This is a genomic window from Halobacteriovorax sp. DA5 (assembly GCF_002903145.1).
Taxonomy (GTDB): domain Bacteria; phylum Bdellovibrionota; class Bacteriovoracia; order Bacteriovoracales; family Bacteriovoracaceae; genus Halobacteriovorax_A.
Map to the genome: position 1 here is coordinate 1 of NZ_PPDJ01000001.1, position 230686 is coordinate 230686.

Below are 230686 nucleotides of genomic sequence, written 5' to 3' on the forward strand. Positions count from 1 at the left end.
CCACCATTAAGGGAGTAGAACCGGTTTTGATTAATTTTCGCTTATCGTTCACGAAGCAAGCGTTAGCGTATCGTATAAAAATGAAAATATCTTATTTATTAAAAGAATGGAGCGAAACGTCGGTTCCACACCTAAGTTGTTAAAATACCTAAGCTACTTGTACCAAAGTAGCCAAAAGTAGCCAAGGTATTTTTCTGAGAAGTTGTTTCAGAACATTTCATCTCATTTCACTCTCAGGCCGACTTTACGCTGCTACGTCGTCAGCTAGAATTTTTGATGCATGTTCAAAAACACTTTCATCAGTGTCGAGAAAACCGCCCATCATGTTGTCAGTGGCACCAACTTCGTTGACTCCGGCCAGTCTTACATAGACCTCGAAAGTCTTAAAAGTTTTCCAACCTCCAATGCGCATGACGGTTGCTTGGTCGACGCCTGATGCCAAAAGGTGAGTTGCAAAGCAGGCCCTCAAAGTATGAAACCTAATTGAGGGGATACCAATTTGCCCACAAAAACTTCTGAGCACTTTGGCCTGCTCACCACGTTCCCATTCAGTAAATCGCGGTAGCAAAAACTCGCCTGGTGTTGATTCCAAAAGTCTCTTAATCATAGGCCTTAGAGTCTGGGCAATGGGTGCATTGCGCCAGTAACCGGCCTTGGTCGATTTGGCCTCGTCCTCTTCCCTGTCCCAAGATTCACAAATTCTAATCAAACCCTCTTTTAAAAGAACATTGTCCTTTCTGAGGGCATAGAGTTCGCTCGATCTCATGCCGCTGGCAAGGGCAATGGCCCAGACTGGAAACCAAGAATGGTTGCACTTTTTTGCTTCATGAAGAAGTGTTCTAACTTGTTTGGCGGTTAGAATTTCGGGGAGAGTATCTTCTTCTTTGAGATCAATTCCCACACCACAAACCGGAGTTTTTTTGATCCCAGTAATGATGCCTTCCTCAATTCCAAAGTTATAGACTGATTGAATAACTCCTCGCAGTCTCTTAACTGAACCATAGGCCTCATAGACTTCTTCAGCCGATCGAATGACCGCTTTTCCATGAACTCGTGTCAGTTCACTTGCAGGTGTTTGAAGCCAGTCCTTAGTGTATTCTTTGAGCATGGCCACACTATTATGAACCGTTTTGAGCTTGATGACTTTGCCTGTTTGCGGATTTCTACAAACACCAACTTCATCGTAATCTCGTTTTGCTTCAAACTCCCAAAGGTCTATGATCGCACCCCAGGTGTTACCTTTTGATTCTTCTCTTGCGATTAGTTCAGTGGCGTGTTGGATAAGTTTCTTTTCAACTTTTCTGGCATCTGCGAGAGTCTTGCATTTGACCTTTCGTTGAACTCTTATCCGAATATCTTTTTTACTGCGCCTATTTACATAGGCCTCATAAAATTTTTTCTGAAGTTTGGGGTCAAAAGGAATGTCTTTTTCATCCTGCCCCTTATCTTTGAGTTGCTCATAGTCGTAAACAACCTTTTTCTTCGTTCTACGATCTTGAATAACGATTCGAGCTGCCATTACGAACCCCCTTGAATTAAGTTGGAGGTCGCAATAAGAGCATCGATTTCAGAAAGTTTTAGATAAGTTCTTCTGCCTAACTTATAGGAAGTCAAAACTCCTCTATAAATTAAGAGTCTGATCGCATTTTCTGTTCTGCCAAGATACTTTGCAGTATCTTTGACTGTCATCCACTTTATTCGATTGTCAAAGAGCGAGAGATCACCCTTGTGGGCGATCCCTTTATTATTTTTCATCATATACTGGCTCCGGGGAAAATTCAGGCTCGAAACGGCCAAAAGATTAAATTTCAGGTGGGGAAAATTGACGTAAAAACAAAGTGTTACTGATCGAGAGAAAGATTCTCGCTTGAAGGGGCCAAGATGGCCCCATTTTCAGAAATGAGCTTGCCTAGAAATTCATCTTTTGAAACAGGCCCGTTCACACGACAATACTCTTGGTATTTCATCTCAAGGCGATCGGCATTTGTAAGAGTGCTGTTTTTGACTTCTTCAAAATGTTCTTCCTCAAGCAGAGATAATGCCTTCAAGATAAGATCATCAACTCGAATTTTTTTACCAAGAGGTTTCTTGTTGAGCTTTTGAACCATGCTCTTCAATGTCTTGGCAGTCGTTTTTAGCACTCGTATGGGAGTGGTGTTTGATTTACTTTTTTTGGTTTGTTTTTTTGAAACATTATTTTGAGTAGATTCCATGAAAGGCTCCTTAAAAGAAATAAATTTGATGATTAAGAAGGTGTGAGCGAAAATGAGGGGCGTTTAAAGATAAAACCGAATACCCAGTGACTGATTAATAAGGGTTCGGTTGTTCTTCATAATTCGATTGGCATCAAAAAACTTAAGGTCCAGGGCAACGTCTCTTGCTAGAAAAACTTGAAGCCCTCCACCAACACCAAAAGAAAGTGAAAACTCGTTGGCGTAACTTTGAGTCTGAGTTTTTATATATCCAATGCTTGGTCCTACATAGAAGATCATTGGAAACCTTGCGCTTTCATCTGTTAAAAAGAAATGATGTCGGTAGAATATCTCCGGCATAAAGGCTGAAGTTTCGCTTATGATCTTGCCTTGCTTGTTCTCTTCCCAATTCACATTATAGATCAGAGATATTCCGTACTCATGAGACTCATCAACAAGCATACTGCCCGTGACAGTTGCACCTAAGTCAAAAGTCGAAGAATTGGAAAAGCAATTGTTACTGCTAAAACGATAACTTGCCCCAAGTGTATATTCGGTTTCGGCAAGTGCGGTTGTTGAAAAATAACCAACGAAAAGAAAAATAGAAGTAATTCTCAAGAGTTGTCTTGTCATTTTAATGACTCCTTAAAATGTAAAAAAGATTGATATGAGTGATTAGATCGAGAGTGACTTCTCGTGGCCGAGGATCGCCCTGCCGATCAGTTCAGGGATTTGAGGAACAACAGAATTACCTAGCTGCCTTAGTCTTTGATTGTTAGCTTTGACCAATTTTTTGGATAGCCCATCAACCATTCGACAAACTGAGGGTTCAGTCTTCCAGTGGGCAGAAAATCTTTTAATATGGCCATGCCAATATCTTGATCCCTCATTTTGGCAAAATGATTGTGAGGTGAGACTTTCATCCCCTCGATTATCTTCATAAGCTTGGCCTTGCCTTTTCTCCAATCCCGCAGTCCCAACTTGAAGTAGCAACATAGAAAAATAACGCTCAATAATGGTGGTCGGCGGCGGTGTAGGCCGGTTGGATTTGCCGAGGTCGAGTCGTGTGCCACAGGGGTAGGCAAGAATCCAGATTCGCGCCCTTTTATGTGGGCAGAAATTAAAGATGGAAGCTGGTAGTATATGCCATTCACAGTCATACCCGATTGCCCACAAATCTTTGAGGATTTGGGCAAGTCCGCGAGAGCGAAGGTTGGCGACATTTTCAATGATGGCATACTTGGGTTTAAGTTCACCAATGAGTCTTTTGGCTTCAATCCACAGTCCACTTTTTTCTCCTTTTAATCCTTTTCCTTTTAGATTGAGTTCACTCACGTCCTGGCAAGGAAAGCCTGCTGTGATAACGTCAACCTTTGATATGCCCTCATGTAAGAGCATGTCTTTTGTTAATGTCTTTACGTCAGAGTAGATGGGTGTTTGGGGCCAGTGCTTTTTAAGAACTTGCTGGCAAGTTTCGTCTTGTTCGCAAAATGCGACGGTAGTCATGCCCGCGCGTTCAAGGCCCAGAGAAAATCCACCGATTCCTGAAAACAGGTCAAGAACTGAATAACTCACTAGGCACCCCCTGCGTGGTAGGAAGTGCCATCACAAAGATCAGCAATATGAAATTGGATGAGTTCGGTAAGCGTAAATATATTTTCAGCTTTAAGCCGCTCAAAAATACCTTCATTTTTCCAATGCCTGAAGTAATCATTGAGAGCGGTTTTTGATCCAAACTCTTTGGGAACCGATTTCCATGGGAGTTTGTTGGCGCGGACAAAAAGAATGCCTTCAAATACCTTTTTTGGTTCCAGCCGGGGCCGTCCCCCTTTGGATGAGTTTTCATATTTAGGTAGGATTGAGGATAGACGAGTCCATTGCTCGTCACTGAGGGTGATGTGCTGCATGTGATTGTCCTTTGGATTTTAAAAATAAGAAGAGGACGAATTGATCCGTCCGAAAATTAAAAGCGATTAAATGGTGGGAATGAAATTAGCTGTAGAGATGGCGCTTGATGAAGGCCAGAGCATTAATGCAATTTTTGAAGGCGTTAGGATCGAGGTTTGTATAGAGGTCATCGAAATGAATCCCGCCATAAGTTCCCCAAATATCCATGGCAATTAAAAGAAGGGTTTGCTCACCAGAGCTAAAGCATTTCATCTCTTCCTTTAGTGTTTCGGAACTGGCTGCCAGTCTGGATTTCGTCGGGTGAAAAAGAAAACGAATCAGTCGCATATCTTTCCCAAGAAGAATAGATATTGCCTGAAGACGTTTTACATCGTCGTTTGATGGTTCTTTCCATTTGAGCATGAATTTTCTCCTTCGCTTAAATTTAAGCTACAGCATCCGAATACCTAAAAAGGTAGTCGTGACTCATTGAGATTGAGTTTTTAAAAGTGTGACTGGAACCGGATGGCACCAGCCACAATTTGAACAAATTGGTTTTGCTTTTTTAAAAAAGCACCATGTGGCAAACGGTGCCCAAAACACGAGCCAGAATGGCCCAACGAAAAAGGGAAATATGCCAAGAAAACAAATCCACTTTTCAATTGTTTTTGTTTTCTTGCTTGGGAGTCCACGATGGCCACATTGGGAGCAGTGATAATTCATGGCTAGGCCCCCTTTTTTACGTCTGTAATATCAGAGTGAGAAGGACGCCAAGTCCAAGATTTATCAAGGGTTTGGATTTCATTCTTATTTGTGATTGCCAATTTGGATTGCTCTTTCTTGATCTTTTTTTCATTTACTTCAATCTTGGGTCTGAACTCATTTGAATCAAAAGAATGACAACATATTGTCACCATTCCATCTGTAGTTTGATGAACCCACCAGCCCGAAGGGTCCTCGATAATTCCAAGAGCAAAATTGATAGGGTCCGAAATTTCACCTTTTCCAAAGTCCTGATAAGTGTCATCCAAGTGGCGATACTTGCAGCGTAGGCTTTCATACTGTCCATTTACTATGGCCCTGATTGCATGGGGTATGGTCCACTTTTTGGGTTGCTGCTTTAATGGCCTAATCATAGAGAGGTCGAGTGGCATCAACCTTTTTGATTCAACCTCTCTCAGATAATAGTTGAAATTGTCAGACCCAAAATAACTTGCTGGGGACTCTTTAGCTGTCGTTAGCTCGAAAAGCTTTTCAAGGTCTTTTCCTAACAGTTCATTAAAACAGGCCAAAGGCGGTGCCGAATATTTGGCGTTGACCGATAATTCGGAACAAGTGGCCCCTCGTACTCCTGCGTTAGTCATATCGGTAATATGGAAGTTTTCCCCGCCTCCCCAAATTTTGACGCGATAGAATCTCTCTCCATGCTTAAAATATTGACGCTCTCGGTTGTTAAAGTCTAGTTTCTCTTGAATTTTTACTCTTAAATTGTTCATAAATAATTCCTTGGTTTGTGTTTGTTCACGCTTTATTAATCGGTGACTATAAAGAATTATATAGTATATTTATACCACATTATAAAACCAAGGGATACCAAAACCCACAATTTATAGTATTTTTTTACTAGAAATTAGGGTTAAAATGTCCCATAATCTGATTATGTTAATAAGCCGGAAAAATGCCCTCAAAGCAGTAAGAGAAGAAACCAAGAAAAAGTTTTCCATACGGGTCAGTGAAAACGATTTAGCAAGTTTTGCTTTGGCCTGTAAGTTAGACGGTGAAAAGAACTATTCGCCAGTTCTTGAAAATCTCCTGATTCAATTTTTGGAGAAGGCCGATAAAGGAAAAATTAAAGACCTACCGATACCAAAGCGGGAAGATAGAAAAACAAGCAGCTTTACTTGTAACCCCGATCTCTATGAGAAATTCGATTTAATGGCCAAGAAGATTAACTCAAGGCCCGCTCATGTGATAGAGTTGCTTATGACTGATTACAAAGAACAAGCAGAAAAGGAACACGGCCATAAAATAATGCCTTCAAAGTAGGTCGGCTACTCGTGACACTTCTCCTTGAAGTGGAAGCAGAGGGGAATGGGCTTTTTTACAAGCTCATTTCCCTTTGCTTCATTTTAAACTTACTCGCCATGGTCCAATTCATATTCAACCGATGCACTTACGATAAACTCCTGTAATCTTGTAACAGTTTCCATTGATGAATCCATAGGGCCATCAGTTTTAAAATTTTTCTTTCCTAGTCCATCACAATGACCAAATCCCATGAAGCCAGTTTTTACCTTTTGGGCAGTCAGCTTTTGCACAACCAGTTTTGCTTTTGTCGCAAGGGCGAGCATTTCGGGTGCTATGGTTAGAGATGTTAAGACAGTATCTTTATCTCGCTTTACGATTTTGCCTAGAGGATAAAGTTTTCCTCCGATTTCAAGCTTGAGCCGGAGACGTGAAAGATCATCTGTAATCTCTATGGCCCGAAGTTTGTTTGTCGATCTATCTCGCCATTTATGTTTGCAAGTTCCTTTCATCGGAAAGCTATAGCAGGATTCTTTCTTATTGTAGTCTGGCCGCGGTGGAAACGGTGGATACGAAGGATACGAAGGAGGGTTTCGGCCCAAATCCATATGATAACAAAAATGAACTTCCCATTGTGATGAATAACTTTTTTGATAGATACTAGTAAATTGCGGAACTATTTCGCGTCCTTCAATTTCAAAATGAAGCCTATCATAAGGTTTTAGTTCACCAAGAGGGATACTTTCGGTAATCAGTTCATTTTCTAAAAGTGTATCAATTGCCTGTCCGTTTCCATCTCTGCTGCCAATGTCCGATTGGTCGTTGTTGGGGCCTGCTGGTTCGTCCTCTGAATTGTGGACGCTATCTTTCGGGTGACATGAATTATCACTTGAATGAGAGCAACGGCCACAGCCAGAAAATTGAAAGCAAGCGAAGAGTAAAAGCATCATCACCATGACGCCCGCTAAATTATTCTTGTGTCTGTTTTTTTGATTTTCAGTTCTACCGAGAAATTGTTTCACTTTGTTTTTCCTTTGTTATTTGTTTGGTTTTTATTTGATGATTCAGATTGCGCTCTAAAGTATCGTGTTTTTAGGTTTGTTTGTTTCATGCTTCAATTCTTTGAAGTCTGACTCTAATTGATTTCATTCTATGAATCAGGCATCCGCAGGAGCGGCATAGCACGGAACGAGAACAGTATTGGAGGCTTAACTATAGAGATAAGGATGGCATTTATTTGCGTTACTGTTGGAGTGTGAAAATGCGTCCAAGTACATAACAGTCGGGAATTTTCTCGCAGGCACTATGGGTAAGGTAGTTCAATGATCTCATAGAGTTGAGTGTTTTTTGATTCATTTTTATCATGTCCAGGCCTGGACTTGGATTGGAGCACTTATTTTGATTCGGTTGGACATTCAAAGACTCATCACTTCACCCTTCCAGTTTTTGAACTTTACCACTTGCTTTTGAACCAACTTATCAAAGGTAGTGTAGAAAAACTTCGCCCGCTCCTTTTTGTCCGCTTGTTTTTCGATGGACATGATCTTATCCAGATCAGTTTGGGTCTCGACAATATAGAGGACTCGGGGAACTTGCCCCTTGGAGTAATACTTCGCGACTAAGTCTTGATATCTCACATTACTTTTTAGAGATAGCTCGTACTCTACAGCGAGAAAAACGGAGCGATCACCAATCGTAACTTCAATAACACCGTCTGATCCACATTCGATAAATGGCGTAATTTCTTCACCAAAATATGTTGATGGCCAGGTCTGTAATGAGTTTTCTGGGATGAATTTACTCACTCTTTCAACCCGAAGAAAGGCATGGCGAATATCCACTAATCCGGTATCATGCTTAATGGCATCACTCTTTAGCTCTTTTCTTTTAACATCAGTTGATGACAAATATCTCTTAAAGGCCTTTCGAGTAATACTGAAAACTTTTTTATAGTTCGAGCTTGCAGAGATTTGTCCTTGGATAAGACCCGTTTGCTCAAGCCTTTGAAGGCGCTTATAAAGGGCCCATCTCCCCAGATGGGGATAGGCGTCCCTGCCTATTTGATCCGTCCTAGAGGCCTTGACTGAATGGAGATAGAAGAAGAAATCAACATCCTTCTGGTTGATCTCTATTTTCGTTTTTTTGCTCATCTGAGAATCCCTTGTTCATCAGTTTCTTAACGGCCTCCTCCGATTCGGCATCGACTTCTTCATCGAATTCATCCAGCATCGTGCCTTGTAGGAAGCGCTCTTTTGCTTCAAACTCCTTGGCAATTCTTTTACAAAGACCTTTGATTTCTGAATCCTCCAAAAGAGGGGCCTGAACCACTACTTTTTTGTTTCCGACACTCCAAACTCCTCGACCTGAAATCTCCGGTAGGTCAGCGGCATCTTTACTTCCAAGAACAACCATACTCCCTTGGAGAGAGTTGGCACGAAAGGCCATCCTGCCGGAGATATTTTCGGAAACCGATGTTGGGATGACTTCACGATCGACTTTTTGAGTGGCCAAAATCAAATGGATGGAAGCCGCCCTTGATAGCTTGGCAATGGAATCGGCAAGCTTTCTGGCCTCAAGAGAGAGTTTGAAGTCATCATCAAACTTATTTCTTTTCATATAGAGGACGCTGGCCTCATCAACGGCGACAACAATACGGTCCTTCTTGTCGCGGCCAGGAATGATGGTTTTGTGGGCGTTTTCTTCCAGATATGTAAATCTGGATTTCATCTCCTTTTCGACTTGTCTAAGAAGACCAACCGCCTCCTTCATCGTTTTAACAATTTTCACATTGGGAGCATCTTTGAAGTCAATTGCTTCAAGACCTCCCTTGAGGTCGATAATGTAGAGCTGAAGGTGTTTTGTAGACTCAAGAAGCCCCGCAAGACACTGCTTAAAAAAGACCGATTTTCCCGAACCTGTAGTTCCAGCTACCAACATGTGAGGCAACTCGGAAATTTTTTGTGTAACAATTCCTTCAGAGGACCATCCAACATAGAACGAATCAGATAAGAGGACTTTTTCCTCAGAAACCTTTTGATAGGTAATCGTTTCAGGAATGTTTTGCTTGTTGAACGAAACAAGGACTCGGCCTGGACGCTTACCCATTTTTACCGATTCAATTTCCATTCCAAATTGTGCCTCAATGCGCTCTTTTTTATCCTTAAACTCACTAAGTCCAATTCCATTGGCATCAAAGACGTACTGGACGCGATACTTATCGAGTTTGTTTCGTCCTATAAGTTTGGGAGTGTCACCCTTGCCATTGGTCAGGCCGGCGGTCGTAAATATCCCGATAAACTTGGTGCGGACCACGCGAAGCCTGAATCCCAGGACAATGCACACAAAAAACAAAATGAGCGAAAGAAAGGTAAAATGATGTTGGTTGAGGGTAAATTGCAAAAACCAGTCCATTCTTTTGAGCGTAAAGAAGTCTGGTGCCGACTTGTGAAGTAATTCAAGGTGCCCCGAGTCCTTAATTGCAATGCGAGTGAAAACATAAGTTGCATAAAGTGAAACCGTTGCAATGATGGGATGGCCAACAATAAGACGAGCAAGATGCGTGATGCCGATACCAAACATGACAACCGCCTCTTGGGCCAGGTCAATAAACATTTTGGCACCTTCATCAAAGGTTTGCATGAGACTGTCCCCTGACGAGGGAGAGGGTGATTGAGGTGTGTTTTTTTGCTTTTGCATAAATCTCCTAAAAATGAATAAAGTTAGAAAACTCCCCTACATGGGAAGATGTGTAGATGATGAGTCGAATGTAATTGACTGAATTTTCGGATTGCAGACAAAGAAAAAAGGGCGTCTTCTTATCGACGCCCTTTCTTGTATGTGCAAATCACCTTGTCCCTACTTGGGAGGTAATTTCGGTCGATAGCCTACCTTTGAAGCAGCGGTTTTGATACCCGCACTGGCTCCTGCTGTGACACCACCAGAGGCCCCACCTGTAACAGTTGCACCGGCAACCGACGCGACTGTTGAAATGCCTTCAGGTGATGATTCCTGTTCAGAATCCTTTAGAAGACCTGTGAACATTCCCCACGCAAGAAGCACTGTCGGAAACGGCCCAACGATGACCTGAAGCCAGGAATAGATGGCGTAAAACTGATAAATTTTATTTGTGATGAGCTGAGATGAGTACAGAGAGATGCCGTCGTTGAGTTGGCCAAAGGAGGCCATCACATCAGTTGAAAGAGCAATGCTACTCATCAAGTGATAGAGAAGCGCCCACAACGGAGTCCACAAGAGGACACTCGCATATACTGCCCACCACGCTATTATTATTCTCCACTTCCCGGCGAAAATGAAAAAAATCAGCCATGGAAAAATGGCAATCAAAAACAGCTTTACCATGCCCTTTAGGTGGGGAGCGCGTTTAAGATATTCGTTAAATTGAAGCGCTCGATTTGCCGTAAGGTTGGCCCCTTCAAGGTCTTCCTTTCCGAGAAGACTTAAAAAACCATCCCAACTCCAAAATCGTTTCCATGAAAGTAGGAATTTGGCGAAACTTCCGGAAGGAATTTCGGCACCTTTTTGAATATTGAACCAGTAGGTTTCCGCCTTCTCATTAAAATAATTATTCAAGGAAGAGGCCATGATCTCATTGGTTTGATTGCGAAATATTTTTAGTGATATTTTACTTTCATAAGGAGCGAGCACCCCTTTAACTTTTCGTGCGTGGTTATGAAGGCCCTCTTGAACTTTCTCTTTCAGATCATAGCAAGAGAGCTTTGATCCTTTGCTTGTCGTAAGATAAATTCCCCTGAGTGCCTGATCGACTGTGCCATGAGAGGGACGAAAAAATTCGGAAATCTTATCCATCCTTTTTCCGGCCTCAATTTGTGGGATCACTTTGTCAAAACATTGAGTTGAGTAAAGGTCGATCAAAGAACGCAGTTGGGGATCTTCAATTGAGACAGAGCCAGCATACATGATGGCCTTGTAAAAAGCAGAAGGTGCGTGGAGTTCGGAGTTTGTTCGCTCAAAGAGTTTGTCTACTACCATACTGAAAAATCTGGCCAACTCTTCTGCGGATTGAGTCATCAAATCAAAAACAAAACTTACATTATAAGTCTCTTGTAGGTTTGGAATCTTTGTCTCAATATATTCGTTGTGGTGCCAGGATACTCGCTTGTAATCTTTGACTTCACCAAAAGAGCCAACTTTCAATAGAGAAACTCCAAGAAGAAAAGAGGCGATTAATTTGACGAAAGTCGCAAGACTTGCTCCACGCCCACCACCTAAAGAACCCGGTAAATACTTTTTGAAGTACCCCCATACTGCGAAGAAAAATGCTGCCCCAAAAGTAAGGGCCAAAATACCGGCAAGGACTGCTTGAGAGGTAATAATTTGAATGGATGCCTCATGAAAATGAAGTCCAATAATGGTATAAAACGCCTCATAGGCGGTAGATGAAAACATAAATACTCCTGGCAACTCATAGAATGGAATTGTTAATAGTTGTCCTTGTAGCAGCCAATTCGGTCGGCACAGTCAAAGAAAAGGTTGTTCAGTCGTTTTGTAAGACCTGTATTTCGATCAATACTCAATTCTTCTTCAACAACTGTACGCTGATACTTTTCTCCCTCTTGGTTGATTTGGTAGAGCACTTGATTGAGAGGATCAGAGTTCTGCTTTTCCAGTGCCAAAGTCATTTCAATTTGATCTTTGAGTACATTGGTTTTCCTAACCGCCTCAGCTTGCCTTTTGTTTGGAAGGTGTGGATTGGTCGTCAGCTTTGATGATGTAAAATCCAACGTCCTTCCCATATCGTCTGAAAAAACAGTCATGGCAATGGCATCAGAGAGCTTTTTGCAAGCAACCTCTCGCTTGGCGTGAGGAAGATAAGCTAGAGAAAGAATGGTTTGCCTATCGATCAAGTGATGATCGGCGCTGCCACTTAATCCATCTAAATCCGTATCTGAAACCATCTGGTAGACATTGCTACGATATCCACCAAGTTCTGTGATCCGTTTAACCAGTCCATCACAGAGTTTGGAGTAGGTATCCTTTTTTACTTCCATTAAGTATGTGCGTGGAGTGAGTTGAACTCTTCTTGGTCCGTAATCAATACTAATGCTTCCACGTTTTACAATCGTATCGCCAATAAATGCTTTGGTGAGATTAACCACTCTTTCGGCATTCTTTCCATTAAATCCAGCCCATTTGGCGGTACTTTCAATCAAGCGATTTTCTGGGGCCTTGCCATCACCTGACCAATCGGCAATATCAGCATCCCAATAGTTCTTGCAGGACTCCATTGATTGCTCAAAGTTGCCACCAGATTGCTGATTTGCCTTTCTTACGCATTCGGCACGTTCTTCGTAGAATTCCGTTACTTTTGAATCAGTGTATGAGTCGATGGCCTTACATTGATTCATCCTGAGTTGGGCAAGAAAATTAGCCCGAATTTGAGAGTGCTTTAGAATACTGCACCAAGTAGGAGAAAAATAGCACGTAAGAAGCATGGGGCTAGCGGCGAGAATATCTTTTCCCATATCCCCGAGATAGCGTGCATCGAGAATATTCTGTAGTGCCGCTTTCATCGTATTTTTAACTGAGATACGGCCACAATCCGCTCCAAGACCTAAGTCCAGATTCAAGTCAATGGTCCGATATTCATCAAATACAGGGTCTTTACCTCGTCCATGGGAGCCGAGGAGATAATCAGATGGGGAAAGAGTTTCTACATTTTGGTAATTGAGATCGGTCATTTGAGCATGTGCCGGAATCGCAAGTAATATCAGTAAGTGAAAAAGGACAAATATTGTCTTATAATTCAAAATAGACCTCCTGAATTTAGAGAGATGCTTAAAAGGAAAAGTAGGATGTTTTCAATTCCTGATGTGAAATATGTTTATCTGTATCCTCGCCCCATAAATATGAAGTGGGGCGAGAAGAAATTGTCGGAAGTTTGTAAATGCGAGATGGGCATTGACCCTAGAGAAGAAGGCGTTTTCCTTTTCTTTAATGCCAAGAAGGATCAACTAAAACTTTTCTTCATGGTTGAAGATGGTAGTCAGGAAATTCAAAAATTGTTACCTAACTCCAATTTCCTTCTTCCTGTGGCCAGTGAAGATGAGAAGTTTGAAAAAATCGAAATGTCCAAAATCGGTAAGATATTTCGCTAAGCCTAACTATTTGATTATACTTAAGGAAATTGGCTTTTATATTTCTTGAAATAGTGATATTCTATTTATGTAAATATAGTAGCACTATTTGGAGAAATATATGGCACTAAAGCATACTACGGGTGGAGAAGCTACAGGACGGGCTTTTTATCAGGGGCGCCACCACTATGTAGAGCTGCTAAAGGAAAAGGTTGATGATTCTAATGACAATCTAATCCTTATTTTGGGCCCTAGAAGAATTGGGAAAACTACAATCGTCAAACAGTTCTTTTTGGAACAAAACCAAGATCAAAATGACTCTGGAATTTACATATATATTTATATCCCCAAAATAAATGATCTCGTTGAATTTTACAAAGTCGCTATCAATGGGATCGAGAGGGTGATGAAAGAGAATGGAGGAAACAAAAAATTTCTCTCCTTTACTACAAAATCATCTATTCAAAAAACAATCGGTAGCATTATGGATAGAATTGGAGAAATTTCTATCGCTGGTTATGGCCTCAAAATAAACAAGGTCGATGAATGGGAGAAATATGTCTCTCTTCTTTCCACAATTAAGGATGAGTTCATAACCATTATCACAGAAATGGAAAAGGATAAAGTTGTCATAGGTTTTGATGAAGTTCCAGAGGCAATTCAATATCTACTCTCAAAGGATAAGGAAAAGGGAAAAGAAGAAGTAGAAATTTGGCTAGAGCATTTTCGAGAAATGAGGCATTGTTCTGAGCTGGTTGATAAGATAAATCTGATCCTATTTGGCTCTGTAAACATGAAGCTGACTCTTGAGAAACTTGGACAGTCCAAAGTCATTAATGACAATTTTACAATTGATATTAATCCGCTCGATATAAAACAAGTTAAAGAGCTTTTTTGGGATTTGGTAGATACATTGAAATACAATGTTTTAAAAAGCAATGAAGCTAAACTTAATACGTTTTTAGAAAAAATGTTCACCTACAGCTCACCTTGGGCCATTCAGAATTTTCTGGCCAAGTTTGATAAAAAGAAAGCTGAAAAAGACCTTGAGAAATCATTGCAAGAAGCCTACCTCGCATTATTTGATATAACTGGTGGTGGAGTCAGATACCTCCAAGAGCGACTTAAGAATCACTATCAACCAGGAGAGCTTGACTATATAAAGGCCGTTTTAAAATACCTCGTCAAAATGCATGTTGAAAAGAGCGTCGAAATAGTAAGTGACGATGAATTATTCACTGAATTATCAAAAGAAGACGGAATCAAAGATCGAGAGGATTATCAGCGAATTATTGACATACTCCTCTTAGATAACATGATTTACAGAGGAGGCAGCGGTTTCTCTGTAAAGAATACAGTTGAAAAGAATTTCTGGTACACAAGGATGGTGGGATCATGCAAATTTTAAAACTATTTCAATCCCAATCTTGGGTCGTTGAAGAAATTTTAAATGATCTTGAAATGACGAGAAGAAAAGATGCAAGATTTAATCATACATTAATTATGGGAGACACTGGAACTGGAAAAACAACTATTTTAAGCAGCCTGGATGAAGTTATAAGAGAAGATCAAAATCTAAACAGCTACTTTAATATTATAAACCTTCCTTTCTCATTTAACTCCAGCAATATTGATGATGTCTTTGAAAGGCTATTTTTAAATATTGATGAATCCTTAAAGCACAAACACCATCTGCTATTTATAGATGATTTGCATGTCCTACTTAATGATCCTGATGGAGGAGCAGATAAGCTTAGGGCGATTCTCCATCAGACTCGGCCTAAGATTTCACTAATCGCCACCGCGGAAAGGATATTTAAAGAGCAATTAACTCATAACAAGGCCTTTCATAATTTCCTACATATTATTGATCTGGGGGCAATGAAGGACGAAGATGTGACCAAGTTCATGCTTCCAATAATAAAGGCTAAATCATGGAGCTTTTTAAATCAGGAACTTGCTTTATCTAGTCCCTTCTGGCTGGCCATAATTACAGAAAATAATCCAAGGCTTTTGACCATCGTTAAAAATATCATCCAATCTTATGAAATGGAAAAAAGAAAAGATAAGATCGACCCCGCTAAATTTATAAAGTTTTACTTTGAACTTTCTGGACCAATCTTTCTAAACTCATTGTCTAATCTTCCCCGTCAAAACCGATATTTTCTTGAGTGGGCAAGCCTTCTAGGAAGAGAGTTTGCACCGAGGGACGTTAATATTAAATCTAAGAATGTCTCACAGGAGGCCACAAAATTAGTAGATAGAGGATACTTAATTAAGAAAGGAAAGGGGAAATACCAATTTCGCTCAAGCTCTCTGAAGGCATATCTGAGGTACGTTAAAAATTTACCCATTGGTAGAGTGTTAAATGTTGACCTTGAAGCTGTTAACTATACTTTCTCAAAACATTTGGATTAAGACCCAGATGGCACAAGTCTATCATGAAGAAGAAAAGCATTCATGAATGGAGTGGCCATTGGGAAGAATCCCAAGGGCCACTTTTAACAGGTTATACCTATGGCCTTTCGGCCCCATTTAGAAAATTATAGGACAAGTGACCAAGCGCTTCCCATTTATCATCAAACTTTTCAAATGCACTAAGTGCAGCCTTGGCATCCTTGGCATTGGTTGGACTCATCCAACGCATTGAAGGAGTTCGGGAGTAGCGAAATGCTCCCTGCTTGGTTTTATTCTTATTAATGTGAAAAACCTCGGCATGTTTTGCATCAATGGTTTGAAGAGACCTAACAATTTCACTACTTGCCTCATCGAGAAGAGACGAGTTTTCCACAATAAAGTCCACGTTATCCCCATTCATTTGAAGAAAGACGTAGTTTGATGCTACCGACCAAAACGCCTTACCCACTTCAAGATCAAAGTAGTTTTGTGGGCGTGGCGTTAGGGTGATAAGCCAGCAGCCACGCTTGCGCATGGTTTCAGCGAAGTCGATGGCAAAGTCCCGAAAGGAGGGATTGTTTCTTCCAAGCATGGCAAATTCTTCCATAATGAGAAATCCTGTCCGTCCTTGGTTTTCAGCAAGTGAAAGGATTCGGCGAATTTCTTCAATTACTGCCATGGTCATTAGCGTTTGCAAGGTCGGATCACCGTCAAGAGCGTCGAGATCGTAGACGTAGAAAAGCTTTGATTTCTTGCTCTCACTTTTGGCACCCCTAAAAAACTTGGCGTACATGCCATCGTCGTAAAAGGGCCTAAGTTTTGAAAGTAATGGCGCAACCACTTCTTGCATATTCTCGCTTTTCCCATCGGTAAGTGAACCAAGCTCCACTACAAAATCTTCCATGGTAAGTTCGACTTCTTCATCCGAGTCAAGTCTCAAAAGTTCTCCGTCGAGGTAGGCAAGTCCCTGACGGTCACACTTTTTGAGGTAAGCGAGTTTGAGCGCCTTGGTGATGGCGGCCTGGTGTTCACTTTCAAGTGCAAAACTTGGAGAAGTGAGAAGAATCGCTGAAGAGATCAGCTTGGTTAAAAAAGCAATCTTCTCTTCGTCATAGATTCCTCTAAAAGGCGAAAAGGGAACCTCTTTGTTGCGGTCGAAAATTGTAAGATCCCCGTCATAGTATTCAGAAAGCATTGAGTAAGAGCTTTTCTTATCAATGATGAATACCAAAGGCTCCGGTGACAGACGTTTGGCCGCCACAATACACTCGGTAACAAAAGCAGATTTTCCCGATCCGGTGTCGGCGAGAACCGCCGTGTGATTAGAGGTTTCATTTTCAAGTAGTGAGAAGGGAACCAGATTGTTTTCTCGGGAGAGAAAAACAGACAGCGGATTTTCTAGCCCCCTGTTGGAATCAAAAATTGGTAAAAACTTAATGGCGTCCGACCTGAAAATACGAATCGCTCGTTGAGTGGAGTAATCGGCATCGGGAATGTAACAAAGTGGAAGTGAATTAAGTGCTAGCCCGAGGCCTATGTCATTTTCGTTGATGACTTCGGAATCCAGATCATTGTTGAAGATGTGACAAATTTCCTTTTCACGCTCGTCAAGTTCCTCTTCACTTTCTCCTTCGATTACGACATTGAAAGTAAGATTTAGGCAGCGGTCATTGCGTGCTAGCCTCTCTTGAACTTCTTTGATCTCCTCGCGCTGCACTCTGGCCCTAGCGGTTGCTCCATGTTCCAAAAAGAACTCTTTAGTATCAAAGAAGAGTTTGGTTTTTGCTTTGGAAGGAAATGAGAAATTCAGTGAAATCTTGAAAGGAAAAGGAACCTTGAGAAAATAGGCCATGCCGCCGGGATAGGCGTACAGTGGACAAGTTTTAAGACTTAGAGTTCGACTTTTAATTCCTTCTCGTTCAATTCCAGGGTAATCAAGCACCGGCGAATTATAGAGAAACTGCTCGGAGAGCGAAAGATTCTTGTTAAACGGAGCAAACGATCTTTTATAGTACGTTTTGGGATTGAAAAACCTCCTCAGTACATCGAGTAAAGCTTCAGCACTTAAGCGATTTAGCTTTAGGGGCGACGCGGTTTCAATGCCTTTTAAGATACCTTTGAAGTTTTTCAGCTCACTGATAAATTCATCGAGTCCCCGATAAAGGGTAACTTCTCCGCGATCGAGATAGTCCCTTACCTTTCGACTTTTGATAATTCTTGGAAAGTATCGGATGGAAAGATAGAGCTTACGCCGAAGAGGAGAATTTTCTCCAAATTCTCGGCATGACTCTTTAAGCACTGCCATTTTTTCATCAAAAAGAAGCTGGCTGACCGGATGGGCGTCAGGATAGCTCTTTTCAATCTTTGAGAGTTCACTATCAAAAGAAGAAATTGCCGACTGGTCAAAAAGAAATTGTAGAGTGCAGTGTTCAGGCAGATTAAAAAGCGGTTTAAGCCCCTCAACCGCACCAATGATCTTTTTGGAGGTCATCGCCTCATGTTCCAGTAGATCGACTTCATAGACGACCCCGAGGGAGCCGTCTTTTTGAAGAAAGAGATTATCTTTTTCAAGGTACTCATCATAAGGAAGGAGTGCAGAGAGGGATTCCGGGCGGGAGAAAAGTGCGCCAGTAAACACCTCACGATTTGATAATGCCTTTGAGATAGGTTCTGGCAGATAGCCAAGTTTTTTTGACTTCAATGTTCGGTCTCCTTTTGAATTTGATGGGAAAAGAAAAAAATGGAATTAGCGGCGACGTTCTCGTGAGTGTTGCATTAGCTTGGGAGTTTCACGTTTCTTGCGATCAGAAGAGGACTCAACTTTTTTCCTGACTTCCTCTTTAGTTGGTGGTGCTTCGACTTTGGTAAGTTCCCACTGACTGCCTTTAACGATCGAGCGGATAAATCCCCCGCGAAAATAATCACCGTGGACGGTTTCATGGGGATGAATATAAATATCAACTTCTTGGGGTTTGGTTTTTTGAGGAACGAATAGAGGTGAACCATCTTCGAGCATGGTTTCGAGTTCCACATTTTCGTCATAATCGGCACGAGTCTCCAGCATATTGATGCTGGGAGCACGCATGGTTGAGCATGAGGCCATAAAAATGGCAAAGGTCGTCAGTAAAATGACTTTCATATCAATTCTCCAATTTCTGTTGAGTTTTTTAGTCGGTTAAGCGACTGAGGTAAAAATAGCTGCCCGAGTTTTGAGATAGTCCCTTGGGCCTTTTGAAGTACCAGTTGGGTAGGTCCACGGTATCTTGCAGGATAATCCACACGTCTTGCCCTGATCCCACATTGATAGTGGGCAGCAGATTTTGGGCGTGTTTCAAATACCAGTTGGTAACCAATGAGGCGGCATTGCTGGCACCACCGGCTGCCAGATATTTTGCCTGACTTCCGGTTACAATTGAGCTTGAACCACCAAGGGCATTAGTCTGAGTCGTAGTTTGCGCTTGTTGAATGGCATTTCCGATTCCTTGAACAACCGAGGAGAGAAATGCCATGGAGGCGACCCGTGACTGCTTGGAATTGACGATTCCCTCGATGCCAAAACTTGAATCTTTACCATCAGCGACAAAGCCGTTTAGCTCACGCTCAAACATTTTGCCGGACTTTGAAACACATGAAATCTTAGTGACTTGCATTTCGACCCGCTCAATCGAGAGATTTCCTTTGGATTTGGCAATAATGAAGCAACTCGAAAGATCAATTTTGCTTCTGTTGGGCCCCACAAAAAAGTAATCGGCCTGTAAGAGTACGGGGACAGGACGGGATTCACTGGCCTCGACGCCGGTGAGAAGCTTGGCCTTCAGGTAGGAACCCGAGGGAACTTTAACGCCCATTCTCTCTGGTGCCTTACTCGATTGCACCGGAAATGAAATCACCGATGGGCCTCGCGGCACTTTTCTTGCAAATCTCTTTCTCTTAGAAACCTTCAGGGGGCGAACCCCCTCAAAGGAGTCAAGCGCGCCGTAGGAGGTATGGGCAGGCCCGACTTTTAAATTGCTTGGAGGATCATCAAGAGTGATTTCATCGACCTGTTTTTGTGGTGACTTATTTCCTCCACCTTTTTCTTGATCCTTTTCAAGATTTGGTGAATCGACCTCTTTTGATGCTTCCTTATCTTTGGAAGTCTTTTGAAGAGAATCAAGCGCTGCCTGATTGGCGGCGAGCTGCTCATTTATTTTGGTAAATGTATTGGTCAGCGTATCGAGTGATTTTTCAACCTTCCCCAAACGATTGGAGACAATTTTTTCTTTTCTCTCATAAATCGCCTTACCACTATCCAAAATACGGCCACCTTCAATATTGACGGTTTCCTTTTGGTGAAAGACATGGGTTTCCTTGTCTTTTATCTGTCCGTATTGCCAGATAGAAAAGACAACCAAGGCTGCAATAATGTAGGGAAGATATTTTTTGTAATTCGGGCAAAGTCTTTCAATTTCCCGCTTCACGCGAAAATAATGTTCTTTAATTTTATTCAAATTAAGCTCCTTGAAATAGAAACGAGACTATTCAGATTTAATAGCGCCCACTGGAAGATTGACGTTGTAGTATATCGAGGTGGGCTTGGCGACGATGCGTAAGAACGTGGCCTCCTTGGGTTTTAATAGTTTTTTATCAACTTGAGAGAGGAGCGCCTGGTTGGGCCTACCAAGTGAGAGCGAGCGAACATCAACCGCATAGTCTTTATTTTTTGAGAGGTTCTGAATCTTAAAGACATAGCCATTAAACTTAGCTCCTGTATAAACTCGCACTAACTTGGCCGAAAGCTCCGAATTCCCGGTGATGATGGTACGAATGAGGGAGCGTTGTTTGATGCCGACAACTTCTTCCAAGCGTACCATGGCCTTCATAAGTTCCAAGTCTGATATGTCGGGACCGGCATTGGCCTCTTTTTCAATCAATTCCTTTTTAGGAATGAAATCGTAGAAGTTTTCAACTTTCTCGGGCAGTGCTTTTGAGACGGTTACAATCTTGGTGCTCACCACGGCACCGTTAGCAAGCAAGAAAGTCACTTTTCCCGTGCCACTGGTAAATCGTGGCGTGACGGAAAGGACCGCGTAGTCAGGATTATTAGAATCCGCAGGAGCAATTGAAAAATGGGATGCCCGAGAGATAGTTTTAACCGCTTCATTAAAGCGAAAAATTGTCTCTCCACCATAGGAAACCGTAATGGTCTCGGTTTCTGAACCATAGTAGACAGTTCTCGCTTCACATTGACTCATGCCTATATAGATTCCGGCATAGATCAAAATGAAGTGACTGAGGATGATAAGGAAAACGCGATAGAGATCGTATCCAACGCGTTTGAGAATGGACTTGATTTTTTCAAGTTTCTTGAGGTTCATAAAATTTCCTTGTTTGATTGGGGACGTTGATTCTGTATTAGGTTCTGCAAAAGGTTACTTGGAAGTGCCTTTTGAGAGGTCAGTCTTGACCTTAAAGGCATCGGCCTTCGACACTGATAGTGAAGTAATTTGCAGATACCAGCGCTTGCCTTTCTTAGGAGATGTGAGCCGGAGCGCCATCTCAATGACTTGATCCTCATGCCCTAGATACTGCTGAGAAGCGTAAAAGTCAGCTCGTCCCGTAGCGATTACCTTGTAGTTGCCCTCTTCGTCAGTTCGGATTTCCTTTTCAATAACAGTAAGAATCTGGGAGATGCCTTCGCTTTTGACTTGTGTAACCCAATCGGCAGTTTCCATTTCAAAGGTAACTTTGAGCTGGTCGCTCATAAAACGCTTAAGTGTGTTGTATTGCTCATCAATATTGTTGGCGCTGACATTGCCAAGATCGGAGAGAAAATCCGTCATGGCATCATTAACATAAGAGTCCGGCACGGCCTGAGGCGACGCCGTAGTGAAATCCAGCACACCTGGCGCCAGAATGTATTCTTTCTCTCTTAGCTTCTTGTGAAGGGAGGCAACTTCAAGACGTGTCCCCAAATAATGAGAGCAAAAGACAGTTAGAAGAATTGCCATGACCACCTTTAAAGTCATCTTTTCTTTTAATAGGGATGCCTTATAAGAGATAAATCGCGGCAAAAGCCGAAGATCAACTCCTGCGTAAGTTCCCGAGAGTGGTGTTTGAATCTGATTTTTCTGAATTCCTTTTTCTTTAGGCCCAACCATGGATGATTTGAAAAAATCTTTTAAAGATTTGATTTTGATATTCATTAATTCTCCGTTTTTGAATTGATTAATCCGAGTATTTTTTAGGGCCCTTGGGATTAATGAGTCCGGGCAGAGACATTTGAAACTTGCGATACGGCCAGTGAAAAAAGATGCCCTTGACGTTTTTTCTTCTAACTTGGGGAATGACTCCAAGGACAATTCCAAGAGACATGAACATGAGTCCCCATGAGTAAAAAATCACCCCGAAAATTAACATGACCAAAAGAGCGGCAAAGACTTCTGAGAGTTCAAAATAGTCAAAAACCAAAATGGGACTGTCGATAGTTTGGCCGATCTTGGTGGCGTGATCTTCCTTGAGGGATTCATAGCTATGCATAGAATCCCCCAACGAAAGAGATCATGGAAAAGAGTGTACCGCCGCCCATATCAAAAATGTTCTTCACCCACATAGGTGCGGTTCCGACGATGATGGCACCGATCACACTGATAAAGGCCAGTCCGAAGGCCTGATTTTTGAGCGATACACCGGCGTTGAGAATGAGAAGCCCGGCAAAGATACGCGCTCCCCACGAAAAGAGCGCACTGTCGATGATTCGCAAGAGAGTGCCCGCCGCTTGCAGCTTGTCACTTTGATCCGAGCCAGGAAGCCTTGGAATCGCCCCAAAAGCATCAGCTCCATGAAGACACGCTAAAACTATAGCGATAAGCAAAATGATCGGCCAGATGGGAAACCTCGGATCAGGTCCACCTCGATTGACTTCATGGTGCAGTTCTTTCATTCGTTCTTTGACAAGATAGTAATTAGTATGGGGATCAAGCATGATTCCTTCTCCTTAAAAAAGTTGATTTTAAAATTAGCTTTTGAACTTAGCGAGATTGAATGGCCGAAATAACATCCGTTGTTGAACGATAGCCGTTGAGTCGGTAGACTACTTTTTTCTTCAAGTCCCCGATAAAGAGCACCGGCCATGAGTTGATATTTTTATTTTTAAGTTCCTCTTTTGAAGCTTGAGTAACGGGAAATGGAAGCGATCCGCGAATTTCAGTGTTGCCATCAATTTGTTTAAGTTCGACAAAATATCCCATCCCTTGCAGCTCCGTCATGGTCTGAAACATGCGCTTGCAATGAGGGCACGAGGACTCAAAATACATACGAAACCTGAAACGCTCGTAATCATCGGCACTTTGGGGTAGCTCTTGTTTTGTCTGGGTAAGTGCCATTTTTTCTTCTGGTTTCAGCTTTTTGTTTTTCTTTACGTATTCAGCAATTCTTTGACTAAGCCTCTGGGAGAGAAGATTTTTCTTTTCAATAAGCTTGAACCAGTTTTTGATATTTTGATCGCTTGGGTTTCTAGCAAGCTCCATGAACGCTGCCGGTGGTGTATGGTCGCCTTCTTTAAAGAATTCATCATTTTTGGGGTCGAGTTGCTTTTTCCAATCAAAGGAATCGGTCTTCTCCACAGAAACCTTATCCTTTTCTTTATTTGTAATGGGAGGAGAAGGTTCCTTTTTAACTTTTGGTTTGTTCCAGTAGTCAATGTCAGTTTCAAAAAAATCAAAGGCGTACAAATGCCCAGAACTTAGGCACAGAAACGCCATGATACTTGCAATTAAAAATCTCATAAAACCTCTTCGCGATTAAATAAAGGATAAGACTTCAAGGGCATCAATCGTGCCACTGCTTGCCAACTTTAGGGCGGCATCCTTAAGCGAGTGCTTGGGAAGCGTCTCGATAGCTTTAGTGTCATTAAAAAAAAAGGTGATTTCCTCTTTGTCCATATATTCAAGGATCGCTATTCGGCCATTGATGCCTGCCTGACAGGAAGAACAACCCTTGGCATTGGCCTTTCTTAAGTTTGATAAAATACCTTTATTGAAATATCCTTCAAGCTCCTTCACATCAGCATTACCCAGCGGAAGTGAACAATTCTTACATAGTGTTGGAATCAAACGCTGGGCACTGCTCAAGCGAAGATTGCTCTTAATGGTGAAAGCGTCGATCCCCAGATTGAGCAGTCTTTCGACAACTTCCTTGGCACCATTGGCATGAACTGTGGATAGAACCAAATGCCCGGTTGATGCGGCCTTAAAAGCAAGACTGGCGGTTTCATGGTCTCGAATCTCTCCCACCAGAATCACATCGGGATCTTGTCGCATCAGTGCGCGCAGCGAGGACTCGAAGGTGAGAATACCGTTCTCATTGATATTGACCTGATTGATTCCAGACAATTCGTACTCAACAGGGTTTTCCAAAGTCGAAATATTAAGCCTATCGCGAGGCAGTTCACTTAATAGCGAGTACAGGGTGGTGGTTTTCCCTGATCCAGTAGGGCCAGAAATAAGCACCAGCCCGTCTTTTCTCCTAGCGGAACTGCGTAGAGCATGAAGAGATTTATTATCCAGCCCCGAGGACTCAAGTTTAAAATCCCTTTCTTGGTCAAGAAGCCGCAAAACCAACTTTTCACCATAAAGTTCCGGTAGCGAGTTTGCTCGAATATCAACTTTAAATTCTTTGAACGACGCTCTGGAATCTTGTGGCCTTCCGATAATCGCCAAGTCCATATTAACAATACTTTTAACAGTGGTGATGAATCCTTCTCGATGATCTGGCCCAAGTGTCTTGAAGGCGGATAGGGCGCCAAAAAGCCTAAAACGAATGGTAACTCCATTACTGGTCGGTTCAATATGAATGTCACTGACTGAGCGTTTTTTAGCTTCGCCAAGCGCTTCTTTGAAAAGCTTGGTATAAGGCGAATTGGTGCACAGTTTATCATCATCAGAAAGCGCTTTAGTGACTACAATTTTGGAAGTATTAGCTTCCTGGCCCTTTGCCGATGAACTCAAATATTCAAACGTATCTTTTGAGACAATAAAGCAAGATGCATTTTTTCCTGTAGCTTCCTCAGCCTGGGCCAGCAGATCATCGTCAATGAGATCAACGCGTATAAATTCAATGCTGTATTGATCTTCTTTAGTGGCCAGTGCTTTATAACGCTTGGCAAGTTTTAAAATTTCGGGAGTTGGCTTTGCCTTGGCCATTATCGCCCTAAGCTCCAAGGCCGATTCATTCAAACTCGGATTAAAATAGCGAGTAAGGGCCAAATTAAGGGACGGCTTATCCAAATGACCCAGTTCTACTAACAATCTTCCAAGTTTTTGCCTTTTAAGCCTCATTTGAACCATTAAGGCCTCATTTACGGCATTTTGGCCCACAAACTCATTTTGAATTAAGAAGTCGCCGAATTTCATTGGACACCTCGACATGCTGCCTGAATTATCGAAGGCCAGGCGTGAGTAGAGGCATAATATGGGAGATCACGTGTACAACTCACTCTTTTCCACACAACATAGAGGTAATTTTTAAGTTTTCCATTTAAGAGTCGTCCTATTTCACTGACACGTTTGGCCCGCAAGAGAGCGACATTTTGCCCCTCTCGAAAGCAAGAACTCGATTGGGGATAAATCATCTGCCATTTTTCATCATGAAAAGTCGGAACCGATTGAAAAACCTCTGATCCCAGACTTCGCATCCGTGAAGCAACGACCAAAGATGCCGTATTTTGATCCGAGCTGGTCACAGTCCCGTACCTCGGGAACATTATTCCCCAGCCATTACAAACCGGCTGATTGCTGGGGGGATACTTTTTCATCCAACTTCGATCGGTTGAACACATGGCAGAATGACTCGGGTATCCGGTGGGTGTTGAGCCTCCAGTCGCAGAGGTTACAGCACCTTTAATTAGGCACGCTTTGGGCGCGGCACTCCAGGCCAGCCATGCTGGTTGGAGAGAGTCAGCAAGTCCGGTTTTCCAGTTACTTCCCAAGTGTTCGGACATGGAGGTAAAACACATATTGTCCCACTGCGCACCTCCACAAGGCATTCCCGCAAAACCCCACATGGTAAAGGGCACATTGATAGTATGCGCATGAAAGGAAAAGGAACCTTCATCACCCTCGGCACCAAAAGGAACCACTTCTTTGGTTGTTGCCAGTTGAGCGGCGGCGCCGGGGAGTTCTGTAAAAAAGGATTCCTTGGGATTACTCACCACCTCGCTGTAGTATTGGGGCACATGATAGGAAAAGTGTACACAAGGTCTCGGCACCGGCCATCCACACATGGAAATATGACTGGTAAGCCCCAAGCAACTACGAAAACTTGGCGAGTTCACCACGCTACACACACTTGGGAAAGCGTGGGCCAGGGTGGAAATACTCAAGAATATAAAAACGCTCCAAACTTTCAATGTTGACTCCTACATGACTTCGGTCGCTTGAAGCGGCCCATCCTCAATTTCCCAGTCGTCTTCAAGGTCTACCAGTTTTTTAATCATCTTTTGCCGAAGAAGAGAGATTGCGTTAACAAGAATCTTTTCTACTCGATCTCGTCGAATTTTCGTTTCATAAGAGATTTCGTCAAAGTCCATGTTCTGCCAAAATTTTAGTCGAATAACTTTTCTTTCCCGTGGAGGAAGGGATTCAACAAACATTTCAAGAACGGTCGGTCCATCGCAATGATTAAGCGTTTTTAAAAATTCATTACTCACTTGACGGTCAGAAAGTTTTTTTAAACATTCGGGGCTCAATATGGTTTCCATCATGCACATACTCCAGGGATAATATAGTCGAGAAAAAACTGTTGATTCTCTTCGATCATAGGAACTGACCGTAGAAGATTTCTCAAGTAGCGTTGTTCAAAGCGAACGCAATAGTCGAAATGCTCACTGAAAAAGACTACTCGTCCATCAATTAGTCGGTATTCTTCACAGTTGTAGGCCGCCAGCATTTGAGCGATTTTGTGTTGGACACGAAGGGCGAGCTCGGAGAACAGGTTCCCGTGATTTTGTTCAAAAAAGTCATCTTCTAAAACCCGAGTAGGACTCTTTTTGATGGTTTCATTGATGAATTGGTGATTGAGAACTTGCCCATTCATGTAATCAATAGTGACGGTCAGGTCTCCACCGTAACCATGAGTGCCCTCTTCAACATCAACCGAGAAACTGAGATATGGGAGTAGATCATCTCTAACCGCCAGAAAAATATCCCGCTCAATATAAAGCCTAAGCTCCGACAAGGTCAGTCCACGAGTTTCCTTGAACTGGTTGCCTACAATCAATAGTTCTTTTTTTGTGTTGTTGACGACCCTGTGGGTATGCAAATAGAGATCGTCAAATACGTCACTTGCAACGAGATGCTTCATCGTGCCTCCAGATTAGATAAAGTTTTTGGGCCTTGTTTGAAAAAACATACCCTCTCACCCTTAAGGTTTTTTGGGGTGACGCCGGGGTGACGTTTTATTTCTGAATCCAATTTTTGATTTGCATTCATAAGGCCTTTCTTTTTAAAAATTAAAAACATGCTCTCTCACCCTTATAGGGATTCAGGGGTGACGTTGGGGTGACATTTCCGCTTGAGATGTTTGATATGCTCCTGATATTTTGTTCTAAACTCCTCGGAAGGCAAAAGATGACGAAGCTTTTTGAGTCCCTTGCGTCGAAAGCTTTTGATCGAGTTGATCCCCACTCCAAGCCTCTCGGAAATCTCTTCCTGTGACAACTCCTTCAGGTATCGCATACGGATGACTTGAGCTTCTCGGTCGGAAAGAAAGGTTAGAGCAAACTCAAAGGCCTCTGGGAGATTTTCGTAATCATCTTGGGTGCGAAGAGTCTTTAACAGCTCCGCTCCAAAATTCACTGTTTCAGTATCAACGAAGGGAAAGAAGACCAAATCATGATCCTCTGCTTCGACATCTCCAACATTGACCTTTAAGTAAGAATCCCAAGTTTCGGCTGACCAGTTTTTTCCAAGAGTCTGAATTTCTTCATCACTTTTGAAGCTTCCATCATCGTTGAGCCAAGGTGGTAGCTTCAGGTTCGGCGTTATTGGTGCTTCATTTGTCACCCCATCGTCACCCCTTTTTTCTATAAGGGTGAGAGAGTGTGTTTTTTCTGGTGATGATTTTCTCTTGAAAAGTCCATCAGCAGTTTGAGTTTGTTCGATTGTCGTGTTCATGCTTCCCCCTTTTTAAAAGCTTGTTCGTTGTGATTGCTTTGAAAGAAATTTCCAAAGTGTGACTCCACCTAGGGCAATAGCAGTGCCAAAATTTAAAAGGAGACGTTTAGGAGACCTGATGACGTTTTAAACCTAATGAAGACAAGACCTTGTGGAGTTGAAGAGATCGTTTTTAATTATTTGTTTTGTGCTTTTTGCAAAACATGTTTTGACGAATGCTCGTCATGAATTGGTCTTAAGAGTATCAGTTTTCTTTTTAAAATTGAGAGGATAGAAATAGTGACGACATTTTTTTGTTTGGTGAAAAATCGTCACGAAATTTTAGGTTATTATCAGAAAGAACAAAAACAAGAAACAAGAGAAGAGATATGGAAAGATCAAAGAAACTTTTTGTTGATGAACAATTTACTCCAACTTCAATTGAAGATGGGGATGAGATTTTCCCAAACGGTATTTTTGAATTCAACATCACAAAGCTCTTATCTTTCATTCAACAAAATAAAAACTTGGTGGAAAGAGAGCTTATAGGAGTCAAAAGCTATAGCGGTTTTTCCTCAGACCACTTGGATGAGACCGCTATTGAATCGGCCGATCTTTCATCCCCTGTGATTTTGGCAGAGATTGCACCGGGGAGATATAACCTGATTGACGGCCATCATAGAGTGGAGAAGGCATTTCGCCATGAAATTGAAAATCTTCCGGCCTTTAAAGTATCGGCCACACAACATATCCCTTTTCTGACTTCCAAAAGTGCTTATCTTGCCTTTATCGAGTATTGGAACTCAAAGCTGTGTGGCGAATAATCGTCAGAAAGTTATTTCCCCATAACTTCAAAGGGTTAAGGTGTGATTCTGGCCATTTTTCATTAGAAAGTGACGAATTCATGTCATTTTATGTTTTTGGCTTCAACAACTTGATATTCCAAAAGTTTTTCAAGGGAAAAGAGCCTACCCTGTAAAAAAGTGACGAGGTCTCGTCACTGCTTTGCTCCAAATAAACAATTATGATAGATTGCGTCAGCCATAATATCTCGAAAATATGAGGTTTCTGTAGTTGGCACGCTGGTTGCTTAAGGGGGTTGCGTAAACATATTACCCAAAGGGTGGAAACGATGAATGACAAAAAGAAAATTCTTATAGTTGATGACCATGAAAAGGTTTTGGATTCCTACAAGGAATTTTTAAAAGACGAAAAATATCTTATTGAATATTTTTCTTCGGGTGGCAGGGCCTATCAACAATTCCTCTCTTCTCCAAGTGAATACGTAATCGCTTTTATAGACTACAACCTATTGCCGGATGACGACTTGTTTTCAGATGGAAGTGAGTTGGTCCGTCAGCTCAAGAAAATCAATGAGGACCTGGTCGTTGTGATAGTCTCCGCTGATACCTCGGAGGAAGCCTACAAGAGATGGCTTGAAGTTGATACCGACAAAGTCTTGTATAAGCCAATTACCAAGCAAAAGGTCGTTGCCAATATAAAGTCGGCCTTTTCAAAATATATTCAAGAAAATTCTCTTGGGCAGAAGGTAGACAATAAGGACTATGCAAAGCTCATCAACATGATCGGAGTTTCAGCAGACTTTCAGCGAATTGCTAAAAGTGTTCTGCGATACGCTGAAGTGGATTCCGATGTATTGATTTCAGGTGAAACAGGCATCGGTAAAGAACTTGTTGCCAAGGCCATCCACGCCAATTCCATAAGGGCCAAACGAGGACAGTTCATTGCGGTGAACTGTTCTTCTTTTAAAGGCGACTCGACATTGATGGAGTCGGAATTGTTTGGCCATGAAAAAGGCTCTTTTACCGGCGCTATTAATCAAAAAGCGGGCGTTTTTGAAGCGGCACATGGAGGAACGGTTTTCCTTGATGAAATTCACCATCTTGGAAAGGATGCTCAGGCCAAGCTTTTGCGCGCACTCCAAGAAAAGAAAATTAAGCGTGTTGGTAGTACCAAGGAATTTGGTGTCGATTTTCGTTTAGTTTGTGCAGGAAAGCCAAAACTGAAAGAACTGTGTCGCGGAAACGATCCCGATTTCCTTCCTGATCTTTACTTTCGCATTTCTACTTTGGACTTGGAAATCTCTCCACTCAGGGAAAGGACCGAGGATATTGAGCCGTTACTTATGCATTTTAAAGAAATGGCAGAGAATAAATTCAAAATAAAAAAGGATTTTTCGTCTTCGACTATAAGGGCCTTGAAAGGTCATAGCTGGCCTGGAAATGTGAGGGAGCTTGAAAACCTTGTCGAAAGACTTTATGTAGAAGTCGAAGACAGAATCATCAGAAAAAAACATTTACCAAATGATATTTTGGAGTCCAACTCCATGAGTGATGCCATTATAAATTTGGATTTGGAAACCTTGGAGCACTTACAGCGTGAACAGGTCAAGCGATTGATCCTCACGGCTTTGAAAAACAAGGGACATAATATCAAACAAGCGGCAATTGACTTGAAGGTTAAAAGAACCACTTTAAACTCACGAATGAAGTCGCTTGGTATATTTGATTATGGACCGGATGAAAGAAACAATTTACTGAAAACTTTAATAGATAATTTTTCGAGTCTAAGAATTTAAGAATAAGGGGAATACCATGAGAAAAAAGATAGTTACACTTTCGATTTTATCTTCGGCACTTAATATCAATTATGCTCAGGCCAATGAACTGCTAAATGCTGTTCCTGATTGTAAGGTCAATGTTCTAGGAGAAAAATCTCTTTTAACAATGAACTGCCTACAAATGACCGAGTTATCCAACAAGGAGCTGCGAGAACAAATTGAGAAAGCAGTGTCCAACCTTTTCATCGCAAGTCAGATTAGGCCCACTGATAAAGAGGATGAGAAGAAAGGAAAAGAATTAGAGAAGGCCCTTCTTGGACTAAAGGAACGGGTTTCGTTAATTGATAAGGAACATCCTGAAATTGCCCATAAAGTAAAATCAAAGATTCTGGGAGAGCTTCTTCGCACAGGAATTGTCGAAATCGACAAGGAAGAGTTGGAGCTAAATAGAAATGTACAATTGGATTTGAATGATTCGATTATTCGAGAGCTTGAAAGAAGAGGCAATATCCGTGATGTGGTATCTCGCGGGGGGACAATTTGTTTTTAAAGAACAAAAACCTCTATTTATTACTCCCGGCCGTATTATTAATTGGTGGATACATCATTATTTCACAAATACTTCTGAAGGATAAAACTGATATGAAATTAAGAGTCGCTTTCCCGTATGATAAACCCGCTTCGCACTATGAGCCTACCCGAATCCACTTGGGGCCGGAGTACATTTTTCTTGAAAATATTTATAGTCCATTGGTCGAGCTATCAAATGCCAATGGCCAGCCGATTGGTGGAGTTGCCGAAAAGTTTCAATGGGATGAAAATACCAATGAATATTTTCTTCATATCAGAAAAGGACTCAAAACCATAGATGGATATGAAATCACTGCCTTTGATGCCGAGTTTTCTCTCAAAAGACTGCTTGTCAACTCAAGTAATACGCATGGCAACTTCAAGGACATCATTTGTCCAGACTCGAAGCTTGAAACAATCGAGTCACCTTGTGACGGGATAGAGGTCAAGGACAAGTACACCCTCGTTTTAAGACCAGGAGAAAAGAAACCGTTTTTAACCCATATTTTGACGGCCATTGATTTTGCCGTCATTCCAAAAACGTCAGTTGATCCAAAAACTTTGAAAATTGTTGATTATAGAAATACGTCCGGTCCATATTATGTTGATTCATCGAGTAATGATGGAAAGATTCTTCTAAAAGTAAACCCCAACCACTATCACTATAGTGACGAACTTCCTCAAGAAGTTGAGTTCATCCCCAGTGGGATTGGAGACCACAAGTCCTCCATTGATTTATACAAAGAGGGAGAGGTTGATCACATAACCACCATCGACAAGCTGAATCCTGAAAAAGTCATTGGCCTTTCAAAAGAGGTCGATGACGCTTCTTTGCATACAACGATGGATATCAGAACATTTGCCGTGTTTTTTACAGAAAGGGGAATGAAAGAATTTTCCCAAGACGAGAGATTGGCCTACGGAAAGAAAATAAAAGAGGCCTTATCGTCATATTTTCTATCAAGACCGGGCTATCAAGACCGAAAACAGTTTTTGCCTCCTTTTGGAGATGGGCAACTCTCTGACGAACAAAAAGAGGCAATCGAAAAGAAGATTAAAAACACCAGCTTTGACGTTAAAGGAGGAAACTTTAGGCTCGCTCTTCTTCGCGTGGGCTCCATTGATAATTACCAAAAGCTCTTAGAACAATCTTTGCCAGGAATTGAAGTTTTTGAAAGTAATAAGATCCCTGCTCTCACAAATTATGGTTCTTTAGAGGAGATGCCCCATGCTTTCATTGGAGGCCCCGATATAACATTTAATGAGGACATTTCTCTCATCACTTACTCAGTCAATGCCGGGGTTTTTGGCATGACCAAAACGGAAAGACAAAGATGGATTGCCAAATATATGTCAATAATTGATAAGTCTGTACGACTGGATATGCTCCAAGAGTTGCATTTCAAATCACTAATGGAAGGAGTCATCTTTCCCTTGGCGTCTTCTCCATACATTGCTCTATTAAGAAAACCATGGAAGAGCAATCTTCCACAAATATTTGCGAATAATCCGATATGGACGATTACAAAGAACTGAACAAATGGATACTGGCCCACTCAAAGTCTCTTGATCTTCAAGTTGAGAGACTTAATTGGGTAAAGAATTGGCTTCCTGAGTACCACGACTTTCGGGTCACTGGATCGGTGTCAGGTCATAGGCTTGAGGGGAGGGGCACCGATAGAAATGAAGAAATTGCCTTTTATAAATCTTTTTCTGAGTTAATTGAAAGGATGTATTGTTTTGCTCTTAATATAAACAGCAACGGGGTGGCGGCCCATGTTAATAAATCAAAGGCCATAGAAAATGCCAAACTGGAACTCCTCGAAAGGGATGCTGTGCTTTGTCACCATCACGCACAGACTCCTTTTAGAAAGCCGGAAGATTTCGACCTTCCCTGTGAATTTAAAGAGATTCGTGAGCGTTTAAAAAATGAGGGGATAACTCTAGCTTTGGCAACAACTAAAGCGGCAATCGCCGACTGCCATGTGGCCGTTTGCCATGCCAGTGGAGGTGATCGTTTTGGAGGTTTGTACGGATTTGGCTGCAATGAAAATATAAATGATTCTTTTGAAAGTGCCTTGCTTGAATGTTTGATTAATGTCGTGGCCCATTTGGATGGGAATCTCGATTTGTTGCCACTTTCTCCAAATGATCTATATGAAAAGAAAGTGCCAAATGGACTTGACCACAAGCGAGTTCATTTTGCTCACAAACTTTTTGAATTGAAAGCAGATAACTATGGTCCTGTAACATCATTAGAAACTGAAGAAAATATATTTGAGATTAAAACGTTAGAAGCTCCGATTCCAATCTTTGATGATCTTCCTCTTCATGTGATGAGGGCGATCTCGTCGCATCTGCAAGATATTTACTACGGAAGGGTTGAAGAACATAAGATCAACTTGGCGAGATTGAATATCTTTGCAGGACGGGAGTTATCATTGGGAATGTTGGCAATGGTGCCGCATCCAATCGGATAAAGTATGAAAAATCAGAAAAAACTAACACGCCACTTTATCTCACTTTCTCTCATTGTCTGCATGGGATTGTTCATTATTACGACTATTGTCGGTCTCTACTATGTTTATTCTATCAAAAAGGAGAATGCCTTTCATGTTACCAAAGTGGTTGAGGGAATGCTCAAGTCCCATCAATACCGAGAGGCGATCTATTCATTATCCAATGCCAAACTTGGAAGCTTCGAGGCCATTGGTTACTATGATTTTGAAGGGAACCGTGTTTTTGTTCTTCCACCAAGTCTCGGGCCAGATTATTTTAAGGAAGATCGAGGGGTACTTTCAAAACTGACAACGACTAATATTGCCGTGGATATTTTCTTTGATGAACACCAAAAACAGCGTGCTGGAACTATAACCTATACTTATGCCCATGCCAGTGCAATTAAAGCAATTTTGGTCTTTTGCTTTATCGGCATCATGTTTCTTCTTCCAGTTTTGTATAAATATAAAACTCTTATTAAGAAGAGTTTTGAAAGAGATTTACTTGAAGAGAAGAACAAGGGAATCAAGGAAACCGTTAGTCAGGTATGGCACGATCTCAACCAGCCGATGCAACTTTTATATGCTCTTGCTGATAATAGAAATGAGATAGTTCAAGATGAGCGCGAAAAAATTAAAAGTGCATGTGATGATATGAGGTCCATCCTCGATGACCTAAAAGAAAAGCGAGACCAGACCGGGCACGATAAAATGACGACTGTTTGCCTGGCCGCAACGATTAAAGAAACTGTTGAAAAAGAAAATCTTAAACTTTCTCAAAAAAATCAGCATGTATCGTTTAAGATTCAGGGTGATGCTTTTTCCGCTTTTTCAAATATTAATGAAAGTATGCTTAAGCGTTTGTTGGGGAATATTATTGATAACGCTTCAAGGGCCAGCCGAGATGGCGGTGAAATGGCAGTTTTCCTGATCCAAAGAGGTGATAGAAATTTAATCCAAGTTCAGGATTTTGGATGCGGTATCAAGCCAGAACATTTGGCGCTGATTGGCAAACGGGGAATATCCTTTCGCGAAGGGGGAAATGGACTAGGGCTGAGTTTTGCCATGGAAAGAGTGGATGAATGGGCTGGGAAAATTACCATATCTTCCGAGCTTGGCAACGGAACGATAGTGTCCATATCACTTCCAAGAGTAAAAACTCCAAGTTGGTTTCACGAAAAGTTGAATCTTAAAAATGTTAGAGAATTTATTTTAACGGATGACCGTCCGGTCATTCACACGCTTGTCAAAGAGTCACTGGAGAAAAACGTCCCCGCCATAAAAAAATACTTTCACCATTCTTCTGAGGAATTTGAAAACTGGTTTCAAGAAAATCGAGAAAAGCTTATAGGGCCCATCTTTGTATTTGATTATGACTTGGGTGAAAACACAAAAAATGGCATCGACCTGATTCAAGAATTTGACCTTGAATCAAAATCTGTTTTATTGACCAATTATTACGATGATCTATTGGTACAAACCAAGGCCCTAAACGCCAATGTTAGAATATTTCCGAAGGGACTGATTGAATATTTGGGAAAGGAAAAGTTTAGTCAATGTTAAGTTCTTCCTTTCCTGCTCGCATGGCCCTATTTCGTTTAAGGCCGACTTCAAGAAGGTCGTTGGTCAAGCTGAGTTCTTCCTCGGTCATTTTCTCCATATTGTAATAAAGTCTGCGTTTAGCTTCACTGATGGAATCCAGCTTACTCATAATGTAAGGATAAGCGCGAAGAAAATTGATGACTTCCTTTTGACCGATTTTCAAAATAAATTCGGCGGCCTTGAAAAATTGTTGCAAGCTGCCCTGCCCATAGAGATACATATTCTTTAAGGTTTGTTCCGTGCGACCAAGATGCTTGGCCAGGATTTTTCTTCTTTTGGCCTTTTCTTCGTTACTGAGGATTTCTCCCTCTTTACCAACGAGATACTCAGCAATCATTAATTGCATAAAGATTTCAATGTTGGTGTCCTTCTCGGGATTCTCCCTAAGTCCTTCCACAACATTCGCTCTTCTTCCCCTGCCGGGCCTTTTTTTGTGAGTATTCGGTTTTTTTGCCACGTTGCATTTCCACTTTCTCTTAAAGACGTACTTTTTTGCTATCCTATATCATTTTTCAAACTTAGTTAATCTTTAAATCCTCAATATTAGACCCTTAAAAGCGCTCTTTTATGCAGAATATATGATTTTTTGCCAATAGATAGTTTGATTTATGATGATAAATATTTAATAAGTTATACTAATCAAACTATTTAAAGAAATGGTTGTGCAAATGGAAGAGAGCAAAAGACAAGAATCATCAGGGTCGTAAGAGGCCACTCCACTGGCAACAATGATGAAGGCCTTTCTCAATAATCTTGAGATCAATATTCCAAGAAATGAAATCCCTGTGGATTTCTTCGGAATTATCTTTGAAAGATTTTATAATCACTTCTACGAAAAGGGTGAAAATACCCAGGAAACCGCTTTTAGAAGAATCACAGAAGTGAACGGCATCAAAGTTGAGTTTGAAAAAGGTGCACCCTTTCCCTATAGCAAGAAAGATCACAGCGGAGGAAAGTATCGAATCATTGTGCTTCCCGATAATGGTGAAACTTCAGAAGAAAAGAAATTAAAAATTTTTCAAGTCCTGAAGGAATTTGATTGTCTGGAGGCACTAGGAACCTACCAGCTCCTTTTATCCATGTTCAATTCGTACCTGTATCATCCCAAGAATCTGATTGATTTTTTAAAGAAGAGTGATCCTAATCCCACCCCTGAAATGCAAAAAGTTTATACCAATATGTTCGAGTGGCTTGAGCAAAAAGGCTCCCTACTAAGTCGAGGGCGCTCATGATGGAACATGCCGACTTGAACAAAGTGATAGCTTCATAAAAGGATAAATATGGAAACATCTGAAACTAGCAACTTTGTTGCTCATCTTGATGACGAAGAGCAAATCCTCGAAACCTTCAGGCATATTTTTGAGGAATCAGGATTTAAAGTGGATTCGTTTACCGATCCGTCCGACGCCTTTAATGCCATTCAATCATCACCTGAAAAGTATTCTCTCATCGTGAGTGACTTCAATATGGCACCTATGAATGGAATTGAGTTTTTCAAGAGACTTAAGGCCCATAATTATTTTAATATTAAACATCGTGCAATCCTGTCGGGGGAAGTGGGGACTCGTTATTTCACACAAAAGTGTCAGCAAAACTTTGACATCACATCGGATGAGATTGTCCTTTTTAGTAAAATCAACATCAAGGAGATTATCTCTTTTTTGAAGAAAATTTCTTATCAGTATCCTCTTGGAAATGAAGGGAAGAAAGAGTTTTACCGATTGGAAAAACAGGCCCTCATGAAAGGCTTTCGACCGGAGGAAGAATTTTTTTTGGAAGATTGTCTTTTTAAAGAAGGGCAAAGTGTGCTAGATGCCGGTTGTGGTTCGGGAATTATTTGTAGAATGTTGGCCCTTATTAACGCAAAAAAAAATGTTCACTTTCATGGAATTGAAGTTTCAAAAGAGACTGCGTTTCTTGCCCAAAAAAGAATAGAAGGGATAGAGGTCTTTTCCAATATCATTTTGACCCAAGCGAATCTTGAAAATGTCCCTTATCCAGATGAGTCTTTTGATGCCATAATCTGCCGTTATGTGTATGAACACATGGCCAATCCCCAAAAAGTGACAGATGAGTTTTTTAGAATCTTAAGGCTTGGTGGGAAATTGATGGTTATCGATTCCAATGGACTGCTTATCAATATTCGGTCCACGCATTATCCGCAACTAGGCGAACTTCAGGATAAGTTGGCAGCGAAAGGAATTCCCAACTTTGATTTTTTCATTAACGATAACCTGCCATCTTATCTGGAAAAGGCCGGATTTAATGTGGGCCCTGACTCAATGAGTTTTCGAGAAATTCCCATTATATTCAATGACGACGAATCAAAGCAGATCGAGAAAAATCGGCTTAAAGAAGTTTTTGAAAATGCCAAAAGTATTCTTGCTCCAGTGTTTGGCGGAGAGAATGAGCTTGATAATTATGTTAATCTCGTCAATATGGTGTTGGATGACTCAAGGACCGAGTTTAAATACGACAAGCGGTTTTGGAAGATCATAAAACCTTAGAACGAATATCCAAATCCAAGCCCGAGTCTGGCGATATGAAGGGACGTTGCCCCTTCAAGGTCATGCTGCTTGTAAAAGCCGTGATAGAACCAATCCTTGCTGGCCTTCATGTTGAGATAGAGTATAAATTTGGTTCCCTCAAATTCTTGGGGATTGACCTTGCTTTCTCTGCTTTGAGAACTCATGACAGAGCTACTGTAACTTGCTTTGGCTAAAAATTGTTTCCCAAACCATTCAAACTTTTTGGAAACTCCCAACGTCAAAAATGTAAGGGTATGCTCTCTTGTTGAGAGTGGTTCGCCAGAAGGTAGTTCCTCTGTATTGTAAGATGAAAAGCGCTCATGATCGATCCCAGTATAAACTTCTACCGGCCAACTCTCTCTTTGATAACCAATGTAAGAATTTAGGCCGTACTCCCAAGGGAGGGAAACGCTTTCATTTTGATCGGAAAGACCACTATCAAGTTTGGAAACATAAAGACTTCCGGAATAGTTCCAGTCATAGTGAAGTTTTTTGAATGTGGATAATCCTAATGTAAAAGGTGAATCTTGACTGGATTTGGTGGTGATGTTGGAATTTAAAATACTCTCTTGAAACGAACCTCGCGAGAGAGCATAGAATAGCGAAAAGTTCCATCTGCCTTGTCTTTCTTTATCGTCACTTTCTGAGATTGCCGCCACTACCTGACTTGTCTCCTTTCCAGTTGAAGCAGTTTTCCTTTGGGCCTTATTGCCGATACTGTTATTAGCTGCAAAACTTTTGCTTGGAGAATTTAAGCGTGGCATAAGTACAACACGGTAAGGAATTTCCACATAGACACGCTCGCCAGGAACGAGGGAGGCGGGATCTTCAAGAGATGAGTTCCAGCGTTTAATTTTTTCAAAATAACCGTCTTGATCCAAGATATTTTGGGGAATACCGACTCGGTATTCAAGTAGCTCTCTTAGAGATTCGCCACCAAGGGCATAGACGTAGCCGGTCTTAATCAGCGGTTCACCTGCCTCTAATGAGGTCACACAAAGCAAAGATAAAAGGATAGGTAAAATATACCGCTTATACAGTTCCACAGAATTATTTTACACTAAAAAACATGGATATTAGGATAGAGAAAAATTTACCACTTCTTTTATTCTTTTTGTCATTTACCTTATGCCAATCCTGTATCAGCACTGATGCATCATTGAGTGAGGCAAGTGAGTCTGAAAGCTATGTGGGAGAAGAAACATTTTTAGAAAGTTCAGATTTCATCGTTGATGATGATAGTGAGATTTTGACTGTTTCTGATCGACAGAAAATTGAAGACGCCGAATTAATGAACGCGTTAGAAGACCGTGTGACCGAAGAGCAATCTGCTACTCAAAAGATTGTCGAACCAAATGAACTTCTTGAATATCAGACTAAGAAAAATGAAACCTTGATGCTTATTGCTTTCAATATTTATGGTGACTATCGAAAGTGGCGTGAGATTGCTTCTCTTAATGAAGACATTCTTGGAGGAAGCTATGATCTTTCCCATCGCCCTATCTTAAGATACCGAAAACCCCTCAAGCCTTACACTCCACCTATAGGAAATCCCTATCTCATCAAGAGTGGCGATTCATTAAGTCGTATCAGCAAAAAGGTTTACGGCAATTGGCGTGAATGGCCTGTCATTTATAAGAATAATCCTCAGCAGATTCGTGATCCCGACCTTATATTTGCTGGCTTTACCTTGTATTACCCATCACTCAATAAAATGGCCCTTCAGCTCTATTAAATTATAAGTGATTGTATTTTGGTTATACTTCACCATAAATGCCCACTCTTGTTCTCATATTGGAGATGACCTCAATTAAGTCCCTTACTTTAAGTTACTAAAAGTACGGATATAAAACTTATTAGGCTAAACATATTTTAAAATCTTACGAAAAGGTTTTGAGAAACCAATGGTTTAAATGAAAAGGTGTATTTTTGAGAACTGTCTTTGTCTACATTGCTTTATCACTCATCCTCTCTGGTTGTTTTTTTCAACCAGACAAAGTCGAGACTTTCGGACTTGACCGAAATGCCACTAAAAGTGGGAGTGTGGCCAAGGCGACAGTTTCCGCAGTCTCTATTGTCAACGACCAATTGGTTATCAATGGTAGTGCCCTTGATGGCGTAAATACTGTGCGAATCACAGGCCCTTCGGGATTTGATGAAACTTTTGCGATTGAATCCAAAACCACCTCTAACCTTATTGCCAACGGCCTAAAAAATATCTCTTTTGCAGTGGGTGCGGTTTTTAGTTTAATTATTTCTGATGCCTATGGTGCGGCGACCTTTCAAGTAACATTTACGCTGCAAGACGGAGCTGTCACTGCTTCAAAACTGGCCAGTATGGGAGCAGGCATAGGGCAAGTCTTAAAATATGATGGAACAACTTGGGTTCCTAGTGATCTTGGTGGTCTCACTTACGCCGGAAATTGGAATGCAACCACGAACTCGCCTGATCTCTCAGGCGGAGGCAATCTTGGTGAATATTATATCGTCAATACTTCTGGGACTTATGATCTTCTGGGAGGGGCCGGAACCAACTCATGGGCAGTGGGTGACTGGGTGGTTTGGAACAATGTTCTTGCTCAATGGGAAAAAATTGATAATGCCACCAATGTGCAAAGTTTTAACGGAAGGAGTGGCGCGGTCACTCCTCAGTCAGGAGATTACACTTGGGCACAAATCAATAAAACCACGTCATCCATAAATGATATTGCCGATGTGGACACCACAGGCATTGCTTCTGGCAAGATTCTCAAGTGGAATGGTTCTGCCTGGGTTATTAGCGACGATTTAAGTGGCGGTGGTGCTGGCTCTGTAACAACTGCTGAGATTTCCGATGGAACCATTGCAGATGTGGATATTTCAGGAAGTGCGGCGATTGCTCAAAGTAAAATTGCAAATCTCTCGACAGACCTTTCAAGTAAACTCCCACTTGGGGGTGGTACGATGACCGGGAACATTGCCATGGGGGCAAATAACATTACCTTCTCTACTGGGCTTGTGGATGGAGTTGATGTTAGTGCCCTCAGTTCTCAGGTTACTACCAATACCACCAATATTTCTGGAAAAGAACCCACCATTACCGCAGGAACCACAGCGCAATACTGGCGTGGAGATAAATCTTGGCAAACTTTAGATACCGATGCCGTTCCCGAAGGGGCAACCAATAAATACTACACCGCCGCACAGGCGCGAACCGACCTCATCGAAGTGGGAAGCATTACCAATGGACAGACGACCACCGCTCCAAGCAGTGACGACGTTTCAGATGCTCTCGCCCTTAAACAAGATCAAATCACGGGTTCAACAGACCTGAGCGTAAACTCCATAACCTCAAGCGCCCAGGGAGGCATTAATGTAGCTCCTTTCGGAACAGGCGTAGGACAGACTGGGGAGTTTCGCTTTTATGAACTTACCGCCAATGGTTCAAACTACGTAGGCTTCAAGTCTCCCGATGCTCTGGCAGCAAGTCTTATTTGGACAATGCCCGCCGCTGATGGCAGTAGTGGACAAGTTCTTTCAACTGACGGCTCGGGAGTGCTTTCATGGGTGACACCAAGCTCTGGGTCGGTGACAACAGTGACCGCCTCAGCTCCGCTATCGAGTTCTGGTGGCGCGACACCTGACATCTCAATTTCTCAGGCCAATGGCTCCACCAATGGTTATCTTTCAAGTGCGGATTGGACTACCTTTAACAACAAACAAAACGCTATAACCACAGGAACGACTGCCCAATATCTAAGAGGCGATCTTTCTCTTTCAACGCTCGCTACCGATGTACGAGGGACAACTCTAACTGGCTTTGTTTCCGGTGCAGGCGTCGTATCTAGTGCCGATACGGTTCTTTCCGCCATCAACAAGCTTGATGGAAATATTGCCGGGAAAGAGCCAACACTTACCAAGGGCAATCTAACAGAAGCAACTTCTTCAGTCCTCACCATCACAAGTGGAACAAGTGCCGTTATTGGGACCGGAACTACTATCGAAGTAAAACAGGCGAACACCACCACCAATGGCTACCTCTCAAGCGCTGACTGGAACACTTTTAATAATAAACTTGGAGCCAGCAATGTTGATAACTCAACCATCGAAGTAAGTGGTGGCAATCTCCAAGTCAAAGACAGCGGGATTTCCACTGCAAAAGTTGCAGATGGAGCGATAACAGGGATCAAGATTTCAAATTCACTTGAGACTAAATCCGCAGACTACACGGTAACCACAGCAGATAATAATAAGGTTTTTCTGGTTTCAGGGGCGAGTACACTAACGCTTCCTGCTGCTGCTACCGCAGGAAGTGGGTTTGCCATTACTATTAAAAATATTGATGCATCTGAGACGGTGGCCGTTGTTGCTCCCGAAGCAATTGATGGCGAAATCTATGGGAAAGAACTGCAGAGCCAATATGCAACAGCACAGCTTATCTCTAATGGATCAGCTTGGTTTATCACCTACTCAACGGGAACACTAGGAACGGGGGCTCTCAGTTGTCCTACAGGCTTCATTGCTGTTACTGGAAACGGGACCCTCGGCACTTCCGATTTTTGCGTGATGCAGTTTGAAGCTAGAAATGTATCTTCAACTCCAAGAAGTAATGATGCTGATGCCTCTAGTTCTCCTTGGGTCAGTATTAATGCTACTACTGCTCAAAGTGAATGTGAGTCCATGAGTGAGGGCGGTTTTTCCGGAACCTTTGCTCTGATTTCAAACCCTGAATGGATGACTATCGCAAGAGATATTGAAGGTGTTGCTTCTAACTGGTCTGGAGCAAGTGTTGGTAGTGGTCACATTCCGAGGGGGCACACTGACAACTCACCTGGCAGTGCCCTTGCAATTACAAGCACAGCCGATTCCTATGACGGTACAGGAAACAACTCAGGACAAGCTGCGGGTTCTGGTTGGGAGCAAAAAAGAACACACACTCTTTCAAATGGAAGTACGATTTGGGATTTTTCTGGAAATGTTTGGGAGTGGGTTGATTGGGACTCGGGAAGTGCTGGCTTTACTACTGGTCCAACAAATGGGACAGCTTCTTGGCAAGCTTTGACATCTTTATCAGGTTCAGTAACAGCAAATGATCTTCAATCGAGTGGCGGATATACCTCTAGTCAGTCTTTTGGGCAATGGTATGGCGGTTCTGCGGGCGCTGCGCTTCGCGGCGGTCGTTGGAGCTCTGGTACGAACGCCGGTGCGGTCGCGCTCAGTTTGAACGCTGCTCCGTCGAACACGGGCACGGACATTGGCTTTCGCTGCGTCTATCGCCCGTAGCGTCATAGTTAACTCATTTAAAACAAGTTTAAGTCGGCAAGACCCTTGGAAAGCGGCGTAGCCGCGTATTGGATTCTTGGTCCTTGGAATAAAAAGTTGAGTTGAAAAATTGTTTTGTGAAAAATCTAAAATTTTTAGGCCCGCGCGAAAGCGCGGGCAAATTATCTTAGAGAGTTTAGCGTTTCCATATTTACTGAATAGATATTATGTTAGGAATAAATTTATGATTGATTTACATTAATAAATTTTATAGAAATGAAGAAAAAAGTTGCAATGATTAGGGTGGATATGGTCGAATTTTTTAGCAGAGCAGAGCAGAGCAGAGCAGAGCAGAGCAGAGCAGAGCAGAGCAGAGCAGAGCAGAGCATTACTTAAGTCGGCAAGCAATTGGATAGGATGAGCGAATGCTCATCCCTTGGCTCTTGACCCTTGGAAAATAAAAACAAATTTTAGCAAGCAAGATGAGGCCATAGCAAGGCAGGCTTCACACTCGCCCCGTAGGGGCGAAAGAAATTTTTTTGATTATTCGGAAACTTTCCGGAAAATATAGAAATGCTTTCCGGAAATTCCAGAAAGTATTTCCATTTGCGGCTCACAAGTAACCTCTTCTTTACGCGGCATGGAATTAATTTTTGTTAAATTTAATCAAACTTTTTACTCTAAATAGTTTGATTATTGTTAAGGCACGTTTATCCCTCTAAAATAATATCAATTTATAAAAAGAATTAACTGAAAGAGAGTGCTTGTTGATTATGAAAAATAAAAATGGTGATTTAACCGTTCAGGAGGCTTCAGAGCGGCTCGGAGTCACGCCTCGGTCAATTATTAACTACATCAACGCCAAGGAGATCGAGGCGGTTAAAGTTGGAAAATCATGGTTTATTAGAAGAGCTTCATTAGACTCTTTTTCAATCAGATTTGGCATTGGAAGAAGTGTTTCATCGTCACCCTCCACCAAGGAGAAAGTAGAAACAAACTTTCCGAATGATTCGGAAAATGCGGAAAAAGAGGAAAGTTCCGGAAAATCATTTTCTGTTAAAAATTTGAGACTTTTTGCTAAGGCCAAGGATATTTTGGGGGCTCTAGAGTTTGATCAATCAGAGGCTAATGCAAACTTAAAGGAGCGCTTGGAGGATTTGAAACTCTCTGCGATTGAATTGCTTGGCGCTGGGTACTACTCTTTTGAGCCAAAAAACAAAAAAAATCTCTATAATGAATCAAGGCAAAAGGTGGGCGCCATTCTTGCTTTGTCTTATTTCAACTTAACAGATTGTGAAGCCTCTCTAAAGCTCGTTCGTGAAATTGAAGATGATCTTCTCCCTGCATATTCAGCACTTATAAAAAGAATGGATCGAAGAAATGAAAAGCACAAAAGTATATAGTGATTGCTATCAGGCCGCCATCCAGATATTTCATCGGACGAAGTCATTTCCAAAGGCACTTCGCCCAACACTTGGTCGCAAAATAGAAGAAGCTTCTTTAAACTGTCTTCTCAGTGTAAGAAAGGCAGGAGTAACCAAAGCAAGTGTCCGATTGAGACATCTCTATAGCGCATCCGAATCTCTCGACGAGATTAGGACTCTTATTCAATTTTCACGTGATATGCAGGCCCTCAATGTTGCTGGTTTTTCTGAGATAACGACTTTGACTAAAGAGATAGGAAAAGAAATTGGTGGATTTATCAGATTTGAAAGAAAAAATGCTCATCCAGAGAGTTAGTGATTTTGAAAACCTCCTTATTGCCTTTTACGATTGTTCAAGGGGAAAACGTCGAAAAGAAGGGTATCAAAAGTATCTCTTCAATTTTGGCGAAAAACTAAAACACATTCAAGAGGAAATCAATAAGACCAGTGATTTTAAGTGGGGTGGTTATCGGGAATTTTATGTTCATGACCCAAAGAAAAGGCTTGTGATGGCAGCACCATTCAGAGATCGAATTGTTCACACAGCACTTCATCGTGTGGTTGAACCTATTATTGATCCGTCATTTGGTTGTAGGACGTTTGCTTGCAGGACGGGTATGGGAAATAGAAAGGCGGCGGTCCGACTTCAAAAACAGCTTTCTATTATGGGAAAGAATCGCTACTGCATAAAGCTTGATGTGAAAAAGTATTTTGCATCAATAGATCACAAAATTTTGTTTCACAGTTTTATGAGTCTTCTTCAGGACAATAGTTTAGAAAAAATACTCTGGAGTTTAATAAAGTCGCATGAAGACTATAACTTGAAAGGAAAGGGAATCCCCATTGGGAACCTAACATCACAACTTTTTGCCAACTTTTATCTCTCCTTATTGGATAGAAAGGCCTGCGAACTTCTTGAGATTGATTTCTTTGAGGATAAATATGAAAGAGATGCAAGCTACATTCGTTATATGGATGATATGGTGATCTTAGCAAACGATAAGAAAAGGGCACTTCGTGTGGCAAGTGAGCTGGTGTCCATTGCGAATCGCGAGTTGAAAATTGAAATTCCTACATACAAATATGTTGTTCTGGCCAATGATCCAGTTCCTTTTCTGGGGTATGTCCTCAATGAAGAGGGAGGGCGTCCATTGAGAAGAAATGAAAGAAAGTTTACAAAAAAAATAATGAGGTTAAAAAAGAAGGGCTTTGACTTATCGTACAGAGCACAAGTCATTCAATCTTATGAGGCCTGGCAAAATTTACAATTGGAGGTGTAAAACCGATTCGCTCTTTTTCTGGGGGCGCTGCGCTTCGCGGCGGTAATTGGAACAATGGAACGAACGCCGGTGCGTTCACGCTCAATTTGAACAATGCTCCGTCGAACACGAACACGAACATTGGCTTTCGCTGCGGTTTTTTTGGCGTCGGCAGACTTGGGAGAAAATAGGTGTAGGAAGTTTACGGGTACGCTTGTAGGCCACTTTTCTCACAATAGTGAGAACCCAAGGCACTTCGGTTTTATTCCTGGGCCAACCACGAGGGGGAAATTTCCCCTTTGTGGAGTCCGAAAAATTAAGCGACATGAAGAAGTTCAAAGTCAGGGGCACGAATTGGTTGAAGCCTATTTGTGATGTGTGAAACTTGGATGCAGGAATCATTTAAAATTTTCTAAGAGCGCTTGGACAGCTTTGAGTTTGTCATCCGAGATTGTCTCCAATATTGCCAGGCAATTATCAATGACCTCATCCCTTAAAACCTCAGAGTTCAGAAGATCATAGTAGTCTTCCATTTTTTGGCCATAGGAATGAACAATGTGCCGTATTTCATCAAGCTTATCAGTAAGATCGACCCTGCCACTTTCTCTGTGGTCAATCATGCTACGACTGAAACCACAAAGTTTCGCAGCATCTGGCTGGGAAAGTCTCGCTCTTCTGCGCAGAACTTTAAGGACGCGAGATTCTTTGGAGATAATTTTTTGATACTTCCGGTATTCTTTGGGGTCTCTTCTTGTGGTTTTGTAGGCGCTTCGGGCAGGCAGTTTGGGAATGACAAGTTCTCCTTCCAAAATTTGTTTAAATTCGCTTTTAGTATAGCGGAAGCGTCGCAAAAGGATGCCCTGATCTTCAGGGCTAAAATTTGACCGGCCATCTTCACATTTCTTTACTGTTTCTTTGGATTTTCCAATTAGTTTGGCCACTTCCTCACGCGTGACTTTTTTGAAAATTCTCACATCCCTTAAGGCCTGGCTTTCACGGGTATGGCGATTAGTTTTTTCTTTTCCTTTTCTCTCTGAATAAGTGTGCAATCTGTCTTGATACATTTTCCGTCTCCTTCTGTTTCAAGGACTCTCGAAAAAGTGGATGACGGTCTTGGATAAAATGAAGATCGTACGGTGTCCCTTTTGTTCAGCAAGGGATTGCTCGTTCTTCAAGAGGTCGTTTGAAACGACCTTCTATGAGCAAGGTGGTGCTCACTTGGTTTTCTTTGAATTTCTACAAAGTTAATTATCATAAGGGTCGCCTACTCATTACTTATGGTTCACTCTGGACAGGGTAGCCTCAGAGTAGCCATAAAGTAGCCAACTTATGAAATATCTTGAAACAAACAGAGATGCCTAAACTTCCGAATTCGACTAACTTATTGCAACCATTAGTTTTTTAATTTTAAAGACTTGAAGCATTTTGGGCCCCAGAGGGCCCAATCAGCTAACGAAATTGGAGCGCGTGACAAGATTCGAACTTGCGACATCCACCATGGCAAGGTGACACTCTACCAACTGAGTTACACGCGCTTATTTGAGTGAGATGAAATATATTGCTGAGAGAAAAAGTTGTCAATAGGTACAGAATATTTTTTTTCAATAAAGTATTAACTACTTAATTTTACAAATATATTCTGCACCTTTGTTTAAATTAAAGGTAAATAAATATCTGTGATCAGTTCATTTTCAGGAACCTCTGGAAAGAAGTTATGATAATGAAAGAAAAGTGGAAAATCTCGAAGCTCCTCGCCACTTGTCGGAAGCCATTTTCCATATAATTCGTAGATCTTACCCTCAATATTATCAGGTGAACCAAAGTGGCGTACAACAGCACATCGCCCAGCTGGAATCGTTTTTTCGATAACTCCATCTTTATTTTGTTTTAAGTCTTCAAATAGTTCACCACAAATATCAAAGGCAAAATCCTCTGGTTTTGTATTATTTGGATCGTTGTAGACGATACCAAATGTGCGTGCTTTGTTTATTGGTGATTGCTTACTTTGAATTCGCCAATTTTTAAACTTTTCAACTGAATTGTTAAGAGTTGTGGGTGAAGCTCTATGTTCAAGAACGGCCACCTTCATTTCTTCTAAGTTTATTATTTTTATTTCCATGTGATTATCTCCTGTAGGAATTATGAATTGATATTTCTCATGCCACTTTTCCCAGTTAGGTGCACTTCTAAATTGAGAAGGAGTAACATTAAAAACTTTTTTAAAAGAACGAGAAAATGCCTCAGGACTATCGAAATTAGCATCAAATGCGATATCGATAATCTTCATTTCTTTGTTGAAGACAAGTTGATACGAGGCCCTCTTTAATCGTGTTAATTGAATAAAGCTGTATAGACTAATATTAAGTTTTGCCGTGAAGACACGGTGAAAGTGATACTTAGATAAACCTGATACTTCTGATAGTTTTTCAAGGTTAAGATCTTCATTAATATTATCAGCTATATATTTACAGATAAGAGCTATTCTATCGTTATATTCATTACTCATAAAACTATGATAGCGTACTTTAATTTTGGAAACTTGATTAATCTTGCTCTTTAAGAATTTCTTTATAGATTTCTTTTTCCCGAGCCATCAGGTGAATCGAGAATATATTGAGGTAGAAGCCACCCTGGGACTTGGCGGCGAAGCTTACGATAGATTTCTCGCCCTTCATCTTGTGTGAGGTAGAAGTGCATGGCACCTTTTGCTTGGTCAGGATGGTGGAGGTAGTAGGGCCTAACTCCTAAATCATGAAGTTTATAAATAAGCTTTTCTAAGTCTTCGACTTTATCATTCACGTCTTTTAGAAGCACAGATTGCGAGAGTAGTGGAAAGTATTTTCCAAGTTTTGCAATACAATCACGCACATCGCTTGTGATCTCATCGGCGTGATTTATGTGAATAACAATATTGATATCGTTGAATACTTGCTTGAACTTGTTAAGAACTTCGATCACTTCATTACCAATATAATTTGGAAGGGAAGCGGGAGTTCTGGTATGAAAACGAATGAATTTAATATGTTCTAATTTGCTAAATTCATTTAGGTAGAAATCGATTTTTGCAGCTGAAAGCATAAAAGGATCGCCACCTGAAAAGATAATTTCATTAACCTCAGTATGGGCCTTGAGGTAAGTTATAACTTTTTCAAAATCGGCCTTAAAAATTTCATGCTTTCCACTTAATTCATTCTTTCTGAAACAATAGCGACAAATTACCGGACAAATAGTTGTCGGAGTAAAAAGGGCGCGATTATCGTAGCGATGGATCAGTTGTGGAGCGACGTATTTTTGTTGATCACCAATTGGGTCATCAAATCCATCCTGATGAAGTTCTTGATTAGAAGGAAGAAATTGTTTGGCATGAATGCCATCAAATCCTTCTTTTTCAATTAGCTCATTTATATGATTGGGGATAAAAACTTCGTAGCGAGATGGTTCTAAATTGAGACCAAAGCGAGCATTGACTTCATCTGTGCTTCGCAGTCCTTTTCTCATTCTTCGCTATTATCTTTTTTGTTTTGTTCTTCGTATTTTTTAATGTCATTTAGGTGATGCCACTTGGCCCAATAGGCACATCCACGAATAAGAAGGGCCCCGTAAAGAGCAATTCCTGTAAAGTGAAGCATTACACTTACTGTAGAGAGCACACCTGTGTTTTGAAGTAACCAGTAGATCCAATAGAGTAGAGCGATGTGAATGATGAAGATCACGACAAATTGGATTTTATAAGAGATTGATTTTCCTGCTAGCATGGCGTCTTTATATAACTACTTTGAGTCATTTTCAACATGCTCACGGATTTCTTGGATCTTTTTAATGGCAAAAGATTTGTAGATATCTGTAAGTAGGCAGTGAGCGTAGAGAACATCGCCGGCAGGCATTGGTAAAAGAGCAACAGGTTTTATTGGTCTAAATTTACCTTTGTATGTTCCACCCTTGTATTTGATATCAATAACTTCTTGTTTAGCGATATGTGCTTGAAGTTTTTGAATCGTTTCAGGGGCTTCTGCGATATTGGCCTTTCTAAAGTCTTGGATATTTAGAATTTCACCTTCTTTAAGTTGGCGATTTGACTTCACTTCATCCAGGGTTTTAGCAAAAACACGAAGACAGGCAATTGTATCATCAAGTGCACGGTGATGATTTTCAAGAGGAATATCAAAGTGTTTACACAATGAACTTAGTTTATGGTTCTCACTTCCTTTCACATATTTTCGAGAAAGTTTGCATGAGCAATAAACCTTAGCTTTATGTAATTCCATCTTAAGTTGGTGCATCGCAAAGACGATAAAGCCTATATCAAATTTTGCATTATGAGCCACAAGAGTGTGAGTTCCACTGAACTCAAGAAATTTTGGTAAGACCTCTTCAATTGAAGGAGAATCTTTGACCATCTCATCTGTGATACCATGGATTTTTGTTGTGAATTCAGGGATTGGATTTTTAGGTTTTACTAGGGACTCAAAAGTTTCTATTTTGTTCCCGATGACTTTAATAGCCGCAATTTCAATGATTTCGTCAACTAAAGGGGAAAGTCCTGAGGTCTCTAGATCGAGTGCTATAAGGCCTTCTGGGAAATACTTATTGATATTTTTAATTTCGCTCTGTGTAAAATTAATGATAATCCCTTTAAGTTGGCTTATAGAGGGCAATTACAACGATTTGTAAATATTAACGAATCGTAGCAATGTGTCATGCCAATTTTAAATAATTTTAGTACGTTGAAGAACCTTAAATCTTAACTTTTATTACTGATTATGGGCCTTATGGTCAATAGTTTGAGGAAATATTTTTATGAAGAAATTTGATGTTATTGTTATTGGTTCTGGGCCAGGTGGATATGTCGCCGCTATTCGTGCTGCCCAACTTGGAAAAAAGACTGCGATCGTTGAAAGTAAAGAACTAGGCGGTGTTTGTCTTAACCGTGGATGTATTCCAACAAAAGCGGTTCTTAAAGCAGCTCACAGTGTACACGAGCTTGCTGATATGAAAGATCTTGGTATTGATGTTGAACTTAAAGGTTTAAACGGTGGCCAAGCTGTTAAGCGTGCAAAGGGAATCTCTGCAAAGATTTCTGGTGGTGTTGCTTACCTAATGAAGAAAAATAAAATTGAAGTTTTTGAAGGTTATGGAAAGCTTCGTACAAATACTCAAGTTGAAATTACTTCATCTCGTGGTCACACTGAAACAATTGAAGGAACAAATATCATCCTTGCAACTGGTGCTCACTACCGCTCATTTCCTGGACTTGAGCATGATGGAAAAAGACTGATTGGTGCTTGGGAAGCAATTAAAATGGAAGAGCTTCCAAAGTCAATTGGGATCATCGGAGCTGGTGCTATCGGTGTTGAGTTTGCTTACTTCTGGAATGCATTTGGTGTTGATGTTCATATCTTTGAACTTCAAAAGAATCTTCTGCCAATCGAAGATGAAGAATCTTCAAAAGTAGTTGAGAAAGCATATAAGAAATACGGAATTAAAATGTCTCTTGGTGTTGAAAAAGTTTCAGCTAAGAACAATGGTAATGACGTAACAATCACTGAAGTAAAAGGTGGTAAGACTGTTGAGCATAAATTTGACATGGGTCTAATCGCTGTTGGTATGACAGGAAATATCGATGGTATCGGACTTGAGACTGTTGGTGTTCAAACTGATCGTGGGTTTGTTGTAGTTAATAATACTTACCAAACAAACGTACCAAATATTTACGCAATCGGTGACCTTGCTGGTCCACCTCTTTTAGCACACGCAGCTTCTCACGAAGGTATTATTGCTGCTGAAGCGATTGCTGGTCTTCACCCACATCCACTAGATAAGATGAATGTTGCTGGTTGTACTTACTGTCAGCCACAAGTTGCATCTGTTGGTTACACAGAAAGAGCTCTTAAAGAACAAGGTATTAAATACTCAGTAGGTAAGGTTCCATTTACTGCAAATGGTAAGGCCATGGCATCTAACGAAACAGAAGGGTTTGTTAAAACTCTTATGGGTGAAGATGGAGAAATGCTTGGTGCACACATTGTTGGTACTCATGCAACTGAACTAATTCACGAGTATGTACTGTTCAGACAAATGGAAGGTGTTGATGAAGAAATGTTCGCAACGATTCACCCACACCCAACTTTAGGAGAATTCCTGGCTGAATCTGTGTTAAACGCTAAAGGTAGATCAATCAATTTTTAATTATATATAAGGACTGAATATGAAAAATGATATCGTAATGCCACAAATGGGTGAGTCTATTACAAACGGAACGATTACAAAGTGGCACAAGCAAGTTGGTGACACAATTGAAATCGATGAAATCCTATTAGAGATCTCGACTGATAAAGTTGAATCGGAAATTCCATCTCCATTCTCTGGAAAGATCGTTGAGATTCTTTTTGAAGAAGGTGAGACAATTGATGTTGGTGTAAAAATCGCAGCAATTGATGATGATGCAAATGCAGCTGTTTCAGCAGCACCTGCTGCGGCGGCTCCGGCTCCTGCAGCTCCAGCAGCAACTCCTGCTCCTGCGGCAGCGGCTTCTTCTTCAGATACTCTTGAAGACGTTGTTATGCCACAAATGGGAGAGTCAATTACTAACGGTACAATCACAAAGTGGCACAAGCAGCCAGGTGATATGATTGAAATCGATGAAATCCTTCTTGAGATTTCAACTGATAAAGTTGAATCAGAAATTCCATCACCATATGCAGGTCGTGTTGAACAAATTCTTTTTGAAGAAGGTGAGACAATTGATGTTGGTATTAAAATCGCAGCAATTGAAACTGATACTTCAAAAGCATTTGGTGCAGCGGCAGCTCCGGCGGCGGCAGTGGCAAGTACTCCAGCAGCACCAGCGGCAGTTGCAGCAGCTCCTGTAGTGGCAGCTTCTGTTCCAGCAGGACGTCGTTTCTACACTCCTCTTGTAAGAACTCTAGCAGCTAAGCATGGTGTTGATGTTAATGAATTAGCACACCTTAAAGGAAGTGGAGCAGGCGGACGTGTAAACAAAGCTGACTTCATGAATTTCCTAAATAATAGAGGAGCAGCTCCTGCAGCAACAACTTCAGCTCCTGCGGCAGCTCCTGCTCCAGTAGCAGCGGCACCTGCACCTAAGGCAGCAGCGCCAGCTTCTGTACCAGCTGCAACAAGCGGACGTGTTGAAGTTATTCCAATGGATAATATGAGAAAAGCAATCGCTAAGAATATGGTTGCTTCTAAAATGACTTCACCACACGTTAACTCGATTGATGAAGTTGATATGACAAACCTATTTAAATTTAGAGAATCGTTCAAGAAACAATTCCAAAAAGAAGAAGGTTTCTCTCTAACTTATACTCACTTTATTCTTTATGCTCTAGTTCAAGCGCTTAAAGAATTCCCAACGGTTAATGCTTCAATTGATGGTGACAATATCATCATGAAAAAAGACATCAACCTTGGTTGTGCTGTAGCTGTTCCTGGTAACGGACTTGTTGTTCCTGTAATCAAAGGTGCAGATAACCTAAATATTAGAGGTATCGCTAGAAAGCTAGACGAGCTTGTTCAAAAGGCAAGAGCGAAGAAGCTTACTATGGATGATATGTCAGGTGGAACTTATACTTTCACAAATAATGGATCTTTCGGAATCCTTATTGCAACACCTGTTATCCTTCAACCACAACTTGGTATTTTCTGTGTTGGTACAATGAAGAAGCGTCCAATTGTTACTGAAGATGACTCAATTGCAATTCGTCAGATGATGTATGCAACTCATACATACGATCACAGACTGATTGATGGTGAAGTAGGATCGAAATTCCTAAGACACGTAATCAACACTCTTCAGACAACTGATTGGGCGGGATTATTTTAGTAAATTAAAAAAATCAAAATAGAAAAGGCTACCATCGGTAGCCTTTTTTTATATTCTTGGTGCTGATTTTTGGTAACGTTCTCTATCTTTAAGACTTTCATAGAAGTTTTCTAAGGCGAGATGACCTTTCTTCCAGTTAAAAACATCTCGAAATGTCAGCCAATCAAGAACGCAAAGTAGCCAGTCTTTTTCCAGCTGATGAAGTCCACCTTTATCAACTTTCTTTTCAAGTGAGTCTAGAATACTCTGCACTCTTTCGTACTGAACTTTAGAGAATTTAGACTCCCATTTTGTATCACATTCCCAGAGTTTTTGTTGAAACAGAATGATACATGAATCACAAAGCTCATCGATTAAACGAAGCGCTAATTTTGTATGTACATCTAATTGCTTTCCTTGTTTTTCGAGTAAGTATTCACAAATGATAGTTGAATCAAAGATTGATCCATCTTCTGTTTCTAGAATTGGGATTCTTCTTGCAGCATTATATTCACCAATTTTCTTTGCACCATCTGGAGTAAGTGATCTCACTTGTTCAAGTTCATAAGGAATTCCAAGTTCTTCGAGTACGAGAATGACTTTTCTAACAAATGGTGATGTCGTTGATCCAATTAGTTTCATACAGGCCCCTAGTTCAAATCATTATTGATTTTAATTTCTGGTTTATCTGTCTTGATTGTAACGTTAAATTGGCATTGATAGATATCTTTTTTCTTATTCTTTTCTAAGTAGCAATTTAAGTGTTTACCTTTCCTCACTTCGTAATTCTTGGCCCCTATTGTGTGATAGTCATCAGCAATTAAGTCGAGTTTTTGCCAAAATCTTTGGGCCAGGTTTCCATCAAACTTTATCTTTAATGTATTATTTTCAAAGCGAATCTTTGCCTTCCCATTTGTCCTCGATGTTTCTAAAAATTCACTGATAGCTCCTTTTCCAAAATCGGTATCACTATTATATGAAGATAATTCTCCTTCTCCTTTTCCATTTAGATAGAGATGACAGTGAAATTTATGACTTGGTTCGCGCACGCAAAAAAAGTATTTGTGGTAGCGAAAGACGAGGCCATGGACGAGGTCAGCGTAGGTATTTTTAACAGGAAGACCTAAAAAAATTTCTCTTGCATACTTTGAGTCAACGACAGAGAACTCATTTACGTGGCTTGAGATTTCGATACCTGAGATTTCGGTAGCGAATGTTTTAAAGGTTAGAATAAGGGCAAACGATATCAGTAGGAGCTTCTTCATAACTATGAACTATAGAATTCATCGAGATTGAAGTAAAACAAGTTCACAAAAGATTAACAAAGAAAACAATAGGCCAACAAACTAAATCACTAACTACTTAGAAATAGTAATAAGGCTTCGATACATTTTATTCGCCTTGTGGGACTCTACATTCTTGCTAATCTCATTATACTTAGTACGATATAAATTTGAATTTCCTTCAGCAGTAAAATCTGATTCAAGTTTCTCAAGAAGTTCCTTGGCCTTATTATTAAAAATGAGGTCATCTTGAGTGAAGTCTTGAATTTCAAATTTATCTTTATACTTATTTGCAATGGCCTTACCAAGTCGTGTTTTGTGAAATGGTCGCTCTGATGTATAGGTGAGGACAAACTTTCCTTTTGGTTTTAAGCTATCCATAATCTTGTTTAAAGTGCGGTAGAGGTCATTGAGCATATAGAAACCATCTAGCGAGATAACAAGATCAAATTCATTCTCTCCGAGCCATGTTGTTTCATAATTTGCTTCTTTATAATCATGATCACTTTCGACGAGATCAAATCCTTTTGCCTTAAGTTTGTATTTCTTTGCAAAGTAAGCCGTTAATTGTCCTGTTCCACAACCGATATCAAGAACTTTTTGATGGGGCTTAAAGTGAGAAGTTAGAGCAGAGAATTGCTTTTTTGATAGGTTATTTTGCATGAAGCATTCAATTCCATGCATCTCTTTACAATAAGTTAGATATGATTGTGATTCTTTTGCAAAACGGTAGTAATTCGTGAAGGCACGTTTAGCTTTGGCGTTGAATCCCTTTTGTGTAAGTAATTTTCTAATAAATTGAAACATAGTTATTTATACTCCTATTTTCTTTAAAATTCTATCTTCATGAAATCTTAATCAATTAGAATTTGTGAGAACTTTAAATAAGTGTTTAAAATAGACTAAGAAGCCAAATAGGAGGTTCCTATGATTAAGTTTTTAGTATTTTTAGGATTACTTGTGACTTTAGCGAATGCTGCGGTAACGACGGTCTTTATTGACGGCCTCAATATTAAAGGCCGCCAAAAAGTTGAAAATATATTAGAAGTCTTTGATATCTGAAACTAGCTCTGGGAAGTCGATATAAGGATTTCTATTTCCTTGAATCTCTTCAATCTTGTTATTTCTTTCGATTTCATCGCTGTCCACTGGATCTTCTGCGTGCCATCTTCTTAGGTATTTTTCCATTCTACTATTAATCTTCGCTCCATAGCGAGTTGCAAAGTAGAACATTGCTCGAGCAACATTGCCCTTGTGCTCTGTTGGTGGTTCAAAATAATGTCCATCAGAATGAGAAGCAAAACAATCTCTCGTTGCAGCTTTTCCACCTTTTAGGTCAGCAAAGTCATTTGAGCTACGAACGCTATTGGCCTTAGAGTCAGTTGGGAATAAATGGTGAAGGTCACCTTTTTGAAGTTGTGAACTAAATCCGCCTGTAAATTTTGACTGAGGCCATGTGTGCTCACAGTTAACAATTTGATGGTTAGGGATTTTCCCATCTCCAATTGGTCCGATATTAGGAGTACTTCCATTGAAAACTTTATTGCAGTAAACACCTTTTACATAAGGTTGGTTACTTTCATCATATTTTAAATGTAATTCGTTAAAAAGGTAGCGCTTAGCTTGAGAGTAGGAATTTTTTTTGTGATTTTGGCTGATAATTCTTTGTAATTCTGTTCTTAGGTTTTCATCTTGTAAAAGGTCATTTGCGACTTCTGCTTTAAATGATTCCGGATAATAGCCGGCAGTGGTCGTTAGTGCCAATAAGGCTGCTACTAAGAGTTTTAATTTCAAAATCTAATCCTTGATATTGTTGCTGTATATAAAAGCATCTCAAAGATGAAAGGTTTTGCAAAATAAAAAATGAAATAGAAAGGCCTTCTTAACAGAAGGCCAATATTAGTACTGAAATGGATTAGTCAAATATTTAGAAATTATCGATTTTATCAGCTAGGTTAGCGATGTCGATAAATGGATTTCTATTGTTTTGTACAGAATAGATAATTTCGTTTCTTTCTCTTTCTTCAGCGTCAACTGGATCAAGCTTATCCCACTCTCTAAGAACTTGCTCTTGGTGGTTTGAGATTGAAATATCATATCTTACTGAGAAGTAGAAAAGTGCTCTTGCAACATTTCCTTTGTGCTCAGCTGGTGGTTCGAAAGCACCGTTACCTTGAGTTTGTGAAGCTGTACAATCTTCATAATCAACTGGGAAACCATCTACATTATCAAATTCATAGTTACCTCTTACAGAGTTAGCTTTTGAATCAGTTGGGTATAGGTGGTGTAGATCTGATTTTTGAAGACCTTTGTCAAAACGACCAGTAAATTTTGATTGTGGCCAAGTGTGCTCGCAGTTAAGAACGTTTGGGCTAGGGATTTGTCCTGGACCCATAGAACGAGTTTGAACTCTTCTTAGTGTCTTTTGGCAATATACATCTTTAATGTAGTAACCTTTATCATCTTCTTTTAAGTGGATTTTTCCGAAAAGTACTTTTCTAGCGCCTTTGTAACCTAGGCTTCTTTGGCTGTAACAACGACCTTTGTTCTTTGAATCACATCCAAGAACATCTTGAGAATTTGTTTCTTGGTGAGTTGTATTTAGAACTTCGAATAGGTAGCTCTTTAATTCTGCTCCACCTCTTGAAAGAACATCATTAGTTTCTTTCGGGTAGTAGTTATTTAATTCTGCAGCATTACTCGTAAGAGCGAAAAGTAGTGTTGATAGAACGATTGCGATTTTCATCTAATCCCCTTTAGTGGTTTGTGTGTGTGAAGCTTTTATAGGACATAATTATTAAAATGGCTAATAGGAATCTTAAGTTTTTCTAATAATTTCTGTCAGGTAATCTAATTTCAATATTTAGACGCGCTGCTCTTAATGAAAGTTTAATAATACTATCGAAAAATCTGGATTTATTTAGTCGGGTTTTGTATAAGTCACCAAAGAAAATAACAACATTATTAGGGTAACTTAATATGAAATACATCTTAATTGCATCATTGCTTATATCTTCAAGTGTCTTTGCTTACACTAAGACAACTCTTAATTGTATTAAGAAGCTAACGTATGATCTTAATGTCGATAGTCGTGCGTTTAAAATTAATACTGATGAAGTAGATGCTGATATTGATTTCGAGGGGAGACCTCTTGATGAAGCGATTGCTATCATTAGGACAACTCTTGAATTAAATGGATGTAATAGTAATAACGCAATTAACTTTTCTAAAACACCATCTGGACGTGCAAAAAGCCGTTGTGTCGAACTTGTTCCAGGACAAGACTATTCAATGAGCTGTTATGTTGAATCAAATATGGGATTCTTCTTTGTAACAAAAGACCTTCAAACGGATGCGTTTGTTGTTTATTCTCGTTGGGACTAGACTACTTTCCCCAAAGTTCTTCTAAACGTTTCTTTATATTATTTTCTACGCCAATCGCTTTTGGTTGGTAGAACTTTGGCGTTCCTTGAGGTGCGTATTGTTGCTTAACAAAAGCTCCCTCGAAGCTATGTGGATACTGGTAAACAACTTTATGATCTTTATCTGGAAAGTTCTTTAAATGCTCTGGAACTTGGATTGTTTGCGAATTCTCTACATATGCTAAGGCTTCGTTTATTGCATTGTAAGCAGCATTACTCTTAACGGTACTAGCTAGGTAAGTCGTGGCCTGTGCTAGTGTAATTCGTGCTTCAGGCATACCAATATTTTGAACAACATGAAGTGCATTTGTAGCAACAGTGAGTGCATTTAAGTCTGCATTACCCACATCTTCACTTGCAAAGATAACTAAGCGTCTGGCGATAAAGACTGGGTCCTCTCCACCATCAAGCATAACAGCTAGCCATAGAATGGCCGCATTGGGATCACTTCCACGCATACTTTTAATGAAGGCAGAGATTACATCATAGTGGCGATCACCACCAGCATCAAAGTTTCGTGAATTTTCTTTGATAATATTTTTAACTGTTTCAAAGTCAATATCTTCGTCTTGTTCAAGAAGAGAGAAAATAACTTCTAAACTTCCAAGAGCAATGCGAGCATCACCGTTTGCGTATTCACAAATTAGATCGAGATATTCTTGCGATAATTCTTTTTCTAATTTTGTGATCGTTCTCTTTATAAGAGAGCGAATTTTGTCGGTTGTGAATGATTTAAGCTCAATAATCTTCATACGAGAAAGAAGAGCGCGATTAACTGAACGACGAGGATTCTCAGTCGTTGCTCCAATAAGAATAAAGCTTCCTTGTTCCACATGTGGAAGAAGAGCATCTTGTTGGGCCTTATTAAAGCGGTGGATCTCGTCAATAAATATAATGGATTTTCTTTGGAAGTCTCGGGCCTCGTCTTGTGCCTTTTGGATAAGCTTCTTAAGTTCTGCTACGCCAGATAAAACTGCGCTAAATTCGTAGAAATTTGCGTGAATTTCACTACCTAGCACCTTGGCCAGCGTGGTTTTTCCACTCCCTGGAGGACCCCAGACAATAAGTGAAGGTATATTTTCACCCTTAAGAAAAGGGAAGCGTCTAGCTAGGGCATCAAAGCCCTCATAATCCTGCTTGCTACTTGGTCTTACTTGATGAGCAAGTGGTGTGACGGATGAATCTTTTGCGCTGAATAAACCTTGTTGCATATATTACCTAAAGTAAGTTGGCCATTGACACATTGTGGGGCCGTCGTGTAATTTAACATACCAATTAAAGCTAGACAAAATTTAGAGCGTTAAAGCTCTGAATAAATCTCATAAAGCTGTCGTTAAAGGTAGTGAGAAAAAAAAATAGAAGGAGGTGAATGTTATGTCTAAAGATTACTCAATCAAAATCGAGATCGATGAAAGATTAAGTGCGGAAAGAGCTCTTAAGAAATTCAAGAGATACTGCGAAGCTTTCGGTGTTATTAGAGAATACAGAAAGAGACAAGAGTATAAGAAGCCTTCTATTAGAAATAAAGAAAAGCTACAAGCGGCTGAGAAGAGAAGAAAGAAAACTCAGACGAAGTACAGTAGAGGTTCTAAAATCTAATTTGATTTAAATTTCTTATATACTTTAAGGGCTCCCGACGGGAGCCCTTTTTGTTTTTGTGGCACATGACCGAAAGCGGACGCATGTCTTAAATGGCACAATGTTAGTAGAACATTAATTTTAAAATACTATTCCAACGAGCGTGCATAACTTTAACGTTACGAACATATTCTCTTGGAAATCCTGTCTGACCTTTTTCTAGGTCCATATGAAATACATTCCATTGCATATTGAGATCACCCAAACGATCGATAAACCAGCGTTTATCTAACTCTGCCATCATTCTTAATTCAAGTGGCGAAAGGAAGTTATCAAGGAATTGTTCAAAGGATGGCTTTAGTTCATTAGGTATAATGTAGATAAAGGCATCATTTGAGTAGTTATACATTTTTCCAACGTAATTCTTATAACTTTCAATATGAGGAACATAGGTTGAAAAATTTGTTCCTTCTGTTAGATGTAGAAGCTGTATATAGGATTGAACACGAAGATTCAGGTTATCAATATTATCAAGTAGAGAGATAAGATTAATATAGTCGTCAACATTTCCATATTGTTGAGTTGGAAGAGAGATGAAGTCTTCGCGAAGCTTTTTAATATTTCGCTCAGTTGCCTGAATAAGTGGAACGACTTTTTTTATTTCTTGATAACAAGTCTTTTGATTTTTTTTACACTCGTCATAAGCTCCATCAAATTGCAGTACTAATTTAAGAGTATTTTCTCTTAAGTTGATAAAGTCTTGTGATGTGTAAGTAATTCTCTTAACGATATAATAGAAGTCATTCTTAAGTGAGCGCAGTTGCGGACGAACATAGCGACGATAGCTATAGTCATTTAATTTTAGTTTTGAAGAATCAAAATTAAAGTACGGGTATTCCGCAAAACTAGAAAGGGTAAGAAGAATGGCAAAGATTATTTTTTTCACTTCTTAAATGATTGAAGAGGTGGTGCAAAATGTCAATTAGCTTAATAAAAAGTCAAATTAGCCAACGAGATCAAGATCTTCTTGAGGGGCAATGTGACTTAGTTCAATATATTTTGGCTTCATTTGAAGTGAACGAAACTCCTGAACCCAGCTGTCTGTGTTACATAGAGATATAGAAATATTGTGTTTAGGAATTTTGTGTTTCGCTAAGATTCTTGGAAAAAGTCTTAGTGGTGAGCCATGTAGCTTGAAGTGAACATCAAGGTGAGATGGAATCTTTCCTGAATAGATGAGTGCTAAGCAAATAAAAGTTCCCGCATTACAAGTTTCAATTTGAATTCTGTCGCTTTTTACTTTTTTAATAAGTGAGAGTAGGTCGCCAGCATATCTTTCAAGTTCTTTTGTATTCAAGTTTTCAAATTTAAAGATGTCTTTTCTGTTTTTTGCCGTTAGAAGTCTCTTCTCATTTTCGGAGAAATTTAGATGAGTAAAATTCGTCATCATTACTTCATCAAAAGTGGGCTCTTGAGTATCGAATTTGTATACAACGTCGGCCCCAGCACCTTTAACTTTGATTTTTCCAGAAAATAAGACCTTAGACACAACGAACCTCGTAGTTACTAAATTGATAATGTTATTTAGTTAATCGGAACGATTGGGTATTTAATTAAGTAAATTTGCTATAAATTTGAAATTTAACTAATTATCGTCGAATTTAGTCGTCAGACTCACTCATTAACTGCTTGAAAATATTATTTTTTCTCATTTGAAGCAGTTTCATGATATCTGTGGCCGTCTCTTCTAGGGCGCGGTCAGTAACGTCAAATACCGGCCATCTCTTGTTCTTGCCAAAGATTTCATTGGCCCATTCTAACTCTTCGATAACCTTATTCGTATCCGCATAATCACCTGTGTGCTCAGTTGCGCCAAGTTTATTTAAACGGTTTTTACGAATTGAATAAAGTGCTTCAGGGTCAATCGTTAGGGCAAAGATTTTTCTTTGGTCAATTTCAAAAAGTTCCTTAGGAAGATCTTGTCCGTTAATAATAGGAATATTAACAACCTTAATTCCGTGCTGAGATAGGTAGACAGAAAGAGGTGTCTTAGATGTACGTGAAATACCAACGAGGATGACATCTGCAAGATGGAGAGTTTCTACGTTTCTTCCATCATCATGGTTAAGAGTGAACTCCATTGCAGCAACTCGATCAAAGTACTCAGAGTTAACGGCGTGTAGAAGGCCTGGCTCACTCTTTGGTTCTTGGTGAAAGTAATTAGAGAAAGTCGTTAGTACTGGCCCCATTAAATCAAGGGAGCGCACATGCTTTTGCATTGAGATTTCTTTTGTATATTCTCTAAGTTCTGCTGAAACGATTGTATAAATTACGAGGTCGTGATGAATAGCTGCTTCGTCAAAAATTGATTTAATTTGTTCCTTTGTGCGAACATTCTTAAAACCTGTATAGAAGACTTCACTTTCTGGGAATTGTGTCATGGCCGCGCGACTGATTGCCTTTGCAGTAGAACCTGTTCCGTCAGAAATAATAATTATTTTCATTTTTTTCAAAATTAACCTCTAATAAAATCGTTATAACTACTTTATTCAAGAATGAAGTCTTCGACAAGGTTATAGATGTCATTTCGCTGACTTAATGGGTGAAAACGAGATAATGGTGTTACTTTTTTTAGGAAAGTTTTTTGAGACTTCGCGAGCCTGCGAGTTGCAAAATAAATCTTTTCGATAAGTTCTTCTTCAGATGTAATCTCACCATTTAGATATTGAATCGTTTCTTTATAGCCAATAGTTTTTAGGGCCTTAAGCTCTGGCGAGTGATCATCATTGGCCATAATATCTTCAACCTCTTTAAGCAGTCCCTGTTCTAGCATCTGTTTTGTTCGCTTCAGTATAATTTCCCAATGCTCTTCTTTTGGAAGCTCAAGGCAAATATTAAGCGTGTCCCAGCCATGAATATTTGTTGAGAAATCATACGCCCCATGATCATCGGCTTGCTTTTTTTGATCAGAAATCTTCTTCCCCGTCATGCGATGGTACTCATAAGCACGAGTACGACGATAGTGATCGTTCTCATGAAGATTCTCAAGTGATTCAGGATCATGAACCTTAAGATAAGCCACAATTGGGGCCATACCTTCTTTTTCATAAAGATCACGGGCCTCTTGCTGAATGGCCTCATCGGTTGATTCTGATTCATACATGCCGCGAATAAGGCTTCGAAGATAGAAGGCGCTACCTCCAACTAGAATTGGAACAATTCCTTTTGAATGAAGCTCGTTGATTTTAATTATAGCTAATTCGACAAAGTCAGATGCATTTAATTCTTTCGTAATAGGGGAGATGCTAACGAGATGATGAGTGACACCGTCCATTTCAACTTCGTCTGGCTTAGCACTTCCAATATTTAATTCATTGTAAAAGAGAACGCTATCGAAGTTGATAACGTGACATTTTTCAATACCAATACGTTTGGCAAGATCAATGCTAATACCTGTTTTGCCCGATGCAGTTGGCCCTAATAGAAGAATTAATTTCTTTGTCATTTTAGTAATTTTTTTAATTTCTTAGGCGAGATTCTTTTTGCAATTTTCTTTTCTACTAAATCGTAGAAAGAAATAAATGAAAGAAGTCTTCTTACTTCACTTACTTGAAGCTCTAAATCTTCAAGCAGATCATTACCGTTAATAATATTTGCAGATATTTTTGCGTATGGTAGATCCTCAAATACATGAGAAACAGATCGCAGGACGCATGTATGAGCATCCAAGCGTTCGATTTCAATGCCCATTGCCATGTATTGCGATAGGTTTTCCATATCCGTCATATCTTTTGAAATTGGCTCTGAAATTAGTAGAGGAGTCATATTGTCGATATCAATTTGCCCACAAGCTTCATCTAAATATACTTGAGCATCAACAAAGTATGGACCTCTCTCGATGTGATTAAAGAGAAAAATATTTTCACCAAGTGCCGATATCGTTAACTCACTTTGCTGGCCACTTGTGTTTTCTCCAAAAAGAGAGCTTTGGCCATGAAAGTCTGTACCTTGATTAAGTTCATTTTGAAATCTTTGTAGATTTAAACCACCGCCAAAGTTATTAGCAATAATATTATCTCCACCTTGGTTGAATAGGGCACTTGATAGAGAGTTGAAATTTGCTTCATCTTCATTCATTTCAAGAGAGTGGTTCTCATTGATATGATCTTGATTTTCTGAAATGAGCTTTTTCGCTGTAGCACTTGTTAGAGAGAATATCTCATTGCTCTTTAAAAATTTAATAATTGTTTTATTTGGATGAACGTTTACATCAATTTCATGCTCAGGCACTCTGAATTGCATGATGTAGTCGCCAGTTAAGCCTTGAGGCCAAAACTTTTCCATATTTCTAATGATGATCTGATGTATCTTTTTGTCAGTAAAGAGACGGTTGTTTACAAAGAGAAACTGTTGCTTTCCGCTGTATCCTTTTGAGGCATCTTTAGAGACGTAGAATTTACAACTTGAACCAAGGTATTCACCATAAGATTGCATAATCTCTGGAATATTTTTGCGTGATTTCTTTTTAAAGATTTCCCCAACTCGATTCACTGTATGTTCTTGAGCACGATAAATTTCAGGGTCTTGGTCATCCCATGTGATTGAGAACTCAACTTGAGGGTAGTTAATTAAGAACGAGTTAATAACACGCTTTAGGGCATTCTTCTCACTCTGTCCTGACTTCACAAATTTCAATCGAACTGGAGTATTAAAGAAAAGGTCTTTGACATAAGTAGAAGTTCCACACTTATGTGTCGAATACTTTGAATGCTCAACCGTTCTAGCTCCGTGAATAACATACTTTGCACCTTCTTCAGGATTTGAACGAGGAGCTGAGTGACATGATATTCGTGCCACTGATGAGATTGAGGCAAGTGCCTCTCCACGAAAGCCAAAAGTATTTAGGCGGTAGATATCTTCGAAGTTATTGATCTTTGAAGTTGCGTGACGGCAAAAGGCGTAGGGAAGTTCATCAAAGAACATTCCATCACCATTATCTTCAATTGCGATAAGATCTAAACCTGCATTAATAATCGTAACTCGAATTTTAGTCGAGTTTGCATCAATTGAATTTTCAAGTAATTCTTTAAGAACATTGGCCGGGCGTTCAACAACCTCACCGGCCTTGATTTGATCAATTAAGTGTTCGGGAAGAAGGTTAATTCTATTTTGTGTATTCTCTGATATTTCCATTATACGAACTAGTCGCGATAGAAATTAACCTGGTTTCTTCCACCTTCCTTGGATTTGTATACTGCAGAGTCGGCCCTTTTAAATAGGTCTGTTCCACTACTAACTCCCTGTCTGTAGTCAGAAACGCCAATCGATGCAGTTACCGGTAACTTATTATCGTCGTAAATGAAATCGTGAGTTTCTACCGCCTTTCTTAGGCGCTCAGCGATTTCGTATGATTGTTTAATATTTGTTTTAGGAAGTAGAACAACAAACTCTTCTCCACCATAACGTGCGAAAATATCAGTTTCTCTAATTCCGTTTGAACGGATAACTTCAGCTAGCTCTTTTAGTACGTAGTCACCAGCATCGTGTCCGTAGTTATCATTAAGTTTCTTAAAGTGATCTAGATCGAAAACAATAAGAGAGAGTGGAGTACCTGTCACTTTTGACTTCTTCACTTCAAGATCAAGTTTCTTGTTGAAGAAAGACTTATTGTAACAACCAGTTAGTCCATCTGTATTTGCTTCTAGTTGAAGCTTATCATAAGTAAGTCTCTCTGGATCACCTTTTGGAAGGTATTTAAGTGCCATTGCACCCATCTTAATGATGTCACCTTTTTGAAGATCAGTAGGCGCTTCAACTTTACTATTATTTAAAAAAGTTCCATTTCTAGAACCAAGATCAACTACCTGATATCCATCCGCAGATGAAACTAACTTGAAGTGCTCTCTTGAGATACCATTAAATTCTAATGGAATATCACATTTTGCACTTCGGCCAACAGTAATCTCTTCTGCTTTTAAATCAAAAAGAGTGCCGTTTAAATCACCACCAACAACAAGAAGGGCCGCAGGCTTATCTTCGGCTTCTTTATTCGCTGATGCTAGGGCAGCTTTAATGTCAGTCAATACTAGAGTAGCGTCATCACTCATATTCGTCCTTTCAGTACTTTATAATAGATTGTTTTCCCTGTTGATTTTAACTAGCGCCCCGATTTTAATCAAGATTGGAAAACATTTCTATCTGTCTAAATCGTGTATTTCTCATAGGTTATCAAGCCATTCAAAGCTATATATTTTTCCGGCCTCAACTCCTGGTTGGTTAAACGGATCAATATTTAGGCAATAACCTGTGATAGCTGTCAGGTACTCGAAGAATACAATCAACTTGGCCAAATTTACTTCATTTAGTGTTTCTATTTCAAAAGTAATATGTGGAACTCTTTGTTCTGTTAAAGCTTTTTGAGTTCCGTAGAATTCTGAATCGATTAAATTCTTCAGTGTGTACTTTCCGAGTTTTTGTAATTTCGGATGATTGAATGAATTTCTTAATTCAAAATTGTTTGCGAACTCTTTTACATGGACGAGGATCATTACTTTATTTAACGGGCCTTCCATGAATAATTGCATTTGTGAATGTTGATCAGTAGCACCATAAGAAGGAATTGGAGTTATACCAATTCTTGTTCCATCTTCTTTCTTCTTCCCAAGACTCTCTGCCCATAGCTGTACAAACCAAAATGCAAAGTCTCTCATCTTACTCGAATAAGGCATAATAATAGTTTGGTCATAGCCTTGTTCAAGATGATTTAGAAATGTTGAAGTTACTTCTTTTAGTTCTGATGATTCTTTTAGTGACTGTCCATATTCGAAACCGCTTTTGCAAAGAGCTTGAATATCAATTCCAGCAAAGAGAGCAGGTAATAAGCCTACAGGAGTTAAAACACTAAAACGCCCACCAATATTTGATGGGATTGCCAAAGTTGTAATACCTAGCTCATCTCCAAGATCTCTTAGTTGTGAGTTATCTGGGTCACTTGCAAATACAAAATAATTTTTTAAATCTTCTTCGGCGACTCCTGACTGTACTAATTCATTTGCAAGAATTGCAAAAGAAGCAAGTGTTTCAGCAGTACCACCAGACTTTGATACAACATAGATTAGAGAGTTCTTTAAATCGATACTATCTAGTAGTTCCTTTGTATCGTCTGGATCAATATTATTAAAGAAATGAAAACGACGTTTCATATCTTTTCTTAGTGCGCTTACTAGCATCTCAGGCCCAAGTGCACTTCCACCAATTCCTACTTGGACAAAGTCACGTCGAGAATTAAATTTAGAAAAGATATCAACACACTGTTGTTGATAATATTCTTCATTTAATTTTGAAACAAATTCAAAACGAGGGTTTGATTGAAAGTTTTCAATTTCCTCTAGAATTTGCTCTGACTTGTCTTTATGTTGAATAAAGGAATTAATTGAAACTTTCATTAGGCTCCGTATTCCTTCTTTAGAAGACGAGAGATAACCACTTTTTGAATTTGGTTTGTTCCTTCAACAATTTGAAGAACTTTTGCATCTCTCATAAATCTCTCGACTGGATACTCTTTTGTATAACCAACTCCACCAAGAATTTGAACAGCATCAGTCGTAACTTTCATTGCTGTATCACTTGCACGCATCTTTGCCATTGAAGCAAGCTTTTGATTTGAAGCTCCGTCATCAATTGATTTTGCAGCAGCTTGAACAAGTAGTCTTGCAGCTTCGACATCACAGGCCATATCGGCCATCATGAACTGTAGTCCTTGGAAGTCAAAGATTGCTTGTTTAAATTGTTGTCTTTCTAGTGAGTATTTAATTGCTTCATCTAGTGCACGTTGAGCACAACCGACAGAGATTGATCCAATTGCGATTCGACCTTTATCAAGCCCACTCATTGCAACTTTGAAACCTTCACCTTCTTTTTGAAGAAGGTTAGCGTCAGGAACAAAACAGTTTTCAAATAGAAGTTCACGAGTAGGTGAGATATTCCATCCCATTTTTCTTTCTTTTTTACCGTATGAGAATCCTTCCATTCCGTCTTCTACGATAAATGCAGAAACACCTTTTGCTCCTTCTCCACCTGTTCTTGCCATTACAATATATGTTTTCGCAATTCCACCTGAAGTGATCCAAAGTTTAGAACCATTTAAGATATAGCCACCTTCAACTTTCTTTGCTGTCGTCTTAAGACCTGCAGCATCTGAACCTGCTCCAGACTCTGAAAGAGCAAAAGCTCCAATGGCCTGACCACTAGTTAGTTCTGGAAGGTATTTTTGTTTTTGTTCTTCATTTCCAAAAGTATTTAGAATTGATTGAACCATTGATGAAACAGAAATTGTCACAGCATAGGCCACTGATGACTTTGCAATTTCTTCAAGTGCATAACTATAGTCTTGAACTGGAAGATCAAGTCCACCGTATTCTTCAGAAACAGTCATTCCTGTAAAACCTAGCTCTCCAAGTTCATTGAAGATTTCCATGCGAAACTTTCCTTCGAAATCATCGTGCTCCATATGTGGCTCGATTTTCTCTAGGCGAAAGCGCTTAAGTCCCTCTACAATCTCTTTTTGCATTTCATTCATATCTAAACCCTTAGAATTGTTCAATTAATTATAAAATCTACCTACAGTACCAAATAAATCATAAATGGTTAAATTTTATGAAATTTAATGCCGCTTTCTTGAATTCTTAAACGTAATTACAGTATCTTAGATGACGCAGTGATTAACTAGGTTTTATTTAATGGATTTGTGCGATACAATAGAACAAAGGGTGAAAGCCCCTTCCTAAGCGCATGCAAGGAGAATACAATGAGAAACGACTTCAACCTAGTTCATTCTGAGAATGCAAACGGGAATGCGGAAGAGATTGAGTTAACTAATTCGTTTCCTTATATGCTTCTTATTGCTTCAATGGCCGTAATTACAATCATGCATTTAATTTTATATCCTCTGGCCAAGCAGTTTGCAGCGAGATTCATCGGCTATTAGGTATAACTGCCACAGAATTTAGCCGCCTTAAAACTAGTGTTTTCTACACTAAGTATCTGATTTGATTGATGTCCCAATGAAGTTCTTCGTTAAGTCTCATATCACTTTTATAATTTGATTATGAAAACACTACAAGAATTTAGACCAACTCACAAAAATGTAATTAACAACGGTAAGGCCAAGAAAGCCGGCACGTCTCGTAAGTCAAAGAAGGCTAAAAAGGGGAGCTCTTCTTTTAATCTGACGAACGTGGCCCTTGCTGTTTGTGCAGTTCTTATGGGTGTTGGGCAATATAAAAAGTCTTCAGAAGTAGCAAAGTTAAAAGAAGCGAATGCTTCATTAACTCAAAAGGTTGCTAATCTGCAAATGGACTCGATGAAATATATGGCAGACAAGAAGATTCAAGAGATTTCAAAAGAAACTCTTAAGAGTAAAGTCGCTCATGTGGATTCCTTGAATGCCATTATTGCAAAAAGTAAAACAGATCTAGCAAAAGCTAATTTAGAAATTGAAAGTCTTAAAAATTTAAAAATGTCTGCACTAGAATATAAAACGAAGCTGGCCCAAATTGAAAATGAATACCAGAAGCGTTTAGATGAGCACAATAGAGCAAGTACTGAAACGATTACACGAATGGGTCGTAAGATGATGGCAGAAGTTGATAATGCTAAGACGCGAGCACCAGCAAGTGCTACACGTCATGTTGTTCAATTTAAAGGAAATCAGCCAGTGAATGCAAAAGTACTTAGTAATCAGAAAAGAGCTGTTGAGTCTGATGAATGGAGCTCAAATAATATGGAGTTCTAATTACTTTCAAACTTAGCTAATAGCTTCAGGGCCATATCCTTACGGTAAGCAATATCAACAGGAAGGGCCCTAAAATCCAGATTATCAATCGTACTCATAAACTTCTTATATCGCTTAGATAGGTCTTCTCTTGCTTTACCAATAAAAAACACGTCAAGGAACGTGATATTATTACGTGCAATTTCAATCTCTCTCATACTATTGAAGTAAATCGCCATATTTTCTAAATAGAGTAGAGCAGCAATACTTTGATCTTCATTTGTTGAACTATTTTTTAAGTCACGATCATAGAGAGAGTGAATGAAACTTTCAATCGAATTAATATCTATTGGCCTAGCAACAGAAATAATTTGTGTAAGATCACGTCGAAGACATGATTGATACTTTGTTATTTTATCTTGTTGAATGCATTTGTCGTAATCCATTTTATCTATTCTCTCTTGTGCCACCGAAGGGTTAAGGAATAGGTAAGTTGGAATTGTCACTCCTAAGAATACGACAAATACAACGATAAATTTTATAAAGTCTCTAAGTTTATTTTTTGTCATTAAAATATATTCCGAATCCAAATTTGATTTTCGATTTTGGATCTTTAGGTTCTACAACTTTAATAATAACTCTTCTGTTTGGGTTAAAGAAAATTTTATTCTTATTTTTTTCTTTTAGTTTCTCTAACTCTTCTGGAGTTATAAGTGGCTCAGAGTCACCCTTTGTCGTTGCTGCTAGCGTGCTAGGAGGGAAACCAAAGTACTCAAAACGAGAAAGAACTTTAGCTGCTCTTACTGCTCCTAATTGCCAAGGACCTTCGATGCCCGGAGCAATACTTCTCTCATCAGAGTCAGTGTGCCCCTCAATCATAATTCGATAATTAGGATTCTTAGTTCTGATAATATCAATCATTGTATCAAGTGATTGCATACTACTCTTATTAAGCTCTGTACTTCCTTCAGGGAAAAGAATACTACTTGAAAATGATATGATGAGTTCATTATCTACAATGGAAATCTTACTATTCTTCTCTAATTCAGGGTGCTTTGAAATTTCTTCTGTAAGCTCATTAAGCTTAACTTCCGAGCTTTTAAATTTTCCCTTTTGAAAAGAAGTCGAAAGATCCTTGGCCTTTTTGTTGAAACCGACAGGATCATAATTTGCAAATGCCATCATCAGGATGAAGAAACAAGCAATTAGAGTCATCATATCTGCATACGATACTAGCCAACCACTCTCGTCATCTCCGCCGCCCTGATTTTGAACTTTCTTTTTAATTGCCATTATTAACTCGCAGATTTCCAGTCTAATCTTTCATTAGGTGCAAGGAAAGAGTTAAGCTCTTCTGCAACTAGTACTGGATTAGACTTTTCTAGAATATGTTTAATACCTTCAAGAACGATATTGTCTTTAGCTTCCATTTGTCTTTGAATCTCTTCAAGGTTTTCACTAATTGGGATAAATCCAAGGTTTGCAATGATAACTCCATAAAGAGTTGTAATAAGACAAACACCCATGGCCGGTCCAATCATCTTCATAGCATCTGCTCCACCAAGGTTTGCAAGAAGTACGATCATCCCAATTGTTGTCCCCATCATCCCAAAAGCCGGTGGAAATTTTCCAAGAGTTTTAATCTTTCTAGTATCTTCACTTCTAAGCTGATTCATATTGACAGCTCTTTGCTCAAGGATCTCAATAATTTTTTCCTTTTGAAGAAATCCATCTGCAATTAACTCAAGTCCTTCTTTTAGAAATTCATCGGATGCTTTACCAGGAAGGTTTTCAGCAGCTTCGCCTGAACGATAAGCTTCACAAATTTGCATGATCTCTTTAATAACACCTGGAGAGTCCACCATTTTCCCACCAAGAAATTGTTTGATGAAAATCTTAAGGAGAGCTCCAATTTTATTAAGTTGAAATGCTACTGAAGTCGCAGCAAAAGTTCCTCCAAGTACAATGAAGAGGGAAGGGCCATCGAAGAAAAGTTTTAAGTCACTTGATGACATCCTTAAACCTGCAAAGAGAATTACCGCAGAGAGGACCAAACCAATTAAAGAAAAAATGTTCATTTATTCACCTTTGTAAATATTGATTACCAAAATTTTACTATTTTTAACTACTTAGGTTAATTTCTTCTCAGGTCGACACTTTTTTCCGCCTGAAATTATGCGGCCTCAGATTTCTTAACTTTAAGTTTGTCATGGCATCGGTTGGGGAGCGGTAAGGTTGAACAAATACTAAACTAAATATGCGTTCGGTAATATTTTCCTTTAATTTTAGGCACTTAAAATAATTCTCTTTTTAAACTACAATTTTGAATGAGAAGCGTAGCGTTATTTTTAATTAATGTAAATAAAATGGGTTATCGAATGAATAGAATTTACTTTCTGTTAGGATGTTTTTTACTTTTTGGTTGTGTTGGAAAGGTTGAGGATGCAAATTCTGAATTAACAAAGGGGATTAATGACGGAGAAACAGTCATTAATTACACTGGTATTCAGGATGCAATGGCCGTTGCACATGATAAAGTTGAAATATATTTTCCACCTTCAAATCTTGATCCTTTAAAAGTTACTTATATCATTAACTACGATGGTGCGATTGCTCCAATTACAGTACCTGGGCGTACTCTTGTTCCTGATTATCGTGGTTTTCTTCGTTACACAGTTACTGGTTTAAATATTAATGAACAATATGTTTTTAACGTTCAGGCTAAAGACGATAAAGGGCAGCAGTCAGTTAATGACGCTTTTAAGTCTGTAGCAACTTATTCAAATCAAACAGCTAACTTTACTGGTATTGGTAGCATTAAAAATCTGTCAGGTGGAGCTTCGAAAAACTCTCTATTAATTGAATGGCCAGCGGCAGAGAGAACTGGTGGATACATTCCTGAAGATTCGGATGTTTCAAAGTATGAAGTTGTTTTAATTAATTCTGATACAGCAACACCAGTTGCGTTCGACGACACTTCATTTACAGCACCAACTCGTATTGTAAACTATGTTGATGGAAAAAAGATTTCTCAACAGGTAAATGGTCTTCTTCCAGGTACAACTTATTATGTGAGAGTTAGAGGTATTCACCACGGATTTAGTAAATTTAGTTCTGATCCAAGTTATTATTATGAAAAGAATAATAACTACCTATCAGCTACTACACTAAGTGATAGCGTGGGGGACATACAAGTTGATCTAGATTCTTTTGAAGTAACAACTCCTAGTAATAGTACTGGAAAAACCTCTCTTGATTTAAGTTGGGCAACAGGGATCGGAGCAATCGATCATTACCGAATCTACTATAAAGAAAATGGAACAGGTGAGGCGTGGTCGACATATAAGAATAGTCGCGATGATATTTGTAATGGTCAGGAAACGACAGATCCGGCTTACTTTTGTAAGCAAGTTACATACGAGGATAGTAAGTCAAAGCTTGTTGAGCTAGAGCCTTATACTTCTTATGAAGTATATCTTATTATGTGTTTAGATTCTTTATGTTCTCCGGGGAAGTCAATTATATATAATTCTCCGAACGTTTATCGTACAAGCCCTCCGCTTGTAAGCTTTTCAGGAATTACTGAAATTAATAATCCACGATACCATTGGGCCCTTAACGAAATCTACTTAAGCTTTGAACCTGTAGATCTAGCTAGTGGTGTAATTGATGGGATGTTAATTGAAGTAAAAGGGAGAAGTACTGGTGAGCCATTTATTGATACATTCATTAACTTTCCAGATGGTAATAACCCTACATCGCTAAATCCATCAACTCTCGATTTTACTAATGGAACAGAAGTTTCAATTAGAGGGATCGACATTAACTCGACTGAAGAGTACTGCTTTGCTTTATTACCATTCGTTTACGTTGGTGACGTTGTTACACCTAACCGTGACTCAGAAGTAGTTAGCTGTATTGTTCCGCAGGTAATGACTCCTACATATGAAGACTTTACTGGAATCAGTTCTTTATATTTTGATAGTTCAAATAATTCCGCAGCTATTTCATGGACTCCTCCTGAAGAGGGTGTCTACGACCGATATGTTGTCTTTATGAAGACAACCACTGGAACTTTTAGTTTTAGTGATGCTGTAAATGGGAATAATGATTACTTAAGATTTGAGGCCGAAGAGAATGCTGTTGGTATAACAATTCCTTTTATTCCGCCTGGGACATATTACTTTGGTGCACTAACTTATCTGTACCAAGAAGACAAATACTCTGAATATAACAATAGTATTCAAACACTGGTGGTTGAGTAATTTATGAAATTTCTATCTATTGTACTAAGTTTATTATTACTTGCTGGTTGTGTTGGAAAAGTAGAAGACGCTAATCTTGAAAAAGCAAGAAACGCTGAAAGTGGTAGGCAGACATTTCAATTTGCCGGTATTTCAAAAGTCATACCAATTTCAAATGATAAGATTGAAGTTTATTTCTTTCCTGCGACTGGACCTGCTTCTGAGTTAACTTATCTTATTAAAGTTAACGATGCGACGATTCCTATTGAAGTTAAAGCCGACTCTTTATCAGTTAATGATGAAGGGATGTATCGTTTCACTGTAAGAAACTTAAATGTAAACACTGAATATACATTTTCTGTTGGTGTAAGAGACGGAAGTACTGGAAGTCAGAGTGAGAACGATGCAACATTAAGTGCTAAAACATTTTCAAATTTTACTGCGGACTTCGCTGGTATTTCGAGTGTTGAGCCATTGGTAGGTGCTGCTGGCCAAAATACTGTTCTTGTAAAATGGGTACCAGCTGTGACTCTAGGATCAACTTATAATCCTATGCCTAACGATCCAATCGCTTATGAGGTTTCATACATCGCTGCTGATGATGGAACAATTTCGGACTTATTTAATAATACACATCCTGCGATTCAAAGAGATCTAAAGCCTGGCGAAGTAACGGCTTCAACAGGTGGAACAACTGAAAGAGAAAGACAAGTTACGGGATTAATGCCTGGCAAGCAGTATTATTTCAGAGTTAGATCTATTCATAAGAGTTACGGTATTTATCAAGATACACAAGGATATCGTTTTGAAGAAAATAATAAAATTATTTCTGTTACCACTTTAGGTTCAGGAGGGCTTTTTGACTGGGATACCCTATCTCTAAGAGCAACAACACCAGACAAGAATCTAGGTCTAACTTCAATTGATTTAACTTGGGCCCCTGCAGTAGGGCCATTTGAAAATTATAGAATTTATAATTATAAACTTGGTGAAGCCGAGGAAGACGTTGATCTTGTAAGAGCAAGAATTCCTGAAGAAATTGATGCTTCAATTATTGATCCTCTTAACTTGGCCGGTGATTACAGAACAGCTGATGCAGAAGAATTTTCAAAAAGGATAGGGAGTTTAGAAGAGTATGATTACTACCTAACTTTTGCGATTGCTTGTCGAACTCTAACATGTGGTGATGGTGAAAGAATAATTGGAAAACCTGTTTTCTACCGTGCAATTCCAAAGCTTGCTTCTTTTTCTGGAATTTTAGGGATTCAGAGTCCACAAGATATTAACAACCTTAATCAAATTACAATTAATTTTGATCCACCTGTTATTGAAACAGGGTTTCTAAATGGATTTGATATTTACTGTTATGAGGGTGAAGGTGATGCGAGTCCAACACTTTTGAATTTTAATGTTGCAAATGCAAGTGGTAAGGCATCGTGTGATGGACTTATCAGATTAGATGATAACCCAGGAGACTATGCAGGATTTGGTGCATATACAAGTGTACGTATCCAAGGAAACTTTTTTGGAGCCGGGGATACTGTTGCTGATAAAGAATATTGTTTTGCGGCCGTTCCTAGTGTTACAGGAAATAACTTTTCACTTAATGATGTTGATAACGCGATCGTAAAGTGTATTACTCCAATTGTTAAGGTTCCTACTGTGGAACAATTTCCTGGTGTAATTAATGCATGTAACACTGGTGCCGATTACATTACAGTAAGCTGGGATGCTCCTACTGGTGGTATCTATGACAAGTATGCTGTTTTCTATAAAGAAAAAGATGGGAAAGTATTTAAGTATACAGATGCTCTAGCAAATGACCCTGCCTATACTAGAGTTGATAATATTGTTGCGACAACTTATACATATACAATTCCATCTCTTGTTCCAGGTAAGATTTATCAATTTGGTGTTCTTCCTTATATTGACGGAGCATCTCCGATTTATGCAGATATCAATACTGGATTAGGTGAGTGTAAGATTGAAGTACCTAAGCCAAGATTTGAAGAGTGGGTTGATATTTTTGCCATTGGTCCTAAAGCAAATGGAATGGTTACTCCAACGGGACCTGATCGTAAAAAAGACTATATTTTAGAAACTTTAAATGATAGTGGACAACCAATTGAAGTAGAAGTAGATCCTGCTACACTAGCTCCTACAAGTGGTTTTGAAGATCAATTTGGTATTGCAAATGGTAGTACTCAATTTAGTGGTGCTTATGGATCTAAAGATGGAGTGACAACAAACTCACTACATCAATACTCGAACTCTGGTATCATTCGTATCGCTTGGAAGGATGTAACGTTTACAAGTGGAACACTTTCGATGCAAACTTTCATAGATGCCTATGAAACTGGTTTACAAAAGAAAGATCATAAAATTGGATATCGTGTTTATCGCTCTGATGATAATAAAATCACTTGGAAAGATATCACAAGTGGTGACTTTGATTACCAAACTCTGACGAATAAAGGTTTACTTCACCCAGTTGATTACACGGAAAGAAGTCGTACTAATGAGGTACTTGAAACATATCGTGCCGTGATGTTTACAGACTATTCTGTAAAGCATATTCAAGCGGGTGATGACTTTAATCACGCTCGTGTTTACTACTATAAAGTCGTTCCAGTTTTTAGAGGAGTTGAGCTCGAGTATGAAAGAGAGACAACTAACCCTCAGCATATTATTAAGGTTGTCCTTCCTCCTGAAAATATGGCCCTTGTTCACCGTTTTATGGCAAACCGTCAGCAATGTCGTGAACTTGGAAAGGTTCATTCAAGAGATATTAGCCAGAAATATACTTGTTCTTGGAATGGGGTTGGGGCGAGAGGTCTAACATCTCCATGGATTAAAGGTTCAACAGTTTATGATTTTGGTCCAAGTATGCTAATTGACCGTTTTGAGCTAGGTTGTAATTTTACGAGAGGGGATTACGCATATGAAAGAAGTAATTTCTCTGGAACAATTCCTAATTTTACAGGTTCTAATGATCTAGGTTCTGGTTTTGTGGGTTGCTTTAACGGAAATTCTCCGGGGTACACTTCTGGTGTTAATCACCCAAATACTGGCGAGTCTTATACAGATCGTAGTCAACTTCGTGTAGGTGATTGCTTTGGTGAAGATACAGCTTCAATTGCAATTACAAGTACTACATGTAGCGATCCGGATACTGCTGATCGTAGAGATTTTGTTGCACCAGGAGTTAGTGGTGATTTTACTGATTGTACTGATCCGGCCAATATTGCGACAAACTTCTTTAATCCTTATGGAGGAAATGGAAGTTATGCTTCTTATAATGTGCAAAGTGAGTTTGCGGCAGTTTACTACTCTCGTAATGCTTTAAAGACTTATGAAGATCGTATTAGTCATGGTTACTACAGAGGAGCTGGTGGTGCCGCCCTTGCTGATGGTAATAACCTGAGAAATAAAAACACACTTGGACCATCTCGTTGTATGATTAATATTCCTGTTTCGGATTCAACTGACGGTGATAAGCTTAAGCCGAGATGGCTTGCTGTAAATAATCTTTCAACACTTGCTCATGGGGTAGATGATGTCGACATTCTTGATATGTCGATGAATGATATTCTTACTAATAATAAGTTATTTGATTCAGGAATTAATGCAACTCCTAGTCCTGCTTATACAAATGTTGATACATCACCACGCTATCGTGGAGATACAAAACTATCTCGTGTTTTCTCTTCTAATGATTCAAAGCTTCCTCCATTAACGGGGCTTAGTCAGACGCAGGCCAATCGTGTTTGTAATTCATATGAAGTAAAGATTGGAACATATGATGATGACGCAGAAGAATTTAAGCAAATTGGCCCGGTAAGAGAAAAGAGGCTTATGCGTCGTGGAGAAGGGATTACGGCAAGTCGTTATCCTAAAGACTTTGATGAAGCAGCTGTAGCTGAAGTTGAGACAGGAACAAGAAATGATGCTCCTGTAACAAGTGGTGTGAATTTTCAAAATTCATGTAACGTCTACGATAGAGATGTTATCAGTGGAGCAGCGACAAATCAGCAAAGGTCAGGTGATCGCCTAATGATCAATATGCCGAGTAGTTATCAGGGAACAGTGACGACTCCGCGTCGTGTACCATTTATTACTGGCTCAAGTTTCTATGATAATGGTGGGGCACAATTTACGACTCAAGCTTGTACATCTCGCTTTGGTGTCCAAGATATTATTGGAAATAAGGCGGAAATTTCATCAGAACAAATCTTTTGTGGTTTTGATAGTGAAAAGCTAATGCTTGGAGCAGGACTTGCTTCAAACTCTGTTGAGGTGCCAAATGGTGCTAACTATCTTAATACTTTAATTTCTTGGGTTATGTCTGATACTGATACTGGGCGTTGTTCATTTGTTGAACCAGGTGGTGCAAGAGGTGGTAACTATCTTGTAAACGGTGCCTTTACACCTATCTTTGACCTATTTGGAAACGTGAATACGGGAGTTGCAGAATCTGTAAACTCATTGGACCCAGGAAGTGTTAGTTATTATAGAAATGGTGACGGGTTCTTCTTAGACTTTGGGCAAGATAATTTTGCGCCTAAGCTTTCAATTAATGACACTCTGGCCATTAAGTGGGATCAGGATGTTATTAATCGTGCACAAGATATCTCAACAGACCCTCGTCGTGGCCGCTACTTTAACCCAATTCTAGGTTTACCGCTGGAATGTCAGGGAAGTTTATGTTCTGAGAGTTTGGATAATATGTCGATTTCTCTTGAAACTTTTGTAACGGACTTTAGTCTTGATCCATCATCAATGGATATTCCAAATTTCCCTGTTGGTGATAGTCAGATTTTTTCTGATGGGATGTCTGAAATTTCAATTGCTCGTAACCGTTATATTTCTCCTGCAAGTAGAGAGTATTTCTACGACTTTGTTGAATCTGTTGACCCAGCAACGGATACATATGCCACATATTCAAGCACACACGCTGGAGCGCTAAAGTCATCTCTTGATAATGATGGAACTGCGGTTGACTACGTAAGATGGAGCCTTTCTCGAGAAACTCCTATCTATATGCTGAATTTTGGAGAATCGAACACTAAGAGTAGTGGTCGTTATTCAGCAAGATTTAATGCTAGAAACGAATATGATCAGATGAGAAATGAGTATGCAGCAGTAAGGTGTGTTGTGCGCATCGAAGATGAGTCTTATCAATAAGGTAGAATAAATGAAGAAGTACGTTTGGTTGATCTTATTCTTTATAACAATTATCTCGTGTACTCCGGTGGAGAAGGCAGATGAGACAGCTGAAATTTTAAATGATGGTGTTGACGGTACGGTTGAATTATCAGTCGTTGGAGATCTTGATAGAGGAGAGTTCCTACTTGGCGGACTCGGTGACGAAATTCTTATAAGAGTTAAGAATAATACTGGTTATAATTTAAGTGATGCTCAATTACTTATAGATCAAACCTCATCTGCTGGAGTTAAATTCTTTCCTGACGAAGCAGGGGAATCAGAAAGTCCAGGCTTTGGTGGAGATTGTGGTCTCGTTATTGCTTCTAAAGCAACTTGTTATTATAAGCTAAGATATGAAGCTCGTACTTCAGGTATTCACACGCAAGATCTTCAATTTAACTACAAAACTCTAATCGATAATTTTTCGAAGTCAACTCAGTTAAAGTTCTTAACAGGAACTCCAGCATCATTAGTCTTTGAAGAGGAGACGATTAATTATTCATTCGGTGTTGTTGAAAGAACAGAGCCAAAAGTATTCTCCCAAAGACTTGTTGTCGTAAACACGGGAGAATTAAGGGCCCGTAATATCACAATGACAAAGCTTGATAACACGACTTCAAATGCTATCAGTATTGTTTCAAATACATGTGGAACTGTACTCTTACAAAATGAAACTTGTGAACTTCTTGTTGAATTTGAGGCAAAGAATTATGGTGTTGGTGCACCTGATGGCAATGTTGATGTTGATTACAATTCAAATATTAGATTTGACTATGGCCGTGACCCTGAGGGTGGTGTTAATGCCCTTAACGTTTACTTTGATGCTAAGTCAATTCGAATTGAAGGTGATATTCAAATCGGTGGTCTTCCTAACTTAAGTTTTGATGATCTTGTTGTAGGGAATATCGATACTCAAACATTAAAAGTATCAAATAAGGGATATAAAGAGGCGATTGTTCTAAGTATTGACGTAAGAAATGCTGCAAATACGCTCGTTGCACGTTGTTTAAGAGACGAAAGTACTGGTGGCGATAATCTCGTATGTCGCGATCCTTCAGGAGATTTAACGAGTAGTGCAAGTGATCTTCCACTGACAACAATTCCTTTTAAATTCTTCGATTCAAGTAAGTGTTTTATTGATGTAAATGATTTTAACTATATTCGTGGTGAAGATGGTCGAATTACAAATACAGCATTAAAGCAAGTTGCTGGTAGAACGATTGCTGATCCAGGTGGGTCTTGTTTCTTTAATGTTACTTTTCATCCTAGTGTGCAGTTTGAAGCTGATGGTAATTTTAATAACTACCGCTTTAATGTTCGCTATGATTCAACATGGAAAGATAATGTCGTTATTAAAAATGACTTAGATGCTGACGAAAATAATTATATTGTTGAGGATGCTAATTACTTAGCTGCGGCTAAATTAAGCTTTAATGTAATTGAGTATAAGAATACAACATATACTAATACAGATACCGCTGATAACGATCTATTTGATTATGACTTAGGTCGAATCTCTCTAATTGCAAATTCAAATTATAAGGAAAGACTTAGAATCAGAGTGAATAATAGTGGATCAACTTCTGGTGAGGTAGTAAGTATTACAGACGGAGCTCAACCTACTGCTAATGTTATTACAGAAACAAGTTATAATATTAATAACTATTACCAAAACGTGAAAAACTCTGGGTGTGACTACCTAAATCCATATAATGGGCAATGTGATATCTTATTTGATCTAAATCCAATTGTATCAACAAATCCAGATAGTACAGCGGCTGAGAATGAAGAAAACTCAGCAATGTACGATGTACTAGAAGCTTATCCAAATCGTTACAAAATTTTCAGAATCAAATACAAAGATGGGACAACTTATAATGATGATATGTCTCCCCGCACTGATCGTGAAATTGAAATGAAGATGCGTGGCCTTCTCGTTAGAAAAGGATTCCTCTCTTATTCTGATTTTACAATGACAGAAGGGATTACAACTCCTCCTGTTACAGCTAATGAAACACGTTACTTCCATTTAAAATTAGAAAATGTTGGTACAGGTGGTATTACATACATTAATTTGAACACTCCTCTAGTTTTTCCAGGGACTTTCTTTTGGGCCCCTGATGCAAGTACACCTTTATTTGGAGGTGAAATTGTTAATAACCCAAGCTCTGCACTTGTGGCAGGTGTTGATAAGGATTGCTATGACGTTATGGACTTTGGTGGCGCGATGGGGCCAGTATCAACTTCACCAGGGACAAATGCACCTTCACTTCTTGCTCCTGGAGAGGTTTGTAGTTTAACAATTGAATTGGAAAAGCTTTCAAATGATAAAAGAGAAGATAGCTATTACACTACGAACGACCGCAGGTGGCAACGTCACTTTTCTGCGCCTTTAAATGGATCACATGCGCTAAGAGAATATAGTAGTGGAATGATGGTTCAAGATTTCTTCAATTTTGGATATTTCGATGGAGATGGGATTGCGGATGCCGGTACTGGATACACTCCTGAATTAGATGGGCACGGTGGATACTATATGACTCAAGATTATCCTGTTGCTATAAACTCAAGAAGATCAGCAGCACTTGTACCAGAAGGGGCGCAACCGATGATTAGTGCGGTTTTATGGCGTCAACAAGTAAATATCCCTTCTCATTCTCCTTTGGCCGGAGAATGGGGACAAAGTTTTGGAAGTTACACAATTCCAGCTATGTATCGAGATCTTGCAAAAGGTACTGCTGTAGAGCCTATTACTTATGCACCTACAAAGTCTGTTAATAGAATTGCTCCGTATCGTGATACAACTTATGACTATGTTTATTATGCAGGAACTTTTTATGCTGGAGATATAGTAACATTACCATTTCAACTTTATAATGCTGGAGAAAAACAAGCTTCTTCATTATCTCAAATGTTAAATGGTGACAGTGAATTCTCTGTTACGTCAATGCCTGGGAATGTTGGACAAGCATCTTTGGCAAATATTGAACTAGGATTTGCTCCTACTGTACAAGGAACATTTCAGACTGAATTAGAAATTCAATATAGAGATGGATCTCAAACTCTTACTAATCGTGATACTTATGCTTACACATATAATATTAAGTCTCTACGTATTCTAGTTGTTGCAGAAGCAGTAGCTGCAAATACAGGAAGACTTTCTATGAAGTCTCAAAAGTATACTGTTGAATATGATGAGCTGACTAATTCACATACTGAAACCCTAGATGTCACTGAAACAACTCATAACCTTGAAATGAATGGCTATGATGTTGCAACAACCGTAGGGGTGGAAGCCGTTAGAGGTTCAAATGTTTATGCAAAAACTCGTCTCGTTTTCACAAACGAAGGAACTACAACAGTTAATAATGTGAAATTTAACTTAAAGACATCTCTTCTTGGGGCCATCCATGATAATAATGGTGCAGGTGTGGGATATTCTCTTGAGTCAGTAAATTGTGGAGCAACCTTAGCTCCTGGAGCATCTTGTTTTGCAGATGTTAAGCATAAGGCCAGTATTGCTGAGTTACCTTTGACTACTCGCTACGGTATTCTCTCTTATGATATTGGTACAGATCAGTACTATGCAGAATCGTTTAGAATTCAATTTACTGCAGTTGATCCGGCCAAAGTTGCGGCAGGGAATTTAATTACAAATAATATTAGTGACGGATCAGGTGGAACAATTCCTAATGCTTACTTTATTGATATTGGAACTTATGCGAATCCTGCGCACCCGATTCTTTCTTCTTATCCAAGTGGATCACTGATTAAGAATATTAATCTTAATAATCCAAGTGATGAGAAAGCAAGTTTCTTGAAAGAGTATAGAGAGTATGTTGGTAATCAAAGTGCGACAATTCCTGCAGGCGACTTTCATACAGTCTATAACCAAGGCTTCATTCAGGTTGAGTTAAATCGACCTTGTTTCTTTGGTGATGATGAAGGGGGAGGTCTTCCAGAGGAAGAGTGGGGTTTCAATGTCAATACGACTAGTACTTGTACGATGAGAGTAACATTCACGTTCGATGAAACATACCTTGGTGAATACGTCGATGAAAGTCAAAACTATGCTATTTTAAAATACTACGATAGTAAGAGGGCATCAGTTTCGACACTGCCGATTTATGTAAAAGGTTTTATTGAACCAAACCGTTCAAATGCAATGACAAATGAAATCTTTAATGTTGAAACAGATGATACAGGAAGAGTTTATTTAGAATGGGTTGATTTTTCACCAATCAATAATGACTGGGGACCAATTATCTCTTATCGCGTTTACTATAGTGAGTTTGAAAGTAGTTTAAATGATTTATATAACTCAACTGGTTTAACTTTTGTTGAAACTGCAGGTGTTACACCGAATGTTGAAATCACAGGACTGCTACAAAATAGATTTTATTATTTAAGAGTTGTTGCTGTTAGAGAAACTTCATCAGGTAAACAATATCTTTCTATGCCTAATGGATTTACGACGAAAGAAGTAGTCATACCTAACGAGACTGCAATTTATGATTACTCGAGAAGATTAATTATAGATAAATTTGCTCTTCCTGAAGGATCTGGTTCTCCTACTTTTATTACAAAATCAGAGGCCATTGAAAATTGTGAGGGATCAACTCGCACAATTAGAAAAGAGGGTGGTAACAGAACTAGAGCAAAAGAGCTTATTGACTTAAATGACTATTACTTAATTAATGCTGACGATACTAATAGTGATTATCCTTTCTTTGCATTCCCACACTGGTTGGCCGACGCACCAGAGGATATTGCACCATTATTTCCTGGCTTTAGTTGTGATTTAACAAATATGCACAATGAAGCTGATAGCATTATGTTTATTAAGAGCTGTGATAATTGTACTTGTAATAGTTTGTCTAAGATTGTTGGTGGGGAAGACTTTCCACTAGATACAATTATTTATGCTTATGATGACTTTAGTGGTGCAGCTAGATGTCGTGTTTCTCAAGATGATTTTTAAAAAAAGAGGGAAGTATTATCCACAATGAATTAGTTGGGTAATACAAACCCTCTTTTTAGTTTAATTCTTAACAAAATCTTCATAAAAAACTCAATAAAATCAGATGGTTTAAGAGAATTTTGCCCTGTATTAATTGATATTTTATTAATTTAGAATATATAGGTGATGAACTCGTTTTACATTTATATTCTAACATTTCTCTTATCATCTCTTTCATTCGCAAAGGATGGAAACACTGTAACAGCCGATGTTAAGGCAGCTTCAGTGACGACTGTTCAAGATGAAGAGATTACTCCATACATGATGATTCGAGTAGTTCAGGCAAAGGGAATAGAAAGGCAAGACCTTTCACTTATTCGTAAGTCAGCAATGGAAATCGTTCTAGGAACATCTTCATTTGAAATTTTAATGGGGGATAGTGCTGAGGCCATCTATCAAAATACATTCTCTCTAGATATTTCAACGAAAAGAGAACGTGAAAACTCTTATGTTTTAAATTTTAAAATTCAAGATATCCAAAATGGAAAGATTGTTACAGAAGTTTCAAAGAATAACGTTCCAAGAAAGAGATTTCACTTAGAAGTAAGAAAACTATTGTATGAACTATTCTACGGAGATGGGTCTTCAAACTTACGTCCTTCAAAAGAAACTCCAGAGAAAAAGAAAATAAAGAAGAAATTAAATTCTGATATAGTTTCTGCAATTAACTCACAAAGAAATTCACAAGTTGTAAATGCTAATGCCGTTAGTATTTTTTCAGTTGAAGAGTCTGCAGCTGTTGAAGAAATTATTGTTGGTGCCGATGTAAAGAAGCTAAAAAACAAAAAATTAGAGAAAAAGAAAAAGAAAAAAGAAGATAAGGTTAAAATTAGTGAGTTTAAATCACCAGATCTAGACTTAAGAATGAATGTAAAACCAGAAAAAGTAGAACCTTCTACTCTTACTCTTGTACCAGATAGCTTTTATGCGATTGGATATCTTAAAGAGACAACTTTAGCATCTAACACTCTAAGTACAAATGAAACAGTAGATACAAGAACAAATCTTACGAGTATTAATTTAACATATCTAAGTAATTACAAAGTAGAAGAGTGGCAAGAATACTTTTCTATTGGTGGTGCTTTTTCAAATATTCTTAGTGAAAATCCTTATGGGATATCTCCTCGTATGTCTGTTTTTGGAGCATATAACAAACTTCTTATAGGAGATTCTTTCTTTGCTTCAGTTGATGCTGAATATGAGCGTATTAGTTTTGCCAATATTAAAGATAGAGGAGCCGGGGTTTCTGGTTTTGCCAATAATGTCTTTTGGTTTGGATTTGGATTTAAGTACATTAGCGAGCATTTCGCCAAAAAAACTGTTATCGAAGGCTTTTATAAAAAGGCATTAATTGGATCTTCTGATTTAAGTACAAATGGAGACTCTGCACCACTTGATGGTGATAAATATGTTCTCGATTTTTCAGTTAATTTATATAAGAAATTTGGTCTTGGTGGATATGTTGAAATTGTAAATCTTGCATCTGCAGCATCATCGGCATTCGATACATCTCATCAAATATTTGGCGTAAGGCTAGTTTATAATTAGGAATAATGATTATGGATTTTAAGGAAAAAATTGAAAGCCTATTCTCTAATGCATCTCCAGAAGTGAGACCAACGCATGAGGAAACACTAATTTATTTTGGTGATAACCAAAGGCAACAAGTTAAAGATTTTTCAATTTTTAGTAAGTCGTTTAGAGATCAATGTGTAAAGGCTCTTAAGATTAAAAATGTGGAAGTTAAAATTCTACAAAATAGTTTAGAGAAAGAACTGATTAATGCTTATCTCGTTCAAAAGCTACTAGTCGAAGAAATGAAGCTACTAAAGAGAGTTGTTGGTGATATTGGAGCTGTAAAGCTTTACGTGACACCAAGTTTTATGACTATACAACTTTGTAATATTGGTAATGTTCGTACGTCTGTGGCGAATATGCAAAGGGATATCTTTGGCCGTCGTGGATTCTCTAATCTTGTTGCAATTAGACTTACACGAAGTGGGAAGAAAACTAATCTAGTTTTAAAAGTAAAATATAAGAATATTGATGAAAAAGATTTTCTACAGTTTAGAAATCGCGAGGTAATGAATGAAGTTCTTTGATGTGGCAGACAATACAAATCATAAGGTTGATTTAGAAAAAACAGCTAAGAAGACTAAGGTTTTTAAAAATCTTCCAGGTATTGCTTTAGTAGTTATTGATGAAAATGACCAAGTTATCAAAGTGAATTCTGAATTTAGAAAGATGTTTAATAACGTTAATCTAAAAGGTGGGAATTGGGACGATTTCTTCAAAAAAACTTTTCGCAAAGAGAAGGGATTAGCAGATACAAGTAATCTTTTTAAGAACTGTAATGATATTTTAAATGACTATATCATCCATACTTCAATGGAGCAGTCGACTGGTTATCGTTATGGTTGGATCTATAAGATTCCTGTTGATGTAATGAATAAGATCTCACTTAAAAGAACAGCTCTAATGGAGTCAAAGAAGCTTGATGCTTATAATTTCATTGAAGATGAAGTTTTTGGAAAAAGATTAAACTGGATTAACAATAATCTAACACTAAATGATTTTCAATATGCGGATGATTGTCTTCTATATGCAAATACAAATGAAGCTAAAATGCTTTTAAAAGATTTTGTTGAGCTACTTTATGGGGTGCTTAATCTAAAAACTGAAGATACAAAATGTTCGGTTGAGTTTAGTCGTGGGAAGAATGGACTTCAGTTAACTGGTGTTTTTACAAATTTCAATTTCTCAGACGGTGACTTTCAAGCAAATGTAAGTTGGCATGGTCGAAAGATGAGATTAAACGATATTTGCAAGGTGATGGAATCTCGTCTTCCTGATCTTTATACATCAATTTATGTGAAAAACTTTAGAGCTGATCATCAATCAAAACTCAAAATCACATTAAATGTAAACGATATCGATGGTGTTCGATGGCATGTTTCAAAAGGAACAGTGAGTGACATTTAAGAAACTATTGATACTTACTCTCTTAAGTACAAGTATCTTTGCAAATGAAAAGTTCTTTAATTCTGCAAGTATATCACTGGGAATGATGAACTATTCGGTAACACCAAATGAGAGTACTTTACAGAATACTGACGGTAGTTCAACTGGTGGGGAAAGTGCAGATGCTGCTGCAGCTGCTGTTTCTGCAATTTCTATTCAAGTGAATTGGGAATTTAAGTCAGAATTAAAAAAGAGTTACTACATTAGTGGAGTTCTTCCAATGATGTCGGCGGAAGGAACAGGTGTTTACTCAACGACGATTGGAATGAACTGGTACTTTGGTGATATTGGAACTAAGTACACTTATACAAGTAATGGACAGAATCTAACGATTACACCGACTAGTAAGTACTATTGGGGTGCTTTTGTTGGTCCTGGTTATGTTATTTACAATACCGAATCTGCTAAATACTCAGATATTTTCTTTGATTTGGGAGTTAACCTTGGTGGCGGATGGCGCTGGGGGAAGAATAGAACAATTAAAGCTGAAGCGGCAGTTAGTCGTGCAACTGGAATTAAAACAACTGGAATTAAAATGGGGGTATTTGTAGGTATTAGCCAATATCTATAAATAATTTTTTAATGAAGTACTTATTATTACTACTACTATCTACATCTGTATTTGCTGCTAAGTTTAATGTTAAGTCTGATCCTAGTGATTGTGATGTCTATGTTATTGATAAAAATGGAAAAAGAGTTTCTCTTGGGAAAACTCCTTATGAAACTGATGTCGAAACAATGCAAACCAATTATGGAGCAAATGGTCCAGTACAAATTGAAGTATTCAAGCCAGGCTTCGAGCCTTACAGTTTGTCAGTTCCAATGCTTGCGAAATCAGATATTGATATTAGTGCTAATTTAAAAGTTGAAAAAGATATCGAACTAGCACAAGACTTCGATTTCCTAGTAGGTGATTTATTTGACGTACTAAGGCTTATGAGAGGTAAGAACTTCGACCTAGCTTTTGCAAAATTAGAAAAGCTAGAAGCAAAATTTCCTCATTTTTCAATTATTCACGAAATGAAGGGCTCTATTTCTTATATGAAGAAAGACTTTAAAAACTCTCTTGCTTTTTATCGTAAAGCATTTGGGATTAATCCAAAGAATAGAGAAGCCTATAAAATGAAGATTTACTTAGAAAAGAAATTTAATGTTTCTAAGAATGAAGGAGGTAAATAATGAAGAAGTTAGCTTTTATCTCATTACTATTACTTTCTTCTGCAGCAATTTCAAATCCGAAGATGAATGTTTTACCAAGTCTTGAGTGGCAAAAGAATGAACTAGAAATGAAGGTTCACGATAAGTTACAAAGAGGTACCGGAGTTATTCTGGGCCATGAACATTTTTTCGTTGATGTAGAAATTGTAACGAATACACCTGAAACTCCAAATTTTAGTATTCCACTCAATCCCGCTCCTCAAGGAAGCAATGGTGGAGTAAACGGGAAAGATGGAAATACTCTTGATATGTCTGATGATGCTGAAATGGCAAAGTCTGATGAAGAGAAGAAAACAAAATCTGATGCTGAAATCAAGTTTACAAATGATGTTCCTGAAACAGACTACGGAGAGAGTATTGTATTTTCTCGCCTTGGTATGGAGGCACCTCTTATTGATGATTTCAACGATTTCTCTCCTTCAGGAAAAATCCTTCTAACGATGGGGGATAGCTCTAAAGATAAAATGAATCAAATGAAAGAAGATTTCTCTAAAGAGAAAGAGAAACTTGTTGAGCAAATTAAAAAGCTAAAAGACGCTACTAAGGCAAAGCCTAGTATGATCGAACAGATGTGGAAGTATAATACTTCAATAGATATTTTTAAAAATATCTCTGAAATTAATATTTCAGTACGTCTTCCAAATGATATTGCTATGGACGAAAGAGTTAGAATTGAAGGTCTTATCAAGTCTATTAAACTTGGTGTGAATGATATTACTCCTAACTTTAAATTTTCTTACACTATTAATGTTCCTCAAAAAGAAGATGTCATTTCTAAAGGTGACTTCTTAAAAGCATTAAGTAGTGTTTCAAATATCATTGCAATCGTCCTTGGTGTGTTACTTATTGGATTTGTTGGTAACCGTCTAATTTCAAGATTCTTTGAATTAAATAGTGCTTCACAAGCTGGTGGTAATTTTACTATGCAAAGTGACAAGTCTGAATCTGATGATGAGTCAGGTGCGGGCGAGATGATCTCTGCCGGTGGTGGTAGTGGAGATGGCCTTGCAGGTGTTCACTCTCTTAATGGTATCGAGAGATTTAAAGTTTTTGCTAATAATACACCACAAGAAGCTATCCTTCTTGTGAAAAAATGGATTGCTCAAGATTCTAAAAGTGGACATGCTGCTCTTAGAGCACTTGTACAACAAATTGATAATAGTGCACTAGCAGATGTTTTCAAGATGTTAAGTGAGCCAGAAAAAGCAACGTGGAGAGACTTACTAAATAAGCCTCTTACTGCAAATGAGCTTTCTATTGCAAATGACTTTATTAGTAACCAAATCGTACAAAGTGTAATCCTACCTTCAGTTATTGAAGATCCTAACACTTACGATTTATTACTAAAGCTTAATGCTGATATGATCAATCAGATCTATGAAAAAGATCCATATATTGTTTCACTTGTACTTAATGCTTTAAGTGAGAGTTTTATCGCTGAAGTTCTTTCTAGTTGTGAACCAGAAACTGTTGATCAGATTTTAATGTCTTCAGTAATTATTCAAGAGAGTGAGGTTAGGGATAACCAGGCTCGTATTAAAGAAGTTCTTTCACAATATGTTGAATCGAAGTCAAAGCTACCATTTGTTGAGAAGCTTTATGATATTCTTCCAAATGTTTCTTCTGCTGTTGAAAGAAGTATTTTCAATACACTTAAGCAGAATATTAATGTTGAAGAGTTCACTCAACTTAGCCAGAAGAACTTTCCTTCCGAGCTAGTACGAGAGTTACCGACAAAGTTCTTAAAAGAGTCTCTAGCTACTTATGATCTAGGGAAGAAGGTTTCACTTCTTTTTGCAATGGATGAGAATGAGAGAATGTATTATCTTGATCTTTTTGCTCCTGATGGAACGAAGGCCCGTGATCTAATGCAGATTGAATTTGAATCTGTTGAACGTGATGAGATGAGAAAGAGTAAAATCCTTGCTGGTAGAGATGATAGCTGGCGTGATTTTGTTAAGTTTGTTCGTACACGTATTACTAAAGAGAAAGATGAAAAGACAGAGATTGAAAATCTCGTCCATACTTGGGCCCTTGATTTATATGGTTCAGGTGAAACACAAACTGAATTAAAAGTAGCATAAAAAAAGCAGCTCTTAGAGCTGCTTTTTTATTATTTACATTCTTGCTTGTGCTAGAAGATTTTTGGCAATAATCATAATCATTACCTCATTTGTTCCCGCTCCGATTTCGTTAAGCTTATTATCTCTCATCATACGCTCTACCGGGAATTCTCTTGAATAACCATATCCACCGTGAAGTTGGATCGCATCAAGTGCAATTTTAGTTGCCATCTTTGGAATAGCTAATTTTACTTGTGCAGCAACTACTGGACCTTTTTCTCCTTGATCGTAACGGTAAGCTACGTTGTATAGGAAGTTTCTCATCATCTCAGTTTCAGTTGCCATTTCCGCAATCATTTTTTGGATCATTTGGTACTCACCAATAGTTTTTCCAAATTGTGATCTTTCGTTTGCATATTTAATACACTGATCAACACAAGCTTGTGCGATACCAAGAGAGATACCAGCGATTGTGATTCTTTCGATCTCAAGGTTTTTCATCATGTGGTAAATTGAATCACCTTCGTTGCCAACAAGTTGCTCTAGACCTACTTTAGCGTTGTCAAAGATTAGCTCACCTGTAGGCGATGCACGCATACCCATCTTGTGAATTGGGCTTCCAAAGTCAAAGTGACCTTTGTCTTTTTCAAGAATGAATGTTGAAAGATTTTTTCTCTCTTTACCTGTTCTTGTGTATACGTAAGCAATATCTGCATATTGTGCATTTGTGATCCACATCTTCGTTCCATTTAGAAGGTAGTGGTCATCTTTTTTCTCAGCTTTTGTTTGAATACCTACAGCATCTGATCCATATTCTGGTTCAGACATACCCATACAACCGATATGCTCACCAGTGATTAGTTTTGGAAGGTATTTTTCTTTTTGTTCTTTAGACGCGTTATTTTCAATATTATTAACACAAAGGATAGAGTGGGCAAGGTAAGAAAGAGTTGAAGAAGCACATGCTTTTCCAAATTCTTCCATAACGATAGTTGCGGCAAGTGCACCCATTCCAGCACCACCATATTCAGGATCAGCAGTTATTCCAAGAACTCCGATTTCACCCATTTTTTTGAAAGCATCCATATTGAAACTTTCTTCAGTATCATGCTTTTCTGCAACAGGAGCTAGTTCTTGTCTTGCAAAGTCACGACACATTTTTTGGATTTGTTTTTCTTCCTCTGTGAAATACCACATATATATGATCCCCTCTGTCTATTTTAATCAAAATAACTTACCGTGTCTTACATCCTATGGCAATAATCCCAAAGATGTTTTTAGACAATATCCAATATTTAGGCTTAAGATAAAAATTGTAAGTCCTTGAAATTGTCAAAGTGTTTTACATGACCTACAATTTTTTTTAAGGAGTCGATTGATGCTTACAACACCTGTAGTCAAGGATGAGGACACGGTATTTCCAGGAGAGAATTGGTTTTTCTACTGGAAAACTTCAGCTTCTCTTTGGAAATCTAAAATTGAACAAACGTCTTTAACGGACAAGATTATCGTACCGATTAATTGGAGCTTCCATACTGATACGGGGGATAAGATTGATTTTGCAAAGCAAAAGCCCGAGACGGACTTCAAGCGCCTTTATGATATTTGCAAAGAGCTAGATAAGGAAATTATCTTTCTTTTACCTGTTTCACCAGTACCTTATTTACCAAATGGTGGAATTCCATATCTTTTAGCAAGAACAGCTAGCTGTGATCAATATGGCCTTAATCGCGCAAGTGCTGATAGTGACGGAACAATCCATAACTTTTATAGCTTCTATGATCCACGTGTTTATAAGGGATTTACTCGCTTTTGTTCTGAGCTAAACTCATATTTTCAAGAAAGTGGAATTAATGCTCCTTTATGGGGTGCTAATTGTGGTCATTATTCTCATGGACACTTTCATTCTTATATTTTTGATCGCTCAATCGCATTCCAAAGTGGATTTAGTCGTTTTGTGGAAATGAAGAAGGCGGAACTTAAGCTTGAGAAAATAACTGCTGAACAAGAGCATGAGTTTATTATTGAATATAATGAAACAATCTCTCATATCTATATTGATATCGTTAAGCATTCTTTAGACAAGAACTGGCAAGGTGTTAAGAACTTTTCCTTCTTAGAAGGATCGATGAATTCAATTGAAAACCGAATGCTTGATCAAGTAAGTGATACGAAGATTATTGATGATGCCCTTAAGAGTTTGGACAATGGAATTCTTCCTTCATCAATTCTTCTTCCAAATCGAAATAAGAATGGGATCTATTCTGATTTAAAGAAACAAGTCATTAATTCTTCTCGTTTGGACGAATTCTATAACGATAAGACGATACTTTCAGATAATGAATTTATTTTTAAAACTTCAAATGCGGTTAATATCTTTCATAATGTGAAAGACTTTAAGAGCAAAGAGATCATTGCATTTTCTGGCTTTATTGATTTTTGTAAAAGTCAATTTAGTTGGAATTATAGCTATAGCGATATAAATGAGTTCCACTGGGAAGATTTTGTTGAAAGCCCATTTCAATTTTTCTACTTCAATGGAAAAGAAATCAACGCTGAACTTTTAGGTAAAGTGTTGAAACTCTTCATGAGCGGTGGAAAAGTACTTATTGATATCGCATACCTTGAAAAGAATTTAAGAAGAAGACTGGAGTCATTCTACTTAGAAAATGAATTAAGTGTTGAAAAGATTCGCTTTCTAACTGAGATCAATACTGTCACAATGGGTGAGGGAAGACTTCTTATTTTTAATTCAAATGACTTTCAAGAATGTAGTGATGATGAGTTAAATACATTTTGGTCAAAAGTTACAAAGAGCATAGGTTATGTTGGATGTGATATTTCTCAAAGTGGTGAAGTTAGATACAAGTGGCAGGAGAGGGCGGTTGCGTCTTCAGACCTTAAGTATGATAAGGTAAAGCGCATCAGCTTTTTTAATCCTTCAAGTTATAAACAGAAACTTAATATTAAATATCCATCGGAATACGTTTTCCAAAAAATGATCGATCAAAATCATGTTGAGATTAATAATACTCCACATGAGATCGAGCTAAGCTTTATGCCTAAGGGAAGTATTTCATTAGATTTTGGGATAATTTCGGAGTAGAGATGGGTGGAAGTGATAAAGTTTTATATGTAAGTTATGTCTATAGTGAAGAGCACAGTCTTTTCTTTATCCGATCAATATTTACTGCAAAGTCATCAATTGATTTTAATGAAGTTGAGCTTGGTCCCCGTATGGAAATTACTTCTGATGGCTACTTAAGTGGTTTCTTCGATGAAGAGGAGCTTACGAAATTTGCTTATGATTTAAGTGATCGACTAAAGCAAGACAAGGTTTGTCTTATTTCCCCAGAGTGTTTCAACAAAGTATTAGAAGTTACTAAGAAAATTGGTGGGCTATTGGAAGCATTCATTGAACATGGCAATGTCTTAGAAAATCCAGAAAGAACAAAGAAAGGATTCCTATCGAGTTTTATTCGATAGGAATTCTGAAACTTGCTTGTAAAGGCTTATGATCTGAGCCTTCTACATCTCCGCGAACCTTAGCGCTAATTAGCTCAAGGTCGCGATACCATATATAATCAAGTTTATTACCAAGCCATTTCATACGATCATCTTCACCAGTATATTTAACTTCCTGAAAGCCTTCACTGCTTAGAATATTTCTCATCATTTTTATTTTAGATTTAGAGTTGGTATTGAAGTCACCGGCAAAGACGACTGGACCGTTTGTTGTTCTAATGTAATTAACGACTTGATTGATTTGTTTTTTTAAAGACTTCTTTTTTACAAAATTAATAGCGTGAATATTGATAAAAGTAATACTCCTACCGTCTTCAAGTTTATACTGACTTGCAAGAGATAGTTTTGGTGTGCGAATAAATGGTTCTCTCACTTTACTTCGTAGAGGAGTTATCTGAATCGTTGGATATTTAGAAATATTAGTTACACCAGTATTGTGCTTACCCCAACTAATAAATGAAGTTGCAAGAATAATCTCTTCATCTTCCGGATTAAAGAGACGCTCTTTCATTTTTCCTTTAAAGCTAAATTCTTGTCCTAGAAGAATATCACTTTCATTCATTAATTCTTCAAAGTCTATTTGCCAACTATCTTTCTTGCCTTTATACATATTCCAAACCGTCAGTTTGAATTCATTAGGAAATGGGCAATCATGACAAGAAAGTCCTTGTTTAACTTGAATGATTTTATCTTCGCTTGGTATTTTGTGTACGAGCTTTTCTTGGGCAAGTGATGGAGTTGCAAATAAAGCAACGGCTAAGCTTATCATAAGCTTTTTCATAACAAATCCTTTTGTTTGAATATACTTAATCTTAATTATCTATAAGTGAGCACAAATGTGCAAAGAAATGCAGCTGAATTTTTCTTTTTATCAGCTAAACTGTCAAAGCTAATACTTAATCAATTAGCTCGAACTCTGCCTGCATAGGTTTGTGATCGGAGCCTTCGATTTCACCAAGAACTCTTGCTTCAATAAGATTTAGCCCTCGATACCAAATATGATCAAGAGGTTGTCCTAGAAAAGTCATGCGATCATCTCTGCCAGTATATCGGGCCTGTTTGAAGCCTTCTTTCTTAAATAACATATTCATTATGAGAGTTTTTGTCGGAGCATTTGTGTTGAAATCTCCTGCAAATATAACTGGTCCTGCATTATCTTTAATTGCACTAAGAAGTGTTGCAATTTGAATTGTGAAAGGTTGGATTCCCACAAAGTTAAGAGCATGGATATTTATAAATGTAATGATTTGTCCATTATCAGCAGGGTATTTTGAAATTAGCGCTAGTTTTGGTGTATTAACTATAGGCTCACGGTCGCTACTTTGAAAGGCTTGTTTACTTACGGCCTTTACTGTTGAGCTTGTAAAAACTCCAGTTGCTTGTCCATTCGTATCATAAAATGAAGTTGCCAAAATATTTTCGCGATTAGCATTAGATAAGACGTCCTTCATTTCACCTTGAAGTAAGAACTCCTGTCCAAGGATGATTTCACTCTCACTAGCTAATTTTAAATAATCTGCTGACCAAGAATCTTCTTTACCTTTATACATATTCCAAATGGTGACTGTAAATTTAGAGGGCATTTTACAATCGAAACAGTTAAGAGAGCCTTTTGTTGAAAGTATTTTATTTTTTGCCGGAACTTTATAAATCAGGTTGGCCATATTATTTCCGGCCAGGGCATGGCCTTGAAGTAGAAGTAGGGAAGTTATTAATAGGCTAATTTTTTTCATCTCAGTTCCTATCTGTCCTGATGTCATCAGATTTTGTTGTATTTCAACCTTAATAGACCAAAGAATAGGCTAAATAGCAAAAATTCTACAGAGGAGCTTGTAATATTTAGTCCCTGACCATATAAATGTCACCTAATATTGGAGAATCATATGCAAAAGCAGCTTTTTTACTCGCTTTCACCTAAGTCTTTGAAATCATTCCTCGTTGAGAATGGTCAGAAGGCTTTTGTAGCAAATCAAATTCTTCAATGGGTCTATGAAAAACACGAATATAATCCTGAGGGATGGTCAAATATTTCTAAGAATCTTAAAGAGCTCTTAGAGGAAAACTTTGATTTTACACTTCCTAAAATTGTTTGGAATGGACTATCAAAAGATGGAACGAGAAAGTTTCTTGTGGCCATGAGAGATGGGAAAACTGTTGAAACAGTTATGATCCCAGCTCGTTCAAATCGCAAGACACTTTGTGTATCATCACAAGTTGGTTGTGCTATTGGTTGTACATTTTGTCATACTGGTACAATGGGACTTATGCGCCACCTTGAAGCAGGGGAGATCATTGGACAATTCCTTGCCGTAACTAAGTTCCTAAGAGAAAACGTTGGACCTGAAGAAAGACTTTCAAATGTTGTATTCATGGGTCAAGGAGAGCCTCTTCATAACTTTGAACAAGTAAAGGCCGCAACAGAGCTTATGGTTGATGAAAAGGCATTAGGTCTTTCTCAAAGACGAGTGACGATCTCAACATCGGGACTAGTACCGGCTATCAAGAAATTAGAAGAGTTTCCACCTGTTAATATCGCAATCTCACTTCATGCAGCTCACAATGAAATTCGTACAGAACTTATGCCAATCAATAAGGCGTATGATCTCGATAGACTTCTAACGGCCATTAAAGAGATTCCTCTTAAGGCCCATCGTTATATTACATATGAGTATCTTTTAATCGATCAATATAATGATCGTGCCGAAGATGTCGATGCACTTTTAAAGCTACTCCCTAAGAAAGTATCAAAAGTGAATTTGATTCCTTTCAATGAGTATCCCGAGTCTAACTTTAAGCGCCCGAGTGTAAGTCGTATCAATTGGTTTAAAAATCAACTCGATAATGGTGGAATCACGACGACAATTCGTACGACAAAGGGGAGTGATATCTTAGCTGCCTGCGGCCAGCTTAAGAGTGAGCTTGAAAAAGATCTAAATCTTTGGAAGTAAGATTACTTCTTATTCTCGTAATCCCAATACTTAACTTTTGTATTCTTTGAAGATGGAAGACGCTTTGACTTCTCTGATTTAGAGTCATCTTCCACTTGATAAGAGTCTTCCCAAGATTCTTGACTCTTATGGTGAACTACTTTCTTTTTGAATGAAATTGGCTTTTGCGCTTCTTGATAAAATGCGGGTGTTTCATACTTCTCAGCAAATACAATGCTAGACTGAATTACTAGAGTAATTATGGCAATTGTCTTAATGCTGAAACCTTTCATATATCCCTCACTTCGCATTTGCGGTTTGATTCCTATACCTTTTCGGATAGGGACAAATTTACTTTAATCGGCAAGTTTGTAACTTGTTAAAAAGTTTACGAAATCCAATATTTTTGGGAAGATAGAGGGGTAGGATTTATAAGCTCAGGGAGGATGCTTTGTCGAAATCAAAATCAAAAGATCGTGCGGTCATAGGCCTTATGGCAATGGTTGCAGTTTTCTTTGTCGTATTAATTTTATTTTCCGCTTATACGGTAACAATTTTCAAAGGAAATAATGATCTTGCTTCGTCGAGTAAGAAGTCTAAGGATAAGATTGCTCTGATTGAGGTAGAAGGTGTCATCATGGACGCGAAGAAGACTATTCAACTTCTTCATCGTGCAGAAGCTGATGAATCGGTAAAGGGAATTATCCTAAGAGTTAACTCACCGGGTGGAGCTGTTGCACCTACTCAAGAAATCTATCAAGAAATTTTAAGAATTAGAGGAGCGGGAAGTTACGCTGAAGTAACAAAGAATCCAAAGCCAATCTATGCTTCTTTCTCTTCGATTGCTGCAAGTGGTGGTTACTATATTGGTGCGGCAACAGAGAAGATTTGTTCATCACCAGGAACTCTTACTGGTTCAATTGGTGTGATCATGCAATTTGTTGACCTTTCTGAATTATATAAATTCGCCATGGTTAACCCACAAACAATTAAGGCCGGACGCTACAAAGATATTGGTCAACCAAATCGCTCAATGACAAAGGAAGAAAGAGCTCTTATGACTGAGATGACTCTTGATGTTCATAAGCAATTTAAAGACGATGTAGCAGCACAGCGTAGTGAAAGAATCACAGTAGAAATAGATGAGGTTGCTCAAGGTCAAGTTTTCTCAGGTGCACAAGCTAAGAAGCTTGGACTTGTCGATGATCTTGTTGGACTTTGGCCATGTGCTCGCCAACTTCATGCAAAACTTGAACTAGAAGGGGACTTAAACCTTTCAGAAATGAAGATTAAAAAGAAAGCTAATTTCTTTTCAATTTTAGAAGATTTAGAAGATGTTAAAGGGGCCGTTAAAAACTTTGTTAAGGCTAACAGCTCGACAACATTAATGTACAAATAATAGAGGCATAATGCATATATACTTAAATTGGCTACAAGATCATATCCTAGCAGTTGTAGCATTCGTATTTACACTTATTCTGATCTATCACTATTTTAGTGAGAAGGACACAGGTGTAAAACTATCGAAAAGATATCGTAACTCGATTTTTGAAGCCCAATCAAAAGTATTCCTAAATGCAACTCAGTACTTAATTTCTGGAAATCGCGACCTTGCGATTAAAGAGTTTCTAAGTGCAGTCGATATTAATAGAGAAACAATAGATACTTATTTTGCACTTGGTGGTCTATTTAGAAGTAATGGTGAAATTGAAAAAGCTATCAGTATTCACCGCTCACTTATTGCCAGAGATAATATTTCCGAATCTCATCGTATTCGTGCCCTAAAGGAATTAGCAATTGATTTTGATAAGGGTGGTTTTGTTGATAAGGCCATCGAAACTTATAAAGATGTCTTAAAAATTAACCGCGATGAATATGATGTAATCCAATCTCTTTGCCGTATCTATGAAGATATTGGGGACTGGGACCAAGCTTATAATTACCGCATAATGCTTTCAAAAGTAGGGCATGAGAATCAATCAGAAACGATTTCACATATTCTAGTTCAAAAGGCCAAGAAGTTCTTTGAAAATGGGCAACTATCAAAAGCTATTGAGGATTTAGAAGATGGTTTTCGCTTTGCTCCTTCTGTTTCAGCAAAGATTTTAAAACTTAGAATTCTTCTTCATGAAGGAAATATAGATGAGGCGAAGTTTTATCTTGTTGAGCTATTAAAAGAGCAACCAATGTATGCTTCATTTGCATTTGAATCACTTGAAGAAGGTTTTAAGGGAAGTGAAGAGGAAAAAGAGAAATACTTTAAAAGATTGAATTTACTGATTGAATACTTTTTAGAAATGAATGATGAAGAATTACTTTCTAATGAATCTATCATTCTTACTAAAATCAGACTTTATAAACAACAAAGTAAACTACATAAAGCATACGAGTTGCTAAGTGAGTGGGATAAGAAATCAAATGCAACTTCACAAGCTTTAAAATCAGAATATATTAAAATTTTAATTGAGCTTGGAAAGAAGGAAGAAGCCGTAACTCAGACAAAGGATCTTCTGGAAAATATGCACCAAACTCTTACGAAGCACTACTGTCGTGAATGTGGATACAACTCAGATGAAATTTTCTGGCGTTGTCCTCAATGTCACGAATGGGAAACAATTCAATTTAGATGGAAAGTTTAATGAGAATATTTGTAGTATTTTTTCTTCTTCTACCGGCCTTTGCTCAAACTAAGGCTCAGTCTACTAGTGAGCAGAAGAAGACGATTTACTACGTGCAGTCAGTTTATTCTCAACTGCATCAAAACCCATCAAAGTTCTCACGAGTACTTTCTACATTTGAGTGTGGACAACCTTTTTATGTATTAAGTTCACCAATCTCAGAGTTCTATCAAGTAGAGTATTCGAATTATAAAGGCTTTATGAGTACTAATGTTTTGGCGCAGACAAAACCAAGTAGCTGCTGGCAAGATATGTATCGACGATTTTTTGATCAAATTGATATCGGTGTTACTGAAATACATTACTGGGGAAGGCTTCAAGACCTTCTTATTAAAGGGGAGAGTAAGTAATGAAATACTTCTTATCATTTCTCCTTTTATTTAACATAAATGCACAAGATAACCTTCCTGTTGAAAATGAATTTGTGAATTTTAATAAAATTCAAAAAGTTCTAAAAAAAGACGGGCTTGAAAAAGCTGCAAAAGAGAAGGCCAAGCAAGCAAAGAAAAAGCAAGTTGATGTCGATGCTCAAAAGAAAGCCTTTTATAATACACCTGCTGGAAAAGATTTTTGGCATATCATGACACAATATTGGTTAGTAAAAAATGTTGGTGTCCTTAAATGGGATTTCCATAAGCCGGATTTTGGTGTTCGTGAATATTATGCAAAGTTTCTCAAGGAAGTAGGCTATTTTGGTATTAAGTTTGATATTTTATATTTAAACTCACCTAATGTGACACACTTTGGTTTTCCTCTATCAACTAATCACTATTTATTTGTTATTAGTGTCCCTTTTATTAGGGCAATGGATTTATCGAAACTACAAATATCTCTATTACTATTTGAGGATTTACTTAGATTAGAGGATCAACAATTTATTAAAAAATTTGATGATGAAACACTATTGAAATTAATGAATAATAATTTTTATAAGAAGCAATTTCCAAAAGAAGAATTTCATAAGGTTTTGGCTCGATTCAGTGATATTGTTTTTAACACTGGTTTTACTTTCAAAGATCAGTTCAAGACAACTAAGAAAATGGATATTATTTTAAAAAATAATCCAAAGTATTGGAAAAACTATTATCACTTATTAGAGAAAATCGATTCTTTAACAAAAGGGAATTTACTTTATAAGAATTATTCAAAGATTTATCCAGCGCCTGAGCTGCAATTGAATTGGATAAACCCAACGACGAATTAGTATGAAGTTATTCGCCAAAGAAAAATCTATTTATCTGGCAAAGTACGCCACATCGACAATAATATACTGGATTATTTACTTTATTCTTGTCTCAATTATTACGTTCTTCCACTTTAGGCTTGGGCATAAGCTTATAATTGTAGAGAATTGGCTTTATGATTTTTCATGGCAAGTTTTAGTAACGGCCAGAGTTCTGGGATATCTTGTTTCAATCTATTTTTTCTCAGATATGAAATTTAAAGATATCAAGAGTCAGCTATCTTTCGATTGGTACAATAGTGTAAATGTTCCAACTTATTTAATTTCGATCGCAACTTTGATTGTCTTTGTATTTTTTAGTCGACCTTCGCATATGGAGAATGTTCAATTTAGTTTTTGGCAATTAGTTGTTCATAATATCTTAATCTTCGTATTTTTCTTCTTTGAGTTCTTAAATTCAAAAATCTTTTTAAAGTCTAGAAGAGTAGGTAAGGGATTTCATATTCTAACTGAGGGATCTTTCTTATATCTATCTCTTTTTGTTTTATTCCCAAGAAATACAAGTCTCGAAATTGGGCATATGTTCTTATTTTTCTTAGCTTATGCTCATCTTTATTTATTTAATTATTCAGTTCTTAAGGGAATGATATTTATATCAATTGTCTTTGTACCTCTTTTTGCCTTCTTGGGTCATGACCCATTATGGGGTACATATTATTCGATATTCTTTTCAAAACTAAGCAACCTAATAGTACCAGCTATTAGTTTATTAATTGTTACATCCGCATATTCATATATTTTAAAAAAGCAAGGAGAAGTATAGTGGAAGGTCATAATTTAGATATTTTCCAAATCCTTTTAGATTCAAGCATTGTTGTTAAGTTAGACTTACTTCTTTTAATCGCGGCATCTGTGCTTTCTTGGACTATTATTTTTCAAAAGAGATCACTCTTTAATAAAACAGAAAAGGCCAATCGTGAGTTCAAAACATTCTTTAGTGGTGTTAACTCGTTAGAGGAGGCTTATCATGATGCTCAAACAATTGAAGATAGTCCTTTAAGGAGACTATTTCTTTCAGGTTATAGAGAACTTAAAAAAACAGAAATTGCTTTAGGTGAAAACTATGGACTTATTAAAGAACATTATTCGTCTATTGCGAACCAATCAATGGAGCGTGCTCTATCAAACGAGGCAGTTGAAGTTGATCAGCAAATGAGCAATGGGCTAACAACTCTTGCTTCAATTGGCTCGATTACACCATTTGTTGGGTTATTTGGAACAGTTTGGGGGATCATTGATTCATTCTCTGGACTTGCAAGCGGTGGAGCAACTCTTGAAACAGTTGCTCCAGGTATTGCAGAAGCACTTGTTGCAACTGCAGTTGGTCTCGTTGCTGCAATTCCTGCAACTTGGTATTTTAATAAATTTGGACAAAGAAGAAATAAGTTAAAAGAACAACTTCATATTTTTGGTAATCAATTTATCAACGAAGTTGAAAGATATATTTCTTCAAAATCATAATTTAGGGGTAAGCAATGGGTATGAATTCTGGTGGTAATGGAGATGGACCGGTATCAGAGATCAACGTAACACCACTTGTTGATGTTATGTTAGTTCTACTTGTTATCTTCATGATTACAGCGCCCTTGATGTTAAATGGGATTGAACTTACTTTACCAAAAACGAAAGAAGTAAATGTCATGAGCTTAAACTCTTCTCAGGTTGTTTTAAGTTTTACAAATTCAGAAGAGTATTATGTTGGAAAGGATAAAATCCTATTAAGTGAGCTAATTACAGTACTTTCAAATAAGTTAAAGGAGACTAAATCACAGACTCTTTTCCTTAGAGCTGACTATCAGCTTGAATACGGTAAGGTAGCAAAGCTTATGTCTTATTTAAAATCAAATAATATAAATGATATTGCTCTGGTAACAGAGTTAGAGGATAAGTAGTATCGAAAAGAGTTTTAATAAATACATTTCTATCTCATTAGGGGCCCATGCAATCCTAATACTAGGACTGTATCTTCTATCGATCTTCAAACTAGGAACACCTTTTGATCCAAAGAGGGCCAACCTAGATAAGGTGCGTGTAATTGGAAAGGCCATTAAGGTTGATGTTGTGGCCATGCCAAAAATGACTTATCAAGAGCTAAAAAAAATGGTTCCTCCGCCTCAAGAAAAAGTTGAAGTGATTAAGGAAAAGGCAAAGGAGACAGGTGGAAGCGATAAGGCCGTTCTTGAAAAAGCGGCAAAGCAGAAGTCTTTAAAAGATATGCTGTCAAAATTTGCGAATCGTAACGTAAAAACAGATACGAAAGCGAAATCAAAAGCAAAGCCTAAGCAAAAGGTCGTTGAAGATACAACTGACTATAGCAACATTATTGCAGCTGGAAATAAGTTAAGTGAGGGGTCCTCTTATACAGGAACTGGTAGCGCCCAGGCACAAGGTGACTTTGACAATTATGTTATCTCTGTAATGGAAGCCGTTAGAAAGCACTGGAGACTTCCAGCGTATCTAGCGAATCTTGAATTATCTTGTCACGTTCAGGTTTTCATCAATTCACAGGGTAAATTATTAGAATATAAAATTATAAAATCGAGTGGGAATGCGGAATATGATAGCAAGGCCGTGGGATCAATACGCGCGGTAGGCTCATTTCCTCGTCCGAAGAAAGAAATTACTAATAGGCTAGTGGCAGGTGAACTCGTTCTTGCCTTTCCTATATAGGAGTTTTTATGAAGTATTTAGTTTTTTTACTTATATGTTTTAAGGTTATTGCTGATGGTGGACTGACTGTCGTCTCTGTAGGAGATGCTGAAGTTGTTAAAGAAAGCTTATTAGTTGAAAAAATATTCTCTGAAGGAGTTTTTACACCTAATGAAGTCGAGCAGTCAGAGAACTACATCAATATTGTAAGAAATGACTTTAAGTTTTATCAGAATTATTTCAACGTTCTGCCACGTCGTATCTCTCAGACATCTTTTGATAATGTACGATTTACAAATTATAAAACGAAAGAAACGAACTTCTTAGTTCGATTTAAGATTATTAGAAGTGCAACGCAAACGACATTATCGTATAAGCTTTGGAATATCGCTGCGGAACAAGAGCTTATATCAAAGTCGATTCCTTATGATGCCAATGATCGAGCTGCCATTCACGCTGTTTCAGATGAGATTTATCGTGCAATAGTAGGCAAGCCTTCTATCTTCAAAGATAAGATTGTTTTCGTTTCTGATTATAAAATGCCAGATGGTAAGAAAGAACTATTCATGATGGATTTTGATGGTGCCAATCCAAAGAGATTAACATGGCACAATGGTGTTGTACTTTCTCCTGCGGTTTCACACGATGGATCTAAAATCGTTTACAGTTTGATTGATGAGTCAGTTAAAGGAGCAAAGAAGAACGTCAACCTAATGCTCTATGATGTAGCAACTAAGAAAACTAGTATTCTATCAAAGAGGCAAGGGATTAACTCTGGTGCAATCTTTACGAATAATGGTGATGAAATTATTCTTACGCTATCACATCAAGGTAATGCTGAGCTTTACCGTATGAACTTAAACACTCGTGCGATCACACGCCTAACGAAAAGCTATGCTCCTGACGTTGATCCATCACTTAGTGCGGATGGTTCAATCCTAACGTTCTTATCGGGAAGACCTGGGAAGCCAATGATCTACACAATGGATCCAGGTGGACTAGAGAAGAATGTGAAGCGTATTAGTTATGTCGGTAAATACAATGCAACTCCACGTTTTCACCCAAGTGCTTCAGAAATTGTTTTCTCAAGCTGGTTAGATAATCGTTTTGATCTCTTTAAGGTTGGTTCTGATGGCCAAAATCTCGTTAGATTAACAAAAGATTTCGGTTCAAATGAGGATCCAGAGTATTCAAAAGATGGACAGTTCATTATTTTTACAAGTTTGAGGGTTCTTTCACAGTCTAAGGCCACTCAAAGTGTCTATATTATGGACACTTGGGGTAAAATCCTAGGGCCACTGACCTCAAATTTCGGAAAGTGTACAAGTGGTAGATGGCTTAAGTCATTATAATCACAGTATATCTATATTTTTTTTGAACAACCGAGTATTTTAGTCTTGTAAAAAATTCAGACGCGCTGTATCATGAATTTAGATTAACGCTTCGCAAAACACACTAAAAATTACACGGGAGTTTATACATGACAATCGAAATGAAAAAAGAATCAACAAAAATTGAAAATCTACTGTCTACACTTCTTACAACTTTAGATGAGCAGGTTTTCTTTTCTGAACTATCAAAATTCTTTAAATCAGAAATCGTTTGTGATGAAATCATCGTAAACCTTGCACACGAAGACGGAAGCTGTCGCATGGTTGCTAAAGATGCTCGCGCTGTAAAGAACGCACAAAGAATTTCAAAAGGTCTTGGTGCAGTAGGACACGTAATCAAAACTAAGCGTGCTTACTTCTCAAACAACGTACAAAGAGATCCTCTATTTGCTTCGACAAAAACAGAAGTATCTCACTCTGAACTGTGTGTTCCAATGATCATCGATGGTGTAATCATCGGTACTATTTCTTTCAAAGGAAATAGCGAAGAAGTTAACTTTAAGAAAGAAGACATTAACATGGTTATCGATAGCCTAAACTCTATCCAAAAGCCACTTAAGAATATGAAAATGTATCTATCTGCTAAGTTCCTTAACGAATCACTAAAGCAGAAGATCGAAGAAAAAGAAATTGAACTAAAGAACTCTGTACCAGGTGTTACTCTATCTCGCTCAACAACTCAGGAGAAAGAGATCATCGGTAAGTCTGAAATTATGCAAGAGCTTCTAGTTGCAGTTGATCGTGTAGCTGCATCAGATGTTAACTCTTACATGGCAGGTGAGACTGGTGTTGGTAAAGAGATGATCGCTAGAAGAATTCACTGTCGTTCAGAGAGAAAGAATCACGCTTTCATCGTAGTTGACTGTTCAATGGGTAACGATGAGTACCTAGAATCAGAAATCTTCGGAAAAGAAGAAGTTGATGCTGTAAGAGGTTTCAGAATTAAAAAAGGTGCTCTAGAAGCAGCGAATGGTGGAACAATCTTCATTAACAATATTGATAAAATGCCAGTTAAAGTACAGGCAAGATTAATGAGCTTTATCAACGACCTTGCTTACTCAAGAGTTGGAACTCATGAAAAACTAAGATCAAACGTAAGAATTATTGCAGCTTCTTCTCTAAACATGAAAGAAAGTGTTGCACTAGGAACTTTTAGAGAAGACCTATTCTACAACCTATCAACAATTGGTTTAAGAATTCCTTCACTAAGAGAGAGAAAGTCAGATATTGAAATTCTAGCTAACCACTTCCTTAACTTAGGAAAGTTACCAGAAGCTCAAAAGTCTATGTCTCCAGGTGTTGTTAAGCTTCTTGAAGACTACAACTGGCCAGGAAACGTAAGAGAACTTCACTCAATCATGGAAAGAGCATATGTTCTATCTCCAGGAATGATTGTTGAAAGAGATCACCTTGCAGATAGCATTAAAGTTGAGCAAGCTGAAATTAATGAAGAAAAAGAAGAAATTAGAATTTTTAGAGAAATGACGCTAGGAGAAATTGAGAGAGAACATATCTGTCAAACTCTAGATCACCTAGGTGGTAACAAGACTAAAACAGCTAAGGTTCTTGGAATTACAGTTAAGACTCTTTATAACAAGCTGCACAGCTACGGTATGATTGAAGCAAAAGAAGCTTAATCAACCTTTAAAGAAGCTTAAAGAGAATTGATAAAGCGTACTTTTGAAGTTAATATGTCAGTCTAATAAGGAGAGCCCATGTCAACAGAAGACAATAGACTACCAAAGAACTTCAGAAATTCACCAGATTTAGAGAATTTTTACCGCTTTATCTATGAAAATAACTTAAGAAGTGAAGCGAAGAAAATTTTTGAAGCGTTAAAAGTCGCTACAACTCCTGTAAAGAAAAGAGGAAGAAAGAAAAAGTCTTAATCCTTGTATCTATCAACAAATTCATTATAAAATATAAGATGCCCGTTAATTAACGGGCTTTTTATGTACAGGATGTACGGTATGTCCACGGAGGCAAGAGCCGAGAGTGAACCAAGTACATTTATATTAAAGGATCAACATGGAAGTTGTCTCAAACGCTAAATTAGGTCTAAAAGTTTATGATCCATTATATGGATTCATCGACTTAACTCCACTTGAGATGGAGATTATCCACAGCCCATTTTTTCAAAGGCTGCGTTGGATTAAACAATTAGGATTTTCATTCTACGTTTTTCACGGTGCCGAGCATTCTCGCTATGGACATTGTATTGGCGTACTTAATAATGCCCATCTTATTCTAAGGTCAGTTGGCCGTGGTGTTGAAGATAATGAACTCTTTGTAAAAGAGCAGAAATCAAAAGAGGCCAAGTATCATCAGGCCATTCGAGTCTCAGCTCTTCTTCATGATATTGGAACATTTTGTTTTTCTCATACAACTGAGATGGCCTATATCAAGATAGGGGAGACAACAAATAAGAAAGGTGGAAAGGGATTACAAGACGATCACGAAAACCTAGGCTCATTCATTATCAAGAATACTGACTATGAAGGTGGCCTAACACGAATTCTAAAAGATCATGGAATTGATCCACAAGAAGTTTCAGATCTTGTTAAAGGAACACACTCGTCAATCCTTGCTAATCAAATTCTTCACTCTGAAATTGATTGTGACCGCATGGATTATCTTTTAAGAGATGCTCACTACACAGGTCTTAAGTATGGAACTTATGATAGGGAATATCTACTTCATCACTTCACAACAGAGAAGGTAGCAGGTCACGATATTCTTGCAATTAAAGAAAATGCTCTTCACTGTGTGGAAGACTTTTTAAGTGCACGCTTTGCTTGGTACTCGCAAGTTATTCGCTCTCCACGTGGATCAAAGTATGATGCAATTGCAGATGCCCTTTGCTATCACATGCTAGAAAAAGGTCATATTTATCGCTACAGTGATCTTCTCGATATTATCAGTAACGATCCTATGCGTTTTTACGGATTCAATGATTCATACTTTATGAATACAATTCATAAGCTTCTTGTAGATGGACAATTTGATAAGTATGCAGATATTAAAGATATGGCACGTATCCTTCTTCTAAGACATGGCGCTAAGAATATCGATACAAGTGACTTTTCACAAAGCTTGCTTGAACAAGATAATATTGGATTCAATGATAAGCTCTTTAAGAAGACTGGTAATAAGGCCACTGATATCGTTAACTTCGTAAAAGAAAATGGAAGTGATGCTGATTGGGTTATTCCAGATATTCCTAAAAAGAAGATTATCTTTGTTAAGAGTCCAAGAGAGCTCGCAAAGAAGACAACATTAACAAACTTATTACTAGAGCGTGATCCAGTAAAAATAAGATTGGATGATGGCCAGGTTAAGCTACTTGCTGATGTTGAAAACTCAATAATCTCAAAGCTTTCAAATACTATGAGCTATACACCGAATTGCTTCTGCTCAGACGGTGCGTATAAATTACTTAAAGAACAAGGTGTGATTTAAGTTTTTTTGCCCTTTCGATTAGGGGTAAGTAGATACCTTCAAGACTTGCCCCATCGTATTCGATTTTTGATAGCTTCCCAGTTAGTAGCTCAAGATTCGAGTTCACAAAAAGTACTTCAGTATACCCTTCAAAAGTTGGGTAATCCCTTACAAAGGCTTTTTCTTCAATAGAATTCTCTAAATTTAAAAGTAAGCAAATGATATTAGCACTTCCTTTTCTTTGTGGAATACGAGGAATGATAAAACTTAAATTCTCAATGAGATTATTTAGATATTCTTCTCTCTGTTCTTGCCCAAAAGTGACCATCGTCTTATTTGTGATTGAAAAGAAAGTTGCCTCAACACCCATAAAGCGATGAGATTCATTATCAATTGATAACAGAGAAATTGTTTCATCACGAGGCGAGAGAATGTATTGGCAAGTTAGCTTGTCGTAAGGTGGAACAAAGATAAACTCTTCGAATCGGCCAGATGAATTTGGGTTAAGAGCGATAACCTCAATAAAATTAGATTCAACTTCTGCACATAACATTCCAACAGTGATTGCACGTATTCGACTGTTTTGATCAAGATATTCATTGCAAAGTGTTTTATCTGTAAAGGCCAGGGTCACATTAATCCCGACCTCATCAATTCGCTTCGTTCTAAATCGCGGGCCAATATCAACAGCTGTGTCGATGACATAGATGATGTCATAAAATGAAAGATTTCGAATTTCATAATCTCCATCAACACTACTGTCTTGTAAGAGGGAAGACAGTAGATGGGCATCGACTTGCTTTCCATTAATTTTTTCAAGCACTTTGACCTCGCTTTAACTGATTTGCACCTGATTCTACGTATAAAATTTGTTTCCTTCAACAGGTGAAAGATAAAGATTTACTTATTTGACGCGCACAGTCGGTCTTTTTATCTACCTTTGCTTAAAATTTGATTTTGTTATAAAATTATAGAGTGGCAAAGAGGATTTTTGCCCAATTCAAGTTAGGAAGATTTGAATATTTAAATGAAGGACTCATATCAATGATCTCAAGCAGTTACGCGAATCAAGCAAGTAATTTATTTGGAAACCAGAATTTAAATACGAATATGTATTTTACGCTGGAGAATGTCACTGTTGATTTCGACGGAATCAAGGCCATTTCCAATATCAATTTGCAAATTAGAAAAGGTGAAATTGTCTTTGTTACCGGGGCTTCTGGAGCGGGGAAAACAACACTTCTAAATGTTCTTGCAGGAAACGTTTCACCGACGAGCGGAACGATTAAAATTGATGATCGAGTTTTTACAACACAAGTTTTTCAAGATTTAAGACTGATTGAAAATATGAGTCTAATCGATAATTTACAATTTGCATTTGATCCAAGTGTGTATCGTTCTCGCAAAGAATTTGAGAGCGACTTAAACGAGCTAATTAAAATTCTAGGAATTAAAAATCGCGTAAAACTTAAGGCCAAGGATGCTAATGGGGGACTAAGACAAAAAGTTGCCATCATTCGCGCGCTACTTGCAAAGCCTGACGTATTTATTGCGGATGAGCCATCAAGTTCACTAGACTTTGATAATACAAAAAGACTTTTTGATTTATTAAATATCTATAATGCGAAAAGAGGGACAACAATTATTTGGGCCTCTCATAATCGCGAATTAGTACAACGTTTCACGGGACGAATTATCCACCTAGATAACTCTCGTCTAATCCACTCGGGGCATGCATGTTTTATTTAAAAGAATTAGCTCGTTTCACAAAAAATAATCTTTTTGGGCAAGCGCTTTTTTCTCTTTTAACAATCTCTCTTGTTATTTCTGTTTCTAACTATGACAGTTTTAAAAAGAAGATTTCAAATGCGCTTCCTGCAATTCAAAATGAGTATTACTTTAATGCTCTCGTTGATGGGGATTTAAACACATCAAGTATTTCTAGAAAGATTAAGGGACTACCTGGAGTAAAGGGTGTTGAAGCGATTAGTGCAACAAAGAGCATGGCCGTAACAAACCAACTTAAAGATGTTCTAGAACTTGGAAAAGATGAAATTACTTCAATTATCTCAATGAAGGGGTTAAAAATTATTTTAGATGAGAAAGTTTCGGAGAGTTCGACTAACCTTATTAGAGAATACTTAGTTCGTTTAACAGGTAAGGACAATGTTGTTCTAGGAAGTGTGAGAAAGAAAATTTCAAATTCACAATCTTGGAAAAATGTAATGAATGAACTAAAGAGAAGACCGCTTCAAGTTTTAATCACTGTTCTAGCTCTTTTTTGGGTTGTTGCTTTTATGACTATTAAGCGCAACTTAAAGCAGGTTTCTTACCTTATTGAAAAGTTTCAAAGAAAGAAGAATGTAGCTTTCAAAATGTACACAGTTAATATTATCGCATCAACTCTTATTGGTTGCGCTCTATCATTTGCCTTCTTCTCTCCGGATGAAGTTTTTACATTAATAGTAAGTGCAGCATTATTAACAACTTCTGCGTGGTACACGATCGGGAAACTTGAATGGCAAAAAGCTTAGTTCTTTTCACAGTTCTATTAATTACTTCAGCTTCAATGAGGGCCGAGGCGGCACCAAACTTGAATGCGATTAAAGGGCAGGTAACTGATTCTCGCAGCAAGATCGACAATTACAAAAAGTCGATTCAATCAATCGAAACTCAATTACAGACAAAGAATGAAGACTATCTTCAGGCCATGAAATCAAGACAAGATCTTGATTATCAAATTTTTGAATTAGAAAAAAATCTTAATCAATCTTTATTTGACCTGGAATCAGATAAAGTTCGTGTGAAAAAGACGATTCGTCATGTTGCCTTAAGTTACATGGAAAACTCGACGCACGAAGACCTTGTGAAAAGTCAGCTTCTTTTAAAGTCTCTAAAGAATGAAAAGAAAGAGATTCAATCAAAAATTGATTATTGTACAGACCTAAAAAAGAAGACATTTGAACTTAGAACTCGTTTGAGTGAAACAGTAAAAATAGAAAGAGAGCTTTATACTCTTTTACAAGAGCTTGAAACTCGTAAAAGCTCAACTGTTCAAGAATTCTTAACTGAAAAAGAAAATCACGAAAAATTAAAATCAGAATATAGTAAGTTACGAAAATCACAACAACTTGCTAAAAAGAAAGCTCAAGCAAAACTAAAAGTAATTAAAAACAAAGCAAGTAGCTCTTCGACTAAGTTAGTTGCTAATTTTGCTGTTCCTGTTAAAAAATTTATTTCGACAGAAAATGGCAAGAAAGGAATTACTTATACTGTTAAGAGTGGACAAGAAATTTTTGCGACCAAAGCTGGAAAAGTTGAATATGTAGGTTCACTGGCCAACGTAGGTAATGTGATTATGGTGGATCATGGAAATGATATTCGTAGTATCTATCTTGGTGACTTCGCAGCAAGCGTAAAAAAGGGACAAGCTGTTGATCTTGGCTCATCTGTTGCAAAAACAAGATTCTCAATTAAGAAGGGGAATCTAAGTAAAGTTTATTTTGAAATTAGAAAGAAAAATACAGCACAAAATACAGCACAACTAATTAATAATAAAATTAATATTTAAAATTAGGAATAATAATGAAAAAGCTATTTGTTGCTCTTATGCTTACGGCATTTGTAGCACCTGCTCAGGCAAAGCAAACTGAGAGGTCGCGTTTTGAAAAGCTCGAACTCTTCAATAAAGTTATTCATATCATCGAAACAAATTATTACCGAAAGGTAGATATTGATAAGCTCATTGATGGAGCACTAAAGGGAATGTTTCAAACATTAGACCCTCACTCTGCATTTTTAGATGAAGAAGTATTCAAGAAGATGCAAGAAGACACAAGTGGCGAGTATGGTGGACTTGGAATAGAAGTTACGCAAAAAGATGGTGTTCTTGTCATTACAACTCCAATCGAGGATTCTCCTGCTGAAAAAGCGGGCCTTCTGCCAGGAGATAAAATTGTTGAAATTAATAATGAGTCAACAATTGGTATCACTCTTGATGAAGCCGTTGATCGTATGAAAGGTGAGCTTGGAACTGTTATTAACCTAGGAATCCTAAGAGCTGGTGAAAAAGATATTCGTAACTTCAAGGTAAAGCGCCAAAAGATCAAGACTAAGCCAGTTAAGTCATTTGCAGTAAATAACTATGCTGTTATTCGTTTAAGCCAATTTCAAAAAGATGCAGCTGAATATGTAGTAAAGGCGCTTAAAAAAGAAAAAAAGAAACTTGGAAAGAATTTTAGAGGAGTTGTTTTAGATCTTCGCTCGAACCCAGGTGGACTTTTAAATGAAGCAGTAAATCTTGCTTCAATCTTTTTAAATGATGGAGTAGTTGTTTCGACTGAAGGTCGTGATCCAAAGAATAAAGAAATTCGTTATGTTAAAAAGAGTGGCCATAAAGAACTAGAGATACCTGTTGCTGTATTAATTAACGGCTCAAGTGCTTCTGCTTCTGAAATTGTGGCAGGTGCTCTCCAAGATCACAAGCGTGCTCTAATTGTTGGGACAAATTCTTTTGGAAAAGGAAGTGTACAAACCGTTTCTCAAGTTTCAGAAGAGCAGGGGATTAAACTTACAATTGCCCAGTATATGACACCAAAAGGAAGAAAAATTCAGGCCCTTGGTATTAAGCCTGATGTTCAAGTTTCACAAGTCGAAGGTGAATTTGTTGAAGAGCATATGTATGATGATGGTGGAGTAAGAGAAGTCGATCTTAGAAATCACTTAACGGCCACTGTTGAAACTGAAGAAGAAAAGGAAGCTCGTCTTAAGCGTGAAAAAGCAGCACGTCTAAAAAGAATTGAAAGAGCAAAAGAAATCAATCAAAAGAAAGATGAATCATCGGTAGCTAGAAAGTATTCGGCCGACAAAGACTACCAAGTTCTTCAGGCAATTAAATTTTTAAACGCAGTCAATAAATTTCAAAATATCTAGTTGAAATCACAGTGGGATGACGCTCTTTGTCTTCCCACTTTGTGCCTTTTTTAACATCATTAAGGGATGAATAATAAAGTCCCATCAGTCTCACAACTCGTAAATCACATTAAGAAAAATCTCGAGTCTAATTATCAAAATATTAGTGTAACAGGAGAGGTTTCAAACCTTAGCTCCTCTGGTGCAGGACATTGGTATTTCTCACTTGGTGATGGCAGTGCCCTCATGCAAATGGCCCTCTTTAAAATGGATGCCATGAGAAATCCAGTCATTAAAAATATTCGTGCAGGAGATAAGGTTATTGTCTCTGGTTCTGTTTCTGTTTATCCGAGTCGTGGAACTTTTCAGTTAATTGTTAAGCGTATTGTGCCGGCGGGTAAGGGTGATCTTCAGGAACAATTTGAATTATTAAAAAAGAAACTTCAAGCAGAAGGTCTTTTTGATATGAGTTCAAAGCAGCCGATACCGACGATGCCAAAACGCATCGGTGTAATTACGGCAAAGGGAGCCGCGGCCCTGCAAGACTTTTTAAATGTATCTCAAAGAAGATCAGAGTATCATCAGGTACTTCTTTCACCGGCCCTGGTTCAAGGAGTAAATGCTCCTGCCTCAATTCGTAAGGCCCTTGAAAAACTCATTGCTTATCATTTAAAGGCAAAAGAAGAGGAGCGTACTAAAGATATGTTAGATGTTATCGTTCTTACTCGTGGTGGTGGGTCGATGGAAGACCTCTGGGCGTTTAATGACGAAGCACTTGCTTGGGATATTTATAATTGCCCAATCCCAACGATTAGTGCCGTTGGTCACCAAGTGGACTTTACCATCTCTGATTATGTAGCCGATCTTAGGATGGAGACGCCTTCAGCTGCTGCAGAAGTTTTAACTCAAAAATTTATGGCCTTAGACTCTGATATGAATCGCATTCGTAAGGATTTAAAAAGTGCCATGAATATGGAACTTCGTCGTCGCTATGATGTTCTTTCTGAAACGTCACCGAAGAGTTTCCTCATTGCTCTTAAATCGAAAATTTCAGATTATAAGCATGAGCTTGAGAAGCTGAATCTTATTAAGAGAAAAGAACAGATCCTATCTCTTTATGAATATACTTTTGAGCTTGATCGCCTTAGTCGTCAGCTCGTAAAAGCAATCCAAAATAAAATTGTGAATTATAAAAATAAGAATATGGAATTTGAAAAAATTCTTGGTGCCTTAAATCCTAAAAATGTTCTAACTCGTGGATATGCTTACACGCAAATTGGTGACAAGGTCATTAGCTCTGCCAAGGACATGGCAAAGCTTGAAAATGTCGATGTGGATATTCACTACGCTGACGGTAAGGTGACTCTTCATAAAGGAGTTAACTAGTGAGTGCATCTCTTGGCTTTCAAGATAGTGAAGTTAATTCGCCTAAACAGAATTTTTACTACCACTCAAATATAGAGATTGATGAAGAGCTGGAGCGCAATCTAAACTATTCTGGATTTAGCTCTAGTGATTATGAATTTGATTTTTCAATTGAATCTAGTATCCCTCTAATTGTTAAGTTAGAAGACCATATTATTGAGATTGAAACCATCGAGAATCTTAAAGAGCTTCTTCATTTCAAAAGAGAGCTTGCAAGAGTCTTTAAATTAAACTCTAGTATGGCCAGTGCCAATCTAGATGAAATGGAAATCGCAGGTCTTTATCTTGAAAAGGTATATCAAGATAATGATGAGAATTTTATAGCTGAACTTTTTAAGATCTCTGAAGTCAAAAATGAATTTAATATTAAGGTAATCGATAAGGCCGATTCACATCTTTACCCTGTTAAAGAAGACTATTGTTTTGAAGATAGTACTTCTTATTATCTACTTACTGTAAAAGGGGATAGGGAAGAAGCTTTTTTGGCCGCACAAGCGATCGCCAATGTTATTCAATTAATTAATGTTAACCAAGAAGAGCTTTCAAGTGAGCAGTTAGGTGTTACAGACCTAATTAACAAATTGTCATATCCTGTTGTTATTTTGAGTGATGATGGTATCGTTCACTATCATAATGATCATTTTCTAAAGCTTGGTATCACACCAAATAATCTTATTAAGAATATTGATTCAGGATGGTTAGATATTGGAGATCAAAAGTATAAAATTCTTTCAAGTACAACTTCTAATTTAAAAACAATTTGTCTTGTGAAACAGGAATTCAATTATACAAAGTCTCACTCTGAACTTGGTATTATTACAAGCTCGATTGCCCACGAACTCAATAATCCTCTTGCGGGAATTCTTGCGGCCATTAATATGTTAGAACTTGAAGAGTGGGAAGAAGACGATTTAACAATCCTAAATGAAATGAAGGCGTCAGCAAATCGTTGTAAGAGCCTAATCAATACTTTCCTTGGTTTTGCCAAAGTTAATGATCAACTAAGTCGTCAAAGTACGTTTGAGAGTATTCTCCAACAGGCAATCTCGCTACTGAGCAATCGAAAAATCGAATCGGGAATTTCAATTCAAACAAATATTTCTAATGATCTCAAAGAACATGCGATTAGTGGTGCGAGTCTTCCAATCATTCTCTACTTAATCCTAAGTGAGATGATGACGCTTAAAAATCACGAACTCTTAATTGATGCTAGCTCTAACTCTATTGACTGTAACTTCTATCGTAGTGAACACGACATCATTCTTACGGTAAAGAATCTCAATATCGAAGGACAAAAGAGTAAGATCTTAAACCGCTTAATCATCCACTTACTTGCTCTTGAAAATTCACGGGTTGAAATTCATGGGCAGGAAATTGTGATTTATAATTTGGTCTGATTAAATAAACGCTTCCGGATAATTATACTTATTCGGATTCACTTCAATGAACTTATCAAGTTGAGTAAAGAAGAAGTCCTTATTCTTAAGGGCAAATGAATCCTTAAAGATCATAAGCTCGCGTTCTTGGCGTAGGTTCTTTGCCATATAAAGATTAACAAGTTCCTGCAGCATTTCAGGGAAGTGAATTTCTTTAAGCTTCTGCGCTTTCTTGCGATTAGACTTTGAGTTGATATATTGAATTAGCTTCTTGTCGTGACCAGGGTAGCGAAAGATTAAACCTTGTCTAATCCCTAGGGCGCCAAGAGGGTAGATTGTATATTGTTCTGGCACAAGGTGATTCATAAGAACGAAGTCAGCTTGCTTGATTTTTTGAAGCTCTTCTTTGTACTCGGCGTTTAATTCTTCTTTCGTACCATCGCCAATCAGGTTTTGACGAAGCATTGTGATGGCCTCATCTTGATCGGCTTCATCCATTTTATTAAATGAATGATTAAAGCGAATAAGGGCCTCTAGAATTGGTCCACTAAGTTTTATCGAAATTGTTTGCCATTCGAGATCTTTAATACGCTCACTAATGAATTGAATTTCATTATCTTTGTTCGTACATGGGAAAGAGAAGAGGATCACTCCGTTTTGTCCTTTTACTGTAATAACAAAAGGAGCAAAAATCTTTTTCATCTTTGCTACGATTTCTTCGTGCTCACTTGTATCTTTTTTAAAGTTACAAAGATCGAGCTCGTAGCGATTTTTTGGGTAGTAAAGATGATTGATCTTCTTAATGTCTTTTTCAATAAAGATATTGAGATAGTTTAAGAAGAGTTGCGCCGTCGCGATAGCATCATCAAGGGCACGGTGTGCCTTTTGGTGAGAAATATTAAAAATACGCGACATATAGTTTAGATTCGAGTTCATGAGAGTTGGAATAAGATACTTCGTCATAAGGTTTGTACATAAACCCTTATTCTCAAGTTGCTTTCTTCCAAGCCTTTCTAAAACTGAATTTAAAAATGGAATATCAAATGAAGAGTTGTGAGCGATAAGAACTCGGTCACCAATAAACTCTAGAACTTCATCAATAACGGCATCAATTATTGGTGCGCCCTCAACTTCATCTTGTGTGATGGAAGTTAGCTTTTGAATGAAGTCTGGGATTTTTCTTTCTGGATTGATAAGAAAGCTTTTTTGAGCTCCTACTTCCAGGTTATCGATTTGGACAAGTCCAATTTCAATGATTTTATCTTTTTTCTGGTTTCCACCAGTCGTTTCTAAATCGAAGACGCAGAAGCTCATGTCTGCTAGCATTTTCTTTGAAGAATGTGTTTCCATCAATAATCCATGAAAGCCGAGTATTCACTCGTGGTTAGGTATTGAATAGATTATAGCAAAGTTCTCCCCACCGAGGTAGGGAGAAATTATGATTTTTTTATTTGATATTTGAGATAACTTCTTCAAGAAGCTCTAGAAATTTCTTCATTACACGAGCGGCCTCGTGCTTAATATCATCGTGATTTAGTTTAGTATTCTCAATCCCTGCGGCCATATTTGTCACACAAGAGATACCAAGAACATCAAGTCCCATGTGGTTAGCAGCAATACACTCTTGTACTGTCGACATTCCAACAAGGTCTCCACCAAAATTACGATACATACGAATTTCCGCCGGAGTTTCATAAGTTGGTCCCATTACACCAACATAAACACCTTCTTTAAGATCATATGAAATATTCTTTGCCGAAGCATGTGCAATTTCTTTAAGAGCAGGTGACCATGCATAAGTCATATCTGGAAAACGAGTTCCTAGCTCTTCAATATTTTCTCCCACAAGACAGTTTTCACCAGTTAAGTTTAGGTGATCTGTAATTAGAACAAGTGAACCAGAGCTGTAATCTAAATTAATTCCACCAGCAGCATTTGTGATGATTAGATTCTTAATACCAAGTGTTTTTAAAACGCGGACAGGAAAAACAACTTCATCAAGAGAGTGGCCTTCATAGCGGTGAATACGTCCTTGCATAACAGCTACAACTTTTCCACCTAGCTCACCCATAACAAGTTGACCTTTGTGGCCCTTAACTTTTGTCTTTTTAAAACCTGGGATTTCTTCGTAGCTGATTTCAACTTTGTTTTCTAAAAGGTTAGCAAATTCACCAAGTCCTGAACCTAGGATAACTCCAATATCAGGTGCCTTGTCATATTTGCTTTGGATATAACTTTTTGTCTCTTCTAGTCTTTTAAAAATTGCGTGCATACGTACCTCTAGATTTCCTTCACTTCAAAGATTAACTTACTTGCTTTAGGCTTAGCAGTTGTAACTTTAATATCTTTCTTTAAGTCTGCAAGGATAGCTTCAACTTGTTTCTTCTGATCTTTGTTATGGTAGATCTCAACAAGTGCTTCACCTTTAGAAACCTTGTCACCAACTTTCTTATTAAGAATAAAACCAACTCCAAAGTCGATCTTATCAGTTGCTTTTGCACGTCCACCACCAAGGCTTACACAGTGTAGGCCCATGTTCTTGCAAGCAATCGCAGAAACGTAACCATTCTTAGTTGCGCTAAATACAGTCTTCTCTTTTGCTAGAGGTAGGCGAGAGTAGTCGTCACAAACTTTCTCATCTCCGCCTTGAACCTTAATAAGGTTTTTGAAAACTTTAAGTGCTTTTCCATTATCAATTACTGCTTGCGCTTTCTTTTCACCTTCTTTAAGTGAATCAGCTTTTCCTGCAATATAGATCATTGCACCTGCAAGCTTAACACTGATATCAGTTAAGTCTTTTGGACCGTTACCTTTTAGTGTCTCAATTGATTCGATGATCTCTAGAGAGTTACCAATATACTGACCTAGTGGTTGATTCATATCTGTAATCATTGTGATCATACGCTTATCAAAGCGCTTTGCTGTATCACGAAGACTTTTTGCTAGTGCTTTTGCATCCTTGATATTATCCATGAATGCACCGTCACCAACTTTAATATCCATCACGATACCATTAGCGCCTTCCGCTAACTTCTTACTCATGATTGATGCTGTAATTAATGGGATTGATTCAACTGTTCCCGTTACATCTCTTAGACCGTAGATGATTTTGTCAGCAGGAGCGATATCCTTTGTTTGACCAATAAGAACGATCTTCTCTTTATTAAGTTGCTTTTTGAATTGTTCAAGAGTTAGTTCAGTTTTGAATCCTTTAATCGATTCAACTTTATCAACTGTTCCACCTGTATGGCCTAAACCACGTCCGGCCATCATTGGAACCTTAACTCCGCATGCCGTAGCGATTGGGCCAAGAATGAACGATGCCTTGTCTCCAACACCACCAGTTGAGTGTTTGTCGATCACGTTCACTCCTGAGAACTTTAGCGTCTTTCCAGAGTAAAGCATGGCATCTGTAAGAGCGGCAGTTTCTTTTACGCTCATACCATTTAAGTAAATGGCCATTAGTAGTGCAGACATTTGATAGTCAGCAACGTCACCATTTGTAATCCCATTTATGAACCACTTAATTTCTTCATCTGTTAATTTTTTACCATCTCTTTTTTTTGAGATGATCTGATATGCGCTAAAATTTTCCGACATAGTATTCCTTTTAAAAATTTAATTCCCTAATAATTCCTGTGCATTTATTGCATCAAATTACTTATGCGTATAGAATAGTAAAAGGGTCATTATAGACACGGCCATTAGAGGTGGCAATGATGAAACTTAATGCGTAGCGCAGGGATTTTAAGGTTTTAGAAATGTTCAAAAAAATTATCATTATATGTTTAGCTCTTACATTTTCATTCTCTTCATTTGCACAAACAAATTTTAAGGAAGAAGGATTACGTGACTTAACAACTGTTGCTGGTCTTGGCCTTGGTGGTGCTATTCTTGGTCTGTCGACATTATCTTTTGTTGAGGAGCCTAAGGATCACCTTAAAAATATTCTCGTTGGTGCTGCTGTAGGGATTGTTGTTGGTGTTGGTGTTGTGGCCTACAATCAAGCTGCAAAGTCTCAAGCAACAATTCGTCAAACGGGTTACCGTGACTTTGATACGACTAGTCGTCTTAATTGGCATGCGTCAAATACGGCACAAGATATCAAAGAGTTTAATGCTGTAAATCCAAAAGTTGGTTGGTCGTTTAACTTCTAATTATTCTTTTTTATTGTCCATTTATGCTCAAACCTATACTCTAAGGCTAATTTTAGAATTAATTTAATTTAGTAATAGGGTATTCCATGGAAAGAGTTATTTCGGCATTTGGTTTGATCGTTATGGTTGGTGTTGCTTTTGCATTATCAAATAACCGTAAGAAAATTAATTGGCGTCTCGTTCTTTCTGGCTTAGCTCTTCAGATCTTCTTTGGTCTCATCATTCTAAAAACTGATGTAGGGCAAAACTTCTTTGAAGGTGCACGTGGTTTTTTCACTGCAATTCTAAATTATACTAACGAAGGTTCAGGCTTTATCTTTGGTCCACTTTCAAATGTTCCAAAATTCGGCTTTATTTTCTTTGTCATGGTTCTTCCGACAATTATTTTTATGTCTTCATTAATGAGTGTATTTTATCACTTAGGTATCATGCAGGTTGTTATTAAGGCTTTTGCTAAAGTCATGTCAGTTGTGATGGGGACATCGGGAGCTGAGTCTCTAGCGGCCGCTGCCAATATCTTTGCTGGACAAACTGAGGCACCACTTGTGGTAAAGCCACTGGTTTCAAAAATGACACAATCGGAACTTATGGCGCTAATGACTGGTGGAATGGCCACTGTTGCAGGTGGGGTTCTTGCTTCATATGTTGGTTTTGGTATTGATGCTGCACACTTACTTTCGGCATCAGTTATGTCGGCTCCAGCGGCACTTGTTTGTGCCAAGCTTATGGTGCCAGAGACACAAGAGTCTCTAACTCAAGGTGACTTAAAATTAGATTTAAAAGATAACAGTGTAAATTTAATCGATGCTGCGGCCAATGGTGCAAGTGAAGGTGTAAAGCTTGCCATTAATGTTGGTGCAATGTTGATTGCAATCATTGCTCTTGTAGCAATGTTCAACGGTGCTCTTGGCCTAATCACAGGTTGGTTTGGTTTTGAAGGAATTACTCTTGAGCTAATCATGGGTAAATTATTTGCTCCATTTGCTTGGTTATTAGGTGTTGAGTGGAAGGATGCGGAGATCGTGGGAATGCTTCTTGGTAAGAAGTTAGTACTAAATGAGTTCGTGGCCTACTTAGACCTTAAGGCGAATATGGGTAACCTATCAGAGCGCTCAATTACTATTGCAACGTATGCCCTTTGTGGTTTTGCCAATTTCTCATCAATTGGGATTCAAATTGGTGGAATCGGTGGGATCGCTGAAAACCGTAAGCAAGACCTTGCAAAGCTAGGTGTGAAGTCTCTAATTGCAGGGACACTTGCATGTTTCATGACGGCCTGTATCGCTGGTATCTTCATTTAATTCTAATTTATTTTAATGATTGATTAGTTGAGTAGGGTAACGCGGAATATTATATCTTCTAGCGCAAAACCTTGCCCAGACGTACAATTATTAGTAGGTTAAAGTCTTTGGCTTGAGCTATGCTCGCCGACTTGCCTCGTGTTTTTATTGCATATTTCGATTTGAGTTTAAAAGGAATATATATGTCTAAAGATTTAATTATTAACAAAACAGTTAACGAGTGGCGTGCTGTTTTGATGGAGAATGGTGAAATTCTCGACTTCCTAATGGAGAGAACTAAGCCAACGACAACGCCGCATCCACGCCTTGGGAATATCTACCGAGGAAAAGTATTAAGAGTTTTACCAGGAATGCAGTCTGCATTCGTTGATATCGGCTATTCAAAAGCAGCTTTCCTCTACGTTGATGATGCTTATCTTCCGACTCTTGATGAGCAAAGAGAGATGGCAAAGAAGGCCGAGGAAATTAAGAAAGAGAAGAAAGAAAATGGCCTTGTGATTCCTGATGAGTTAGCAACTCTTTCAGAATCGATGGATATGAAAATGCGTCCAGAGTCTGCAACGATTGAATCATTCTTAAAAGAAGGGGATGAGATCATTGTACAAGTAGCAAAAGAGCCTATTTCAACTAAAGGTCCACGTGTTACTCGTCATGTAACAATCCCTGGGCGCTATGTTGTTTATATGCCTTTTATTGAGCACACTGGTGTTTCTCGTCGTATTGAAAATGAGGAAGAGCGTGATCGCCTAAAAGAGATGCTTGAGACAATCCGTCCAGAAGGTAAGGGTGTTATTGCTCGTACTGTTGCGGAAGGAAGCTCATATAAAACTCTTAAGTCTGACTACGATATGCTGACAAAAATTTGGAAAGAGGTGCAAAAAAAATCTGAAAAAGAAAAAGCACCTGCGCTTTGTTATGAAGACTTAACTTTTATTCAACGAGTTTTAAGAGATATTACAGATGAAGATGTTGATAATATTATTATCGACGATAAAGACGGTGTGAAAGAAGTTGAAAAATTTGCAACAAAGTATCTTCCACAAATTAAGGGGAAGGCAAAATTCTTTGATGAAACAAATCCGATCTTTGAAAAATTTGGTGTTGATATTGAAATTGAAAGGGGACTAAGCAATAAGGTTTACCTTCGTTCAGGTGGTTCACTAAATATCGACCAAACAGAGGCCCTTGTTTCAATCGATGTTAACACGGGTAAATTTGTCGGACGAAAAACATTAGAAGAAACAATTCTTCGCACTAATCTTGAAGCAGTTAAAGAGATCGCTTATCAGCTAAGACTTAGAAACTGTGGTGGGATTATTATTATCGACTTTATCGATATGGAAAAAGTTGAAAACCGCGAAGCTGTTTATAACTCACTAGTAGACGCTCTTAAGAAAGATCGTTCAAAAACAAAAGTCCTTCCTATTTCCGAACTAGGGCTTGTTGAGATGACTCGAAAGAGAACTCGTGACACTCTTACACGTATCATGTGTGAGCCTTGTCCATACTGTGAAGGAAATGGAATTGTAAAAACAGTAAATACGATTTGCTATGAGATTGTTCGTGAACTTGGAAAGAAAATTCGCAACAATCCAGAGTCAAAGAAGATATCAATTTATGCTCACCCAGAAGTGACGGCATCTCTTTGTGGTGAAGAGCTTGATATTATCGAAACGATGGAAGAGGTATTCAGCGTTAATCTTCAGATTCGCTCGGAGAACTCTTATCACGTTGAACAATACGAAATATTCTAGCTGCATGGGTGCCTAAGGCACCCTTACTTGCTTTTAAGGTTTTACTGATATGAGAGCACTTCTATTCCCATTACATAAAGTTTCATATCAGGCGATCTTAAAAAAGCCCCTCAATATTTTTGAACCACGCTACATTCATATGATTCATGAAGCAGAGAAAACTAATACACCTGTCGCTTTGGCCTATGCGACTTTGCAAGATGCTGATGAAGAAGCTGATACCATTGGAATTGATCATGAAAAGTATCATGCGGTAAAGAGAGTGGTGGGGCTTGGCCGCGTACAAATTCTTCAAAAATCAAAAGATGGAACAATGCTTGTTGTCCTTGAGCCTCTTTTTAAAGGTCTTATCATGGACGTCTATAATGAAGAGCTTCCATTTAATACAATTGAAGTCGACCCGATTACAGAGTTTTTAACAGTGATGCCTGAGCACATGATTTCACTGCAAAGGCTTGGTCTCGTTTTTCGTCATTGGGCAAAATCATTTTTTAAAAATCAAGTTGAGTACGATGCCCTCATGGAAGCAACAAAAGATCCTGTTGTTTTAATCGGGGCCATTACTGAATTTGTGGTTACTTCGCCAGATCTAAAGCAGGGAATTCTTGAAATCGATGATATCAACGCTAAGATCGACGTCCTCCTTGAATGGCTCGACTAAAGTAGTACGCGCCACCTTATCGAGAATTCAGTAGTTTAGGTTGTTCTCTTTTGAATAAATTGAAAAAAATTCGCATATTTAGGCTATTTTACGCTCATTCGAGGGATATTATTACCGTCGCTATCATCTAAGTGACTGAAACTACATATCTCTGACCCTCCTTGTATTGTCCAACGTATTGTAATCACGTAAAGGTGGCGCGTACCCGAAGTCGCTTTACACAAAGCGCTGTTGCTGATAGATTAGCACCACATTTGACCGTTAATTTACTCGCTTCCCTGTGGTAGGGAGGCCAATAATAACTATTGTCCAGGAGATAAAGTATGATTTATGAGTTAGCATTAGTAGCTCACGCGGGCGCAACTGAAGAGCAACAAACTAGCCTTAAAAACCTAGTAGCAGAAGTTGTAAAAAATTACGAAGGTGAAGTCCTTTTAACTGATGATTGGGGAATGAGAACATTTGCTCAAACTGCCAAGAACGGTGCTAAAACAGGTAACTACATCTATTTCATCGTTTCAGGTAACAAAGACCTAAACACAGAACTTCAAAGACGTTTCAAAATCAACGAAGACGTTCACAAGTATCTAATCATTAAACTAGCAGACAACAACGCAGACGCAGAAGCTGTTGTTAAAGCTTACAAAACTCCATTCTCAAAAGCACACCCAGGTTCACAAACTGATGAACTAGAAAAAGGTGCAGAAAAAGATAAGAGAAGATTTGCTAAGAGAAAGAACTGTTGGTTCAAAGCAAACAGCATCACTGCAGACTGGAAAGATCCAAAAACTTACAACTGGCTTATCAACGAGTTTGGTAAAATTCAACCAGCAAGAGTTACAGGTGTTTCTACTAAGCACCACAGATGGGCACAATCTGCAATTAAGAGAGCAAGAAATATTGGTCTAGTATCTCACGTTAGAGGTGACTTCGCTCACTAAGAGCGTTGAGAACTTAGTCTTAAGGGAATTAGAAAAAGATAATGAACGATAAGAAACCAAACACATTTACACTTATCTCAAAAGATAACTTCACAATTGGGAAGTTACTTTTCTTATGTGTAGTGAGTTTGATCTTAAGTGTTGCTTATCCACTAGGTGTATTTTCACCACTTCCAGTGGCATTCGCTTTCTTAATCTATGGAAACTTAAAGACGCTTGTGACTTTCGGTGTAATGATCGTTCTTTGCTTTATTGCTGCACAATCGAACGACTCTTTTTTAATCCTTGCTAACTCTGCGTACGTTTTATTCTACGCTGTTATCATTGGTTACTTGAGTGCCGCTACGATTTTACGCAATGAAGATCCTGTAAAAGGATTATTAAAGAGAGGATTTATACTCCTACTTGTGATCTTCGGACTTTTGGGAACAATTGAAGTGATTTTTCCTTCAACAATCTCGACGACGATTACAACTTCAGTAAATGAAGGTTTGTCACAATTAAAGAATTCACCAGATTATAAAGAATTAATTGCTCGCGGTGGTGAAGTCGCAGCAACTTACCAAAGTGTTTTTGAAAACCCAGAAGATATCATTAAGAGAATCTATCAATGGGGCTTCTCTGTTATTTTTGTAAGTACGTTCTTTATTTTATGGTTAACAGTTTTCATGCTTTTAAGAAATGCAAAGTTATGGAAAATGCTTCATGGCTACAAATTTGGTCTAAAGCACTTTGTGCGCTTTCAAGTGCCAGAGTACTTTGCCCTTATCGTAGTTATTGGGCTAGCTCTCTTCTTAGGTGGAGAGTATATTGGTGGTGAGATTGTTGAGGTTATTGGCCTTAATATCTTACTTTGCTTAGGAATATTCTATTTCTTTCAAGGAATGGGTGTTTACTTAGACTTCTTAAAATATATTAAGGTGACTGGGTTTGTTCGCTCAATTCTTGCGATTATGACTATTTTCTTTGCTCATCGTTTTATTGCGATTGTTGGCCTATTAGACTATTGGGTCAACTTTAGAAGATTTTTTAAAAATAATAAGGAGATATAAAATGAAAGTTATTCTTAAAGAAACTGTAAAGTCTCTTGGTAACGTTGGTGAGATCGTTAACGTTTCAGCTGGTTATGCAAGAAACTTCCTAATTCCAAATGGTGCTGCAGTTCTAGCTGATGAATCAAACACAGCTCAGGTTAAGCACTTTGAGAAACTACTTGCTAAGCAAGTTGAAGCTGATAAAGCATCTGCAACAAAAGTTGCTGGTGCAATCAATGGACTAAACATTGAACTTATCAAAAGAGTTGGTACTAACGGTAAACTATTTGGTTCTGTTACTACTCACGAACTTTCTCTTGAACTAGGTAAACTAGGTCACGATGTAGAAAGAAGACACCTTCTTCTAGAAAACCCAATCCGTGCGATTGGTAGCTACGAAGTTAAAGCTAAGGTTTTCGCAGGTGTAGATGCTACTTTTACAGTAACTGTAAAAATGGATCCTGCTCAAGAAGAAGAAAACAAGAAAAAAGCTGAAGAACTTGCTGCAATGAAAGCTGCTCAAGAACTTCTTGCTAAAGAAGCTGCTGAAGCTGCTGCTTCTGGTGACAACTCAGGTGAGATGTCTGAAGAAGAAAAGCTTAAGATGGAAGCTAATAGAATCCTAAGAAGCTAATTTTTTTCTTATATTAAAGAGGGGGGCTTTAAGCCTCCCTTCTTTTTTCTAATCATATTATGGGGCAGAATATGGTTGAGCAAAACAACTCGAACAACGCAAGAACACTTCCAAACGATACTCTTTCTGAGAAATCTCTACTTTCATGCTTAATTTTAGATAGTATGTCATTTGATGAAATCTCTGATTTAAAATTAGAGGGAAAGGATTTTTATAATCCGAAATATGGAATTGTATTCGATGCCATTAAAGATATGGTTCACTCGAATAACCCTGTTGATTACGTAACAATTTGTTCATATCTTTCAGACCACAATCGCCTTGATGAAATTGGTGGTCAGAACTTCATTCTTGATATTACAGAAGATCAGGTATCAAGTGCAAACCTTCGTCACTATGCAAAGACTGTAAAAGACAAGGCGTCTCTTAGAGACCTCGTTCGCCAAGCTAGAAAGGTAGCGGACAAAGGTGCAACTTTCTCTGGAAATGCACAAGACTTCATTCAGGAAGTAGAATCAATCTTCTTTGGTCTTACAAACGAGGCCAAGCAAGGAAGTATGATTAAGCTTAATGAGTGTCTAAAAGAAAACATTAAAGAAATTGAAGATACATCGCGCGTTGCCGGTGAGATTCATGGTGTACCGACTGGTTATGGTGCCCTTGATAAGTTATTACTTGGTATGCAACCTGGTCAGTTAATTATTCTAGCTGCCCGTCCTGCCATGGGGAAGACTGCTCTTGCTCTAAACGTTGCACAGAATGCTTGTGAGTTCTCAAAACTTCCAGTTGCTCTTTTCTCTCTGGAGATGATGGCCAAGGAACTTTCAATGAGACTTCTAACTCAACGTGCGAAGATCGATTCAAAAAGAATTCGTACAAAAGAGTTCCTTGAAACAGATTTAAGAAAAATTGGGCAGGGGATTCAGCAACTTGCTGATATGCCAATTTATATTAATGATAATGCTGGGACAAACCTTCTTGATATTCAGTCTGCGTGTCGTAAGATCAAAGCATCTGAGGGTCTGGGACTTGTTGTTATCGACTACCTTCAGCTAATGAGTTCACACAATAAGATGCTTCCTCGTGAACAGCAGATTGCGGAAATTTCAAGGGGCCTAAAGAATATGGCCAAAGAACTTGAGTGTCCGGTAATCGCACTTTCACAGCTTAACCGTGGGGTTGAATCTCGTCCTAACAAACGTCCAATGACTTCGGATCTTCGTGAATCTGGATCAATTGAGCAGGATGCGGATATTATTATGTTCGTATATCGTGATGAATATTATAACCCTGATACAAAAGATCAGGGGATTGCAGAAGTTATCGTTGGTAAAAACCGTGGTGGTGAAGTTGGAACTGCAAAGCTAACATTCGTTGGTGCGCATACAAGTTTCGAAAATATCGCCTATGCACAAGACGATGGCAGAAACTAGTCAATCGACTTACGCTCTCTTTAAACATGAAGAAGGCTTCTTAAAACTTGAGAGGCCTTCAAAATACCTTCATATAACAAATAAGAAAATTTACGATCGACTCCGTCAAACTGAACAGGACTTCTCTGTTGCTGCTTTAAAAGACTTATTAGGACACTGCTGGCATGTGCAATCTCTGCATTATGAATTAGGCCATTACTTTTTGTCTGATGCCCCTTACTTTGAAGAAGAGCTAAGCCTTGCAACACTTATAAACTTTGAAGAGAAAAGCATTATAAGGCCTACAGAAGCCCATAAGAAAACGACAGCTACAGTAGAAAAAATTATTACTAAAGATGAGTATGAAAATCTATTTCATAAGACATATGAAAATTTATTGGCCGGAAATTGTTACCAGCTAAATCTAACTTCTCTTATCGAGTTAAAAATTTCAAATACAGATGATCTGATTAATACATTTTTAAGTATAGAGCTTTATCCCAAGCTCGGTGAATTTGCACATATCCTAAGTCTTCCATTTGAAGAGCGTCTCGTTATTAGTAATTCTCCAGAATGCTTATACGAGTATGACCAGGAAAGAAAAAAACTCACAACAAGACCAATCAAGGGAACTGTGGCCGATCATCTTGGCAAAGACTTCTTAATTAACGACGTCAAAAATACAAGTGAACTCAATATAATTACAGACCTCTTAAGACATGATCTGTCTGCCATTGGAAAAAACTTTTCAAAAGTTGAATCAATGCGCGAATTTTTTTATGTGCCAGGACTTATTCATCAGTACTCTAAAATAAGTGTGGAGCTAGAAGAGTGCAACAACCTCTCTTTAGTTACCTCCCTGTTTCCAGGAGGAAGTATCACTGGTGCACCGAAGAAAAGAGTCGTTGAATTGATAAAAAATATTGAAAACAAAGACCGAGGAATTTACACAGGTTCTACCATTTTAAATTTTGACAATATTTATAAATCATCTATAAATATCCGTTCTTTAGACATTACATCATCTTCTAACCTCGCTCTATACGGGGCAGGAGGAGGAATCACTCTACTGAGTGACGCTGAGAGCGAATTCTTCGAACTAAAAGCCAAAGCTAATAGCTTTCTTAAGGTTTTCTTTAAGGATGTAAAAATCTAATAAATTCTTACATCTGTTTTGTTAGTTTTGACATTCAAATATCACGCTAGATATGATTTTTTTGTGACAAAGTGAAGCAAAGGATTGCTCCAACATGGATCGTTGAAAATTTGTCGCAGGAGAGGGAAGTCAATGGATATGACAAACAACACAACACAGACAACACAGAACAAAGATACTCACAACAAGGACGTTATGGTGCAATTAAATGATTTAGTTGAAATCTCAGGTGTACCAACTGATTTCATTAAGAAAGAGTTAATGCTTGATGATACTGTTTCAATGGATGAATTGAGATCAAAAATGCTTAAGTTTCTCGACACAACATTTCAAGAGAATGGTGTCGATACTTCTAAAGTAAAATAGTCAGTTAATCTTTTGGAAACATAGGACTTGTTTCTCAATAATCTCCTTAATGCCCTTCTTATTAAGCTTAGGTTTAGTGAGAGGGGCATTTTTTTATTCTCCTTACTGAACATCTTCAATCGGTAGAAATTTCCACAACTATGCAATTTAAAGTGCTTACTAAAATTTTATTAAGGTAAGACTTCTCATTTCCGATACTTAGAATGAAATAGGAAAATTTTCATAGGAATGTTGTATGGATATAGCATCAGTCATTGGATTAGTATTAGCAGTAGGTGGAATCATGGGTTCCATTATGTCAGGTGGGGCGATCTCAATTTTCATTGATGTCCCTTCAGTACTTGTTGTTGGTCTAGGTCTAATCGGAGTAACTCTTTATCGTTGGCCAATGGAGGTTGTAAAAGGTCTTGTTGCAATTGCAATGAAATCGATCTTCTTCACGCCAGTTGATCCTAAAGACAAAATTAACAAAATTAAAGAACTAGCAGAGCTTGCCAGACGTGAGTCAGTTTTTGCTTTAGAGAAAGCTGAAATTGATGATCCGTTTATGAAGAAGGCGATGACTCTTGCAGCGGATAACAGACCTCCTGAAGTTATTGCTTCGATTCTCCAAATGGATATTGATTCAATGGAGTCTCGTCACAAGACTGGGGCAGATGTTTTTGATGGTGTTGCGGCAGATGGCCCTGCTATGGGAATGATCGGGACCCTAATCGGTCTGGTACAGATGCTTCAGAACCTTTCAGATCCGTCGGCGATTGGTCCGGCCATGGCCGTTGCCCTTCTGACAACGTTCTATGGTGCGATTATTGCCAACGTTTTTGCAGGACCTGTTAAAAATAAAATTTCATACCGATCACAAATGGAACTTATGTCCATGAGTATTGTAGTAGCGGGAACACTTGGAATTGTTGCAGGTGAAAACCCTCGTATGATTATTGAAAAACTTAATTCATTCCTTCCGCCAAGTGAAAGATCTGCTTCGGATGAAGGTGAAGAATAGGCTTAAAACCAATAAAAAAACCAGTATTTGAGGAATAAATACTAAAGGTAATCAAGGAGTAAGAAATGGCAGATGATAGTGCTGCAGTAGTAGATGATGGTGGTAAAGCAAAGTGTCCTGAGTGTGTTCCTGGCCTTCCGGGGTGGATGGCTACATTCTCTGACCTTGTAACACTTCTACTAACATTCTTCGTACTACTTCTTTCTTTTGCAAAGACTGAGACTGCTAAGTATGAAGCGGCCCTTGGTTCAATTCGCAATGCCTTTGGTGGTAACGTTCTTCAGCAGGGTGAAGTTATTCAAAAGGGGAAGTCTCCTGATAACTTTCCAACAATGATGGAATCACAAACTCCAATCAAACCATTTCCAATTGAATTTCTTACAATGGAAGGGTTACTTGATAAACACGAAATTAATCGTGGCTCTGAAGAAGTTTTAAAAAATATGCGCCACGACCTTAAGGAATTTAACTTAAGCGAAAATGTGACAGTATATGAACAATCTGAAGGGATCGTTGTTCGTATAAAAGATAAAATCTATTTTAAACGCGGCTCTGTTGAAATTGAATCAACAAAGATTGCGGTATCTTCTTATCAGCGAATGATTGATCTTCTTAAAAAGCGAAATTGGAAAGTCTTTGTTATGGGTTATGCTGCTCGCGGTGAAGTTTCTAATGATGGTAAGAGTGATGCTCTTGAGTTATCATCGGCCCGTGCCACTGCGGCCACTAAATCTCTTATTAGAAGAGGGATCAATCCAGAAAGAATTTCAACGGTATTTTATGGTGATACTCGTTTAACTGATCTTCCTGGTCGATCTCAAATGGAGATTGATAATGAAAATCGTAAAGTTGAATTTATGATTAGAAAACGTGATCTAGAAGATAATGGCCACAAAGTTGAAGCACAATAATAATTTCTGTAATCTCACTGAAAAAGATACATTAAAGGAGTTCCTTAAAGGGGAGCTCCATTTTTCCAATAAAGCAATCAAGACCTCTTATATATCAAAGGTTGCGCTTCAGTCGCATCTTGCTCCTAAGAGTGAGCTATATCTGCCAAGAGACCTTTTAAATCGCTATCACGTCAATCCTATCTACACAGGAGTTGCTATTGAAGTGATTTATGAGGATGATATTTTTATCGTTTTAAATAAGCCACAGGGAATCCACGGACACCCTATGGAGTATAGTGAAACAAATACTGTTCTTAATTTCATGCGTGATCACTTTAATCTTCCAAGCCTTGGAAACCCTCGCTCGGATTATGAGAAGGGCCTTTTATATCGCCTTGATAAGTTAACGAGTGGTGTGCTTATCTATATTAAAGATGAGCTCATCCATGAGAATCTTCGTAATTCTTTTTCTCAAATTGCAAAAGAGAAGACTTACTTGGCCGTCGTAAGTGGCAAGCTTGAAGAGAGTTTACATCTAACAGATCGTCTCGTTTCAAGTGGAATTAAAGGTGAGAAGATGATTGTGAATGATGTTGGAGTGGAAGCGACTTTAAAGGTAGATTCTCTCTACTATCACGAAAGGAAGAATCTTACGTTAGTTAGGGTTACACTCAACGAAGGACATCGCCATCAGATACGTGTTCAACTTTCTAATGCTGGCCTTCCAATTATCGGGGATCCGCTTTATAACGAAGAATATAATAAAGAACAAGATAAGCGTCTTTATTTACACGCATTTCAGTATTGCTTAGACGTTAATGGACACACGACTTGTTTTAAAGCAGAGAAGGCAGACTTATTCTGCGACCTCTTGGACTTGGATAGTCTGATGGATGTGGCGAGCTAGGTTATTCTTATTCTTAAGAGTCTTTAACTTCACGACATATTTCCCTTCTGAAAGAGAAGAGAGAATCATTTTTGGGTGAACAAGTTTCACAACGACCATCATCGTACGCTCAAGACTTTCATCCATAGCATAGCGTGAAATTGAAATATAAGAATTGGCCAACGCCTTATACATTTCTTGGCGAAGGATTTCTTTGTCAGTGCCTTCTGGTACGATCTTTTCATCAACAGGAATTGTCACTTCGAGATTATTTTTATTACATTCAATCTTCCAAGAAGGGTGCATATACTTATCAAGACGCACTTTTACTGAACGACATGAAGTTGCAAGCATACTATCCGCTCTTTTTTGAAAGGCACCGTTTTCTCTTAACTGAAAGATAAAGATAATAAATATTAATATTCCGAATCCTAGTACTGGATTTCTAAGTAGTGATTTCAATACCATAGCAATATTATCGCACTAAATTTTATAAAAATCACTAAAGGAAATGATGGCCATATCCGATAAATATAGTAGGTTATTTAAGGAGCTGTAATGACGTCATTTTCGTCTATGGAAGATCAAAATTTTTGGAATATTTTGTTTAATTTAGAAGAAATTAGAAAGCCAATCAGTTTGGTTACTTTCCTAAGAAAAAATCACATTAATCGAGATGAATTCTATATGTTCTATGAGAAGTCTCACTTTTATGGGTTGTCGATTGATCTGCGCCCTAAGGATGATGAATTCTTATTAATGCCACTTTCTTGGCGTAGAGATTATGGAGATGTATTACTGGAGAATACTTCACATCGTGAATTGATCAAAGATATCCAGGCCGCTTGTAAAGAAGGAAGAGTGTGTGAGTTTACTTTCTTAGATCAATCAAAAAAGAAAGTTAGACCTTGGCGAGTCGTTCTTTCTCAAAATCTATATAAAGTCATTAGTGAAGATGTTGTGACTAAGAAATTAATCACTATTGATATGAACGAAGTCGATGATATTGAATTTCAAGAATTCGACTACTCTTCCATGTATTCACGATTTGAAATTGAAGAATATATCAATGCCTTAAGACATATTGATGGAAGTGACCAGCGTTTAGTTCTAAAGTTAAATTATGGCTTTGAGTTACCTCCAATTAGTAATTTAATCTTTCTTGGTCATCCATACTCAACAACAAATCAGTATGGAGAAATCATTTGGGCGGCCTCAGTTGAAAAGTCGCTATACTTATTTGACTGGCTATATTCAATGCGCGATCAAATTGAAATTCTTGAACCAAGTTGTATTAAAGAAGAATTTGAGGAGTTTTGCCAGAAAAGAAGAAATGCTGCATAATCCGATATGAGATGAAAAAGAATAACTTATTTCTAATATCGTTTCTCCCAGCGCTTCTTTATTGGTATCTGGAAGAAACACAGACAGTGGAGATTGCCATTATTGGTGGTCTTTCACTGGCGATTATAGAAATCATATTTGAAAAGATCTTCTTTAAACATATTCACTCTATTTCTAAATTAAATTTCATTATCATTCTAGTTCTTGGACCAATCTCTTTAATTGGACACGATGGTGTGTGGTTTAAGCTTCAGCCATTTTTTACAGGCCTCTTTCTAAGTGGCTTTCTGATCTTTAATCTTAGGCAAGGAAAAAGCTTAATGCTTACCATGATGGAAGATATGGAAAAGAAAGCAAATATTCCCGAAGAGATCATGACAAAGATCGAGTACCACTTGGCTTATTTCTTACTCTTTAATGGAATCTTTATGGGCTACCTTGCTATTTATGAATCAACTTCACGTTGGGCCTTCTTTAAATCCATCGGTTTCTATATCGTTTTTGCCGTCTTTCTTGTTTTAGAAATTATTATAATAAGACGTGAGGTTAAGAAGATTATGCTTGAGCAAATGCACTCTCAAGCCGATATGCTACATACACACCGTGGAGGACCATTTGACTAAAACAGGCGATATAGTTGAGATTGAAGAGTTTGATATTGTTCCTGGGCGCACCCTTGCCGGGCGTTATGTTGTCATTGAGAAACTTGGTTCTGGTTACGAAGGTGAAGTTTACCGCGTAAGAGAAAAACACACCAATATTGAAAGGGCCGTAAAAATTTACTTCCCGCAAAGAAATAAGAAATTCAAGGTAAGCACTAGATATTCATTGAAGCTTGAAAAGCTTAAACATAGTCCAATTGTTATGGACTGCCTATCGCATGAATTAATTACTCTTAAAGGTCAAAAAGTTGCCTGCTTAACATCTGAGTTTATTGAAGGGGAGATGCTTGGAGAGTTTATTCAAAAACAAAAGAATAAGCGTCTGGAAATCTTTTCTGCCATCCACTTACTTTATTCGATTGTTGTCGGTGTTGAATCAATCCACTTAGAAGGTGAGTATCATGGTGACCTTCATACTGAAAATATTATTATTCGTCGCTTTGGATTAGAGTTTGATTTAAAGATTATCGATCTTCACCACTGGGGCGATTCGAAAAAAGATAATCGCGATGAAGATATTATCAAAATCATCAGAATTTTCTATGATATCCTAGGAGGACAGAAGCATTATAAAAAGCTATCACCATCGATTAAGTACATTATTTGTGGACTTAAACGTGGGATGATCTTAAATCGTTTTAAGAATATTAGTATGCTTCGCTATCACCTAGAAACCATGGATTGGTCAGATGCCGTTTAAGAAAATTGTTTCCGATATACAAGAATTTGAACATGAAATTTTCGATTTTGGTGATTATCGAATTGGTTACTTCATAGCTAAACACAAACTAAAAGAAACTAATGACAATAACGAAGATGCACTCTTTATTAGTGGTGAAGAGAAATCTTTTGTTGTTGGGGTTTCTGACGGTGCTGGAGGACATCCACGTGGCCGAGATGCGGCCGTTGCTATCGTTGAAGCTGTGGCCCAGTATAAAGATGGAAGTAATTGTATTGAACTTATTGAAACGGCCAATCAACACGTCTCTGACCTTAAGGCCGGAGCAAGATCAACTCTTGCCTTTGCCCAGATCAAAGATGATATGGTTCGTTTCTACCACGTTGGGGATTCGGAAATTCTTTATTGGAATGCCCACGGCAATGAAATCTATACTTCCACTCCACACTCTGGAGTTGGCCACATGGTTAAGGCCGGAGTTCTAGGTCAGGAAGAATCCCTTGCTCACCCTGAAAGAAATTACGTTAATAACCTCATGGGTGATGACGTCATTAAAATTGAATCAACTTCTGGGGCCAATATTAAAAAAGGTCACACCATTCTCATTGGAAGTGATGGTTTATTCGACAATATCCCTCATGACTCCCTTACTGAACTTATTGGACAGGGGATTTTTGATAAGTCATTTGAAAACCTCGCTGAGTTTTGTAAAATTCAAAACGAAGATGCTTGGCTTAAGTACGATGACATCTCTTTTATCGCGATTCGAAAGGTTAAGGCTTAGAATTGTCCAGCAGGATAACTTCCAAGAATCTTAATGTCATTAGCGTCGCGCTTTAACTCTTTAAGGCATTCTTGAACCTTGTCATTGTGAAGGGCACCCATGAAGTCCACGTAGAAGATATATTTAAACGGCTCGTGTGGAATAGGGCGGGATTCTAGTTTTGTTAAGTTGATGCTGTAGTCAGCGAAAACTTGCAGGCACCCTAGAAGAGCTCCTGGGTGGTGCTTTGTTGTGAAAGCGATACTTGTTTTTTCTTTCCCAATTCCTGTTGGAATATTCTTTTCTTTGACGAAAATTAGAAAGCGCGTGTAGTTTGCCGCTTCATCTTGAATCTTTTCTTGAATGATATTAAGGCCGTAGTAGTCAGCGCATAGACGAGATCCAACACAGGCTTCATTCAAAGACTTCGACTCTGAGATAATTTTGGCAGAACCTGCCGTGTCGAATTCAGCAACAGGTTTTAGGCCTTGATCTTTAAAAAAGCCATGGCATTGGGCCAAGGCAATCGGGTGAGAGTAGACGGCCTTAATGTCCGCTACATCAACACCCTGATTGGCCATAAGGCAATGGTTAATTTCTAGGTAGAGTTCGCCAATGGCAAAGAAGTCATGTTTAAAAATTAAATCCATATTGATATCGACGTTTCCGACGATGCTATTTTCGATAGGTAAGATGGCACAAGCGACTTCCTCATTTTCAAGGGCGCTACATACGTCTTCACTTAGGGCAATGCCCACGGCCTTAACGTCTTTACCAAAATATTTATAGAGTGCTTCTTCTGAGTAAGAACCTTTGGTGCCTTGAAATGCTACCTTCATGCCTTTATTCAATTCTCAAGCCTTTTAACTACTTTATTAAATGATTCAATAAAGTCCTCACGGGTTTGTTTGGCATATTGATTATGCTCATTCATATCCGCGAATAATTCCCATGAATCATTTTCGACAGTCTTGAGAATTTTTAAAAGTCTTCGGTAACCTTTAGTATCGATAGGAAGTTTTTTCGCATCCATATCCATTAGCGTTCTCCCAATCATGTGAGTGAGTAGAAGAGAGTGTGAGATTTGTTTGTCGTGTTCTGCGGCAGTTGTTTCAATAACTTTAATCCCATGAAAACGCATAAAGGCACAGATCTTTTGATAATACTTATCTTCAATGCGAACAGGACAAACCGCTATCTTTGTTCCAAATAATGTTTCACCTGCTGAGTCCGGTCCAAACATTGGGTGAATTGCAAGGATACTTACTGATTCAGGTAAGTATTTCTTCATCACCTCAACAGGCATTTCTTTGACAGAACAAACATCAGCAACGAGAGCATCCTTTGATAACATTGGTGCTATTTCTTTAATGACTGATTCAAATTTATTCATTGGAACAAAAGGGATGACGATTGGATTACTTGCAACTTCTTTAAGAGACTTGAAGTGACAACCCATGGCCTCAACTTCCGTTTTTACACTTTCGTTGATGTCATAAACCTCAACTGTAAAATCTTCTTCTAGGTATTTTGAAATTAACTTACCAAGTCGTCCGAAACCAATTATTCCAACTTTCATTAACAAAGAACCTTTTTTATATTTTCATAAGCTTGTTCAATACGTTCAACAGAATCTGTAAAAGCTAGGCGAATATAATCATCTTGACCAAAAAACTTTCCTGGAACAAGAGCGACACCAGCTTCTTCAATTAGCTTTTGAACCATCTCAATAGAATCCTTTACGATACCTTTTTCAATAAATGGTTTTATATCTAAGAATAGATAAAATGCTCCTTGAGGCTTAGAGACTTTAAAGAGTTGAGAAAATAATTCATAGGCACGAGCTTTTCGCTCATGCATGGTCTTAAGCATATCGCCAATAATTTCATCACTATGCTCAATGGCATTGATTGCACCATATTGAGTAAAAGGTGGAATATTTCCACAAAGATGACCTTGAAAACTATCAACTTTCTTAATGAATTCTTCCTTGGCAATCATGTAACCGACACGAAAGCCTGTCATACAAAATGATTTTGAAAAGCTTTGAATTGAAATTGAACGATCTGCGATTTCTTTACCAAGCATAAGAGGTGAGACGAATTCACAGTCATAAGTCAGAGACTCGTAGGCTTCATCACTTACGATAATTAAATCATGAGCAATAGCAAGCTCTCCAAGTTCTGTTAATTCTTTTCTTGTATACACAGCACCTGATGGATTATTTGGTGTATTGATATAGATTGCTTTTGTCTTAGATGTAATAGCGTTCTTAATTGCATCAAGATCAAGGTGAAAATCTTCTTGTGAATTAACAAAAACAGACTTTCCTCCAGCTAGCTTGATACTTTCAGGAATAGTTACCCAATATGGGATAGGGACGATAACTTCATCACCTTCATCTAGAATTGATTGAAAAGAGTTGAAAATAATTTGCTTTGAGCCATTACCTACGAGAATATTTTGAGGGCCAATCTGAGTATTGCAACGTTTGTTAAAGTAATTTGCAATAGCTTGCCTTAACTCTGGCTCACCACTTACTGAAGAATACTTAGTTTTCCCTTTCTTGAGGGCCTCATAGATTGCTTCAAGAATACTTTCTTTTGGTAGAAAATCAGGCTCACCGATATTTAAACCGATGATATCCTTTCCTTGATTTCTAAGGTTTGTAATTTGTGCCGATATCTGGATACTTCCAGACGGAGCAATTCCTTCCACTCTTTCAGATACTTTCATAATTTAATTATATCACTTTTTAAGATTCTTTCTTAAAATCATTCATCATTCGAGTTTGTTCTCTAACTGATTCAGTGTGAATTGCGTGGTATAGCTCTTCAACAAATCTGCGATCAAGAGATAGCTTTTCACCCTTAGCAATACGATCATTCATTAGCGTATCCATTCTTCCTACTTGAAGTGGAGTTACGTTATTTGCACTCTTAAGTGCACCAATCTGCTTAACGATATTCATACGCATATGCATAAACTCTAGGATATCATTATCAATTTGATCGATTTTATTTCTAAGTTTATTAAGTTCGTCTTCAAAGCCATCATTGTGTCCAATAGCATCTCTTACTTGTAGGTGAGTGATGATATCGTGAAGCATTTTTGGAGTTACCTGTTGAGCGGCATCACTTAATGCTTTTTCTGGAGTGATATGAGTTTCAACCATCACACCATCCATATTCATATCCATGGCCTTCTGACATACTTCTCCAATTAGGTTGCGATTCCCTGCAATGTGTGAAGGGTCACAGATAATTGGAAGCTCAGGCATAAGTCTTTTTAATTCAATTGGAATTGCCCAGTAAGGCTTATTTCTATATTTCGTTTTTTCTGCACTTGAAAAACCTCTGTGAATCGCAGCAAGTTTATCAAGACCTACATTTGAGAACCTTTCGATAGCACCCATCCAAAGAGCAAGGTCTAAGTTGATTGGGTTCTTCACCATAACAGGAATATCGACACCTTTAAGAGCTTCTGCAATTTCTTGAACAGCAAAAGGTGAAACAGTTGTACGTGCCCCAATCCAAAGAATATCAACGTTATGTTTTAGTGCTAATTCAACGTGAGAAGCATTGGCAACTTCAGTTGTAATTGGAATATTAAAATCTTTTCTAACTTGTTCCATCCAAGGAAGACCAACAAGACCTACACCTTCAAATGTATTAGGGCGAGTTCTTGGCTTCCAAATTCCTGCACGAAAGGCGTCCACTTTGCCATTCTCCACGAGCTCTTTTGCAATTTGATATACTTGCTCTTCACTTTCCGCAGAACACGGGCCTGCGATAACAAGTGGTTTTTCATCAATTTTTATCCAAGAGTTTAGTGGCGCTATTTTCATGTGACATCCTTTAGGCTTTCTTTTTGGTCAAGTATTAAGATAAATTTATATTACTCAATACAATACTATTCAAGTCTTTAACTCATCGAAATTGACTTAAATTTTCTTAATTTATTCAGTGTTTATTTGTTCTAAATGGAATTATTTGCTTAGGGATAGTTATGGGCCCAATATACTCGAAATATAATGAACCCACGACAAGAATTATGGAATATAAATAGCTGAGTTTTTCTCGTTTTCTTTCACTTCTAGACGTGAAATCCAAACGCGACCGTCTGTCTTCTTTTTAATTAGTTCAGACATTTTCTCATAAACAAATTCGGCCGTTCCTTCCATTCCTGCATTTGGAAGCACTCGAAGTTGAACAACACCAGCTTCATCAAGTTTTTTAAATTCTTCCATAAATGGATCGTCTTGTGATGCAAGGAAAGTGTGATCAAACATATCATCAAGCCAAGCTTTAACGTCTTTAAGATCACCAAAGTCCATTACCCACATTTCCTTAGTCAGCTGTGAACATTCAAATTCAAAGTGGAATGAGCGTGAGTATCCGTGAACGAATCGGCAATGTGAATCTGCTTTCCATTGACGGTGTGTACATGGGAAGCCATAGAAGTGTTTTGTTGATTTAAAAGTGGCCATAATTATCTCCGTTTAAGTATCTACACACTAGCATAGATCGGGTAATCATGGCCACATGATCTAGCCCCAGATGGGACTATAACTTGATAGTTTTGATATCTTCATTAAGTTCTTTCGTAGCTTTTTTGGTAAAGATGAGGGTAGGGGAATACTTGAAAGCTACGCCCAGAACAAGAAGAGTTTGGATAATGAAGATATTGCGATTAATATCTTGTCCTCCTTCTGCTGCCACGAGATTTCCTTGTGAAGGGAACCATCTTAGGGCAATAAAGTAAATCGCAACTGGTAAGAGCATATTCACTAGGCCATTGTAGACCCTCTCTTTCGAACTCTTAGGGGGATTTAAGAATTCATTTAAAAGAGCGAATCCTAGGGATAGAAGTGATAGTGCTGTAAATACCACGCTCATTACAGGGTTTTGGAAAACTTGAATGGATAAGAGTGCCAAGACACCAAAGAACATATAGCTTAGTAAGCGATACTTCTTGCCCTTGTCATCTTTCTCCGAAAAGAAATCCACTAAAAAAACTAAATTGAATACTGTGAATACGATTGTTATTGTCATGCCCTGCATATCGGGGCTTTTACCAATGTCTAAACTTAAGAAAATGCTAAAAAAGGCTAAATCCTCTTTAACAAATTGCTTTAAATAAGCTACGCTCTGTCTATGACGAATATCACGAGTACACAAGGTTTTATCATTCACGATCAGGTCGTTGATCAGGCAAATCATATGGATTTAATCTTTTGGATTAAAACACCTGAAGATGTCGTAAAAGTAATTATCTCTAATGAAAGACCACTTTTTTTTATTGAAAGTGATGCTAATTTAAATCTTAGCTTTCAAGGAGAAAGAAAGAAGTTAAACCTTAAGGCCTTTAATGGCAGAACTTTAGATGGTATCTATTTTAATCGTCATAAAGATCTTATGGATACGAGAGAGCACTTTCATAAAAATGGGATTCGTACCTATGAAAGTGACGTTAGGCCAAATGAGCGCTTCCTTATGGAGAGATTCATAAATGGAGAAGTACTTATTCAAGGTCAAGTTCAAATGATTGGCAATATGCGTGTCTTCCACAATCCTCAAATGAAGGCTTTGGGAATTCATGAGTCCGCCCAAAAACCAACGCCTAATTTTAATATCATGTCCTTAGATATTGAAACGAGTATGGGCAATGATCTGTATTCGATTGCGATACATCAAATAGGTGATCGCGATATTAAGAAAGTTTATATGGTTGATGAAAGCGGCCAATATACTAATGATGAGTTAACAACTTTTTATCGAAGTGAAAAAGAGTTAATGATTGCATTCATTAATGATTTTCCTGATTATGACCCTGACTTCATTGTCGGATGGCATGTTATCGGTTTTGACTTAAAATTTTTAGAGCGCAAGTGCCAACAATTTGGCATTAAATTTAATCTTGGCCGTGATGGCTCGCAAGTACGTCTTAGAGAAAGAAAGGGAGCCGGTTGGTTTTCAACAATAGCTGGTCGTCAGGTTATTGATGGCCCTCCAACTTTAAGAGCAGCATTTTATCAATTTGAAAATTTTAAACTTGATACTGTTGCAACTGAAGTTCTTGGTGCAAATAAAGATATTACCGAAACAGGAATGGATAAAGTTGAAGAAATTACAAGACGTTTCTTAGAAGAAAAGCATGCTCTTGCAAAGTATAATATTCTCGACTGTACTCTTGTTTTAGATATTTATAAAAAGTTAGAAATTATTGAACATCTCTATCGTCGCGTACAATTAAGTGGAATGTTAATTGATCGTTTATCAAGTTCAACACGTGCTTTTGATCATATTTATTTACCACGCCTACACCGTAAAGGTTTTATTGCGGGAAATACCTTAGATATTGATAAGGAAAGTGCATCTCTGGGTGGACTTGTTATTGAAGGAACGAAAGGCCTTCATGAAAATGTTGTGGTCTTAGATTTTAAATCTCTCTACCCAACAATTATTAAAACTTTTAAGATTGATCCACTTTCGCGCTTAAAAGGGGATGTGAATTCAACAATACTTAAAAATGGAGTTGCTTTCTCTAAGACAGAGCATATTCTTCCAGAACAAATTGACTTTCTTTTAAAACAGCGTGAAATAGCAAAAACAAGGCAGGATAAGAACTTATCTCAAGCCGTTAAAATTCTCATGAATTCTTTCTATGGTGTAATGGGCTCTGGTGGTTGCCGCTTTTATCACGCGGATCTAGCGACATCGATAACATCAACAGGTCAGTGGCTTCTTAATGAATCCATGAATTATGCACGCTCTCTTGGCTACGAAGTTGTCTATGGTGATACTGATTCTGTTTTCATAAAATTAAAGTTCTTAGAATCATCTCAAAAGGATAAGGCCGGTACAGATCTAGCACGCAAAATAACAACTCACTTAACGGAGTTAATCGAAAGAGATTACGACCTCGAGTCTCACCTTGAAATGGAATATGAGAAATGCTTTAAGAAGTTGTTTATCCCTGAATCTCGAAGTTCTGAAATGGGTGCAAAGAAGCGCTATGCCGGAATTTTTGAAAATGGTGAATTATATTTTTCTGGAATGGAGTTTGTTCGTTCTGATTGGACGAAAGCCGCTAAAAGCTTTCAGTATGAAATCTATAAGAGGTTTTTTAATTCAGAGTCTTTAAATGAATATATTAAGAATTACGTTAATGATTTAAAGAATGGTTTTTTTGATAGGCAATTGGTTTATTCAAAACGATTATCAAAAGATATCAGCGAATACACAAAAACAAATCCTCCTCATGTAAAGGCCGCAAGGTTATTGCAGGAGAGAGAACCTGATAAGAACATCAGAAAAATCGATTACTTAATGACGCTTCATGGCCCTGTTCCTCTTGTTTTTGCGCCTAAGGACATCGATTATCAGCATTATATTGATAAACAGTTATCACCAGTTGCAACTGATGTGCTAAAATTTATGGGTATCTCCTTTGACGATATTGTCATGGGTTCACAAATGAGTTTATTTGAATGAGCGATCAAGAATATACAGCACCAAAAAGAAGCTATAAGAAGAACTGGGCCTTCATGGGTTCTGTTTTTTTTATCATGGCAATCTTTTACATTCTTTTCAAACGCGATTTCTACTTATATGTTTGTGAACAAGAAAATAATGCTCCAGCCTGTTTCTTATTATCTGATATTTATCAGGAAGATGGGGAGTATGCTAAGGCACAAAAGTATCTTGAGCTATCTTGTCAGAATAAATATGAAATCGCCTGCAACAAGCTTGGAAGGGGCATTCCGGCCAGTATCGTGAAATAGGTAAGCTTTTATTTGCTAACCATCCCTTGAACTTTTTAGGCTTCTTATATATCCTATTTAGCAGTTCAAAGGGGTTGTATTTTGATTCGAACACTAATTGATATTTATATTTTTATTCTCATTATTGATGTGATTATTTCTTATATCCCTCAATATAAATCACATCCAATTTGTGTAAGAATAAAGCAGCTCTCTGATTACACATGTGGCCCTGTTCGTCGTATGTTGCCAGAAATGGATATTCCATTTGATATCTCTCCGATGATTGTGATTTTATTTTTAAAGATTTTCGTCGCAGTTTTTTAGTTTCTTTGTAATTTCAAATTCTTGCCAATACGTATCAAAAGTTATTAAATTATAATTATATGTATTGCCTATGGAGGGGTTAGTGCACAACGAGTTTGATTTTCTTACACAAGAGACTTTTAATCTTAATACACAAGAACAATTTTTAGCTGATGAAGATTTTCGCAATGAATTTCTTTTTGGCTCACAAAGTTTAGAGTCTGAATCAGAATCGTGTGTTGAATATCCTCAAACCTCTGGTTTCGTATACAATATCGTTAAAAGTAGTTCGACTTTTAGTATTCGTGGTGTAATTACAGATAATATTAGTGAAACATTCGAATTAGCTAGCTCTGGCGATGTATCGACACTTAAGTCACTACGAATTGAAAAGAGTGAAGTGGCCGAATCTCTTTACTACGAAATTCCTAACTTAGATCTTGCTCAAGTTATTTATGATCAAATTTTTAATAAGCGCTTTCCTTTAGAGGAAGATTTAATTTGCAATATCTCTGACCCGGGCTTTAGCTGGTGGTATCAAAGAAGTGACGATGCCATTCGCATTAACTTTAAAAGCCATAAGCTTGAGGGGAGCGGACAAAGACTGAAACTAGGTCCAATTGGCGATGTGTGTATCGCAAGTATTCTTTTCACACGTCTGGAAAAGGCCCTAGAAGAGAAAATGAATCTTTTAGAGTTTAGTATTTCTGAAAAGCATTTCATTCTAAAGCCGAAAGATCGCTTTCACCGAATATTTGAAGAATTATCTTTAGTTTTTGAAGAAGGAGAGCTTGATAGTGATGCTCAGATTCTAAGAGGACTTGATGAGACTTTGAAATTATATCTAATTGAGTTGGCAACTATCAGAAAGTTTTGGCTTCAAATCGAGTCTTTAAACACAAATTTTGATTATTCGACTTCTCAAAATCTTCTTTCGTAAACGAATAAAAAAACTTCGAATCGCCTTTGTGCGCTTTGTCACGATAAGTTTTCCGTGAGAAAACTACTTGTGTGAAATTTTGAAACGCATTAAAATATTGATATTGGGAAAAAAAGTATTCATGAGGAATACTTCGCAAAAAACAGGATGTAAGTTTGCAGTTTTCACTAGGAAGAAATCGTGGACCTTCTGCGTCAGGGTCTGCATCGACGACTAATAGTAGTTCAGAGCAAAATTCAAGAAGTGCAGCAATGCAAAAAGCGATTGAAAGAAATCGTGCAAAGATGGCCTCGAGACAAGATCAAAGAGGGACTCCTGCAGGTGCACCGAGTCGTGCTTCTGCCCCAATGGGAACGCCGCCTCCAATGCCTAGGGCATCTGCAACAAGTGCTCGTCCAAGACCAATGTCTGCTCCATCTCGTGATGAAGGAGCATCAAGTGAATCCGGATCGTCTGTATTGGCGAAACTTAGAGCACAACGAGCTCAACGTGAAGCAAGTGCAGCACCAAAACCATCAGTTTCAGCTTCACCAAGTGCAGCTCCAACAAGAAAACCAATTACTCAAGCAGATAATATTGAAATGTCTTCACCTCTTAGAAAGAAGACAACAGCTCCTGCAGCTGTTAATTATGCTGACCAAACACCAGTAAAGGCAATTGCTAAGGCCAAGACTGCGGTAAGCGCTAAGAGAAAAGTAAAATCTAAATCTAAAAAGAAAGGTGAGCTTACGCACTGGGGTGTGAAGTTATGTTGGGGATTTTGCTTATTCCTTCTAGGCCGCTTAGTTTTTTCTCAGGGTGGGGTAATTGAATACTTTGATAAGAAATCGACGCTTGATCAGGCTTACCATGAAGTGACTCTATTAAAAGCAGAGAATGATGGCCTAATGAAAGAGCTTGATTTAATCAGAAATAATCACCGCTATAAAAAGAAACTTGTCCGTGATCACTTAGGTTATATCGCTCGTGATGAGTATCTTATTTTATTCCCAGAGACTTCTGAAACTTCTGATCGAGGGCTTTCTTCCATTTAAGTTGGGAGCCCTTAGTAATTCCGTAATTCTTTGCCATACCGGCATGCAATTCTAAAACAAATTGACCTTGATAAACCTTAGTCGTTGGAATCTTTTGCGGTTCATTGCGACTTGGATAATGAGGTAGTGTTTCAATAGCAATAACTTTAAAGTTCTTATCTAAAAAAATAATATCGAGATCAAAGTGAGTATCAGGCATCCAAAACTTTAGTGGCATCTCTTGTTGATAGACAAAAACGAGGCCTTCACTTTTCTTCATCTTGTTGGCCTTTAGTCCACTTAGGCCTTGTTGCTTTTCCTCTTCTGATACTGCCCAAGAGACTTTAATCTCATTATTCTTTGGCGTAATCATGATCTTCTCGGCCCACTTCGGATTAATAAATTGGGCATGTGAATGTGTGCCTAGCGTTAATAGTAGAAATACAAAAAATGTACTGAGAATATGTGAAGAATTTGTTATAAATTTCATACCAAAAAACTATATATCAAGAGGATTAGCATGTCACAGATTAAGGGTTTGATGAGAACTCACAATTTAGGAGAATTAAGGGCCGAGCACATCGGTAATGTAGTAACACTATGCGGTTGGGTAAATAAGAACCGCGACCTAGGTGGTCTAACTTTTATCGATTTACGAGATAAATTTGGTGTAACTCAACTTAACTTCACAAACTTCAAGGGCGACGCTGATCTTCTTAAAAAATGTCATCTTGAATCAGTTATCAAGGTTATTGGGACTGTTGCAGGACGTCCTGAAGAAGCGCTAAATAAGAATATGGCCACAGGAGAAGTTGAAGTTCACGTAACTGAACTAGAAGTTCTATCAGAGTGTGATATTAATAATATTCCATTTCTTCCATATGGTGCAACTGAAGCGACAGAAGATAACAAGCTTAAGTACCGCTACCTAGATTTAAGAACAAAGAAGCTTCAAGATATTCTAAAGCTTCGTTCTAAAATTACTCTAGACGTAAGAAATACAATGAGTGCAAACGACTTCATCGAAGTTGAAACACCAATTCTTTATAAGTCGACACCAGAAGGTGCTCGTGACTACGTTGTTCCATCTCGTGTTCACCCTGGTCACGTTTACGCTCTTCCGCAGTCGCCACAGACACTTAAACAACTTCTTATGATTGGTGGAACTGATAAGTACTTCCAAATCTGTAAGTGCTTCCGTGACGAGGACTTAAGAGCTGACCGTCAGCCAGAGTTTACTCAAATCGATATTGAGGTTTCATTTGCTACTGAAGAGTATATGAAAAATATCGCAACTGATCTTATGAGAAATATCTTTGAATTAGGCGCTGATTTTGAAATTCCAGTTATGCATTACAACGATGCAATGAGAGACTACGGTTCAGATAAACCAGACGTACGTTTTGGATTAAAGCAACATATTGTTTCAGACATTTTTAAAGATACTGAATTTGGTGTTTTCAAATCAGCAATTGAAAGTGGTGGAATGGTTAAGACGATGTTCGTACCAGCTTCAATGGGAACATTTTCTCGTAAGGTTCTTGATGGATTCGTTGATGTTGTAAAACCTCACGGTGGAAAAGGTGTTGCATTCTTTAAAGTTGAAGATGGTGCCGTTTCTGGTGGTATCTCTAAATTCATTACTGAAGAGGTTCTTGCAAGTTTATCAAGTCTTTCTGATTTAGATGGAGATGCAAAAAATGGAACATGGCTATTCTTTGCAGATCAAGAGGGAATTGTACACGATAGTGCAGATGCTCTTCGTCGCCACCTAGGGCGCGAGCTTGGTCTTATCAAAGACGGTTACGCATTCCTATGGGTAAATGACTTCCCATGTTTTGAAACTGATGAATCAAGATTCTATGCAAAACACCACCCATTCACTTCTCCGAAGATTAGTGAAATGGATAAATTTATGAACGAAGAGATCAATGTTAGCAATAAAACTCTTCGCGACCTTCCTGCTCAAGCATACGACCTCGTTTGTAACGGGTACGAGCTTGGTGGTGGATCAATTAGAATTCACAACGGTGCAGTTCAGGAAAGAATGTTTGAAGTTCTTGGTATGAGTGAAGAAGAAGTTGCTAATCAATTTGGGTTCTTTGTAAATGCGCTTAAGTACGGAACACCTCCACATGGTGGTATTGCTCTAGGTCTAGACCGTATCACAATGGTTAAGGCCGGAACTGATAATATTCGTGATGTAATCGCGTTCCCTAAGACAACGACAGCAAGTGATATGATGTCGAATGCACCATCTGTTCCTTCAAAAGAGCAGACTGATGAACTACACTTTGGTTTCTTAAAATAATTGTAGAAGGCCCTCTTATTAGGAGGGCCTCTTTTTTGGAATATTGATCTATGTTTAAAAGCTTGTACCGTGAATTCTTACATGAGTGGAAACATAGCTCGACAATGTCGGTGGTTTTTCAATTTCTTGGAATCGTCGCTTTCTTCTTAGTCTATACTTCAGATTTACAGCTCGAAACTAATGCAAAAACATTCTTAGCAATATTTTCTTATGTTGTTATTCAATGGCTTCTTTCAAGTACTCCTTTATTTATTTCAGGAATGATGGGAGTTGCTCTGACTGTTCTATTTGGTGTGGTTTCTTTTGAAGAAGCCTTCAGTAGTTTTAGCTCTCAGATTATCTTTCTATTTATGGGAGGATTTCTTTTAGCGCGTGCGATGGAGAAGCTTGGCCTTGATCGAAAATTATCGGTGACGATTCTAAATACTCGCTTCATTGATGGTGACTTCAATCGTACTCTGGCCGTCGTTATTGGTGTCACTTGTCTATTTTCGATGTGGGTTTCAAATTCCGCTACAACTGCAATGATGCTACCAATCGGTTTTGGCTTACTTAAGTCTTTTAAAGTGAAAGAAGAAAAGACAAAGCAGTATTTTTTATTAATTGTTGCCTATGCAGCATCCGTTGGTGGAATGGCCACTCCAATTGGTTCACCTCCAAACCTTATTACAATGGGACTACTTGAGCAGCATACAAATCAAGTTTTAACTTTTTGGGATTGGTGCAAGTTTGGCTTTCCCCTGACAATCTTCTTTTCAATAATTTTATTCTTCTATGCAAAGAGGAAAATTACTGAAGATATTAAGAAAGTTGATAAGAATGATCTCATGATGAGCTTAGGTAAGAATAATAAAATTACAAATAACGAAATACGCTTAATGCTCATTTTTACGATTACAATTTTCTTATGGTTTGCTCCAAGTTTATGCTCACTCATATTAGGTAAGGGGCATATCGTTTCAATATATGTTCAAAAATATTTAACAGCGGGGATGGTTGCTATCATTGCTGCTTGTACTCTCTTTATGGCACCAATTTATAGTCGTACAAAATTATTGGATCAAGATGATATTAAGACGATTGATTGGGGAACACTGTTACTCTTTGGCTCTGGTCTTTCTCTAGGATCGACACTTTTTAAAACAGGAATTGCCGATTTTGTGGCAAATAACTTGATTAGTATTTTTAGTAACTGGAGCTTTGCTGCTCTTCTTGTTCTTGTTGTTGGAATTTCAATATTTCTCACTGAGCTTGTAAGCAATACTGCTGCGGCCAATGTTTTAGTTCCAATTCTGATTGCAGCAGCAACTCAAGCAAATTATTCAAGTATTACTGCGGCTTTTGTCGTGGCCTTTAGTTGTAATATGGCCTTTATGTTACCAGTTGCCACACCACCAAATGCAATTGTCTATGGAACAGGTCTCGTCCCTATGAATCGTATGATTAGCTTTGGCGTTATTCTCAATATTGTGGCATTTATTAGTTTGTCCTTAATTGTGATAATGTCTTAGCTTGGATGATTTTTCCTAATTTTATTTAGTTCATTAATTATTTAAGCGTACAAATTACTCACTCCGAATAGTCGAGTATGAAAGCACTTAAAATCGCCACGATATCAATTTGTTCTCTTTTAACCTTTGCCTTTGATGATAAGTTCGAAGACTTTGCCGAGATGGATGCATGTGTTGAATGTGTCATGGTTCAAGAACAGAATCAAAATATGAACTCTTCTGGGGGTGGCTATCCTGGTATGGGAATGGGCATAGGGGGCAGCTTTACGAATTACGGTGTTAATCTGAAAATGCCAGATAAAAAAGCGATTGCATCTGCATTTGCAAAAAATCAATTACAGTATCATATATCCCATTCAGCTAATGATACAGTGGACTTAGAAAGTTATTTCGCAAGTGTTGATCCAAAGAATGAGTTAAGTCGTAGTGAGCGTGAAAAATTGGTAACTGAGATTATAAGTAATTCCACAGCTCCATACTATGAATATAATGTAGAAACAAATACTGGTTTCTATAAAGTAAATCCCGCTATCGAACGTCTTATTCGTTCGGCCCAAGCTTCTGGCTATATTGTCGATAATGAGTCTTATAAAGATCTTGAGTTAGCAAAGGCCTATATTACTTTCGAAGGTGATGTGGATGGACTAATTAGTTATCTTAAAGAAAATTACAAAGGGGCCAAACTTGCAAAGGCAGCAAATCAATATCCTCGTTATATGGGTATGGATGCCAATGGAAACCTTTCAGACGACTATTATAAATTATTAAAGCTTTCTCTCGAATCTGGGGGACTTGATGATACAAAGGTTATGGAGTTAATTAGACAAGAGATTCTTTCAAGATCACTTGGAGGGAAACCATCTCCGATTTCTGATTTAATATCAAAGCATATTGATGTGGCAGAGTCTTATCGAAATGGGTTAGGAGATAATCTGGCATGTGAATTTGCTAAAGGGATTTATCTCAATACTAATCATATGAAAGAAACGATAAGTTCTACATATCCAGCAATGGCCACTTCTAGTAATTTATTTGGCTCTTATGAACAGCAGGCCATCATGGAAGATCTCAAAAGCTCTGCCATTTTTAATAATATGAATAATCTTCTTCATTACCAGGCCCTAGGTGGAAGTATTGATACGGTTTGTGCTGATGGTATGTATCCAAGGGATTACCTCGAAGTTGCTCATAGAGAAGGGCTTCTTGATAATTTTGCGAAAGAAGAGCTCATCATCCTTGGACTTGTTCAGGATGATTGCTACAAAGATGTTTCTCGTCTTGAGTTAGCGAAGTTATGTGATGCTGCTTCAATTGCATATATTCTTGAAAGACAGACCAGGCGAAATCTTCAAATGTCTGAGCGTACAGAAAACTCAAATGTAAAACACAATTATATTGAGGGGAGAAATGGTTGTAGCATTTCTGTTCTAGATAATATTGTGAGAAAAGGTGGAAAGACAGTTGATCGAGAAGTTGAAGTTCTCTTAAATAGTGATGAAGTAATTTTAAGAACCAAGAGCATGGAGAAGCTAAAGGCCAGTATTAATAGCCTTTACGGAGACCAGTAAGTTCTTTGTTGCACGAAATCATAGGGGCAGATAAAATAGAATATTATGGCCCTTAGTTTAGAAAAAACTTTTGTTAAAACGACAAAGAATAAGATTAAAAATCGTATTGAAAATTCTGATGAATCTTTACTTGAGATTATACTCGATCATAAAGAGGAGCGTTCTCGTCGTACGCAAAAAGGTGAGCATAAGGCCTGTGTGAAAAGACCGTGGGATTCAAGTGATAGTTCTCAGCGTGATCTCTTTAATGGAAGTAGTGAAGGCTATAACAAGTCTAAGGTTGCTAATAAGACAGTTATGAAGCCATATCAAAAAGAGTGTGAGGGGAGTCGTCCGAGTAAGTCAGTGAGCTGTGACGAAAAACTAAAGTCACGTGTCGTGGGCCGTGCCAGCGAGATCTTCGCCAATCTCGAACTTTAGGGGCGCGGGTACCAATCGAGAATTCAATTATATAGAAGAGAGAATCATATCTAATTCTCACTTTTCCATGAAATTTTTAATGAATTAGCCTCGAAGCATCGCTTTATGGAGTGTTCGTTATTGTATTTTTGTGAATTTAAGAAATAATTCTTAGTTAAGTATCCGAATTCTCGATTGGTACCCGCGCCCCTAACCGAATAGGCTGATTTGTTCAACTTCTTCAACTGGCTCGGTATCTGCTTGGATCTCTGCTAGTGCATAAGCGAATTCTTCTGTACTGATCACATGAGTTTGAGAGATGAAGTCCTGCACACCTTTTTGATCATGTCTTAAGAAGTTGATCACAAGTGGTAAAAAGAAAAGTAGGTTAGCGAAAACATAGCCGATTGAGCGTCCAAAGCAATCAAGGGCACTTAATGGCTCAGTTACATCGTGTGACTTCACAACCTTTAACTTGAAAAATGCTTTCCCTAAAGTCTGTCCATTTCCTAAGTAGTAAGAAAAGAAGAAGTAGCTAAAGAACATGATTGCAAGTGATAGCTGTGTTGTCTGACTCTGAAATGCCATTGATGAAACCTTTGGCGAAGTCGAAATATTTGAAATGAAATTATTTACAAATGAAAGCCAAATAAAAGTTAGTGCCTTATTGGCAAAAACCACAAGATAAATATCTAGGATAAAAGCGTAGAATCTCTTTCTAAGACGATCTTGTCTTATCTTCTTAGCGGCTTTGCTTTTTTTGTAGTAATCGTAAATTTCAGATAGCTTATTATTCGTGCTCATACAGTGTTTATCGGTATGAACGCAGGAGAGTAAAAAAAAGGACGCTTAAGAAAGCGCCCTTGGCAAATATTTCTAGTTTAAAGTAATTTGATCAACTAATTCATTGAGCTTATTTAGGGCCTGAATAGGAGTTAAGTTGTTGATATCCACTTTTGATAAGTGATCCTCAACTTGTTTCAAGTACTCAGGTATTTCTGCTGGTGTTTGTACACTGAAGAAATCTAATTGTTCGCTATGATCACTATCAAGTAAGGCTTGAGACACACTTGATTCCTTTTCCATGCTCTTAAGAATTGATTGTGAACGCTTAAGTACAGTTGGAGGAAGGCCTGCAAGTTTGGCAACGTAGATACCAAATGATTGTGAAGCGGCTTGTTCAACGAGACGATATAGGAATTTAACATTTCCTCTATGGTTTTGCGTTTCTACTGTAAGGTTTTTTGCCTCTGGGTAGCGATCCGCAAGATCAATTAGCTCATGGTAGTGAGTTGCAAATAGACAAAGTGCTTTTGTGTTCTCAATGAAGTGTTCAACTAGGGCCCAAGCGATTGAAAGGCCATCATAAGTTGAAGTACCACGTCCCACTTCATCAAGAATGATAAGTGACTTATCTGTTGCGTGTCTTAGGATCTCAGCTGTTTCGGCCATTTCCACCATAAAAGTCGATTGTCCTTTTAGGATGTCATCACTTGCACCAAGACGACTGAATAGGAAGTCGCAAATACTAACTTTGGCATTATCTGCAGGAACGAATGATCCAATTTGTGTTAGAAGTTGGATAATAGCAATCTCACGCATAACTGTTGTTTTACCGGCCATGTTGGGACCAGTAATAAGACCGAAGTATGTTTCATCATTAAGTTTAAGGTCGTGCGGAATGAATTGATCTTTGATGGCAGCTTTAATTAGTGGGTGCCATGCTCCGCGAATATCCATGTCACGAGACTTTTCAGAAATAGTTGGTCTTGAGAATTCTTCGTTTCGTGCAATCCAAGAAAGTGATTGAAGAGTATCTGTTGCAGATAGGATATTTGCTAGCATTTGAATTGCATGGCTTAAATCCGTGATCTGCTTAATTAGTCCTTTAAAGATTTCTCTTTCAAGTTTTTCTAGCTTTTCGCGTGCAACAACAACTTCTTTTTCAAATTGAGTTAGCTCTTCAGTTGCGTACCTCTCAGAGTTAACAAGAGTTTGCCTGCGAATAAAATTTGCAGGAACTTTATCTGAATGAGTTTTAGAAACTTCAATGAAGTAGCCAGCAACATTATTTGATTTAATACGTAGCTTTTGAATTCCTGTTTCTTCGCGGTAGCGATTTTCTAGTTCTACTAGAGCTTGGGCCGTATTTTGAGAAATCTTTGCAAGGTGGTCACGTGTCTCATTTGCGCCTTCTCTGATTAAGTTACCCTTATCGAGATTTGCACCTATTTCATCGTTAATTGTCTTTTTAATATCATCACGAAGCTTGAATAAATTCGTTTTGTCTTCCGTTTTCATTTCTTTAAAGACATTTGTTGGAAGCTCGCTTAGCGAATTTGTTAATTCTTCGTATACATCGACTGCACTTGAAATATTTAAAAGGTCCCCAGCATTTGCACGGTTTGTCGCGGCCTTCGCTAGGATTCTTTCAAGATCGCGAACGTTATTTAAAGCCTCGCGAGTATCTTGTAAAAGATCATCATGTTTTAAAAAGAACTCAATTGTATCAAGACGATTTGTGATTTCTTTTCGATCTGTTAGTGGGTTTGTGAAAACAGTTTTTAGTTTTCTTGAACCCATTGATGTTTTTGTCTTATCCATAAAGCCAAGAAGTGAGTCTTTATAAGTTTCACGTGACTTTGGAAGTATCTCTAATCCTGTAAGAGTAGGGATTGTAACCTTCATGCTACCCGTGCGATCAGATAGACTGAAAGCGTGGAGGTGAGTGAACTCTTCATGATTTTGAGTCGAACAAATATAATATGAAAGCGCTCCAATTGGGCCGAGAACACTTTGGTTTTCATTTAAAAGTTGATCACGTTTATAAGTTGGAATTAACTTTTCAAGATAAACACTTGAGTACTTTTCATTAAAATATTCTTTTGAAAGGTGAGTGACAAGAGTTCCATTGTGCTCATTAAGAGTAGCGACACTCTCATACTTATCCCACTGTCCTAAGTATGTAATGAACTCTTTAGGATGAAGGACGCGAATTTTTTCAATAAAGTCTTCAAAGCTATCAAGAATAAAACCTTTGAAGAATCCAGTTGTAAAATCAATGGCAACAATTTCAAAGCGGCCATTTACTTCATTACAGGCAAGAATGAATTGGTCTTCTTTTGAATCTGTTTTATCGAGATCGTAAGGCATCCCTGGAGAGACAACTTGAGTAACAGCTCTTTTAACAATCCCTTTTGCTTCTTTTGGGTTTTCGACTTGTTCACAAATTGCGACTTTAAGACCCTCGCTTGAGAAGCGATCGATATAAGTTGCAGCTGCATGGTGTGGAATTCCTGCCATAGGAATTTTGTGTTCACCAAGTTTTCCTCTGTGAGTGAGTGCAATATTTAGAATTTTAGATGCATTGATTGCATCTTCAAAGAAGACTTCGTAAAAGTCACCCATGCGAAACATTAGCATATGGTCACGATAGTTCACTTTGATTTCGTGATATTGGGCCATCATTGGTGTAAGCTTTACGCCTTCGGCAACGATTTTTTCAATCTCTAAAGTCATGTTATTGATTCCCTTAAGTGTTGTGTATTCTTGAGCGATTAAGTCTACCAAATACACCACCAATGGAAAAGACTTCAATACTTACAATTGGCATGACGCACTTATTTGTCGTAAAATAGAAGGACGTAAATAGCTGATTATTTACATAAACTGAAGGAAGTTGTTTTTGCTAAGCGTTGGACAACGTTTGTCAATCTGGTTATTTCTTATTGGCATCATGACATCAACATTAATTGGACTCTTTAGCCGTTACGAAGACGAGGACTTAGAACAGTCGATGACGGATCTTTTGAACCAAGATATTTATTCGTATTTTAAAAATGTTAAGTACTTTAAAAAGACAGATAAAGATGCTCGCTATCACCTTGAAGCGGCAGAGGTTTCTCAAAATTTAACAACAGATGTTCTTATTCTAACAGAGCCCAATGGGGTTCTTATTAACGATCATCAAGCAGAGCCAATGTATTACGATGCTTACACTGGTGTCTTGAACGCAAAGGAAAAATATCTTTCTCTTAGAGGAAAGGTCGTTCTTAGAAATCGCAATATGAGTATTAAGTCAGAGAGTATGAATTATTCAGATAATTCTCAGGTTGTGAATTTCCGTGGCAAGACAGAATCGATTTCAAAAGATTTTGATTCGGCTTATGAAGTCGCGGTAAATGCAGATGAGCTAAGTTATAATCTTGTGACAGAAGTTGGAACTTATGACGGAAATGTTGAGGGAAGGGTTCAAAGAGTGAGGGCCTATGAGGACTCGGTTAAGTTTTTTGCAGACTCAATTATTGTTGATAAGAGCAATCGCAATGCCAACATGAGTGGAAATGTAAAATTTCAGAAATCTCAACTACTTGCAAGTGCCCGAAATGGCGAAATCTATCTAGATAACTACAATAAAAAACTCAAGTATTATGCACTATATGACGATGTGGTCATTGAGGAAACTGTTTCTCCTAAGGGACAAGTTCCTTTTAAAAGAAAGGCTTTTAGTGAGCGACTTGAGGGATATATGGCAGAGGATAAAATTGTTCTGCTTGGTCTCCCACGGGTTTATCAAAAGAAAGACGTTTTAAAAGGAAATACAATTGTTCTTAGGCGTGACATCGAGACCATAGAAGTTGATGATGCTAATACGAACTTTAAAATAAGGTAATAGCAGCATGGTTGAAGAAATCGCACAATTATCAGCTCATGGTTTAAAGAAAGTCTACGGCGGCAGAGAAGTCGTAAAAGGCGTTTCAATCGATGTTAAGCAAGGAGAAGTCGTAGGACTACTCGGCCCAAACGGTGCTGGTAAGACAACATCGTTTTATATGATGGTAGGGCTAGTTAAGGCAGATGAAGGAACAATAGATTTATCTGGCGAAGACTTAACAGAGCAACCAATTCATATTAGGGCGTTAAAGGGAGTTGGTTATCTTCCACAAGAAGCCAGCATCTTTAGAGATTTAACAGTTGAGGCCAATATCTTCTCGGTACTAGAAAATCGAGAACTACCAAGGGCCAAGAAGAAGACACTTCTTGATAACTTGATAGCAGACTTTGGACTTGGACATATTAGAAAATCTCTTGGTTCAGCTCTTTCCGGTGGTGAAAGAAGAAGAGTTGAGATTGCACGAACTCTGGCACTTGAGCCTAAGTTTGTTCTTCTCGACGAGCCTTTTGCTGGAGTTGACCCGTTAGCAGTTAATGACATTCAAAGTGTTATTAACAGTCTAAAGAGAAGGAATATCGGTGTACTAATCACCGACCACAACGTGAGAGAAACATTAGGAGTAGTTGATCGCGCGTTTATTATGAGTAGTGGAGAATTACTTGTAAGTGGGACACCGGATGAAATTGTAAACAATGAAAGAGCAAGGAAGTTCTATCTTGGTGAAGAATTTAGAATGTAGCTAGACCAAGCAAATAAGCTGGTCTGGTTACTAAGAATAAGGAACCAATATGGCCACAAAACTTTCGCAGAATCTCAGTCAAACTCAGCAGCTCGTGATGACGCCGCAGCTTCAGCAGGCGATTAAATTACTGACATTAAGCCATTTAGAAATGACAGATGTCATCGCTAAGGAGATGGTAGAAAATCCAATGCTGGAAGAGTTTTCACCTGGTGAAAGTGATTACAAACTTGATAAATTAGAGAGTCAAACTAAAGAAGCCAAGGCCGACGATTTTAAAGAAGAGGCCATGATGAGTAGTGGCGATGATATGGATTGGCAAAAGTATGTCGATAGTTATAACTCGACGACATACGAGCCAAATATGGCCGCACCTTCTCTTAGTCCAGACGATATGCCTAATTATGAGAATATGGTTTCAAAGGGAGAGTCCCTTGCTGAACACCTTGAATGGCAGCTTCGTATGGAAGCTTTAAACGATGTCGAGATTGATTTTGCCATTGAGGTTATTGGAAATATCAATGATGATGGCTATCTATCATGTCCATTTGATGAGCTTATTGAAAAAACAAAATTAGAGCGTGAGCACTGTCTAGATATTTTAGAAATTGTTCAACGTCTTGATCCAGTTGGCTGTGGTGCTCAAGACCTTGTTGACTGTCTGCTAGCTCAAGCAAGAATTGCAGAAGAGCGTTCACCGCTTTTAGAGAAGCTAATTCGTTTTCATTTAACAAATCTAAAAAATAGAGATTATAAGAAAATTACTGCAGACACTGGAGTATCAGAAGAACAGATTATTGAAACTGCAAAACTGCTTCATAATTTTCACCCTAAACCAGGACGTCTTGTAGGTGGTGGAGATACTCATTACGTAACACCTGATGTATTTGTTGTTGAAGTAGGGGGAGAGTTCGTTGTTCAGGTTAATGACGATGGTGTACCAAGATTAAGAATTTCTAAAATGTATCAGGATATGCTTAATCAAGCAGAATCCCTGAAAAATAAAGAAGCTAAAGAATTCGTAGAAGAAAAACTTAAGTCGGCTTTATGGCTAATAAAGTCTATAAATAAGAGACAGCGTACAATTGATCAAGTGGCAAAATCAATTGTGAAAAAGCAGCAGCAATTTTTTAAGAAGGGGCCAAAACATTTAAAGCCTATGGTTCTAAAAGATGTTGCTAATGAGCTGGGAGTTCACGAGTCAACAGTGTCTCGTGCTACTTCAAATAAGTATATGCATACACCAATTGGCCTATTTGAATTGAAGTATTTTTTCAATGCGGGAATCGGTGGAGACAAAGGTGGAATCGACGTTGCAGGTGAAGTTCTAAAATTAAAAATTAAGGAACTTATCGACAATGAAAATGAGAAGAAACCTTTATCGGATCAAAAGATTGCCGACCTTTTGAGCCAAGAAGATGTGAAGGTTGCGAGACGTACAGTCGCTAAGTATAGAGAAATGCTTGGGATTTTGTCGTCGTCAAAAAGAAAAGTAAAATAGCTCGATATTTTGGAGAAACTGCCGATAGGTTTAGCCAAGATACTATACACATAGAGGAGAACGTATTTTATGAAAGTAACAGTAAGTTTTAGACACCTAGATCATACGCCAGCACTTGATGAGAGAATCCAAGAAAAGTCAGAAAAAATCGCAAAGTACCTTGATGGAAATCTACATCTAAAATGGAGTTGTGAGGTTAGGGATGGTCGCGAACACTATGCCGAAGTCGAAGTAATTGGACCGAAGTTCGATTACCATGCGAAAGCTCACTCTGATAGCCTATATAAGACCATTGATCTTGTTGTTGCTAAGATTGAAAAACAGGTACAAAGAAAGAAAGAAAAAATGCTTAATAAGAAAAAGATGGCTCACAAAGACATGGAAATCCTCGAACCAAACGATGCGTGGATGGACTATGATGATATGGCGTCTTAATCAGTCAATATAAACATACTTTCTGTATATTTTGCATATAAAGCCTTCCGTTATGGAAGGCTTTTATTTTGCCTCCTTTACTGGTATGCTTGCTGGTCAAGAAAAGGAGACATGATGAAATATATAATTTCTATTTTAATCGCTTTTAGCGCCCTATCTTATCAGGAGATAGCTTCTCACTCTGACTTTTATAAGAAGATTGTTGAGTATACTAAGAAGAATAAATTAAAAACAAGTGATGTTCTTGTTGTCTATGATATCGATAACACTCTTTTAAGATTCAAAACAAGCTTCGGTAGTGATCAGTGGTATAACTGGCAGAAGGAACAAATTAACAATGGTTGTCCGGTTCATTGTATTGCCAAGTCAGTTAATGAAATGCTTGAGTACTCTTATAAAGCAACATTTATTTCTGATATGATTCTAGTTGAAAAAGAAATTCCAAGACTGATCGAAAAACTACAAGAGACAGGTTACGGAGTAACTTCTATCACTTCTAGAGGTCCTGTTAATTATCCTGCAACAGTTCGAGAAATGAATAAGAATGGAATTAATCTTAATAAAGTAAATGCCCCAAGACTTCCATTTATGACAAAGTTACAAGGAAGAGAAGTACGTTATGCTGATGGTATCTTTATGACTTCAGGACTTAATAAGGGCCAAATGCTTACTCACTTAATTAATCGTCCAGGGATTAACAAGAAGTATAAAGCAGTCTTCTTCTTAGATGATCGTCTAAAGCATATGAAGAGTATGGATAAAGAGTATAAGAATAATAAAGCGAATAAGCTTGCTGTCTTTGCCTATCGTCTAACGACAACTGATGCTATCGTAAAAGAGTTTAACGAATCAGATAAGAAGCTTGAAATACGAATTGGTGAAGAATTTAAAAAATTAAATAAAGATTTAAATTAAAAAATAAAAAAGCCTTCGTAAGAAGGCTTTTTTTTAATATGAAGTTGTTGTGCAAACTGTATTCATTCCATGAGTTGTACATGTCGTTCTACCTGTACGATTCGTTCTAAAGCTACCATCCCAGCTATCTTGCTCATGTTGTCTAACCCTTAAGTAAGCCGATAGTGAATCTCTTTCTTGCTTAGAAAGATAGATGCTATCTCCATTTTCAATGGCATTAGATAGTTCTTTAAAATCAACTCCAGCATCTTCTCTAATTGTTAGCATACGTTGACTAAGTTTTACTGGATAGCGCTTAGCTTCCCAATTTTCTTTGATATGAGTTTTTGATGCTTTCCTATATCTTTTACCATCGGATGCTTTAATCGAGAAAAGTCTGAATTTGAAAATAACACCATTCTCATTCTTCATTGTATTGTTAGATTGGTGCCAGTATCTAAGTCCATCACTTCCGATGATAAGCCCTTGGTCTTCATCAAAATATGAACCAGCTTGATCAAATGGGGCCAGCTCTGTAGGAGCTCCATTGGCCTGAATACACGTAATTGAGATTAGTGTGAATAAGAATATTCTTAAGATATTTTTCATAATTTCTCCCTACTGAAATTGTAGGGGTTAAATATCTTATATTGAAAGTCGCTGTCTAGAGACAGTTTGGCACCAGTCTCTTACTTATAAAATTCTCGCAAGAAATCTTTAAGAATCTTCTGTTCTACAGAGCCTTTCGTTCTTGCTGGAGCCGTTATTCTAACATTGAGTTCGATCTCATCTTTACTCGTAAAATTGATTTGAACACGTGGTTTTAGAATAGGTGTTTCTAAGTGAGACTTTGTGAATAGTTTGTTTAAAACAACTTGGGCCTGCTCAAAATATTCAGAACAATAGAATTCTGATTTCTCAAGAAGAATTCTCTCCGCTTTTTCCCAATCACAATCTGGAGAGAGAACAACTTTAAAAGTATGAAGAACAAAACTCTTTAAAAATGATTCATTCGTTACTCGATTTGTTAAGAATATTGAGTTTGGAATAATAACAGAGCGTCCTGTATAGTTGTGTGATGTTTTATTTGGTCCAACTTCTAATAGAGTTGTCGTGAATAGATCTCGGTCGATAACACTTCCGCGCTTGCCATCAATCTCAATAGTATCCCCAATAATAAATCCACCAGAAAACGTCTTATAGATACCACCCATAATATTAAGAGAGAGCTCTTTTGTGATGAGGACTATGGCAACCATTAGGGCGGCAAGTGAGAAGGCCAGGTTTTTCAACTCAGTTGAATAAATATAAAGAGTAATAAAGACGAAGATAATCGTTAACGAAATATTTGTGTTAACAACATAGCGTCTTTTCGTTTCAATATTTATGCTACTAGTCTTTTTCAAAATGAAAGAAAAGATATGGTTAGTTAAATAGAAAAGAATCAGTACTAATGTGACATAAACTGATTTTTTAATTTCACCTTGTGTATCAACGAATATATTTTCTAAAGTCATAGGCAAATTATAAGGCTAAATAGCTGATTTCCAAACGATTAAATGCGTTAAAAGTGTCGAATCTTAAAGACATATTTAGAAGTGCCATGCTAGACTGAACTTATTCGTATATTCAGATTAAATAGCAGCTAAATAAATATTAAAAGTTGAGTGGGATTTACAGCATATGTTAAATGTTTCCAATATTTCAAAAATCCAAAGTAGTGAAACCTTATATAGCGGTGGAAGCTTTCAAATAAATCCTGGCGAAAAGGTTGGGCTAGTTGGTCCAAACGGAGCTGGGAAAACAACTTTATTTCGTATGATTATTGGTGAGGAGAAACCTGATGAAGGCCAAATCTCTTTTCCTGATAAATTGCGTTGGGCCTATTTCTCTCAAAAAGTAGGGGAGATGGCAGGGCAGACGGCAAAAGAAGTCGTTATGTCTGGAGACGTAAAAGTTGCTGAGCTAGCACAACAGCTTAAAGAATTTGAAGACAAGTTAGCTGATTGTGCCAATATGAGTGACGATGAGATGAATGATGTCCTGATGAAAATGGGAGACGTTCAGTCAGAGTTTGAAAAGCGTGGTGGCTATGATCTTGAAACACGCGCTGAGGAAGTTCTAACAGGACTAGGGATTATGCCTGTTGATCATAATAAGATGATTGAAGACTTCTCTGGTGGATGGAAGATGCGTATTGCTCTTGCTCGTGTTCTTGTAATTAATCCTGAACTTATCCTAATGGATGAGCCTACCAACTACCTCGATATGGAATCGATTCTTTGGCTTGAAGACTGGCTAAAGAATTTTAAGGGCGGAATCTTTATGACGACCCACGATCGTGATTTCATGAATAATGTTTGTAATAAGATTGTGGAAATTGCTCATAAGAGAATTACGACTTATACAGGTAATTACGACTTCTACGAGAAAGAAAGAGACCTTCGTCGTGAACAATTAATTGCTCAAGCTTCTCGTCAAGCTGATATGCTAGCAAAAGAAGAAGAGTTCATTGCAAAATTTAAGGCACGTGCTTCACATGCTGCTCAAGTTCAATCTCGAGTGAAGAAGCTTGAAAAAATTGATCGTATTGAAGTTCCTGCTGAGGAAGAAACAATTAACTTTCAATTCCCAACGCCTCCAAGAGGTGGGGATGATGTTGTTATCATTAAAGATCTTTCAAAATCATGGCCACTGTCTGACGGAAGTGCGCATGAAGTCTTTCATGGACTATCAACAACAGTTAAAAGAACAAATAAAATCGCCGTAGTTGGTGTAAATGGTGCGGGTAAGTCAACGCTTTTAAAGTGTATTACTGCTCATACTGAACCAACTGCTGGAACAGTAGCGATTGGCCCTAGTATCAAGATCGGATACTTCTCTCAATACTCACTGGAAGTTCTAAATCCAGAATCAAGTGTTTTTGATGAAGTTAGAAAAGATCTACCAATGGCAAGTGATGGGTATGTTAGAAACCTACTTGCGGCCTTCTTATTTAGAGGCCAAGACGTTGATAAGAAAGTTAAGTACCTTTCAGGGGGAGAGAAGTCTCGTCTTGTTATGGCCGTACTACTTTCGCAAAATAATAATTTCTTAGTTCTAGATGAGCCGACAAACCACCTTGATATTAAATCAAGAGAGGTTCTACTGGATGCACTTAAACGTTATGAGGGAACAGTAATGTTTGTATCCCACGATAGACACTTTCTTAGTGAATTAGCTGAAAATGTTTACGAAGTGGATAAGGGGGAAGTACGCATCTTCCCGGGATCATACGTTGAATACATGGAGAGACAATAATGATTAACTTGCAGAATACGGAAGTACAGTACTTATTACTGTTTACAATTCTTCTCATTCTTCCAAAACTTTTACTTCGATTCCAAATCCCAATTGGTATCTCATCAATCTTTTTAGGGATTGCTGCTGGTCTTGGGCTTGGATGGTTTCAAAATGATGATCTACTACTAATGCTTTCTCGCTTGGGGATCACATCTTTATTCTTATTCGCTGGTTTTGAAGTTGAATTTGAAGAACTGAAGCAGAATTGGAAAGAGCTCCTATCCGGGGTTACCCAGACTATCTCCATCACACTTATAGTTGCTTTTGGGATACACTTCTTCTTTTCAATTAGTTTCCGTGCAGCAACTTTAATTGCACTTGGTATCATGACTCCTTCAACAGGCTTCATCTTAAACTCATTAAAGAATTATGGGTTTAGTGAAGGGCAGGAGTACTGGATTAGATCAAAAGCAATTTCTAAGGAGATCTCTGCCATCTTACTGCTATTTATTACTCTTCAGTCGGAGAGCTTAGTTAACCTTGGTAGTTCTACCTTTATTTTAGTTGCCCTTAGTGTCTTTTTACCCCTTTCTTACAAATTATTTTTCAAATATATCGCTCCATATGCAAAGGATTCAGAAGTTGGTTTCTTAATTCTTACTGCACTTATTTGTGGTGTTATCACAAAGAAAATCGGAACTTACTATCTAGTAGGGGCATTCCTTGTTGGATTTATTGCTTCAGAGTTTAAGCACTTTGGAAAATCTGAGAAGTCAGAAGAAATTTTAAAGAACCTACAGATGTTCTTTTCTTTCTTCATTCCATTCTACTTCTTTAAGGCCGGTGTAGGCTTTACTGAAGATCTATTTACAATGGATGGACTATATATTGGATTAGCATTCTTAGGAATTTTCATTCCTCTTAGAATCTTCAATACATACTCAAATATGAAATTCTTTATGCAGGATTTCTGGCCAGACCGTAAAGAGATTACTGTTTCATTACTACCGACACTTATCTTTGGTTTAGTAATGGCCCAGATTGCTAAGGAGCGCTTTGAAGTTCCTTTAGAGATTATTTCAGGTCTTGTTATCTACACTCTTGTTTCAAGTGTAATACCGGCCTTTATGTTTAAAAAAGTTCCACCTGAAAATTATTAGAAATACATGGTTGCGCCTAAAATGAGCTGATTGTTCTTTGGGCGCATTCCACTGACATCGACACTATCATCAAATACATACTCAATACCTAATTCATACTGATCATTTGTATACATATATGATCCAAGAATTTTAGACATTTCATAATCATCCAGTCCATCGTCATCAGAAGTTTGCCAATTGTATCCAATCATTATCTGGTGAAATGGGTTGAAGCGCCAACCCATAATTGCCTCGACATTATCAGTTCTTACGAATCTGCCATCAATTAATTCGAGGTCTTTTGTGTCACCGTAGACTGCGGCGATAAAAAGGTTTTTAAAATAATAATTTGCTCCAACGGTAACTGAAAGTTTCGCAATTTCAACTCCATTATTATTTGAATTTAAATTAATCGCTGCAATTCCAACTTTGTAATTTTTTTTAACAATTCTTAGAGAGGCGGCAATTGAATGCTCAAGAGTGAGGACTGCATCGTCAATTCCATCGCCATCAGAATCGTATTCGGCCGTTTCATCTCCTGTAAACTTTGTTTGGGCCCCAAAATGTAGGTCACCAATTTTGTAGCGAAATTCCAAAAGATCTACACCACGAGAAGTTCCAATGACTTCACTATTAGCAGTAAAAGTAGAGGAGGCAAAGGCACCAGTGACCATAAAGATATCAGTCATTTCTGTTACGTCATACCAGACAGACCAGTTCTTTCCTATTGTGGCATTGAAATCTCCGTTTTCAATCCAAAGATAAGCTAGCCTAGTAGAAAAGGGCCGGTCGCTAGTATTGTCAACTTGAAAGCGTCCCGTGGTGTTGGGGATGCTTTGTATGCTCTGGCTCGTATTGCTGGTATTGATTCCAAACTCAGCACGAAGACCAGTGGTGAATTTCTCGATTAGGCCATCTCTCTTATATTTAAAACCAAATCGAGAAGAGTTATTATTTAATGATTGAGCTCCATCTTGACCAATGGCCGCCATGGATATTTTACCGTAGAGACTGAAGTCATCGCCGAGGTTCTTAGCTGTGATTGTACTTGAATAAAGAAATGAACTCGCGCATATAGAAAATGCGAGAGACCTTCTTAAATTATTAACCCACATAGAATCCTCACTCAAATCAATAATCGATAAATTAATTTTAGTAAGGTTCTATGCGATATTCTAACTTAAAAAAGGTAAAGATTGATTAGTGGCCACATCCACCTTGTCCATGAGCATGTCCATGAGCAAGTTCTGTTTCTGTTGCTTCTCTTACTTCAGTGATTTCAATATCAAAGTTTAGGTCTTCACCTGCAAGTGGGTGGTTACCATCTAAAGTAATTTCATCGCCTTCAATTGCAATAACTGCAAATGGAGGAAGTCCTTGGTCTTGGTTAACTTGGAATACGTCACCAATATTAAGTTGTGCATCCTCTGGGAATTGTGAGCGTTGCACAGTAATAACTAGTTCATCATTTATATTACCGTATGCGTCAGCAGCAGGTACATTGATAACTTTCTTATCACCAACATTCATTGCTACGATTTCTTTTTCAAGACCTGGGATGATCTGACCAACACCTTCTAAGAAAACTAGTGGACCATGTTCAGCAGAATTGTCTAAAACTTCGTTCTTTGAGTTCGTTAATGTGTAGTGAAATCCGATAACTTTTGGCATAATAGGGCCCTCTAATTGTTGATTATTAATATAAAAAATTAAAGGTCAACACTAACAAGCTAGATGATTAAAGGCAAATAAAGAATGAGTGAATTAGTAAATCAAGAATATATCCAAAAGATCAATGATTTCCTTGCGCAAACTGTTGATTTAATTAATAGAGTTCCAGATTTGAATGCTGCAGCATTAGCCGATATTGCAGCGAATATTAAGGCCCTTAGAGATGAATCTCTTAATTGTAAGGAAGATGACCTTCCTGGAATTATCCAGCAAATGAACCTTCTTAATCAACTAGCAGATCGTTATGAGCAACACCAGAGTTTACCTAATGCAGAGTCGCCGTTCTTTGGTCATTTTAAGATTGAACAAAATGGAAAGTTAAAAGACTTTCTTATTGGGCATACGCCTTTTTCACATAAAGAGTTAAAGTTTAAAATTATTGACTGGAAAAAGTCACCGATGGCGAGAATCTTCTATCAATTTGGTGAGGGGGATGATTTTGATTTCGACTTAGATGATCGAATTATTGAAGGGCATATATTAGAAAAATCAATCCTAACTGTTAGAGACAAGCAACTTGTGCGAATTGATCGAGAAGGAAACACAAATGTTCTAAGAGATAGAGAATGGATTTCTTTAAGTGAATCAACACAAAAACTTGCTGGTGGAGAAGGGAGTGCTAACCAGAGTCTTGGTAGTGGACGCACTGGATTTGATGGGCCAGAAGTTATTTCTCTACTTGATAAGACTCAGTACGACCTCGTTAATCAAAGTGCAAAAAAACCTCTTCTTATTACAGGTGGTGCTGGTAGTGGTAAGACGACAGTTGCTTTATATCGAATTGCAAAGCTTTGTCGTGAAGATGGAATTCGCCAAGAAGAAGTTATGGTAATCGTTCCAAATAACGGACTTGTGAAATTATCAAAGAAACTCTTAATTGAATCACAACTTGAAAAAGTACGTGTATCGACTCTTGATGATCTAATTAAAAAGATTGTCTTCCAAAATATGCGCTCGGTTCCTAAGAAGATCGAAGATAATCCTCTTGATTCAATCGTTACAATAAAAAGAAATCCAAAGCTACTAAAGCTTATTGATGAGTACTTAGCAGAAAAAGAATTAAGTATTGAAAAGAAGCTTAAAGGGACAGACCTTGAGTTTTTTACTAAAGATCGCACTCGTCCACTTTATGTTCGTGTTAAGAACCTTTATGAAAATACACGTGACTCTGTTTTAAAAGTTGAAGTGAAAAAGATTTTAAATGGCTTTAAAAATGTAAGAGAAGAATTACTTAATATCTTTTCTGATTCAAAGCGTATGGAGAGGCTACCTGAGATGACAAATCGTATGGTAACGACTCACATGTTAAATGATTTAAAATTTTATACGGCCAAACAAATTCAAGGACTAGATAAAGATTCGGATTATGCAAATCATGGACAAGATGTTTCAGGATTTGTTGATAAGTATGATCTTCCACTATTTAATTACTTAATTGTTAAGCAATTTGGTCACCTTCGCTACTTTGGACGTGAGTTTAAATCGTATCGCCATATCTTCTTAGACGAGGCACAAGAGCTTTCAAAATCAGAACTAATTATGCTTGGGCAAATTAAACATCAAGAAGGAAACTTCACGATTGCAGGAGATAGTGTTCAACAAATTGATAGCACTTTTGAATTCACTTCATGGCACGATGTTTGTCATACACTTGAGCTTGATGTGGATGATATGCAAGTTGAAGAACTTAATGTTTCATATCGTTCTCCAAAAGAAATTGTTTCTTTTGCACATAATGTTCTTGGGCCATTGGCTCCAAAAGAGCTTCCTGAATCGAAAAGAGATGGAGGACCGATCATTGAAACGTCTGTGCAGCACCTTGAGCATGCTTCAATGCTCATCAGTAGTGCACTTGTAGAACTAATGAACCGTGAACCGAAAGCTTCAATTGCTATTATTTGTTCGAAAGAAAGTATTGCAAGAGAGCTATACTCAGAGATTGAAGAAGTTGGAAGTATTAGACTTGTACTTGATGAGAACTTTTCGTTGAGACCAGGTGTAGATGTGACAACAGTTGAGCAAATTAGAGGTCTTGAGTTTGATTACGTTATTATTCCTGACTGTGATAAGGATGTTTATCCAGTTAATAATACTGCAAGAAAAAGACTGCACCTTGCTGCAACTAGAGCAATTCATCAGCTTTGGATTCTATTCAAAGATAAGTCACTAATTGCTTAATTGATTTAGAAGGAAGTTGATTTGAAAAATTTTGGTTATGTCTCTTTAGGATACTTATCACTTGTGGCCTTAAGCCTTATTGATAATGGACGCGGTAGTGTTTATCCTGAGCTTTTACAATATTTTCAAATCAGGCCAGATAAAGGTTCATTGATATTCTCTTTGATGTCTATAACTTCTTTCATTGCATACCTTACTACTTCATTTTGGCTTCCGAGTTTTGGCCCTGTGAGAGCAACTCGAATGGCCATGGTTATGATGGGGATAGGGACGTTTGGAATTGGACTAGGTGGAGACTTTTTAAATTTTGACTTGAGTCTCTTCTTTGGTGCGTGGGCCGGATTCGGTTTCGGTATTACAGGTATCACGATGAATTTCATGGTTGATAATGGTGCACCTTCAGAACATAAAAGGCGCTACTTATCAGGGCTTCACGGTGTCTACGGTGTAGCCTCTTTATTGGCCCCACAAATTCTTTCCCTATTTTATTTCTTAAATTCTGATTGGATTCACTTCTTTAAATTCTTATTAATACCATGTGCATTAGTATTTATTTATTCTTTCTTTATTGAAGACACTCATCATGACGAAATAAAAGAGAATGATGGTTCAATGCCAAATGCTTTTTTAATGAATTTGATGATTGGTTTATTTGCTGGTTTCTATGTTGCATCTGAAATCATGCTCTCTTCTCGATTGAAATTCTATCTTGTTGAAGCTCATAATTATTCAGATATTAACGCTAATAATTATCTGTCTTACTTCTTTTTATTTCTTATGTTAGGAAGGCTAGGCTTTGCCTTCTTAAATATTAAATTATCATCGAATAAGTTAATCTACATTTCATTATTAACAAGCTTGATATGTTTTAGTTTAGGACAATTTCACCATATCTTTTATCCAATGACGGCCTTGTTCATGTCTTTTTGTTTTCCTGTTATCGTTGATTGGATTTCAAATAACTTTCCAAAAAAGAATCACGTGGTATTGGCCCAGACGATGAGTTATATCGGAGTAAGTATTGCTATTATGCACTTTGTTTTTGGTGTTATTGCTGACAATTTTGGTGCAAAGGATGCGATTAATTTCTTCTACTTTTTAAATATTGGATCAATAATATTCTTTACCATCGCTATTGCGATGGTAAAGAAATATCATCAGAAGTCGAGCTTGTAGCCCAGGAAATAACTACGTGCCATCGTTCCGTAGTAACGAATATTTTCATAATCCTTGTCGAGGATATTAATGATTTTGAAATTAAAGTTCTGATATTCATAGTTAAGATTTCCGATTACATAAGAAGGCATACTTCCAAAGTCTTCTCGTTTTCCTACATATTGCCACCAGTTTGTAATTCTTTGAGAATCGTTTATTCTGTATCCTAACTCGACACTTGCAAGTGCCTTTGGTGTTCTAGCAAGATCCAAATTAGTAACCTTATTTGTCGCTTTCTGAATTGTTAAAGAAGTTGCGAGTGTAAATGAGTTTTGAAACTCTTGATTAAAGTTAAATTCAATACCCTGAATCTCAGATTTTGCAATATTTAGATAACCCATATTGATTGTATCGTAGTCAATTTGGTTCTTTAAATCATAGTTGAATAGTGTAAGTTCAACTTGATATGTGATTTTCTTATAAGAGAGCGTTAGTTCGCTATTAATACTGTCTGTTGGATCTAAATTTTCTAGTTGATTTGCTATCTGATAAAGAGTTGGAAGTTTATATCCACCAGAGAAATGACCCTTTAGAGAAAGTTCTCTTGTGAAGTTATAACCAAGGCCAATACTAGCGATAGTATTTAAATCAAAAGTTGAGAATTTATCAAAGCGTACACCTAGATCTGAAAACCAGTTCTTGTAAGCGTAATTGAAAGTTGTATAAACAGAGAAGAGCTCACTATAGTTTCCAAGTGTTAAGTCATCTTGTTTGAGATATTGGATACCGTAGAATGAATTTAAGCTCTTAGAGAATTCATAAGTGGCATCAAGCTTTACATCAGTTTCTTCACCGCGAAATAGTGGAGTGAAGCCTTGAGGATCCTCTCTTCTAATTGTCGAATACCTAATGCTTGGAGTAAGGCTGAATCTCTCATCTGAGCTATTATAGCGAAGCCCCAGATAGTTATTGTACTGCTTGTACTTATTTAGATCATTGTCTGCCACATCAATAGGGTTAAATGGTGGAACAAAATTGAAGCCATCAATTTCGATTTCTGAATCAATGAACTGACCTTGGTAGTTTAGTTCCATCTGATTACTTATTAGATAGCTCGTGTTTAATGAGAAGCTTAGGTTCTTATAAGAGTCATCTTCAGCATTTGTTAATCGATCTTCATTTACTGAAGAATATCCATCTGATTGAAGATATGAAAAATTAACACCGTAACTAAGCCTTTCCATGTGACCACTCGATTGGGCCGCAAGCTTTGCCGTATTATAACTTCCATACTCAGCTCTAACACTAGAGCTCTTTATACCTTTCTTTGTATTGATCTTTAAAACACCACCAATGGCATTTGATCCGTATAGAATTGACTGACTACCTTTTAGAATTTCAATACTCTCAATATTATCCAGATTAAGATGATTAATCTGATATGAATTATTGATATCAGTAGGATCAGTTAGTTCAATATTGTCGATGAGAACTTTTGAGAAACCGCTAGGCAACCCACGTAGTCGAAGACTAGAAGCAGATCCAATTTGACCTGTCTGGCCAATAAAGATAGCTGCTTTACTTTGTAAGAGCTGTTGAAGTGTTGTGGCATCAGTGTTTTCAATTTCTTCACGAGTGATTACAGTAACAGCACTCGTTATTCTTTCTGAACTTGTGTCGAGCTTTGTGGCCTTAATTGTAATCTGTGCAATTGATGTTAATGGTAAGAATGCAGTGGCGTAATAAAGTAGTGTTTTTATGATCTTCCTCCGAGACATAATAAAATTGAAGGGCTCGGACTCTAACCGTTGCGGGACAGTCTCTGAATTTCACAGAGTTCACCTTTATCTTTATAAATTATTTAGGAAGATAGTTACAAGAAGCCCATTATCTGTCAATTAAACAGATAACGGGCCAACTCAATATTTGTTTTAAATATTATGATAATACTGAGAATCAACAACGTTCTGGTACATCTTTGGATCTTTCTCTTTTAAATCAGATAGAATTATCATATCTGGTGCATCGAGATCATTCGTGTGTGTATGAATCTGGTATTTAAATAGCCAATTAAATAATTTTCGATGTTCGCGGTAAACAATAAGTTCGCAAGCGATGAGAATAATCGGTGCAATTAAATATGAATTACAAAGAAAAAGCTCAAAGAATAAAATGTTAATTACTAATGGTGCAGCGATAACAGCGGTTAGTGGAACAAATAAGTTTAACAAGAACATTGTACCTAAGACAATCTCAAGTGTTTTAATCATGTAGTATAAATATCCGGTGTCTTGAAGCGAATTAATGAAAGCTAACGCTTCAGGTGTGTATTGAGATTCTGTAAGTAAGCCAAGTCCTGGAGTAACTCCTCCCAAAAGTAGGGTGGCACCCATAAGTATTCGCGCACCTACAAATAAGAATTTTCTTTTATTCTTCATATGACCTCCAAATATGATCACTAACGATTATATGACTGAAGGGGCAAGCAAGTATGATAGTAATGTTAAAGAAATTTCAAAGTCTCTGATGATACTTTGGCATTAGACATTTCTTATTTTACAAATAAAGTGGTTATCTTTTTCGATAATAATATTTTTAGAAAAAGGAATACGAATTCTCATGAGTGGGTCAAAAACAACAAAAGTATCAATATCCATCTCATCAAAATTTATCTCAATATCTTTAAGTTCTTTTCCTAGAAAACGTTGATGATCCTCTCTATCCACACTTGTTAAAATTGCTCGATTAATTTGATCTTCAAGAAGCTTTGTATAAGATATACCGAGTAATGGTGTATTTATTTTTAGATTTGCAATAATAGGATTTTTTGAAAATTTATCATTTCTTTGGCCACTATAAAAATTGTAACCCTGTTCACTCAATTTATTTAAGACCTTAGAACTTATTTCATCATTGTAGAGCCTGACAATCTTGATGCCCATATACCTGGCCTGAAGAGAGATGATTTCCTCTGGTATACCAGTATGGCCAACTTCATTACCTTCTTTTGAAAGTAGAGTAATGAGAACAATATCACTTTTGCTTGTGCCTTCTTTTATTAAAAGTTTTAAGCAACTTAGTGAGCTAAGCCCACCACTCCAAAAAAGTGCCTTCTTGTTTTCCATCAAACTCTCTTATCTTTTGATTAATAATATTTAATATAAATTAATAACTGAATATTCTTTATGTGTCTTTTTTTACCTCAAAAACATGGACTTGTTCAATGGAATAAAATTCTCTCAACTACAGTTTTAGAGGAGAATGAATATGCACGCTTATGACAATGACAAGGCCACGGGTGAAAAGCAACTTAGTTTTCGAAATTTAACTCTCGATCCACAAAATCGTTTTGCTCTAGTGGATGATCGCAAAATCGAATTAACAAAGACGGAATATAAAATACTATATTTCTTATTAAGTGGCGGAAAAAGAATCTATCCGCGTGAGCAACTAGTTGAATATATTTGGGGTGATGTGGAAGTGGCAAATAAAACTGTCAATACTCACTTAACTCATCTTCGTCATAAAACAAAAGGCGTTGACTTTAGAATAAGAATTAATCGAAATAATCAAATCTGTTTGCACGATCTCTAAAGAATAAAGCGTCAAATGGCTAAAATTGTTAGCCTAAACAAACTTATTTTAATTAGTAGCGATAAGATTCGTAACTTGTTGATTTTACAGCTTGTGTAATATCTCACTTGCCCTTAAGGTAAATAAATGAGGGGGGAGGAGAAAAGAAATATGTCATTTGTTTTTCAAAATGAGTGGATCGGATTTCGTAATTTACGAATCAACACCAACACAAAGACAGTCTTTGTTGATGATGGAGAGGTTTCATTAACTAAGACAGAATTCAAAGTTTTAAATTTCTTAATTTCAAGTCAAAAGCGAATCTATACATTAGAAGAGCTAGTTCTTGGTACATGGGGCCCTGTTGTTGTTACAAACAAGACAATTAACACGCATTTATCCCATATTCGTGCAAAGATTAAAGGCGTTGATTTTAAAATAAAAATCAATCGCAACGGCCAAGTTTGTATTAACGACTTATGAACTGATAAATAATTCATAGGTCGCTAAAATCTCTTTAATTTCTTCTGGTTAGGGCTATAATCGCCACTACTTTGAAGAGATTAATATGATTAAATTGAATTTGGACCTCGCTTGTCGTGAAGACATTCTCAACGCTCAGTTGTGGGAGCTTGATATTTGCTTTGAAAAAAGTAAATTTGCTCCTTGTTTAGATCAACTTACTGGCGAGCTCTCGGCAAAGAAATTACTCGTAAAACCAAAAGTTTGGCTAAGTGACGAGTGGTTTTGTCCAGATTCAATCTCTGGTATTGCCGTTCCTTTCACCCTCATGCATCCAAAACTAATTGAATTAGAAAAAGAATTTACAGGTGCTTGTGAGGGGGAGACTCATGACTGGTTCATGAAGCTTTTGAGACATGAATGTGGTCATGTCATGGATAATGCTTATTTTTTAAAAGACGACAAACAGAGAAAATCAATCTTTGGCGATCATGAAATCGCATATCCTACTTTTTATGAACCCAAGAAGTTCTCAAAGAAGTTTGTGTACCATCTCGAAGACAACTATGCGCAAGCTCATCCAGAAGAAGATTTTGCTGAAACATTTTCAGTATGGCTAACTCCACGTTCTAATTGGAAACGAGTCTATGAAAATTGGCCTGCTCTTAAAAAATTAAAGTATGTTGATAATATGATGAAGGCCTTAAGTAATAAAAAGCCAAACGTCATTTGTTATAAAGAGATTGATAGTATTGAAGAAAGTGAATTAACAGTAAGAGAGTATCTTAAGCTTAAAAGAAAGAAATTACGTAAAAGCTCTCAAGCACGTCGTAGTATACATCATATTCAAAAGTACCTTATCCATAATGAAACGACAGGAATAGAGCTAGATAAAGTAATCGGTGGTTTAAGGAGAGAGCTCGTTAGGGATATATCCTTGCTGACAAAAGAATATCAATATAAAATAGAATCTGTTGTAAATGATTTGGAAAGTATCTCAAGTTCTAAAAAGCTTATGATTCCAAATAAGTATGGCCCTCAAATCATACAAAATATTGTGTTATCGCATGCTGATAAATACTTTAGAGAGGGGCGCGACAGGATAGTCATGTGAGCCAGAAAGAAAAAAGTCATAAAAGAAAGAAAAGAGTGTTAGTTCTTGTTCATTCTGATCTCATTCCTCCAGCTGATATATCTAAAGAAGATAAGAAAAAAGACGACTTTGAATTTAAACCGTGGATTACGGAATATAATGTTATTTCAACACTAAAAGAAATAGGTCATGAAGTTAATATCGTTGGTGTCTACTCTGATCTTATGCCATTAAGAGAGGCCATTGAAGAGTTTAGGCCACACGTTGTGTTTAATCTCTTAGAGGAATTTGATGGAAAAGTACTCTTTGATCAAAACGTTGTTTCTTACCTTGAATTACTGAAAGTTAAATATACAGGGGCCAATCCACGCGGGCTCATGATAGCAAGAGATAAGGCGTTGGCCAAAAAACTTCTTTCGTACCACAGGATTAAGACACCTGGGTTTCAGGTTTTCACAAGCCGCTCAAAAGCCAAAGTTACGAAAATATCGAAGAAATTAAAGTATCCATTAATTGTAAAATGCCTCTATCAAGATGCATCTCTTGGAATTAGTTCGGCATCTATAGTTAAAACTCCTGAAAAGGCAATTGAGCGCATTATTTATCTTATGGATAAATATGAGGAAGATGTAATTATTGAAGAATTTATCGAAGGTCGTGAGTTCTTCGTTGGAGTAATGGGAGCGAAAAGACTGAAGGTTCTTCCCATTTTAGAGCTTGCTTTTAATAATATCGATAATCCACTTGCTAAGCTTTACTCTGAAAAAGCTAAATGGAGTCTTAAATACAGACAGGATAAAGGTATTGAGACTGGAAAAGCTAAGATAACAAAAGAGCTGGAAGATAAGATTATAAAAATTTGTAAAAGAACTTATAGAGTATTAGAGCTAACAGGTTATGCACGAATTGATTTGCGAGTATGTCCAGAAGGTATTCCTTATATAATTGAAGCCAACCCCAATCCAAATGTCGCAACAAAAGATGAATTTGCCATGGCCGCAAAATTAGCAGGAATGGATTATAAAAAATTAATTAATGAATTAATAAAGTAGGTATCGAATGTCTTTGAAATTAGATGACTTAAGAAATTTTCTTATTGTTTCCAAGCTTAAGAATGTCACTAGAGCTTCAGAACAACTTGGGTTAACACAACCGGCATTAAGTTATTCAATTAAAAGATTAGAAGAGGAACTTGGTGCTCCTGTTTTTATTCGACTTAAAAGCGGAATTGAACTTACTAAATTTGGTGAAGAATTTCATCATCGTGCAAATAAGCTTTTACAAGACTGGCAAGATGCTAAGAATATCTTTAATCAAGAAGGTGGAGAAATTATTGGAGAGTTCAAGGTTGGTATTCATCCTTCAGTTGCAATATATTCTCTCCCTCATATTCTCCCATCGATATACGAGAAGTATCCTCGTTTAAATTTCAATTTAATTCACGATTCTTCACGCATCATTACTGGAAAAGTTATTGATTTTGAAGTTGATTTTGGAATTGTCGTTAATCCTATTAAACATCCAGACCTTATTATTAATGAGATGGGTCTCGATGAGGTTAAGCTTTTTGAGTCGAGCCGACCAAAAAGAAAAAATAATAAATTAATTTTTAATCCTCAATTAGCACAAAGTCAGGACTTACTAAGAAAGCTTAAAAATGACTCGATTGAAATCGATGGTCATGTTGAAAGTGACAATTTAGAAGTTATCGCTAAGCTCACAAATGAAGGGTTTGGTATTGGTCTTCTTCCAAGTCGTGTGGCCTCTAATTATAAGAACCTCGTTCCTGTAAATAACTCACCGATAGTTAAGGACCAAATTGCGTTAGTTTATCGAGTAGAGAAGAAGAACTCTTTGCTTGTTAAGGATATTCTTGCACTTGTTAAAGACTCGCTAATCTAATTACGATGGAAGATTAAGTTTTTCGTATTGTGTTTTCAGTTGGCCACAAGCCGCTAGAATATCATCACCCTTAGTTTCTCTAACTGTACAAGTAAGACCTGCAGCTTGAAGTGATCTTTGAAACCATTCAATATGTTCATTACTTGGGCGTTTAAACTTACTTTCAGGATACTCATTAAATGGGATGATATTAATCTTTGATTCCTTCTTCGGAAGGTTTTCTATCAACCCATCAATATCTTCTTGCGTATCATTAAGATCTTTAATTAAGAGGTACTCATACATTATACGACGAGAGTTCTTAACTGGAATTGATCTTAGTGCCTCAAGAAGATCATCAACTTGGTAGCGTTTATTAATTGGCATCAGCTCACTACGTAGATTATTTCTAATTGCATGCAAAGAGATGGCAACATTCACATCTGGTAGTTCTTCCCATTGTTTGATCTTTGGTACTAAACCTGATGTTGAAATTGTAACTTTATGCTTACTTAGTGCAATACCTAGTGGATCAGTTAATAGATAGCAAGCCTTCTTCACATTCTCGAAGTTATGAAGTGGTTCACCTTGACCCATAAAAACAATATTAGAAATCTGATATTTTGGATCGACATTCTCTTGCATCCATTTAGAGACAGTTAAAAATTGTCCGACTATTTCAGATGTTTGCAGATGTCTTGTTAGGCCTTGTGTGGCCGTATGACAAAAAGTACAACCAATGGCACAACCAACTTGAGAAGAAATACACAGAGTCGATCTAAGACGCTTGTCGTTTTCACTTTCAATAAGAACCGCTTCAATTGAGTTCTTATCACCTAAACCAAGAAGAAACTTACGTGTTCCGTCCTTCGAAAGTCCCTGCCAAAGAATTTTTAGCAGTGATAGGTCATATTCTTTTGCCTTTTCTCTAACTACACGTGGAGCATTCTCCCAGGTGTCAGGATTAAAATTTAACTTTTTATAGACCCACTTTCCCATGATTTTTGCTTCATCATATGGGAAACTTTCTAAAGTTAAATTATATAGGCTTGTTTTTGTCATAATGCATAATTATCTGATTGCGTTGTGGCAGTCAATATTTTAGGAGGAAAAATGAGAATTTTACTGCCAATTTTTATGATGATGGGCTTTGTAAGCTGTTCATCTGTTACAACGGAGAATGTTGATTACACAGTAGGGGATAAGACTTTTAAGGGCTATATGGCCCTGACTGGAAATGAGAATGATAAGAGACCTGGAATAGTCGTTGTTCATGAATGGTGGGGACATAATGAATATGCTCGTAAGCGAGCAGATCAACTTGCTGAGCTTGGCTACAATGCTATTGCACTGGATATGTATGGAGATGGAAAACAGGCAAATCATCCTAAGGATGCAATGAAATTTGCTACTGAAGCTTTTAAAGATCCAACTCTTCTAAAGGCCAAATTTAATAAGGCCATGGAGCTTTTAAAAGAGCAGCCAAGTGTCGATGCTGAACGAATTGGAGCGATCGGTTACTGCTTTGGTGGTGCTGTGGTTCTTTTCAATGCTACCCAAGGGGCAGACTTGAAGGGAGTTGTCTCTTTTCACGGCTCGTTAGGTGGGATTAAAAAAGTCACAAAGAACTCAAAGGCAAAGCTACTTGTAATAAATGGTGCAGATGATCCGTTAGTGTCAAAAGACGATATCGCTAATTTTAAGAAGGTTATAAGAAGATCGCAGCTTCCTATGAGATTTGTGAACCTACCAGGTGCGACTCATGCCTTCACGAATCCTAAGGCCACTGAGAATGGGAAGAAATTTAATCTTCCATTGGCCTATAATGAAAAAGCAGATAAAGAGTCTTGGGAATTAATGAGAGAGTTTCTACAAAATACACTTTAAATAAAAAAGGCCGCTGATTGAGCGGCCTTTATATTTTTTTCTTTTTACTACTTATTCACAAGCTGGAATTTCTATCCAAAATCTATCAGCGTGGTATCCATCCAAAGTATAGTCTTCAAAGCTAAATTGTCTTGTTAGCTTCTCATCAATTTTGATTGTTTTCCAATTTGTTGTCACGGCGTTGTCACAATCAAGTGCGACATTTGCAAGATCAAGAGTTGAAAGGAATTTGTTCTTAAGTGGTAAGTTTACCTTACAAGCTTGGAAGCTTCCTTTTTCACCTTCTGTTGCACAAGTCGTTGCTTTTTCAGTTGCTAGAACCATTAGATTTGAATCTTTTCTAAAGATTGTAATATCTTGAGTATTTGCATCAAAAGCTGTCCCATTATTAACAAGGGCATTTTTTAGAGTCTTTTTTAGGCTGTTAATTTTATCTCCAAGCTTATGAAGATCACAAGCAGCTGGAGTATTAGCGTTAAACTTAGTTTGACATGCAAAGTTTTCAGCAACTGCAACACCATCTCTATCACTCACTTTTGTTCCAAAATCTGCATCACCTTCGATTTTACCATGAAGCATACCAGCAACTTTTCCATCAACTAGAACTGGAGAACCAGTTGAGTTCCAATCAATTGCACAATTTGAAAGGACAAAGTTCTTAGAATCTTTTGATCCGTTAATTGTTGTTAGAAGTGAATCTGTAAGTCCATTACACTCTTTCTTTGCTCTCGTGTATTTACCTTCTGATAAAGCATAGTTAATTTCAAAACCTTTTTTAAAGCTTGTAAGTTCAAAGATTTGGTTCTTTCCACCAAAGTTAATACCTTCATTAGTTGTTTCAAGAAATCCAACTTTTGACTTTTGCTTTGTTGAGATTAGAGCAATTTCAGAATATTTTTGATTTTCAATTGATGAGCAAGTATATGTGAAACCTTTAAGGTCTTTGAAAGCAACTGCCGAACAAGCTGAGTCAAGCCAGTCAGAGTACGACTGATCTTTTTGCTTGCTTGGAAGACATTTCTTTGCTGTCGCAATTAAGTATTCACCAACAAAGAAAGCTGCACATGTTTGAAGTTTTCCACGATTTAATTTACCCATAAGTAGGACTTGATCAATACATCCATTTTTTGAAAATCTGTCACAAACAAAGTTTGCATTTGAAACTTCTGAAGCAACAGCATCACCTTTTAGGCCTTGACTGTTAATAGTTGGTCCCTTGTCGTCATAAATACTTGAACGATTCCCACATGACGTAAGATTTAAAAGGGTAATGGCACTAACACCAAGAAGTAGAATTTTCTTCATAGATTGCTCTCTCGATAATAGGGTAAAAGTTGGCAAAATCTAACATACTTAATATGAACAATGTAGTTCTAACTCAGCAAATATAATTTTTACAATTTGGCAGATGGTGTAGAATGGATAGTATGAATATCATCTTCATCGACGGTAAGTGCTTAATATGTAATAGGCTCGTCAAGTTTATTTATCGAATTGACCACAAGAAAAAGGTCAAATTCTGTAATTTACAGGACCCAAAGGCCTTGAATTATCTTCAACAAGATTTTGTTAAGAATCTGTCGACAGTAGTTTTTTATCAAAATGGTAAGCTTTCTACTAAGTCGGATGCGGTCATTGCTGTGATGGATGTGCTTGGCCATGGGTATTTCAATCTATTTAAGATCGTTCCCAAGGTGATAAGAAATTGGCTATATGAACTAGTTGCTAAAAATCGATATCGAATTGGTGAGGAAATGGATACTTGTCCAATTCCTGATATTGAATTAGCTAAGCGTTTCTTGTGATGTTAATTGGCCACAAGCTGCTAGAATATCATCGCCCTTAGTTGTGCGAATCATTGCATGAAACCCCAACTCCATAAGCCCAGCTTTAAATTCTTCGACTGCTGCCATCTCTGGCCTCTTATAGGGTGCACCTGGAAATTCATTAAAAGGAATTAGATTGAAAATTACAGGCATATCTTTTAATAGCCTTCCAATTTCTTCAACGTGTTTTCTCGTATGATTTAAGTCGCGAATAATTAAATATTCAAAAGTTAGAAATTGTCGCTTCATGAGCTTTATAGACTTAAGCTCTTCGATGAGGTCCGCAATAGGGTAGGCTTTATTTAATGGAATAAGCTCATTTCTTTCTTCATTAAATGGAGAGTGAAAGCTTAGGGCAAAGTTAACGCTTCCTAATTCACTAAATCTTTTAATTCCCGGAAGATAGCCGGCCGTTGAAAGAGTAATTTGCCTTGGACCTAGTCCCATGCCCTCTGTGGTTTTTAGAATTTCAATGGCATCTGCAACATTATCAATATTATGAAGAGGCTCTCCTTGACCCATAAAAACAATATTAGGAGCTGCTTGGTGGCCCTCAAATTTCTCTTTGATATAGGCATATGCTTGTATGTATTGCAGAATAATTTCTTTCTTTTCTAAAGAGCGTGTTAGCCCTTGAGTTCCAGTAAAGCAGAATGAACACTTCATTGCACAACCAACTTGTGAAGAGAGGCAAAGAGTATACTTCTTTTGAAAAGGGACACAGACTGTTTCAACTGTGCGCCCATCGCTTAACTTGAATAAGAGCTTAACTGTTTTATCATCAACTGATTCTTGAATTTTGGCGATCTCAAGAAAATCAAAGCAGTACTTTTTTTCTAATAACGAATAAAGCTTTTGTGGTAATCCAGAAATTTCTTCAAAGGATTTTGCACCGTGCTTATAGATCTGAGTATAGATCGTTTGAGCATGAACTTTTGTGAATCCATGCTCTGTGATGAAGTCTTCTAGACTTGAAAGTGGAGTAGAAAAAAATGATTCTATTAGATCATCCCCATTTTCTTTGCTTGTTCCATCATTTGTTCACGCTGCTCTGGAGACATGTTTTGAATCATATCTTGCATTTTTTGTAGCTCTTCTGGTGACATTTGAGACATCATCTCTTGTGCCTTAGCGTACATATCTTGTTGATTTTCAAATTTTTGCATTGAAAAGACGATCTTTTCTGAACCGATTTCACTGTCGATCATTTTCTTTTCTCTTAATTCTTCGAGAACTTTATTAAGGCTTAAACCTTTATTATCTGCAACTTCATACATTTTTTCAGTTGGAAGTGAGACTTTCTTTTCAGGGAAGCCATTGGCACTTAAATTTTTGATAATTTGATCAATAAATTTTTCCATTTCACGATCCTTTACTTTGCTGTTTAGGCCTTATTTAGTAACATGATGCGCATGAAAAACCAAGCTGCACCAACGAAAGGCCCAGAGGGCTTTGAATATTTTTACTCACAAATGTGGGGCCAGAGATGGCCTTCATTAAAGGACTCTTTCACAAAGAAAGAGGAAAAGGCCTATCGTCGTAATATTTGGTTTGAAGGTGATTTTATTGATTCCGATGAAATCATTGCAGGTGTTTATGCTAATGGCGAAGTGAGTGAAAATCAGCAAATTAAATCCCACTATATCATGGATGCTGCTAGCGTTATCGTTGCTCGTAATCTAAATCCAACTCCGGGATCCAAAGTTCTTGATATGTGTGCGGCCCCTGGAGGTAAGAGTTTAGTTCTTTTTGAAGAAATGCAAGGAAAGGGACATCTTGTTTTAAATGAGCTTTCTCGAAATCGAAAAGAGCGCCTACGCCGTGTTATTTCAGAGTATGTGCCAGAAGAGATGAGGGATGTCATTGATATTCGCGGCTTTGATGGCAATAAGTATGGCCTAAACCTAAAAGATGAATTCGATTTTGTTCTTCTCGATGCACCATGCTCCGGAGAGCGTCATACTTTAAATGATCAAAAATATCTCAATATGTGGTCTAAGAAGAGAACAAAGAATCTTGCGGCCACTCAATACTCGCTTCTGTGTTCGGCCCTTTTGACCCTTAAAAGTGGTGGTGAAGTTCTGTATTCAACATGTTCTATATCTAGTCTTGAAAATGATGAAGTTATAGCTAAGGTTCTTAAAAAAAGAGCTGACCAAGTTGAGCTTGTTCAAGAACTAAATACTTTCGGTTTTGGAGAAAAAACTGAATATGGTACAATATTTCTACCGGATGCGAAGGGAGAAATAGGTCCTTTGTATATGTGTAAACTTCGAAAAAAGTAGGTAGATATGAAATTCTTTTTAGCGATTGTTCTAACAATTAATAGTTACGCGTTTAAGTGTACAAAAGAATTTAGTCCTGTTTGTGGGAATGGGAAGACTTACTCAAATCGTTGTATGGCACAAGCATCAGGGGCCACTGAAATCTCTGACGGTGCATGTGATAATAAAGAAAATAAGACTACAAATAAAAAACAACTAAGGCCCGACGCTACTTCTCCGATGAAGCCTCATCATCCACAGGGGAAAGCACCATGTATCTGTCCGATGATTTGGATGCCAGTGTGTGGAGTTGATGGAAAGACTTACGGTAGTGCTTGCAACGCAAATTGCCAAAAAGTGCAAATAAAACATCAAGGCGCGTGCGAAAAAATTGAGTCCCACTAATTTTACTTTTGTTTTTTTTAATTTTTTTTTATTGTCTAAATAGTTAGAATTCAACATATCCAATTCTATTTATTTTTATTCTGTATAGGTTTAGTTTAAATGCTAAACTTTAATTAAACTTGCCTCTGTACGATACTTCAAGTGGTTATGGAGGATAAATGAAGAATAAGAATTTTAAAGTTAAGTTAATTCTACTATGTTTCTTTTTATCAGTTGTCAGTATTGTTATAAGTACTGTTTCTTACTTCGGTGTAAGTGAATTGAGTGAGCAATCAAGCTTCTTTAGCGAGAATATTATTCCTCGAAATTCATTACTAAGTGAAATGGACGTTAGTTATCAGAAAACGCGAATTCAAGTTAGAACTCTTGGGCTTGAGGACTTGGATCGAAGAAATAGAGAAAGCGCTATTTCTAACACTTTAAAGATGATTGATAATTATGAATTAGCAGCTAATAAACTAAGTCGTCTTATTTCTAATGCAGAAGAACAAAAAATATTTAATGAACTTCAAGTGCAGTGGAATGACTTCAAGAAAGTTGGTGGTAGAGCAGTTGAACTTGCAAAGATTAATAACGAGAAGGCGAGATCTGAACTTCAAGAAATTTTCTTAATTCACTGTCCAGAAGCTGCTGAAAATTACCAAAGAGTTTTAGATAAATACAATGAACGACTGTCTAAAGAAGTTCTCACTTCCGCATCAGTGGTTAGTTCAACAGCTCGTAGCTTACAAATTACATTAGTCGTCGTTTCTTTTATTGGAATTATCCTTGGCTTCTCTATCGGTGTTGCTTATGCATCTAATATATCGCAAAAAATAAAGGCAACGATCACTGCTCTAACTAATACATCTCGATCACTGACAAAGAGTGCAAAGAGTATTGCATCGACATCTAATGAACTATCGCTATCTAGTGAAAGACAAGATTCATCATTACAAGAATCTTCAAGCTCTCTAGAAGAGATTAGTTCTATGGTCAGGATGACTGCTGATAATGCTAAGGTTTCAAATAATTTAGCACAGGAGAGTTTAGGTAAGGCAGCAGTCGGTAAGAAAATTGTTAAGAAAATGATTCATTCTATGAATGGTATTGATAGTGATATTGATGTGATGGTTGGTGAATTTTCGGATAACAATAAGAAGATGCTTCATATCGTTGAGTTAATTAATCGCATTGAGGAAAGAACTCAAATTATTAATGATATCGTTTTTCAAACAAAGCTTTTATCTTTTAATGCTTCGGTTGAAGCTGCAAGGGCAGGAGAAGCTGGAAAAGGGTTTGCCGTAGTTGCTGAAGAAGTCGGTAAATTGGCCCAAATGAGTGGAAATGCTTCAATTGAAATCTCAGATATGGTTAGCACAAGTGTTAATGAAGTAAACTCAATTGTTGAAGAGTCTAATATGAGGCTTACTGATCTTGTTCAAAAAGTTAGAAATAGTGTGACTTCTGGCTCTGAAGTAGCAAATCAGTGTGGGCAAATTCTTGAAGAAATTGTCGATAGTGTTGAGAATGTTACTAACTCAATTACAGAAATTACTACTGCAACGTATGAGCAATCAAAGGGGATTTCTGAGTTACAAAATTCAATTTCAAATATCGATGTCTCTTCTAAGTCAAATACTGGAATTGCTAAAGGAGCATCAAATATCGCAGATCAGCTTTTAAATGAAGTTAGCTTTGTGAATCGTTCAATTGGAGAGATCGAGCTTGTCTTCTTGGGTGAAGAAAGTGAAAGAAGACAAGCTGCTTAAATATGGCCTATGAAGAAGCCGAGTCGTAGACTTGAAGTCCACGTTCCCAAAGCTTTAACAAGATAAACCAAAATACACCAGTGGCAACTACCATTAAAAGTAGGTAGTGCCACTTACTCATATCTAGTAAGAAATGAATAGGGGCCGAGCCTACAAGTAAAATTGGAACAAGAGTTGAAAAGACTCTCTTCGTTGCGGCACCATATATCAGATCTGGCCAACGCGAAAGTTGCTGCATCTGCATTCTAAAGAAGTTAATACCTACACCCTCTACCAACCAAAACATTGCACAGCTTATGACAAACTCGACAACTGCCAGTAGGGCCAAAGATAGGATTAACAGCAGAGGAACTAATAACCACTGAAAAAGAGAGAAATTGTTTATATTTGCATAATAACTAAATACTACAATTGCAGGAATTAAAGTCGGAATTGAGGAAGGCCTTACATTCCTAAAGAAGACACTAAAGATAGAACTTAGTGGCCTTAAGATTGTGTAGTCTAGCTGACCCGATTTTAAATCATCACTAAAGCGCCAAAAATTCTGACTTAAAATAATCATGTGGAAGCCATCAACTAATAAGACATATGAGAGAAAGAGCATGAATTGGTTTCGATTCCAACCCATGACCATATCCACGTGATCAAAAATAAAATCAACAGTGAAGTAAGCCGAACCAAAGAACATAAGATCCATCATAACCATAAGAACAAAGCTCGTACGAAAGCTCATGGCCACGGCAGTACTTGTAGAGATAAATTTCTTATATACTGAAAGATAGTGTTTAATTTCTGAACTAAAACTCATTACATCCCCGCCGCTGTGTAAAGTTTAATCCCACGACGCCACGTTAATGCACTGATAACACTAACAAGGATTAGCCATGGAGATAGGACACTAAAAAAAGTTGCATAGCTTACGGCCTCTCCCATGAAAACCTTAATTGGATAGTAAGTTAGATAGGGAAATGGTGTATACATAAGGATTTCTCTAAAGAAGTCCGGATATAGTTCTAGCGGAATAATTGCACCTGATAAGAAAACTGTGATCATTTGAAGCATTACTCTCAATATCCATGTTTCTTCTAACCAAAATGCCATAACACCCGTTAAGTATTGTAGCGAGAACCAAAAGAGGCTTACAAAAAGACAAACCCCAACACCATTTAGTAGTGTCGGTAAGTCGACACTTGGTAAAATACCAATTATCGAAAACAAGAATATTGCAAAACCTGTTACAAATAATTGAATAATTTGAAAGCCAATAAATGAAGCGGTATGAAACTCCCAAAAATTAAAAGGGTAGATTAGATATGTTGAAATCCTTCCCATTCGAATATCAAGGGCCAAATTAAGTGCAGTATGACCTTGGGCAAGTTGTGAAACCACAAAGGCCCAGACGTGGTACGTAAGCATCGCCTTAAGCGTATAGCCCTTAATTGTATCACTTCCTGTACTTTCAAAAATTGCCGTCCACAAGTTGTATTTGATAAAGAGAAACACCAGTGCCGGTCCAATTATTTGGAGGAAGAAATTTAGGCGGTATGCCGTGTACTTTACAATGGAGATCTTAATGGTTTGCCACCATTTTATAAGATTAGACATTACTTAGAATCTCCGGATTCTCCATGATCTTCTTCATTACTTTCTCAATTGGAAGTTTTTCCGTATGAAAATCAACAACTGGATATTTTGAAAGAATTGCCGCAGAAATCTCTGAAAGCTCTTCCTTATCAACTCTTAACTCTACACTTGAAGCATTATCTAAGAAGTCGCAATCAAGCTTTGACCAGAACTCTTCTTTTGTATCAATGGCCCTATCAAAGCTGAAGTATACTGATTTCTTATCTCCAAGGATCTTTTCAAGATTCTGAAGAGGGCCATCATATGCTTTTTGACCTTTTGAGATTAGAACGAGGTCTTTGCAAAGCGCCTGAACATCGGCCATGTAGTGTGATGTTAGAATAATCGATAGCTCATTTTTTGCGTGATATTCTTTTAAGAAATTTCTCATATTCTCTTGTGCTACTAAATCTAGTCCAATCGTTGGCTCATCTAAGAATAATACTTCTGGTTCATGGAGTAGAGATGCCATTAACTCAAGCTTCATTCTTTCCCCAAGAGAAAGCTTTCTTACGTGAATATGAAATAATTCTGTTACATCTAAAAGTTCACCCATGTAACCAAGCTTCTTTTTGAATTGGTCATCTGGGATTTCATAATACTTTTGAAGTAATTGAAAAGAGTCCATGGCCGGAATGTCCCACCAAAGTTGAGACTTTTGCCCCATAACTAGAGCTATCTTCTTTCTGAACTCTTTGTCACGTTGCCAAGGTTTGTAGCCTGCAATTGTAACTTCTCCGCTTGAGGGAACAATAATTCCCGTAAGCATTTTCATAAGTGTTGTTTTTCCTGCTCCGTTAGGACCAAGTAAGCCTTTAATTTCACCTTTTTCAACTTTGAAGCTAAAGTCATTAACGGCATATTTTGTTATAGGGTTACGATTAAAGAACGATTTAATACTTCCTTTAAATCCTTCTTCTTTTTTATAACTAGTAAATTTCTTTGTGAGGTTATTTGTTTCAATCATTTTTACTTTACTCGCTAGCGTGTTGGTTAGTGTATTCGTACATGACAATACTTGCAGCAATAGAGACGTTTAAAGATTCTGTCATTCCATATTGCTTGATCTTTAGTCTTTCAATTCCAGGCATTTCTTTTAGTGGACCAAATTCTTCATGGCCAAAGATAAAGGCAGACTTCTTAGGAAGTTCACTTTCATTTAAAAATGTCTGTGCATTTGAATCGAGAGTAAGAGGAGTGTAGCCAAGTTCATTAATTCGCTCAATCGAATCTTCAATATTATCATAGAAGAATGTCTTTACTCTTTTGAGTGCACCTTTGGCAATGGTTACATCGAAGAACTTTGTTCCAACAATGTGAACTTCGTGAACACTATAGATCTCACATGACCTAAGTATCTTTCCAATATTAAAGCCACCCTTTAGATGATCTAAAATAATGATGATCTCATGTCGTCCGTGAACGGCCTTTTCTTTTGCTATTTCTAGTTCTTTTTCAAATTTCTTTTCTAAGAATTTTCTTGTTTTCTTGCTCATATGTCGGTTAAATTACGAAATAAATCGGAGGTTTGCAATGAACAATATCGAAGTCGCAGTTTTTGGAGCAGGGTGTTTTTGGGGTGTCGAAGAAACCTTTAGAAAGCTTGCGGGAGTCATTGAAACTGAAGTTGGCTACGCAGGTGGAAAAAGCGACCAAACGACTTATGAAGAAGTCTGTACTGATACAACTGGTCACGCTGAAGTAGTTAAAATTACTTATGATCCATCAATAATAAAGTTTGAAAACCTATTAGATATCTTCTTTAATAACCATAATCCAACTACTTTAAATCGCCAGGGCGTTGATGTTGGATCTCAATATCGTAGTGTGATTTTTTATAGTAACGAAGCACAAAAAGAAGCTGGAGCAAAGGCCATTAAAGAGCTTGAAGAAAGTGGTTGCTTTAAAAATCCAATTGTTACTAAACTTGAATTATTGAATAATTATGTCATTGCCGAAGAGTACCACCAAAAGTACTTGAAAAAGAAAGGACTTACGAGTTGTTCGCTATAAATTTACGTGAATTTATAAGTCTATGTTTTTATTGAAGCTGGCATATTACTATGGCACTTTTAAATTACCTAATTCAATAAAATCACTACGATTGACCTCTTTGTTCATATTTTAACTATCTGAAATTAGATCAAATTATTTTTCTCGTTAGAGTTTAGCGAAACCTTTGCATAATAGCTAAATAGCCAAAAGGGTTCCAGAGAGGGTTGCCCCTTGGTTAAATGACGAGGAGAACACAAATGAATATTGAAAACTTTAGAGAGACGTTTATTGCCCATGCAAGAGATGAGATTAAATCAATCGTTTCTCAATCGAAAATTAAAGGCGAGTTTAATTGTAATGTCTTTAATGAAAAATTAGAAATCATTTGGTCGGAGGCACAAATCAATGGCCTCACAGAGGACGAGTTCGCAACTATCGTTGAAGAAGTAATCCCAACTCAAATAGATAATGTTATCTTTCCATTTTCAAACGATATTCCATTAGCGGCTTAAGGTCGTTATTACTTATGCTCGGGTATCGTTGACAACAGACGATGCCCCGGTATTTTCTAATAATTCTTCAGATTCACTTTCATCTTTTTTAATATTAGTAAATTTTGGAACAAGTGCGACAGATATAACAATAACCACCGATCCAGCAATCGCTGTAGGATCTAGCGTTTCCCCAAATAAAATATAACCAAATAAAGCTGCAAAGATTGATTCACTTAAGAAGACTAATCCTACAATGTGAGCAGGGATACTTCTTTGGGCCGTTATTTGCAGCGAGAATGCAATCAAAGAAGAAAAGATCGAAAGTATTAAGAATCCCCATAGTGGTGATGGGAAGTTAAATGGTGAGTTTGTATAAAGAACAGATAAGCTAGTTGGCCCTTCATAGATCAGAGCAAATATTAGGCCCATAAGTCCCATAAAAATACACTGCAGAAAATTGAAGCGAACAGCTTCAACATCATTAGCGTAGCGATCTGTAGCAATAATATGAAGAGAGAAGAAGACTGCCGAAGCAATAACAAAAATATCTCCCATATTAAAATTACTAAAGTCCATTCCGTTCATCATCATAATTCCAAGCATAGAAGTTGATAGTAGAAGCCAGAATGTTTTACGAACTCTTTGACCAAGAAAGAGAACGGAGATAATCGGCGTAATAATAGCGTAGAAAACAGTAAAGAAGCCGGCCTTTGCCATTGTTGTCATGGCAATACCAACAGTTTGGAGCTGAAGGGCCATCATAAGAAGTGCAGAGCAAATTAGACCACCCATAACTTCTTTTTTATTACCCGCTAGTTTTTTGAAATCATTTCTAAAAAATAAAATCACGAAGGCAAATGAACCAGCAAAGATATAGCGTAGTGAATTTGACCAAACAGGAGAATAGTCAGTTAGTGTAAATCGAGTTCCAGCAAAGCCAAGACCCCAGATTGCACAAGCAATACTTAATAAAATGATACCTTTCATGGCCTCAATATAGTTCGCTTTTAAAAAGAACACAATGAAGAGTTTCGACAGATGGACGAGTTCATTAGTTTTTATTTATTGCCAAGGAAAGCTGACAATATTTCACGATAATATCATGTATTTTTATTCATCTGAGTTAATTTAAGTTATTGAATTTATTGAATTGCATGAATTAATTCTTAGAAATTCAAAATTGCTGCAAAATGGATGAGTAGTAATAAAGTACACGTTACTTTTCTTTGTTACTTACCTTTACGGGGGACGTTCGAATGCAAAAAGACAATTTTAAACAAACTTTTTTAAATGAAACAAGAAATGAGGTGCAAGGGATTTATTTAGAAACAACATCAGACGGAGATTTCAATGCAGACCTTTTTTCTGAAAAATTATCGCCAATTTGGACAGCGGCTTCATTAAATGGCCTAGACGAATTTGAATTTATATCCTTGGTCGAGGATATTATTAATAAAGATGCCCAGGAAATTTACTACCCCTTTAGTTTAAACTACAAAACTGCGGCATAAGAGTAAGCTCCCATAGTGGGAGCTTTTCTTTTTCTTATAATAAAGAATCATCAACTAAATTTGGAAGCGTTACTTTTAAAAGAGGCTCTTTTTCCATGGCCCTTTTAATTGCAAAAGTTGCACCTTCATTACGGGCCCAACTTCTACGATTAATCCCATTGTTTACATCCCAAAAAAGCATCGACTTGATTCGACGATCACAATCTTTACTTCCATCGAGAACCATTCCAAAGCCACCATTAATTACTTCACCCCAACCGACACCACCGCCGTTGTGAAGTGAAATCCAAGTAGCTCCTCTAAATGAGTCACCAACGAAGTTTTGTACAGCCATATCAGCAGTAAATCGTGAGCCATCGTAGATATTTGATGTTTCTCTAAAAGGAGAATCTGTTCCTGATACATCGTGATGATCGCGGCCAAGAACAACTGGTGCTTTTAGTTTTCCTTCGCGAAGTGCTTTGTTGAAAGCAAGAGCGATTTCAATTCTTCCATCACTATCAGCATAAAGAATACGTGCTTTTGAGCCAACAACTAGGTCGTTCTCTTTTGCACCTTTAATCCACGTGATATTATCTTGCATCTGTTGCGTGATTTCACTTGGAGACTCTTGCATTAGTTTTTCTAGAACTTGTGTTGCAAGTTCATCAGTTAGATCAAGATCTTCTTGTGTGCTTGATGTACAAACCCATCTAAATGGTCCAAAGCCGTAATCAAAGCACATTGGCCCCATAATATCTTGAACATATGAAGGATACTTGAAGTCTTCAGTACTTCCTTCTTTCATAATATCAGCACCTGCGCGAGATGCTTCTAGTAAAAATGCGTTTCCATAATCGAAGAAGTACATTCCTTTGTCTGCAAGTTTATTAACTGCATTTACATGTCTCACTAAACTTTTTTGAACTTCTTTCTTAAATTGTTCAGGGTTACTTGCCATCATCTCATTTGATTCTTCAAATGAAAGATCCGCTGGGTAGTAACCACCGGCCCATGGATTGTGAAGAGAAGTTTGGTCAGAACCAATGTCAATATGCAGATCACTTTCTGCAATCTTCTCCCATAGGTTAATAATATTACCTTGGTAAGCAAGAGAGACAGCTTCTTTATTTTCTTGAGCTTTCTTAATGCGAGCAATGATTTCGTCTAGGTCAGTGAAAACTTCATCAACCCATCCTTGCTCATGTCTTGTCTTAACAGCTTTTGGATTTACTTCAGCAACTACACCAATACAACCTGCAATAACCGCAGCTTTTGGTTGTGCTCCCGACATTCCACCAAGTCCTGCTGTAACAAAAACTTTTCCGGCCGTTTCAGTAATAGCTTCTTTGGAAATTTTTCTTAGAGCATTGAGTACAGTAATTGTTGTTCCGTGAACAATTCCTTGTGGCCCAATATACATGAATGACCCAGCAGTCATTTGTCCGTATTGAGTTACTCCTAATGCATTAAACTTTTCCCAGTCATCTGGCTTAGAGTAATTAGGAATCATCATCCCGTTTGTGACAACAACTCTTGGTGCATCTTTGTGCGATGGAAATAATCCTGCTGGATGACCAGAGTAGAGAACAAGCGTTTGTTCATCAGTCATTGTTGCAAGGTATTGCATCGTTAATAGATATTGCGCCCAGTTTGAAAAAACGCCGCCGTTTCCACCATAAGTAATTAACTCGTGCGGGTGTTGAGCAACAGCGTAATCAAGGTTATTTGAAAGCATCAGCATAATGGCCGCTGCTTGTTTTGACTTATGTGGATATTCTTCAATTGAGCGTGCGTGAATTTTATAATCAGGGCGGTATCGATACATATAGATACGGCCGTATTTTTCTAATTCTTCTTTAAATTCTGGAAGTAGTTCAGCATGAAGCTCACTTGGAAAATAGCGAAGTGCATTTCTTAACGCTAGCTTTTCTTCTTCTTGAGATAGAATTTGTTTACGTTTTGGAGCGTGGTTAATATCCTCTTCATATTTCTTATATTTTGGTAAAGTCTTAGGAATACCCTCTAATATAGCTTCTTTAAAACTATTAGTACTCATTCTTAAATCCCCTTAAAATAAAGTATTTTAGAAGGTTTATACCACCAATGTAATGAAGTAAAAAGGATTGAGCGTCAATTGACGCTGCTTATTAACGAATAGATTGCCTTCAAGAAATTCTAACTTACTTGTGCTATAATACATATCTAACGAAAGGGGATTTATGCCAAAATTAGAAATAGGACAAGAGGTAGTATCGATTAACTTTGGAGTTGGCGTAATTACTGAAATCAAGGATATGAGCGGTTCAGAATTTTATATTATTGAATCATCTCAAGGTCGATCAACAACAATGATTCCAACTGTTAAGAAGGATGCGTTTAGACCATTGAGTAGTCCAACAGAATTAGAAGAAACTCTCGATAAGCTTTCGCAAGACAGAGAGATTAGGCAGTTTGATTCTAAAAAGGATCGAATTAATTTCTTTAAATCAAATATTCAAAAACAAGATATTGAAACGTTCATTGATAATATCCAACAATTACTTCAGATAACGGACAAAGGCTCGGCCGAATCAAAGTATTTAGAAATGCTTTTAGAGAATTTAACTGTGGAAGTTGGGGCAGTCTTTAACGAAGATATCAACCAAGCAAAAGAACGAGTGAACTCTTGCTTGGATGGTAAATTTAGTTTTTAAAATTAGTCTTGAACTGGATCTCTTAAGAATAGAATTCTTGTGATTCTGAAAACGTCTTCTCCACCGCAACCGTTCATGTGACAGTTGTTTGCTTCGTAGCACTGTTTTCTTGGATTATAGTTATAATCTTGATCACCACGAACAAGGATTCCTTCAACAAGACCTGTCTTTTCATTGAATACTGCTGAACCAGAGTTTCCAGAAAAAGTATCTAGGTTAGTTGAAAAGCTAAACCATTCATTTGCCTTGCGAACAAATGCACCATCAGCAACTTTAGATGGTAGACCAGAAGGGTGACCGATAACATATACTTGTTCACCTTTTTGGATTTCATCTCTTTTACGATATTCAAGAGGCTTGCGATCAGTTACTTCACGATTAAGTTCGATAACAGCAAAGTCTTCACCACTTGTGCGTCCAAGTCTTTGAGCAACAATTCTCTTACAGCTATAAACATTTTTTTCTAGAATTGTTCTAGCATCATCTTTTGGAGATTTTTTTGAATAATCAAATACCCAAAAGTTATCATAACAGTCTGCTTTTGAAGTCATACAGTGACCAGCAGTTACAACATATTGCTTATTATCTTTTTCTACTAGAAAGCCTGAACAGTCAGCAACATCAACTTGCTTATTAAATCTCTCACCATCACATAATTCAATTTTTGAATCATCAGCAAGGTAAGTGTTTTCAGTCTTTTTTGTTAATTTAGACTTAGGGATCATCGCTAAAGTAGACATTTGAGCATCTAATTTGTTTTGATCCGTTACTTCGAATTGATCAAGGCGATTATCTTCACCGTAAACAACTTTATCAATGGCCATCGTTGAAAAGTTAACAGTAAAAACAGCAGCTAGCAGGGCAAGTGAAAAGTTCATTTATTTATCCTTATTATGTGAGTGGCGCATTAAATCAATGACACATTAAAAAGTACAGAAAAGGGCCCTTAATAAAAAATTACAAATCCTTACATTATATGTAAATTATTTATGCTTGCTTATAACTATATAAAATTACGTCTAAAGTTCAATGGACGAGAAGCCGATAAGTCCTTGAGATGAGAGACTTATGAAGAAAAATACAATTTTAACTTTTATATTTTTAGCTACCTTAAATACATCATGTCAGTTAACGAGTGGTGATTTTTTAAGTGGAAAGGCACAGGGAATGGCAAAGAGAGTCTCACGTGAAAGTGATATCCTTGATGTTGTAGACGATGTCGTGCGTGAAGAAGAAGGCCAGGGTGTTAATGAAGACCTACGTGGCCTCACTGATAATTATACAAACTTTCCAACTTCTTACGATATTACAGATTACATCAATGGCAATGTCAGTGCACTAGGAACACAGTGTGCAATGACTGATCATGAGCGAGAGTGGTCATTTGTTAAAAGTGTTGGAACAGGATCTATTGGAGCACGTAAAGTCTTGGCAACGATTTATCAGTCATGTGAGCCAATTGATACAGTTATTGATTCGCGCACTCCTAGCTTAAGTGGTGTTTCAACTCAAGAAGCGACTTTCAGCGATGGAACAGATTTTAAGCAAAGAGTTGTTCATGATGTAGGAGCAATGGTTCGTTCACATGAGGTTTTAAGAAAACTTGATGAAGACCCAGGCTATCCTGGTGAGGGTTGTATTGATGCAACTAAGGTTCCACCTGTTTACGGTTATGGCTCACGTAAAGGACTGCGCAGTAATGAGATTAACCTGTTCACTCGAGGCCAAGGGGTATCAAGAGAAGGTGCTAGGGCATCAGGAATTGATTGTTCAGAATTCATCTCAGCAGCATATGCAGCAGAGGGGCTTAAGTTTACTAGTAACGATAGAGACTATCGTTCACTAACGACAACTTCTTTGCATGATACTGTTAGAAGTAAGAACTCATGTATTAAGCCGGTTAAGTTTAAATTACCATATTCAATTCGATCAGGTGATATCATTAATGTGAAGGGGAGCCACGTAATTATGGTTGATACGATTGGGGAAGACCCTCTGGCCATTAGAAAGTTTTCTGAACTCGGTCGATGTGATGATATTACAATCAGTGACTTTAATTTCACTTATATTCATAGTGGGGCCTTAAAGAATTATGGCCCGGCAAGAGTTGATGCAAGAACTCATGCAACTCATCGTTCGACTATGTTTGCTAATTTAAGAGCACAAGCAGTTGCCTCATGTAAGGCGATTTTATCTGAACAAGAATATTCAAATGAGATGATGTCTGGACGTTTTAGTATTTTAAGACATAATTCTGAAGACGCTGCATGCTACTATGATGAACCGGCAAAACTTAAAGGTGAGAGCTGTATTAATCAGTGTCTTCAAGACAAATTAAAAGAGGCAAAAAATGTTTAGGTTATTATTTGCTACATTTATATTAGCTCAATTTGCTTTTGCTAACGATATTTGTCCATCTAATAAGGATGTTAAAAAGGTCGCAGCACAATTAGTAGAGATTGAGATGAGCGGTATCAGGTTAATAGATGGTGCTAAAGATGATTGTCTGAAATCAAAGTATCAAAAATATTATCGTTTCAATAAAGACCCTGATTACGATGCGCCAAAATCATTACAATATTTGGCCACGTCAGAAAAAGCAATAAAGATTTCAGATGTGAAGCTTATTGATAAAGATGTTCATGCATATGAAGCAAATTACTCTGTTAATGTGGAAGATTTAAAAGGGAAGAAGAGTGTCGTGAAAGATAGCATTCGCTTCTACATTAATGTCTCAAAAAGAGCACAGCAAGGTGATGGTTGTGCGTCAGTCATAGAGCCTGCAAAGAAACTAATTTTATTAAAATCATGTAAGAAATAAAAAAGCTCCTTTCGGAGCTTTTTGTTTATCAGAAATTTAAGCAAGCTTTACTAGGCTAGCTAGTGCATCTCTTGCACCATCTTCATTTAATTGTTTACTGTAGTTTGTTAGAAGTTTACGTCCAACAATATGTAGACCAATAAATGACAGTTGATTTTGCATTGCCTGAATAACGTATTGACCACCGCCACCAGAGTGAGTTCCTAATACTGCTGGCTTATCAACAAATGCCTCACGCCAAGATTCACCACCTGAGCGAGATATCCATGCAATTGCATTAATAAATGAAGGAGTAACTGATCCATTGTACTCCGGAGTTAAGAAAACAAATCCTTTTGCAGCGATAAATTTATCAGTAAGCTTTACACCGTCGGCCGGGATTCCATTCTTTTCTTCTTCAGCTGTATATAGAGGTAACTTATAGTCACTTAATTTTACGATTTCAAATGACTTCCCCGTTTCTTGTGCTAGCTCAAGAATCTTATCTGCCATCTTAAGGTTCATTCCGTCACTTGAAGTGACGATTAAAAAATCACTCATTTTCTCTCCTGATTCGTTATTCTAATTCTTTTATAAGTAATAATGCTCTTTGCCCTAAGATAACCTTAGAGTTTGGAAAAATCATTCGTAAATTGTCTTCCGGAGCTTTGTACTCTTCGTTATTTTGGGTAAAAATATGATGTCCTTTTTTAAAAGGCGTAAAATTTGCACTCTCTTCTTCATCAAATGTGAAACAAAAGTCATCATATTCTTTATTGATTGATTCATAGATTGAAAAAGCTTTAGGAAAAGGCTTCTGTACGAGTTCTTTTGAACTTAAAAGTTTTTCAATAGTTTCTTGTGCTGCTTTAAATTTACCTTCTGGATTTTTGCCAAAAGGATACACTTTTCCAAGTTCAACTGTTGCACTAAAAGCATTGAATTTTTCGAAAGTAAACGAACTAAAGACCGTCGACTCTTTATGTGAAAATAGAGATGCTTCAACTTCCATATTGGCCAGGGCCAGATTAAACTCTTCATCTCGTTTACGATCTTTAGACTTTGGCACTAATGCAAAGCGCTCCATTTCACTCTTCTTTAAGGCGCAATGTAAGTCAAAGTGAAAGAGCTGTTTTTGTTTATACTTTGCTACGAAGTTGTAACAATTTTCTTCAATCACTTGTGCTCTTCTTACTTCATAATTATCAGATAATTTCTTATAGGCTCCGTTAAAGCAGCGATTTAGATTATATTCACTAAAACGCTCACCAATATTCATCGCTCTCGGATTACCAAAGAAAATAAGGGTAGGTGAAGTAAGTACGAGCTCGTCATTGTATATTTTCTCTAATATCTCATTAGTAAATTCGATAGGGGCCGTTTCATTTCCGTGAATTCCACACGAAATAATATAAGTATCATCTGTCTCAATAGACTTTGGTGTAACTTCAATAATACCCGTGTCATGAATTTCAAATTCACTAAATTTAGAATTAAATGATTTTGGTGCAAGTCCATTTTCATTTTTTCGAGTAAGCTTTAAGAAATTTAATTCATTCATTAGAATTCCTAGACTCTCTTTGCACTAAAGCCCATTGAGGTTAGTTCATCAACAATTTCTTTTATATGAAGATGCCCTCTGGTTTCTAGTGAAAACTCAACTTCTGTTTCTCCAAGTACACTAGTCGTAAATGCTCTATTGTGGTGAATTTCAAGAATATTAGCTTGTTTAGAACCAATAATATTAGAAATTTTAGCAATTGTTCCTGGCGTATCTGGAACATTGACAATAATCGAACATGAGCGTCCAGAAGTTATAAGACCTCTTTCGATAATTCGATCTAAGATATTTAAATCAATATTTCCGCCGCTTACGACGAGGACAACTGTTTTACCTTTAATATCCTTGAATTGATCATATAAAAGGGCCGCTACTGAAGTTGCACCAGCACCTTCGCAAAGAACCTTCTCATACTCAAGGAGTGTAACAATAGCATGTGAAATTTCGGTTTCTTTAACCGTTACAATTTCATCTACATATTTTTTTACAGTATTAAATGTATTTTCAAGAACTGTCGTTACAGCAATACCATCAGCAATTGTTTTTCTCTTATCAATTGTAACAATTTTACCTTGTTCAATTGATGTTTTCATTGCTGGCATTTCAACTGCTTCAACGCCCACAATTTTTGCTCGGCTACCACTTTCTTTAAGGGCGGTTGAGATTCCCGAGATCAGTCCACCTCCTCCAATTGGAATGGCTACAAGATCAACATCTGGTAGTTCATCAAAAATCTCTAAACCGATAGTTCCTTGTCCTGCGATAATATCTTTATCATTGAAAGGGTGGATGAAGACCTGGCCGGATTCTCTTTGAATCTCCAAGGCCTTTTGATAAGCATCATCATAGAAATTTCCGTGTAAGATAACCTCAGCACCAAATTTCTTTGTTCCTTGAATTTTTGCAAGAGGAGTGGACTCTGGCATAACAATTGTTGCTTGAATCCCAAGCTGTTTTGCCGCAAGAGCAACACCTTGAGCATGATTTCCTGCTGAAGATGCGATGACTCCCTTATCTTTTTCTTCTTTTGTAAGCTTAGATAGACGATTAAGGGCCCCTCTGATTTTATAGGCTCCAGTTAACTGTAGATTTTCTAGCTTCAAATAAACCTGACAATCAAACTTCTCACTTAAAGTTGTCGAGTAGGTTAGTGGTGTTTTTATAATACGATTTTCAATTGCAAGTCTTGCATCTTGAATATCACTTAGCGTTACATTGGTTGTTGTCATAAGGAGATCTTACTTCTTTTCGTAATCAACTTCAAATGTGTTCTCATCAATTTGAATAGGGCCATTTTTAGTCCCCTCATGACGGGCCTGAGCATTATAGGCGTTGCCAGAATATGACGAGAAACCACCACCATTTTTAAATGAATAGAATTGAACATTGCCACTTTCGATTGAACTCATAAAGAACTTCTTTAGGTAGATCAGCCAAAGATGGCGAGTTAACGGAAGTACCATTGAAAGGCCTAGAACATCTGTTAAAAAACCCGGAGTTAAGAGCAGTAGCCCACCACCAAAGACAAGTAGTCCATGGATAAAACTATTTGCTGGAACTCGCCCCTGAGAAAGTTCTCCTTGAATTTTTGCGAGAAGGGCCGCTCCTTGTGACTTTGCCAGTGCTGCTCCAATTACACCTGTAATCAGAACGAGTAGAAAAGTATTTCCTCCACCAATTTGACCACCTATCGAAAAGAGTAGGTAAATCTCAATTGCTGGAATAACTGTGAATAACATTACTAATATTGGAAACATGGTACCTCATTTATTTTTGTGTACCTATAAGATGGGATGAAAGAAATTATTGTCAAGGTTGGGAATTTCGAAAGCTCGAAATTCCCTTGTTATCTTATTGAAATTAAATAGATTTTAAATTCTTTGAATCGTAAACCCAACCTTTATGAGTTGAGCCTTTAAGATAGTTTTTGAATTCAATTTGAACCCAATCACCATCAGTTTTTATGATTTCTACGCGTGTATTTGGTGCGACAACCTCTAGTTTTTCACCTTTTGTGCTTGGGATTGCTCTAAGGTTAAGATACTTAACTGGCGTATGATATTTTTTTTCAACAGCTGCTACTACTGGCTTAACTAGCTCTTTGGTAATAACTTGTGTCTTTGGTTCAGACTTAAAGATCATTGCACTAACCAATAGCGAAGTCGCAATGATTGAAGCCGCTATATAAAGGGGCTTTTGATCTTTTTGGCGATTTGAAGAATCAGCTTCTTGAGCTGGTTTCATCTCAATTTGTTCACGAACATTCTTTTGATTAATGATAATAGATTGAAGAAGCGACTCAAGTCTTTCAAATTTTTCATTTACTTCTTTTGTTTCGAATCTTCTTTCTAGGTCTTCGATCTTTTTATAGAGATTATCTTTCTTATCTTCTCTATTTATATTAGCTACATGAGTTTCAACATCTGAAGCGATTACCGTTTGTGTTGTGGATTGTAATAGATTAGAAATAGGGCCACTTGATGCTTTCTTCTCATTCTTTTCAAGCAGACTTGAAAAGTTGAAATTCCCTTGAAAATCATCATTCATAAATTGTGCGGCTTTTTTTAACGAGTTTTCTAGATTTCTCTTAGAATCAACACTCTCTTTCATTAAACTTCCTTGTCATAAATTTTAATTACTTAAAGAGTGTAGAGAATAGTTTTAAACTTGAAAAGTTTTTAAATACTCTTTCACATCCGCTTGCGCGCTTAAGAAATATTTCTTTTCTAGAACGAGTGCATTGGCAATATAGCTAATCTCATTTGATTCAACATTATCAACTTCACCGTCAGCTGCAGCAATTGCAAAGAGGGCCTTTAGGACTTGGTAGCGCTCTTGTTGAGACATGATATCCACAAGAGGCTTACAGTAACTTCTCGTATCAAGGCCCGAGAGTTCTTTCATTTTTTCAATTGAGTATTCAGTTATTAACTCAGCTTCTTGCGAGTTTAATTGAGTCATTCCTGTAATGATCTTTTGCATTTTCGTTTTCTCACTCTGACTAACGTGAAAATCAGAGTAGGCAATACGAGCAAGTAATCCACAAATACAAGATATAATAACTTTCCTTTCATCGTTCATTGTAGGAAATTTCTTATTTAAATAGGAATGTATCTGATTAATCGAATTTGATTCGTGATCGGCCTTCAGAGATTTGAAAAATTCGAAGAAGTTCATTATGGACCTTTTTTAGAGATTTTCAGTCGTATATACCTTGTAAAGAGTAACACAGATAGGCGATAATGGAAAAAAAGAAAATAAATTTAGCAAAGTCGAGGAAGTAATTTGAATAAGTTTGAAGTTGGCGATATTGACATTAGAAAAATGAATACCATCTTTAGTACACAAGAGGATGGTGATGTAGCACTAGAAGATAAAGTAAAGGTAAAGAAGCCTTCAAAATATCATGTCATCCTACATAATGATGACTATACGACAATGGAGTTTGTCATTTGGGTATTGATGCATGTCTTTAACAGGAGTCAAGAAGAGGCCATGAAGATAATGTTAGATGTCCACAATAATGGTCGAGGAGTATGTGGAACCTACTCATACGAGGTTGCTGAGACAAAGATGAATAAGGTTATGTCAGAAGCAAAGAAAGAGGGTCACCCACTGCTTTGTACTGTTGAGCCTGAATAGGCACAGGAGAAATATAAATGATGTCAAAAAAGCTAGAAACCATCATTAATGAGTCAATTCAAAGAGCAAATTCTTTGAAGCATGAATATTTGACTCTAGAGAATGTTCTTTTATCTCTTCTTGCAGATGAAAATGTAAGAGAAGTAATTGAATATTGTGGTGGCGATCTTGAAGAAATTGAAAGTGAGCTAAATGAATTTATCCACGATGATTCAAATTTTAGTATTCTATCAGATGATCAAATTGAAACTCTTTCTAAACAACAATTCGTTAACGATGAGTTAAGAGAGCTGGCACGAGAAAATGGTATTGTCTATCAACCAGAAATATCAATGTCTCTTCAAAGAGTGATTCAAAGGGCCGCGATTCATGTGCAATCAAGCGGAAAAAGCCAGATATTAGGAATTAATTTATTAGTTTCTCTGTTCCAAGAGAAAGAAAGTTTCGCACTTTACTCTCTTCAAAAACAAGGAATAGAACGATTTGATATTGTTAAGGCCATCTCACACGGCCTTGGCCCTGAGGATGAAGAAGAAGTTCCTCGCATTGAATATGTTGAAGGCGAGGAGCCTCAATCACGAAATAAGAAAGGCGACTCTTTCTTAGCTAAGTTCACTGTGAATTTGAATGAACTTGCCAGAGAAAATCGAATAGATCCTCTTGTTGGTAGAGAAGAAGAAGCTTTAAGAATTGTTCAAATTCTTTGTCGTCGTCGTAAGAATAATCCTCTTTTAGTTGGTGAAGCTGGTGTTGGGAAAACAGCAATTGTTGAAGGACTGGCCCAGAGGATTGTAGAAGAAAAAGTTCCAGATATTTTAAAGGGAACAACTATCTTTAATCTTGATATGGCCGCCTTGGTTGCAGGTGCAAAATTTAGAGGTGATTTTGAGCAAAGAGTAAAAGGTGTCATCAAAGATCTAGAGAATTTAGATAAGGATGGTAAGAAGGCCATACTTTTTATCGATGAAATGCATACCGTGATGGGTGCAGGTGCTACCTCTGGTGGTAGTATGGATGCATCTAACTTGTTAAAGCCGGCCTTAAGTCGTGGAGTTGTTAGAATTATTGGTTCCACTACTTACGCAGAACATAGAAAGTTTATTGAAAAAGATCCTGCATTTAATCGTCGTTTTCAAAAAATTGATGTGGATGAGCCTTCAAATGAAGACACAATTGCTATCTTAAAAGGATTGCGTCCAAAGTTCGAGTCTTATCACGGAGTTAAAATCTCAGACAGTGTCATTAAAGAAGCCGTTGCTTTAACATCGCGCTATCTTATGGATCGTAAAAATCCTGATAAATCGATTGATGCCATTGATGAAGCAGGTGCTTTAAACCAAATTAGACCTGAAAATAAAAAGAAGTCTTCAATTACAAAGAAGGATATTGAGGATGTTGTCGCTAAAATGGCCAATATTCCAAAAATAACAGTTGAAACTACTGAAAAAGATAAGCTAAAGGATCTAAATAAAAATCTTAAGATGCTTATCTTCGGACAAGATCATGCAGTTGATGAAGTATCACAGGCCATCTATATGTCTAAGTCAGGTCTTGGTGATGAAGGCAAACCTATTGCAAGTTTCCTTTTTGCAGGGCCGACTGGAGTGGGGAAGACAGAACTAGCGAAGCAGCTCTCAATTCAGCTTGGTTGTCATCTTGAACGCTTTGATATGTCAGAATATATGGAAAAACATTCTGTCAGTAAGTTAATTGGTTCTCCTCCGGGCTATGTTGGTCATGATCAAGGTGGATTATTAACAGATGCTGTTAAGAAAAACCCACATTCTGTCCTTTTACTTGATGAAATTGAGAAGGCCCATGTCGATATTTATAATATTCTTTTACAAGTTATGGACCATGGATCACTAACAGATTCACAAGGTAGAACAACAGACTTTACTAATACAGTCATTATTATGACTACAAATGCTGGTGCAAAGGAGATGGATAGTGGCTCTATTGGCCTTGCCAAGACATCTTCAAAGAATATTGGAAAGAGAGATCAGACCATTAAGAACTTTTTTAGCCCAGAATTTCGTAACCGTTTGGATGGAATTGTCCATTTTGAGAAACTTTCTACAGAATACATTGTTAAAATTGTTGAAAAATTCGTTTCACAACTAGAAATTAAGTTAGCGGCCAAGAATATTGAGATCGTTTTAAGTGAAGATGCAAAAATTTGGCTAGCAGAAAATGGTTTTGATGAGAAAATGGGTGCTAGACCAATCGCTCGAATCATCGATCAGAAGCTTAAGAAGCCAATTTCTACTGAGGTTTTATTCGGAAGTCTAACTCAAGGTGGAAAAATAGAAGTCGTCGTTGAAAATGATGACTTAAAATTGAAATTCTAATCTTTTTAACATTCTAAAAACAATCAAACTTACATTTTTTAAATGATGAAACTGCCCTGAAAGGGCAGTTTTTGCTTATTCTTTGAAAAAAAAATGAAAAAAAATTTCGCTTAATTTTTTTATAAGAGTAAGCTCGAAACTAACGTCTATCAGGAAGATTTGAATGTTTTATCTTTTTATGAAAAGCCGTGCTGTCGGCTCGTTTCGACGTTTTCTTTAAAAATAATGTAAAGTAATTTCAAATTTAATCCGAAGTTAAAAAAGAACATAGGGAAATAAAAAAGATGCTTATGCTTATCAAAAAGTAATTTTTTTATTTGCACACAAATAAAATTATGTTTACCATAAACATAAGTATTGAAAAAACCAGGAGGATGTCAATGGCAGTTAAGAAAACTACTAAAAAGACAACTAAGAAAAAAGTAGCTAAAAAAGCTACAAAAAAAGTAGCTAAGAAAGCAGCAAAGAAAACTGCAAAGAAAGCTACAAAAAAAGTAGCTAAAAAAGCTACTAAGAAAAAAGTTGCTAAGAAAGCTACAAAGAAAGTAGCAAAGAAAGCAACTAAGAAAGTTGCAAAGAAAGCTACTAAAAAAGTAGCAAAGAAAGCAACTAAGAAAGTAGCAAAGAAAGCAGCAAAGAAAACTGCTAAGAAAGCTACAAAAAAAGTAGCTAAAAAAGCTACAAAAAAAGTAGCTAAGAAAGCAACTGCTAAGAAAGCTACGAAAAAAGTTGCAAAGAAAGCTACAAAAAAAGTAGCTAAGAAAGCAACTGCAAAAAAAGCGACTAAAAAAGTAGCTGCTAAGAAAGCTACAAAAAAAGTTGCTAAAAAGAAGTAAGAAGCACTTTTCTTAATTCAATAATGAGTGGGCCCGCTTATAGCGGGCCTTCTTATTTTCAAATCTATTTACATTCCACCTAAAAACATCTAAAAAAAGACCATATTATCGCCAGATTTTACAGCTGTTACGATAAAAAGAACTCAATGATTTCAACATGTTACAACTTTTAACGTTGTAGTATTTTCCTTGGTTTTGTCGTTATTTCAGCTACTTATATGTATTTCATCTCCTCATTTTGCCCGTAGGTAGGGCAGGGAAAATGAAAAGAAAGGCGATAGAAGGAAAATTCATGACAACAGATATTTCTCCAACTGGTTTAGGCGTAAGTAAGCAAAATCACGTAGCTTCATCATTTATAGATGAAAAGTCAGGTGATCGCATTGTTCAACTAGGGGATGTATCGTTTCCTCCACGTAAGGTTTGGATGAAAACTTACGGTTGTCAGATGAATTATCATGATACTGAACGTATTCTTTCTCACTTAAAAAACTTAAATTTCTCTCATACTGAAGAATTAGAAGAGGCCAGTCTGGTTCTTTTCAATACTTGTGCAGTTAGAGAACTAGCAAATAATAAATTTTATTCACAATTAGGTGAACTTAAACATCTAAAGCAGCAAAAAGGTGATGACCTGGTTATTGGAGTTGGTGGATGTGTTGCCCAAACAGAGGGAAAAGATCTTGTAAAAAAATTCAAGCATCTAAACTTCGCCTTTGGTCCAGATACAATTGATACAATTAACGATATGGTTTATCGCACTTATGCAGGTGATGATAAATTTTCAGTAAATACTTGGGATCGTTCTAGTAACTTTTCAATTGAAACAAAAATTAATCATGGAACTCCACAAGCATTCGTTAATATCATCAAGGGTTGTGATAAATATTGTACTTACTGTATTGTTCCTTATACTCGTGGACGCGAACGCTCAAGAAAGCAGGCCGAGATTGTTGAGGATGTAAGAAGACTTGTTGAATATCAAGGTGTTCAAGAGGTGATGCTTCTTGGCCAAAACGTAAACTCGTTTGGAAAGGAAAATGGGGAGCGTCTGTCTGATTTAATTATGGATTTAGATCAAATCAATGGCCTAGAGATTTTAAGATATACAACATCACATCCTTACGATGTATCCGATGATCTAATCGCAGCTCATGGAGCGGCAAAGAAATTATCAAAACATTTACACCTTCCAGTTCAATCTGGTTCAAATACAGTTCTTCAAAGAATGAATCGTGAGTACACAAAAGAGCATTACCTAGGTCTTTTAGAAAAACTACGTGCCGCTCAACCAGATATCGTTCTTTCGACAGATATTATCTGTGGTTTCGTAAATGAAACTGATGAAGAACACAAAGAGACTTTAGATCTTTTAGAAAGAGCACAATTTGATTTCATTTACTCATATGTTTACTCTCAAAGAAGTAAAACTCGTGCAGCTAAGATGGAAGATTTCCTAACTCAAGAGATTCGTAAGTCACGTCTTCACGAAGTACAAGCTTTTCAACTTGCTATTCAAGAAAAGATTCGCGCTAAGATGGTCGGTAATGAGTACCGCGTATTAGTCGAAGGCTCAAATACAATGAAAGGCGAGACTAAATGGAAGGGAAGAACGAATTGTAATCGTCTGATTCACTTTAAAGGTCCTAAGGAAAATGAAGAGTTAAACCTTAAGTGGCACTGGGTTGATGTTAAGTGTACGTCGACTACTGCACTTTCTTGTCAGGGTGAACTACTTCAAGATCATGGCCGTCGCTTAAGTAAGTAGTTGTAATTACGAAGTGAAATGGAGTTCTTTGCCTAAATAAGCATTAGTAACTTCCTAAGTTGTAAAATATCCTTGAGTATTTTTTGGGGATATTATGAAATTACGCTTACTTTTACTTTGCAAAATGACGTTCTTAGCTTTGTTAACGATTAATTCACAGGCCTTAACAGAACTTGATCTCGACTTTAATTACAAGAAGAATATTTTTGGTCTCGATCGTGAGTCTTACGAAACGACTCGTATGTATGCAGGCTCTGTTACTTTCTACTTTCTTTCAAAGACAGGTATCGAACTTAATATTTCTCAGTCAGAAAATGAAATTATCGGAAAATATGATAACTCAGGTCTTTCAACAGGACTTGTAATTGAAAATGAATACACCAATATTAAAACTCAAAGCTTTGGTATCGGGATAAGACAAGCTCTTTCAAGTCGTAAGTCATTTCTTCAACCGCTAATCTCTCTTGGTTGGAGTCGCCAGCAGTATACTCTTTATTCAACAACTTTAGTTAAGGACTTAGATACTTCGACCGAATATCTCATCAAGTCCGGTAAAGAGAAGTCTAGTTACGATGCAATGTTTGGGGCATTTGCTTTAAAGGTCATGCTAACAAGAACTTTCTCAATAAAGGGCTCAGTAAGAACGGTCTTTCGTGCTTTTGAATTTGAACAAGCGAGAGATCAGTTAAGTTACAATGCTGGGATCTCATGGTTGTTCTAAACAGACTTTTTCTTCTCTCTATTTTATTCACGAGTTTATCTTGTGCCAAAATAAGTTATCTAACTGAGCAGGGCATAGGACAAGTTGATATTCTTTGGAGTGCTCGAGCTAATCAGGATGTCTTAAAAGACCCGAAGGTTAGTGAAGAATATAAGAATAAAATTAAACAAATCGAAACCTATAAAAAGTATTTCTATGAATACTGGAAAAGGCCTACTACAGATATTTATTCTAAGACGACACTTTTAAAATCTCGTGCAGTTACTTATCTCGTTATAGCTTCTAGACCTAATGAGATAAAGGCCCGCAAAGAGTGCTTCACTTTCTATGGATGCTTTCCTTATCTTGGATTTTTCAAAGAGGAATCTGCAATGGAGTTTGCAAAGGAGCTTGAAAGAGACGGTTATGAAACTTATACAAGAGATGTACTGGCCTATTCGACACTTGGAAATTTCAATGACCCAATACTTTCTTCTTTTTTTGAATATGGAAAGTACAGCTTAACTGAAACAGTCTTTCATGAACTATTTCATACAATCTTCTTTGCTAAGAATGAAGTCGACCTAAATGAAAACCTTGCCAACTACTTTGGTGAGCAAATGCTTATTGAGTATTACAAGAATGATAAAGAACTGGTCAAATATTTCAAGAATCTCGAGTTAAATGCAAAGCTCAAGAAGGCCGTTACGATTCACGCTAAAAACCTCAAGGAAATTCTTAAACAAGATGCCTGGGAGAGTAAGAAGAAAGATTATCTTACGATAACAATGCCCAAAGAACTAAGTATGCTTTGTTCTAGTCTTGAGGTCACAAATTGTTGGCCTGCAAAAATGGAGTGGAACACAGCATCTTTGGCAGCTTTTATGACTTATGAGAAAAGTCAGTCTCAAATTGGCGAATATGCTAAGAGATTTAATGGTGATCTAAAAGCACTCTTTGCAAATATTGAACAACGCTATCAAAAGTACCTTGAAGATGACGTGGAAGGTAGCTTTGAGGACTATCTTTTTAATTTCAAATCGCTGAATTAATGTTATCTTTCTTGATATGAAAAACAAGAAACACTTATTCTTTATTGATCCAATTGAAAAACTTGTCACAAAGAAAGATTCGACAATCTTAATTGCTCTAACGATGCAAGAAAGAGGCGAGGATGTTTATGTTCTTTTTGAAAAAGACTTCTTTGTCCAAAATGCTAATGGCATTCAGTTTGACTGTTACCGCATTAGTGGAAAGATCAATGAAAGTTTCTATGTTGAAGATTTCAAAGTAGAAGATGATTCACAAGTTGTTTCAATTGATTCAAATACAGCAATTCATATGAGAATTGATCCACCATATGATTCGCGCTATCAGCGCTACCTTTGGATGCTTAATTTCTTAACTGAGATGTATGGTGTTCAGGTTTTAAATAATCCATTAGGAATTATGAAACATAATGAAAAGCTTTCGGCCTATACAAGAGAGCTTAGCCTTGATAGCTATGTAGGAACTTCTCTTGCTGGTGCTAAAAAGTTTGTTGCAACTCTTGCTTCTCGTGGGGTCCAAGAATTGATTTTAAAGCCTCTTGATCTTTATCAGGGTATTGGTGTGCAAAAAGTAGGCTTGGACGGATTTGAAGGGCATTTTAAGGCCAAATGCGATGAGTTTAAAGGGCCAGTTGTTGTACAAGAGTTTGATGCTTCTGTTATTGAAGGTGAAATTCGCACAATTTTCTATCGTGCTAACGAACTGGGAACAATTCTAAAGGTCCCAAAAGAAGGCGAGTTCCTTGCCAATATTGCTCAAGGAGCAAAGTATTCTGCCGTCGAATTAGATCCTGAAGTAAAAGCAGAATGTCTGCATATTTGCGAAAAGCTTATGGCCGACGGAGTTGATTTAATTGCTTTTGATATTCTTGGTGGAAAGATTTCGGAAGTAAACGTAACGTGTCCGGGATTAATGGTGGAGGTTTCTTCTGCTATGAAAAGAAACCTCGCACTTGAATTATTTAGATAATTACATTCTTGGAGCTGAAGCCGGAAAGTCTTTTGTATAGTCAGTTGAAAATTGAAGATCGAAGCCTACACAGTCATTATCCCATACTCGGGCCATTGGGCAGTAACCATTCACTTCAGCGCTACTTTGACTATAACCTTGATTTAAATAGAACTGACAAGACCAGTCCCATTGAACATCAAGAACATCCACAATGATTGGGCCTGTTGTTGTTGGAAGTGAGTAGCTAGAAAACTCTTTAACTTTCGAAACTTCTTCGTTTGCGATATCACCAAAAGTTACACTTCTAATCATATTTGATTCACAGCTTTCACCTTGAGCGCGAATACATAACTTAATTCTTAATTTCTTATATTGTTGTGGATTATAGTGACATTTTTCTCCATAGGCATCTGTCGTTCCCTGTGTAGGAGCTGTTCTTGGACGTACACGAATATTAAATCGAGAGTCTGTATAGAGCATGGCCTGACCATTTCCAAGAGAAGTCGAAGACCACATCACATTTGATCCAGAAGATACACGTGAGCTACCACGAAGAACAATAGTACCTACAGTGTAGAAGTTTGTCGTCTGGCCATCGCCATCAGCTGTTCCTTCTTCGTTACCGTCTCCATAACCATCACCACTATCGGTTTGTTCATTATTGCCACTATCATCGCTGTCACTTCCACCGTTACCCCAGTCCCAGCCGCCATTTCCGCCGCTTCCTGAGTTACCGTTATCCCAACCATTTCCGTTAGAGTTATTATAATTAGCTCTAGAATTAGTCGGTTGAGTACAACTCGTTAATGTCATGAGTACTAAAGTTCCCAATAATATAAATTTTCTCATGTAATCCTCGTTCTTACATTTCCTCACTATTTTATCGGTAATCTATTGAATATACTTTAATCTTCACTTAAGTGTTTAAAATCGCAGTAGCATTTTTTCTAAAGCTTGCTAAAATTATTATGTGTTAGTTAAAAAAGAACTTATTCGAAAATTAGTGGATGAATTTTATCAAGTGGCAAATTACTTGATTCAAGATCAATTGCAGGCAATGCAACTTATTATTGATGTGGCCACTGGCCATGTTCAACAAGGTAATCAAGTTCTATACAAGATAGATAACGAATATTTTGAACATCAATTTCTAATAAAATTAATTGGTCTAGCTAAACAACGAAGTGAGCAAATCTTAAATAAAAAGAATAGAGAAATCGATAGTGTTGAGAAAAGGGCCTGTGTTTATCTTTTTGAGTTCAAAGGGGAGAGTGTTGAGAGTATTGCACAAACTCTTAAGATCTCTCAACAAGAGGTTCTATCTTATATTGATCAATTATCCCATAATAGAATACATTTAAATGAGAGCTTTGATGGAAGAACAATTAATTAATAATAATTTTAAAAAGTGCTTCTTCTCAAAGCAAATGACTTATTTAGAAAGTCGTGACTTTGTGAAAAATGAACAACATCTTTCTCAATGTCTAGACTGTCGCCAAAAACTACTTGAGTACGATTTAAAAAAACAAGATTTGATCAATGATTTTAATTCTTATAAAGCTAACTCTGAGGTTGAGGAGCTGCTTTTTAGAGAGTTAGATGAATTGATTCCTGACTTAGAAGAAGAACAAATAAAGGGGAGTCCTGTCTTAAAAAAGCGTCAGTACAAACTCTCAGTAAAAGACTTCTTTATCTTTCTTACTTTTGGTATTCCAAGAAAATTACAATTGATTATCGTGGCAACGATAATCTTAGCGGCGTGTATTTACTGATAGAGTGAAGATAGCATAGTACTTTCCATCTTCGTCTTTTAGATCTTTTACAATATTAGGAATCTTATTCATTTTCCCTAAAGCTGTTTCAAAGATTTTATGGATATCATCATCTTCTGATGACTTAAGAATTTTTACAATTTCAGCATTTCCTTCTTCATCGTAACGTACAACGGCCCTTAATTCTTGAGCTGAAGCTGAGCGTAGACTCTCTTGAACATAAGGCCTTTCTGTTACTCGATTTCTCACCGAAATTTGAACAGAGTTGATATACTGAACAGCAACACGCTTATAGAAAGCATAGAAAACCTTCTCGAACTCATTCAGTTTGTCGGGGCTAATACCTTTAGGCGGTAGAAAACTTACAGTTGCTTCTTGAACGTGTGATAGTTCATTAGTCCAATTAGCTTCCTTGAAGCTTTCTTTTGAAATCCTTCTTTGGGTAATCTGATTCTTTTGTACGGATTCCTTTTTAACTGTTTCAACAATTCTTTTTTCTTCTTTCTTTGATAGGGCAGAAGATCGACTTTTTACTTCCTGATCAACGCGTTTGATTTCTTTTTCAGTATAAGAAGGTTTTCCATAGGCAAGTTGACCAAAAAGGTTTTGGTTATCCTGGGCCTTATCGAGTCCAATCTTTCTAACTTCAATTTGTTTGAACTTGAGCTTAATTGGTTCTTCCTGGGCCAGTTTCTTCGAATTGTCAGCATCAAGTACTAAACTTAGTACCAATGCATGTAAAACGAGGGAAAATAGGATTGTAATATAGTTGATCATTTTTCTCCGGCCGGATTTATCTATAAAAATTGTACCATTTTACTTGGTTTGGGACAAAGGAATCTCCTTTAAACTGGTAAAATTTGTCTACTCTTTCTTCTAGTTGAATCAATAGGTAGAATTAAAGTGTGCTAATTGGCGCAAAAGTAAATGAATTACGCAATTTTAAGGACTTATGGATGAGTAAACCAGTTCAATACAAATTTTCAAAGGTGAGATTAGGAATATTAGGTCTATCTTCTGTCTCAATTTTAGTCATTGCTTATATGCTAAGTGGTGTATCGAATAGTTATAAACTGGTCTCAACAATTCAAAACGGAATTCAAATTTGTAGTACAAGAGTTCAGCAAACCTACACTGCTGCAGTTGCAGGGGATATGAATTCAACATATTTAGATAGTAACTTTACGGCGCAAACAGGAGAATGCTTTGCTCAAGTCTCTGACCTAATGACTGAGTATGGAAAATTCTCTTCAGCAATTGTTAAAAAATTTAATACAGTAAGTTCAAATGTTCACTGGTTTCATGAGAGTCTTAGAAGTACAGGGAAGGGATTTTCTGTAACTGACAAGAATTTCTCTAGCAATATCGACGAAAAGTTCTCTCAGTTTGAAGATGCTGCAGATGCTGGCTCAATTCTTATTGAAAATCACTTCGAAACGATTTCAAGTTCACTTTCAAATATTAAAATCTCTCTTGCTCTTGTTGCAGGAGTGTTCTTATTTACTTTTGCATGGGAATTAATTTTCAAGAAGATTGTTATGCAAAGAAGAAAAGAACTTGAAGATGAGGCGTTAAGTCTTCTTATGCTTAATCAAGAAGATAACTTCGATGAGATTGAAAGCGTTATCATTAATGCACTTGAGCTTAATGAGATGAAGCATTGCTCAAAGCTTTACTCTGCACAAAAGCAAAACTTCAGAAAAGAGAAGAGAAAAGCGACGATCTCTTCTAATGAAAATAAAACTTTCGGAATGGTTCTTTCTAATGATGATCAAGATGCAAAACAAGTTGCGGATCAAATTTGGTCTATGAGTGAATCAAATGAAAGTAGTGAAAATGAAACTAATGTACCAATGGTACAAAGTTGTGAGATTTCTTCGGTAAACCGCTTTATTGCTTGTAAAGTACAAGATCAGTACAAAGAGCAGGGGATCGAATTTAAAATTGATACTAATGAAAAAGAAATCATCGGTGAGAGAGAAACGATTGAGCAAATTCAATATAATATTCTCTTAGATGCAGCTAAGAACTCAATTAATGCTGATGAAGATAAGAGAACGATTGAAGTTCAAGGTAAGACACTTGGAGCAATCTACTATCTAAGTATTTCTTCGTACGGTGAGAGTAAGAATTCAACTGAACTTGAAACTTCAGTTCAAATCGTAAGAGAGCTTTTAAAAGACATTTCGGGACGTCTAGAGCTTGCAAACCTTTACAATGACGATCTACAACCAGTTGGACGTAAGTACAAGATAATCTTTAAAACAAAAGATGTTGTTACTGCTGCTCCAGTAGCTGAAGTAGAAAGTGCTGATAAAGTGACTGAAGAGGTGAAGGAAGATACTTCTAAGAAAGTTACTCGTATTGAAAAAGGTACTAAGCGCGAGATTATGCAAAGACTAATGTAATTAGAATTCGCGTTTTTTTAGCTTTTTAATATCTACTAAATTTCCAATTTCATTCAACAGGCTTTGATAGTTTTCATTTGAGTAATCATCTGATGCTACAAGCCTGTATACATCTTTATACTCAACTCGATTAGCAGCGAAGAAGTAGTCAAAAATAATATCTGCAAGCATGTGTGATACTTTACGTGAAGCTTTATGAAGCTGGTAGAGATTTAGTCCTTTTAGTTCTTCATTAACATTAGCTCGTTTATTACAAAGCTTTAAACATGCTTTAAAGACCATCTTATCAGTCTTCTTAAGTTGTTTATTATTACGTGCCATGTATTGAAAGTCTTTATACATATTACACTTTCGATAGGGGTTAAAAAGCTTCGAACAGAAGTAAGCACTAATATAATTATGAATAAGATAAACAAATAAATTCGTACGATCTCTCTTATTAAAGAAGTCAACAATCTCTTTTTCCGGAATCTTTAACTTTGATTGATGAATATGAATCCCTGCTAGGTACGAGATGCGATTAATTGAATAACTTGAACAGTAATAAGCTTTCTTACATGGAAGTTTAAACGTCTTACCATGTTCGATGAGCTTATTGTAAAAACTAATGGCCTTCTTTGACTTTAGTTTATTGATTGTTGTTTTTACTTTTTTTAGGTTTTGCTGATCAAAGATTCTAAAGTCTTCAATCTCACCAATTGGTATATCAAGATTAAGGGTATTATTAATTTCATGACAAAAGTAAGCAAAGTTATCCAAGATATTGTCTGAAAACTTAAGTGCACCTGTCTCTATAATATACTCGTGAATGTCAAAGTCAGGATCATCAGCTAAGTGCTCATACCAGTAAATTTGAGATTCATACTTTAACCAAGGAGGAGAGTTTACCAGAACAAATTCTCTCATATTGTACTTAACAATTTGATCAGATCTTAGCTTATTGGTTTTAACTAAATTCCAGTAAACTTCATCAGTATTTTGATGAATGATTGTTTGAACAATATCCTTATTTGCCAGATCAAAAACTTTTTGTGGCAGTTTATTTGGAACAATGTGAAGTTCTCCAAATAAAATAAGTAACTTTTGTTCTGGGTTTTCTTTATGATAAGTCGCAATTTTCTTTGCGGCCTTCTTGTCTCTTTGCTCCAGGTTTCCCTTAGTATTAAGAGCAATTATTGAAATATTGTGATCCTTAGCAAGATCAAAGAAGATCTTATAAAAGGTCCAAGGGAAGCGCCATGAATTCTTATAGTTGATTGATTCTAGAAATTCGAGCTCGGTAATGGCCCCTTTAAGATATGAATCAATGTAGAATTGATGATTGATATGAATGAATTCTACACCAATTGAAAATTGATAATCACTCTTTGCTAGGATGCGAATGATACGTTCGAGGTTTCTCGTACTCTGGTCAAAAGTATGGAAGTCTCCAAGGTAGATGATATCAGAGGTATCAATTGAATCATAAAGTTGACTGACGCTTGAAGTTTGAAAGTCTCGGCGAGCGTAGCGCTGTTGATCTTGACGATATTTTTTTAGTAAAGCTGATGGCTCTCCTTCAAGAGAGTTGGCCTTATTTTTAAAATAGCGGTAGATACTCCAGTGAGTCTCATCGACTTTCAATTGCATAAGTCTATGATATCACTAATTATTTATTTGACCAATAATGATATTGTTTAGAGTGTTATTAATTAGTGCAAACGTTTCATTCACGTTATGTGCTACCTGATCTTGCTCAGCAAGTAGAGAGTTAAGCTCTTTAGCAGCAGGAACTTCAAGAGATTGAACGATAGTTGAAATAGGAGTTCCAACTGCACTTGTCAGAATGAACTGGATGAATTGAAGTAATTGTAATTCACCATGTAGGTTAAGAACTTCTCTATCATTTGAAATAAGTCTAAGCTTTGTTGTGTGTTCAGACTTTTCAAAGATTGCACTTGTTAGTGGAAGGTGAATATCATTTCTCTCAGTGATAAGTGTTTCAAGATAAATATCTTGGTTGTTTGGATAGATAGGTGTCTTTGGCAGACCAACAATCTTTCCAATGAGTGCACTTGAAGAGTAATCATACTTCATTTGAACCTTTCCACTATTTACCTGATCACGGTAATTACCAATGATAATTTTTAGGTGAGAAAGGATACAACTTGTATGCCATGGCCAGCGCTTAGCAAGTAAGTTGATAGTATCGATCTTAGAAGCAAGTTTTTGCGTGTACATGCAAAAATCCGTTGTCTGGACATCTTCTTTCGAAAGAGTGATATCTTGTAGAGACTCAATATGGTGTGAAGGTAAGAATTCCGTCTTCTCAAGGAATTTTGGAATTAACATGGCATTTAGTTTTGCCTTCGTTTTCTTCAGTCCACCATTAAAAGTAAGCTGAGTAATCTGCTTACCAATTGTCGTCTTAAAGAACTCTCTAAATAGATTGATATTTAGATTTGAGATCTTTGGTAGTAATCCAAAGTATTGGAAGTAAGCGTTACCATACTCCTCAATCTTCGCCTTAAGTGAATCAATTGTCGTCAGCTCAAGCTTAATATCGTTCTCATTAGTGAAGTCCACAATCAGAAGATATGGATATCTCTCTTGAGGGTTAAGGTTGAAGCCTAGTAGGTCGTAGTTGTCATCTTCACGGTAATTTGAAAGAGACTCAACACTAAAGAATTGATCAAATGGGATACAACTCTTTGTTAGGTTTCTAAAATATTGTGGGTGAGTGATCTTATCACTTTCACTGTTGTTACTTAGAAGCTTTCCGTTAAGGATAGCATCTTGGTGAAACTCAAATGATAATCCACACTTTGTTTCATTTGAAAAAAGTGGAGCATCAATGGCCTTCTTATTTGCAAATAGCTTATCAATTTCTTCAACGAAGAAATCAAATTTCGAAAAGTGAGTCAGATCACCATTCATATTTACAGAAAGACACGACTCCTTAAGAAGAGTTGAGTTAACATCTGGGTTACCAAAAATATCTAATTTATTTTCTACCACACGCTTCGAGAAGATATAGAAGTAGCGTGGGATTTCACCCTTACCTTTAAGGCCTTCAAGATTAAAGCGCATCAGTAGTTTGTACTGCTTAAATAGTGCTTCGTTCTTTGCTGCATGAGAAGGAACAAAGAGCTTCTGATTAGAGAAGACATACATATAACCACTATTAGATAGATGCTCCCCATTTTGCATTATATTTGTAATGAGGTAGTGGTGTGGGTTCTTCTTAGGAATATTTACTAAGTTAACCAGAATTCTATCGTAGATACTTTGCTGTACCTCTGTAGCATCAAGCAGGGCAAATTGACCGCTGGCCGTAATTCTCGATTTATTCGACTTCTGCTTAAAAAGAGAAACGATTAAAGAGATAGGGTCTTTATTCTGTCTTGGAGCTAGATATACTAAGAAAGTCATGAATTGAATTTCTTGGAATATCTTTAAGTATTGTCCGTTAACATAATTATCACCTCTAAACTCTGGGCAGATAATTTCTTGCCAAGCCTCTGTTGAATTATTCTCTTGAGCAATCCAGTGAGAGATCGTTAGTGAGTTTAGAAAGTTACCTGTAAATAGGGTACTTAAACATTGTGGTTGAGTATTAAAATTGAAATACCCACCATGATTTTCAATCCACTTTGGAAAGTTGATTAAAAGATTATTAGTCATTAGTCCAAAGTTACGATTACTGAAAGCATGAGAATACTTATCAGTTTCGTTGTGGAATAAAACTACTGATAACTCATTCGGAATTTCATGATTTAGAACTTTAAAGAACTCAATAGGGTTAAGGTCTTTAAGGATAGAGCTAAGTTCTAAAATGCTGTCACCAAAATTTTCATTTGGTCTAAACCAGCTGTATTCATTAGTTCCTAGTGCACGACTCGATAATTCACGTGAGCTTGATACTTTAAAGATCTTACTTAGCGTTGAGTTTGGATTCAAAATCTCATTCTTAGTAAGAGTCTTTGAATAGAAAGAGCTCAGTTGAGTTAGAAAGCGAACCTTTAAGATATAGACGCTAATAGAACGAAGGCAGTAAACTTTTAAAAAGTCTTGGATACATTCGTAACTTGGGCCGTTCTTGTCATCAAGTTGTGCCCAAAATTGGTTAAAGTCGCTAACTCCCTCAGGGTGAATACCGTTGTGAGTTGTATATTCAATAAATTCTTGAAATAAAGATTGCTTAAGACTGCGGTTGCGGTGCTTGAAAGACTTAACCTGAGTTTTTGCTTCATTGAAAAGTTCAAATACAATTTTTTTGAACTTCATGCTTCCTTTAGTTAGTAAGCTTTCACCACGCCACTTCGGAATAATGTGGTCACTAACAAGAAATTGTCCGCTTTGAATTGAAGGAACAGGAGTAGGTCCGCTTGCATTTACTGCATGCTTAGGCTCCTCAAGGCTATCTGCCTCGGTACTAGGACCAGGAATATTGTTAATCAGCCAATTCTTAGCTGAAAACGATGAATCTTTCACTTCGCCTGTTGTTCCGTATAATAATCGACAGTCCTCAAAACTTTAAGATGGTTAACATTCTAAACTATGTAAGGAAAGTCGTGTGTTGCGTCTTTTAAATTGGTAGTAAAATATAACGATGGCCACTCATATTGTCATGCTTAAAAATAGATATTCTCGACTTAAGCTTTGTAAGTTGCTGATTTTATAACAATGTTTATTTCTTAAAGTTTCTGTCATCTGTGTCGAAAAGCACAAGTGATATTGGATCAATAGACGGAGTTTATATGGGTGGAAATAAACCTCAAGATGCAGCAGCAAAAAGTGTAGAAAGTGGATTTTCTGAGAATGAACTAGATGACATCATGGCAGAATTTGCAAGTCTGGATAAAGAACTGTCAGGACAACTTGATAGCGCGCCAGTAGCAGAGGTCATCGAAGAAAGCGTTGCAGAATCTGCACCAGTAGAAGAGTTTGCTGTAGAAGTAAACCCGCTAGATGCCCTAGAGGCGCAAGCTAATCCTCTTGATGAAATGGTTGCGGAATCAAATCCTCTTGATGAAATGGTTGCGGAATCAAATCCTCTTGATGAAATGGTTGCGGAATCAAATCCTCTTGATGAGATGGTTGCTGAATCAAATCCTCTTGATGAGATGGTTGCTGAGTCAAACCCTCTTGATGAGGTTGTTGCAGAAGTGGAAGAAGTATTCGAAGAAGGGACAACACAAATCGTTGCTCAAGAAGATATTGAAGAAGCAGTTGCTGGGGATTCATCTCCATCACTCGAAGAAGCATTTACTGAAGGCTTTGATGAAGCTGAAATGGATGCCATAATGAAAGATCTTGAAGAAATTGACGCAGCATCACCTACGACAACTCTCGAAATGGAAGAAGAGTCGGCAGCGAATGCACAATCAACAGTGATAAAAGATGAAGACAATGAAAATATACTTGTGATAAATCAAGCGCCTAAAGAAACTCCTGCGCCTTCTTTCACGCATGTTGCGCCAACAACTAGCGAAAGTGGTGACGTTACTTTTAGTGCAGCAGGTAATATGAATTTTAATGTAAACTTGACGATCGCTGGGTCGCAAGCAACATTAAGTGTAGTTGATGGACGCTTTACTCTGACAATGAATGGTGTAGACGTTTCAATAACTGAAGAAGGCTTTAAGGCATGTATTGAAGGTGGAGCTAATTTTAATATTCCACTTCCTTCGGCCGAAGAAGCGAAGAAAGTCGCTTAACATTATTTGATGTTGTTTAAACTAAAAAGGTTATAAATGGCCATAAATATACTTGGTGGGCATGCTAAAGGGCATGCCCTTTTTGTTCCCCCTGAATCAATTACTCGTCCAACGAGTGTTATGCTTCGACGAAAATTCTTTGATGCTCATCAAGACTTAACGAATTGTCTGTTTGTGGATTTGTTCGCAGGTAGTGGTGCTATGGGGTTTGAAGCGCTTTCAAGAGGGGCGAAGAAAGTCGTACTTGTTGATGACCATCCAAAAGTTCTTAATGTCTTAAAAAAGAATAAGATAGAGATTTCTAAAAAAGTAGACACAGAAGATTTATCAATTATTAAGCAAAAAGCTCAAGCTTATCTAAAAACAAGTATAAGTTATTTGGAGTCAACATCAGATGAATACGATGAGAGTTTCATCTTCATCGACCCGCCATATGAATTAAAGGATGTCTACTTAGAATGTCTCAAATTACTTAAAGAATCTTCATTCTCTGGAGAGATTTGGATTGAATCCGATCGTCAAAAGGGAATCCTTGAAGCAGATTTAAAAAAACATTCTCTTACTTTCTCTAAAGTCTACAAGCAAGGCACAAGTTATATTGCAAAAATTGCATTGTAATCCGGTGTCGTATAAAATTGATTTAAATTTATAATAGGAATTAGGTACTCAATGAAAAGAGCAATTTACCCAGGAACGTTTGACCCATTCACAAATGGCCACAAGGATATTTTAATGAGGTCACTAACAGTCTTTGATGAGGTGATTATACTTGTTGCCCACAATCGCAATAAGAAACCTCTTTTCACAGCTGAAGAGCGAGTTGAGATGTTAAATGAAACATTTAAAGATGAGCCTCGTATTAAAGCAGATAAGTGGGAAGGACTAATTGTCGATTATGCAAAAGCAAACGACATTGGCTCAATTATTAGAGGACTTAGACCTACAGGGGATTTCGAAGCAGAGTTTCAGATGGCCTCAATGAATAAGAGACTATACCCAGAAATTGAAACAGTTTTCTTTATTACTGAAAGAGATAACTACTATGTTTCAAGCTCGCTTGTTAAAGAAATTCATAAGCATGGAAAAGTAATTAAGGAATTCGTTCCAGATACAATTTATAACTGGATTGCTAAAAAAGGGAAGATCTAATGAATGTTTCGAAGCGTTCACAAGAAATTAATGAGAGTATTACTTTAAAGCTTAATGCCAAAGCAGTAGCTATGGCACAAGAAGGTAAGAAAGTTTACAACCTTACAGCAGGACAACTACCTTATCGACCACCAAGGGAGTTAGTCGAATCAATAAGGGGAGAGTTAGACTTTCTAAAAAGTTTTCAATACAGCCCAGTTGCAGGCGATAGTGAGTTACTAGAAAAAATTATCGAATATGTTGAAACTTCTCGAGGCATTAGCTTTGATGAGTTTGACCATAATTTCAAGGCCGTTGTAGGTAATGGTGGAAAGCATGTTCTTGCAAATATTTTTGCAAGTATTGTTGATCCAGGTGATGAAGTAATAGTTTTTGCTCCATACTGGATTTCATATCCACAAATGATCTCTCTTAATGGTGGTGTCTTAAAAGAAGTTAAGGCTTCCGTTTTTAATGCGTTTGAACCAGACCTAGAGGAATTAAAAGAATTGATTAGTGATAAAACGAAAGCAATTGTTTTAAATAGCCCAAATAATCCATCGGGGATTTTCTATAATGAAAAGTGGATGAAGCAATTTGCTGAAATTGTGAAGCCATATGAAAATACTTTTATTATTTCTGATGAAATATATTACGAATTAAATTATTACGACCCAAAACCAACATATTATTATCAATATGATCGTGAGTTATTGTCACGTACAATCATTGTCGATGGTATTTCAAAAAGTCTTGCAGCAACTGGCCTAAGACTTGGCTACTGTATTGCACACGAAGATGTGATTGATGCTGTTAAAAAGATTCAAGGCCATACAGCTTCAGGTTCTTGTTCATTAATTCAGCGTGCGCTACTTCGCTATAATATGAATCATGTTGATGAGTATCTAACTCCAGTTAAAAAACACTTACGTGAGAATGCTCTTATATTAAGAGAAGTTCTAAGAGAATATAAGTTAGAAAAGTGCTGGTATCAGGTAACGTCAGCTTTTTATTTTCTCTTTGATTTCTCAAGCGCTCCTGTCATTGGCCGATTTAAAAAATCGGATACTGATCTGTCGGATTACTCTGTTGAGATTTGCGAACAAGTTCTTGAGCAAAAAGGTGTGGCAATGGTCCCTAGTGGGGATTTTGGTCTTCCAAATTGTGCCAGAATTTCTCTTGTTCTACCAAAAGATGATTTTAAAGACGCAATTGTTAGTGTCGCCGAGTATTTAACTCAGGAATAAGCTATTTAAGATTGGTATCTCATTCCCACTATGAATTAAAGGTTAAGTTAAGAGATAATTAAGCTGTGAATAAACTAATTGTTTTCAGTATTTATCTCTTAACATCAATTCTTTTCACCTCTTGTGGTGTCGATGAAGATATCGAACTTGAAAGAAGTTATCTTTCTGTTGAAGATCATTTATCGACTGGGGATTGTGATAAGGCCCTCAGTAAAATGCTTGCGATGAAAGAGCAGAGTGGAGATGCAACTTATTATAAGTTACTTGCTTCTTCTTATGCATGTAAAGCAGGCTTTTCTGTAACAGAGTTCTTCTTAAATGAAATCACAAAAATTACAACAGGTGGAGATCTCCTAAGTTCAATGTCAACATTTACATTGGCCCAGGCCATGACTGACATTGATGATCTTTCTTACTACTATCTTGGCAAAGCAATCGATGTTTTAACTTATTCTGGAGGAGTTGGCCCAGCAACAAAAGATCCGTCTGCTACGCTTCGTAAAGCAACATTTGGAAGTTATGGAGCGGCCGATATAAATTCTTTTCTAATGTATATGCTCTTTGTTCGAAACGGTATGAGCATGGCCTTCTTTGGAAATTCTGATGCGCTTGGTTCGAAAGGAGCGGGGACAGTTGGAACTAATGAATGTCTCTTCGCATACTCTTACTTCGGAGATGGCGATCTTGATGCATATATTCAAGCAGGTGGCGTGACAGGTGCATGTGATGATGGTGCTGATACAGGTAGTATTGATTTAACTAATGGTGATTCAAGCCTACATCTAGAACGTGCTTGCGCATTGGTTACTGACTTTAATAACTTATTAGATGTTCTTGAAAATATCACTCTTGGTGATATTACTGATGTTGATTTAACAACATTTCTGGCCGACATTAGTACTGTTAGGCAAGACTTTGTCGACAATGTGATTACGCCTAAAGGCTTTTCAAATAGTCTTGTGACAATAAAAAATCAAACTCAATGTGTAACAGATTTTACAGGTAGTGAACTTCAAATTGCTTACTATATGGCAGCACTTTTTGAAACACTTCATTCAAGGTAGGTAATGGGAAAGACGCTAAAGCTCCTATTCATTACTCTTTTGAGCATCAATGTTTTGGCCTTTGAGAAATTCTTTTTAGGTCAGAGTCCTCGTGCCATGTTAATGGGAAATGCATGGATGGGGCTTGCTAATCAGGATTCATTTACTGTTTTTTACAATCCTGCTAGCTTAGGTGCAAATTATGATGTTGATATATCTCCTGTTAATTTCATTCTAGCTGGGCCAAATGCGATCGATGATATGGATCGCTTTAATAATCTTCCAAGTGATGCTGCTGGTATTGCTGATCAGCTAATGGGTTACCCACTTTATTTAGAAGCTTCTAACTTTTCAACGATTAAGGCCCATCATTTTTCATTTTCTTATTTTACTAAGAATCGTGCCAATATCGTTTTGAAGAACCGTGTAAATCCGGCCTTTAATGTTGATTACTCTTATGATCGTGGATTTATAGCTGGTTTTGCTTTCAATCTAATTGGTGGCAGTCGCAATAAGCAGAAAAAGAAAATTATGAAAGGTAAGCGTCTATCGCTAGGATACTCTTTCAAATATTTAACAAGAGAAGGGACGCGAGACAAATTTGATATTTTCTCGACAAATATCATTACAAAAATTGAAAATGGCCTAGGCTCAATTGATGATATTAAAAATACATTTGGCTATTCCCAAGGTTCTGGTGCAGGTCACGATATTGGTATTGAATATGCCAATGGATGGGGAAATACAGAGTTTGTCGCATCAATGGCAGTTCTTGATATTGGTGATACATACTTTAAAAAGACTCAAGGGGATGGGGAAGTTCCTCGCATCAATATGGCCGTTAACACTGGAATTGCTGTAAAACAAGACTGGAAGGCATTTGATTATTCTCTTGCTCTTGATGTTAAGCCAATCAATCAAGGTTTGAGCTTTGGTCGAATGATTCACTTTGGGGCCCAGCTCAATATCCCTTTCTTTGGTTTCTTTGCAGGACTTGGCGAAGGCTATCTGAATTATGGAGCTGAGATTCGCCTATGGCCAGTTACGATTACTGCTGGATTTAATAATGTAGAAATAGGTTCTGAGTATCAAGAAACAAAAGGTGATCGCCTTTTTGTTTTTATCTCTTTATTTGATACATCCATGGATATTTTTTAGGCTTTTGTGTGAGTTTCATGACGCACAAAGGTGAACGGCCCTTTTTCTTTGACATCCCTTTTTACCATAACTTAAAATTTAATTAAGAGAGGCTTCCTCGCATCAATCTAAATGTCATGGAGGGCATTTTGACAAGAAAAACCTTTGTACTCGATACGAACGTATTATTATTTGATCCTAACGCTATTAACAAATTTGGTCCTAACGACGTCTTCATCCCACTAGTTGTAGTTGAAGAAGTAGATCGTTTTAAGAAAGATCAGAATGAGAATGGGCGTAACGCTCGTTATTTCTCAAGAATCATCGATGATCTTCGTAAGAAGGGATCACTTATGGATGGTGTTGAGTTAGACAATGGTGGAACCCTGATCATCTCTGTTGATAAGACAATTGAAAATCAACACGACACAATTGATCTTACTATTAATGATAACTTAATTCTTGCCTCAGCTATCTTCTTAAAGGAGCAGGGAGAAGATGTTGTTCTTATCACTAAGGACATCAACTTAAGAATTAAATCTGATATCTTAGGTATCAATGCTGAAGACTACGGAATGAAAGATATTAAGCTTGAGGAAATTTACTCAGGTTATCGCTTTCTACCACTTCCAAAAGATAAGCTTGAAGAATATGAAAAGAATCGCTTCTTACAGCTTGAAAACTGGGAAGAACTTGAAATTTTTCCAAATGAATACTTAGTTGTTCATGAAGAAGGAAATGATAGAAGAAGACTTCTGGGACGTTTCTCTAAAAGTAAACTTGGAGTTGTACCTTTAATTCCAATGAGAGAAGGTGTTTGGGGAATTTATCCAAAAAATATGGAACAGCAATTTGCTCTTGATGCTCTTTTAAATGACGATATCAAGTTAGTATCACTTGTTGGTAAGGCCGGTACAGGTAAGACTCTTCTTGCAATTGCAGCAGGACTTGAGATGACAATTAATCAAGAAAAATATTCAAGACTTCTTGTTTCTCGTCCAATTCAGCCAATGGGGAAAGACCTTGGTTATCTTCCAGGTGATGTAAACGATAAGTTAGGTCCTTGGATGCAACCAATCTTTGATAATATGGACTTCCTATTTGATCAAAGAAGAGCTGGAACAAGTTCTTCATATGTTGATCTAATGGATCATGGACTACTACATATCGAACCACTAACTTATATTCGTGGTCGTTCTATTCCTGGTCAGTACTTAATTGTTGATGAAGCCCAAAACCTTTCTCCACACGAAGTTAAAACAATTGTAACTCGTGCAGGTGAGGGAACTAAGATCATCTTAACAGGTGACCCTCAGCAGATTGATAGTCCATACCTTGATGAGATTAATAACGGTCTAAGCTATGTTGTCGAAAGACTGAAAACAGAAGAGATCATCTCTCATACGAAGTTAACTGTTGGTGAGCGTTCTGCGCTTTCTGAAACAGCTTCAAAATTACTTTAATAGAGGAATAGCGAGTGTCGAGAGCTAATCGTCAACATTTAAGAGCACCTGTAAATCAAGAGATGCTCTATCTTTGTGATGACTATGTTTTAAAGGGCCGCTGTTCTAATATTTCCGAAGGTGGAATGTTAATTACCGATATGGGGCGTGTACCTTCAAGTACACGCTTTCATACCATGGTATCTCTTATTCAATATCCAGAATTTTCAAAGTTAAGTTCTCAAAAACTTATTAGTATCGACCACAGCGCTTTTGATATTGAAGTTATTCGTTGTGAAGTTGATATTGTTCGTTCATTTGAAGGATTGTCGGAAGTAGAAAAAATCTTATTACCATCTATCGGTGCTAAGTTTTCACATGTAACTTCAGGGAATATGGCCCTGATACGCTCATACGTGACAACCTTTTCAAAGAATATGATTTACTTACTAACTCAATTTGAGAATTCTTCTAAGAAAAATGGGAATATCGTACATCTTAGAAAGACGGCATCATTGTTAGGATATGATTCTGAAATGAAGTTGCCACTTCTTAGGGCCAAAGTTCTACACGATTATCAATCGCTAGAATCCCTCTAAAGTCTGCTGGAAGCAAAAAAATAAGGCCCATCTTATGACGGGCCTTAAAACAAAAAAAACAAAAAAAACAAAAAATAAAAAGAGAAGAATATAAAGAACAAAACTATAGTTTTGCTTTTATCGAATACTTAAGATCCTTGATTGTCGCTAAAAGATATTTGTCGATTGGCGATTCATTATCAAGGATGCGGCTTTTAAATTCAGCTGTTAGCTGATCTACTTTAATTAATAATTCGTTATTAATAACGTCGTCACTGTTGATTTCTGCAACAAGAGAGTTTGTCTCATTGATTAGGGCAGAGAAGTCTAGCTTAGAGAAATAATCTCTTTGAACAGTACTTTCACAACGGCTAGCTCTTTCGCTTTTAAATGCGTTGAAACTGATAACTTTATTTTGCGTGATTGAATTTAACATTTAGCGGTACTCCAATAATCAAATACTGTTCATTTTTTTTCACAACTTTTGTGAACAAGCGGGATTATGGAGGAAGAGGCCCGTGCTGTAAACTGTAATTGACGGGCCTTGTAATTTTTTCTGACTTTAATGATTTTAGGCGTTTACGTTCTTTTTCTTCCATTTTGAGACGATTACACCAAGAATTACAGCAAGTGCTACTGCACCGATAACGTAATTGCTCTTCTTGATATACTCAATAGCTGTCTCACCAAATTTATAATAAACAGTGAAGTAAACAACACATGATACTGTTGCTGCCAGCAGGTCTGACAGGGCAAATTTCCAAGCATTCATGCGTCCTAGACCCGCTGATAGGAAGAGTGCATTTCTAAATCCAAATGGAACAAAACGACCAAAAATTAATGTGAATACACCATACTTTTTAAAGAAGGCATTAACCATATCAAGGCGCTCTGGCGTAACCATTGAGGCAAAGAATTTAATTTTAAAAATTTTCGGGCCTAAGTAGCGTCCAATAAATCCGTAACAAATTAAATCTGAAAGATATGCTCCAAGAAATACCCCGAAGAAAAGTGGGTATAGGTAGTCTGGGTTCTTGGCCGCTAAAATGGCCGAAGTAAATAACATTACATCTTCAGAAATTGGAATGTTAAAGCCTGCTAAGAGGAGTAGTCCAAAAATTATAAATGGCGCCATGTGCACGTGAGTGTTGATATAGAGCATGATCTGATCAATGAATTCCATTTTATCTCCTAGCATAACTGTAAAAAAATTACGTTAAGAATATCCTAATTTGATTCAATATGCATTAGTTATCAGCGTATTTTTCCTCTCTCAAATTTAAGGTGTTTCTCTGGTAATATTAGGGCCGTGAAAAAGAGAATTTTTAGATCACTCATTATTTTTTACATTGGTTTAAATACGAACCAAGTATATGGAAAGAGCTTGGACTTCTTCTTAAAGTCTAAAGGGGACAACCATAACTACTTTATTCAAACCTCTGCTTCTCTTGGAATGTTTAAAGAAAAAACATCTAATCGAGTTTTAAAAACACAAAAGAATTCACCAATGACATTAACAGCAGGGATTTCGTATTTTCCTGCATCAATTGAGAAGCTCTCACTTGTCGCCCTTGGTAGTATTTCATATCTTGTTGCCTCAGAAATTGAGAGTGATAGTGGAAGTAGTTTTTCAAATAATTTAAAGCTTAAACCAGAGCTTGGAGCAAGCTTTTATGCTCATAAGTCTTATACACATCGCAATTCGACAGGTTTTTTTGGTGGTGTTGATTACGAAGTCTTCAATCTTTATAACTCAAGTAAATTCTTGGATGGTGAATCTCTAGATACTGAGGTTAAGCGCATCTATTATGGCACCTTAGGACTAACATTTGCTCAAAAGATAATTACACCTTTTGTACTTAATTTGAGCTTTTCTCAATCTGTGAATTCGCAAAGAGGCTTAAGCGGTCAACGTTATCAGATCAATTACAGTCAGAAGTATAGTGAGAATATGTGGTACAACATCTTTGCCAAACGTCATGAATTGAAAAATGATTATCGACAATTGAGTATCACTCGCTTGGGAATCGGAGTAGGATTTTATTATTAAAAAAGGCCCTCATTTGAGGGCCTTCATATTTCGAGCTAAAATTATAGCTTGTTGAAATATTCTTGTGATCCTTTTGGATCTGGCTTCATTGTATCAGCACCTTTAGTCCAACCTGCCGGACAAACTTCTCCGTGCTTAGCTGTAAATTGGTAACCGTCTACAAGTCTTGCAACTTCTTCAACATTTCTACCAACTGATAGGTTGTTGATTGAAACGTGTTGAACGATGTTGTTGTCATCAATGATATAAGTTGCTCTAAACGCAACGTCACCAGATGGCATAAGTGCACCGTATGATCTAGCTACTTCTTTTGTAAGGTCTTCAAGGATTGGGAAGTTGATATCACCAAGTCCACCTTCATTTCTTGACTGCTTAGTCCACGCTAGGTGAGAGAAAGCTGAATCAACAGAACAAGCGATAACTTCAGTGTTAAGGTCTTTGAAAAGTTGAATCTTGTCAGAAAATGCTGTGATTTCTGTTGGACATACAAATGTGAAGTCTAGTGGGTAAAAGAAAAGAACTTTCCACTTTCCTTTGAAGTCTGAAAGTGAAATTTCTTTGATTTCACCATTTACTACTGCATTACCTTTGAATTCTGGTGCTGCTTTTGAAACTAATGATGTTGGGTAAACTGTTTCAGTCATAATATTCTCCTGTTTTCTGCGCGTATAACTATTGAATAGTTTATAAATTCTTGCGCTAAATTAAACCGCAGGGGTGGGGGAAATTCAAGACCTGCAATGTTAAAATCTGTTCATCTTTTTGTTAAATATAGAAATAGTAGGGTAAATAATTTCAGTTGCTTAAGCTGGAATTTAATCAGAAAATCGCAAATATTTATCTAAAGAAATAGTCCCAACCCACCGAAATGCTGAATGCATTAGACAAATTAATTGGAAAAGAGTCCAAATATATATCTAGGGAGAAAAAATGATGGATCCAAAGGCACATATACCTAACCCAATTGTTATTGAGCAAACGGCAAGAGGTGAGAGACAATACGACATTTATTCAAGACTACTTCTTGATCGAATTGTATTCTTAGGTACACAAGTTAATGATACAGTTGCCAACCTACTTATTGCTCAGATGATGTTTCTAGAGCAGAGTAACCCAGAAGATCCAATCCATTTCTATATCAATTCACCAGGTGGAAGCGTTTATGCTGGACTTGGTATTTACGATATTATGCAACACGTATCTTGCCCAGTTTATACTTACTGTGTAGGGCTTGCTGCTTCAATGGGATCACTTCTTCTTACTGCTGGAGAGAAGGGACACCGTTACTCACTTCCACACTCTCGTATTATGATTCACCAACCACTAGGTGGAGCTCAAGGGCAGTGTTCTGATATTCAGATTCAGGCAAATGAAATCCAAACACTAAAAGACCAACTAAATGGTATCTATATTAAGCACTCGTCAGTTGATATGACGATGGAAAAAATTGTTGCAGCAACTGACCGCGACAATTACCTATCTCCACAAGATGCAATTGAGCTAGGTATTATTGATGGTGTTATTGAATCAAATAAGAAGTAAGATATAATTCTATTTTAGAATTAAAACTAAAGGACAATGAATGACTAAAAAAGATGGATCATACAATAGTTCACTTTCTTGTAACTTCTGTGGGAAATCTCAAAAAGAAGTTAAAAAGCTAATTGCAGGACCTGGTGTTTATATCTGTGATGAGTGTATTGAATTGTGTAATGAAATCATTTACGAAGATACGGTTAAGTCTGTTTCTAAAGCCGCTCTTGATAATGTTCCAAAGCCACACGAGATTAAGCTACACCTTGACCAATATGTAATTGGACAAGATCGTGCAAAAAAGATTATCTCTGTAGCCGTTCATAATCACTATAAGAGAATTGCTCACGGTGATACGAAAAGAAAAGACGACTCAGTAGAACTTGCAAAGTCGAATATTCTACTTGCTGGTCCAACTGGTTCTGGTAAAACTCTTATCGCTCAATCACTAGCAAAGTTTCTAAACGTACCATTTGCTATTGCTGATGCAACTTCACTTACTGAAGCTGGTTACGTAGGGGAAGACGTTGAGAATATTATTCTTAACCTTCTTCAAGCATGTGACTACGATGTAGAAAGAGCAGAGCGTGGAATTGTTTATATTGACGAAATCGATAAGATTGCACGTAAGTCTGAAAACCCATCAATCACTAGAGACGTATCTGGTGAAGGTGTTCAGCAAGCACTACTTAAGCTCGTTGAAGGGACTGTCGCATCTGTTCCACCTAAAGGTGGACGTAAGCACCCTCAACAAGAGTTCATCCAAGTTAACACGAAAAATATCCTTTTCGTTGTAGCTGGTGCATTCGTAGGTCTTGATAAGATTATTGAAAAACGTATGACGAAGAGACCAATGGGGCTTGTTGCAAAACAAACTGTTGAAGCCGAAGAATCAGTAATTCAAAAGCTTGGTGGTATTGAAGCAGAAGACTTAACAAAGTTTGGTCTTATTCCTGAATTCATTGGACGTCTTCCTGTAAACGCACTTCTTGAAGAGCTAGATGAAGAAGCACTTGTTTCAATTCTAACTGAACCAAAGAATGCGATTACTAAGCAATATCAAAAACTATTTGAATTTGATGGAATCGAACTAGAATTCGAAGAAGAAGCACTGAAAGCAATTGCTCAAACAGCTCTTACGAGAAAAACTGGTGCGCGTGGACTTCGTGCCATCATCGAGCAAACAATGCTTGAAGTAATGTATGATGTTCCAGCAAATGATAAGGCCAATAAAGTTGTGATTACTGCTGCATCTATTGCAGGTAAGGAATCACCACGCGTTGAAGAGGGTCCAAGAAAAGACACGAAATCAACTGCTAGCTCAACTTTAGAAGCTAAGAAAGATATCGAATCAGCTTAATAGTTAATTATTTAAAAATTAATAAATAAGTAAAGAGGGCCAGGCATTTTGTCTGGCCCTTGTTCGTTTAAGCGGTGTAGAAATTACACTAGTTTTCAAATGTCAGAATATTTTAGCTAACCGGTCTTCTCTTGTCGGATAACTTAAGTGGTTGTAAATATAGGCCTATGCACTGTGAATTTATTGAGGGGCATAAGATTCCGACCAAAAAAAGTTTCAAAATATTTATAGGTTCTTGATACAATTTATAAAAGGGTTAGAGATTAGACATGAAGTCTTCCAATCTTTCCTTTTCCCAGAATTTTTTTGACAAGTATTAATAGTGCAGGAGGTGCTATGTCAGACAAGAAGTCAACTGAGTCGAAGAGCCTACCGTTACTTCCACTAAGAGACATGATTATTTTTCCACACATGGTTGTTCCACTATTTGTAGGAAGAGAGAAGTCAATCAACGCCCTTGAGGAAGCATCAAAAAATGGTAACGAGCTTTTTCTAGTTACGCAAAAGGATGCTAGTATCCTAAACCCAGATCGTGAAGATGTTTATAACGTAGGAACTGTTGTAAATATCATTCAAATGCTTAGGCTCCCAGATAATACTGTAAAGGTACTTATTGAAGGGAAGTACAGAGCAACAATCGAGGAATTTGAAGCAAGAACTGAAGGTTACTGGGCAGATGTAACTAAGTGTGTTCCAGCTGTTCCTGAACAAGTAAAAATTGAAGCAACAGTAAGATCAATCAAAAATGTATTTGAACAGTACGTGAAACTTAATAAGAGAATTCCACCAGAATTACTTATGAGCATTTCATCGATCACTGATCCATCAAGATTAGCTGATATTATCGTTGCACACCTTTCAATGAAGATTCCTGAAAAACAGGAAATTCTTGAAGCTGTAGATATTGAAGCACGTCTTCAACTTCTTCTTGAAAAAATGCAAGGAGAGATCGAGATCATTAACGTTGAGAGAAGAATCAGAACTCGCGTTAAGTCTCAAATGGAAAAGTCTCAGAAAGAGTACTACCTAAATGAGCAAATGAACGCTATTCAAAAAGAGCTTGGACAAAAAGATGAGAAATCTGAAGTTCAAGAAATGGAAGAGCGCCTAGCTAAGAAAGTAATGCCTGAAGAAGCTGTTACTAAGGTACAAAAAGAGATTAAGAAACTTAAGTCAATGTCTCCAATGTCAGCAGAATCTGCGGTTGTGAGAAACTATATTGACTGGATGCTTTCTCTACCATGGGGAGAGTATACAGAAGATAACAATGATGTAACTCATGCAAGAACTGTTCTTGATGATCATCACTTTGGAATGAAAGATGTTAAAGAAAGAATT

Annotated in this window: 225 protein-coding genes, 1 tRNA gene and 1 riboswitch (1 of these 227 cut by a window edge); of the genes, 127 read left to right on the forward strand and 99 right to left on the reverse strand. The window is 37.5% G+C overall.

Going from position 1 to position 230686, the window contains the following annotated elements; all coding sequences use genetic code 11:
- Positions 1-244: 244 nt before the first annotated feature.
- The 8 genes from C0Z22_RS00005 to C0Z22_RS00045 all read right to left on the reverse strand — a co-directional run bounded on the left by C0Z22_RS00005 (position 245) and on the right by C0Z22_RS00045 (position 5575).
- Positions 245-1519, reverse strand: coding sequence for a site-specific integrase (locus C0Z22_RS00005; RefSeq protein WP_103216273.1), 1275 nt, complete (start codon positions 1517-1519; stop codon positions 245-247).
- Positions 1519-1758, reverse strand: coding sequence for a helix-turn-helix domain-containing protein (locus tag C0Z22_RS00010; RefSeq protein ID WP_103216274.1), 240 nt, complete (start codon positions 1756-1758; stop codon positions 1519-1521). Before C0Z22_RS00010 ends, C0Z22_RS00005 begins: the two co-directional genes overlap by 1 nt.
- Positions 1759-1841: 83 nt before the next feature.
- On the reverse strand, positions 1842-2213 hold the full coding sequence (locus C0Z22_RS00015; RefSeq protein ID WP_103216275.1) for a hypothetical protein: 372 nt from the start codon (positions 2211-2213) through the stop codon (positions 1842-1844).
- A gap of 63 nt (positions 2214-2276) precedes the next feature.
- Positions 2277-2825 carry a hypothetical protein gene (locus tag C0Z22_RS00020; RefSeq protein ID WP_103216276.1) on the reverse strand — a complete coding sequence of 183 codons (549 nt, stop codon included), beginning with the start codon at positions 2823-2825 and terminating at the stop codon, positions 2277-2279.
- 42 nt (positions 2826-2867) lie between these two features.
- Positions 2868-3767: a DNA cytosine methyltransferase gene (locus C0Z22_RS00025; protein ID WP_199177499.1), complete on the reverse strand. Its 900-nt coding sequence runs from the start codon at positions 3765-3767 to the stop codon at positions 2868-2870.
- Entirely contained in the window at positions 3767-4099 is a 333-nt protein-coding gene (locus C0Z22_RS00030) for a transposase (RefSeq protein ID WP_103216277.1), read from the reverse strand. The genes C0Z22_RS00025 and C0Z22_RS00030 overlap by 1 nt, the downstream gene beginning before the upstream one ends.
- 85 nt (positions 4100-4184) lie before the next feature.
- Positions 4185-4502: a hypothetical protein gene (locus C0Z22_RS00035; RefSeq protein ID WP_103216278.1), complete on the reverse strand. Its 318-nt coding sequence runs from the start codon at positions 4500-4502 to the stop codon at positions 4185-4187.
- A 302-nt stretch (positions 4503-4804) separates the two neighbouring features.
- A complete protein-coding gene (locus C0Z22_RS00045) occupies positions 4805-5575 on the reverse strand; it encodes a hypothetical protein (protein ID WP_103216280.1) in 771 nt (256 codons plus the stop codon).
- A gap of 145 nt (positions 5576-5720) precedes the next feature.
- Here C0Z22_RS00045 and C0Z22_RS00050 point away from each other — a divergent pair, with 145 nt between their 5' ends.
- Complete coding sequence (locus C0Z22_RS00050) at positions 5721-6125, forward strand: hypothetical protein (RefSeq protein WP_103216281.1); 405 nt, start codon at positions 5721-5723, stop codon at positions 6123-6125.
- 89 nt (positions 6126-6214) lie between these two features.
- Here C0Z22_RS00050 and C0Z22_RS00055 read toward each other — a convergent pair whose 3' ends face one another.
- The 5 genes from C0Z22_RS00055 to C0Z22_RS00075 form a co-directional block, all read right to left on the reverse strand.
- Positions 6215-7126, reverse strand: coding sequence for a hypothetical protein (locus tag C0Z22_RS00055; RefSeq protein WP_103216282.1), 912 nt, complete (start codon positions 7124-7126; stop codon positions 6215-6217).
- 393 nt (positions 7127-7519) lie between these two features.
- Positions 7520-8254 carry a hypothetical protein gene (locus C0Z22_RS00060; protein WP_103216283.1) on the reverse strand — a complete coding sequence of 245 codons (735 nt, stop codon included), beginning with the start codon at positions 8252-8254 and terminating at the stop codon, positions 7520-7522.
- Positions 8211-9800: an FtsK/SpoIIIE domain-containing protein gene (locus tag C0Z22_RS00065; RefSeq protein WP_103216284.1), complete on the reverse strand. Its 1590-nt coding sequence runs from the start codon at positions 9798-9800 to the stop codon at positions 8211-8213. Before C0Z22_RS00065 ends, C0Z22_RS00060 begins: the two co-directional genes overlap by 44 nt.
- A 159-nt stretch (positions 9801-9959) precedes the next feature.
- Positions 9960-11531, reverse strand: coding sequence for a hypothetical protein (locus C0Z22_RS00070; RefSeq protein ID WP_103216285.1), 1572 nt, complete (start codon positions 11529-11531; stop codon positions 9960-9962).
- Positions 11532-11563: 32 nt separating this feature from the next.
- Entirely contained in the window at positions 11564-12892 is a 1329-nt protein-coding gene (locus tag C0Z22_RS00075) for a hypothetical protein (RefSeq protein ID WP_103216286.1), read from the reverse strand.
- A gap of 45 nt (positions 12893-12937) precedes the next feature.
- Between C0Z22_RS00075 and tnpB the strand changes: the two genes are divergently transcribed.
- The 3 genes from tnpB to C0Z22_RS00090 all read left to right on the forward strand — a co-directional run bounded on the left by tnpB (position 12938) and on the right by C0Z22_RS00090 (position 15637).
- On the forward strand, positions 12938-13240 hold the full coding sequence (tnpB, locus tag C0Z22_RS00080) for an IS66 family insertion sequence element accessory protein TnpB (protein ID WP_158246747.1): 303 nt from the start codon (positions 12938-12940) through the stop codon (positions 13238-13240).
- 100 nt (positions 13241-13340) lie between these two features.
- Complete coding sequence (locus tag C0Z22_RS00085) at positions 13341-14627, forward strand: hypothetical protein (protein ID WP_103216288.1); 1287 nt, start codon at positions 13341-13343, stop codon at positions 14625-14627.
- Positions 14615-15637, forward strand: a complete 1023-nt coding sequence (locus C0Z22_RS00090) for an AAA family ATPase (protein ID WP_103216289.1) — start codon at positions 14615-14617, stop codon at positions 15635-15637. Before C0Z22_RS00085 ends, C0Z22_RS00090 begins: the two co-directional genes overlap by 13 nt.
- A gap of 97 nt (positions 15638-15734) precedes the next feature.
- Here C0Z22_RS00090 and C0Z22_RS00095 read toward each other — a convergent pair whose 3' ends face one another.
- From C0Z22_RS00095 to C0Z22_RS00155, 12 genes are all read right to left on the reverse strand, one after another.
- Positions 15735-18317, reverse strand: a complete 2583-nt coding sequence (locus C0Z22_RS00095) for a TraC family protein (protein ID WP_103216290.1) — start codon at positions 18315-18317, stop codon at positions 15735-15737.
- A 45-nt stretch (positions 18318-18362) separates the two neighbouring features.
- The gene (locus C0Z22_RS00100; RefSeq protein WP_103216291.1) at positions 18363-18755 is read right to left on the reverse strand and encodes a hypothetical protein; all 393 of its coding nucleotides are present in this window, start codon (positions 18753-18755) and stop codon (positions 18363-18365) included.
- A gap of 28 nt (positions 18756-18783) precedes the next feature.
- Complete coding sequence (locus C0Z22_RS00105) at positions 18784-20106, reverse strand: TraB/VirB10 family protein (protein ID WP_103216292.1); 1323 nt, start codon at positions 20104-20106, stop codon at positions 18784-18786.
- Positions 20107-20133: 27 nt separating this feature from the next.
- A complete protein-coding gene (locus C0Z22_RS00110; protein ID WP_103216293.1) occupies positions 20134-20973 on the reverse strand; it encodes a hypothetical protein in 840 nt (279 codons plus the stop codon).
- A gap of 54 nt (positions 20974-21027) precedes the next feature.
- On the reverse strand, positions 21028-21801 hold the full coding sequence (locus C0Z22_RS00115; protein WP_103216294.1) for a hypothetical protein: 774 nt from the start codon (positions 21799-21801) through the stop codon (positions 21028-21030).
- Positions 21802-21823: 22 nt separating this feature from the next.
- Positions 21824-22135, reverse strand: coding sequence for a hypothetical protein (locus C0Z22_RS00120; RefSeq protein ID WP_103216295.1), 312 nt, complete (start codon positions 22133-22135; stop codon positions 21824-21826).
- A complete protein-coding gene (locus C0Z22_RS00125) occupies positions 22128-22580 on the reverse strand; it encodes a hypothetical protein (RefSeq protein ID WP_103216296.1) in 453 nt (150 codons plus the stop codon). Before C0Z22_RS00125 ends, C0Z22_RS00120 begins: the two co-directional genes overlap by 8 nt.
- A gap of 46 nt (positions 22581-22626) precedes the next feature.
- Complete coding sequence (locus tag C0Z22_RS00130; protein ID WP_103216297.1) at positions 22627-23382, reverse strand: hypothetical protein; 756 nt, start codon at positions 23380-23382, stop codon at positions 22627-22629.
- A 15-nt stretch (positions 23383-23397) separates the two neighbouring features.
- Positions 23398-25008, reverse strand: coding sequence for a GspE/PulE family protein (locus C0Z22_RS00135; protein WP_158246748.1), 1611 nt, complete (start codon positions 25006-25008; stop codon positions 23398-23400).
- A 1004-nt stretch (positions 25009-26012) separates the two neighbouring features.
- Positions 26013-26357, reverse strand: coding sequence for a sigma factor-like helix-turn-helix DNA-binding protein (locus C0Z22_RS00145; protein WP_158246749.1), 345 nt, complete (start codon positions 26355-26357; stop codon positions 26013-26015).
- Positions 26354-26956 (reverse strand): hypothetical protein, encoded by a 603-nt coding sequence (locus tag C0Z22_RS00150; RefSeq protein WP_103216301.1) that lies wholly within the window; start codon positions 26954-26956, stop codon positions 26354-26356. The genes C0Z22_RS00145 and C0Z22_RS00150 overlap by 4 nt, the downstream gene beginning before the upstream one ends.
- Positions 26957-27126: 170 nt before the next feature.
- Entirely contained in the window at positions 27127-27768 is a 642-nt protein-coding gene (locus C0Z22_RS00155; RefSeq protein ID WP_103216302.1) for a sigma factor-like helix-turn-helix DNA-binding protein, read from the reverse strand.
- Positions 27769-28136: 368 nt separating this feature from the next.
- On the opposite strand from C0Z22_RS00155, the gene C0Z22_RS00160 reads away from it, so the two are divergent.
- From C0Z22_RS00160 to C0Z22_RS00185, 6 genes are all read left to right on the forward strand, one after another.
- Complete coding sequence (locus C0Z22_RS00160) at positions 28137-28571, forward strand: ParB N-terminal domain-containing protein (RefSeq protein ID WP_103216303.1); 435 nt, start codon at positions 28137-28139, stop codon at positions 28569-28571.
- A 308-nt stretch (positions 28572-28879) separates the two neighbouring features.
- The gene (locus C0Z22_RS00165; protein ID WP_103216304.1) at positions 28880-30346 is read left to right on the forward strand and encodes a sigma-54 dependent transcriptional regulator; all 1467 of its coding nucleotides are present in this window, start codon (positions 28880-28882) and stop codon (positions 30344-30346) included.
- Between the two features lie 16 nt (positions 30347-30362).
- Entirely contained in the window at positions 30363-30878 is a 516-nt protein-coding gene (locus C0Z22_RS00170; RefSeq protein WP_103216305.1) for a hypothetical protein, read from the forward strand.
- Positions 30869-32434, forward strand: a complete 1566-nt coding sequence (locus C0Z22_RS00175) for an ABC transporter substrate-binding protein (RefSeq protein WP_103216306.1) — start codon at positions 30869-30871, stop codon at positions 32432-32434. Before C0Z22_RS00170 ends, C0Z22_RS00175 begins: the two co-directional genes overlap by 10 nt.
- Positions 32413-33378 (forward strand): YcaO-like family protein, encoded by a 966-nt coding sequence (locus tag C0Z22_RS00180; RefSeq protein ID WP_103216307.1) that lies wholly within the window; start codon positions 32413-32415, stop codon positions 33376-33378. Before C0Z22_RS00175 ends, C0Z22_RS00180 begins: the two co-directional genes overlap by 22 nt.
- 3 nt (positions 33379-33381) lie before the next feature.
- The gene (locus tag C0Z22_RS00185; protein ID WP_103216308.1) at positions 33382-34959 is read left to right on the forward strand and encodes a HAMP domain-containing sensor histidine kinase; all 1578 of its coding nucleotides are present in this window, start codon (positions 33382-33384) and stop codon (positions 34957-34959) included.
- On the opposite strand, the gene C0Z22_RS00190 is transcribed toward C0Z22_RS00185, so the two are convergent.
- On the reverse strand, positions 34946-35455 hold the full coding sequence (locus tag C0Z22_RS00190) for a hypothetical protein (RefSeq protein WP_103216309.1): 510 nt from the start codon (positions 35453-35455) through the stop codon (positions 34946-34948). The two genes, C0Z22_RS00185 and C0Z22_RS00190, sit on opposite strands and share 14 nt — an antisense overlap.
- A 274-nt stretch (positions 35456-35729) precedes the next feature.
- Between C0Z22_RS00190 and C0Z22_RS00195 the strand changes: the two genes are divergently transcribed.
- Both C0Z22_RS00195 and C0Z22_RS00200 read left to right on the forward strand, forming a co-directional pair.
- Entirely contained in the window at positions 35730-36230 is a 501-nt protein-coding gene (locus C0Z22_RS00195; protein ID WP_146037730.1) for a hypothetical protein, read from the forward strand.
- Between the two features lie 48 nt (positions 36231-36278).
- Positions 36279-37505 (forward strand): methyltransferase domain-containing protein, encoded by a 1227-nt coding sequence (locus tag C0Z22_RS00200; RefSeq protein WP_103216311.1) that lies wholly within the window; start codon positions 36279-36281, stop codon positions 37503-37505.
- Here the strand turns inward: C0Z22_RS00200 and C0Z22_RS00205 are convergent.
- Positions 37502-38572, reverse strand: coding sequence for a hypothetical protein (locus tag C0Z22_RS00205; protein WP_146037731.1), 1071 nt, complete (start codon positions 38570-38572; stop codon positions 37502-37504). The two genes, C0Z22_RS00200 and C0Z22_RS00205, sit on opposite strands and share 4 nt — an antisense overlap.
- A gap of 23 nt (positions 38573-38595) precedes the next feature.
- Between C0Z22_RS00205 and C0Z22_RS00210 the strand changes: the two genes are divergently transcribed.
- The 5 genes from C0Z22_RS00210 to C0Z22_RS00230 all read left to right on the forward strand — a co-directional run bounded on the left by C0Z22_RS00210 (position 38596) and on the right by C0Z22_RS00230 (position 45471).
- The gene (locus C0Z22_RS00210) at positions 38596-39261 is read left to right on the forward strand and encodes a LysM peptidoglycan-binding domain-containing protein (RefSeq protein ID WP_199177500.1); all 666 of its coding nucleotides are present in this window, start codon (positions 38596-38598) and stop codon (positions 39259-39261) included.
- A gap of 194 nt (positions 39262-39455) precedes the next feature.
- Positions 39456-42788 carry a hypothetical protein gene (locus C0Z22_RS00215; RefSeq protein ID WP_103216314.1) on the forward strand — a complete coding sequence of 1111 codons (3333 nt, stop codon included), beginning with the start codon at positions 39456-39458 and terminating at the stop codon, positions 42786-42788.
- Between the two features lie 752 nt (positions 42789-43540).
- Positions 43541-44170: a helix-turn-helix domain-containing protein gene (locus tag C0Z22_RS00220; RefSeq protein ID WP_103216315.1), complete on the forward strand. Its 630-nt coding sequence runs from the start codon at positions 43541-43543 to the stop codon at positions 44168-44170.
- Complete coding sequence (locus tag C0Z22_RS00225) at positions 44148-44507, forward strand: four helix bundle protein (RefSeq protein ID WP_103216316.1); 360 nt, start codon at positions 44148-44150, stop codon at positions 44505-44507. Before C0Z22_RS00220 ends, C0Z22_RS00225 begins: the two co-directional genes overlap by 23 nt.
- Positions 44461-45471, forward strand: a complete 1011-nt coding sequence (locus C0Z22_RS00230) for a reverse transcriptase/maturase family protein (RefSeq protein WP_233189686.1) — start codon at positions 44461-44463, stop codon at positions 45469-45471. The genes C0Z22_RS00225 and C0Z22_RS00230 overlap by 47 nt, the downstream gene beginning before the upstream one ends.
- Before the next feature lie 377 nt (positions 45472-45848).
- Here C0Z22_RS00230 and C0Z22_RS00235 read toward each other — a convergent pair whose 3' ends face one another.
- The 6 genes from C0Z22_RS00235 to C0Z22_RS00260 all read right to left on the reverse strand — a co-directional run bounded on the left by C0Z22_RS00235 (position 45849) and on the right by C0Z22_RS00260 (position 50105).
- Complete coding sequence (locus tag C0Z22_RS00235; protein WP_103216318.1) at positions 45849-46514, reverse strand: helix-turn-helix transcriptional regulator; 666 nt, start codon at positions 46512-46514, stop codon at positions 45849-45851.
- Positions 46515-46909: 395 nt separating this feature from the next.
- Positions 46910-46985: transfer RNA gene (locus tag C0Z22_RS00240), tRNA-Gly, on the reverse strand.
- A 116-nt stretch (positions 46986-47101) separates the two neighbouring features.
- Entirely contained in the window at positions 47102-47956 is an 855-nt protein-coding gene (locus C0Z22_RS00245; protein ID WP_103216319.1) for a GyrI-like domain-containing protein, read from the reverse strand.
- Between the two features lie 62 nt (positions 47957-48018).
- Positions 48019-48948 carry a KamA family radical SAM protein gene (locus tag C0Z22_RS00250; protein ID WP_103216320.1) on the reverse strand — a complete coding sequence of 310 codons (930 nt, stop codon included), beginning with the start codon at positions 48946-48948 and terminating at the stop codon, positions 48019-48021.
- Complete coding sequence (locus C0Z22_RS00255) at positions 48945-49205, reverse strand: hypothetical protein (protein ID WP_103216321.1); 261 nt, start codon at positions 49203-49205, stop codon at positions 48945-48947. The genes C0Z22_RS00250 and C0Z22_RS00255 overlap by 4 nt, the downstream gene beginning before the upstream one ends.
- Positions 49206-49220: 15 nt before the next feature.
- A complete protein-coding gene (locus C0Z22_RS00260) occupies positions 49221-50105 on the reverse strand; it encodes an exonuclease domain-containing protein (RefSeq protein WP_103216322.1) in 885 nt (294 codons plus the stop codon).
- A gap of 142 nt (positions 50106-50247) precedes the next feature.
- Here C0Z22_RS00260 and lpdA point away from each other — a divergent pair, with 142 nt between their 5' ends.
- Positions 50248-51636 carry a dihydrolipoyl dehydrogenase gene (lpdA, locus tag C0Z22_RS00265; RefSeq protein ID WP_103216323.1) on the forward strand — a complete coding sequence of 463 codons (1389 nt, stop codon included), beginning with the start codon at positions 50248-50250 and terminating at the stop codon, positions 51634-51636.
- A 19-nt stretch (positions 51637-51655) separates the two neighbouring features.
- Positions 51656-53293, forward strand: coding sequence for a 2-oxoglutarate dehydrogenase, E2 component, dihydrolipoamide succinyltransferase (sucB, locus tag C0Z22_RS00270; protein WP_103216324.1), 1638 nt, complete (start codon positions 51656-51658; stop codon positions 53291-53293).
- 48 nt (positions 53294-53341) lie between these two features.
- Here sucB and C0Z22_RS00275 read toward each other — a convergent pair whose 3' ends face one another.
- The 3 genes from C0Z22_RS00275 to C0Z22_RS00285 all read right to left on the reverse strand — a co-directional run bounded on the left by C0Z22_RS00275 (position 53342) and on the right by C0Z22_RS00285 (position 55362).
- A complete protein-coding gene (locus C0Z22_RS00275; RefSeq protein WP_103216325.1) occupies positions 53342-53914 on the reverse strand; it encodes a glutathione S-transferase N-terminal domain-containing protein in 573 nt (190 codons plus the stop codon).
- Positions 53915-53922: 8 nt separating this feature from the next.
- Complete coding sequence (locus C0Z22_RS00280; RefSeq protein ID WP_103216326.1) at positions 53923-54537, reverse strand: hypothetical protein; 615 nt, start codon at positions 54535-54537, stop codon at positions 53923-53925.
- A gap of 93 nt (positions 54538-54630) precedes the next feature.
- Positions 54631-55362, reverse strand: coding sequence for a class I SAM-dependent methyltransferase (locus C0Z22_RS00285; RefSeq protein WP_103216327.1), 732 nt, complete (start codon positions 55360-55362; stop codon positions 54631-54633).
- Between the two features lie 120 nt (positions 55363-55482).
- Between C0Z22_RS00285 and C0Z22_RS16290 the strand changes: the two genes are divergently transcribed.
- Positions 55483-55617 (forward strand): hypothetical protein, encoded by a 135-nt coding sequence (locus C0Z22_RS16290; RefSeq protein ID WP_255407605.1) that lies wholly within the window; start codon positions 55483-55485, stop codon positions 55615-55617.
- Here C0Z22_RS16290 and C0Z22_RS00290 read toward each other — a convergent pair.
- Together C0Z22_RS00290 and C0Z22_RS00295 are read right to left on the reverse strand one after the other, a co-directional pair.
- Positions 55597-56349: an endonuclease I family protein gene (locus C0Z22_RS00290; protein ID WP_158246750.1), complete on the reverse strand. Its 753-nt coding sequence runs from the start codon at positions 56347-56349 to the stop codon at positions 55597-55599. The two genes, C0Z22_RS16290 and C0Z22_RS00290, sit on opposite strands and share 21 nt — an antisense overlap.
- A gap of 133 nt (positions 56350-56482) precedes the next feature.
- A complete protein-coding gene (locus tag C0Z22_RS00295; RefSeq protein WP_103216329.1) occupies positions 56483-57301 on the reverse strand; it encodes an endonuclease I family protein in 819 nt (272 codons plus the stop codon).
- A 233-nt stretch (positions 57302-57534) separates the two neighbouring features.
- Between C0Z22_RS00295 and C0Z22_RS00300 the strand changes: the two genes are divergently transcribed.
- Positions 57535-57939, forward strand: coding sequence for a hypothetical protein (locus tag C0Z22_RS00300; protein WP_103216330.1), 405 nt, complete (start codon positions 57535-57537; stop codon positions 57937-57939).
- 1 nt (position 57940) lies between these two features.
- Here C0Z22_RS00300 and C0Z22_RS00305 read toward each other — a convergent pair whose 3' ends face one another.
- On the reverse strand, positions 57941-59188 hold the full coding sequence (locus C0Z22_RS00305; RefSeq protein ID WP_103216331.1) for a replication-associated recombination protein A: 1248 nt from the start codon (positions 59186-59188) through the stop codon (positions 57941-57943).
- Positions 59189-59351: 163 nt separating this feature from the next.
- Between C0Z22_RS00305 and rpsU the strand changes: the two genes are divergently transcribed.
- Positions 59352-59576, forward strand: coding sequence for a 30S ribosomal protein S21 (gene rpsU / locus C0Z22_RS00310; protein WP_021266202.1), 225 nt, complete (start codon positions 59352-59354; stop codon positions 59574-59576).
- Positions 59577-59679: 103 nt separating this feature from the next.
- Here the strand turns inward: rpsU and C0Z22_RS00315 are convergent, their stop codons facing one another.
- From C0Z22_RS00315 to C0Z22_RS00350, 8 genes are all read right to left on the reverse strand, one after another.
- A complete protein-coding gene (locus tag C0Z22_RS00315) occupies positions 59680-60501 on the reverse strand; it encodes a hypothetical protein (RefSeq protein ID WP_103216332.1) in 822 nt (273 codons plus the stop codon).
- A 57-nt stretch (positions 60502-60558) separates the two neighbouring features.
- Entirely contained in the window at positions 60559-61104 is a 546-nt protein-coding gene (locus tag C0Z22_RS00320) for a hypothetical protein (protein ID WP_103216333.1), read from the reverse strand.
- Positions 61105-61216: 112 nt separating this feature from the next.
- On the reverse strand, positions 61217-62059 hold the full coding sequence (locus tag C0Z22_RS00325) for a pyruvate, water dikinase regulatory protein (protein ID WP_146037733.1): 843 nt from the start codon (positions 62057-62059) through the stop codon (positions 61217-61219).
- Positions 62060-62100: 41 nt separating this feature from the next.
- The gene (miaA, locus tag C0Z22_RS00330; RefSeq protein WP_103216335.1) at positions 62101-63060 is read right to left on the reverse strand and encodes a tRNA (adenosine(37)-N6)-dimethylallyltransferase MiaA; all 960 of its coding nucleotides are present in this window, start codon (positions 63058-63060) and stop codon (positions 62101-62103) included.
- Positions 63057-64748 carry a DNA mismatch repair endonuclease MutL gene (gene mutL, locus C0Z22_RS00335; RefSeq protein WP_103216336.1) on the reverse strand — a complete coding sequence of 564 codons (1692 nt, stop codon included), beginning with the start codon at positions 64746-64748 and terminating at the stop codon, positions 63057-63059. Before mutL ends, miaA begins: the two co-directional genes overlap by 4 nt.
- Positions 64749-64756: 8 nt before the next feature.
- Positions 64757-65662 (reverse strand): GGDEF domain-containing protein, encoded by a 906-nt coding sequence (locus C0Z22_RS00340; RefSeq protein WP_103216337.1) that lies wholly within the window; start codon positions 65660-65662, stop codon positions 64757-64759.
- Between the two features lie 111 nt (positions 65663-65773).
- Positions 65774-67000 carry a hypothetical protein gene (locus tag C0Z22_RS00345; protein WP_103216338.1) on the reverse strand — a complete coding sequence of 409 codons (1227 nt, stop codon included), beginning with the start codon at positions 66998-67000 and terminating at the stop codon, positions 65774-65776.
- The gene (locus tag C0Z22_RS00350) at positions 67000-68133 is read right to left on the reverse strand and encodes an acyl-CoA dehydrogenase family protein (protein WP_103216339.1); all 1134 of its coding nucleotides are present in this window, start codon (positions 68131-68133) and stop codon (positions 67000-67002) included. Before C0Z22_RS00350 ends, C0Z22_RS00345 begins: the two co-directional genes overlap by 1 nt.
- Positions 68134-68361: 228 nt before the next feature.
- On the opposite strand from C0Z22_RS00350, the gene C0Z22_RS00355 reads away from it, so the two are divergent.
- Both C0Z22_RS00355 and C0Z22_RS00360 read left to right on the forward strand, forming a co-directional pair.
- Positions 68362-68541 (forward strand): hypothetical protein, encoded by a 180-nt coding sequence (locus C0Z22_RS00355; protein ID WP_103216340.1) that lies wholly within the window; start codon positions 68362-68364, stop codon positions 68539-68541.
- A gap of 120 nt (positions 68542-68661) precedes the next feature.
- A complete protein-coding gene (locus C0Z22_RS00360; protein WP_146037734.1) occupies positions 68662-69348 on the forward strand; it encodes a hypothetical protein in 687 nt (228 codons plus the stop codon).
- On the opposite strand, the gene C0Z22_RS00365 is transcribed toward C0Z22_RS00360, so the two are convergent.
- The 3 genes from C0Z22_RS00365 to C0Z22_RS00375 are packed head-to-tail and all read right to left on the reverse strand — an operon-like array spanning position 69345 to position 71405.
- The gene (locus C0Z22_RS00365; RefSeq protein ID WP_103216342.1) at positions 69345-69896 is read right to left on the reverse strand and encodes a hypothetical protein; all 552 of its coding nucleotides are present in this window, start codon (positions 69894-69896) and stop codon (positions 69345-69347) included. The genes C0Z22_RS00360 and C0Z22_RS00365 overlap by 4 nt on opposite strands.
- Complete coding sequence (locus C0Z22_RS00370) at positions 69883-70620, reverse strand: OmpA family protein (protein WP_103216343.1); 738 nt, start codon at positions 70618-70620, stop codon at positions 69883-69885. The genes C0Z22_RS00365 and C0Z22_RS00370 overlap by 14 nt, the downstream gene beginning before the upstream one ends.
- A gap of 2 nt (positions 70621-70622) precedes the next feature.
- On the reverse strand, positions 70623-71405 hold the full coding sequence (locus C0Z22_RS00375; protein WP_103216344.1) for a motility protein A: 783 nt from the start codon (positions 71403-71405) through the stop codon (positions 70623-70625).
- Positions 71406-71705: 300 nt separating this feature from the next.
- Between C0Z22_RS00375 and C0Z22_RS00380 the strand changes: the two genes are divergently transcribed.
- From C0Z22_RS00380 to C0Z22_RS00420, 9 genes are all read left to right on the forward strand, one after another.
- Positions 71706-73592 (forward strand): hypothetical protein, encoded by a 1887-nt coding sequence (locus C0Z22_RS00380; protein WP_103216345.1) that lies wholly within the window; start codon positions 71706-71708, stop codon positions 73590-73592.
- Between the two features lie 3 nt (positions 73593-73595).
- Positions 73596-78755, forward strand: a complete 5160-nt coding sequence (locus tag C0Z22_RS00385; protein ID WP_103216346.1) for a fibronectin type III domain-containing protein — start codon at positions 73596-73598, stop codon at positions 78753-78755.
- A 10-nt stretch (positions 78756-78765) separates the two neighbouring features.
- Complete coding sequence (locus C0Z22_RS00390; RefSeq protein ID WP_103216347.1) at positions 78766-83757, forward strand: fibronectin type III domain-containing protein; 4992 nt, start codon at positions 78766-78768, stop codon at positions 83755-83757.
- 162 nt (positions 83758-83919) lie between these two features.
- A complete protein-coding gene (locus tag C0Z22_RS00395) occupies positions 83920-85344 on the forward strand; it encodes a hypothetical protein (RefSeq protein ID WP_146037735.1) in 1425 nt (474 codons plus the stop codon).
- Between the two features lie 11 nt (positions 85345-85355).
- Positions 85356-85898 carry a hypothetical protein gene (locus C0Z22_RS00400; protein ID WP_103216349.1) on the forward strand — a complete coding sequence of 181 codons (543 nt, stop codon included), beginning with the start codon at positions 85356-85358 and terminating at the stop codon, positions 85896-85898.
- Entirely contained in the window at positions 85885-86778 is an 894-nt protein-coding gene (locus tag C0Z22_RS00405; RefSeq protein WP_103216350.1) for a hypothetical protein, read from the forward strand. Before C0Z22_RS00400 ends, C0Z22_RS00405 begins: the two co-directional genes overlap by 14 nt.
- Positions 86768-87388 carry a hypothetical protein gene (locus C0Z22_RS00410; RefSeq protein WP_103216351.1) on the forward strand — a complete coding sequence of 207 codons (621 nt, stop codon included), beginning with the start codon at positions 86768-86770 and terminating at the stop codon, positions 87386-87388. Before C0Z22_RS00405 ends, C0Z22_RS00410 begins: the two co-directional genes overlap by 11 nt.
- Before the next feature lie 11 nt (positions 87389-87399).
- Complete coding sequence (locus C0Z22_RS00415) at positions 87400-87996, forward strand: lipopolysaccharide assembly protein LapB (protein WP_103216352.1); 597 nt, start codon at positions 87400-87402, stop codon at positions 87994-87996.
- Positions 87996-90119, forward strand: coding sequence for a hypothetical protein (locus tag C0Z22_RS00420; RefSeq protein ID WP_103216353.1), 2124 nt, complete (start codon positions 87996-87998; stop codon positions 90117-90119). Before C0Z22_RS00415 ends, C0Z22_RS00420 begins: the two co-directional genes overlap by 1 nt.
- Before the next feature lie 33 nt (positions 90120-90152).
- On the opposite strand, the gene C0Z22_RS00425 is transcribed toward C0Z22_RS00420, so the two are convergent.
- Positions 90153-91295 (reverse strand): acyl-CoA dehydrogenase family protein, encoded by a 1143-nt coding sequence (locus C0Z22_RS00425; protein ID WP_103216354.1) that lies wholly within the window; start codon positions 91293-91295, stop codon positions 90153-90155.
- Positions 91296-91476: 181 nt separating this feature from the next.
- Here C0Z22_RS00425 and C0Z22_RS00430 point away from each other — a divergent pair, with 181 nt between their 5' ends.
- Both C0Z22_RS00430 and C0Z22_RS00435 read left to right on the forward strand, forming a co-directional pair.
- Positions 91477-93204 (forward strand): hypothetical protein, encoded by a 1728-nt coding sequence (locus C0Z22_RS00430; RefSeq protein ID WP_103216355.1) that lies wholly within the window; start codon positions 91477-91479, stop codon positions 93202-93204.
- A gap of 2 nt (positions 93205-93206) precedes the next feature.
- Complete coding sequence (locus tag C0Z22_RS00435; RefSeq protein ID WP_103216356.1) at positions 93207-93584, forward strand: hypothetical protein; 378 nt, start codon at positions 93207-93209, stop codon at positions 93582-93584.
- On the opposite strand, the gene C0Z22_RS00440 is transcribed toward C0Z22_RS00435, so the two are convergent.
- Both C0Z22_RS00440 and C0Z22_RS00445 read right to left on the reverse strand, forming a co-directional pair.
- Positions 93574-94404 carry an endonuclease/exonuclease/phosphatase family protein gene (locus tag C0Z22_RS00440; protein ID WP_103216357.1) on the reverse strand — a complete coding sequence of 277 codons (831 nt, stop codon included), beginning with the start codon at positions 94402-94404 and terminating at the stop codon, positions 93574-93576. The two genes, C0Z22_RS00435 and C0Z22_RS00440, sit on opposite strands and share 11 nt — an antisense overlap.
- A gap of 115 nt (positions 94405-94519) precedes the next feature.
- Positions 94520-95356, reverse strand: a complete 837-nt coding sequence (locus C0Z22_RS00445; protein ID WP_158246751.1) for an endonuclease/exonuclease/phosphatase family protein — start codon at positions 95354-95356, stop codon at positions 94520-94522.
- A 150-nt stretch (positions 95357-95506) separates the two neighbouring features.
- Here C0Z22_RS00445 and rlmN (C0Z22_RS00450) point away from each other — a divergent pair, with 150 nt between their 5' ends.
- Positions 95507-96571, forward strand: a complete 1065-nt coding sequence (gene rlmN / locus C0Z22_RS00450; RefSeq protein ID WP_103216359.1) for a 23S rRNA (adenine(2503)-C(2))-methyltransferase RlmN — start codon at positions 95507-95509, stop codon at positions 96569-96571.
- Positions 96572-96573: 2 nt separating this feature from the next.
- On the opposite strand, the gene C0Z22_RS00455 is transcribed toward rlmN (C0Z22_RS00450), so the two are convergent.
- Positions 96574-96843: a hypothetical protein gene (locus C0Z22_RS00455; protein ID WP_146037736.1), complete on the reverse strand. Its 270-nt coding sequence runs from the start codon at positions 96841-96843 to the stop codon at positions 96574-96576.
- Between the two features lie 158 nt (positions 96844-97001).
- Between C0Z22_RS00455 and sppA the strand changes: the two genes are divergently transcribed.
- The 12 genes from sppA to C0Z22_RS00510 all read left to right on the forward strand — a co-directional run bounded on the left by sppA (position 97002) and on the right by C0Z22_RS00510 (position 107970).
- Entirely contained in the window at positions 97002-97949 is a 948-nt protein-coding gene (sppA, locus tag C0Z22_RS00460; protein ID WP_103216361.1) for a signal peptide peptidase SppA, read from the forward strand.
- Between the two features lie 10 nt (positions 97950-97959).
- A complete protein-coding gene (locus tag C0Z22_RS00465) occupies positions 97960-99189 on the forward strand; it encodes a hypothetical protein (protein ID WP_103216362.1) in 1230 nt (409 codons plus the stop codon).
- Positions 99189-99578, forward strand: a complete 390-nt coding sequence (locus tag C0Z22_RS00470; protein ID WP_103216363.1) for an SH3 domain-containing protein — start codon at positions 99189-99191, stop codon at positions 99576-99578. The genes C0Z22_RS00465 and C0Z22_RS00470 overlap by 1 nt, the downstream gene beginning before the upstream one ends.
- Positions 99578-100432, forward strand: coding sequence for a hypothetical protein (locus C0Z22_RS00475; protein WP_103216364.1), 855 nt, complete (start codon positions 99578-99580; stop codon positions 100430-100432). The genes C0Z22_RS00470 and C0Z22_RS00475 overlap by 1 nt, the downstream gene beginning before the upstream one ends.
- 1 nt (position 100433) lies before the next feature.
- Positions 100434-101234 (forward strand): hypothetical protein, encoded by an 801-nt coding sequence (locus C0Z22_RS00480; protein ID WP_103216365.1) that lies wholly within the window; start codon positions 100434-100436, stop codon positions 101232-101234.
- The gene (locus tag C0Z22_RS00485) at positions 101234-101932 is read left to right on the forward strand and encodes a MotA/TolQ/ExbB proton channel family protein (RefSeq protein ID WP_158246752.1); all 699 of its coding nucleotides are present in this window, start codon (positions 101234-101236) and stop codon (positions 101930-101932) included. Before C0Z22_RS00480 ends, C0Z22_RS00485 begins: the two co-directional genes overlap by 1 nt.
- A 14-nt stretch (positions 101933-101946) precedes the next feature.
- Positions 101947-102363, forward strand: coding sequence for a biopolymer transporter ExbD (locus C0Z22_RS00490; protein ID WP_103216367.1), 417 nt, complete (start codon positions 101947-101949; stop codon positions 102361-102363).
- A gap of 133 nt (positions 102364-102496) precedes the next feature.
- Positions 102497-103141 (forward strand): TonB family protein, encoded by a 645-nt coding sequence (locus C0Z22_RS00495; RefSeq protein ID WP_103216368.1) that lies wholly within the window; start codon positions 102497-102499, stop codon positions 103139-103141.
- Positions 103142-103149: 8 nt separating this feature from the next.
- Positions 103150-104472, forward strand: a complete 1323-nt coding sequence (locus tag C0Z22_RS00500; RefSeq protein WP_103216369.1) for a PD40 domain-containing protein — start codon at positions 103150-103152, stop codon at positions 104470-104472.
- Positions 104473-104600: 128 nt separating this feature from the next.
- On the forward strand, positions 104601-106148 hold the full coding sequence (locus tag C0Z22_RS00505; RefSeq protein ID WP_103216370.1) for a sigma-54-dependent Fis family transcriptional regulator: 1548 nt from the start codon (positions 104601-104603) through the stop codon (positions 106146-106148).
- A gap of 78 nt (positions 106149-106226) precedes the next feature.
- On the forward strand, positions 106227-106400 hold the full coding sequence (locus tag C0Z22_RS15950) for a hypothetical protein (RefSeq protein ID WP_158246753.1): 174 nt from the start codon (positions 106227-106229) through the stop codon (positions 106398-106400).
- A gap of 139 nt (positions 106401-106539) precedes the next feature.
- The gene (locus tag C0Z22_RS00510; protein WP_103216371.1) at positions 106540-107970 is read left to right on the forward strand and encodes an HD domain-containing protein; all 1431 of its coding nucleotides are present in this window, start codon (positions 106540-106542) and stop codon (positions 107968-107970) included.
- On the opposite strand, the gene C0Z22_RS00515 is transcribed toward C0Z22_RS00510, so the two are convergent.
- Positions 107948-108772, reverse strand: a complete 825-nt coding sequence (locus C0Z22_RS00515; protein WP_103216372.1) for a hypothetical protein — start codon at positions 108770-108772, stop codon at positions 107948-107950. The genes C0Z22_RS00510 and C0Z22_RS00515 overlap by 23 nt on opposite strands.
- A gap of 152 nt (positions 108773-108924) precedes the next feature.
- Here C0Z22_RS00515 and C0Z22_RS00520 point away from each other — a divergent pair, with 152 nt between their 5' ends.
- The 6 genes from C0Z22_RS00520 to C0Z22_RS00545 all read left to right on the forward strand — a co-directional run bounded on the left by C0Z22_RS00520 (position 108925) and on the right by C0Z22_RS00545 (position 115682).
- Positions 108925-109698, forward strand: coding sequence for a cell division ATP-binding protein FtsE (locus C0Z22_RS00520; protein WP_146037737.1), 774 nt, complete (start codon positions 108925-108927; stop codon positions 109696-109698).
- A complete protein-coding gene (locus tag C0Z22_RS00525) occupies positions 109686-110483 on the forward strand; it encodes a hypothetical protein (protein WP_103216374.1) in 798 nt (265 codons plus the stop codon). The genes C0Z22_RS00520 and C0Z22_RS00525 overlap by 13 nt, the downstream gene beginning before the upstream one ends.
- On the forward strand, positions 110468-111520 hold the full coding sequence (locus C0Z22_RS00530; RefSeq protein WP_103216375.1) for a murein hydrolase activator EnvC: 1053 nt from the start codon (positions 110468-110470) through the stop codon (positions 111518-111520). The genes C0Z22_RS00525 and C0Z22_RS00530 overlap by 16 nt, the downstream gene beginning before the upstream one ends.
- A gap of 14 nt (positions 111521-111534) precedes the next feature.
- A complete protein-coding gene (locus C0Z22_RS00535; protein WP_103216376.1) occupies positions 111535-112881 on the forward strand; it encodes a S41 family peptidase in 1347 nt (448 codons plus the stop codon).
- A 66-nt stretch (positions 112882-112947) separates the two neighbouring features.
- Positions 112948-114246, forward strand: a complete 1299-nt coding sequence (xseA, locus tag C0Z22_RS00540) for an exodeoxyribonuclease VII large subunit (protein ID WP_103216377.1) — start codon at positions 112948-112950, stop codon at positions 114244-114246.
- On the forward strand, positions 114246-115682 hold the full coding sequence (locus C0Z22_RS00545) for a histidine kinase dimerization/phospho-acceptor domain-containing protein (RefSeq protein WP_103216378.1): 1437 nt from the start codon (positions 114246-114248) through the stop codon (positions 115680-115682). The genes xseA and C0Z22_RS00545 overlap by 1 nt, the downstream gene beginning before the upstream one ends.
- Here C0Z22_RS00545 and C0Z22_RS00550 read toward each other — a convergent pair whose 3' ends face one another.
- The 3 genes from C0Z22_RS00550 to C0Z22_RS00560 all read right to left on the reverse strand — a co-directional run bounded on the left by C0Z22_RS00550 (position 115683) and on the right by C0Z22_RS00560 (position 119261).
- A complete protein-coding gene (locus C0Z22_RS00550) occupies positions 115683-117011 on the reverse strand; it encodes a PolC-type DNA polymerase III (protein WP_103216379.1) in 1329 nt (442 codons plus the stop codon).
- A 97-nt stretch (positions 117012-117108) separates the two neighbouring features.
- Positions 117109-117933 carry a purine-nucleoside phosphorylase gene (locus C0Z22_RS00555; protein ID WP_103216380.1) on the reverse strand — a complete coding sequence of 275 codons (825 nt, stop codon included), beginning with the start codon at positions 117931-117933 and terminating at the stop codon, positions 117109-117111.
- Positions 117934-117941: 8 nt separating this feature from the next.
- On the reverse strand, positions 117942-119261 hold the full coding sequence (locus C0Z22_RS00560; protein ID WP_103216381.1) for a thymidine phosphorylase: 1320 nt from the start codon (positions 119259-119261) through the stop codon (positions 117942-117944).
- A 161-nt stretch (positions 119262-119422) separates the two neighbouring features.
- On the opposite strand from C0Z22_RS00560, the gene C0Z22_RS00565 reads away from it, so the two are divergent.
- The 13 genes from C0Z22_RS00565 (at position 119423) to C0Z22_RS00625 (ending at position 131880) form a co-directional block, all read left to right on the forward strand.
- Positions 119423-119818 carry a hypothetical protein gene (locus C0Z22_RS00565; RefSeq protein ID WP_103216382.1) on the forward strand — a complete coding sequence of 132 codons (396 nt, stop codon included), beginning with the start codon at positions 119423-119425 and terminating at the stop codon, positions 119816-119818.
- An 86-nt stretch (positions 119819-119904) separates the two neighbouring features.
- Positions 119905-121119, forward strand: coding sequence for a NupC/NupG family nucleoside CNT transporter (locus C0Z22_RS00570; protein ID WP_103216383.1), 1215 nt, complete (start codon positions 119905-119907; stop codon positions 121117-121119).
- A gap of 182 nt (positions 121120-121301) precedes the next feature.
- On the forward strand, positions 121302-122873 hold the full coding sequence (locus tag C0Z22_RS00575) for an Rne/Rng family ribonuclease (RefSeq protein ID WP_103216384.1): 1572 nt from the start codon (positions 121302-121304) through the stop codon (positions 122871-122873).
- A gap of 49 nt (positions 122874-122922) precedes the next feature.
- Entirely contained in the window at positions 122923-123534 is a 612-nt protein-coding gene (locus C0Z22_RS00580) for an LON peptidase substrate-binding domain-containing protein (protein WP_103216385.1), read from the forward strand.
- 323 nt (positions 123535-123857) lie between these two features.
- Positions 123858-124475: a 30S ribosomal protein S18 gene (gene rpsR / locus C0Z22_RS00585; RefSeq protein ID WP_103216386.1), complete on the forward strand. Its 618-nt coding sequence runs from the start codon at positions 123858-123860 to the stop codon at positions 124473-124475.
- Positions 124476-124516: 41 nt separating this feature from the next.
- Complete coding sequence (locus C0Z22_RS00590) at positions 124517-125527, forward strand: DUF2232 domain-containing protein (RefSeq protein WP_103216387.1); 1011 nt, start codon at positions 124517-124519, stop codon at positions 125525-125527.
- Position 125528: 1 nt separating this feature from the next.
- Positions 125529-126143, forward strand: a complete 615-nt coding sequence (gene rplI / locus C0Z22_RS00595) for a 50S ribosomal protein L9 (RefSeq protein WP_103216388.1) — start codon at positions 125529-125531, stop codon at positions 126141-126143.
- 71 nt (positions 126144-126214) lie between these two features.
- Positions 126215-127576 (forward strand): replicative DNA helicase, encoded by a 1362-nt coding sequence (gene dnaB, locus C0Z22_RS00600; RefSeq protein WP_233189671.1) that lies wholly within the window; start codon positions 126215-126217, stop codon positions 127574-127576.
- Positions 127551-128711 (forward strand): chorismate-binding protein, encoded by a 1161-nt coding sequence (locus C0Z22_RS00605; protein WP_103216390.1) that lies wholly within the window; start codon positions 127551-127553, stop codon positions 128709-128711. Before dnaB ends, C0Z22_RS00605 begins: the two co-directional genes overlap by 26 nt.
- A gap of 132 nt (positions 128712-128843) precedes the next feature.
- Complete coding sequence (locus C0Z22_RS00610; RefSeq protein ID WP_021266251.1) at positions 128844-129077, forward strand: hypothetical protein; 234 nt, start codon at positions 128844-128846, stop codon at positions 129075-129077.
- 235 nt (positions 129078-129312) lie between these two features.
- Positions 129313-130080 (forward strand): motility protein A, encoded by a 768-nt coding sequence (locus tag C0Z22_RS00615; RefSeq protein ID WP_103216391.1) that lies wholly within the window; start codon positions 129313-129315, stop codon positions 130078-130080.
- A 65-nt stretch (positions 130081-130145) separates the two neighbouring features.
- A complete protein-coding gene (locus tag C0Z22_RS00620) occupies positions 130146-130991 on the forward strand; it encodes a flagellar motor protein MotB (RefSeq protein ID WP_103216392.1) in 846 nt (281 codons plus the stop codon).
- The gene (locus C0Z22_RS00625; protein ID WP_103216393.1) at positions 130966-131880 is read left to right on the forward strand and encodes a pseudouridine synthase; all 915 of its coding nucleotides are present in this window, start codon (positions 130966-130968) and stop codon (positions 131878-131880) included. Before C0Z22_RS00620 ends, C0Z22_RS00625 begins: the two co-directional genes overlap by 26 nt.
- Here the strand turns inward: C0Z22_RS00625 and C0Z22_RS00630 are convergent.
- The gene (locus C0Z22_RS00630) at positions 131830-132327 is read right to left on the reverse strand and encodes a hypothetical protein (RefSeq protein WP_146037738.1); all 498 of its coding nucleotides are present in this window, start codon (positions 132325-132327) and stop codon (positions 131830-131832) included. The two genes, C0Z22_RS00625 and C0Z22_RS00630, sit on opposite strands and share 51 nt — an antisense overlap.
- 90 nt (positions 132328-132417) lie before the next feature.
- Here C0Z22_RS00630 and C0Z22_RS00635 point away from each other — a divergent pair, with 90 nt between their 5' ends.
- The 4 genes from C0Z22_RS00635 to C0Z22_RS00650 are packed head-to-tail and all read left to right on the forward strand — an operon-like array spanning position 132418 to position 135328.
- Positions 132418-133203: a WYL domain-containing protein gene (locus C0Z22_RS00635; RefSeq protein WP_103216395.1), complete on the forward strand. Its 786-nt coding sequence runs from the start codon at positions 132418-132420 to the stop codon at positions 133201-133203.
- An 11-nt stretch (positions 133204-133214) separates the two neighbouring features.
- The gene (locus tag C0Z22_RS00640) at positions 133215-133826 is read left to right on the forward strand and encodes a septation protein IspZ (RefSeq protein WP_103216396.1); all 612 of its coding nucleotides are present in this window, start codon (positions 133215-133217) and stop codon (positions 133824-133826) included.
- On the forward strand, positions 133819-134565 hold the full coding sequence (locus tag C0Z22_RS00645; RefSeq protein WP_158246754.1) for a protein kinase: 747 nt from the start codon (positions 133819-133821) through the stop codon (positions 134563-134565). Before C0Z22_RS00640 ends, C0Z22_RS00645 begins: the two co-directional genes overlap by 8 nt.
- Positions 134555-135328, forward strand: a complete 774-nt coding sequence (locus tag C0Z22_RS00650; protein WP_103216398.1) for a PP2C family serine/threonine-protein phosphatase — start codon at positions 134555-134557, stop codon at positions 135326-135328. Before C0Z22_RS00645 ends, C0Z22_RS00650 begins: the two co-directional genes overlap by 11 nt.
- Here the strand turns inward: C0Z22_RS00650 and pheA are convergent.
- From pheA to C0Z22_RS00680, 6 genes are all read right to left on the reverse strand, one after another.
- Positions 135325-136146 carry a prephenate dehydratase gene (gene pheA, locus C0Z22_RS00655; RefSeq protein WP_146037739.1) on the reverse strand — a complete coding sequence of 274 codons (822 nt, stop codon included), beginning with the start codon at positions 136144-136146 and terminating at the stop codon, positions 135325-135327. The two genes, C0Z22_RS00650 and pheA, sit on opposite strands and share 4 nt — an antisense overlap.
- An 8-nt stretch (positions 136147-136154) precedes the next feature.
- On the reverse strand, positions 136155-136886 hold the full coding sequence (locus C0Z22_RS00660) for a prephenate dehydrogenase/arogenate dehydrogenase family protein (protein WP_103216400.1): 732 nt from the start codon (positions 136884-136886) through the stop codon (positions 136155-136157).
- Positions 136886-138043 (reverse strand): pyridoxal phosphate-dependent aminotransferase, encoded by a 1158-nt coding sequence (locus tag C0Z22_RS00665; RefSeq protein WP_103216401.1) that lies wholly within the window; start codon positions 138041-138043, stop codon positions 136886-136888. The genes C0Z22_RS00660 and C0Z22_RS00665 overlap by 1 nt, the downstream gene beginning before the upstream one ends.
- A gap of 19 nt (positions 138044-138062) precedes the next feature.
- Positions 138063-139154 (reverse strand): chorismate mutase, encoded by a 1092-nt coding sequence (locus tag C0Z22_RS00670; RefSeq protein WP_103216402.1) that lies wholly within the window; start codon positions 139152-139154, stop codon positions 138063-138065.
- A 204-nt stretch (positions 139155-139358) separates the two neighbouring features.
- On the reverse strand, positions 139359-139796 hold the full coding sequence (locus C0Z22_RS00675) for a 6-carboxytetrahydropterin synthase (protein ID WP_103216403.1): 438 nt from the start codon (positions 139794-139796) through the stop codon (positions 139359-139361).
- A gap of 76 nt (positions 139797-139872) precedes the next feature.
- A complete protein-coding gene (locus C0Z22_RS00680) occupies positions 139873-140361 on the reverse strand; it encodes a hypothetical protein (protein ID WP_146037740.1) in 489 nt (162 codons plus the stop codon).
- 102 nt (positions 140362-140463) lie between these two features.
- Here C0Z22_RS00680 and C0Z22_RS00685 point away from each other — a divergent pair, with 102 nt between their 5' ends.
- From C0Z22_RS00685 to C0Z22_RS00705, 5 genes are all read left to right on the forward strand, one after another.
- Entirely contained in the window at positions 140464-142803 is a 2340-nt protein-coding gene (locus C0Z22_RS00685) for a DNA polymerase II (RefSeq protein ID WP_103216405.1), read from the forward strand.
- Positions 142800-143093 carry a hypothetical protein gene (locus C0Z22_RS00690; protein WP_103216406.1) on the forward strand — a complete coding sequence of 98 codons (294 nt, stop codon included), beginning with the start codon at positions 142800-142802 and terminating at the stop codon, positions 143091-143093. Before C0Z22_RS00685 ends, C0Z22_RS00690 begins: the two co-directional genes overlap by 4 nt.
- A gap of 81 nt (positions 143094-143174) precedes the next feature.
- Positions 143175-143399 (forward strand): YggT family protein, encoded by a 225-nt coding sequence (locus C0Z22_RS00695; protein ID WP_021266446.1) that lies wholly within the window; start codon positions 143175-143177, stop codon positions 143397-143399.
- A gap of 82 nt (positions 143400-143481) precedes the next feature.
- The gene (locus C0Z22_RS00700) at positions 143482-144318 is read left to right on the forward strand and encodes a hypothetical protein (protein WP_103216408.1); all 837 of its coding nucleotides are present in this window, start codon (positions 143482-143484) and stop codon (positions 144316-144318) included.
- Between the two features lie 155 nt (positions 144319-144473).
- A complete protein-coding gene (locus tag C0Z22_RS00705) occupies positions 144474-145352 on the forward strand; it encodes a septum formation initiator family protein (protein ID WP_103216409.1) in 879 nt (292 codons plus the stop codon).
- On the opposite strand, the gene C0Z22_RS00710 is transcribed toward C0Z22_RS00705, so the two are convergent.
- Positions 145297-145821: a DUF192 domain-containing protein gene (locus C0Z22_RS00710; protein ID WP_103216410.1), complete on the reverse strand. Its 525-nt coding sequence runs from the start codon at positions 145819-145821 to the stop codon at positions 145297-145299. The two genes, C0Z22_RS00705 and C0Z22_RS00710, sit on opposite strands and share 56 nt — an antisense overlap.
- 30 nt (positions 145822-145851) lie before the next feature.
- Here C0Z22_RS00710 and aspS point away from each other — a divergent pair, with 30 nt between their 5' ends.
- The 4 genes from aspS (at position 145852) to C0Z22_RS00730 (ending at position 151141) form a co-directional block, all read left to right on the forward strand.
- On the forward strand, positions 145852-147642 hold the full coding sequence (aspS, locus tag C0Z22_RS00715) for an aspartate--tRNA ligase (RefSeq protein ID WP_233189672.1): 1791 nt from the start codon (positions 145852-145854) through the stop codon (positions 147640-147642).
- 50 nt (positions 147643-147692) lie between these two features.
- Positions 147693-149153 (forward strand): DASS family sodium-coupled anion symporter, encoded by a 1461-nt coding sequence (locus tag C0Z22_RS00720; protein ID WP_103216411.1) that lies wholly within the window; start codon positions 147693-147695, stop codon positions 149151-149153.
- Between the two features lie 77 nt (positions 149154-149230).
- Positions 149231-150721, forward strand: coding sequence for a hypothetical protein (locus C0Z22_RS00725; protein ID WP_103216412.1), 1491 nt, complete (start codon positions 149231-149233; stop codon positions 150719-150721).
- 45 nt (positions 150722-150766) lie between these two features.
- Positions 150767-151141 carry a hypothetical protein gene (locus C0Z22_RS00730; RefSeq protein ID WP_103216413.1) on the forward strand — a complete coding sequence of 125 codons (375 nt, stop codon included), beginning with the start codon at positions 150767-150769 and terminating at the stop codon, positions 151139-151141.
- A 189-nt stretch (positions 151142-151330) separates the two neighbouring features.
- Here the strand turns inward: C0Z22_RS00730 and C0Z22_RS00735 are convergent, their stop codons facing one another.
- Positions 151331-151924 carry an RDD family protein gene (locus C0Z22_RS00735; RefSeq protein WP_103216414.1) on the reverse strand — a complete coding sequence of 198 codons (594 nt, stop codon included), beginning with the start codon at positions 151922-151924 and terminating at the stop codon, positions 151331-151333.
- A 72-nt stretch (positions 151925-151996) separates the two neighbouring features.
- Positions 151997-154690 carry a DNA mismatch repair protein MutS gene (mutS, locus tag C0Z22_RS00740; RefSeq protein ID WP_103216415.1) on the reverse strand — a complete coding sequence of 898 codons (2694 nt, stop codon included), beginning with the start codon at positions 154688-154690 and terminating at the stop codon, positions 151997-151999.
- 166 nt (positions 154691-154856) lie between these two features.
- Between mutS and C0Z22_RS00745 the strand changes: the two genes are divergently transcribed.
- From C0Z22_RS00745 to C0Z22_RS00765, 5 genes are all read left to right on the forward strand, one after another.
- Positions 154857-155792 (forward strand): LptA/OstA family protein, encoded by a 936-nt coding sequence (locus tag C0Z22_RS00745; protein WP_146037741.1) that lies wholly within the window; start codon positions 154857-154859, stop codon positions 155790-155792.
- Between the two features lie 7 nt (positions 155793-155799).
- Positions 155800-156534 (forward strand): LPS export ABC transporter ATP-binding protein, encoded by a 735-nt coding sequence (gene lptB / locus C0Z22_RS00750; protein ID WP_103216417.1) that lies wholly within the window; start codon positions 155800-155802, stop codon positions 156532-156534.
- A 49-nt stretch (positions 156535-156583) separates the two neighbouring features.
- Complete coding sequence (gene rpoN, locus C0Z22_RS00755; RefSeq protein WP_103216418.1) at positions 156584-158035, forward strand: RNA polymerase factor sigma-54; 1452 nt, start codon at positions 156584-156586, stop codon at positions 158033-158035.
- A 69-nt stretch (positions 158036-158104) separates the two neighbouring features.
- Complete coding sequence (hpf, locus tag C0Z22_RS00760; protein WP_103216419.1) at positions 158105-158470, forward strand: ribosome hibernation-promoting factor, HPF/YfiA family; 366 nt, start codon at positions 158105-158107, stop codon at positions 158468-158470.
- Positions 158471-158584: 114 nt separating this feature from the next.
- Positions 158585-159385: a DUF2608 domain-containing protein gene (locus C0Z22_RS00765; protein WP_158246755.1), complete on the forward strand. Its 801-nt coding sequence runs from the start codon at positions 158585-158587 to the stop codon at positions 159383-159385.
- A 33-nt stretch (positions 159386-159418) separates the two neighbouring features.
- On the opposite strand, the gene C0Z22_RS00770 is transcribed toward C0Z22_RS00765, so the two are convergent.
- Positions 159419-159973 (reverse strand): hypothetical protein, encoded by a 555-nt coding sequence (locus C0Z22_RS00770; RefSeq protein ID WP_103216421.1) that lies wholly within the window; start codon positions 159971-159973, stop codon positions 159419-159421.
- A gap of 80 nt (positions 159974-160053) precedes the next feature.
- Positions 160054-160881 carry a mechanosensitive ion channel family protein gene (locus tag C0Z22_RS00775; RefSeq protein WP_103216422.1) on the reverse strand — a complete coding sequence of 276 codons (828 nt, stop codon included), beginning with the start codon at positions 160879-160881 and terminating at the stop codon, positions 160054-160056.
- A 166-nt stretch (positions 160882-161047) separates the two neighbouring features.
- On the opposite strand from C0Z22_RS00775, the gene C0Z22_RS00780 reads away from it, so the two are divergent.
- A complete protein-coding gene (locus tag C0Z22_RS00780; RefSeq protein WP_103216423.1) occupies positions 161048-162664 on the forward strand; it encodes an ABC-F family ATP-binding cassette domain-containing protein in 1617 nt (538 codons plus the stop codon).
- Positions 162664-163806, forward strand: a complete 1143-nt coding sequence (locus C0Z22_RS00785) for a cation:proton antiporter (protein ID WP_103216424.1) — start codon at positions 162664-162666, stop codon at positions 163804-163806. Before C0Z22_RS00780 ends, C0Z22_RS00785 begins: the two co-directional genes overlap by 1 nt.
- Here the strand turns inward: C0Z22_RS00785 and C0Z22_RS00790 are convergent.
- Together C0Z22_RS00790 and C0Z22_RS00795 are read right to left on the reverse strand one after the other, a co-directional pair.
- Positions 163803-164903, reverse strand: a complete 1101-nt coding sequence (locus tag C0Z22_RS00790; protein WP_103216425.1) for a porin — start codon at positions 164901-164903, stop codon at positions 163803-163805. The genes C0Z22_RS00785 and C0Z22_RS00790 overlap by 4 nt on opposite strands.
- An 85-nt stretch (positions 164904-164988) precedes the next feature.
- Positions 164989-165459, reverse strand: a complete 471-nt coding sequence (locus C0Z22_RS00795) for a peptidylprolyl isomerase (RefSeq protein WP_103216426.1) — start codon at positions 165457-165459, stop codon at positions 164989-164991.
- Positions 165460-165543: 84 nt separating this feature from the next.
- Between C0Z22_RS00795 and C0Z22_RS00800 the strand changes: the two genes are divergently transcribed.
- Both C0Z22_RS00800 and C0Z22_RS00805 read left to right on the forward strand, forming a co-directional pair.
- Positions 165544-167697 carry a UvrD-helicase domain-containing protein gene (locus C0Z22_RS00800; protein ID WP_103216427.1) on the forward strand — a complete coding sequence of 718 codons (2154 nt, stop codon included), beginning with the start codon at positions 165544-165546 and terminating at the stop codon, positions 167695-167697.
- A gap of 21 nt (positions 167698-167718) precedes the next feature.
- Positions 167719-168873, forward strand: coding sequence for a sugar MFS transporter (locus tag C0Z22_RS00805; protein WP_103216428.1), 1155 nt, complete (start codon positions 167719-167721; stop codon positions 168871-168873).
- Here the strand turns inward: C0Z22_RS00805 and C0Z22_RS00810 are convergent.
- The 3 genes from C0Z22_RS00810 to C0Z22_RS00820 all read right to left on the reverse strand — a co-directional run bounded on the left by C0Z22_RS00810 (position 168855) and on the right by C0Z22_RS00820 (position 171977).
- The gene (locus C0Z22_RS00810) at positions 168855-170630 is read right to left on the reverse strand and encodes a TonB-dependent siderophore receptor (protein WP_103216429.1); all 1776 of its coding nucleotides are present in this window, start codon (positions 170628-170630) and stop codon (positions 168855-168857) included. The two genes, C0Z22_RS00805 and C0Z22_RS00810, sit on opposite strands and share 19 nt — an antisense overlap.
- Positions 170586-170712: riboswitch (adenosylcobalamin-variant (AdoCbl-variant) riboswitch) on the reverse strand. Its footprint overlaps the gene before it by 45 nt.
- A gap of 71 nt (positions 170713-170783) precedes the next feature.
- On the reverse strand, positions 170784-171290 hold the full coding sequence (locus C0Z22_RS00815) for a hypothetical protein (RefSeq protein ID WP_103216430.1): 507 nt from the start codon (positions 171288-171290) through the stop codon (positions 170784-170786).
- Positions 171291-171392: 102 nt separating this feature from the next.
- On the reverse strand, positions 171393-171977 hold the full coding sequence (locus C0Z22_RS00820) for a hypothetical protein (RefSeq protein WP_103216431.1): 585 nt from the start codon (positions 171975-171977) through the stop codon (positions 171393-171395).
- A gap of 142 nt (positions 171978-172119) precedes the next feature.
- Here C0Z22_RS00820 and C0Z22_RS00825 point away from each other — a divergent pair, with 142 nt between their 5' ends.
- From C0Z22_RS00825 to C0Z22_RS00845, 5 genes are all read left to right on the forward strand, one after another.
- Entirely contained in the window at positions 172120-172446 is a 327-nt protein-coding gene (locus tag C0Z22_RS00825; protein ID WP_158246756.1) for a winged helix-turn-helix domain-containing protein, read from the forward strand.
- 150 nt (positions 172447-172596) lie between these two features.
- Complete coding sequence (locus tag C0Z22_RS00830; protein ID WP_158246757.1) at positions 172597-172908, forward strand: winged helix-turn-helix domain-containing protein; 312 nt, start codon at positions 172597-172599, stop codon at positions 172906-172908.
- A gap of 85 nt (positions 172909-172993) precedes the next feature.
- On the forward strand, positions 172994-174001 hold the full coding sequence (locus C0Z22_RS00835; protein WP_103216434.1) for a putative zinc-binding metallopeptidase: 1008 nt from the start codon (positions 172994-172996) through the stop codon (positions 173999-174001).
- On the forward strand, positions 173998-175032 hold the full coding sequence (locus C0Z22_RS00840) for an ATP-grasp domain-containing protein (protein ID WP_103216435.1): 1035 nt from the start codon (positions 173998-174000) through the stop codon (positions 175030-175032). The genes C0Z22_RS00835 and C0Z22_RS00840 overlap by 4 nt, the downstream gene beginning before the upstream one ends.
- A 7-nt stretch (positions 175033-175039) precedes the next feature.
- A complete protein-coding gene (locus C0Z22_RS00845) occupies positions 175040-175882 on the forward strand; it encodes a LysR family transcriptional regulator (protein ID WP_103216436.1) in 843 nt (280 codons plus the stop codon).
- On the opposite strand, the gene rlmN (C0Z22_RS00850) is transcribed toward C0Z22_RS00845, so the two are convergent.
- Positions 175883-176923, reverse strand: coding sequence for a 23S rRNA (adenine(2503)-C(2))-methyltransferase RlmN (gene rlmN / locus C0Z22_RS00850; protein WP_103216437.1), 1041 nt, complete (start codon positions 176921-176923; stop codon positions 175883-175885).
- 51 nt (positions 176924-176974) lie between these two features.
- Between rlmN (C0Z22_RS00850) and C0Z22_RS00855 the strand changes: the two genes are divergently transcribed.
- Positions 176975-177748, forward strand: a complete 774-nt coding sequence (locus C0Z22_RS00855) for a dienelactone hydrolase family protein (RefSeq protein WP_103216438.1) — start codon at positions 176975-176977, stop codon at positions 177746-177748.
- Positions 177749-177799: 51 nt separating this feature from the next.
- Here C0Z22_RS00855 and C0Z22_RS00860 read toward each other — a convergent pair whose 3' ends face one another.
- Positions 177800-179053, reverse strand: a complete 1254-nt coding sequence (locus C0Z22_RS00860) for a hypothetical protein (RefSeq protein ID WP_103216439.1) — start codon at positions 179051-179053, stop codon at positions 177800-177802.
- A 122-nt stretch (positions 179054-179175) separates the two neighbouring features.
- Between C0Z22_RS00860 and C0Z22_RS00865 the strand changes: the two genes are divergently transcribed.
- Positions 179176-179553, forward strand: a complete 378-nt coding sequence (locus C0Z22_RS00865) for a thiol-disulfide oxidoreductase DCC family protein (RefSeq protein ID WP_158246758.1) — start codon at positions 179176-179178, stop codon at positions 179551-179553.
- Here the strand turns inward: C0Z22_RS00865 and rlmN (C0Z22_RS00870) are convergent.
- Together rlmN (C0Z22_RS00870) and C0Z22_RS00875 are read right to left on the reverse strand one after the other, a co-directional pair.
- Positions 179533-180576, reverse strand: a complete 1044-nt coding sequence (gene rlmN, locus C0Z22_RS00870; protein WP_103216441.1) for a 23S rRNA (adenine(2503)-C(2))-methyltransferase RlmN — start codon at positions 180574-180576, stop codon at positions 179533-179535. The two genes, C0Z22_RS00865 and rlmN (C0Z22_RS00870), sit on opposite strands and share 21 nt — an antisense overlap.
- Positions 180576-180935, reverse strand: a complete 360-nt coding sequence (locus tag C0Z22_RS00875; RefSeq protein ID WP_103216442.1) for a hypothetical protein — start codon at positions 180933-180935, stop codon at positions 180576-180578. Before C0Z22_RS00875 ends, rlmN (C0Z22_RS00870) begins: the two co-directional genes overlap by 1 nt.
- A gap of 51 nt (positions 180936-180986) precedes the next feature.
- Between C0Z22_RS00875 and C0Z22_RS00880 the strand changes: the two genes are divergently transcribed.
- The 3 genes from C0Z22_RS00880 to C0Z22_RS00890 all read left to right on the forward strand — a co-directional run bounded on the left by C0Z22_RS00880 (position 180987) and on the right by C0Z22_RS00890 (position 183994).
- The gene (locus tag C0Z22_RS00880; RefSeq protein ID WP_158246759.1) at positions 180987-181859 is read left to right on the forward strand and encodes an RsmB/NOP family class I SAM-dependent RNA methyltransferase; all 873 of its coding nucleotides are present in this window, start codon (positions 180987-180989) and stop codon (positions 181857-181859) included.
- A gap of 6 nt (positions 181860-181865) precedes the next feature.
- On the forward strand, positions 181866-182243 hold the full coding sequence (locus C0Z22_RS00885; RefSeq protein WP_103216444.1) for a Kazal-type serine protease inhibitor domain-containing protein: 378 nt from the start codon (positions 181866-181868) through the stop codon (positions 182241-182243).
- Positions 182244-182401: 158 nt separating this feature from the next.
- Positions 182402-183994, forward strand: a complete 1593-nt coding sequence (locus C0Z22_RS00890) for a methyl-accepting chemotaxis protein (RefSeq protein WP_103216445.1) — start codon at positions 182402-182404, stop codon at positions 183992-183994.
- Positions 183995-184001: 7 nt separating this feature from the next.
- Here C0Z22_RS00890 and C0Z22_RS00895 read toward each other — a convergent pair whose 3' ends face one another.
- The 4 genes from C0Z22_RS00895 to C0Z22_RS00910 are packed head-to-tail and all read right to left on the reverse strand — an operon-like array spanning position 184002 to position 187113.
- Positions 184002-184802 carry an ABC transporter permease gene (locus C0Z22_RS00895; RefSeq protein WP_103216446.1) on the reverse strand — a complete coding sequence of 267 codons (801 nt, stop codon included), beginning with the start codon at positions 184800-184802 and terminating at the stop codon, positions 184002-184004.
- On the reverse strand, positions 184802-185599 hold the full coding sequence (locus tag C0Z22_RS00900) for an ABC-2 family transporter protein (protein WP_103216447.1): 798 nt from the start codon (positions 185597-185599) through the stop codon (positions 184802-184804). The genes C0Z22_RS00895 and C0Z22_RS00900 overlap by 1 nt, the downstream gene beginning before the upstream one ends.
- Positions 185592-186584, reverse strand: a complete 993-nt coding sequence (locus tag C0Z22_RS00905; RefSeq protein WP_103216448.1) for an ATP-binding cassette domain-containing protein — start codon at positions 186582-186584, stop codon at positions 185592-185594. Before C0Z22_RS00905 ends, C0Z22_RS00900 begins: the two co-directional genes overlap by 8 nt.
- Positions 186585-186591: 7 nt before the next feature.
- Positions 186592-187113, reverse strand: coding sequence for a TrmH family RNA methyltransferase (locus C0Z22_RS00910; protein ID WP_103216449.1), 522 nt, complete (start codon positions 187111-187113; stop codon positions 186592-186594).
- 37 nt (positions 187114-187150) lie between these two features.
- Here C0Z22_RS00910 and msrA point away from each other — a divergent pair, with 37 nt between their 5' ends.
- Together msrA and C0Z22_RS00920 are read left to right on the forward strand one after the other, a co-directional pair.
- Positions 187151-187630 carry a peptide-methionine (S)-S-oxide reductase MsrA gene (gene msrA / locus C0Z22_RS00915; protein ID WP_103216450.1) on the forward strand — a complete coding sequence of 160 codons (480 nt, stop codon included), beginning with the start codon at positions 187151-187153 and terminating at the stop codon, positions 187628-187630.
- 239 nt (positions 187631-187869) lie between these two features.
- On the forward strand, positions 187870-188124 hold the full coding sequence (locus C0Z22_RS00920) for a hypothetical protein (protein WP_103216451.1): 255 nt from the start codon (positions 187870-187872) through the stop codon (positions 188122-188124).
- Positions 188125-188136: 12 nt separating this feature from the next.
- On the opposite strand, the gene C0Z22_RS00925 is transcribed toward C0Z22_RS00920, so the two are convergent.
- Positions 188137-189093: a DMT family transporter gene (locus tag C0Z22_RS00925; protein ID WP_146037742.1), complete on the reverse strand. Its 957-nt coding sequence runs from the start codon at positions 189091-189093 to the stop codon at positions 188137-188139.
- 269 nt (positions 189094-189362) lie between these two features.
- On the opposite strand from C0Z22_RS00925, the gene C0Z22_RS00930 reads away from it, so the two are divergent.
- Positions 189363-189617, forward strand: a complete 255-nt coding sequence (locus tag C0Z22_RS00930) for a hypothetical protein (protein ID WP_103216453.1) — start codon at positions 189363-189365, stop codon at positions 189615-189617.
- A 34-nt stretch (positions 189618-189651) separates the two neighbouring features.
- Here the strand turns inward: C0Z22_RS00930 and C0Z22_RS00935 are convergent, their stop codons facing one another.
- Entirely contained in the window at positions 189652-191655 is a 2004-nt protein-coding gene (locus C0Z22_RS00935) for a urocanate hydratase (RefSeq protein WP_103216454.1), read from the reverse strand.
- Between the two features lie 163 nt (positions 191656-191818).
- Between C0Z22_RS00935 and C0Z22_RS00940 the strand changes: the two genes are divergently transcribed.
- Positions 191819-192292 carry a CarD family transcriptional regulator gene (locus tag C0Z22_RS00940; protein WP_103216455.1) on the forward strand — a complete coding sequence of 158 codons (474 nt, stop codon included), beginning with the start codon at positions 191819-191821 and terminating at the stop codon, positions 192290-192292.
- 2 nt (positions 192293-192294) lie between these two features.
- Here the strand turns inward: C0Z22_RS00940 and C0Z22_RS00945 are convergent, their stop codons facing one another.
- A complete protein-coding gene (locus C0Z22_RS00945) occupies positions 192295-193170 on the reverse strand; it encodes a serine protease (protein ID WP_103216456.1) in 876 nt (291 codons plus the stop codon).
- A gap of 190 nt (positions 193171-193360) precedes the next feature.
- Between C0Z22_RS00945 and C0Z22_RS00950 the strand changes: the two genes are divergently transcribed.
- Together C0Z22_RS00950 and C0Z22_RS00955 are read left to right on the forward strand one after the other, a co-directional pair.
- Positions 193361-194650: a hypothetical protein gene (locus tag C0Z22_RS00950; protein ID WP_103216457.1), complete on the forward strand. Its 1290-nt coding sequence runs from the start codon at positions 193361-193363 to the stop codon at positions 194648-194650.
- The gene (locus C0Z22_RS00955; RefSeq protein ID WP_103216458.1) at positions 194643-195113 is read left to right on the forward strand and encodes a hypothetical protein; all 471 of its coding nucleotides are present in this window, start codon (positions 194643-194645) and stop codon (positions 195111-195113) included. The genes C0Z22_RS00950 and C0Z22_RS00955 overlap by 8 nt, the downstream gene beginning before the upstream one ends.
- Before the next feature lie 36 nt (positions 195114-195149).
- On the opposite strand, the gene C0Z22_RS00960 is transcribed toward C0Z22_RS00955, so the two are convergent.
- From C0Z22_RS00960 to C0Z22_RS00985, 6 genes are all read right to left on the reverse strand, one after another.
- Positions 195150-195653 carry an NADPH-dependent FMN reductase gene (locus C0Z22_RS00960; RefSeq protein WP_103216459.1) on the reverse strand — a complete coding sequence of 168 codons (504 nt, stop codon included), beginning with the start codon at positions 195651-195653 and terminating at the stop codon, positions 195150-195152.
- 16 nt (positions 195654-195669) lie between these two features.
- The gene (locus tag C0Z22_RS00965) at positions 195670-196653 is read right to left on the reverse strand and encodes a succinylglutamate desuccinylase (protein WP_103216460.1); all 984 of its coding nucleotides are present in this window, start codon (positions 196651-196653) and stop codon (positions 195670-195672) included.
- An 8-nt stretch (positions 196654-196661) separates the two neighbouring features.
- Entirely contained in the window at positions 196662-197882 is a 1221-nt protein-coding gene (gene ilvA / locus C0Z22_RS00970; RefSeq protein ID WP_103216461.1) for a threonine ammonia-lyase, read from the reverse strand.
- Between the two features lie 9 nt (positions 197883-197891).
- Positions 197892-198410 (reverse strand): FxsA family protein, encoded by a 519-nt coding sequence (locus C0Z22_RS00975; RefSeq protein ID WP_103216462.1) that lies wholly within the window; start codon positions 198408-198410, stop codon positions 197892-197894.
- 103 nt (positions 198411-198513) lie between these two features.
- Positions 198514-199263: an SH3 domain-containing protein gene (locus C0Z22_RS00980; protein WP_103216463.1), complete on the reverse strand. Its 750-nt coding sequence runs from the start codon at positions 199261-199263 to the stop codon at positions 198514-198516.
- Between the two features lie 51 nt (positions 199264-199314).
- The gene (locus C0Z22_RS00985) at positions 199315-199734 is read right to left on the reverse strand and encodes a TerB family tellurite resistance protein (RefSeq protein ID WP_158246760.1); all 420 of its coding nucleotides are present in this window, start codon (positions 199732-199734) and stop codon (positions 199315-199317) included.
- Between the two features lie 204 nt (positions 199735-199938).
- Here C0Z22_RS00985 and clpS point away from each other — a divergent pair, with 204 nt between their 5' ends.
- The 7 genes from clpS to C0Z22_RS01020 all read left to right on the forward strand — a co-directional run bounded on the left by clpS (position 199939) and on the right by C0Z22_RS01020 (position 207969).
- A complete protein-coding gene (gene clpS / locus C0Z22_RS00990; protein ID WP_255407607.1) occupies positions 199939-200295 on the forward strand; it encodes an ATP-dependent Clp protease adapter ClpS in 357 nt (118 codons plus the stop codon).
- A 17-nt stretch (positions 200296-200312) separates the two neighbouring features.
- A complete protein-coding gene (gene clpA, locus C0Z22_RS00995) occupies positions 200313-202646 on the forward strand; it encodes an ATP-dependent Clp protease ATP-binding subunit ClpA (RefSeq protein ID WP_103216465.1) in 2334 nt (777 codons plus the stop codon).
- A 380-nt stretch (positions 202647-203026) separates the two neighbouring features.
- Positions 203027-203482, forward strand: a complete 456-nt coding sequence (locus tag C0Z22_RS01000) for a histidine biosynthesis protein HisIE (RefSeq protein ID WP_103216466.1) — start codon at positions 203027-203029, stop codon at positions 203480-203482.
- Between the two features lie 262 nt (positions 203483-203744).
- On the forward strand, positions 203745-205250 hold the full coding sequence (gene miaB, locus C0Z22_RS01005; protein ID WP_103216467.1) for a tRNA (N6-isopentenyl adenosine(37)-C2)-methylthiotransferase MiaB: 1506 nt from the start codon (positions 203745-203747) through the stop codon (positions 205248-205250).
- Positions 205251-205344: 94 nt separating this feature from the next.
- A complete protein-coding gene (locus tag C0Z22_RS01010) occupies positions 205345-205971 on the forward strand; it encodes a hypothetical protein (protein WP_103216468.1) in 627 nt (208 codons plus the stop codon).
- Entirely contained in the window at positions 205959-207002 is a 1044-nt protein-coding gene (locus tag C0Z22_RS01015) for an aminopeptidase (RefSeq protein WP_103216469.1), read from the forward strand. Before C0Z22_RS01010 ends, C0Z22_RS01015 begins: the two co-directional genes overlap by 13 nt.
- Positions 207003-207018: 16 nt before the next feature.
- Positions 207019-207969: a RimK family alpha-L-glutamate ligase gene (locus C0Z22_RS01020; RefSeq protein WP_103216470.1), complete on the forward strand. Its 951-nt coding sequence runs from the start codon at positions 207019-207021 to the stop codon at positions 207967-207969.
- On the opposite strand, the gene C0Z22_RS01025 is transcribed toward C0Z22_RS01020, so the two are convergent.
- Positions 207970-208800, reverse strand: a complete 831-nt coding sequence (locus C0Z22_RS01025; protein WP_103216471.1) for a hypothetical protein — start codon at positions 208798-208800, stop codon at positions 207970-207972.
- A gap of 121 nt (positions 208801-208921) precedes the next feature.
- Here C0Z22_RS01025 and C0Z22_RS01030 point away from each other — a divergent pair, with 121 nt between their 5' ends.
- Both C0Z22_RS01030 and C0Z22_RS01035 read left to right on the forward strand, forming a co-directional pair.
- The gene (locus tag C0Z22_RS01030; RefSeq protein WP_146037743.1) at positions 208922-209344 is read left to right on the forward strand and encodes a hypothetical protein; all 423 of its coding nucleotides are present in this window, start codon (positions 208922-208924) and stop codon (positions 209342-209344) included.
- Entirely contained in the window at positions 209325-209723 is a 399-nt protein-coding gene (locus C0Z22_RS01035) for a hypothetical protein (RefSeq protein ID WP_103216473.1), read from the forward strand. Before C0Z22_RS01030 ends, C0Z22_RS01035 begins: the two co-directional genes overlap by 20 nt.
- Here C0Z22_RS01035 and C0Z22_RS01040 read toward each other — a convergent pair.
- Entirely contained in the window at positions 209703-210500 is a 798-nt protein-coding gene (locus C0Z22_RS01040) for a hypothetical protein (protein ID WP_103216474.1), read from the reverse strand. The two genes, C0Z22_RS01035 and C0Z22_RS01040, sit on opposite strands and share 21 nt — an antisense overlap.
- Before the next feature lie 179 nt (positions 210501-210679).
- Between C0Z22_RS01040 and C0Z22_RS01045 the strand changes: the two genes are divergently transcribed.
- Positions 210680-212131, forward strand: a complete 1452-nt coding sequence (locus C0Z22_RS01045; RefSeq protein ID WP_103216475.1) for a hypothetical protein — start codon at positions 210680-210682, stop codon at positions 212129-212131.
- On the opposite strand, the gene C0Z22_RS01050 is transcribed toward C0Z22_RS01045, so the two are convergent.
- Positions 212132-213760 carry a ChaN family lipoprotein gene (locus tag C0Z22_RS01050; RefSeq protein ID WP_103216476.1) on the reverse strand — a complete coding sequence of 543 codons (1629 nt, stop codon included), beginning with the start codon at positions 213758-213760 and terminating at the stop codon, positions 212132-212134.
- Positions 213761-213775: 15 nt separating this feature from the next.
- Positions 213776-216604, reverse strand: coding sequence for a hypothetical protein (locus C0Z22_RS01055; RefSeq protein WP_103216477.1), 2829 nt, complete (start codon positions 216602-216604; stop codon positions 213776-213778).
- A gap of 221 nt (positions 216605-216825) precedes the next feature.
- Here C0Z22_RS01055 and C0Z22_RS01060 point away from each other — a divergent pair, with 221 nt between their 5' ends.
- The 8 genes from C0Z22_RS01060 (at position 216826) to C0Z22_RS01095 (ending at position 224426) form a co-directional block, all read left to right on the forward strand.
- Positions 216826-217830 carry a hypothetical protein gene (locus C0Z22_RS01060; RefSeq protein ID WP_146037744.1) on the forward strand — a complete coding sequence of 335 codons (1005 nt, stop codon included), beginning with the start codon at positions 216826-216828 and terminating at the stop codon, positions 217828-217830.
- A gap of 36 nt (positions 217831-217866) precedes the next feature.
- The gene (locus C0Z22_RS01065) at positions 217867-218448 is read left to right on the forward strand and encodes an RsmD family RNA methyltransferase (RefSeq protein ID WP_103216479.1); all 582 of its coding nucleotides are present in this window, start codon (positions 217867-217869) and stop codon (positions 218446-218448) included.
- 51 nt (positions 218449-218499) lie between these two features.
- Positions 218500-218979, forward strand: coding sequence for a pantetheine-phosphate adenylyltransferase (coaD, locus tag C0Z22_RS01070; RefSeq protein ID WP_103216480.1), 480 nt, complete (start codon positions 218500-218502; stop codon positions 218977-218979).
- Positions 218979-220205 (forward strand): pyridoxal phosphate-dependent aminotransferase, encoded by a 1227-nt coding sequence (locus C0Z22_RS01075; RefSeq protein WP_103216481.1) that lies wholly within the window; start codon positions 218979-218981, stop codon positions 220203-220205. The genes coaD and C0Z22_RS01075 overlap by 1 nt, the downstream gene beginning before the upstream one ends.
- A 65-nt stretch (positions 220206-220270) precedes the next feature.
- Positions 220271-221269 carry a hypothetical protein gene (locus tag C0Z22_RS01080; RefSeq protein WP_103216482.1) on the forward strand — a complete coding sequence of 333 codons (999 nt, stop codon included), beginning with the start codon at positions 220271-220273 and terminating at the stop codon, positions 221267-221269.
- 3 nt (positions 221270-221272) lie between these two features.
- Entirely contained in the window at positions 221273-222406 is a 1134-nt protein-coding gene (locus C0Z22_RS01085; protein WP_103216483.1) for a hypothetical protein, read from the forward strand.
- 116 nt (positions 222407-222522) lie between these two features.
- Positions 222523-223848 carry a PhoH family protein gene (locus C0Z22_RS01090; RefSeq protein ID WP_103216484.1) on the forward strand — a complete coding sequence of 442 codons (1326 nt, stop codon included), beginning with the start codon at positions 222523-222525 and terminating at the stop codon, positions 223846-223848.
- 14 nt (positions 223849-223862) lie between these two features.
- Positions 223863-224426: a PilZ domain-containing protein gene (locus C0Z22_RS01095; protein WP_103216485.1), complete on the forward strand. Its 564-nt coding sequence runs from the start codon at positions 223863-223865 to the stop codon at positions 224424-224426.
- Positions 224427-224529: 103 nt separating this feature from the next.
- Here the strand turns inward: C0Z22_RS01095 and C0Z22_RS01100 are convergent, their stop codons facing one another.
- Both C0Z22_RS01100 and C0Z22_RS01105 read right to left on the reverse strand, forming a co-directional pair.
- Positions 224530-224841 (reverse strand): hypothetical protein, encoded by a 312-nt coding sequence (locus C0Z22_RS01100; protein ID WP_103216486.1) that lies wholly within the window; start codon positions 224839-224841, stop codon positions 224530-224532.
- Positions 224842-224976: 135 nt separating this feature from the next.
- Positions 224977-225588, reverse strand: a complete 612-nt coding sequence (locus C0Z22_RS01105) for a DedA family protein (protein ID WP_233189674.1) — start codon at positions 225586-225588, stop codon at positions 224977-224979.
- Between the two features lie 126 nt (positions 225589-225714).
- Between C0Z22_RS01105 and C0Z22_RS01110 the strand changes: the two genes are divergently transcribed.
- Positions 225715-226455 (forward strand): hypothetical protein, encoded by a 741-nt coding sequence (locus C0Z22_RS01110; RefSeq protein WP_103216487.1) that lies wholly within the window; start codon positions 225715-225717, stop codon positions 226453-226455.
- A 41-nt stretch (positions 226456-226496) separates the two neighbouring features.
- On the opposite strand, the gene C0Z22_RS01115 is transcribed toward C0Z22_RS01110, so the two are convergent.
- Positions 226497-227099 (reverse strand): peroxiredoxin, encoded by a 603-nt coding sequence (locus C0Z22_RS01115; protein WP_103216488.1) that lies wholly within the window; start codon positions 227097-227099, stop codon positions 226497-226499.
- Between the two features lie 286 nt (positions 227100-227385).
- Here C0Z22_RS01115 and C0Z22_RS01120 point away from each other — a divergent pair, with 286 nt between their 5' ends.
- The 3 genes from C0Z22_RS01120 to lon all read left to right on the forward strand — a co-directional run.
- Complete coding sequence (locus tag C0Z22_RS01120; protein ID WP_021266245.1) at positions 227386-227997, forward strand: ATP-dependent Clp protease proteolytic subunit; 612 nt, start codon at positions 227386-227388, stop codon at positions 227995-227997.
- Positions 227998-228037: 40 nt separating this feature from the next.
- Positions 228038-229348, forward strand: a complete 1311-nt coding sequence (gene clpX, locus C0Z22_RS01125; protein ID WP_103216489.1) for an ATP-dependent Clp protease ATP-binding subunit ClpX — start codon at positions 228038-228040, stop codon at positions 229346-229348.
- A gap of 336 nt (positions 229349-229684) precedes the next feature.
- Positions 229685-230686, forward strand: partial view of an endopeptidase La gene (lon, locus tag C0Z22_RS01130; protein WP_103216490.1) — the 5' portion only. 1407 nt of this gene lie beyond the right edge of the window; the window shows 1002 of its 2409 coding nt (coding positions 1-1002); the start codon lies at positions 229685-229687; its stop codon lies off the right edge, out of view.

Coding starts and splice junctions, on each gene's coding strand:
- C0Z22_RS00860 (WP_103216439.1), bottom strand. CDS start 179,053: ATGAAGAAAATTCTACTTCTTGGTGTTAGTGCCATTACCCTTTTAAAT.
- C0Z22_RS01025 (WP_103216471.1), bottom strand. CDS start 208,800: ATGAGAAAATTTATATTATTGGGAACTTTAGTACTCATGACATTAACG.
- C0Z22_RS01105 (WP_233189674.1), bottom strand. CDS start 225,588: ATGGAATTCATTGATCAGATCATGCTCTATATCAACACTCACGTGCAC.
- C0Z22_RS00340 (WP_103216337.1), bottom strand. CDS start 65,662: ATGAGTGATGACGCTACTCTAGTATTGACTGACATTAAAGCTGCCCTA.
- rpoN (WP_103216418.1), top strand. CDS start 156,584: ATGGCCACAAAACTTTCGCAGAATCTCAGTCAAACTCAGCAGCTCGTG.
- C0Z22_RS00980 (WP_103216463.1), bottom strand. CDS start 199,263: ATGAAAGAGAGTGTTGATTCTAAGAGAAATCTAGAAAACTCGTTAAAA.
- C0Z22_RS00820 (WP_103216431.1), bottom strand. CDS start 171,977: ATGGAAAACAAGAAGGCACTTTTTTGGAGTGGTGGGCTTAGCTCACTA.
- C0Z22_RS00295 (WP_103216329.1), bottom strand. CDS start 57,301: ATGAAAATCGCAATCGTTCTATCAACACTACTTTTCGCTCTTACGAGT.
- miaA (WP_103216335.1), bottom strand. CDS start 63,060: ATGACAAAGAAATTAATTCTTCTATTAGGGCCAACTGCATCGGGCAAA.
- C0Z22_RS00800 (WP_103216427.1), top strand. CDS start 165,544: ATGAGTGAATTAGTAAATCAAGAATATATCCAAAAGATCAATGATTTC.
- C0Z22_RS00960 (WP_103216459.1), bottom strand. CDS start 195,653: ATGAGTGATTTTTTAATCGTCACTTCAAGTGACGGAATGAACCTTAAG.
- C0Z22_RS00730 (WP_103216413.1), top strand. CDS start 150,767: ATGGCCCTTAGTTTAGAAAAAACTTTTGTTAAAACGACAAAGAATAAG.
- C0Z22_RS00155 (WP_103216302.1), bottom strand. CDS start 27,768: ATGAACACGACAATCGAACAAACTCAAACTGCTGATGGACTTTTCAAG.
- C0Z22_RS00280 (WP_103216326.1), bottom strand. CDS start 54,537: ATGAAGAAGCTCCTACTGATATCGTTTGCCCTTATTCTAACCTTTAAA.
- C0Z22_RS00905 (WP_103216448.1), bottom strand. CDS start 186,584: ATGATTGAAACAAATAACCTCACAAAGAAATTTACTAGTTATAAAAAA.
- clpA (WP_103216465.1), top strand. CDS start 200,313: ATGATGTCAAAAAAGCTAGAAACCATCATTAATGAGTCAATTCAAAGA.
- C0Z22_RS00345 (WP_103216338.1), bottom strand. CDS start 67,000: ATGAAAGTTTCAATTAATTCCTTTATTCAACATAAAGACAAGTCAGAG.
- sucB (WP_103216324.1), top strand. CDS start 51,656: ATGAAAAATGATATCGTAATGCCACAAATGGGTGAGTCTATTACAAAC.
- C0Z22_RS00430 (WP_103216355.1), top strand. CDS start 91,477: ATGCTTACAACACCTGTAGTCAAGGATGAGGACACGGTATTTCCAGGA.
- C0Z22_RS00390 (WP_103216347.1), top strand. CDS start 78,766: ATGAAGAAGTACGTTTGGTTGATCTTATTCTTTATAACAATTATCTCG.
- C0Z22_RS00575 (WP_103216384.1), top strand. CDS start 121,302: ATGTCTAAAGATTTAATTATTAACAAAACAGTTAACGAGTGGCGTGCT.
- coaD (WP_103216480.1), top strand. CDS start 218,500: ATGAAAAGAGCAATTTACCCAGGAACGTTTGACCCATTCACAAATGGC.
- C0Z22_RS00790 (WP_103216425.1), bottom strand. CDS start 164,903: ATGTGGGTTAATAATTTAAGAAGGTCTCTCGCATTTTCTATATGCGCG.
- C0Z22_RS00255 (WP_103216321.1), bottom strand. CDS start 49,205: ATGCTAGCAGGAAAATCAATCTCTTATAAAATCCAATTTGTCGTGATC.
- C0Z22_RS00530 (WP_103216375.1), top strand. CDS start 110,468: ATGGCAAAAAGCTTAGTTCTTTTCACAGTTCTATTAATTACTTCAGCT.
- C0Z22_RS01020 (WP_103216470.1), top strand. CDS start 207,019: ATGAAAAACAAGAAACACTTATTCTTTATTGATCCAATTGAAAAACTT.
- lpdA (WP_103216323.1), top strand. CDS start 50,248: ATGAAGAAATTTGATGTTATTGTTATTGGTTCTGGGCCAGGTGGATAT.
- C0Z22_RS00250 (WP_103216320.1), bottom strand. CDS start 48,948: ATGAGAAAAGGACTGCGAAGCACAGATGAAGTCAATGCTCGCTTTGGT.
- C0Z22_RS00815 (WP_103216430.1), bottom strand. CDS start 171,290: ATGAAGAATAAAAGAAAATTCTTATTTGTAGGTGCGCGAATACTTATG.
- C0Z22_RS00780 (WP_103216423.1), top strand. CDS start 161,048: ATGTTAAATGTTTCCAATATTTCAAAAATCCAAAGTAGTGAAACCTTA.
- C0Z22_RS00455 (WP_146037736.1), bottom strand. CDS start 96,843: ATGAAAGGTTTCAGCATTAAGACAATTGCCATAATTACTCTAGTAATT.
- C0Z22_RS00425 (WP_103216354.1), bottom strand. CDS start 91,295: ATGTGGTATTTCACAGAGGAAGAAAAACAAATCCAAAAAATGTGTCGT.
- C0Z22_RS00650 (WP_103216398.1), top strand. CDS start 134,555: ATGCCGTTTAAGAAAATTGTTTCCGATATACAAGAATTTGAACATGAA.
- miaB (WP_103216467.1), top strand. CDS start 203,745: ATGAAAAGAAAGGCGATAGAAGGAAAATTCATGACAACAGATATTTCT.
- rlmN (WP_103216359.1), top strand. CDS start 95,507: ATGCAAAAGCAGCTTTTTTACTCGCTTTCACCTAAGTCTTTGAAATCA.
- C0Z22_RS00490 (WP_103216367.1), top strand. CDS start 101,947: ATGGGTATGAATTCTGGTGGTAATGGAGATGGACCGGTATCAGAGATC.
- C0Z22_RS00605 (WP_103216390.1), top strand. CDS start 127,551: ATGCACAAGACGATGGCAGAAACTAGTCAATCGACTTACGCTCTCTTT.
- C0Z22_RS00665 (WP_103216401.1), bottom strand. CDS start 138,043: ATGAAAGTATCTGAAAGAGTGGAAGGAATTGCTCCGTCTGGAAGTATC.
- C0Z22_RS00415 (WP_103216352.1), top strand. CDS start 87,400: ATGAAGTACTTATTATTACTACTACTATCTACATCTGTATTTGCTGCT.
- mutL (WP_103216336.1), bottom strand. CDS start 64,748: ATGGAAATATCAGAGAATACACAAAATAGAATTAACCTTCTTCCCGAA.
- tnpB (WP_158246747.1), top strand. CDS start 12,938: ATGTTTTCAATTCCTGATGTGAAATATGTTTATCTGTATCCTCGCCCC.
- C0Z22_RS01090 (WP_103216484.1), top strand. CDS start 222,523: ATGGAGGGCATTTTGACAAGAAAAACCTTTGTACTCGATACGAACGTA.
- pheA (WP_146037739.1), bottom strand. CDS start 136,146: ATGAAGGTAGCATTTCAAGGCACCAAAGGTTCTTACTCAGAAGAAGCA.
- C0Z22_RS00125 (WP_103216296.1), bottom strand. CDS start 22,580: ATGCTTGATCCCCATACTAATTACTATCTTGTCAAAGAACGAATGAAA.
- C0Z22_RS00620 (WP_103216392.1), top strand. CDS start 130,146: ATGGCAGATGATAGTGCTGCAGTAGTAGATGATGGTGGTAAAGCAAAG.
- C0Z22_RS00030 (WP_103216277.1), bottom strand. CDS start 4,099: ATGCAGCACATCACCCTCAGTGACGAGCAATGGACTCGTCTATCCTCA.
- C0Z22_RS00630 (WP_146037738.1), bottom strand. CDS start 132,327: ATGGTATTGAAATCACTACTTAGAAATCCAGTACTAGGATTCGGAATA.
- C0Z22_RS00015 (WP_103216275.1), bottom strand. CDS start 2,213: ATGGAATCTACTCAAAATAATGTTTCAAAAAAACAAACCAAAAAAAGT.
- C0Z22_RS00470 (WP_103216363.1), top strand. CDS start 99,189: ATGAGAATATTTGTAGTATTTTTTCTTCTTCTACCGGCCTTTGCTCAA.
- C0Z22_RS00580 (WP_103216385.1), top strand. CDS start 122,923: ATGAGAGCACTTCTATTCCCATTACATAAAGTTTCATATCAGGCGATC.
- C0Z22_RS00610 (WP_021266251.1), top strand. CDS start 128,844: ATGGATATGACAAACAACACAACACAGACAACACAGAACAAAGATACT.
- C0Z22_RS00725 (WP_103216412.1), top strand. CDS start 149,231: ATGAAAGCACTTAAAATCGCCACGATATCAATTTGTTCTCTTTTAACC.
- C0Z22_RS00035 (WP_103216278.1), bottom strand. CDS start 4,502: ATGCTCAAATGGAAAGAACCATCAAACGACGATGTAAAACGTCTTCAG.
- C0Z22_RS00350 (WP_103216339.1), bottom strand. CDS start 68,133: ATGAATGAAATGCAAAAAGAGATTGTAGAGGGACTTAAGCGCTTTCGC.
- msrA (WP_103216450.1), top strand. CDS start 187,151: ATGAACAATATCGAAGTCGCAGTTTTTGGAGCAGGGTGTTTTTGGGGT.
- C0Z22_RS00355 (WP_103216340.1), top strand. CDS start 68,362: ATGAGAAACGACTTCAACCTAGTTCATTCTGAGAATGCAAACGGGAAT.
- C0Z22_RS00505 (WP_103216370.1), top strand. CDS start 104,601: ATGACAATCGAAATGAAAAAAGAATCAACAAAAATTGAAAATCTACTG.
- C0Z22_RS01115 (WP_103216488.1), bottom strand. CDS start 227,099: ATGACTGAAACAGTTTACCCAACATCATTAGTTTCAAAAGCAGCACCA.
- C0Z22_RS15950 (WP_158246753.1), top strand. CDS start 106,227: ATGTCAACAGAAGACAATAGACTACCAAAGAACTTCAGAAATTCACCA.
- C0Z22_RS01045 (WP_103216475.1), top strand. CDS start 210,680: ATGAGTAAACCAGTTCAATACAAATTTTCAAAGGTGAGATTAGGAATA.
- C0Z22_RS00420 (WP_103216353.1), top strand. CDS start 87,996: ATGAAGAAGTTAGCTTTTATCTCATTACTATTACTTTCTTCTGCAGCA.
- C0Z22_RS00615 (WP_103216391.1), top strand. CDS start 129,313: ATGGATATAGCATCAGTCATTGGATTAGTATTAGCAGTAGGTGGAATC.
- C0Z22_RS00090 (WP_103216289.1), top strand. CDS start 14,615: ATGCAAATTTTAAAACTATTTCAATCCCAATCTTGGGTCGTTGAAGAA.
- C0Z22_RS00945 (WP_103216456.1), bottom strand. CDS start 193,170: ATGAACTTTTCACTTGCCCTGCTAGCTGCTGTTTTTACTGTTAACTTT.
- C0Z22_RS00940 (WP_103216455.1), top strand. CDS start 191,819: ATGCCAAAATTAGAAATAGGACAAGAGGTAGTATCGATTAACTTTGGA.
- C0Z22_RS00070 (WP_103216285.1), bottom strand. CDS start 11,531: ATGTTTTCATCTACCGCCTATGAGGCGTTTTATACCATTATTGGACTT.
- C0Z22_RS00770 (WP_103216421.1), bottom strand. CDS start 159,973: ATGAAAAATATCTTAAGAATATTCTTATTCACACTAATCTCAATTACG.
- C0Z22_RS00145 (WP_158246749.1), bottom strand. CDS start 26,357: ATGATGGAAACCATATTGAGCCCCGAATGTTTAAAAAAACTTTCTGAC.
- C0Z22_RS00305 (WP_103216331.1), bottom strand. CDS start 59,188: ATGCAACAAGGTTTATTCAGCGCAAAAGATTCATCCGTCACACCACTT.
- C0Z22_RS00640 (WP_103216396.1), top strand. CDS start 133,215: ATGAAAAAGAATAACTTATTTCTAATATCGTTTCTCCCAGCGCTTCTT.
- C0Z22_RS00880 (WP_158246759.1), top strand. CDS start 180,987: ATGAAAAACCAAGCTGCACCAACGAAAGGCCCAGAGGGCTTTGAATAT.
- C0Z22_RS00920 (WP_103216451.1), top strand. CDS start 187,870: ATGAATATTGAAAACTTTAGAGAGACGTTTATTGCCCATGCAAGAGAT.
- ilvA (WP_103216461.1), bottom strand. CDS start 197,882: ATGACAACAACCAATGTAACGCTAAGTGATATTCAAGATGCAAGACTT.
- C0Z22_RS00385 (WP_103216346.1), top strand. CDS start 73,596: ATGAAATTTCTATCTATTGTACTAAGTTTATTATTACTTGCTGGTTGT.
- hpf (WP_103216419.1), top strand. CDS start 158,105: ATGAAAGTAACAGTAAGTTTTAGACACCTAGATCATACGCCAGCACTT.
- C0Z22_RS00195 (WP_146037730.1), top strand. CDS start 35,730: ATGAAGGCCTTTCTCAATAATCTTGAGATCAATATTCCAAGAAATGAA.
- C0Z22_RS00775 (WP_103216422.1), bottom strand. CDS start 160,881: ATGACTTTAGAAAATATATTCGTTGATACACAAGGTGAAATTAAAAAA.
- C0Z22_RS00570 (WP_103216383.1), top strand. CDS start 119,905: ATGGAAAGAGTTATTTCGGCATTTGGTTTGATCGTTATGGTTGGTGTT.
- aspS (WP_233189672.1), top strand. CDS start 145,852: ATGTCACAGATTAAGGGTTTGATGAGAACTCACAATTTAGGAGAATTA.
- C0Z22_RS01040 (WP_103216474.1), bottom strand. CDS start 210,500: ATGATCAACTATATTACAATCCTATTTTCCCTCGTTTTACATGCATTG.
- C0Z22_RS00110 (WP_103216293.1), bottom strand. CDS start 20,973: ATGAACCTCAAGAAACTTGAAAAAATCAAGTCCATTCTCAAACGCGTT.
- C0Z22_RS00045 (WP_103216280.1), bottom strand. CDS start 5,575: ATGAACAATTTAAGAGTAAAAATTCAAGAGAAACTAGACTTTAACAAC.
- C0Z22_RS00200 (WP_103216311.1), top strand. CDS start 36,279: ATGGAAACATCTGAAACTAGCAACTTTGTTGCTCATCTTGATGACGAA.
- C0Z22_RS00935 (WP_103216454.1), bottom strand. CDS start 191,655: ATGAGTACTAATAGTTTTAAAGAAGCTATATTAGAGGGTATTCCTAAG.
- C0Z22_RS00405 (WP_103216350.1), top strand. CDS start 85,885: ATGAAGTTCTTTGATGTGGCAGACAATACAAATCATAAGGTTGATTTA.
- C0Z22_RS01075 (WP_103216481.1), top strand. CDS start 218,979: ATGAATGTTTCGAAGCGTTCACAAGAAATTAATGAGAGTATTACTTTA.
- C0Z22_RS00660 (WP_103216400.1), bottom strand. CDS start 136,886: ATGAAAGTTGGAATAATTGGTTTCGGACGACTTGGTAAGTTAATTTCA.
- C0Z22_RS00365 (WP_103216342.1), bottom strand. CDS start 69,896: ATGACAAAAAATAAACTTAGAGACTTTATAAAATTTATCGTTGTATTT.
- C0Z22_RS00885 (WP_103216444.1), top strand. CDS start 181,866: ATGAAATTCTTTTTAGCGATTGTTCTAACAATTAATAGTTACGCGTTT.
- C0Z22_RS00180 (WP_103216307.1), top strand. CDS start 32,413: ATGGACGATTACAAAGAACTGAACAAATGGATACTGGCCCACTCAAAG.
- C0Z22_RS00480 (WP_103216365.1), top strand. CDS start 100,434: ATGAAGTTATTCGCCAAAGAAAAATCTATTTATCTGGCAAAGTACGCC.
- C0Z22_RS00380 (WP_103216345.1), top strand. CDS start 71,706: ATGAATAGAATTTACTTTCTGTTAGGATGTTTTTTACTTTTTGGTTGT.
- C0Z22_RS00285 (WP_103216327.1), bottom strand. CDS start 55,362: ATGTTTCAATTTATTAGAAAATTACTTACACAAAAGGGATTCAACGCC.
- C0Z22_RS00440 (WP_103216357.1), bottom strand. CDS start 94,404: ATGAAAAAGCTTATGATAAGCTTAGCCGTTGCTTTATTTGCAACTCCA.
- C0Z22_RS00625 (WP_103216393.1), top strand. CDS start 130,966: ATGGCCACAAAGTTGAAGCACAATAATAATTTCTGTAATCTCACTGAA.
- C0Z22_RS00060 (WP_103216283.1), bottom strand. CDS start 8,254: ATGAGCAAAAAAACGAAAATAGAGATCAACCAGAAGGATGTTGATTTC.
- C0Z22_RS00115 (WP_103216294.1), bottom strand. CDS start 21,801: ATGAATATCAAAATCAAATCTTTAAAAGATTTTTTCAAATCATCCATG.
- C0Z22_RS00465 (WP_103216362.1), top strand. CDS start 97,960: ATGCATATATACTTAAATTGGCTACAAGATCATATCCTAGCAGTTGTA.
- C0Z22_RS00300 (WP_103216330.1), top strand. CDS start 57,535: ATGAAATACATCTTAATTGCATCATTGCTTATATCTTCAAGTGTCTTT.
- C0Z22_RS00890 (WP_103216445.1), top strand. CDS start 182,402: ATGAAGAATAAGAATTTTAAAGTTAAGTTAATTCTACTATGTTTCTTT.
- C0Z22_RS00670 (WP_103216402.1), bottom strand. CDS start 139,154: ATGAAAATAGCGCCACTAAACTCTTGGATAAAAATTGATGAAAAACCA.
- C0Z22_RS00435 (WP_103216356.1), top strand. CDS start 93,207: ATGGGTGGAAGTGATAAAGTTTTATATGTAAGTTATGTCTATAGTGAA.
- C0Z22_RS00220 (WP_103216315.1), top strand. CDS start 43,541: ATGAAAAATAAAAATGGTGATTTAACCGTTCAGGAGGCTTCAGAGCGG.
- C0Z22_RS00835 (WP_103216434.1), top strand. CDS start 172,994: ATGATTAAATTGAATTTGGACCTCGCTTGTCGTGAAGACATTCTCAAC.
- C0Z22_RS00910 (WP_103216449.1), bottom strand. CDS start 187,113: ATGAGCAAGAAAACAAGAAAATTCTTAGAAAAGAAATTTGAAAAAGAA.
- C0Z22_RS00500 (WP_103216369.1), top strand. CDS start 103,150: ATGAAGTATTTAGTTTTTTTACTTATATGTTTTAAGGTTATTGCTGAT.
- C0Z22_RS00150 (WP_103216301.1), bottom strand. CDS start 26,956: ATGAAGCATCTCGTTGCAAGTGACGTATTTGACGATCTCTATTTGCAT.
- C0Z22_RS00050 (WP_103216281.1), top strand. CDS start 5,721: ATGTCCCATAATCTGATTATGTTAATAAGCCGGAAAAATGCCCTCAAA.
- C0Z22_RS01050 (WP_103216476.1), bottom strand. CDS start 213,760: ATGCAATTGAAAGTCGATGAGACTCACTGGAGTATCTACCGCTATTTT.
- C0Z22_RS00975 (WP_103216462.1), bottom strand. CDS start 198,410: ATGTTTCCAATATTAGTAATGTTATTCACAGTTATTCCAGCAATTGAG.
- lptB (WP_103216417.1), top strand. CDS start 155,800: ATGGTTGAAGAAATCGCACAATTATCAGCTCATGGTTTAAAGAAAGTC.
- C0Z22_RS00680 (WP_146037740.1), bottom strand. CDS start 140,361: ATGACAATAACAATCGTATTCACAGTATTCAATTTAGTTTTTTTAGTG.
- C0Z22_RS00375 (WP_103216344.1), bottom strand. CDS start 71,405: ATGAACATTTTTTCTTTAATTGGTTTGGTCCTCTCTGCGGTAATTCTC.
- C0Z22_RS00865 (WP_158246758.1), top strand. CDS start 179,176: ATGAATATCATCTTCATCGACGGTAAGTGCTTAATATGTAATAGGCTC.
- C0Z22_RS01065 (WP_103216479.1), top strand. CDS start 217,867: ATGGCCATAAATATACTTGGTGGGCATGCTAAAGGGCATGCCCTTTTT.
- C0Z22_RS00795 (WP_103216426.1), bottom strand. CDS start 165,459: ATGCCAAAAGTTATCGGATTTCACTACACATTAACGAACTCAAAGAAC.
- dnaB (WP_233189671.1), top strand. CDS start 126,215: ATGGTTGAGCAAAACAACTCGAACAACGCAAGAACACTTCCAAACGAT.
- rplI (WP_103216388.1), top strand. CDS start 125,529: ATGAAAGTTATTCTTAAAGAAACTGTAAAGTCTCTTGGTAACGTTGGT.
- C0Z22_RS00765 (WP_158246755.1), top strand. CDS start 158,585: ATGAAATATATAATTTCTATTTTAATCGCTTTTAGCGCCCTATCTTAT.
- C0Z22_RS00185 (WP_103216308.1), top strand. CDS start 33,382: ATGAAAAATCAGAAAAAACTAACACGCCACTTTATCTCACTTTCTCTC.
- C0Z22_RS00560 (WP_103216381.1), bottom strand. CDS start 119,261: ATGTCGGAAAATTTTAGCGCATATCAGATCATCTCAAAAAAAAGAGAT.
- C0Z22_RS00235 (WP_103216318.1), bottom strand. CDS start 46,514: ATGTATCAAGACAGATTGCACACTTATTCAGAGAGAAAAGGAAAAGAA.
- C0Z22_RS00930 (WP_103216453.1), top strand. CDS start 189,363: ATGCAAAAAGACAATTTTAAACAAACTTTTTTAAATGAAACAAGAAAT.
- C0Z22_RS00160 (WP_103216303.1), top strand. CDS start 28,137: ATGGAAAGATCAAAGAAACTTTTTGTTGATGAACAATTTACTCCAACT.
- C0Z22_RS00900 (WP_103216447.1), bottom strand. CDS start 185,599: ATGTCTAATCTTATAAAATGGTGGCAAACCATTAAGATCTCCATTGTA.
- C0Z22_RS00735 (WP_103216414.1), bottom strand. CDS start 151,924: ATGAGCACGAATAATAAGCTATCTGAAATTTACGATTACTACAAAAAA.
- xseA (WP_103216377.1), top strand. CDS start 112,948: ATGAATAATAAAGTCCCATCAGTCTCACAACTCGTAAATCACATTAAG.
- C0Z22_RS00550 (WP_103216379.1), bottom strand. CDS start 117,011: ATGGAAACACATTCTTCAAAGAAAATGCTAGCAGACATGAGCTTCTGC.
- C0Z22_RS00685 (WP_103216405.1), top strand. CDS start 140,464: ATGACGAATATCACGAGTACACAAGGTTTTATCATTCACGATCAGGTC.
- C0Z22_RS00400 (WP_103216349.1), top strand. CDS start 85,356: ATGGATTTTAAGGAAAAAATTGAAAGCCTATTCTCTAATGCATCTCCA.
- C0Z22_RS00895 (WP_103216446.1), bottom strand. CDS start 184,802: ATGAGTTTTAGTTCAGAAATTAAACACTATCTTTCAGTATATAAGAAA.
- C0Z22_RS00135 (WP_158246748.1), bottom strand. CDS start 25,008: ATGAAATTCGGCGACTTCTTAATTCAAAATGAGTTTGTGGGCCAAAAT.
- C0Z22_RS01000 (WP_103216466.1), top strand. CDS start 203,027: ATGGCAGTTAAGAAAACTACTAAAAAGACAACTAAGAAAAAAGTAGCT.
- C0Z22_RS00745 (WP_146037741.1), top strand. CDS start 154,857: ATGACATCAACATTAATTGGACTCTTTAGCCGTTACGAAGACGAGGAC.
- C0Z22_RS00675 (WP_103216403.1), bottom strand. CDS start 139,796: ATGGCCACTTTTAAATCAACAAAACACTTCTATGGCTTCCCATGTACA.
- C0Z22_RS00170 (WP_103216305.1), top strand. CDS start 30,363: ATGAGAAAAAAGATAGTTACACTTTCGATTTTATCTTCGGCACTTAAT.
- C0Z22_RS01010 (WP_103216468.1), top strand. CDS start 205,345: ATGAAATTACGCTTACTTTTACTTTGCAAAATGACGTTCTTAGCTTTG.
- C0Z22_RS00555 (WP_103216380.1), bottom strand. CDS start 117,933: ATGCACGCAATTTTTAAAAGACTAGAAGAGACAAAAAGTTATATCCAA.
- C0Z22_RS00510 (WP_103216371.1), top strand. CDS start 106,540: ATGGAAGTTGTCTCAAACGCTAAATTAGGTCTAAAAGTTTATGATCCA.
- C0Z22_RS00325 (WP_146037733.1), bottom strand. CDS start 62,059: ATGAAAATAATTATTATTTCTGACGGAACAGGTTCTACTGCAAAGGCA.
- C0Z22_RS00710 (WP_103216410.1), bottom strand. CDS start 145,821: ATGAAATTTATAACAAATTCTTCACATATTCTCAGTACATTTTTTGTA.
- C0Z22_RS01120 (WP_021266245.1), top strand. CDS start 227,386: ATGATGGATCCAAAGGCACATATACCTAACCCAATTGTTATTGAGCAA.
- C0Z22_RS00370 (WP_103216343.1), bottom strand. CDS start 70,620: ATGGCAATTAAAAAGAAAGTTCAAAATCAGGGCGGCGGAGATGACGAG.
- C0Z22_RS00120 (WP_103216295.1), bottom strand. CDS start 22,135: ATGCATAGCTATGAATCCCTCAAGGAAGATCACGCCACCAAGATCGGC.
- C0Z22_RS00720 (WP_103216411.1), top strand. CDS start 147,693: ATGTTTAAAAGCTTGTACCGTGAATTCTTACATGAGTGGAAACATAGC.
- C0Z22_RS00965 (WP_103216460.1), bottom strand. CDS start 196,653: ATGAATGAATTAAATTTCTTAAAGCTTACTCGAAAAAATGAAAATGGA.
- C0Z22_RS00830 (WP_158246757.1), top strand. CDS start 172,597: ATGTCATTTGTTTTTCAAAATGAGTGGATCGGATTTCGTAATTTACGA.
- C0Z22_RS01100 (WP_103216486.1), bottom strand. CDS start 224,841: ATGTTAAATTCAATCACGCAAAATAAAGTTATCAGTTTCAACGCATTT.
- rpsU (WP_021266202.1), top strand. CDS start 59,352: ATGTCTAAAGATTACTCAATCAAAATCGAGATCGATGAAAGATTAAGT.
- C0Z22_RS00845 (WP_103216436.1), top strand. CDS start 175,040: ATGTCTTTGAAATTAGATGACTTAAGAAATTTTCTTATTGTTTCCAAG.
- C0Z22_RS16290 (WP_255407605.1), top strand. CDS start 55,483: ATGATTAAGTTTTTAGTATTTTTAGGATTACTTGTGACTTTAGCGAAT.
- C0Z22_RS00475 (WP_103216364.1), top strand. CDS start 99,578: ATGAAATACTTCTTATCATTTCTCCTTTTATTTAACATAAATGCACAA.
- C0Z22_RS00130 (WP_103216297.1), bottom strand. CDS start 23,382: ATGAGATTTTTAATTGCAAGTATCATGGCGTTTCTGTGCCTAAGTTCT.
- C0Z22_RS00855 (WP_103216438.1), top strand. CDS start 176,975: ATGAGAATTTTACTGCCAATTTTTATGATGATGGGCTTTGTAAGCTGT.
- C0Z22_RS00875 (WP_103216442.1), bottom strand. CDS start 180,935: ATGGAAAAATTTATTGATCAAATTATCAAAAATTTAAGTGCCAATGGC.
- C0Z22_RS01015 (WP_103216469.1), top strand. CDS start 205,959: ATGGTTGTTCTAAACAGACTTTTTCTTCTCTCTATTTTATTCACGAGT.
- clpX (WP_103216489.1), top strand. CDS start 228,038: ATGACTAAAAAAGATGGATCATACAATAGTTCACTTTCTTGTAACTTC.
- C0Z22_RS00785 (WP_103216424.1), top strand. CDS start 162,664: ATGATTAACTTGCAGAATACGGAAGTACAGTACTTATTACTGTTTACA.
- C0Z22_RS00275 (WP_103216325.1), bottom strand. CDS start 53,914: ATGAAACTAATTGGATCAACGACATCACCATTTGTTAGAAAAGTCATT.
- C0Z22_RS00525 (WP_103216374.1), top strand. CDS start 109,686: ATGTTTTATTTAAAAGAATTAGCTCGTTTCACAAAAAATAATCTTTTT.
- rlmN (WP_103216437.1), bottom strand. CDS start 176,923: ATGACAAAAACAAGCCTATATAATTTAACTTTAGAAAGTTTCCCATAT.
- C0Z22_RS00950 (WP_103216457.1), top strand. CDS start 193,361: ATGAAGAAAAATACAATTTTAACTTTTATATTTTTAGCTACCTTAAAT.
- C0Z22_RS00065 (WP_103216284.1), bottom strand. CDS start 9,800: ATGCAAAAGCAAAAAAACACACCTCAATCACCCTCTCCCTCGTCAGGG.
- C0Z22_RS00690 (WP_103216406.1), top strand. CDS start 142,800: ATGAGCGATCAAGAATATACAGCACCAAAAAGAAGCTATAAGAAGAAC.
- C0Z22_RS00925 (WP_146037742.1), bottom strand. CDS start 189,093: ATGAAAGGTATCATTTTATTAAGTATTGCTTGTGCAATCTGGGGTCTT.
- C0Z22_RS00635 (WP_103216395.1), top strand. CDS start 132,418: ATGACGTCATTTTCGTCTATGGAAGATCAAAATTTTTGGAATATTTTG.
- C0Z22_RS00085 (WP_103216288.1), top strand. CDS start 13,341: ATGGCACTAAAGCATACTACGGGTGGAGAAGCTACAGGACGGGCTTTT.
- rpsR (WP_103216386.1), top strand. CDS start 123,858: ATGATTTATGAGTTAGCATTAGTAGCTCACGCGGGCGCAACTGAAGAG.
- C0Z22_RS00985 (WP_158246760.1), bottom strand. CDS start 199,734: ATGAACGATGAAAGGAAAGTTATTATATCTTGTATTTGTGGATTACTT.
- C0Z22_RS00210 (WP_199177500.1), top strand. CDS start 38,596: ATGGATATTAGGATAGAGAAAAATTTACCACTTCTTTTATTCTTTTTG.
- C0Z22_RS00535 (WP_103216376.1), top strand. CDS start 111,535: ATGAAAAAGCTATTTGTTGCTCTTATGCTTACGGCATTTGTAGCACCT.
- C0Z22_RS00810 (WP_103216429.1), bottom strand. CDS start 170,630: ATGTCTCGGAGGAAGATCATAAAAACACTACTTTATTACGCCACTGCA.
- C0Z22_RS00590 (WP_103216387.1), top strand. CDS start 124,517: ATGAACGATAAGAAACCAAACACATTTACACTTATCTCAAAAGATAAC.
- C0Z22_RS00005 (WP_103216273.1), bottom strand. CDS start 1,519: ATGGCAGCTCGAATCGTTATTCAAGATCGTAGAACGAAGAAAAAGGTT.
- C0Z22_RS00565 (WP_103216382.1), top strand. CDS start 119,423: ATGTTCAAAAAAATTATCATTATATGTTTAGCTCTTACATTTTCATTC.
- C0Z22_RS00825 (WP_158246756.1), top strand. CDS start 172,120: ATGCACGCTTATGACAATGACAAGGCCACGGGTGAAAAGCAACTTAGT.
- C0Z22_RS00165 (WP_103216304.1), top strand. CDS start 28,880: ATGAATGACAAAAAGAAAATTCTTATAGTTGATGACCATGAAAAGGTT.
- C0Z22_RS01085 (WP_103216483.1), top strand. CDS start 221,273: ATGGGAAAGACGCTAAAGCTCCTATTCATTACTCTTTTGAGCATCAAT.
- C0Z22_RS00010 (WP_103216274.1), bottom strand. CDS start 1,758: ATGATGAAAAATAATAAAGGGATCGCCCACAAGGGTGATCTCTCGCTC.
- C0Z22_RS00245 (WP_103216319.1), bottom strand. CDS start 47,956: ATGAGTAATGAATATAACGATAGAATAGCTCTTATCTGTAAATATATA.
- C0Z22_RS00360 (WP_146037734.1), top strand. CDS start 68,662: ATGAAAACACTACAAGAATTTAGACCAACTCACAAAAATGTAATTAAC.
- C0Z22_RS00955 (WP_103216458.1), top strand. CDS start 194,643: ATGTTTAGGTTATTATTTGCTACATTTATATTAGCTCAATTTGCTTTT.
- C0Z22_RS00100 (WP_103216291.1), bottom strand. CDS start 18,755: ATGAAAGTCATTTTACTGACGACCTTTGCCATTTTTATGGCCTCATGC.
- C0Z22_RS00225 (WP_103216316.1), top strand. CDS start 44,148: ATGAAAAGCACAAAAGTATATAGTGATTGCTATCAGGCCGCCATCCAG.
- C0Z22_RS01035 (WP_103216473.1), top strand. CDS start 209,325: ATGGAAGAACAATTAATTAATAATAATTTTAAAAAGTGCTTCTTCTCA.
- C0Z22_RS00445 (WP_158246751.1), bottom strand. CDS start 95,356: ATGAAAAAAATTAGCCTATTAATAACTTCCCTACTTCTACTTCAAGGC.
- C0Z22_RS00020 (WP_103216276.1), bottom strand. CDS start 2,825: ATGACAAGACAACTCTTGAGAATTACTTCTATTTTTCTTTTCGTTGGT.